The 180,962-nt window shown below is 37.3% G+C and carries 137 protein-coding genes, 2 tRNA genes and 3 pseudogenes (1 of these 142 only partly in view); 74 read left to right on the top strand and 68 right to left on the bottom strand.

Annotated elements, in window-relative coordinates:
• Positions 1–209: 209 nt before the first annotated feature.
• The 6 genes from LV716_RS18430 to LV716_RS18405 form a co-directional block, all read right to left on the bottom strand.
• A complete protein-coding gene (locus LV716_RS18430) occupies positions 210–1,394 on the bottom strand; it encodes a serine hydrolase (protein ID WP_163419245.1) in 1,185 nt (394 codons plus the stop codon).
• 31 nt (positions 1,395–1,425) lie between these two features.
• Positions 1,426–1,983, bottom strand: coding sequence for a DUF3575 domain-containing protein (locus tag LV716_RS18425; RefSeq protein ID WP_163419244.1), 558 nt, complete (start codon positions 1,981–1,983; stop codon positions 1,426–1,428).
• Between the two features lie 546 nt (positions 1,984–2,529).
• Entirely contained in the window at positions 2,530–3,048 is a 519-nt protein-coding gene (locus LV716_RS18420; protein ID WP_163419243.1) for a hypothetical protein, read from the bottom strand.
• On the bottom strand, positions 3,032–4,246 hold the full coding sequence (locus LV716_RS18415) for a hypothetical protein (protein WP_163419242.1): 1,215 nt from the start codon (positions 4,244–4,246) through the stop codon (positions 3,032–3,034). Before LV716_RS18415 ends, LV716_RS18420 begins: the two co-directional genes overlap by 17 nt.
• On the bottom strand, positions 4,246–6,465 hold the full coding sequence (locus LV716_RS18410) for a type II secretion system protein GspD (RefSeq protein WP_163419241.1): 2,220 nt from the start codon (positions 6,463–6,465) through the stop codon (positions 4,246–4,248). Before LV716_RS18410 ends, LV716_RS18415 begins: the two co-directional genes overlap by 1 nt.
• Positions 6,466–6,469: 4 nt before the next feature.
• Positions 6,470–7,891 carry a GspE/PulE family protein gene (locus LV716_RS18405; RefSeq protein WP_163419240.1) on the bottom strand — a complete coding sequence of 474 codons (1,422 nt, stop codon included), beginning with the start codon at positions 7,889–7,891 and terminating at the stop codon, positions 6,470–6,472.
• Between the two features lie 35 nt (positions 7,892–7,926).
• On the opposite strand from LV716_RS18405, the gene LV716_RS18400 reads away from it, so the two are divergent.
• A complete protein-coding gene (locus LV716_RS18400) occupies positions 7,927–8,085 on the top strand; it encodes a hypothetical protein (RefSeq protein WP_233759181.1) in 159 nt (52 codons plus the stop codon).
• A 280-nt stretch (positions 8,086–8,365) separates the two neighbouring features.
• On the opposite strand, the gene LV716_RS18395 is transcribed toward LV716_RS18400, so the two are convergent.
• Complete coding sequence (locus tag LV716_RS18395) at positions 8,366–8,803, bottom strand: general secretion pathway protein GspG (RefSeq protein WP_163419238.1); 438 nt, start codon at positions 8,801–8,803, stop codon at positions 8,366–8,368.
• A gap of 605 nt (positions 8,804–9,408) precedes the next feature.
• Between LV716_RS18395 and LV716_RS18390 the strand changes: the two genes are divergently transcribed.
• The 11 genes from LV716_RS18390 to LV716_RS18340 all read left to right on the top strand — a co-directional run bounded on the left by LV716_RS18390 (position 9,409) and on the right by LV716_RS18340 (position 24,221).
• The gene (locus tag LV716_RS18390) at positions 9,409–12,690 is read left to right on the top strand and encodes a hypothetical protein (RefSeq protein ID WP_163419237.1); all 3,282 of its coding nucleotides are present in this window, start codon (positions 9,409–9,411) and stop codon (positions 12,688–12,690) included.
• Between the two features lie 5 nt (positions 12,691–12,695).
• The gene (locus LV716_RS18385) at positions 12,696–17,156 is read left to right on the top strand and encodes a DUF6443 domain-containing protein (protein WP_163419236.1); all 4,461 of its coding nucleotides are present in this window, start codon (positions 12,696–12,698) and stop codon (positions 17,154–17,156) included.
• A gap of 20 nt (positions 17,157–17,176) precedes the next feature.
• The gene (locus LV716_RS18380; RefSeq protein WP_163419235.1) at positions 17,177–17,770 is read left to right on the top strand and encodes a hypothetical protein; all 594 of its coding nucleotides are present in this window, start codon (positions 17,177–17,179) and stop codon (positions 17,768–17,770) included.
• Between the two features lie 697 nt (positions 17,771–18,467).
• The gene (locus tag LV716_RS18375; RefSeq protein ID WP_370637532.1) at positions 18,468–18,983 is read left to right on the top strand and encodes an IS1 family transposase; all 516 of its coding nucleotides are present in this window, start codon (positions 18,468–18,470) and stop codon (positions 18,981–18,983) included.
• Positions 18,984–19,156: 173 nt separating this feature from the next.
• Positions 19,157–19,885, top strand: coding sequence for a hypothetical protein (locus LV716_RS18370; RefSeq protein ID WP_163419233.1), 729 nt, complete (start codon positions 19,157–19,159; stop codon positions 19,883–19,885).
• A 3-nt stretch (positions 19,886–19,888) separates the two neighbouring features.
• On the top strand, positions 19,889–20,584 hold the full coding sequence (locus LV716_RS18365) for a hypothetical protein (RefSeq protein WP_163419232.1): 696 nt from the start codon (positions 19,889–19,891) through the stop codon (positions 20,582–20,584).
• Positions 20,581–21,048, top strand: a complete 468-nt coding sequence (locus LV716_RS18360; RefSeq protein WP_163419231.1) for a hypothetical protein — start codon at positions 20,581–20,583, stop codon at positions 21,046–21,048. The genes LV716_RS18365 and LV716_RS18360 overlap by 4 nt, the downstream gene beginning before the upstream one ends.
• On the top strand, positions 21,038–22,300 hold the full coding sequence (locus tag LV716_RS18355) for a hypothetical protein (protein WP_163419230.1): 1,263 nt from the start codon (positions 21,038–21,040) through the stop codon (positions 22,298–22,300). Before LV716_RS18360 ends, LV716_RS18355 begins: the two co-directional genes overlap by 11 nt.
• Positions 22,288–22,629 carry a hypothetical protein gene (locus LV716_RS18350; protein WP_163419229.1) on the top strand — a complete coding sequence of 114 codons (342 nt, stop codon included), beginning with the start codon at positions 22,288–22,290 and terminating at the stop codon, positions 22,627–22,629. The genes LV716_RS18355 and LV716_RS18350 overlap by 13 nt, the downstream gene beginning before the upstream one ends.
• A complete protein-coding gene (locus LV716_RS18345; protein ID WP_163419228.1) occupies positions 22,613–23,077 on the top strand; it encodes a prepilin-type N-terminal cleavage/methylation domain-containing protein in 465 nt (154 codons plus the stop codon). Before LV716_RS18350 ends, LV716_RS18345 begins: the two co-directional genes overlap by 17 nt.
• 1 nt (position 23,078) lies before the next feature.
• Positions 23,079–24,221, top strand: a complete 1,143-nt coding sequence (locus LV716_RS18340) for a type II secretion system F family protein (RefSeq protein ID WP_163419227.1) — start codon at positions 23,079–23,081, stop codon at positions 24,219–24,221.
• Between the two features lie 261 nt (positions 24,222–24,482).
• Here the strand turns inward: LV716_RS18340 and LV716_RS18335 are convergent, their stop codons facing one another.
• Entirely contained in the window at positions 24,483–26,192 is a 1,710-nt protein-coding gene (locus tag LV716_RS18335) for a hypothetical protein (protein WP_163419226.1), read from the bottom strand.
• Positions 26,193–26,347: 155 nt separating this feature from the next.
• Complete coding sequence (locus LV716_RS18330) at positions 26,348–27,982, bottom strand: 7TM-DISM domain-containing protein (RefSeq protein WP_163419225.1); 1,635 nt, start codon at positions 27,980–27,982, stop codon at positions 26,348–26,350.
• Positions 27,983–28,873: 891 nt separating this feature from the next.
• On the opposite strand from LV716_RS18330, the gene LV716_RS18325 reads away from it, so the two are divergent.
• Both LV716_RS18325 and LV716_RS18320 read left to right on the top strand, forming a co-directional pair.
• Positions 28,874–29,185 (top strand): hypothetical protein, encoded by a 312-nt coding sequence (locus tag LV716_RS18325; protein ID WP_163419224.1) that lies wholly within the window; start codon positions 28,874–28,876, stop codon positions 29,183–29,185.
• Positions 29,186–29,234: 49 nt separating this feature from the next.
• Positions 29,235–29,615, top strand: a complete 381-nt coding sequence (locus LV716_RS18320; RefSeq protein WP_163419223.1) for a hypothetical protein — start codon at positions 29,235–29,237, stop codon at positions 29,613–29,615.
• Positions 29,616–29,724: 109 nt separating this feature from the next.
• Here the strand turns inward: LV716_RS18320 and LV716_RS18315 are convergent, their stop codons facing one another.
• Positions 29,725–30,141, bottom strand: a complete 417-nt coding sequence (locus tag LV716_RS18315) for a response regulator transcription factor (protein WP_163419222.1) — start codon at positions 30,139–30,141, stop codon at positions 29,725–29,727.
• A 554-nt stretch (positions 30,142–30,695) separates the two neighbouring features.
• Between LV716_RS18315 and LV716_RS18310 the strand changes: the two genes are divergently transcribed.
• From LV716_RS18310 to arsN2, 12 genes are all read left to right on the top strand, one after another.
• On the top strand, positions 30,696–31,292 hold the full coding sequence (locus LV716_RS18310; RefSeq protein ID WP_163419221.1) for an RNA polymerase sigma factor: 597 nt from the start codon (positions 30,696–30,698) through the stop codon (positions 31,290–31,292).
• Between the two features lie 152 nt (positions 31,293–31,444).
• Entirely contained in the window at positions 31,445–32,587 is a 1,143-nt protein-coding gene (locus tag LV716_RS18305; protein WP_163419220.1) for a FecR family protein, read from the top strand.
• Between the two features lie 153 nt (positions 32,588–32,740).
• Complete coding sequence (locus LV716_RS18300; RefSeq protein WP_163419219.1) at positions 32,741–36,175, top strand: SusC/RagA family TonB-linked outer membrane protein; 3,435 nt, start codon at positions 32,741–32,743, stop codon at positions 36,173–36,175.
• 15 nt (positions 36,176–36,190) lie between these two features.
• On the top strand, positions 36,191–37,780 hold the full coding sequence (locus tag LV716_RS18295) for a SusD/RagB family nutrient-binding outer membrane lipoprotein (RefSeq protein ID WP_163419218.1): 1,590 nt from the start codon (positions 36,191–36,193) through the stop codon (positions 37,778–37,780).
• 16 nt (positions 37,781–37,796) lie between these two features.
• Positions 37,797–38,972 carry a hypothetical protein gene (locus tag LV716_RS18290; protein ID WP_163419217.1) on the top strand — a complete coding sequence of 392 codons (1,176 nt, stop codon included), beginning with the start codon at positions 37,797–37,799 and terminating at the stop codon, positions 38,970–38,972.
• A 22-nt stretch (positions 38,973–38,994) separates the two neighbouring features.
• Complete coding sequence (locus LV716_RS18285; protein WP_163419216.1) at positions 38,995–40,758, top strand: IPT/TIG domain-containing protein; 1,764 nt, start codon at positions 38,995–38,997, stop codon at positions 40,756–40,758.
• 36 nt (positions 40,759–40,794) lie between these two features.
• Positions 40,795–42,252, top strand: coding sequence for a hypothetical protein (locus LV716_RS18280; protein ID WP_163419215.1), 1,458 nt, complete (start codon positions 40,795–40,797; stop codon positions 42,250–42,252).
• Positions 42,253–42,431: 179 nt separating this feature from the next.
• Complete coding sequence (locus tag LV716_RS18275; RefSeq protein ID WP_163419214.1) at positions 42,432–43,508, top strand: hypothetical protein; 1,077 nt, start codon at positions 42,432–42,434, stop codon at positions 43,506–43,508.
• A gap of 11 nt (positions 43,509–43,519) precedes the next feature.
• On the top strand, positions 43,520–44,704 hold the full coding sequence (locus LV716_RS18270) for a metallophosphoesterase (protein ID WP_163419213.1): 1,185 nt from the start codon (positions 43,520–43,522) through the stop codon (positions 44,702–44,704).
• Positions 44,705–44,785: 81 nt separating this feature from the next.
• A complete protein-coding gene (locus LV716_RS18265; protein WP_163419212.1) occupies positions 44,786–46,078 on the top strand; it encodes a M20/M25/M40 family metallo-hydrolase in 1,293 nt (430 codons plus the stop codon).
• Positions 46,079–46,092: 14 nt separating this feature from the next.
• Entirely contained in the window at positions 46,093–47,508 is a 1,416-nt protein-coding gene (gene aspA / locus LV716_RS18260) for an aspartate ammonia-lyase (RefSeq protein ID WP_163419211.1), read from the top strand.
• A gap of 279 nt (positions 47,509–47,787) precedes the next feature.
• On the top strand, positions 47,788–48,225 hold the full coding sequence (gene arsN2, locus LV716_RS18255) for an arsenic resistance N-acetyltransferase ArsN2 (RefSeq protein WP_163419210.1): 438 nt from the start codon (positions 47,788–47,790) through the stop codon (positions 48,223–48,225).
• A 107-nt stretch (positions 48,226–48,332) separates the two neighbouring features.
• On the opposite strand, the gene LV716_RS18250 is transcribed toward arsN2, so the two are convergent.
• A complete protein-coding gene (locus LV716_RS18250; protein ID WP_163419209.1) occupies positions 48,333–49,307 on the bottom strand; it encodes an aldose epimerase family protein in 975 nt (324 codons plus the stop codon).
• 409 nt (positions 49,308–49,716) lie between these two features.
• On the opposite strand from LV716_RS18250, the gene LV716_RS18245 reads away from it, so the two are divergent.
• The 5 genes from LV716_RS18245 to LV716_RS18225 all read left to right on the top strand — a co-directional run bounded on the left by LV716_RS18245 (position 49,717) and on the right by LV716_RS18225 (position 56,662).
• Positions 49,717–50,637 (top strand): AraC family transcriptional regulator, encoded by a 921-nt coding sequence (locus tag LV716_RS18245; RefSeq protein WP_163419208.1) that lies wholly within the window; start codon positions 49,717–49,719, stop codon positions 50,635–50,637.
• 194 nt (positions 50,638–50,831) lie between these two features.
• Positions 50,832–50,905 (top strand) — tRNA-Arg (locus LV716_RS18240).
• A 570-nt stretch (positions 50,906–51,475) separates the two neighbouring features.
• Positions 51,476–51,973, top strand: coding sequence for an AraC family transcriptional regulator (locus LV716_RS18235; RefSeq protein ID WP_163419207.1), 498 nt, complete (start codon positions 51,476–51,478; stop codon positions 51,971–51,973).
• A gap of 410 nt (positions 51,974–52,383) precedes the next feature.
• Positions 52,384–55,203, top strand: coding sequence for a TonB-dependent receptor domain-containing protein (locus LV716_RS18230; protein WP_163419206.1), 2,820 nt, complete (start codon positions 52,384–52,386; stop codon positions 55,201–55,203).
• 10 nt (positions 55,204–55,213) lie between these two features.
• Positions 55,214–56,662, top strand: a complete 1,449-nt coding sequence (locus tag LV716_RS18225; protein ID WP_163419205.1) for a hypothetical protein — start codon at positions 55,214–55,216, stop codon at positions 56,660–56,662.
• An 86-nt stretch (positions 56,663–56,748) separates the two neighbouring features.
• On the opposite strand, the gene LV716_RS18220 is transcribed toward LV716_RS18225, so the two are convergent.
• Positions 56,749–57,444 carry a hypothetical protein gene (locus tag LV716_RS18220; protein ID WP_163419204.1) on the bottom strand — a complete coding sequence of 232 codons (696 nt, stop codon included), beginning with the start codon at positions 57,442–57,444 and terminating at the stop codon, positions 56,749–56,751.
• 388 nt (positions 57,445–57,832) lie between these two features.
• On the opposite strand from LV716_RS18220, the gene LV716_RS18215 reads away from it, so the two are divergent.
• From LV716_RS18215 to LV716_RS18195, 5 genes are all read left to right on the top strand, one after another.
• The gene (locus LV716_RS18215; protein ID WP_163419203.1) at positions 57,833–58,948 is read left to right on the top strand and encodes a hypothetical protein; all 1,116 of its coding nucleotides are present in this window, start codon (positions 57,833–57,835) and stop codon (positions 58,946–58,948) included.
• Between the two features lie 123 nt (positions 58,949–59,071).
• On the top strand, positions 59,072–60,694 hold the full coding sequence (locus tag LV716_RS18210) for a sodium:alanine symporter family protein (RefSeq protein ID WP_163419202.1): 1,623 nt from the start codon (positions 59,072–59,074) through the stop codon (positions 60,692–60,694).
• Positions 60,695–60,794: 100 nt separating this feature from the next.
• The gene (locus LV716_RS18205) at positions 60,795–61,316 is read left to right on the top strand and encodes a 5'(3')-deoxyribonucleotidase (RefSeq protein WP_163419201.1); all 522 of its coding nucleotides are present in this window, start codon (positions 60,795–60,797) and stop codon (positions 61,314–61,316) included.
• Positions 61,317–61,324: 8 nt separating this feature from the next.
• Positions 61,325–62,050 carry a prolyl oligopeptidase family serine peptidase gene (locus tag LV716_RS18200; RefSeq protein WP_163419200.1) on the top strand — a complete coding sequence of 242 codons (726 nt, stop codon included), beginning with the start codon at positions 61,325–61,327 and terminating at the stop codon, positions 62,048–62,050.
• On the top strand, positions 62,050–62,775 hold the full coding sequence (locus LV716_RS18195; protein WP_370637452.1) for a M15 family metallopeptidase: 726 nt from the start codon (positions 62,050–62,052) through the stop codon (positions 62,773–62,775). The genes LV716_RS18200 and LV716_RS18195 overlap by 1 nt, the downstream gene beginning before the upstream one ends.
• Here the strand turns inward: LV716_RS18195 and LV716_RS18190 are convergent.
• From LV716_RS18190 to LV716_RS18180, 3 genes are read right to left on the bottom strand one after another with little or no spacing between them, the layout of a single operon-like run.
• Positions 62,772–63,950 (bottom strand): class I SAM-dependent methyltransferase, encoded by a 1,179-nt coding sequence (locus tag LV716_RS18190; protein ID WP_163419198.1) that lies wholly within the window; start codon positions 63,948–63,950, stop codon positions 62,772–62,774. The two genes, LV716_RS18195 and LV716_RS18190, sit on opposite strands and share 4 nt — an antisense overlap.
• Before the next feature lie 7 nt (positions 63,951–63,957).
• Positions 63,958–65,058, bottom strand: a complete 1,101-nt coding sequence (locus tag LV716_RS18185) for an AI-2E family transporter (protein WP_163419197.1) — start codon at positions 65,056–65,058, stop codon at positions 63,958–63,960.
• 3 nt (positions 65,059–65,061) lie between these two features.
• Positions 65,062–65,712 carry a DUF4159 domain-containing protein gene (locus LV716_RS18180; protein WP_163419196.1) on the bottom strand — a complete coding sequence of 217 codons (651 nt, stop codon included), beginning with the start codon at positions 65,710–65,712 and terminating at the stop codon, positions 65,062–65,064.
• Between the two features lie 39 nt (positions 65,713–65,751).
• Between LV716_RS18180 and LV716_RS18175 the strand changes: the two genes are divergently transcribed.
• Positions 65,752–66,537: a thioredoxin family protein gene (locus tag LV716_RS18175; protein WP_163419195.1), complete on the top strand. Its 786-nt coding sequence runs from the start codon at positions 65,752–65,754 to the stop codon at positions 66,535–66,537.
• Here LV716_RS18175 and LV716_RS18170 read toward each other — a convergent pair.
• Both LV716_RS18170 and tsaD read right to left on the bottom strand, forming a co-directional pair.
• On the bottom strand, positions 66,534–67,238 hold the full coding sequence (locus LV716_RS18170) for a 16S rRNA (uracil(1498)-N(3))-methyltransferase (RefSeq protein ID WP_163419194.1): 705 nt from the start codon (positions 67,236–67,238) through the stop codon (positions 66,534–66,536). The genes LV716_RS18175 and LV716_RS18170 overlap by 4 nt on opposite strands.
• 80 nt (positions 67,239–67,318) lie before the next feature.
• A complete protein-coding gene (gene tsaD / locus LV716_RS18165; protein ID WP_163419193.1) occupies positions 67,319–68,347 on the bottom strand; it encodes a tRNA (adenosine(37)-N6)-threonylcarbamoyltransferase complex transferase subunit TsaD in 1,029 nt (342 codons plus the stop codon).
• A 91-nt stretch (positions 68,348–68,438) separates the two neighbouring features.
• Here tsaD and LV716_RS18160 point away from each other — a divergent pair, with 91 nt between their 5' ends.
• From LV716_RS18160 to LV716_RS18145, 4 genes and pseudogenes are all read left to right on the top strand, one after another.
• Positions 68,439–72,872 carry a translocation/assembly module TamB domain-containing protein gene (locus tag LV716_RS18160; RefSeq protein ID WP_233759282.1) on the top strand — a complete coding sequence of 1,478 codons (4,434 nt, stop codon included), beginning with the start codon at positions 68,439–68,441 and terminating at the stop codon, positions 72,870–72,872.
• Between the two features lie 131 nt (positions 72,873–73,003).
• Positions 73,004–73,989, top strand: a pseudogene (gene pfkA, locus LV716_RS18155) (6-phosphofructokinase).
• 20 nt (positions 73,990–74,009) lie between these two features.
• Positions 74,010–75,011 carry a type I glyceraldehyde-3-phosphate dehydrogenase gene (gene gap, locus LV716_RS18150; RefSeq protein ID WP_163419191.1) on the top strand — a complete coding sequence of 334 codons (1,002 nt, stop codon included), beginning with the start codon at positions 74,010–74,012 and terminating at the stop codon, positions 75,009–75,011.
• A gap of 70 nt (positions 75,012–75,081) precedes the next feature.
• Entirely contained in the window at positions 75,082–75,933 is an 852-nt protein-coding gene (locus LV716_RS18145; protein WP_163419190.1) for an N-acetylglucosamine kinase, read from the top strand.
• Here LV716_RS18145 and LV716_RS18140 read toward each other — a convergent pair.
• Positions 75,926–76,306, bottom strand: a complete 381-nt coding sequence (locus tag LV716_RS18140; protein ID WP_163419189.1) for a RidA family protein — start codon at positions 76,304–76,306, stop codon at positions 75,926–75,928. The genes LV716_RS18145 and LV716_RS18140 overlap by 8 nt on opposite strands.
• Before the next feature lie 42 nt (positions 76,307–76,348).
• A complete protein-coding gene (locus LV716_RS18135) occupies positions 76,349–78,994 on the bottom strand; it encodes a putative LPS assembly protein LptD (protein ID WP_233759180.1) in 2,646 nt (881 codons plus the stop codon).
• A 181-nt stretch (positions 78,995–79,175) separates the two neighbouring features.
• Here LV716_RS18135 and LV716_RS18130 point away from each other — a divergent pair, with 181 nt between their 5' ends.
• The 12 genes and pseudogenes from LV716_RS18130 to LV716_RS18075 all read left to right on the top strand — a co-directional run bounded on the left by LV716_RS18130 (position 79,176) and on the right by LV716_RS18075 (position 93,329).
• Positions 79,176–80,396: an N-acetylmuramoyl-L-alanine amidase gene (locus tag LV716_RS18130; protein WP_163419187.1), complete on the top strand. Its 1,221-nt coding sequence runs from the start codon at positions 79,176–79,178 to the stop codon at positions 80,394–80,396.
• 67 nt (positions 80,397–80,463) lie between these two features.
• The gene (locus tag LV716_RS18125) at positions 80,464–81,429 is read left to right on the top strand and encodes an MlaD family protein (protein WP_163419186.1); all 966 of its coding nucleotides are present in this window, start codon (positions 80,464–80,466) and stop codon (positions 81,427–81,429) included.
• Between the two features lie 3 nt (positions 81,430–81,432).
• Positions 81,433–82,758, top strand: a complete 1,326-nt coding sequence (locus tag LV716_RS18120) for a (Fe-S)-binding protein (protein WP_163419185.1) — start codon at positions 81,433–81,435, stop codon at positions 82,756–82,758.
• 11 nt (positions 82,759–82,769) lie between these two features.
• Positions 82,770–83,560, top strand: a pseudogene (locus tag LV716_RS18115) ((Fe-S)-binding protein).
• Positions 83,561–83,575: 15 nt separating this feature from the next.
• Entirely contained in the window at positions 83,576–84,430 is an 855-nt protein-coding gene (locus LV716_RS18110; protein WP_163419183.1) for a LamG domain-containing protein, read from the top strand.
• A 26-nt stretch (positions 84,431–84,456) separates the two neighbouring features.
• On the top strand, positions 84,457–84,942 hold the full coding sequence (locus LV716_RS18105; RefSeq protein WP_163419182.1) for an ABC transporter ATPase: 486 nt from the start codon (positions 84,457–84,459) through the stop codon (positions 84,940–84,942).
• Positions 84,943–85,034: 92 nt separating this feature from the next.
• A complete protein-coding gene (locus tag LV716_RS18100; RefSeq protein ID WP_163419181.1) occupies positions 85,035–87,947 on the top strand; it encodes a glycoside hydrolase family 3 N-terminal domain-containing protein in 2,913 nt (970 codons plus the stop codon).
• A gap of 27 nt (positions 87,948–87,974) precedes the next feature.
• A complete protein-coding gene (gene bshA, locus LV716_RS18095; RefSeq protein WP_163419180.1) occupies positions 87,975–89,117 on the top strand; it encodes an N-acetyl-alpha-D-glucosaminyl L-malate synthase BshA in 1,143 nt (380 codons plus the stop codon).
• Between the two features lie 11 nt (positions 89,118–89,128).
• Complete coding sequence (locus tag LV716_RS18090; protein ID WP_163419179.1) at positions 89,129–89,590, top strand: hypothetical protein; 462 nt, start codon at positions 89,129–89,131, stop codon at positions 89,588–89,590.
• A gap of 118 nt (positions 89,591–89,708) precedes the next feature.
• Positions 89,709–90,887 carry an OmpA family protein gene (locus tag LV716_RS18085; protein ID WP_163419178.1) on the top strand — a complete coding sequence of 393 codons (1,179 nt, stop codon included), beginning with the start codon at positions 89,709–89,711 and terminating at the stop codon, positions 90,885–90,887.
• Positions 90,888–91,004: 117 nt separating this feature from the next.
• Positions 91,005–92,348, top strand: coding sequence for an MBOAT family protein (locus LV716_RS18080; RefSeq protein ID WP_370637450.1), 1,344 nt, complete (start codon positions 91,005–91,007; stop codon positions 92,346–92,348).
• Between the two features lie 9 nt (positions 92,349–92,357).
• On the top strand, positions 92,358–93,329 hold the full coding sequence (locus LV716_RS18075; RefSeq protein WP_163419176.1) for a hypothetical protein: 972 nt from the start codon (positions 92,358–92,360) through the stop codon (positions 93,327–93,329).
• A 62-nt stretch (positions 93,330–93,391) separates the two neighbouring features.
• Here LV716_RS18075 and LV716_RS18070 read toward each other — a convergent pair whose 3' ends face one another.
• The 5 genes from LV716_RS18070 to LV716_RS18050 are packed head-to-tail and all read right to left on the bottom strand — an operon-like array spanning position 93,392 to position 97,978.
• A complete protein-coding gene (locus LV716_RS18070; RefSeq protein WP_163419175.1) occupies positions 93,392–93,637 on the bottom strand; it encodes an acyl carrier protein in 246 nt (81 codons plus the stop codon).
• A gap of 4 nt (positions 93,638–93,641) precedes the next feature.
• Entirely contained in the window at positions 93,642–95,150 is a 1,509-nt protein-coding gene (locus tag LV716_RS18065) for an AMP-binding protein (RefSeq protein WP_163419174.1), read from the bottom strand.
• 6 nt (positions 95,151–95,156) lie between these two features.
• Entirely contained in the window at positions 95,157–96,266 is a 1,110-nt protein-coding gene (locus tag LV716_RS18060) for a hypothetical protein (protein WP_163419173.1), read from the bottom strand.
• Positions 96,253–96,900 (bottom strand): sugar transferase, encoded by a 648-nt coding sequence (locus tag LV716_RS18055; RefSeq protein WP_163419172.1) that lies wholly within the window; start codon positions 96,898–96,900, stop codon positions 96,253–96,255. The genes LV716_RS18060 and LV716_RS18055 overlap by 14 nt, the downstream gene beginning before the upstream one ends.
• Before the next feature lies 1 nt (position 96,901).
• Positions 96,902–97,978, bottom strand: coding sequence for a hypothetical protein (locus LV716_RS18050; RefSeq protein ID WP_163419171.1), 1,077 nt, complete (start codon positions 97,976–97,978; stop codon positions 96,902–96,904).
• Positions 97,979–98,133: 155 nt separating this feature from the next.
• Between LV716_RS18050 and LV716_RS18045 the strand changes: the two genes are divergently transcribed.
• Positions 98,134–98,982: a formyltransferase family protein gene (locus LV716_RS18045; RefSeq protein WP_163419170.1), complete on the top strand. Its 849-nt coding sequence runs from the start codon at positions 98,134–98,136 to the stop codon at positions 98,980–98,982.
• 8 nt (positions 98,983–98,990) lie between these two features.
• Here LV716_RS18045 and LV716_RS18040 read toward each other — a convergent pair whose 3' ends face one another.
• The 14 genes from LV716_RS18040 to LV716_RS17975 form a co-directional block, all read right to left on the bottom strand.
• Positions 98,991–99,653 carry an HAD family hydrolase gene (locus LV716_RS18040; protein ID WP_163419169.1) on the bottom strand — a complete coding sequence of 221 codons (663 nt, stop codon included), beginning with the start codon at positions 99,651–99,653 and terminating at the stop codon, positions 98,991–98,993.
• Positions 99,637–100,605, bottom strand: coding sequence for an ATP-grasp domain-containing protein (locus LV716_RS18035; RefSeq protein WP_163419168.1), 969 nt, complete (start codon positions 100,603–100,605; stop codon positions 99,637–99,639). The genes LV716_RS18040 and LV716_RS18035 overlap by 17 nt, the downstream gene beginning before the upstream one ends.
• A 110-nt stretch (positions 100,606–100,715) precedes the next feature.
• Positions 100,716–101,783 carry a peptidoglycan bridge formation glycyltransferase FemA/FemB family protein gene (locus LV716_RS18030; RefSeq protein WP_163419167.1) on the bottom strand — a complete coding sequence of 356 codons (1,068 nt, stop codon included), beginning with the start codon at positions 101,781–101,783 and terminating at the stop codon, positions 100,716–100,718.
• Positions 101,773–102,843 carry a GNAT family N-acetyltransferase gene (locus LV716_RS18025; protein ID WP_163419166.1) on the bottom strand — a complete coding sequence of 357 codons (1,071 nt, stop codon included), beginning with the start codon at positions 102,841–102,843 and terminating at the stop codon, positions 101,773–101,775. Before LV716_RS18025 ends, LV716_RS18030 begins: the two co-directional genes overlap by 11 nt.
• Positions 102,844–102,853: 10 nt before the next feature.
• Positions 102,854–103,456, bottom strand: coding sequence for a sugar transferase (locus LV716_RS18020; protein WP_163419165.1), 603 nt, complete (start codon positions 103,454–103,456; stop codon positions 102,854–102,856).
• Between the two features lie 275 nt (positions 103,457–103,731).
• Positions 103,732–104,709, bottom strand: coding sequence for a hypothetical protein (locus tag LV716_RS18015; protein ID WP_163419164.1), 978 nt, complete (start codon positions 104,707–104,709; stop codon positions 103,732–103,734).
• Between the two features lie 27 nt (positions 104,710–104,736).
• Positions 104,737–106,065 carry an MBOAT family protein gene (locus LV716_RS18010; RefSeq protein WP_233759179.1) on the bottom strand — a complete coding sequence of 443 codons (1,329 nt, stop codon included), beginning with the start codon at positions 106,063–106,065 and terminating at the stop codon, positions 104,737–104,739.
• A gap of 290 nt (positions 106,066–106,355) precedes the next feature.
• Complete coding sequence (locus LV716_RS18005; protein ID WP_163419162.1) at positions 106,356–107,528, bottom strand: GNAT family N-acetyltransferase; 1,173 nt, start codon at positions 107,526–107,528, stop codon at positions 106,356–106,358.
• Between the two features lie 7 nt (positions 107,529–107,535).
• Positions 107,536–108,735: a GNAT family N-acetyltransferase gene (locus tag LV716_RS18000; RefSeq protein WP_163419161.1), complete on the bottom strand. Its 1,200-nt coding sequence runs from the start codon at positions 108,733–108,735 to the stop codon at positions 107,536–107,538.
• A gap of 84 nt (positions 108,736–108,819) precedes the next feature.
• Entirely contained in the window at positions 108,820–110,022 is a 1,203-nt protein-coding gene (locus tag LV716_RS17995; protein ID WP_163419160.1) for a GNAT family N-acetyltransferase, read from the bottom strand.
• Between the two features lie 162 nt (positions 110,023–110,184).
• Entirely contained in the window at positions 110,185–111,354 is a 1,170-nt protein-coding gene (locus LV716_RS17990) for a GNAT family N-acetyltransferase (protein WP_163419159.1), read from the bottom strand.
• A 5-nt stretch (positions 111,355–111,359) separates the two neighbouring features.
• A complete protein-coding gene (locus LV716_RS17985; RefSeq protein WP_163419158.1) occupies positions 111,360–112,538 on the bottom strand; it encodes a GNAT family N-acetyltransferase in 1,179 nt (392 codons plus the stop codon).
• Between the two features lie 88 nt (positions 112,539–112,626).
• A complete protein-coding gene (locus tag LV716_RS17980) occupies positions 112,627–113,868 on the bottom strand; it encodes a GNAT family N-acetyltransferase (protein WP_163419157.1) in 1,242 nt (413 codons plus the stop codon).
• A 327-nt stretch (positions 113,869–114,195) separates the two neighbouring features.
• A complete protein-coding gene (locus LV716_RS17975) occupies positions 114,196–115,344 on the bottom strand; it encodes a glycosyltransferase family 4 protein (protein ID WP_163419156.1) in 1,149 nt (382 codons plus the stop codon).
• A gap of 277 nt (positions 115,345–115,621) precedes the next feature.
• Here LV716_RS17975 and LV716_RS17970 point away from each other — a divergent pair, with 277 nt between their 5' ends.
• A complete protein-coding gene (locus LV716_RS17970) occupies positions 115,622–117,574 on the top strand; it encodes a right-handed parallel beta-helix repeat-containing protein (protein WP_163419155.1) in 1,953 nt (650 codons plus the stop codon).
• Between the two features lie 93 nt (positions 117,575–117,667).
• Here the strand turns inward: LV716_RS17970 and LV716_RS17965 are convergent, their stop codons facing one another.
• The 13 genes from LV716_RS17965 to LV716_RS17905 form a co-directional block, all read right to left on the bottom strand.
• Positions 117,668–118,672 (bottom strand): glycosyltransferase, encoded by a 1,005-nt coding sequence (locus LV716_RS17965; RefSeq protein ID WP_163419154.1) that lies wholly within the window; start codon positions 118,670–118,672, stop codon positions 117,668–117,670.
• Between the two features lie 42 nt (positions 118,673–118,714).
• On the bottom strand, positions 118,715–119,569 hold the full coding sequence (locus LV716_RS17960) for a beta-1,6-N-acetylglucosaminyltransferase (RefSeq protein WP_163419153.1): 855 nt from the start codon (positions 119,567–119,569) through the stop codon (positions 118,715–118,717).
• On the bottom strand, positions 119,562–120,557 hold the full coding sequence (locus tag LV716_RS17955) for a glycosyltransferase (protein WP_163419152.1): 996 nt from the start codon (positions 120,555–120,557) through the stop codon (positions 119,562–119,564). The genes LV716_RS17960 and LV716_RS17955 overlap by 8 nt, the downstream gene beginning before the upstream one ends.
• Before the next feature lie 17 nt (positions 120,558–120,574).
• Positions 120,575–121,678: an EpsG family protein gene (locus tag LV716_RS17950; RefSeq protein ID WP_163419151.1), complete on the bottom strand. Its 1,104-nt coding sequence runs from the start codon at positions 121,676–121,678 to the stop codon at positions 120,575–120,577.
• A gap of 11 nt (positions 121,679–121,689) precedes the next feature.
• A complete protein-coding gene (locus LV716_RS17945) occupies positions 121,690–122,676 on the bottom strand; it encodes a glycosyltransferase family 2 protein (protein ID WP_163419150.1) in 987 nt (328 codons plus the stop codon).
• Complete coding sequence (locus tag LV716_RS17940; protein WP_163419149.1) at positions 122,673–123,896, bottom strand: polysaccharide pyruvyl transferase family protein; 1,224 nt, start codon at positions 123,894–123,896, stop codon at positions 122,673–122,675. The genes LV716_RS17945 and LV716_RS17940 overlap by 4 nt, the downstream gene beginning before the upstream one ends.
• Positions 123,893–125,074 carry a glycoside hydrolase family 88 protein gene (locus LV716_RS17935; RefSeq protein ID WP_163419148.1) on the bottom strand — a complete coding sequence of 394 codons (1,182 nt, stop codon included), beginning with the start codon at positions 125,072–125,074 and terminating at the stop codon, positions 123,893–123,895. Before LV716_RS17935 ends, LV716_RS17940 begins: the two co-directional genes overlap by 4 nt.
• 7 nt (positions 125,075–125,081) lie before the next feature.
• Complete coding sequence (locus LV716_RS17930; RefSeq protein WP_163419147.1) at positions 125,082–126,209, bottom strand: glycosyltransferase; 1,128 nt, start codon at positions 126,207–126,209, stop codon at positions 125,082–125,084.
• 13 nt (positions 126,210–126,222) lie between these two features.
• Positions 126,223–127,740: a lipopolysaccharide biosynthesis protein gene (locus tag LV716_RS17925; protein ID WP_163419146.1), complete on the bottom strand. Its 1,518-nt coding sequence runs from the start codon at positions 127,738–127,740 to the stop codon at positions 126,223–126,225.
• A gap of 25 nt (positions 127,741–127,765) precedes the next feature.
• Positions 127,766–129,016: an ABC transporter ATP-binding protein gene (locus tag LV716_RS17920; RefSeq protein ID WP_163419145.1), complete on the bottom strand. Its 1,251-nt coding sequence runs from the start codon at positions 129,014–129,016 to the stop codon at positions 127,766–127,768.
• Between the two features lie 46 nt (positions 129,017–129,062).
• Positions 129,063–129,920 (bottom strand): ABC transporter permease, encoded by an 858-nt coding sequence (locus LV716_RS17915; RefSeq protein WP_163419144.1) that lies wholly within the window; start codon positions 129,918–129,920, stop codon positions 129,063–129,065.
• Between the two features lie 153 nt (positions 129,921–130,073).
• A complete protein-coding gene (locus tag LV716_RS17910; protein WP_163419143.1) occupies positions 130,074–131,402 on the bottom strand; it encodes a UDP-glucose/GDP-mannose dehydrogenase family protein in 1,329 nt (442 codons plus the stop codon).
• A gap of 296 nt (positions 131,403–131,698) precedes the next feature.
• Positions 131,699–132,715, bottom strand: coding sequence for an NAD-dependent epimerase (locus LV716_RS17905; RefSeq protein WP_163419142.1), 1,017 nt, complete (start codon positions 132,713–132,715; stop codon positions 131,699–131,701).
• Positions 132,716–133,275: 560 nt separating this feature from the next.
• Between LV716_RS17905 and LV716_RS17900 the strand changes: the two genes are divergently transcribed.
• From LV716_RS17900 to LV716_RS17885, 4 genes are read left to right on the top strand one after another with little or no spacing between them, the layout of a single operon-like run.
• Positions 133,276–134,364: a DegT/DnrJ/EryC1/StrS family aminotransferase gene (locus LV716_RS17900; protein WP_163419523.1), complete on the top strand. Its 1,089-nt coding sequence runs from the start codon at positions 133,276–133,278 to the stop codon at positions 134,362–134,364.
• A complete protein-coding gene (locus tag LV716_RS17895; protein WP_163419141.1) occupies positions 134,361–136,298 on the top strand; it encodes a nucleoside-diphosphate sugar epimerase/dehydratase in 1,938 nt (645 codons plus the stop codon). Before LV716_RS17900 ends, LV716_RS17895 begins: the two co-directional genes overlap by 4 nt.
• Positions 136,299–136,323: 25 nt before the next feature.
• The gene (locus LV716_RS17890; protein ID WP_163419140.1) at positions 136,324–137,121 is read left to right on the top strand and encodes a polysaccharide biosynthesis/export family protein; all 798 of its coding nucleotides are present in this window, start codon (positions 136,324–136,326) and stop codon (positions 137,119–137,121) included.
• 15 nt (positions 137,122–137,136) lie between these two features.
• Complete coding sequence (locus LV716_RS17885) at positions 137,137–139,527, top strand: tyrosine-protein kinase (RefSeq protein ID WP_233759178.1); 2,391 nt, start codon at positions 137,137–137,139, stop codon at positions 139,525–139,527.
• A 4-nt stretch (positions 139,528–139,531) separates the two neighbouring features.
• Here LV716_RS17885 and LV716_RS17880 read toward each other — a convergent pair whose 3' ends face one another.
• The 9 genes from LV716_RS17880 to mnmE all read right to left on the bottom strand — a co-directional run bounded on the left by LV716_RS17880 (position 139,532) and on the right by mnmE (position 157,205).
• Positions 139,532–140,245, bottom strand: a complete 714-nt coding sequence (locus tag LV716_RS17880) for a tyrosine-protein phosphatase (RefSeq protein ID WP_305070342.1) — start codon at positions 140,243–140,245, stop codon at positions 139,532–139,534.
• 156 nt (positions 140,246–140,401) lie between these two features.
• Positions 140,402–140,971 carry a phosphatase PAP2 family protein gene (locus tag LV716_RS17875; RefSeq protein ID WP_163419139.1) on the bottom strand — a complete coding sequence of 190 codons (570 nt, stop codon included), beginning with the start codon at positions 140,969–140,971 and terminating at the stop codon, positions 140,402–140,404.
• A 69-nt stretch (positions 140,972–141,040) separates the two neighbouring features.
• Positions 141,041–141,907, bottom strand: a complete 867-nt coding sequence (locus LV716_RS17870) for a phosphatase PAP2 family protein (protein WP_163419138.1) — start codon at positions 141,905–141,907, stop codon at positions 141,041–141,043.
• 115 nt (positions 141,908–142,022) lie between these two features.
• Positions 142,023–142,790, bottom strand: coding sequence for a 4'-phosphopantetheinyl transferase superfamily protein (locus tag LV716_RS17865; RefSeq protein ID WP_163419137.1), 768 nt, complete (start codon positions 142,788–142,790; stop codon positions 142,023–142,025).
• Positions 142,777–146,760, bottom strand: coding sequence for a non-ribosomal peptide synthetase (locus tag LV716_RS17860; RefSeq protein ID WP_163419136.1), 3,984 nt, complete (start codon positions 146,758–146,760; stop codon positions 142,777–142,779). The genes LV716_RS17865 and LV716_RS17860 overlap by 14 nt, the downstream gene beginning before the upstream one ends.
• A gap of 48 nt (positions 146,761–146,808) precedes the next feature.
• Complete coding sequence (locus LV716_RS17855; protein WP_163419135.1) at positions 146,809–153,408, bottom strand: polyketide synthase; 6,600 nt, start codon at positions 153,406–153,408, stop codon at positions 146,809–146,811.
• A gap of 390 nt (positions 153,409–153,798) precedes the next feature.
• Complete coding sequence (locus tag LV716_RS17850; protein ID WP_163419134.1) at positions 153,799–154,662, bottom strand: cupin-like domain-containing protein; 864 nt, start codon at positions 154,660–154,662, stop codon at positions 153,799–153,801.
• Positions 154,663–154,785: 123 nt separating this feature from the next.
• On the bottom strand, positions 154,786–155,643 hold the full coding sequence (locus LV716_RS17845) for a class I SAM-dependent methyltransferase (RefSeq protein ID WP_163419133.1): 858 nt from the start codon (positions 155,641–155,643) through the stop codon (positions 154,786–154,788).
• A gap of 191 nt (positions 155,644–155,834) precedes the next feature.
• Positions 155,835–157,205, bottom strand: a complete 1,371-nt coding sequence (gene mnmE, locus LV716_RS17840; protein ID WP_163419132.1) for a tRNA uridine-5-carboxymethylaminomethyl(34) synthesis GTPase MnmE — start codon at positions 157,203–157,205, stop codon at positions 155,835–155,837.
• A gap of 88 nt (positions 157,206–157,293) precedes the next feature.
• Here mnmE and LV716_RS17835 point away from each other — a divergent pair, with 88 nt between their 5' ends.
• Positions 157,294–157,653: a DUF4870 domain-containing protein gene (locus LV716_RS17835; protein WP_163419131.1), complete on the top strand. Its 360-nt coding sequence runs from the start codon at positions 157,294–157,296 to the stop codon at positions 157,651–157,653.
• A 55-nt stretch (positions 157,654–157,708) separates the two neighbouring features.
• On the opposite strand, the gene dnaN is transcribed toward LV716_RS17835, so the two are convergent.
• The 5 genes from dnaN to LV716_RS17810 all read right to left on the bottom strand — a co-directional run bounded on the left by dnaN (position 157,709) and on the right by LV716_RS17810 (position 162,672).
• Entirely contained in the window at positions 157,709–158,827 is a 1,119-nt protein-coding gene (gene dnaN, locus LV716_RS17830) for a DNA polymerase III subunit beta (protein ID WP_163419130.1), read from the bottom strand.
• Positions 158,828–158,947: 120 nt separating this feature from the next.
• Positions 158,948–160,615, bottom strand: coding sequence for a gliding motility-associated ABC transporter substrate-binding protein GldG (gldG, locus tag LV716_RS17825; protein ID WP_163419129.1), 1,668 nt, complete (start codon positions 160,613–160,615; stop codon positions 158,948–158,950).
• Entirely contained in the window at positions 160,612–161,343 is a 732-nt protein-coding gene (gene gldF / locus LV716_RS17820) for a gliding motility-associated ABC transporter permease subunit GldF (RefSeq protein WP_163419128.1), read from the bottom strand. Before gldF ends, gldG begins: the two co-directional genes overlap by 4 nt.
• 207 nt (positions 161,344–161,550) lie before the next feature.
• On the bottom strand, positions 161,551–161,841 hold the full coding sequence (locus tag LV716_RS17815; RefSeq protein ID WP_163419127.1) for a putative quinol monooxygenase: 291 nt from the start codon (positions 161,839–161,841) through the stop codon (positions 161,551–161,553).
• A complete protein-coding gene (locus LV716_RS17810) occupies positions 161,842–162,672 on the bottom strand; it encodes an S-adenosyl-l-methionine hydroxide adenosyltransferase family protein (protein WP_163419126.1) in 831 nt (276 codons plus the stop codon). It lies immediately after the preceding gene.
• 122 nt (positions 162,673–162,794) lie between these two features.
• On the opposite strand from LV716_RS17810, the gene LV716_RS17805 reads away from it, so the two are divergent.
• The 10 genes and pseudogenes from LV716_RS17805 to acs all read left to right on the top strand — a co-directional run.
• Complete coding sequence (locus tag LV716_RS17805; protein WP_163419125.1) at positions 162,795–163,748, top strand: PhoH family protein; 954 nt, start codon at positions 162,795–162,797, stop codon at positions 163,746–163,748.
• Between the two features lie 102 nt (positions 163,749–163,850).
• Positions 163,851–164,804 (top strand): phosphoribosylaminoimidazolesuccinocarboxamide synthase, encoded by a 954-nt coding sequence (locus tag LV716_RS17800; protein ID WP_163419124.1) that lies wholly within the window; start codon positions 163,851–163,853, stop codon positions 164,802–164,804.
• Between the two features lie 140 nt (positions 164,805–164,944).
• Entirely contained in the window at positions 164,945–165,358 is a 414-nt protein-coding gene (locus tag LV716_RS17795) for a helix-turn-helix domain-containing protein (protein ID WP_163419123.1), read from the top strand.
• Between the two features lie 99 nt (positions 165,359–165,457).
• Positions 165,458–166,687: a hypothetical protein gene (locus tag LV716_RS17790; protein ID WP_163419122.1), complete on the top strand. Its 1,230-nt coding sequence runs from the start codon at positions 165,458–165,460 to the stop codon at positions 166,685–166,687.
• Between the two features lie 12 nt (positions 166,688–166,699).
• The gene (locus tag LV716_RS17785) at positions 166,700–166,960 is read left to right on the top strand and encodes a DUF4212 domain-containing protein (RefSeq protein WP_163419121.1); all 261 of its coding nucleotides are present in this window, start codon (positions 166,700–166,702) and stop codon (positions 166,958–166,960) included.
• A 24-nt stretch (positions 166,961–166,984) separates the two neighbouring features.
• Positions 166,985–168,700, top strand: coding sequence for a sodium:solute symporter family protein (locus LV716_RS17780; RefSeq protein WP_163419120.1), 1,716 nt, complete (start codon positions 166,985–166,987; stop codon positions 168,698–168,700).
• A 94-nt stretch (positions 168,701–168,794) separates the two neighbouring features.
• On the top strand, positions 168,795–168,989 hold the full coding sequence (locus tag LV716_RS17775; protein ID WP_163419119.1) for a hypothetical protein: 195 nt from the start codon (positions 168,795–168,797) through the stop codon (positions 168,987–168,989).
• On the top strand, positions 168,982–171,669 hold the full coding sequence (locus tag LV716_RS17770) for an ATP-binding protein (RefSeq protein ID WP_163419118.1): 2,688 nt from the start codon (positions 168,982–168,984) through the stop codon (positions 171,667–171,669). The genes LV716_RS17775 and LV716_RS17770 overlap by 8 nt, the downstream gene beginning before the upstream one ends.
• Before the next feature lie 2 nt (positions 171,670–171,671).
• Positions 171,672–172,034 (top strand): response regulator transcription factor, encoded by a 363-nt coding sequence (locus LV716_RS17765; protein ID WP_163419117.1) that lies wholly within the window; start codon positions 171,672–171,674, stop codon positions 172,032–172,034.
• Positions 172,035–172,068: 34 nt separating this feature from the next.
• A pseudogene (gene acs / locus LV716_RS17760) lies at positions 172,069–173,988 on the top strand (acetate--CoA ligase); the annotation flags it as partial.
• Between the two features lie 3 nt (positions 173,989–173,991).
• Here the strand turns inward: acs and LV716_RS17755 are convergent.
• On the bottom strand, positions 173,992–174,672 hold the full coding sequence (locus LV716_RS17755) for a PolC-type DNA polymerase III (protein WP_163419115.1): 681 nt from the start codon (positions 174,670–174,672) through the stop codon (positions 173,992–173,994).
• Positions 174,669–176,588, bottom strand: a complete 1,920-nt coding sequence (locus tag LV716_RS17750; RefSeq protein WP_163419114.1) for a DUF294 nucleotidyltransferase-like domain-containing protein — start codon at positions 176,586–176,588, stop codon at positions 174,669–174,671. Before LV716_RS17750 ends, LV716_RS17755 begins: the two co-directional genes overlap by 4 nt.
• Positions 176,589–176,727: 139 nt before the next feature.
• Here LV716_RS17750 and LV716_RS17745 point away from each other — a divergent pair, with 139 nt between their 5' ends.
• From LV716_RS17745 to LV716_RS17735, 3 genes are all read left to right on the top strand, one after another.
• A complete protein-coding gene (locus LV716_RS17745) occupies positions 176,728–178,500 on the top strand; it encodes a DNA mismatch repair protein MutS (protein WP_163419113.1) in 1,773 nt (590 codons plus the stop codon).
• A gap of 277 nt (positions 178,501–178,777) precedes the next feature.
• Positions 178,778–179,875, top strand: coding sequence for a hypothetical protein (locus LV716_RS17740; RefSeq protein WP_163419112.1), 1,098 nt, complete (start codon positions 178,778–178,780; stop codon positions 179,873–179,875).
• Positions 179,876–179,878: 3 nt separating this feature from the next.
• A complete protein-coding gene (locus LV716_RS17735; protein WP_163419111.1) occupies positions 179,879–180,538 on the top strand; it encodes a hypothetical protein in 660 nt (219 codons plus the stop codon).
• 65 nt (positions 180,539–180,603) lie between these two features.
• Here LV716_RS17735 and LV716_RS17730 read toward each other — a convergent pair.
• Positions 180,604–180,677: transfer RNA gene (locus LV716_RS17730), tRNA-Met, on the bottom strand.
• 135 nt (positions 180,678–180,812) lie between these two features.
• Here LV716_RS17730 and LV716_RS17725 point away from each other — a divergent pair.
• Positions 180,813–180,962, top strand: partial view of an START-like domain-containing protein gene (locus LV716_RS17725; RefSeq protein WP_163419110.1) — the 5' portion only. The gene runs 234 nt beyond the window's last position; the window shows 150 of its 384 coding nt (coding positions 1–150); its start codon is at positions 180,813–180,815; the stop codon falls past the right edge of the window.

Here is a 180,962-nt window from a genome sequence, read left to right as displayed (position 1 = left end):
GTCCAGCGTCCGTCCTTACATTGTGATTGATTTTATAGCATGTTTTAAAACAAGGGTTTCCTCAAGACTTATTTTGATTTCTTGATTTTTTTGGGACACTTTTCTACTTCTTTATAGACATTGATACTGATTGAAATTGTTAGAAAAGGGATTGGTTTCAATTTCATTTGTGATGTTGATTAAAATTACTTCTAACGGCCAATTATTTCTTAATGTGCCAATATCGTGGTTTTGCTGGTCAAGTGGTTTGATATTGCTCTATAAGGATATCCCCCAAATCCGCGATTGGCGAATTGAACAATGATGATGTTCTGAATGGGGTTTATATAGAGGCGCTGTCCTCGTAAGCCTTCAGCGGAAAAATCCCCTTCAAAATTTTCCTGCGGCAACCACCAATAATATTGATGTGTTGCCCTTTGTTTTCCTTTGGAGGTGTTGGCCCTATTTCCCTGATCAATGGCAATACTTTGGGCAATCCAATCTGAAGAGATAATCTGGGTTGAGTCTCGAACTCCTTTTTTTAATAAAAGACGCCCTACCTTGGCCAAATCTATGGCTGTACATTGAAAACTACTTGGTGAGTTTTCAAGTCCTCCTATTTGGTCTATACCCCAACTTGCTTTGTATTCTGCTCCAATAGGATTCCATATTTCCTGTTGAAAGAAATCGGAAACATACTTACCGGTAGCATTCTCAATGGCCCATGTTAAAATTAAGGGGTCCAGATTGCTGTATTTCCATCTCTTTCCGGGTAAGGTATTCGACCTTACATGCAACAAATCCTTTTTAAGAGTACTCGTATAAAAAAACCGCGCCTCATCGCAGAATAGGTCTGAAATAAGCCCATTACCAGCACGCTCGAATTTCAATCCCGATTTCATGTTCAACAGATCTTCTATACGTAATTTTTGGAGGTCTGGATTGTTTTTAAAAGGAGTTATAAAATCATTGATGTGTTGTTTAGTACCATCTATATAACCCAGCTCTATTGCTTTTCCGGTCAAAAGGGAAATCATTGATTTTCCAATTGAAAATGTGTTTGATATAGTGCCACGATCGTAGTCACTACCGTATTTTTCATAGATAAGTGTGTCATTTCTAATGACAAGAAAGGCCAGTAATTCACCAGATTTGAAGTATTCTGAGAATGATACCCTTTTCCCTGCGCCGTTTTCTACAAGCAATGTATCGAGCTGGTTTTGTGGGACTTTTTTTTCTGGAAAAATAAATGGGTGTGAGCTTTTTTCCATTTCCCTCACTGGAAAGTATTCGTAGGTTTTTACCCCAGGTTTTTGAAATCTGATGATTCTGAAAATCTGTGGATTGACTATCCATAAAAATAGCATCAAAATAAAGAGGGAAAACACAATGGTCAGCACTATTTTTCTTCTCATTTGATAGGTGAATATTGATTTCTTAAAGTAATTAAAATCTACGCCCAATGCTAATACCGAGCCTGTATACACTATCGTGATCTGTTTCTTTTGCATTGAACAAAAGACGTCCTAACCCTACATTGGCTTCAAATACGAAACCATTTTTGGTTATCCATTTACTCCCAAAGCCAAGACCTAGCGAAAAATCAATACTATCCGGGCCTTCTTTTTGGGTTAGGTTACCATCCATATCCATTAGTTGTTTTCCATCGATAGAACTTAAGGTTCCAAACCCTTCAATGAAGAAACCCGAAGCATATTTTTTTCCAAAATATCTTCGGTAATAGGAAGTAACAAAATAGTTCACATCAATATCTTTGGAAGGGTTTTGTTGATTGAAAGGGATAAAAACAGAAGCTCCCAGTGACGATTTACGGTTGAGGTTTCTGTCATAACTTACTTCAACAGCACCGGAAACGGCCCTAAGAATGTTGAGTTTTAGATCATTCCTTTTTTCCAATGGATTATTGATATCCTGACCGGTACTTTGTGCCTGGGTTTGAAAAAAGGACAACAGTACGAGGAATAGTGATAGTTTATATTTCATAATGGATTTGAATCTTTCTGGGTCAAACTCAACCTACAGAAAACAGATTTTTGTTGATTAAAATAGTAAACCGAGAAAGGTATATATCTGTCGCATAGAGAAGTCGTCAAAAAATGATTTTTTTGATGTGAGTGTATGGTTTCTTTTTTTTGTGAAAAAAGGGCTCTATCGGTTCTTGACAATCTGGTCTTGTCGAAATGTCGATCTTCTTTAGATGGGGTGAATGTTAAACCTCGGGAGTACTATCCATATTTTATAGGTGTCAAGATCTAATCTCCTTGGGTTTTTGAATGAGCTTACTATAGGTAGATGGTGTCTGTTTCATTTTAAACACCCTATTTAATGTAGTCTTCGAATTAGAACCTGATTCCAAACTGATTGAAACTATACAGTAGGCATCGTAATTTGAATCCTTGAACAATTTTTCGCCTCTTCTATCCGATATGTATTTGCAAAAGAAAAGAAATTGTTATTGGTGTCCATGCCGAAAGCGAAAAGTACAAAGAGCTGTTCCAAGTTTATCTTATATGTAGGTAATTATTTTCTCTACTCAATATGTTGCATTAATACTTTAACCTCTAAATACTTTTTGTTTGTCCTGTAATTTTTCTCCTTGGTAAAATTTAAATGTATGACCTTTCCAAAGGTAGACTGATTCTCAATGGTGTAAATGGTCTTCAAAATACTGGTAAAACCACCCCTTAAAACAAATTCATAGGTAGTAACGGAATTATTATCCGTAATCACTCTATGCGGTGGATTGAAATCCATGACCTTCAGATTGTTTTTGGCTGACTCGCTGTTCACAACACGCAGTAGATTATTTTCCAATGAAGTATTGTTCAAATTCAGTGTTTGTAGTAATGAGTCTAAGTGCTTTTCTTTTTTGGAGAGAAACATTAATTGTTGTGGAATATCATTGAACAATTGCTCTTCCGCTTTTAGGGAACGGTATTCTTTTTTAAGGGCCAATGTGTTGGATATTGCCAATTTATAACATATGAGCAATGCCAGCAATAGCAATAGCAATAAGAGAACTACTTTATTTTTAAGGAGCTGTTGCACTGATCTTTATCTTAAAATTTGAGCTGTTTTGATTTTTGTAGTCGTACTCTAAAGTCTCTACGGACCTGACCCATTCCAATCTTTCCAGATATATCAACCACGATGAAAAATCTTCACTATTAATGCAATTTCCTGTCACGATAAGTTCGTCAATGTTCACTTCGATAGGTTTCGATATTTGTACCGGTTTTATAAGTGGTTGGTACTGTATTCCATCCAATAGTATGCTTTTGGGAATGGAGGTCCCCAATTCATCCAAGTAGTAAGAAGACCTTGAATTTGAAACCGATAGGACGGCGTCCACTTTTTTTTCTTTTTCCGCTACCGCGTCTGTTAGTGCCATGAGATTTTTTTTATTCTCATTATCAAACGCTAAATTTTCTTTTAATGAAGCTACTTCATCAAAATAGTAACTGAAAATTAAAAAATTGGAAAGTAAGATAATCAATAGTACAACTAAGGAAGACCTGGAAACAATCTTGAAGACTCTACTTTGTTTAAAGTCATTTTGAAGGCTTTGTACTGTAGGTTTAAAATTGGAATTATGCGCTGCGCTATCCGATAAGAAGTCCAATATCCCTGAAAAAGCCACTAAAGCGGAATTTTTCATTTGTAATCCATTAATAGTATAGCTAACTTGGGTAGCATTGTCAACTTTGGAAATTGAAAGTTTTGAGTTTGGTCCAGTATCAAAAGCTATTTTATTTGTGTTCGTATAAATAGTTTCGTTATTGATGAAATTTATCAGAGAACCCAATGTGGATAGCCCCAACGAGAACCCTGTAACCCTAAAATTCATTTCCTTTAATTTCTCTAAATAGCTATCAACACCATTTTTTTTAGCAATGCTGATCAATAAATGGTTCTTGAGCTTTGAAATCTGATAATAGAAAACATCGAGGTCTAGCCCCGGGAACATACGTTCAACAGCTGCTTCGCTACTAAGGCTGGATGTTGCTTCAAGTTGCTTGGTGATAACATCTGTAGTGTTGCAAATAAGATAGAGTGGGACCGAAGTTTTACAAAGTTTAGAGAGCATTTGCAGTTCATCAAAGTCCTGGCTATTGGCAATGGTGAGTTCCCCTTTCTTTTTAATAGCTTCCACAAGATGGAACTTGATCGTATTTTCCACTTGATAGATTTTCAATCCATAAAAAGTATTTCCTTTGGTAAAATATGTCTTTAAAAAATCGAGCATTAGTAGATTACTGTAGGTTTAATAAGAATGGTAAGTTTTTGTTTGGTATCCTCTCTTCTTCTTTTGCTGAATAGCCATTTGATTACCGGTATCCTTGCCAAAAATGGCACTCCACTACCTGAATCGTTCTTTACCTTTTCCTCCAGTCCGCCCAAAATAGCCAAATCTTGATTTTGCATTCGTATGATAGAACTAAACTCCCTAGAAGTTAGGCCGGGAGGAGCATCCTCATCTATTCGCTCTGAGCTAAAATCGGATTGTATGACGTTGATGTCCAAGGTTACCTGTCCGTTACCAGAAACCAAGGGTTTTATACTCACGGCCAATTGGGCATCAATGGGCTGAAAATTTCGTACTTCGGAAGTAGTGGGTATCTGTGAGCCAAAAAAGTTTTGGCTCGTTACTACGTAGTATGTAGTTTCCCCTATGGATAGGTTGGCGCGATGACCGTTCAAGGTGGAGAGTTTGGGAGTAGACCTGATCTTTAAATTCCCATTGGCCTCCATGGCCTTTATCGTTGCAAAGAATTCGGGAACAACCCGTCCAATGTTAAAAGAGCCGAATCCATCAAACCCACCTATTATCTTGTTGACCGTTTTAGCACCAAGGGTCAAATCTGCTTCAGGAAAAATCCCACCACTTGTCTCCACAGGTTCTTCACCAATGCCCCAACTTATTCCCGTTTCTACCGTGGCCGTTTTTCTTACTTCTATTAGCATAACCTCGATGAGTACAACAGGAACTGGTTTGTCAATCTCTTTGACGAATTTTTTGAAACGATTTATGTTGGCTGCAGGTCCACTAATCAGAAAACTATTGAGTTCAAAATCTATCTTGATATCCAAATCAGCGACCACATCATCTGGCAAGATGCTGACAATCGCCTCTGCATTTGATGAATAATTGTTAAACTGTGTGGGTTGGGTGTTGATTCTGCGCGTGGTATTGGGATTTTGTCCAAAACCTCCTTGATTATTTCCAAATCCATTTGCACCACCTTGAAAACCGTTGTTACCTAAAAAATTGACTCCTGCTTGGACCGTTCTCCCAGCCGATCTTCCAAATCCTCCAGATTGCATGGGGTCACCCAAAAGTTCCACGGATCGGTGCATCATCTGTACAATTTCAAACTTTCTAACACTGAGCTGGTCTGCCGTTCCAAAGAAATAGAGATCGTTTTCCTTTTTAAAGGTGAACGTTGCAGTATTGGAACTTAACCCAATGTTTGGAGCTGATCTGTTCTGATTTCTGTTTTGGGGCTGATTTGAAAGTTGACCATTAGAAGGATCAGCGACCGGATTCGAGAATTTGGCTTTGCTCTCGAACATCTTGGTCAATAGTTCATCATAGTAGATTTGCTTGGCCTTGAAACTGATGTTTCCCGCTTCGGTCAAAGGTGTTGCCATATAGACATCCAAATCCAGATCTACACTTATTTCATGTACTATGTCAGCAATGGGCACATTGGTAAAATCTACATTCAAAATTCTGTTCACCGTATCAAGTACCTGATATTGAAAATTGTTGTTCCCCAGATATGAACTACCGGAAACTCTTGAATTTGGCGAATTATTCTCAATGAACCTATCAAAAAGATAAAAACCATCCCTCGATTTTGCATATTTTAGATTATTGGTCTCTGCCAATTTTTCCATGGCCATATCCATAGGAACATCTTTTATGTAAAGTGTCAAGGGGATTGTTTCCATTCCACCATTGAACAACAGGTTTTGCCCCGATACGTCCATAATCTTACGAAATGCTTTTTCAAGGGGATCTCCTTTTAGGTCCAAGGAAATTAGACTGTTTAAGGCATCAAAAGAAACCAAAACTTCTTTTTCGGGAACGATTTCTGGTGGTGGTTGATATTTTTGGATGGAAAGAATATTGCCGGTAAAATTAATATCCAACTGATACTGCTTGCATAAAAACACCAAAAGATCGGAAACGGAAACGTTAGAAAAGTTGTTCACAATATTGATGCCCTGAAGGCTGGGGTCTATATTGATATTTACTTTGTGAACCTGTGATACTGCCAATAGAAAATTGGAAATTGATACACTGTTTACATTGATGTCCAGCTTTAAATTTTCTGAAAGTCCTGGGTTTTCGACGGCAAGGAGTTCTAGATTGTTCTTTATGTTCTGTATTCTGCTCTCTTCTTGACCAGATAGCGGTAAAGAAAGAAGGAGTAGAAAAAATATTAGGCTTTTCTTCATAGGTTCAGTTGGTTAACATGGGATATACTTCTTCTATAGAAGTAGTTCCTTCCGCAACAAGCATTAGTGCATTGTCACGTAGATTTGGTATGTTATGTTCGTTCAGATAATTCTGAATATCCAATTCGTTGTTTTTAATATGGGGCGTCAGTTTCTTTGTAATGGGTATAATCTCATAAACTGCCCTTCTGCCTTGATAGCCAGTGTGATGACATTTTTGGCATCCGGTAGGTAAATAATGATGGATCAAACTTTTAGGAGGTTGAAACCCTTCTGGAAAAAGGCTTTTTTCTATGGCATCTTTTCTTTTACAATTTGGACATAACTTTCTCACCAAACGTTGGGCAACACTGGTATTTAAGGTACTGGCAATAAGAAATGGAGGTATTCCCATATCGATCAATCTGGAAATGGTGGCCCAAGCGGAATTGGTGTGAATGGTAGATAAGACCAAGTGCCCGGTCAATGAAGCTCTAATGGCCATGTTGGCAGTTTTTACATCGCGTATCTCGCCGACCATGATAATATCTGGGTCTTGTCTTAAAAAGGTTCGTAGTGCACTTGCAAAATCCAACCCTATATTTTCCTTTAGCTGTACTTGATTTATGCCTTCCAGGGTATATTCTATAGGATCCTCTATGGTGAGAATGTTGGTTTTGGCATCATTGAGAATTTTTAATGTGGCATAGAGCGTAGTCGTCTTTCCAGAACCTGTGGGACCCGATATCAAAATGATGCCATTGGGCATTTTTATGCCTTCTTTGTACCGTGCCAATTCCAAGGGATTGAACCCCAAATCTTCCAAGGTGACCGATTCGGTATCCTTGTTCAAGATCCGAAGTACAATTTTTTCACCAAAAAGAGTAGGGAGGGAGGACACACGAACATCGAATTCGTCATTGTTCATTTTCATCGTAATCCGTCCGTCTTGTGGCAATCGCTTTTCGGCAATATCCAAATCTGCCTTTATTTTGATTTTGTTGATGATTGTGGGATACTCTTTGATAGGAACCTTAAACTGTTCTACGAGTTTTCCATCCAATCTGAAACGGACTCGACATGCAGTTTCATAAGGTTCAAAATGGATATCACTACTGCCGATTGTCTTTGCATTGACCAGTATTTTTTCCAGAAAATCAGGGGTATAGTGCAATTCGCTGTTCTGGCTTTTTTGCGCCTGTCTGTAATTGGCGGTCAAGTAATCTTGTAATTCTTGAGATGATAATCGTTCCAATCGTACAGGGGAATCCATAACGATCATCAATTCCGAGGATAGGTCCTCAGGATTCGGAACATCGGTCCAAAGGACCAAAACGGCATCGACTACTTCTTTTGGAACTATTCTGTAATGAAACGCCTGTTCTGCTGTAATACGTTGCACCAGGTCTGGAGCAATCTTAAAATTATGTTTGGTTTCAATAGCCATACAACGACGGATATTTAAATATGAGATCATATAGCATGACAAAGACCATAAATAGCGCCATCAATCCTGCTAACGGAACGGTTTTGTGCTTTAGATTTCGCTTACTTATCAAAAAGACCAAAAGGGAAAACATCGTGGCAGCAACAAAGAGTACAATAAATGTAAGTGTTGGGAACCCTAAGCTTAGTGCATAAAAAAATAATATATCCCCAAGGCCCAAGCTGTGATTCAAGAAACGTTTTTTAGTGATAAAACGGGTGTAAATAAATAAGATGGACAAGATGCTCGTGACCAAGATAGTGTTTATCAGTATTTGATATAAAAACACGGATGCATTGGTAACTTGTAAGTAGTAGAGCAGTCCAAGTAGGAGCATTGCCAATGGAAAAAGAAACCAAAAGACCTTTCGTTCCTTAAAATCTTGATATGTAATAACGGTAAGGCACATAATAAGCAATAGGTTAAGAGGGACAATCAATCTTTCACGATTTGCTTGGGATTTCCGCTTTCATCAATTTCCCAGACGTTAAAGACACCATCCCCATCAAAATCCGTTATGGCTTCTGCCCTGGCCTTAAAAGTGGCATTGTCTGCACTGAGTATTTCGTAAACATAGTTGGCCGTTCCGTTTTCCTCGACCGTTCGTGGTGCTTCAAAATCCAGTTCCTCCATTACGGGAGAATATTTGCTGTGCATATACCTGTACGTGGTCTGGGCGTTGTAAATAGCCTTTAACTGTACTTGGGCCTCAACACTTTTGGCTTTTGAGATCAAGGGCATAAGATTGGGGAGCGCCAACAGTAGAAGAATCCCTATTATGGCTAGTACAATTAAAGTCTCTTGTAGGTTAATGGCATCCAACTTTTTATTAAAAAAAGATATTGATACCACCTTTTTAATCGAGTTGCGCATGCTAGTATTGGTTTTAGTATGGAAAACAAATTATCATGAAAATGTACGAATAATATCTTACTTGAAATATAACTTTTTTCATATTCTAATTTGTAAGAATTTAATTAATGGTGAAACATTAAATAATTGTTAAATTTTAATTTTTTGTAGGAATATTTAGTGTGGACAAACTTGTGGTCAATGGTTTGTTTTTCATGGTCTTACCTGTTTATATCTATTGCTTGAACATAAAAAAAGTGGAATTTAAAATGATTTATGTAATAAAATAGATACGATAAATTGTTTACTTTTCTGGTAACCGAACAATCGTTTTTAATCTAAAAAACCTAACATGAAAATAAATCTTTTTTTAAAGTTCCATCACTTCTTGTAGTCGCTTTTTTAGGTAAAACCATGTTGCGCCCAATCAAAAAGGGGATGGTACATATAGTTTTTGATGGCATACTTTAATTTGAGCGCATCGACGGTTGGTCTATACACTTTTCTCAATAGCGCAATGTAACTACGACTTTAGGAATAAACAGGAAACGCATATAAAACAGAGCTTTCTACATACAAATGACATTTTGAATGTTCCGATACTTTATCACAAAATCCAAACCCTAATGGAAATTAAAAAACTAGCATTTGGTCTTATTATAGTATTAACTACACAAGTTGTAAGTGCACAGGACCTGCCTAAAATTACACCGCCATCTCCCGAAGCTACAGCTTTGGCAAAATACGTTGATGTGCCGGTCTCTTTTTACAATGGGACACCAAACATAAGTGTGCCCATATACACTGTGGACTTGGATGGATTGTCCATTCCGATAAACCTTAGTTACCACGCAAAAGGGATACAGGTGGAAGAAGTAGCATCGCGAGTTGGCCTGGGCTGGACCCTTAATTTTGGTGGAGCCATAACAAGACAGATAAGGGGTTCTGCCGATGAATATATTCCAAATGGGGTCAAAGGGTATTTAAGGGATAATTTTTTGGAGACTTTTTTTACTGCCGATACTACCAGATCAAGAATCTATAATAGTGTTTTGTTGGAAGCACAGGATCTTTATCCAGATAGTTTCATGTTCAATTTTTTAGGGTATTCAGGTAAGTTCATTTTTGATCAGCGTACGAAAATGCCAGTGATCCAACATTTTACCGACCTGAGGATAACACCGGTTTGGGCAAATGGAACAGTTGGTGAAATAGCTGGATGGACAGTAATAACCCCGGATGGGTTCAAGCTCCATTTCGGGCTTTCCAAAGATGGGGTCCTAACGGCCAGGGACAAGGAACATGTCATTGAAAATGGAGTTTTTTCGAATGGTACGTTGTCGAGCTCTCCCGGTAGCGGTTCCTTTAATGCATACACGTCATGGTACCTTATGGACATCACGGGGCCCAGTGGCAAAACAATAAAATTCAAATATATTGAAGAGGAGCCCATTTACTGCAGAAGGAGTTTTGATAAAATGGATTTTGGGTCGGGCATAGTCAGTTCGTATTTCGCGAAAGTCAAGCCGGTTCAAAATCAGATATCCGAAATTGTATTTGATCAAGGGAAGGTAAAGTTCATAAAGTCCAATATAGAAAGGGATGATCTTGATAACGCATACGCTTTGGATAAAATCCATATTACCGATTTCGACGATATACTCGTTAAGAGCTATCAGTTCAATTATGTATATACTACAGGTCCCGCAACCAACGTATTGAATGCATTGAGCATTTGTGATCAAAAGGCGGGCAAAAGGCTTTTTCTTAACTCGATAGACACTTATGATAAATTGGAGTCTGCGGCATTGCCGCCCTACCAATTTTTCTACAATAGTACCGTATTGCCCCATAGGTTTTCCAATTCCCAGGATACTTGGGGGTATTACAACGGAAAGAACAACGGCGACTATCTTACTTTTTTCGACTACGGTACCACAACGATAAGTAGGGAGGTGGACACCATAAAATCCCAAGCGGGCATGCTTACAAAGATACAATTGCCCACTGGAGGGTCAATGAACTATGAATATGAACACAACAGGGCGGTACCTCCACACTATTTCAAGGATTTGCTGTTTCCAGATACGAATCCGCTTGTATCCAAGAGCTTTGGTATGACCAAAGATCCTAGCAGGTATAGTGGCAATGCCTACACATCGGAATCGTTCACTATAGGGAACATTGTAGGTGGCGCAAAGATTATTTCCATGCTGGGATCGCCAGAAGAATGCGGTACAGATCAGTTCATGGAGACCTGCCCTTATGCTGCGGAACTCATAGGTTCGCAAGGTAGTATACCATTGCTTAACGATACGTATGACATTCAGTTGCCATCTGGAACGTACTATATAAAAGTGACCATAAATGGAGGAGTCCAGAATAACCCCATGGACATTTTCCTTTTACCTTTTGGGGTCTCGGTCACTTGGAAAGAGGAAATTGGTGACCCAGATCCAAACAGCGGTACGGAATTACTTTTTACTTCGGGCAATCGAATAAAGAGAACGACCCTAGAGGACGCTTATGGGGGAACCATTCAAAAAGAATACGAATATAAAGATGCACAGGGAACGAGCAGCGGGAAGGTTTTCTCATTGCCCAGTTATTATTACCAGGAGGATGCCATGGGGGGAGCCGTTATCATAAGAAGAAAATACGGGGCCCGCCCCGGTAGTCCCCTCACTTACGAACAAGGCAACCATGAAGGGTACGAATATGTTACGGAACATCTCATTGGAGAAAATGGCAGAGAGGGGAAAACCGAGCATCGTTTCACGGTATTCGAGGATTCTGGGGATTTCTATAAATTTCCGTACCACCTTGCAACGGACAATGAATGGATGAGGGGGAAGCCCTTAACGACCAAATATTATAGAAAAGACCCACAGGATTATACACTTATAAAGGAAATAAACCATAACTATAGATATGGAGATTTGGTAGGCAGCCCTTTTCATTTAATGGTGCCTCCTGTGTCACCTATCGCCACCAATGGAGAAGTCTATGGAGCCACTAGGACCAAGCACACCGCTTCGTTCATAATTTTCGCCGATCAAGATGGAACACCGGGAGATCCGGACGAATACAATGAATTCAAAACATTTTACCTCACCGCTGGAACTCTGGATATGCATTCCACCGAAGAAAAAACATACGATAACGGGATGCTCCTTTCACAAAAAACCACGTATAGCTATGATTATGACAAGCATTACCAGGTGAGTGAAACAGAAAGCGTAACGAACAACGATAAGTCGGTATCGACCAAAACCTACTATCCTTCCAACAAGGATATACTTTCGGGCCTATCGCCAACAGCATATTCGGCACTGGGACTATTGGAAACTATACGGCCCGGCGAACCGGTACAAGTTGAAGTGGTTACCAAAAACGATGTAGGCACCCAATTGTCCAAAACGACCACCCGAACAAATTTCAAGGATTTGCAGAACGACATGGTATTGCCCGATATCGTACAGACGGCAAAAAATGGAGGTGCCCTGGAAAATCGAATCCTATACCGGGAATACGATGACCTCGGAAATCCGCTTGAAGTTTCCAAAGCGGATGGTGTGTCCGTTTCTTACATATGGGGCTATAACAAGACCGTACCCGTAGCTAAAATCGAAAATGCGACCAGAACCGACATAGAGACACATTTAGGGGCCAATTTTCATACGGGCAACGGTGGGCTCACGGCATTGCAAGAGAGTACGCTCCGCAACGGACTTTCTGGCGCCATGATCACAACATACGAATATGAGCCAATGGTCGGCCTGATCAAAATGACAGATTGGCGGGGTCGGACCACAACATATTCTTACGATAAGTTCAATAGGTTGGAACTTATCAAGGACAATGAGAACCATATTCTTGAGGAATATAGATATAACCATAAAAACTGATGGCCATGGCGACTAAAAATTATAGCACATATTTCCTTACGGGCCTCTTCCTCTTGGTCTTTTGTTTTTCTTCAATGGGACAGTTTTGCCCAAATGTCCCACAAAATTTTGGATTTAACGGCGGTACCAAAACGGTCGTCATCTCTAACAATTCCTGTAAGGCGCTTTCCGCTTTCAGCAATGTTCCGGGTTGGTTGACCGTGACAAGACCAAGTGGAAACATCAAAATAGTATGCCAGGCGAACACAGGGGGCAGTAGAAATGCGACGATCACCTATCAGACCAATTCTGGGACACAATTTCTATGGGTGAACCAAAATGCCTATCCGGCCCTTCCCCCAATGCCAAGTATTTCACAAAACTGTGGGAGCACGGTACTTACCAAGGGCAGCGCGCCCTCCAATATTTCATGGTATTGGCAGAGTTCCTCTGGAGATACGAAAAGGTTTGCCGCAAATTCTGCGTCCAGCATCACGTTTTATTCGAGTGGAACACATTACCTAAGGGCAAGAAATTCAGGAGGGGAATGGGGTCCCGCCAGAACAATAAACTATAGCGTCAACTTGCCTCCGCCCACACCGTCAATGCCCTCTGTGTCCAATAATTGTGGCAACACTGTCCTTACGCGCGGCAATCCGCCAGGTGGTATAACCTGGTATTGGCAGACTACGGCCTCGGACACCATTAGATCTAGTGCAAGTATGAACAAGTCCGTTACATTTTATACTAACGGCACGTACTATTTAAGGTCCAGAAACAATTCCTCAGGTTGCTGGGGGGGTGCCCGAACCATCAATTACACCGTTGATAAAGTTCCGGGGCAAGCTTTGGGAACAGGTGGTGAAAGGTGCGACACCGGTACGGTTTCCCTCACGGCTTCTTTGGGCAGCAATGCAAATCAGGTTAGATGGTACGCAACACCAACGGGCGGAACCCCTTTGCATACTGGTACAAATTTTACAACGCCAAGTATTTCGCAGACCACCCTCTATTATGTGGAAAGCTACAATACCGCCACACAGTGCAGTTCAAGTTCTAGAAACAGTGTAGAGGCAAAGGTTCTACAGTGTTCCGCAAATGCCGAAACCTATAACTATATATACACCCGGTCCTACCAAAAGAAAAGTTTGACAACGCTTGACCAGGCCTGGTTCACAACAAACGATTCCCTGATCCAGCAATTGACATTTTTTGATGGGCTTGGTAGACCAATGCAGCTAACGGCAATGGACCGGTCTACCTCTGGCAAGGATATCGTTACCCATATAGCGTACGATGCCCTTGGTAGATCGGAAAAAGAATACCTGCCGCACCCAAGTGTTTGGGGAGGCACAGGGGACTTTCGACTCAAGGCAAAAGATGATACATCTGTGTTTTATGATAGCGATGCGTACGAATATACCGATAACCCCTATTCTGAGAAAAGCTTTGAACCCTCACCCCTTAGCCGTGTGTTAAAACAGGCGGCCCCTGGCAACGACTGGCGAATGGGAGGGGGGCATGAGATAGAGTTTGATTACTCCGTAAACACAGTAACGGATGCCGTTGCAAGGTTTGTGGTGACCTTTGTAAATGGAGATCCAAGCTCCCCCGAGTTGAGCAAATTATCAGGCCATTACGCCCAGGGCGAACTCCACAAAACGGTCACCAAGGACGAGAACCACGACGGCACCGCTTCCAAACTGCACACCACCGAGGAGTTCACGGACAAGCTGGGCAGGACAGTGCTAAAGCGCACCTACGCAGAAGTCGGGTCGCCGAGCGCAGTCGAGGCGCACGACACTTACTACGTGTACGACGACTACGGCAACCCTACCTATGTGATACCACCAAAGGTGGACACTTCCAATGGGGTGAGCGGTACCGAGCTCAACGAGCTCTGCTACCAGTACAAATATGACCACCGCAACCGTTTGGTGGAGAAAAAGGTACCGGGCAAGGATCCAGAGGAAATTGTGTACAACACATTGGACCAGCCCGTGCTCACGCGCGATGCCAACCTGCAGGCCGACGGAAAATGGCTCTTTACCAAATACGATGCCCTTGGGCGTGTCGTCCTCACCGGGATCCTTAACAGTAACATGACCCGCTCCCAGGCACAGGCCAATGTAGAGAATGCCACCGCGCAATATGAGGAAAAGGTTGGACAGGGCTATACGGACAATGCCTACCCCAAGATTTCCACAGGTTCCCCGGCACCACAGGTACACACGATCAATTTTTACGATAACTACAACTTTCCGCTCTTGGGCTATACCATCCCTACCGATGTTCTGGGCCAGACAGTCTCACAAAACGTAAAAGGGCTTCCCACGGGGGGCAGTATCTTGGTACTGGACGGCAACAACGATAAATGGATAGGTTGGGCAAGGGCGTATGACGAAAAGGGAAGGATGATAGCCGAGGGCACCCTTAACGATTATTTGGATACCTTTGACCAAATGGAGACGAAGCTGGACTTTGTGGGCAGACCTTTGCAGACCGTTACCACCCATACCAAGGGTGCCAATGCCCCCATTGTGACCGTGGACGACTTTGAGTACGACCATATGGGCAGGCTCACACGGCAGACGCAGACCATAGGATCCCATACCGAGACCCTAACGGAGAACACCTACGACGAACTGGGGCAACTGGTACAGAAGAAGGTGGGTGGCAACCTGCAGACGGTGGACTACAAGTACAACGTGCGGGGATGGCTCAAACAGATAAACGACCCTACCACCATGGGCAACGACTTGTTTGCCTTTGGCATCAACTACAACACGGTCGACCATGGCGGTACACCACTCTATAATGGCAACATATCGGAGACGGAGTGGCGGACGGCCAATGTGGACAATGGCCTAAAATGGTACCGCTACGGCTACGATGCGCTCAACCGTATCACCAATGCCACAAACTCCAGTGCCAACTACAACCTCGACCTGGTGGAGTACGACAAGAACGGGAACATCACCAAACTGGAGCGAAAGGGCCATACCAATGCCGGGGCAACGACCTTTGGCAACATGGACCGTCTGATCTATTACTACCATACGGACTCGAACCAGATACGCAAGGTGACGGATTTCTGGAACGATGACCAAGGCTTCAAGGACGGTACCAATACGAACAATGACTTTGAATATGATGCCAACGGGAACCTGACATCCGATGCCAATAAGGGCATAACCAACATTGCCTACAACCATTTGAACCTGCCAACACAGGTAACCGTAAGCAATAGTGAACATAACGGCACAATCGATTATGTCTACGATGCCAGAGGCCGAAAAGTACAAAAGATTTTGACCAATAATGGCAGTATCACCGCCACGACCCAATATGCGGATAAGTTTATCTATGAGAATGGGAACCTACAGTTTTTTAGCCATCCAGAGGGCTATGTCATGCCAAACGGGAATAATTACGATTATGTATACCAATACAAGGATCATCTGAACAATGTTCGTTTGTCCTATTCTGATTCAGATGGAAATGGTTCGATAGACCCTTCAAATGAGATTATAGAAGAGTCAAATTTTTATCCTTTTGGTGGAAAACATAAGGGGTATAACAATGTCACTTCGCCTAACGGAAATAGCACAGCACAAATGTGGAAATTTGGTAATAAAGAATATGATGAGAGTTTAGGTCTTGAGACGTACGACTTTGGGGCGAGGAACTATGACCCCTGGCTTGGTCGTTGGGCAAACATAGACCCTAAAGCACACAAGTACTTTTCCTACTCACCATATAATTATGCAGTAAATAACCCATTGATTTTTGTTGACCCCGATGGGAAAGAACTTATTCTAGCTGGAAATCGTAAGGAAAGAAGGCAATTGTTCAGAGAGGTTAAAAAACTTTCCAATGACAGGTTAAAATTAAATAGGAAAACAGGTCAGGTAACCGTAAGAAAGAGTGGAGGAAGAAACAAGGGTAAAGACTTAAAAGAAGGTACAGCCTTGGTTTCCAATATAATTGGTTCAAAAAATACTGTAACTGCTATGACATCGGGAAGGTTCAAAGAGAGTTTTGGCAAAACTGAGACTATGCTTGGCACAAATATTGATCAACGAGTAATGAACGTAAAGGGTAATAATACTATGGATGGTAATAATGACCCTAAGTTTAACATAGGTAGTAAAGATGCGTTGGTGATATTTGATTCTAGCGATAGTGGTGCTGATGTCAAGAATGAGGATGGTACTTTTGGAAATAGACCTAATTTTATAGGTCTAGGCCATGAGTTAATTCATGCCTCAAGAATTATAGGAGGTCAAGTCGTTGAAGGTGATGAACTTTCACGGTATTTCATAGATCCTGATGCTCCAGATTTAGGGCCCGGTGGAAATCCATTTACCTTTAGTGATGAAGAAATTGAGGTTAGGGATATAGAAAACCTCATAAGGAGCGAACATAAAATTATCAGAAGGGCAGATCCAGTGTTTATGCACCCAGATGATTGGAAGAAAAAATAACAAATTTAAATGAAGAGAATATGAAAGATTTTTTTATAATAATGTTTTTTTGTCTCTGTTTAGTTGGTTGTAAATCTTATGAGACAACGAATGAATCGAATAAGAATACAATCAAAAATGATTATCCAGATGATTTAGTAATGAGATGGAAGTCTCAAAACCTAGATTACATAAAAGGTTTGAGAGCTCTATCTGAAGAAAACGATAAAGAAGATTTGCATTTGAAGAATATGATGGTTTATATAGATAGAGCATCGACAGGCTTTAACAATCAAGATTCCAGAAGAGAGGTTATTCTAGATTTTTTATACTCTAAGCATAAGATGCAATCTGAAGATTTTATGATAATAGAGAATCATCAGGGCGAAAGAACTTCATATGTTATTGTGCTAAAAGACAAAAAGATAACTTTGAAATGGGCTTATGGGAAGTGGCAGGAGTCAGAGAATGAAGACATCCCAAACTATGAAGAGTTAGTCAATAAGATTAAGAATTTTGTTAGGAGTAATGATTGTGAACAAAAATCTTACTCATTTAGCCTAATAACATTATTTAATAGAGGGAGTATTATAACGGCACTTGATGATAAATCATGCCAATCAATTAATATTTAACCTTTCTTGGTTGATTTAAAAGAAAAGGAAGCCCCCCGCTCCCGCTAGTCTGTGACTAGTGGCGTACCGAGTAAGAAAACATATATTCGAGTACACTGCCTTGTTGTGGCTTTTGTATTTTTAAGATGTTAGTCGAGATTGATACTATCAGTTTTTTTAGGTCAATTCCAAATTATATACTGTTGTAGCCACCAGTTGCAAACTGGCGGTAGCGGGGGGTCCAAGTCAAAAATCAACAACAAGAAGTGTAGTTGAGAGCGGTAATAAGGCAAGAAAAGGTATCCAGAAGGGAAGTCAAGCGGCAGGGACTATTACCGCAGCTAATCAGAAAGATTCAGATACTACTTTTGTAACAACACAAGCTGGCTCTATAGGGTAATGTATCAAAATAGGACATGGCTAAAAATTATTATCTAAGTAATTGAACCATAATGTATTACCCAAATCTTATTAGTCGTTATTTACCATATATTGGTTCTTTAACATAAGTTATCCTAACTTCAACGTCCTAAAATTAAGCTTTTTAATAGTATTGTGTATCAAATTAGGATATGGATGCAATAAGCTGTCCCAAATGTGATGGCCCTTCGGTAAAAAGTGGCCTGCAAAACAACAAACAACGGTATAAATGCAGATTGTGCAACAAACGGTTTCAATTGGAATATAGTTATAAAGCTTGTTATCATAAAACCGACCAATCTATCATAATGCTGTTAAAAGAAGGCTGTGGGTCAGGAGTATTTCAAGAATACTGGATATCTCCAAGAATACCGTTCTGTCAAGGATATTGAAGCTGGGGAAACAGATACAACCTCCACCTTTTCATAAATTGGGCGTTAAGTTTGAGGTCGACGAACTTTGGAGCTTTGTAGGCAACAAGGAAAATGTAGCTTGGATCACTTATGCCATTGAACAAAATACCGGGAGAACCATCGACTTCTTGGTAGGTAGAAAGACCAAGATTACTATTCAGCCCCTGATCAACAAACTTTTGCTATCAGGTGCAAAGTGTATTTATACAGATCGATTGAATATTTATCCCAGTTTGATTCCCAAAGCGATTCATAAGGTCTTTCGGTATTGTACCAATACAATTGAGCGAAAGAACCTGACCCTAAGAACACATATCAAGCGACTTGCTAGGAGAACGATCTGTTTCTCAAAAAAACAGCAATATCTGGAAGCCCATCTAAGAATATATTTTTGGGGATGAATATTTGACATGCTCTTTTTTCTTCTGCAATGACAACGTATTGTTTCTTTAACATAATTTTTTAGAGAAACTGAACGAATCCTCAAAGCATTGCGCCCACATATTAAATAAAGAATTTACTTTCAGTAAAAACTATATTTTCAGTACCTTCAACTAAGAAATGAAAATAGTATATGAAGTCTTTTTTTGTAAAAGCGTTGGTAATCTGTGTTATACTTTTCTTATTGGGGTGTAACGCATACAAAGCCCAAAAACAAGAAGCCCAATTAAACTTTCCAGCGTTGGGGACCCTAATAAAAACAAAGGGAGACCTTTGGTACAGTGCGGTGGAACAAGTAGGCGTTCCAGATTGGTCCGCCCTTAAAGTCGATGTACAACAACTCCCGTTCAATAGGACCAGTTATGGCTCCTATGCCAGGTATATGGAGCAAGCGGGCAAGATAAATAGCATAGCCTATGTAGACTCGTTGCCCTACAAGCCAAAGTACCTACGGTTACAGCTTTTGGACAAATTGGGGATGACCCAATTGCTGAATACGGATACGCACAAAGAACTACGGTCTTACATCGCCCAAGATGAGGGTTATAAATTGGTAACGGGATTGGACATTACCGTCCCAGAAACGGAAATGCCAAGTTTCTTGCAAGCCGAGGCCGTTCAGCTTCAAAAAGATACTTATGGGAACATACAGCTTGTAACCATAAACGGAACAACGGAAAACAGGTATTTTTTCTCGGAGCTTCAAATATTTGGTTATCAGTATGCCAACTTTTGCTGGGGAGAGGACAGATATCACAATCTGATTATCGAAAACCTGTTGTCCGAGAAGGAAAAATGTCCAAAGGGCACGTATTTGAAGTCCATCAAAGTGAACGGCGATAGATCATATCTAAAATTTTAGCGAATGGAAAAAAAGAACATGTATATGCTGGTCGTGGTTTTATTGGCGTTTTTGGGCTGTGAGGATATTCTGGAAGTTCCGGATATTTCTGACCAGACCGTTCCTGTTTTGGCCCCTTTGGAGGGAAGTATTTTGACGTCTAATGAAGTGGGGTTCAATTGGCAACGCATTGATGATGCCACTCGGTTCAACATTCAAATTGCAACGCCCAATTTTGAGAATGCCACCCAAATCGTATTGGACAGTATTATTGTGGAAGATACCTTGGGAAACATTGAGACTAGAATTGTGCAGGATCTTTTTAACGGGATGTACGCATGGCGCATAAAAGCATTGAACAGCGATTATGAAACTGCCTATACCTTGAACAGTTTTCAGGTAAACGGCGATGAGGACCTCGATATAATCCCTCCCAATACCCCACAATTGGCAACCCCTGCCAATGGAGCATCGCAGAGTGACGCCACAGTAAACTTTTCTTGGACACGGGAAGATGTTCCCGGAACCGCGGAACGGGACAGTATTTTTATCTTTTCGGATGAAAGCCTACAAAACTTGGTTACAAAAGCTTTGGGCGCCAACAAGACATTCTCAACAAACGTAGCTACGGGTACTTTTTATTGGCGCGTGAGGGCCTATGATGCCGCTGGTAATGAAAGTGATAACAGCACTACATTTAATTTTACGGTTGAGGAGTGAGCAAAAATGTAAAGACATATCTATTGTTGGGTCTGGTTCTGGCCATATGGGGCATCATTGGGTTTAGGATACTCGGTGTGTTTTCGCCAGAAGGCGAGGCCCCGGTAACCACTAGAAAACTGGATTTTAAACCTAAGGATGTAGTAGAAAGGGATACGTTCAGTATTCTAGCGGATTATAGAGATCCTTTTCTGGGGACATTGAGCGCTTCAAAAAAAAAGACCAAAAATACCGCAAAAGCCAAACCCCCAACAGTTGAGTTTCCTACTATAACATATACAGGGCTTATAACGGACCAACAGACCAATGCCCACATTTTTTTTGTCACCATAGGTGGCAAACAATACCTTATGCAAAAAAGGGGTAAGGAAAGCGAGGTGACCCTGGTTGGTGGAAATAACCAACACATAAAAGTACGGTACAAGGGAAAATTAAAAACCATACCATTACAAAGTGCGAATTAATACGAAAATACGGGCAGGGGCATTACAGTTTGTGCTTCTTGTTGGTGCTGTGATAGCTGTCCTGTTGCTCACATTTACCTTATTGCACCAAACCCATGTGCTCTTTGATCAAAAAACATCCAAGACCATTGCGGTAATCAAAAAAGTGGATTTAGGGCTCAACTATGCAATGAGACAGGATATTCCAATCAATGACTCGATAATCTTAAAAATGCCATCGGATGATGGTATTGCGGTGTCGGTCTTCAAGTCCTATTGGGGTGTTTTTGAGAAATATGGTATAAAATCCAGGTTTAAAAAAACGGTATTTGTAAAAACGGCCTTGGTTGGTGGCGCTGTTGATGAGCAGTTCCCTGCACTTTACCTTAAGGACAATGATCGCCCCATGATCATAGCGGGAAGCGCCAAAATCACAGGAAACGCATATCTACCCGAACAAGGCATTAGACCCGGTACGATAGGGGGACAGTTTTATCGATTCAATTCGCCTATTTATGGCATAGTAAAACGGAGTTCCAGGACATTTCCCACCATCAATGGTTCTTTAAAAAATCATGTAAAACAACTTTCAAACAGTGGAAATGGTGACTTTAGGGGCAGTGACGTACATTTTTCGCAGGGACTAAAACTGACAAATTCTTTTGAATTTCCAACACAATATATTCAAGGTGATGTAATTAGGCTGTCAAATGTTGAACTACGGGGCAATATTAGTATAATGGCATCACAACAGATAGCCGTAAGCAGGGATTCCCATTTAAAAGACGTTGTGCTCGTAGCACCGAAAATCATCATAGAAACCGGATTTAAAGGTACATTACAGTGCATGGCCACAGAAAGTATCGAGGTTGAAAATAGGGTGATTTTGGAGTATCCATCAGCCTTGGTAGTACATCGAGGCAATACATCCAACCCAAAAAGCCAGTCAGAGCCGAATATCCAGATAGGAAAAAATGTTTCGGTCAAGGGTATCGTTGCTTATTTGGACGAAACAGATGAAGGAAACTTTTTTCCACAAGTACAGATAGAAGTAAATACTACGGTCTTTGGTGAGCTATATTGCGAGAAAAACCTGGAACTCAAAGGTGAGGTTATCGGCAATGTAACAACAGATGCCTTTATTGCACTGGAAAATGGCAGCGTCTACCAGAACCACCTGTTCAACGGCACTATTAACGCAACGCTTTTGCCTACGGCTTATGCAGGCTTACTGTTGCAAAAGGAAAAAACGCTGGCCAAATGGTTGTACTGAGAAAAATCAAAGCATCCACACTAATGGAAACGATGGTAGGAACCGTACTCATCGTAGTCATCTTTATGCTTTCCAGTTTAGTAATGAACTCGCTGTTTTCCTCTCAGGTAAAAGGAAATCTTCAGCCTATACATACATATTTAGACCAATTGGAATACCAACTTATCAATGGAAAAGTAACCCTACCATTTTTTGAAGAATGGGAAACATGGAATATTGCTATTGGAGAGGTTCAGGAAGATGGAACGATCAGTATTGAAGTGACCGAAAAAGAAGCTATTGGATCAAGGACGATAAAAAGAAAAATCCATTATGTCGAAAACCTTTAAAAAAATAAAGGCCTTCACATTGAGTGAAATGTTGGTTGTGTTGTTATTGACCCTTATTGTGGTGGGACTGGCGTTTTCTGTTTTAGGTTTGGTACAGGGGCAGATGAACGATATACAAATAGGTTATGAAGAGCGGGCACAGGACAATCTTTTGCAACAGGCGTTGTGGATAGATTTTAATTCCTATTCCGATATCTATTTTTCACCGCAAGATGGTACGCTATCATTGACCGATGAAATTGAAAAGAAAGAATATCGTTTCTTCAAAACGTATGTGCTTAATGAAAAAGATACGATTTTCACCGATTTCAAAATAAACAGGGCATTTTTTTTGGGCAAAGAAGTGAACAGTGGTAAGGTAGATGCTCTAGAATTTATAAATGAAGGTGAGCAGCTCAAGACACTCTTCGTTTACAAAAGAAATACAGCTACAGATTTTATGAATTGATATGGGATTTAAACTGGACAACACAAATAACGGTACTGTAGCCAATCTCAATAATACCAAGAGCGAGCAGAAAACGTCGATTTTAGAACGTGAGTTGACTTTTTTTGGAAAATCGTTCTCCAATAAGAAAAAGGAAGATTTCTACACAGAGCTAAGTGTGCTCCTAAAGGCTGGGATTACCCTTAAAGAAGCCCTGAAACTCATTGAGGAAGGGCAGAAAAAAGAACAGCAAAAAGTTTTGTTCAAAGATTTGGGAGAACGTTTGCTTGCTGGAAACAGTTTTTCCGAAGCCATAAAGGACAGAAAAGAATTCTCGGAATATGAGTATTATTCGATTAAGATTGGAGAGGAGTCTGGAACCCTTACCACCATTACAAACGAATTAGGATTGTTTTTTGCCAAGAAGAACGAACAACAAAGAAATCTGGTCAATGCACTTACGTATCCTATCATAATCTTGATTACTGCAATTTTGGTAGTAGTTTTTATGTTGCGAATGGTTGTACCCATGTTTCAGGACATTTTTAAACAGAACAATGTTGACCTTCCATGGATTACCGAGTTTATTGTTGCAGTTTCTGATTTTATCAAAGATTATGGCTGGTGGATGGTATCTTTAATTTTAGGAATGTTGTTGTTGCGGAAGGTTATTTTTGGCAATGATTGGTTTAAGCGAAAACTGGATTATCTGTTGATAAAGGTTCCGTATTTGGGAAGTTTTCTTAAAGCGGTATACTTGGCTCAATTTACAAGGGCTATCAGCTTGTTGACAGCTTCCAAGGTTCCTGTTCTCAACAGTATAGAACTTGCTGGGAAAATGATAAGTTTTTATCCATTGCAGGATGCCCTGGAGATTGTGAGCATCAAAATCCTACAAGGGGAGAGTTTGAGCAATAGCCTTAAAGGCAATAAGGTGTTTAGCAATAAGATGATATCAATGGTCAAAGTTGCGGAAGAGACCAATCAGACCGAGTTTATGTTCGAGCGATTGAATCAGCAATACAGTGTGGAAGTACAGCAAAAGTCAAAACTATTGAGCACGTTACTGGAACCCATGATCATTTTGGTCGTTGGTGTCTGTGTGGGAGTGATATTGGTTGCGATGTACCTGCCAATGTTCAAATTGGGTAGTGTACTTGGGTAGTTAATCCATGTTAATTACGGATTTATTTCGCTACTTGAAAAATCTTTTTTCATTTCAATTTAGACGTGAGTTCAGGGAGACCAGTTCTTTCCAGTAGGCTTTTTTGAATCATAAGACTATGATTGTTAACGATAGTCTTTTGCTTTTACATCGGTACAATAGAAGGAGCGATTGCTTTCCTAAGAAAACAATCGCTCCAGCAACCAAGTTTATTTAAAGATGAACAAACATCTTAAGTGTTGTAGCATTGAGTGAGTGAGATTAGTTACAATTGCTTTCCACTTCCCTGGCTTCACTTGTTCCTCTGGCCAATCTATCTATAAATACTTTTCCTCGTATAGATGCTTCAATAAAATCACTTCCAATTTCGGTAATAACACCTTCGGTATTGTTGAAAACAAATTGTGCTTTGATTTCTTCACCGGTAAAAGAGATACCTGTCTTAAAATCTACACCACGTATTCTAACTTTTTTCATAAAGGGAACTTCAATGTTTTCATACAGTTGATATGCATCATATGCTAGTACTGCTTTTCCTGGTTCTACTTCTATGGTACGGTCAACAGATAAGTTTTGGCCTCTTGTAACTTCTCCCTCGTTCCATTTGGATTTTGCATTGGTAAAGCTTGTGGTAGAACTATATTCGCTTGATGCTGTAGCCGACACATCTACTCCTACTCCGAAGAATTTAGCCGAGGTTGATAATGTTACGGATGCAGAGTATGTAGTGGAACGTTCGGAAGCCAATTCAATACTTTCTTCCCAACCAAAACGAGAGGTAGATTCAATACTTTCCTCGATTTGGATTGTACTTGATAAAGCTCCTGTTGTACAATTCCTTAAAGTCTGATTGAACTGAAAGCTTGTTTGTGCAGGCGGCAGTACGGGTTGAGCAAATTCTGCTTGACCTATACTTTCCATATTCCATTCCGCAAAGCCTGCTATAATTCTAAACTCGGCAACTTCCCGCTTATCTTCATAGGCATTGGGAAATAAAAAAGGGAATTCTTTGTCAGATTCATCCTTAAGAATATGGATGTCTACTAGGTCATTGCTTTTAGTTTCAAAAGCTTTTATGGTAACATTCCCAGATTCTGTTACCTCTAACAGAAACTCGTGTGCACGTGTGAGTTCTCCTTCATTATTAATAGGCCCCTGTAGAAAGAAAGGTAAATCGGCATCAAGATAAAAATATTCGCCTGTCCAAGCATTTTTAAAATAAAATGTATTCTCTTTACCCTGAACTGGCAATAAATGGAATTGATTGATCAATTCAAAGTTAGACTTAAAAGAATGTGCTATCAAATTTACAAATCGATAAGTTCCTCCAAATAAATCTTGATCTGAGGCCCCTAGTGATAAATCCATGGATTTGCCATTTCGCATGGGTTGCACGTAGTATGAAATTTCAGGATTGAACTTTAGTGTATTGTTTATGAATGCAAGTCCTGAGGCATCAATTTTAAGTTGTGTACCATTCTCCCTAAAAGATTCAGCCGAAAATGATTGGGATTTTAACTCTGTACCATTTTCGTCTTTAATACTAATATCCATGGCAACACCTTCTTTTAATTCTTGCACTGCGGCGCTGGTTAAATCCTCTATGTCAAACAAAACTTGGGCATAATTGGTAAGGGGATTGATGTCAAGTATTTTGGAATATGCTATTTCTGACGCCTTTAAAGTAACCTCCGCAGTTGATGGATTATAACCCTTCTTTGCAATATCACGTACATCTATAAATAATCCAATGTTCCCAAGATTCACTGCTACGCTATCTTCTGAAATTCCATCTGATTCTGATAATTCACCATCTTTATCTGTCGACGGTTGTGTAGGGTCCTCTACATTTTCTGTAGTAGGGGTCAAAGAGTCTTCCTCTTTACTGCATGACGTTGATACTATAAGCCCCATTATTAAAAGAAGTTGTAAAAAAAAGCTTAAGTACTTTCTCGAATCTACTGTTTTCATTATGAATTTATTTACTTGGTTAACTGAAAACAAAACTATCTCTACCAAGTTTTTTTACCTAGAAACGATAATGGACAAAACCATGGACAATCTGAAAAGCACAGTAAAAACAGGTATCTAGAAAGTATTGATAAAATAAGAGAAATTTATCCGCACTAGAATTCTTCTAAGAATGAATTTAGGTTTCCTTGTCTGGTCTCGGCCAGTTTTTTTTTCAAACGATATTTTGTCTTAACAACGCTCTCGGGACTAATTCCTAGCATAGCACCAATTTCCTTATTGTTCAATTTCAATTTTAGCATGGCGATAAGTCTAATTTCTGCTTGGGTAATTTGTGAATAACCTTCCTTTAGGGTAAAGAAAAAGTTGGGATAGACTTCTTCAAAAACTGTTTTAAAATTATCCCAGTCCTCTTCGGTAAGAATAATTGAGTTGGTCAATTTTTTAATGTACTCCTGTTTTTGGGACTGGTTGGCCTTAGATTGTGCTATCTGCTTTTCAAAAGTTTCTATTAATCGATTTTTTTCTTTTATGGAGTTGTAGAAATTTTTTAGCTGCTGTTGACGTAGCTCCAGTTGCTTCTGGGTGTCCATTAACTTAGTTTGGGAAGCTGTCTGTTCCTGATTGTGTAGATAAAAAATCGCGAACAAAAAAGTTATTTTTTCTAGAGCGTTTCCTGCAATTGAATAAAAGAAAGTTTGGGCATAGGCATTTTCATATTGTGTTATCCAAGTTGCTGAAGCCCCTATTAAAATAAAGAGTGTGCCCGCGAAGACAAAGTATTTGAGCTTGCCAGGAACTTTAATGAGCAGTAAAGTTCCTAGGAAAATTGAAAAAAAGTTGATTTTGTTTACCAATGGTAATAGCTTATAATAAGATACCATATTCGTTAAGTTCAAGTACAGCAGGACACTAATGGCCAAACCACCCAAGATCATATAGCCAATAAAAAGAAAACTAACCCATTTTTTAGAAGCGGCCAAACTAAGGTAGCTATGAATAAAAGTCAAGTACAAGATAGCTGTCATAGGTAAAAATAAGCTGTGGGAAAAGGGCCATTGGAACGAAAATAAAGTAGGTATCTGATAGTATCCGGTAAAGAAGAATAAATGACAAAAGCTATAAAGTGCATAAAACAGATAACTTGTTTTAAATGCAGTAACCATTAGATAAAAGTTTCCAAATAGGATAAGGAGTAATATCCCTGTATAAATACCAATACTCCATAAATCGAACAAGGCATTGGTATCAGCAATTTTTCTATCACTGATAGCAACAAAATCGAAGTCCTTAAAAGCCAAACCATCTAAGAATCCCTTAGTTTTTATATAATAGGTCTTGGTTACATCTGGATCTATATAATCTCTTATTTTTCCATCAGCATCCTCACCGCTGTACAACCGGTTATTATAGGTTTTTACCAAGACTCCCTGTGGGTCTGGGAACAAATTCCCATCAATATCATCCAAGGAAAAGAATTGAACATCCCAATCGTTAGAGTAAATGACCAAATCTTTTCTTGAATTTGTGGCATTATGTATTGTGAGCCGAATCCATATATTACTTGTTTCTTGATATTCACTATCTGGCCTACGAGGACTGAATTGGTTCCGAAAAGCAGGGCCTGCAACCTCTTTAAAGGTTAAGTTTCCATCAATATCTTCAAAAATGTAGGTTTTATCATTGGGAACAAATTGTTTTTGAGAAGTGTTTTCCTCATTTATAACATAGCTTTGGGAAATGCTTAGTTGAATCGATAGTACAAAAAAAGCAAGAATGGGAATCTTCAAGGCAGATTGGACTTTTGAGGGATTTTAAATGTCTAAAATACGGAAAATCCAAATGCATGACTGGATTGGAAATGAACTTCAAAACCAGATTTTATACAAGCTGGTCCCGGAACTATAAATGACGGTAGGGTTTCAGTACGTATTAAATATCCTGCTACACACATTGCCAAAAACAATGTCCGTTTTTAGTTAGAGAGATAGTATGGTTGTCATGTGTTACTTTCTGAAATCAGATAATGTATCATAAGACACATGTTCCAAAGTTTATTGGACATCGCTCTTGGAAAATAGTACCCATTTACAGAACGCTTTATCCTTTTTTAAACATAACATTCATTGTATTTCATCGAAAAGGTTTTTTTTGAACATCTATTTTATAAAGACTATCGTAAATTACATCAAAATAACCTACTTATGATCAACTATTTAAGCCTGATGTGCTTCTTTTTGCTGTGTTTTGTTATTGGATGTGTATTTATCTATTTCTTTGGAGAAGGACAAGACGAAACTACTATGGACCCATATGATTCTATCGTCTTAAGGAAATCCAAAGATTCTGAAATATAGTATGTCCCCCCAAGAGTTTCTATGGATTTATAAGTAAAAGCCATACTTGATTTGTATCACAGGTCTATTTCAGCAGTAATAATCTTTTCTCAAAGGCTACACAAGTTGTAACATATATAGATGATCATCAGTTTTATTTTAAAATGCGGTACAAGAATAACACCTCTAAAGTATCCTTTTAAAAGGCATATGTTTTGGTATTTCTTATCAAATTGGATAACTTTATTTATACAGTTATAATACTGCGACTATACCATAGCGATAAAGGATAGTCTTTATTACCCCACCCATATCAAAAATCTTTGACCAGTAATAAAATTATTTATGGCAAACAAAACCTACAGAACTTGTTTGAAGTGCGGAACGGTAAATTTAAACAAAGACTACTGTGAAGAATGTGGTGAACTGATTAATATAGTTCTTAAAAGAAAATTAGATCGAGAGGTAAAGGATAAACAAAAAATAGACTTAGAAAAAACAAAAAAGAAGAATGGCATAACTATTTTCTTTGAACGGGCAAAAGATCATGATAACTTGCTTATTAGATTTATTGCGCTATTCTTGTACTCTATTTGGATCATTGTTCTCGCTATCGGCTCTTTTTTGGCTTTTTTGTTTGGTTATATCGCTGCTTAGGTCTTAAACACATTTAGTGAACGATTTTTTTAGACGTTAAATGAAGTTGATGAAAAAATTTTATTTCCCTTTCTTCTTGCTACTTGCATCTCTGGTTTACACTTCGCAGCGACTTGGAATTTACCTCCCCGAACTTGTGAACAATCATTTGAATGATTTTTTATGCATTCCCTTAGTGCTCAAAATAGCACTATATGCTGTTCGCCATATTAAATCCAATAGTGATTTACAAATTCCTTTAGCTCTTCAATTTTGCGTAACCGTTTTGTATTGTATATACTTCGAGATTTTACTCCCTAAAGTTGACGACAGATATACAGCTGATCCATTGGATTTGGTCGCTTATTTTCTTGGTTTAATAGTGTTTGGTTATATAGAAAGAAGACATGGTACGGAATTCCGGCGTGATGATGGAAGACAGAGGGTGTAAATTTTTAAACTGCAGGCTTTAAAAAAGATTGAACTATGGATACTCGGGAAAAACTAATCTCTCTTTATCATTACGATTAGCGTTTCGCATTAGTGTCGTAAGCTTAAATTTAGGCACAAAGAAAATTATTATGCTGTAAACTTTCGTGGAAATTGGATAGTAAATGCTTTTCCATTAGAGCAATTTGAATAATCCTTTCGAACATTTCTACGGTATATGGTTTTGGAAGAAATCCGAGGCATCCCAAATCGCTTACTTTTTGTGAAAAGTCATGTATTGTAGAGCTTGCAACCGACATAGTACCGCTTTTCAGTTCATTAATTAATTGAATTCCTGAAAGTATGGGCATTTCCATATCGGTTATTACAAGGTCGGTACCAAAAAGCCTTATATGTTCTAATGCACTAACTGGATCGGTAAAACTTATTGGTCGTGAAAGCTCTGGGTGGTCATTTGCTATTCTCATGGCAATACTGCACCATAAAGGAGAGTCATCTACAATGACAAGGTCTAGTTTTGTTTTCATAGCGATTATCGAGGTACAGGGAAAAACGAACTAGGGGAAACTAGTAATGTCACTTCTCGACATAATACCGGAAAACTCTTTAAAATGCATTATTGCCAAACTTATCTCTTTGGTTAACAGGACATATCCTGATAAATAATACCAATATTCCAGTTAATAGAAAGGTCTCCCTTTTTAAAAGCGGTAATCCATTCGATTCTTGTAGAAAGGTATTTTACATGGTTTTCTGATTAGAGATATAATGTCCAACTAGACCATTAAGAGTATAAAGAATGTATTATCTTAAAAGAATAAATGATTTTCAAAAAAAAATACTCTTAGAATTATCCAAGAACATGGCAATTTCTATTTTTATGGTTTGTTATTTCCTAAATGACAAACCCTTCTAAATAATTCTTGCTGTTTATTTTGATTTCAATTACTTTGGTAATACGATTTAATGGGTTACAGTCATGGTTTTCTGTAATTTATGAGTTGTAGTGCCCCAAGTCCCTTACGTTTAAAGAACTTATCGTAACGGTAACCGAATATAAATAGGTTCAACTGTTGTTAAAATGACAGAAAGGGAATTACATAAAGAGCAGTTGTTGGTAAAGAAACTCTCACAAGGTGACGAAAAAGCTTTTAGAGAACTTTTTGATGGCTACAGGAATCAATTGTATAGATTTAGTCTAGGTATGCTTTCTTCCGAAGCCTATGCAAAAGAGATGGTCCAAGAGGTGTTTCTAAAGGTATGGACAAAACGGGAAAGTTTAAACCCAGAACTTTCCTTCAGGTCTTATCTTTTTACGATTACCAGAAATAAGAATATCAAATTTCTCAAGAAAGCAGCAAATAATCTCAAGTTGCGGGAGGAAATCTTTTACAGGAGCCAAAAATCTGCGAATACAACAGAAAAATATATGCGTGAAGCAGATTTAGAAGTTCTTAGACAAAAAGCTTTAGATCAGCTTCCCCCTAAAAGACGTATAATTTTTGAAATGTCGCGAAACGAAGGCAAGAGTTATGAAACCATTGGCCAAGAGCTTGGTATTTCTACAAGTACCGTTAAAAGTCAAATGAGCAAAGCATTGGAAACACTTCGCAATTTTATCCTTGAAAACAAGGATATAAATACTGCTTTGGTGATTATGAGCCTTAGTTACTTCTAGAATCTTTTCTTTTTTAATAAATATTGATATTTAAGTATTTGATATGCAATGTATTATGATTTTTATTGAATTTTTTTCAAAAAAAAAGAGGCAATGAGTAGTACTCTTTTTCCACTCAAGGGTATTATAACTATACACCCATAGCAAAATTGATGGAATCAGTTAAATTGAAAGAACTTTTCGAAAAATACCTTAAAAGGGAATGTAGTAAAGAAGAAATTCAACAAATCGTAGCCTATTTTAGAACTTCAGAAGATTTATCGGATGTTCCAACAATTGATGCTGTTTCTGAATTGCTGGAAAAATTTCCCGATATGGATGATGTAGAAGCCGACCAAATGTATCTGGAAATACTTCAATCCGCCCATAAAAAAAAGAATACATTTAGCTTTAAAAAAGTAGCTGGAGTAGCTGCTATTTTTATTGGATTGTTTGCCACAGGCTTTCTTTATCTAAGGGGAGATTTTATATCAGATGATGAATTCAATCTTATTCCCGCTGATGAAGCTATAACATTACAATTGGATAATGGAAATGTAGAAGTTATCAAAAATGATGGTAGTGTTCAAGTAGTTGACCCAAAAGGTAATATAGTAGGACAACAATCTGGTAATCAATTGGTCTATTCCAATGAAGTTGTTGTGGAAAAATTGGTGTATAATACCCTGACCATTCCTTATGGAAAACGATTTGATTTAGTGCTTTCCGATGGTACCAAGGTTACTCTAAACTCAGGCACATCCTTAAAATATCCCATAAAATTTTTACCAAACCACAAAAGGGAAGTCTTTCTTAGCGGAGAAGCTTTTTTCGATGTTGAAGAGGACAAGGAACACCCGTTTGTGGTCAATGCCAATGAATTGGATGTAACTGTACTGGGAACACAGTTTGTTGTTTCCTTGTATGAAGAAGATAAGACAACCGCAGTAGTCTTGGTAGAAGGTTCTGTCGATTTATCCAAAGGTACGGATACAGATACAACAAGATTGACTCCAGGAACAAGAGGTGTTCTAGATGAAAGAACAGGACTGGTTAGTAAAACTAATGTGAATATCAGTTTTTATACTGCTTGGATGCAAGGAGTTTTAGTATTCAGAAATGAGACGTTTGAGAACATCTCGAAAAAACTGGAACGGGTCTATAATGTATCCATAATAAGCGAGAATCCAGATTTTGACAAAGAAGTTTTTAATGCCAGTTTTGATAATGAAACCATAGAAGATATCCTCAGCTATTTTAAGGATAGCTACGATATGAATTATATCATCGAAAACAACACAATCTATATAAAATAACGCCAATGAAAAAAAACTAAAACGCTAAAACAAACTCAAGGTAATTTTTAACTGGTACGATAGAAATAAAAAACCGGAAAATGTTGCAGCATTTCCCGGCTTGAATCAAGTGATTATTTCTATCTGAAATAACCAAAATTAACACTCAAAAATATGAAAAAACTTCAATTGGGAGGAGGGCACCACCCGCCTACTTTCAAATTTGACTTAAAAATGAAACTGACCTCTCTACTTCTTATTGCTATGGTGTTTTGTATGAACGCCAATGATAGTTATGCACAGAGGACCAGAATAACCTTAGATGTAAACAATATTACCATCGCTCAAGTTTTGGATGAAATTGAAAATTCTACAGAATTCAAGTTCATTTATAGCATCAAAAACGTTGACTTGGAGCGTAAAGTGTCCATCAAAGTAGAACAGTTAAGAATCCATAATATACTTCGTTCACTTTTTGATCAGACCAGGACATCATATAAAATAAGGGGAAGACAAGTGATTTTGACCAAAGTTGAGCCTATTCCAGCTCAAGAAAACAAAGCTGCTGAAGAAGAAGAAATACCTCAGAGAACGCTTAGGGTAGAAGGGAAGATTTTGGATAATTTGGGAGTTCCATTACCGGGAGTTTCCATTATAGAAAAAGGAACGACCAATGGAGTGGCTTCAGATTTTGACGGAAATTTTCAGCTCAATGTAGAAGAAGGCGCAATCTTAGTTTTTACATCCATAGGATTTCTTGGAAAAGAATTACCGGCGCAAGCCTCTATGAGTGTCACCCTTAAAGAAAGTACTAGCGAATTGGATGAGGTTGTGGTAGTGGCACAGGGTATTGCAAAATCAAGAAAAGCGTTGGGATATGCGCTATCTAAAGTAGATACCGATGAAACAGATGCACGTCCTGAAGCCGATGTGGCCAGAACGTTACAAGGTAAAATATCAGGGGTTCGAATTTTTCCTACCGATGGTAGTAGTGGAGCGACCGCCAACATAAGGGTTAGGGGTAATTTGTCGTTAAGTGAAAGCAATGCCGTTTTAATCGTTGTGGACAATGTGGTGTTTTCCGGAAATCTTATTGATATTGATCCAAATTCCATTGCAGATATTACCATCTTAAAAGGTTTGAACGCATCGGTTTTATATGGTAGTCAAGGTCGAAACGGTGTTATTCTTATTGAAACAAAGGCCGGTAGTGCAAAAGTTGGCGAGAAAAGTTTTACGGCAAACATAACACAAACCTCATATACCAATACGGTAGCTAATCTACCTGATTTTCAAAATACGTTTGGGGCTGGGAATAATGGAGTTACCGATGCAAGTACCATAGGAAATCTTGGGAGTAACGGAGCGCGCTTTACAGATTTGGATTTTGTGCCGCACCCTTTGGCAAATGATTCCCGTTTTCCAGAATTTTCGGGTATCGAAGTTCCTTTTGAAGCGGCTCCCAACAATGTGCGCGACTTTTTCAATACGGGCATAGGGAGTGTAACTTCGTTGAATTTGACCGCAACGGGAGAAAAAACTTCATTGAATTTCTCTTTGGGATATACAGATGAAGGAGGTATACTGGGTAATAATGATTTTAATAGGTTTAATATTAGTGTAGGTGGAACTTCTCAGCTAACCGATAAGTTAAAATTATCTTCTTCGTTGTCATTTAGTTCCAGAAAAAGAAACTCGTACACAGCAATCGATACTGATGATGATGATGGCTCGGATATTCTTTCCAACCTTTACATTATCCCCAGAAGTTTGGATATTCAGAATTTACCTTTTCAAGACCCAGCTGATGGAAGCAATGTATATTATCGTACCGATCGCGAGAATCCAAGGTGGACAATAAACAATACGGGCCGAGAAGATATTATCCGTAGAGTAAATGGAACTGTAAATTTAAACTATCAATTGGGAAAGCACCATAGCTTGACCTACAGAGGAGGACTTCAGGTTGAAACGAACAATCGTTTGGATTTTAGGAATCGTGGAGGATTGGGAGATGAGGCATCTTTGGGTTCGTTAAACCTTAGGGCCAATGCAGAATTCGACGTGGACAACACCTTGATCTTTGGATCCAATTATCAAATTTCGGACAAACTGAGTTTTGAATCACAATTAGGTATAAATTCAAGATATGAGACCTTTAGGTCTTTAGATTCTGAATACACCAATCAAATAGTGTACGGTTTTTTACGTCCCAATAATTTTAGAACCCCAGGAGAAGGGGATTACGATGAGACGAAGAACAATCTCTTAGGTGTTTTTGGACAGTTCGATTTTGATTACAACAGGTATCTTTATTTGAATTTATCAGGTAGATTGGATAAAGGATCTACAGTTGAAAAAGAAAATCAAAATTTATTCTATCCAGGAGTTTCCTTATCCTTTATACCTACCTCTGCTTTCGATTTTGGCGATAGCTTCATCAATTATTTAAAAATAAGGGGCGCTTATGCAACTTCTTCTGGCTTTCCCAGTATATTTAATACAAGACAGAGCCTGTCATCAGACCCAAGGGAGTTTAGTGATATAAATGGTAATCTAATTGTAACCAACTCTTTGTTCGGTCGTTTTGCCAATCCAGATTTGGAACCAGAGCTCCACAAGGAATTTGAATTGGGTCTTGAAGGTAACTTTTTTAATAATGCCGTAACGTTTCAGGCTTCGGTTTTTTCCCGTATTTCTGAAAATCAAATATTTGAGACCGGGATTGCTCCTGCCACAGGTTTTACAAGTACGGTTATCAATGCCGGAAGGGTTGACACTGAAGGTCTTGAATTGGATTTGGGCATAAAATTGTTCAGGGGCTCAGATTTTAATTGGGATATCAGGAATACGTTCACGACTTTTAAGTCCACAGTGGTCGATTTACCCGGGGATATTACAAGAAGAATAGATCCAGACGATAACATTTTTTTGATCGAAGGCGAAGAGCTGGGGATATTTACGGGCAGTTATGTGGTTCGTGATTCTGAAGGAAACGCTTTGGTAAATCCAGCTACAGGCGTTCTTATTACCAGCGATGATGTGGGTTTGCAAGATGAAATTATAGGAAATGTACAGCCAGATTTTAGAGCTACTACTATCCATACACTCCGATACAAAAATTTCACATTATCGACACAAATGGAATATGCCCATGGTGGTGATGAAGAATCTTCTTTATTCGAAATTTTACTTGAGAGGGGCGTTACTACCGATACGGAAAACAGGGAAGGTAGTTTTGTAATACCTGGTGTCTTTGGTGATATATCAACGGGACAAGCGTTGTTGGATGTCAATGGTAATACCATACCGAACAATATTCAGGTCTCGGGCAACAATGCGGTGTTCTCCAACTTTTATGAGGCGGATGAAAACAATACGTTCGATGCTTCTGTATTTCGAATTCGTGAGGTTGCCCTTTCTTATAATCTCAATCGAAAGACCTTTAAAAATCTGCCATTTTCCAGTGTAGACTTTACCTTGAGCGGTAGGAACGTGTTTTTTCGTGCACCCAATTTTCCGGCAGGGGTCAATTACGATCCGGAAACTAGCGGTTTGTCAACACCTACGACTAAAAGATATGCGTTAACGGTGTCCGTTAACTTCTAATAAAAATCAAACGAGATGAAAAAAATAACAATACTGGCAAGCATTTTTGTTGTAGTGCTTTTTGCTTCGTGCGAGTTGGGCGCCTTTGATGAAAGCTTTCAAGAAAACCCAAACTTACTCACACCTGATCAAGCAGACCCAAACTTTCTGTTGAACAATGTACAGAAAGAAACGGCGGATTTAATTCAAAGTTTAAACCGGACCACAGATGAAGTGATGCGCTATACTTATCTGAACGAAAGTTACACAGATGTAGCTGGACCAACGGTCTTGAATGGTGAATACACAGAATATTTTGCCTATTCACAGGATGCGATCATTATAGAGGATTTAGCGGAAGGAAATGATGATTTATTGTTTCACAGGGCAATGTCAAAGGTTTTGATCGCTTTCTCCACAATAATGATGGTGGATTATTTAGGGGATATCCCTTTCTCCGAAGCCAATAGGCCAGATGAAGGTATCCTTAATCCCAAACCAGAAGATGATGAGGCTATCTACAATGCTGTACTAGAGCAGTTAGATATAGCTATTGATGATTTAAATAATGCCACAATAGCTCCGGTAGATGATTTGTTCTATGATGGTGACGCCGAGAAATGGATTAAGCTGGCAAAATCACTACAATTAAAGATGTTGGTCAACATGGGCGATACCGCCAAAATCAATGCGCTATTGGAGGAAGGTGATTTAATTGAACCAGAGGATGATTTTCAGTTCCAATATGGAACAAGTGCTGTAGATCCCAACAGCCGTCATCCAGATTTTAACGTGGGTTACGAGCCAGGTGGATTCGGATCGTTTTTGGGCAACGATTTTCTTAACTTGTTGCTGAACGATAAAAGCGAATCAGATCCACGGATTCGATACTATGTTTACCGTCAGAGCGATGCAGATCCATCAGATGCACTGTTGGGTTGTGTGGGGTCGAGCAATTTTGATTTTTGTTATTTGGGTAATTCGTATTATGGTAGAGACCATGGAGATACCAGAGCAAGGGCCACCGACGCTATTTTTAGGGCAACGTACGGTCTATATCCCGTTGGCGGTACTTTTGACGAGGACAATCCCAGTGATCCAGATTTTGCTATAGCTACACAAAGCCAGCTTGGAGCAGGAATCTTACCTATATTATTATCCTCATTTGTAGATTTTTTAAGGGCTGAGGCAGCACTGACCCTGGGGACCAATGATGATGCAGCACTACTACTGGAGTCCGGGATACGAAAATCAATGGACAAGGTATTGAACTTTGCAGGTGGCGTAGCAACCGATTCCGATTTTGCTGCTACCCAAGAACAAGTGGATGCTTATGTAACCGAGGTTATGGATGCATATGCAGTCGCAGATGATAATGGAAAGCTTAACATTGTTTTAAAAGAGTATTACTTGGCATCATACGGCAATTCGACCGAATCCTACAATGGCTATAGGCGCACAGGTTTGCCAAATATTTTCAATTCACCGATTTTCGATAGCAATACTCCTTTTCCAAGGTCGTTTTCGGTACCCGAAGATGCTATAAACAATAACAATCAACTAAGTCAGCGTTCCATTACGACCCAGGTTTTTTGGGATACGAATCCAGCTGGCTTTATCAAATAACAAAACAATGTACACAATGAAAAAAATATATGTATTACTGTTATTGGTATTTGCAATATCCTGTAACGATACCAGCGATATTTTGGGTGAAAATTTTACTAGGGGCGGTTTGGTAGTTTGGGAAACTGTACCAACTTCCTTTACACTTGATTTTTTGGCGATTGAGACTACAGAGTTTGCGCATCGCATCGAAGATCCCAACAATAATATTATTTCCTACGAGTTGTCTATGAGTTATGCAGATGTAACTGTAGATAAGTTTGTTACTATAACGACTTTTCCGAATGACTTGGTCATTAAGGGCAGTGATATTTTAGCGGCATTGAATCTAATCCCCGAAGAGTTTGATATTACCATAGCTTTGGATTTTGTAGCTACGGTGACCACCACGAACGGAATTTTCAGTGGAAACCTTACTGACTTCGATAGTGGCACCAATATGAACAATGGGGGTGAGGCAGGTCCAGAGCTATTGGACAACCCTGCTTTTAACCAAGCGATAACATTTTCCTTAAAATTTATTTTTCCACCGCCACCAAATATTGGGGGAACTTTCTTTGAAGAGCCTTTTGGTTCACCAGGCGACTATGAAAGGGCCGACCCCATTGCAGAAGGAGAACTTTTCAATAACCCGGGACAACCTTCTGTTCAACATACGGCACTTGGACCCATAAGTGAAAATGAAATTGGTTTTAGGACCTTTTTCTCAAATCCAGATTTTAGTGTGAGTAGCCCAGGGTTCGATGATGAGAATATTGGAGTTACTACGGACGGTTCTCTGGTAGGAGGTTTTTTTGATGGAGGCCAGCAAGCATATAGGCTTGAGGATACTGATGGGGTACTGACCATTCTTTTTGATCGGGTTGTGATAGATCCAAACGTTCATCCCCGAACAGGTATACGAATACAGTTTTTCCCCGGAGATACCAGTTGGGAAGACGATGATTTTTTGACTATCACTGCGGAAGTAGAACAAGGTGGTGTGATCGAGACTATAACACTTATAGATATTATAGGTGATGATGACCCTGAAGGTGATGATATTGAAACAGCATATATGGGACAATGGAATATCGCCACTACAGAGCTTTTTGATGGGGTCACTGCATATACCTTAAAAATAGATGCGAAAACAGGGGCTAATTCCGAGTTCATTTACTTTGATGAGATGCTAATTTATCTTCCGGAATAGACAAACTCTTTAAAAAATAAAAATGAAAACACAATATAAATTAATAAGGGGATTGGCAATTGCCTTTTCGGCTCTGCTAATTATCCTCAGTATTGAATCTTGCGAGGATGAGGACTTCAAGGTGATTCCCGATGAAGAGATAGAACAGACCATTACCAGTATTATGCCTGCTAGGGCCGATATAGGAGCAACTGTTTTAATAAAAGGCACAGATTTTAGCCCGGTTCCCGTGAACAATAAAGTTAGTTTTAATGAAGTTTCCGCTACGGTAACTGCTGCAACGGACACACTACTTACGGTAACAGTTCCTGAAGGAGCTACCACAGGCCCTATTTCTGTTTCAAAAGCTAAGTTTACTATTGAAGGACCAGTTTTCACGGTATTTCCAGCTCCATCTATATCAGAATTAAGTGCAACTGGTGGGGCAGTTGGTGAAACAATAATTATAAAAGGGCTAAATTTTGGGGCCACAGTTGAAGAGAATATAGTGAGGTTTAATAGTATAGAAGCAGAAATTATCAACGCTTCCGCAACAGAACTTGAAGTGAAAATACCTGCAGAAGCAACAACTGGACCACTAACTATTGAAGTACAGGAACAAACGGCTACTTTGGAAATCTTTACGATAGCACCGGTAATTCTTTCTTTTGAACCTTTAAAAGGTGCTGCGGGTGAGGAAATAACCATATCGGGAACTAATTTTAGCAGTATTCTGGTCAATAACAATGTGACCTTTGACGGGGTTCTGGCAACTGTAGTTTCTTCAACGTCCACAAGTTTGACGGTGACAGTACCGCCAGAAGCTATTTCAGGAAATATAGCTGTTGAAATAGAACAACTGTTGGCAACTAGCGAAATGGAATTCATAACAGTACCCAGTATCGAATCATTTACACCTTCTGGAGTAGCTTCAGGAAGTGAAATAACCATTAACGGAGCAAATTTTGGTACAGAAGCTTCTGATTTGGAAGTGTTGATTGGAGGTATATCGGCAGAAATAGTTGGAAATAGTTTTGATGCTATTTCAGTTGTTGTTCCCAATGAATTGGAACCTGGAGATACAGCTGCTACAGTAACTTTGGCCGGGCAGATCTCTGAGCCTGCTGAGTTTGCCATCATACCTCTAGTTGTTTTAGGGTTCACAAGCTTTGAAGAGGTTCCAACTTTTGGACTAGACCCAGAAGGTGATGCATTTAGATATCCACGTCCGGCGGCATCCCAAGATCCAATGCCAAATATCCAGGATACAGATCCATTATCAGAGGTGCCTTATGTTGCATTTATAGGCGGAGGTGAAGAGCTTGGCTTTACAGCTGCTTTTGTAGCTGATGATGTCAGTGAAATTGAAAATGAACGTTTGGGAGTATACAACAATACTTCAATAAACGCTGAGCCTCAAAATTTTGGTATTCCTTTTGAGGACGGGATACAAGGATATGTTACTTCTGATTTAGATGGTACGGTAATATTGAGATTTGATACCATGACGAACCTTAACCCTAGTATAACCAATGCTGTATTGCAGGCACGTGTATTTTTTAGGGATGAAAGTTGGGAGTCAGGTGAAGGAATTGAAATCTTTTATGAAACTGCAGATGGTCTGGGAGAACCAATTGTATCAATACTTTCAGACGATGTTGAAGCAATAGCAGGTGCATCAACTTTGATATCTGTACCCTTCCCTACAGATAAGTTGCAAGAAGGAAGACTTGTGGTCACCTTTACCAGCAGTGCTGGAAGTGAAACAGGCTCACTTGATTATATAGCCATTAAAGGGGTGTTATAATCAAAGAACAAAATGTTAATTTTTAGTAAACATATTATGAAACAAAAAATAAAACTAAAATATAGCGTAATCGTTTTTCTAATGATGGTTCTGGTTGGCTGCGATAAAGATGATGATAGTCCTGGGACAATAGCTCAAACGGGAGAAAAAAGAGTATACTTTACCACTGAAAATGTAGAAGTTGGTCGAACCAGTGCTGAATCTTTTAGTGTGGAACTTAGATATGATGGTCCAAAAACTGAAGAGACCATAGAAGTGCCATATACAGTTAGTTTTCCAGCTGAGGACAATGCAATAGAGGGTGAGGATTTTAGATTGCCTAAATCTGGTACTTTTATTATTGAAAAAGGAAAGGCCCTTACTAGTGTTGTTCTATTGCAAGAAGTTATCAATAACGAAAATGCCGAAGAGAACAGATCGGTGATTTTTGAACTTCAAGCAAAAGAAGGGCTTGTAATTGGAAACACGTCGGATGGCGGAAGTTCAATTACGGTTACCATGACTCCGTTTGTAGACCCAAATGATCTTGAAGATTTTATAGGAGACAAAAAATATAGGTTTTCCGCATCGGGATCAATATTTCAAATCCCTTATTTTTCAAATAGAAAGGATATTGCAAATACAGATGATGAGGCCATAACAACTGCGGTTATTGCAGTGCACGGTTCTTCCCAAGATGCAAATGGCCAGTTTGAGTCTATAACGGGCGCGGCCCAATTGGAGGGAGTTAATTTAGATACTTTGCTTCTTATAGCTCCTCAGTTTGTAGGAGATGATGAGGTCGAACAGTTTTTACTTGATGAAGACCATGTATTTTGGGACGATGGTGATTGGCGAGTAGGCGATGATTCTTCAGAAGGAGGTGATGTTTCATCGTTTACCATTATGGATTCATTAATGGTGACATTATCTGAATACCCTAACCTTAAGAGAATAGTTTTTACAGGACATTCAGCAGGCGGACAATTTGCGAGCAGGTATGCTGCCAGTACACCTATTGTTGATGAATTGGAAATAAAGGGTATAGATATGAGATTTGTGGTAACCAACCCAGGTACATATACTTATATGGATGATAAGCGCAAGGTGTTGGGCACTGAAAGTACATTCGAGGTGCCTCCTGTTTTTGCCATAGAAGATTGTTCGGACTATAACGAGTTTCCTTTTGGCCTAGAGAATTTGTTTCCATATTTGGACGTTGTTGGAGCTGAGAATGTTCGTGACAGATTAGAACAAAGAAGAGTCACCTATTTAATTGGTCAAAACGATAATGACCCTACCCCAGAAGAGACTAGCATTAATGAACAGTGTGAAGCAATTCTACAAGGAAGAGATCGGTTTGAAAGGGCTACAAATTACTTTGATCACTTAATCGATACTTACGGTTCTTCAATTCTGGAAAGACAGGAATTTTTTGTTGTACCCGGAGTGGGCCATAGCAGTAGCGGTATGTACCAATCAGAAATTGGACGTAGAAGTATATTTAGAAATTGATAAACAGGTACTTTGCAACGGATTCCGTAGCATCTACCACAGTATTTTTTGAGTTAGTTAATTAGTTTCTTTGTTAAAAGGTACAGGAATATATTCCTGTACCTTTTCTTTCAAGATATAACTTAAACCAAACTCATCTTCAGGTCTTAAAGGATAAGATATATCAAATCGCATAAATCATGATGATCAAAGACGTAACATACTTTTTTTTTGGCATAGCTCTACTTTTTACGATAAAGTATAGTTATCAAGACCCTGGGAATAAAAATGGTTTACCTTTTAATGGAAACTATAATAAGCACACAGGAGACACAACTTTTTCTATAAATAGAAATGGAAAAATGCTTAAAATCCCTTACTACTCCAATGTGAAGTCTCTGAATACCAAAAACGAGTCCATAACCCGTGCTGTGGTTTCAGTACATGGCGCCAGTAGAAATGCAGATGACTACTATACTAATATGTTGACTGCAGCAGAAATGGAATCAACCCAAATGGATACACTGCTTATTGTAGCACCGCAGTTTCTCATAAAATCGGAAATTGAAAAGCTTCGGTTAAATGGTGAACACCTGTATTGGAGCAGTGGAGGTTGGAAAATTGGCAACTTATCTAAGGACCAAGGGCCTGATTCGAGCTACGGGAGAATATCATCATTTACAATGCTGGATTCGTTATTGTCTCGTTTGGTAAAAAATAATCCCAACCTAAAAACTATCGTAGTATCTGGGCATTCTGCTGGAGGACAGTTTGTAAATAGATACGCTGCAGCATCCCCAGTTCCCACAAGCATAGAAAAAATGGAAATCACTGTTCGTTTCGTCGTCAATAATCCCAGCTCTTACTTGTATTTGGATGATACCAGAAAAGTTCCAGATACGGATCACTTTCAAACTCCCATAACGGAATGTACCGAGTATAACGAATACAAATATGGGTTGGATGATGTGCCCAATTATTTAATAAAAGTTGGTGTTGACCAGATTAGAAATCAGTTTAAAGAACGGGAAGTGGTATATCTTTTAGGTGAAGATGATAACGATCTGAACAGTTCATCACTGGATAGATCTTGCGGGGGTAACCTCCAGGGGAGCCACCGTTTTGAGCGAGGTATTACGTATTATAAATACCTACAGTCATACTATGGACCCCATATCAAAAATAAGCATGTCATTGGAATCATTTCAAATGTGGGGCATAGCCATAAGGAAATGTTTCAATCAGAATTGGGACGATATTATACTTTCCTAAAATGAATAGGATGATAATGAAGGTAAAAACACTGGTTTTTAGTATTGTTCTATCCCTGGCTTTTGGTTGTGCCAGTAGTACATCTACTTTTATAAAAGGAGAAGAAATGGATACTACTGTGCTTAATAGTTTGGATGGCCCCTATATCTATTCTGATAAGGACAGTCTCAAGATTATTTCGGTGGAACAAAGAAAAAGCAAATCCTTTTTCATAAACACGGCCAAAGTAAAAGAATCCAAGAATCAGAAATTTACGAGTAAGATCAACAACTCTGACAATGATCAATTTGCCTTTGCTTTGAACAAAGAATATGGAATACCAGACGCTATTTATGATTCTGGGAATAAAATATTGGTTACCTCGGATATAGAAGGAAATTTCAACACATTCTATAGTTTATTAAGAGGCAACGGCGTTATGGACAAAAACTATAATTGGACATATGGTAATGGTCACTTGGTCATTTGCGGGGATATGTTCGATAGGGGTACAGAAGTATTGCCGAGTCTTTGGTTACTTTATAAGTTGGAAAAAGAAGCCAAAAAGTCTGGAGGGATGGTACATTTTATCTTGGGTAATCATGATGTGATGAACTTGTATCTGGATATTCGCTATGTCAATGAAAAATACATTGGTTTGGCGAGAATCATATCAGGAATAGAGGACAACGATAAAAAAGCATATCGCTATTTGATGTCCGAAAAAAACGAACTGGTCAAATGGATAAAAACTAAGAATGCTGTTGAAAAAATAGGCAATAACCTTTTTCTACATGGTGGTATAAGCGAAGAATTAATAAATGCTGAGTTATCCATTAGCGACATCAATACTGTTGTTCGAAAAAACCTAGAACACGGTCCCATAAAAAAACCAACGGATGATGAGGTGTCAAAACTGGTTTTTGGCAATAAAGGTCCATTTTGGTATCGCGGACTTATAAAAGACAGAAAAAACAAGTATGAGAAAATCAACGAGGCGGCGTTAGACAGAATTTTGGATTTTTATGCTGTAGAACATATCATCATAGGCCACACGATAGTTTCGGACGAGGTAACGGAAGATTTTGATGGAAAAGTCATTCGAGTGGACATAAAACATCCCAAAGAAAAATTTACGGGAAAATCACAGGCATTGCTTATTGAGAAAGGAAAATATTATAAAGTAAATGATGTTGGAATTAAAGAAAAAATGACTTTTTGATTTCATGTTTAAGGAAAAATCGAAGCTGTTCCGAGATTAAGACAACTGTATAAAGAACCTAATAAAGAATAAGAACAATCTATGAAAACATTAACAAGAATAGTAACTGTAATCACTTTTTGTTGTGGAATTTACGTTCAAGCACAATCGGAAACCTCGGTGGATAAATCGTTTACCAAAGAAATAACAAAGCTCAAAAAAAATAAGAAGGTACAATCTGCAATGCAGGTTATCGATGCCTACGAGCAAGAAACCATAGAACAAATGATAGTTCTAAATGAGATTCCGGCTCCTCCTTTTAAGGAATCTGCCAGAGCCGAGAAATTCAAGCAAATGTTTTTGGAAATTGGTCTGGACAGTGTGTGGATAGATGCGGAGGGTAATGTATTAGCGCTGCAAAAAGGAAGTTCTAATGGTAAAACTGTTGCACTTGACGCACATATTGATACAGTCTTTCCTGAAGAAACAGATGTAACCGTAAAAGTTGAAGGAAATACCTACACTGCACCCGGTATAGGTGACAACAGTAGGGCAATGGCCTTGGTGTTGGCAGTGGCCAAAGCAATCAAGCAATCAAATATTAAGACCAATGCAGATATTGTTTTTGTAGGGACTGTTGGTGAAGAAGGCCCTGGAGATTTACGGGGTGTCAAACACCTTTTTAGTGAAGAGTCTGACCTAAAAATAGATTCGTGGATTGCCGTAGATGGCGGAAGTCCAGGACGAATCATAAACGGTGCCTTGGGATCAAAGCGCTACAGAGCAATATTTAAAGGTAAAGGAGGACATTCTTGGGGCGCGTTCGGATTGGCAAACCCACATCATGCCTTAGGTAAGGCGATAGATATCTTTACAAAAGAAGCGAGTGACCTTATCTTGCAGATGGAAGAAAAGACTATCTTTAATGTTGGTAGGATAGGGGGAGGGACATCAATTAATTCTATCCCATTTGAATCGTGGCTCGAAGTGGATATGCGTTCCCTTAGTCCAAAAAATCTAATACAAATAGACAGTGTATTTAGGCATAGTATGCAAAAAGCAGTGGATATATATAATGATACCAATGTTAAGGATAAAGTTTGGCTTGAATTGAAAAAAATTGGTGATCGTCCTTCAGGTGAACTATCAAAAGATACTCCTTTGGTACAAAAGGCTCTTGCAGCTGCAAATGGAGTGGGTCTTGCCCCTGTTCTTAAAACCTCATCTACCAATAGTAACATCCCAATTTCATTGGGAATACCGGCAGTTACCCTAAGTAGGGGTGGAAAAACTACTGGAGCACATTCTCTGGACGAAAAGTGGATCAATAGTGACGGCGATAAAAATATTAAACTAGCATTACTATTACTTTTAGCAGAAGCAGGATTACGATAGCATAAACCTACCATATGAAAACTAGAAACGAAATTGACCTACTTGGGGAATTGCCAATAGCTGCAGAAGCCTATTACGGCATACACACACAAAGGGCGATGGATAATTTTCAAATTTCCCAAAATGTAATCGGTGATTATCCCATTTTTATAAAGGGAATGGTCCTCACCAAAAAGTCCTGTGCCGAGGCAAATAGGGATATAGATATTTTGTCACAGGAAAAGGCATCCATGATAGTGGAGGCCTGTAATATAATTCTCGAAGACCTTAAAACCTATAGTGTTTTCTTTCCAACCGATGTTTTTCAAGGAGGAGCGGGCACATCTGTTAACATGAACGTTAACGAAGTAATTACCAATGTTGCTTTGGAAAAAGGCGGATATCAAAAAGGGGAATACCATATACTTCATCCCAATGACGATGTCAACTGTTCGCAATCCACCAATGATTCCTATCCCACAGGCTTTAGAATTGCGATTTATTACTATTTGGAGCATTTAATGGATAACATATCTAAATTGATTCATAGTTTAGAAAAGAAAGGAAACGAATTCACGAATGTGCTGAAAATGGGACGTACCCAGTTGCAGGATGCCGTCCCAATGTCACTGGGGGATGAATTTAATGCTTGGGCCACAAATCTTAAGGAAGAAATAAAGAACCTGAAAATGGTTCAAAACTTGATTTTGGAACTCAATTTGGGCGCTACTGCTATAGGTACGGGAGTCAATGCTCCTAAAGGCTTCGGTAGCATGGCGATTGCATATTTAGAAAAGTATACGAATATACCTTTCGTCCCTTCGGAAAATCTAATAGAGGCTACTTCGGACTGTGGGGCCTATGTCATGATTTCTGGAGCCTTGAAAAGAACCGCTGTAAAGCTTTCGAAGATTTGTAACGATTTAAGATTACTGTCCTCAGGACCTAGATGTGGCCTTAATGAGATAAACCTTCCCAAAGTACAGGCAGGATCGTCCATTATGCCCGCAAAGGTTAATCCCGTAATACCAGAAGTGGTCAACCAGGTTTGTTTTAAGGTAATTGGGAACGATGTTACGATTTCTTTTGCTGCAGAGGCAGGTCAATTACAATTAAATGTGATGGAACCGGTCATAGCACAATCATTGTTCGAGTCCATTAAGCTACTGTCCAACTCTTGCGTTGGTTTAACAACAAAATGTATTACAGGAATAACGGCAAACGACGAATATACCAAGGCAAAAGTGATGAATTCTGTTGGATTGATTACATTTTTGAATCCCTATCTTGGACATCATATGGGTGATTTGATAGGCAAAGAAGCCATTCTGACAGGGAAATCCATACGGGAACTTATTTTGGAAAAGAAGCTTTTGTCAGAAGAAGAGCTGGATAAGATTCTAGATAGCGAAAATTTAATGCGCCCCAGATTTAAGGAAAGCGTACCATAAAGAAGTTATCATTTGATAAGAGAGATAAAGTCTCGGCTAGTCGTTATTCACCAAATAAATTCAACCCTCTTTTTTCATTTCGATAAATTGGGTAATGAAAATCATCTGGTTTTTTCAAAAGAACAGGTGATTTTTGTTTTATACCGTTATTGTTCTTGGTGGAAATAGAAAGTGACAAAGACCAGATTGTTCCCAGTATTGGCCTAGTGGTGGTTTAATCTTAAATTTAATATTGTAAATCTTAATTAAATACATAAGATTGATATTAAATGACAGTAAATGAAAGCTAAAGAAATAGAGAATTATGACTTTGAAAAAGTTAGAAATTTATTGAAAGAAAACAACCTCCCTTATGAAGACATTCGCTCTTCTAAAGTAGAGTTTATTACTTCAAAATCAGATAATGAACTCGTTGGATGCATTGGAATTGAAAAGTATGGCGAGGATGGGATTTTGCGCTCATTCGCTGTAGTAGATACTTTTAAGAACAGGGGAGTAGGTGCTAAACTTATCACCAAACTACTTGACAAAAGTAAAAATGATGGAATCCAAAAACTACATTTACTGACAACTACTGCTCATGAATATTTTTTAAAGCATGGGTTTCATATTTCGGAACGAATAAAGGCACCAAAAGCAGTTGCCGACTCCAAAGAATTCTCAGAGATATGTCCTTCCACTTCTATTTATATGGTGAAGGAACTGAACTCTTGTTAAGAGACTAAACTTTTTCAATACAAAAAAATCAAATTGCTCCAATGCTTTGGCCAGAAGGCATCATTTGTCATAGGATTTTTTATAAATCATAAGTTACTTTAAACTACTTATTTCAAGGTAAAATCAAATACCGTTTCGTTTAGGTAAGTTGAACCTGGCAAAAGTTTACTAGATGGAAATGTCTCGTTATTTGGTGCATCTGGATAATTCTGGGCTTCAAAACATATGGCAGGGAATCTTTCAAATTCTGCGTGTTCATAATAGCTTAACTCAGGAAGTTGTTCTGGGGTGTAGATGACAATGGCGGGCTGGTTGGTAAAGACTTTCATGTAAAGACCGCTCTTTTTAGACCAAAGGGATGCTGCCTTTAGTGATTTGTTCAGAATAAAAGTATCATCAAGACCAGCAAAACCAGAATTTTCCATTTCTGATAAATCGTTATAATCGAATCTCGTATCTTTTGATGGGTTGATTTTGCCTGTAGGAATTGTTTTTTCGTCTACATCTATATAATGGTCGCTGTTGACTTTTAAATATTGACCTAGAATTGTATCATTTCCACTAAGGTTAAAGTAAGAGTGGTTAGTCAAATTGACCACTGTTGTTTTATCTGTTGTTGCGGTATAGCTAATTTTAACGGCATTTGATTCCAATAGTTGGTATGTAACCTCGACCTTTAGATTTCCAGGATAGTTTTCTTCTAAGTGCTTGCTCTCATAAGAAAGCACAACATAAGGATTTCTATGGGTTCCTATTTTTTTTACGGTCCAATATTTTTTATCGAATCCACATTTTCCTCCATGCAAGTGGACCCCATCGGTATGGTGCAAGGCAAATTCATCCCCCTCTAAATTAAAGCTCCCATTTGAAATTCTACCGGCATACCTACCAATGGTAGTGCCTAAGTAAAGCTGATGGTTTTGGTATTCTTGCGAGGCGTAATGTTCATGATTATCCAATCCGACCACAACATTGGTCAATCCATTATCTTTATTTGGAACTTTAAGCGAAACCAAGGTTGCTCCATAGTCGCACACCTGCAACTCCATGCCTTGGGAATTTGTTAATTTCACTAGTTCCATATGATTTCTTTATTTCTCATTATTGTTGTGCAGCCTATCGTATAAGTCTTGAGTCTGAAGTGTTTTATGCTTTACTGGCAGTATCGCTTAAACACAATCTAGTATCGATTTTTTTAAACATAGTAAACCTTGTGCTGTTTCTGGGTTTACATGACAAAAATACCCCTATGTTTTATGTAATGATGTTAAAGGTGTGGCATAATATGATATGATTGATGCAAAGATAAGTTCATGTAAAGTTTAAAAACTAAAATATCATAATTGTTATAATGGATATTTACCTATACTTTTTATGATTTTGAATACGAATGAACAAAAAATTTAGTTTGTATGTTCAATGAATCAAAAAATTGGACGCAACCACTTGCCTTTTATTGAATCCTTAAAAAAAACTAAGCCGAACTCGATTATGTCAATAAATTATGACGACAAATTTTACAATCACTATCAACAAAAAGAGTTTGAACTTCCTCCTCACTATTCTAAGCATGAAAACTTCTTGATGCGTTTTAAAGCTTGTTTTGAACATCATGAGTTTGTTGAGAACGCCACCATAGTTGCGCTTTTTAAAGAGGGAAGTGGGGTTTTCCAAAGGAATGGGCAACGTTTAAATGTTGAAAAGGATAGTTTTTTTGTTTTAAATCCAAACGAAGGTTGGGAGTTTTTTAATGAAGAGAACAGCTATATGGACGTTTTGAGTTTTGGTATTACTAAAGATTTTAGTTCAAGTTTCTCGTATTATTTAAAGACAAAGAATGAATCAATATTGGATAACCCATTTGATTCAATAAAGGATATGAACTTCTTTTTGGAAAAACCTTTGTTTTCGGATTACTATTCCTCGGGTAAGCTGCTCAAACATATATACGATTTGAGCAATGATTATGAATTTGAATTTTTATGCCCTGAAGAACTTACCATAGAGGTGTTGAAATCAATATATAAAGAGCAGTTGTTGGGAAATAAAATAGTGAATAACATTAAGGTCAAAAAAGCATCAACAAAGAAAGAAACATTAAAAAGGTTATTGATCGCTTATGAGTTTATTCATGACAATATTCAAAAACATATATCAATAGATCAATTATCATATATCTCTAGCTTGTCCAAATTCCATCTCTATGACTCTTTCAAAACAGCATTTGGAAAGACACCGCATCAATACATCAATAGGTTAAAAATTTCTAAAGCTAAAGAAGCACTTCACAAGAAAGATTTATCGGTTACCGAGATATCTGACTTTTTTGGATTTAGCGACCTTAGTGTATTTAGCAAAGTTTTTAAAAAAGCATATGGTAATCCACCTTCTTACTATTTGGAGAAAAATTAACATTAGTTACTCCAAACCCCAGTACATTGTTTATAAACGGTTGATCAAAAAAACATATCATTAAACTACCAATAAAACGTTTATAAATGTTCTGGCCGACTTGGGAAATACTATTTTTTTGATAAATACTAGTATTTGGGTTTATTTAATTGGACATTATTTAATGTTAATTGTATATTTGCACCCGCAAAATAGGTCGCGTAGCTCAGCTGGATAGAGCATCTGCCTTCTAAGCAGACGGTCATAGGTTCGAATCCTATCGCGATCACGGTATAAAAGGCTCCCATCTTTACGGGAGCCTTTTTTGTTTTAAGTCTTACAAAAAGAGTTCTCAAAAATCAATATAAAAAGCTTTCCTCACTGAAGTAAATAATTTTTTGCAGTTAGACAAGGATATGTGAAGTACTGATTAATGATTATGAAAACTATGTTAAATTGATTGAATGAACTTTAAAAATGATTTTTTGACAAATAAGTGATGAAGTTATCTAATAGATTTGAATGACATTACATCAATTTTATGCGAACAGTTTCAAACAACAATCAGATAAAAAGTACAATATCCTATTCCTAAATACCTATTAGGAGGTTTTGGAAACATAAAAGTAGGGTTATGCTCAAACCAACTTACATTTTTACAGAAGCATGTTTTTTGAATTCTTATTGACTTGGAAATAAATATGTCGTTAAGTAGAAGTATCAAAAATAGCTATACAACTTTTCAATATGTTCATGGAACTCAAGCATTATTTGGAAAAAGAAGGCAAGAATGGAATGGTGGAATACGGATACTTTAATAGTAATATCTATAGTACAGTTATGTTTAACTCAAATTATTTTGATTCTAATTCTCATTAGAGGTAACTTTTTTATCAAGAAAAAAGAAAAGAACCCTTTATCAAAGAATACCAATGTTACCAAACCCTTATCAAAGACTAAATATAAGAATAGTGGTTTGACCACAGATTTGGCGAATGATTTTAAAGTTAAGCTTGTTGAGCTTATGAAGAAAAACAAGCTGTATCAAAACCCAAACTTGAGGTTGAATGATGTAGCCTTGAAATTAGGAATTTCAGTACATCAAACATCACAAATAATAAATCAAAGGTTTGGTCAAGATTTTAACACTTTTGTTAATACGTATAGAGTGGCGGAAGCAATAAGACTTTTCAGGATAAATGAAAACCCCAGTATTGGAGAAGTTTTGTTCGAGGTCGGATTTAATAATAAAGCCACTTTCAATAAGGCCTTCAAAAATTATGTCAATATGACCCCTACAGAATTTATTGAAGCGTCCAACAACAAAAATAAAGTACACCTCTTTCCCAGTAATTGAATAAACTATTTTCTGATAGTTTTTTGATATATATTATCATTTATTTCTCTTATCATTTATCCTTAAGATTTAGAGTGTATCTCTTTTTGTAAGGTTAGTTTCAAATACCTTTTCCAAATTTGAGATGTTCGGTTTTAAACTGTTTGATTAATTGAAATAATAGGTAAATAATTATCGGGATAGTGTAAAACACCTATAATTATAAACTTCCAGACCTATTTCTTTCCCTTTTTTTGTTGCTGCAAATTTGAAACGTAGAGTGGTACGATGTCGGTACTGAAAAAATTTAGGGAATTACATTTTGTTCTCATTTTTAGAAGGTATTTTTTGAATTAGTCACCAATTGACAGCTGCCACTCTACAAATTCAAACAACTAACTTATTTAATAACTAACACTCAATTTTAATGTATGAGAAGTAAAATTTTTTTATTTACAATTTTCTTATTGTTGTTCTCCTTTACGACAATAAATGCGCAAGGAGATGTACGCTCCGGCACGGTGACAGATCAAAGTGGTTTGCCGCTTCCTGGGGTCTCAGTGGTTGTAGATGGTACTACCAATGGTACCCAAACCGATTTTGATGGAAACTATATGATTTCTGTTGAGACGGGTCAAGTATTACGTTTTAGTTACATCGGTCAAAAAACAGTCGTTAGAACAGTAACTGGTTCTAGCGTTATCAATGTGCAAATGGAAGAGGATGCGCAGGCTTTGGAAGAAGTTATCGTTACAGGTCAAGGTGCGGGAATCCAGAGAAGAAAGCTATCTACTACGGTCGATGTCCTTACCGAAGATAAGATAGATCAACTCCCTGCAAACCAAATAGACCAATTGCTTCAGGCTACAGCGCCCAGTGCACAGATTAGATTGAGCTCTGGACAGCCGGGAACAGCATCTATTATTAGGACAAGAGGACCAATTTCGGCCGCGTCTTCCTCTACACCGGTGATCATCGTGGACGGTGTCAGGGTCGATAATTTGAACTCCAATGCACAATTAGGCCTTGACACAGGTGGTGCGAACGTTTCTGCCTTAGCAGATATACCTGTTGAGTCCATTGAACGGATCGAGTACATTAAAGGTGGTGCGGCTACCACATTATATGGTGCTGATGCAGCAAATGGTATCATTCAGATTATCACAAAAAAGGGAAAATCTGGAAAAGGAACCGCCTTTTTTGAAAGTAGGCTTGGTGTTATCAAGGGCACAGAAGATTTTTTAAAGTATAAGCGGACCGCAGAAGCCATTTTTCAACCAGGCTTTTCTCAGGAGTATAGAGTGGGCTTTAGCGGTGGTTCCGAGAATTTTACCTATAACTTTGGTGGGAGTTTGTATAAAGATGACGGATTCAATGACTTGAACGAACAAGTCAGAAGGAGCTTTACCTTTGGATTGAGTGCCAAGGTAACGGACAGATTAAAATATCAGGGATCTTTTTCTTACGTAAGTTTTGATTCTAATCTGGATTACAATGCAAATACAAGCTTTTCACGGTTTTCTAATTTTGAAGGTGCAAGTAGGGGGCTCGATTTGGATGAACTCCCCGAAGAAGAATGGATACCTCTAAGGGACAATGCTCGTAGATTAGGGGAACTGGTCGATATAACTGCCAGAACCAGTCGTTTTACAGCATCGAACAAGTTTACGTATGACATAACAAACTCACTACAGGCTAATGCAACTGTAGGTATTGATTTTAGAACTACCGTACAAGAGGGTTTGAACAGTAATGAGTTTTTGGTTGAACTTGGTGATGTGAACCCAGGGACTACTGATCAGGCTGAGTTCACTCGTGCGTTACGTGATAATTTTGTGGTTACTGGGGACATGAATTTTACGCACAGGGCTAATACCGAGAATTTTTCTTTTGTTACCGTCTTTGGTGGACAGTTTTTCAGAACTTCCGATAGGCAAAACCGTCTGGACGGAGAAGGTGGTGTTGACGGTACCAGAAAAATAGACTTCTTTCCAACACAAGCTAGTTTGGATTTTGTATTAGAGAATGCCAACTATGGCCTTTATTTCTTGGAAAATGTAGGGATATACGATGTAGCGTACTTGGAATTTGGTGGACGCTTGGACAGGAGCACCGCTTCCGGTAGCAACACCAAACCGCTTTTATTACCAAAAGTTGGGTTTACCTATAATTTCTCTGATCATGATTTCTATCGGGAAAGCAATATCAGCGATTGGATTTCCAATATTAAGCTAAGGGCCAATTATGGTGAATCCACAAACTTTGCCCAACCTTTTGAGCAAGATAGGACTTTTGAATTGAGTTCGTTTTTGGGTACCCCGGCAATTTCTTTTGCAAATCCAGGCAATGCGGATTTAATATCAGAAACGGTACAGACGACAGAGTTTGGGCTAGAACTTGGTTTCTTTAGAAATAGGTTGAATTTTAGTGGAACCAGGTATGTGGCCAATACCGTGGATGCATTATTTACACCGGTTGCCCCACCTTCCCAAGGGTCACAGAACCAAATCCAAAATCTAGGTAAAGTAGAGAACAAAGGTTGGGAGTTTGAGATGAGGGCCGCAATTCTACAATCGACCAAACACCAAATGAATCTATCTCTATCCTACAATACCAATGAGAACAATGTTGTTGATACTGGCGGTGGAGCACCTTTTGTTGTTGGAGGATTCAATGTGCTGGGCTCTGTTGTAGCCGAAGGTGAAAGTCTTGGGTTTCTTAGGGGAACTGCAGCTGTACTGCAGGATGATGGAACGTATGCTTTTGAGACCAACTCATTTTTAGGAAAGACTTTTGCTCCTAATTTTGGGTCTATAAGCTTTGATTATTCCTTTAATAACAAGTTGAATGTATTCATTACAGGCGACTATCAATTTGGTGGAAAGATTACAGATCTTAGTTTCTTGTTAAGACATATAAGAGGTGTTGATGATACCGGTATACCACAGGAATTGATAGATAGTGGGACCTCTCCATTCAATTACGTGAACTTCTTTGTTTTTGATAACGATTACCTAAAAATCAGGAACATTGGGGCATCCTATGATTTTGGTGACGTACTCAAGCCTTTCTCTAATGTAAGATTTGGAGTAACGGTTACCAATCCGTTCAATTTTACCGCTGGGAATTTTGATCCAGAGGCCACAGGTTCGGGAATTGGTCTTCAAAATGGTTTTTCCAGTGGAGGATTTGCTTACGGAACCGAGTCCGCCCCAAGGATTTATATGAGCTCTTTAAAGTTTCAGTTTTAAAAAATTAGATATGAAAAAAATAACATTGATAGTAGGTACGGTTCTTATTTTTGCTAACTGTACCGATGAATTTAGTAGTGTAGTTGACTTCACTAAGATTGAGAATCCAACTTTATCGGAGAATTCTGTTGTTGGACAGCCCAACTCTTCATTGGTGTGGCTCGATGGTATAAAGCGAAATATGGCCTTTGTTTATAACGAGTTATTGATGTTATCCGAATTGGGCTCGGACAACTATGTAAATACACAAACATTCTTTAACCAGTTCATGGATAACCTCGACTTGCAGCCAGCCGATCCCGATTTGAGGGATGCAACAAGGGAAATTGCCAGGTTACGGGAAATGGCGCTGTTTGGTTTGGAGGAAGTTGGGCCCGGGGATTCCGAGTATGCTACCGAAACAGAGGCAGATTACAACTATTATTTGGGTCTTTCCTACATGTATGCTGGAATGTATTTCCCAGCTTTGCCCCAAGAACCGCTTGGACCTGCCATACCTGCGCGCCAAAATTACTTGGATGCCATCACAGCTATTGATATCGCTATTGAATTGAATCCGGGTCAGACCAGATACTTTATGGCCAAATCCAGAATACATTATTATTTGGGAAATAAAGCTGAAGCGGTTGCTGCTGCAAATGCAGCATTGGCAATAGATGGCGCATTTGACAACGTTGTAAATTTTGATGAAGATGCGCCAATTAATGTTCCCGATGGAACGAATCCAAGTAATGTATTTGAAACCGCATTGTACGAAAGAGCAACTTTTGATGACTTACAACCACTACCAACATTGGATTTTCTTGATCCCAAATACTCATTTCTATCCCCAGGTGAAGATCCTCCGGTCCATTATTTAAAAGCAGAGGAGGCGTTATTGATTTTGGCGGAAGCTAATCTATCTGACAATAATGTTGCTGAAGCTCGGCAAAACTTAACAGATTTATTGGCTCTCATCGATACTAGGGAAGTTCGTAGTATTGATGATTCCATTGAAGCTAGAAGCGAGGTGGACCCAGGTGGTAGACCAGATAATACCAATGTAGTAGTAAATGGAAGGCCAAATCTGGTTTTGGATAGACAGAACGGTAATGTTTCCATACCTTCAGTTTCCGGAACTTCGCTTACAGCAGATGATATCGCAAGTTTGAGCGCTGATGATGCAGGATTGGCGTTGTTGTATAGGACTCGGCAAGAAGTTTTTATTGCCGAAGGACTTCGTTTTGTTGATATGGGTCTAAAACTTATCATTGATGAAAATGAAGTACTGCTTAACGATAATATTTCTGAGACAGATTTGGGGGCAGCTATTTTATTGCCTCCCTTCATTTCTTCCGTTGCCGATGATTTGGATGCTGTAACGTACGACGCCGAAGCAGGTGTTGCAACCACAGCAATAGATGTAACGGAAATTTTAGTTGAAAATAAAACTTCTGATTTTGTTCTGCCATTTCATTAAAAATGAGTGACATAAGTAAAAAGGGCCCTGTAGTTACAGGGCCTTTTTTTATTTTTGAAAATAAAAACGTGAAATGCCTATAGTTATTAAGGCAAATCTTTACTATTGAACTGCCTAAATATTTCGATCAAATCACCTTCTTTTTTATAAGAAAGTTTGTTTTTCTTCGCAAAACTTTTGGTGTCGTTGTCAATTAATTGTGCTATTTCATTTTTGCTTTTTGGTAATGGATTAAAAACATCTCCCTCTTTCTTGTAGTATAGATTTGAAGTAATCTTGATTTTATCTTTATTTTCTATCCCCAATAGCGCTGCATCTGTGGCCGCTTTGATAATTTTGGCACTGTAATATTTGATAAGGTTGATTTTTCCCTTTGTCAATTGTTCTGCAAAAACTGTTTTTACGGTATTGGGAGCTTTAAACGGAACAAAGATTTTACCTCCAATTTTCACTTCTATATTAGTGACTGGTTTTAAGGCAATAATCTTTTCCTCTTTGGCTATTTCTATTTCTTTTGTGTATGTATTAAATCGTGCTACAAGATTTACTTTTTTCTTTTTGTTGTGGTCATAAATCACAGTTGGGGTCCAATCCTCCTGTAAATAAGGAGATCCTTCTGTTCCTTCTATTGAATTTGCCGAAACTCTTAGGACCATCCCAGAAGAACTTTGCTCGTATTGATAGGTTGCATCTTCTTCATAAGTATAAGAAGCTGCTTGAGAATGACAAAAAGTTGAGGCAAAGGAAAGTACTACAATAGTTCTTGTTTTAATTTTTTTCATTTAAAATAGTTTAAGAGGATAAAATGGTTTTATGAATTGAAGTATATAAGCAATAACACTATGTTTTGTTCTTTAAAATCAGTTGTTTGAGTGAGTATTGCTATATATTATATGTAGTTATTAAGATACGAAAATTTTATGCTCTTTTAAAGCGAAATCAGCAACTTTTTTATGATTAAAAACCCGTATCTGTGAGAAGTAATATAAATAGCTATTTAAAAAACTATCATGTTTGATACATGGTTGTTAAGTACAAAACCAATTGGTAATCATTCGACTTCAAAATACTGAATTGAATTGTAGAGATGATAACATTTCAACCTCTTTTTTCAAAAAATACTACTACTCATTTTGTCTATATTTGGAAAAGTATCTACTAGACCGTTGTATGTTTTTGATTTTGGTGTTGCCTTTACAGGTAAAAAATGAAGTACTCTCATTCTACGGATGGTGGCAATTCGTTGTATGCCTTTTTGCATTTTTGGCGTTAATTGCCATTTGGTGGCATATTGGTAAAAAGCAAAATGATGTTGGACAGGTTTGGTTGGCACTTTCTATTTTGTGCTGGAGTATATCGGGCTTAGTGGAAGTGTATTATGCTGGTTCAGAAATAGATACTACGGTTGCAATAGACGGTTGGCGCAGTATTTTGTCTTTGTTCAATAGTCTTTTTATTTTACTGGCGCTCCCGTGGTTTCGATATTTGCCCAAGCCTATCGGACATATTATAAAGTCCAATTATTGGGTATACATTGTGGGCATTCCTTTCTTATTTTCAATACTCCCCACCATAAATAAAATGATTTCGGGGAAGGTAATGGGCATTATTAATGAACTTGATGTATACTATGCGGTCTTGACCTTACTTTTTTTGGGTTATGTTTTATGGGAATCTTTTGCAAAACGCAGACTCAAAGCATTGGCTTGGTTATCATTGGTATGTATTCTATTGACCTTATTGGCACAATTTTATAAGCTCACAGGTTCTTACATAAATCTTACACTGTTTTCGGCAATTTTTAAAACGTCCCTTATCATGTTGTTCTTCGCTTTGGCTTTAAGTTGGGTAAAAGAATTGGCAGAAAATGTAATTCCCAGTGCGGAATTTTTGTACATGACATTTAGAAAAGAAAAGAATGCTAATGGAAAAATTAAGAATGTTGTCTCATTCAAAGGTTTTCCGGGAGATGCTGTTAGAAAAGTGGTTTTGACACCAGCTTCTTATGAATTGCTTCTAAAATTTGCGGAACGGAAGAAGGGCGATACCGATGATTGGCTGGAAATTAAGCCTAAAGGAGACACATTTAATGGTAAAAAATTTGATATCAATGATTACAATGAAATCAAACGTTTGCTCAATAGTTTGTTGGATGGCATCTTTGGTAAAGAGAATTGGACTAGAAACCATCACCTAAATCCCTTGAAAAATACGCTTTTTGAAATGTCCGAAAAGAGAGCGCGTAAAATACGTTTGGCAATTCCTATTGATAATATATCCCTGTAAATAAAGGAGATATGAAAAACATGTCAGTAAGTTGGTTACTGACATTTTTAATTTTTTTCAGACCAATTCAATCTGGAAAAAATATAAACCGCACTTTGCTTTCAAAATCAAAACCAACCGATTATGAGTTTGAAGCACAAGCGATTGCTAACCTTTGTAACACTTTTTGTAATTCCTTTAATTACCAAAGCAGCATCCAAAGGTTTGGACCAGCGTGTAAATGATGCGTTTATGCCATTTGCAATATGGTGGGAAAATCTTGTTTTTACAGAATTGAACCTTTTTGGATTGAGTATTCCATTGGTTCTTATATTGTTGCTATCTGGAGCTACTTTTTTTACCATTTATTTCGGATTCATCAACATAAGGCACTTTCCAACAGCAATCAAAGTAGTAAGGGGAAAGTATGATGAGTTTGAACATATGGTTTCGAATTCGACTATAACTGCTGGCAATACATCTGAAGCAATTCAAGACGACGAACATCATGGCGAGGTAAATCACTTTCAGGCATTGGCCACCGCGGTATCCGGTACTGTAGGATTGGGAAATATTGCAATGGTAGCGGTAGCCATTTCCATTGGAGGGCCGGGAGCTACATTCTGGATGGTGATTGCTGGACTTTTGGGCATGTCCTCAAAATTTGTTGAGTGTACATTGGGTGTAAAATATAGGGATATTGATAAACAGGGGAATGTGTACGGAGGCCCTATGTATTATCTGTCTAGAGGACTAAAAGAGAAAGGATTCAAAAATTTGGGGAGGTTGTTGGGAGCCATATTCGCCGTAATGTGCATTGGTGCTTCGTTTGGAGGAGGCAACGCATTCCAGACCAATCAGGCTGCTGCACAGATCGTGTCAAGATTTGGGTTGCAAGGTCCATCATCTGGGAGTATTGTAGGTATTATTTTTGCGGTAATGGTCGGGATTGTGATTATTGGAGGCATCAAGCGAATTTCCAAGGTTACCGAAAAGATTGTGCCGCTAATGGCGTTTCTATATGTTGCTGCAGCATTATTTATTATTTTTTCCAATATTGATTATGTCGGTGCTGCTTTTCAATTAATTTTTGATGAAGCTTTTACACCAAGAGCTACCATTTCTGGAGGATTTATAGGGGTGATGATACAAGGTTTTCGTAGAGCCGCTTTTTCTAATGAAGCTGGTGCAGGTTCAGCCGCAATCGCCCATTCAGCAGTAAATACAAAGTTTGCCGCATCTGAAGGGTTGGTTGGACTTTTAGAACCCTTCATAGATACCGTGATCATTTGTACCATAACGGCAATCGTGATTATTATGTTCAATATGGATGGGGCTTTTGCATATGGTGATGTAGTTAATGGAGAAGCCTTGATGGCAAATGGCGAAAGAATAGGAGGGGTTAACTTAACTTCTATGGCTTTTGAAAGTGCCATTCCGGGGTCTTCCTATATTTTGGTTTTGGCAGTGGTACTTTTTGCCTTTTCCACAATTTTATCATGGTCCTACTATGGACTTCAGGCATGGAAATATCTATTTGGTAGAGGCTTGTGGATTGATTTGAGCTACAAGATTATATTTTTGATTTTTACGATTCTTGGGGCTGCCGTTACCATGGATGCAGTAATCAAGTTTTCCGATGCCATGATTTTAGCTCTGGTTTTCCCCAATATTATTGGTCTGTTTTTTCTATTTCCAAAGGTTAAAATAGAACTGGTCAAATATTTGAAAATAATCAAGGAAAAAAAGCAACACAAAGCTATCTGAAGAAAATCAACATCGATTAAAGTTAATTTGCGGTTATATTTTCCTGTTTAGTTTGCAGATACGAGAGTATTTTATTTCTTCGAAATTCTAAATTCGAAGCATGACAATATTTGTAGATATGGATGAAGTGTTGGCGGACACTTACGGCGCACACATAGAATTATATAATAAAGAGTTTAACGGGAATTTGAAAGTTGAGGAATGTATGGGTAAGGAAGTATGGCAATGCGTGCCCGAAGCCCATCAAAAGAGTGTAAGGAATCATGCTCGTCGAGATGGTTTTTTTACCAATTTAAAAGTAATTCCAGACAGTCAAAAAGTTATGGAGGCGCTGAGTAAGGAACATGAGGTTTATATAGCTTCAGCAGCTATGCAATTTCCAAATTCCCTCAAAGAAAAATCAGATTGGTTAGATGAGTTTTTTCCCTTTATTTCTTGGCAAAAACGTATTCTTTGTGGTGATAAGCATATTTTAAAAGGAGATGTCCTTATCGATGACCGTAGTTATAACCTGGAAAGTTTTATGGGAAAATCTATTATTTTCACATCGCCCCACAATATAAATACCCAAGGTTTTGACCGTGCTGATACATGGAAGGCCATCGCGGACAAACTTTTGTAACTTTGACCATGAAAATACCCCATCTACTACGTAAAGCGTTCTTTTTATGCGCTCTTTTTTTGATGCAAGGTTGCACCGCACAATCACAACTTGTAAATGACGAATTAGAGACCGTTACCACGGAAAACCTTAAATATTACCTATATTATCCAGAAGGGTATGAAACTGATAATGAGGAAGGTTTTGGCTTGTTACTTTTTTTGCACGGAGGGGGAGAATCTGGAGGAGAACTGGAAGAAATTAAAAAGAATGGTCCCCCAAAATTATTGGTTGAAGGAAAACAGTTTCCTTTTTTAATATTGGCGCCCCAAAATCCATATAGGCGAAAATGGTGGAACACCGAAGCTATTATTAAACTCTTGGATTCTGTAGTCGAAACCAATAATGTGGATAAAAAACGAATTTATTTAACAGGCTTGAGCAGAGGTGGAGGTGCAGCGTGGGAGTTGGCAACGCAATATCCCAAAAAATTTGCTGCGATGGCCGTTGTGTGCGGTATGGCACCTTTACCCTATGCACATTGGATCAATAAAAAAATGCCCATTTGGGTGTTTCACGGGGATAAAGACGAAGTAATCCCCGTTGAGGAGTCGGACAAAATGGTCGCAAAGCTCAAGGAAATGAACTATGATGTTCGTTATACACGATACAAAGATGTGGGCCACAACTCTTGGAGTAGGGCATATACCACCCAAGCCTTATACGATTGGATGGCGCAACAAAAACTAAAATGATGTATAAGTATTTTTTTTTATTTCTTATTGTGTACTGTTTTTCGTGTAAACAGAAAAATAACAATGAGCCCGTGAGCTTAGTCTTGCCAAGTACAGATAGTTTATCAGAAGTAGTAACGGATTCAATAGTTGAGGAAGTTCAAGAACAACCATTAAGATCTTTCGAGGGATTGGCCGACACAACTTTTGTAAGACTGGCCGATTTTAGTCACGATTTTGCATATGATATGCGTTATGCAACAGAAAACAACTTTCTAAAGGCAAAAGTTTATGAATGTGCCGAATGTTACACGAGGGTAAAAACGGCTAAAGCCCTAATCGAAGCGAGTAAGAGCTTTATGGAAAAAGGAGTGAAAATCAAGTTTTTTGATTGTTATAGACCAAATTCCGTACAGTACAAAATGTGGAAGATTGTCCCAAATCCGCAATATGTGGCCAACCCTGTAAAAGGATCCATACATAATAAAGGAGGTGCCGTGGATATTACCTTGGTGAATTTGGAAGGTAAGGAGTTGGATATGGGCACAGACTTTGATTTCTTTGGAAAAAGGGCGTATCACGACAATCTAGATTTACCCGAAACAGTTTTAAACAATAGAAAACTATTAAAGGAAACTATGGAATCCCATGGTTTTTGGTCCATTAGAACCGAATGGTGGCACTACAATCTATCAGCGGGTTCCAATGATAAAATAGCTAATTTTAGATGGGAATGCGAGGATTAGGCCCTTTTACAGTTTATGATGATGCGTTTTCCATCCATCGCAGTGGTAAAAAATAAGTATGCATCCCCACCATCTTTTATTTTGTGCTTTTTTCGTATTTCCGCTACTGATATTGGGAAATTTCTAATGGTAATATTGGCGTTGTTCAAGCTAAGTTCCTTGATTGATTTTTTTGAATAGGGCAGCACCTTTACGATTTCGAATCTTCTCCCTGGAAAATCGACTAGTTTCTGAGAAGTATACAAATGAGAATGTTGATGCAGTTTTTTCAGTCCAAACCTTTTGCCGACCGATTTAAAGCCCCCAGATTTTAAAATAGCGGAATTGGATTCGTACAGATAGTGTTGTGGATCTCCATATTCTGAAATGATATTTTGCTCTTCATTGAGTTTAAAGCTAAAGATGGCTTCTCTGTCTTGGGTCAGGTTTATCGTTTTGATTGTAATTTCTTCCTCAAAACCATATTCCAAAATGTAAAGAAGTTCTTTTACATCATTGTCTATAGCTACAACGTGAATCTCCTTTACAAATTCCAGCTCTTTCAAGCTTTGTGAAATATCCAAAAGGGGAGAGGTCTTGACCAATATTTGTCGAGTCCTATCAAAAAATAACTTTAGATGAAGGGGAAGGTTGGGCAAGCAATCTTTCAACTTAAATACTTTTCCCAATGTATCATCTCTACGAGATGGATCAATGTAAAGCCAATCAAATCTTTGTTCATTTTTTTCTAGATAATCAATTCCATTTACAGCAATGCATTGGACATTATTTTGACCTAGCATTCGAAAATTATGAGCAGCTATTTCACTTAGTTCTTTGTTAATTTCGCAATGCAAAACAGAATCAATTTTTTTTGAAAAAAAATAGGAGTCCACCCCAAACCCACCGGTCACATCTAGAAGCGTTTTTCCAGTGATGAGGTTTGACTTGTAATGAGCGGTCAACTCAGAACTGGTTTGTTCAATGTTGCGTTTGTTTGGGAAGTAAATAGTATTGGTATCAAACCAGGTCGGCAGTTTACCCTTGCACTTTTTTTTGGATTCCAACTGTTCTGCAAGTTCTTTTTGGGAGATTCCTTTAAAAATAGGCTTTTGCAATAAAACTGACACGATGTCAGTATTCCAATTATTTTTTATAAAATTCTGTACACCAGTATTTAATAGTATTTTATTCAAACTAATACTACAAGTTTTTTGTTAGCTTTTTTACTACTGTATTTTCAGCTAAAAACTCCTTTAAAATCACTTTAATAGCGGTATATCCAGGTACAGCTACTACCATACCTACCACACCAAAAAGTAATCCTGCTATAATAATAACCAGAAAGATTTCTAGCGGATGCGATTTAACACTGGTCGAAAAAATAAAGGGCTGGGAAAAGAAATTATCGACCAATTGTCCAATGACCAAACCAACAAAAACGTAGAGCGCTTTGGGCAAGATTACGGTGCTAAAATCAGACCCTAAAAAGCTCGTCATGGTCAAAATAATCATTACTGCCCCGCCTGCAATCGGTCCCACATATGGGATGATGTTGAACAAGGAACATAAGAACGCAATTACGATGGCATTTTCTACACCTGCAATGAGCAAAGCAATGGTATAAATAACAAAAAGTATAAAGAGCTGAAGCAAAATACCGGCAAAATATCTGGACAGTAATCCATTTATTTTATCAACTGATTTCACTAAATTACTTTCTTTATTTTCTGGAAAAAAGGTCAACATGCCGTTTTGAAAAAGTTTACTGTCCTTTAGAAAAAAGAAAGAAATAAAAAGAACGGAAAAAAGGCCAACACTAAAATCGCTTAATACATTTACAAAGGAGTTCAAGAAGTTGGGAATAAAACCTAAATCCAATCCTTCCAACACATTTTTTTCCAATTTCGAATCTTCAATGAGTGTATTTACACCCGCGGTAGTTGTACCAAAATATTCTAAAATTTGTTGATATAATGTATTTATATTGACCTTCAGGTCTTCAATATCCAGCAGCGAAAGATTTTTGCTTTGTTCGGAAATCAATGGGATGAACAGCGATAAGATGCCTAGAAAAAGCCCTAGCATCAAGACCATGGTCACGATTACCGCAAGGGTGTTCGGGAATTTTAATTTTCTCCTTAAAAAAAGAACAATCGGTCGCCCTAATAAAGCGATTACCGCTGCAATGGCCAAATAGGCGAGAACAGATTGAACTTTAAAAAGAAAATAGCCCAAAAGAACCACGCCAACAATAATGGCTACTGCTCTTAGAATTCCGTTAGCTACAGTTTTGGAAGTCATATATCAACTTTTAAAGGCATACTCAACAATATTTGACCCCATCTGCAGTGCTTTTAAACGGATTTCTTCAGGGTCGTTATGAACAGAAGGGTCTTCCCAGCCATCGCCAAGATCGCTTTCGAACGTGAATAGCAATAGCAGTCGTCCCTCTTCAAAAATGCCCAGGGCTTGAGGTCTTTTGCCATCATGTTCATGAATTTTTGGTAACCCTTCCGGAAACTTGTAGCTCATGTCAAAAATTGGATGGTCCGCTCCAAGTTCCTCTAACTGTTTATTCGGAAATACTTTTTGCACTTCTCTTCTTAAATAAGGTTCCATTCCATAGTTATCATCAATATGCAAAAAACCACCCGATAGCAGATACGTTCTCAAATTATCTGCCTCTTCATTGGAAAAAAAAACATTACCGTGTCCGGTCATATGCAGATAGGGGTATTGAAAAATAGAAACACTGCCTACTTCAACAGTTTTGGGCTTTGGGTTTATTTTAGTACCAATAGAAGTATTGCAAAACCGGATTAGATTGGGCAATGCCGTAGGATTCGAGTACCAGTCCCCACCACCACCGTATTTGAGTACGGCAATCTCCTGTCCTAGACTGGGATATATCACAAAAAAAGTTAAAAAACCGAATAACAAGGTAAGTTGTTTCATGCTGCAACGAATAACCTAATAATCAAAAATACAGTATTCATGTTTAAAAAAGTCATAATTTCTTGTATCGCTCTTCTTGGAATATCTTTAATGGGTTTTTATAACGGAACAAAGAAAAAACCTGTAAAATACGAAACCGATACTGCAGAGAATGTTGAAAATACAGCAGTTATAGTTTTGGAGTTGTTCACTTCTCAGGGATGTTCCAGTTGTCCACCGGCAGATTTACTTCTAGAAAAAGTCAAGGAACAGTATCCAACTGAAGTCTATGCGCTCTCTTACCATGTGGATTATTGGAACTATATAGGTTGGAAAGATCCCTTTAGTAAATCGGTTTACACTAAAAAGCAACGGGATTACAATATAAAATTCAAATCTCGAAGCAACTATACGCCACAATTGGTGGTCAATGGGAACGAACATTTTGTTGGTTCAAATCGATCAAAACTATATTCTAAGATCGATGCCTATAAAAAATTGAAGTCCAGCAATTCAGTATCCTTGGACAAAACGACCATTAAAGGCAATGAGGTAATGTTTAATTATACCATTGATGGAGGGTTGGCCAGTAAACAGTTGAGGGCGGTTTTGGTACTGGATGAACGAACCACATCTGTAAAACGTGGGGAAAACAGGAACAGGGCCTTAAAAAACAGCAACATCGTTGTAATGGAAAAATATGTGGATTTACAATCAAAATTTGGAGTTGCTACTATCGAGATTCCCAGTATTGTAACGCCAAAAGAAAAACTTACCTTAGTGTTACTTGTGGAAAATGATGATTTGACTATTACCGGAGCAGCCAAAATGCGATTAGAACGCTAGTTATTTACTATGGAAACCGTGGTACAGGCAACGATAGCTGCAGTTTCTGTTCGCAAACGGGTCGTTCCCAATGAAACAGGAACAAAGCCTTTGGATTTGGCCTGATCGATTTCTGCTTTCGAAAAATCACCTTCAGGTCCAATCAACATTACGATATTGCTATCAGCAACAGCTTTTCTTTTAAATTCCATTTTTTCACCTTCATCACAATGTGCAATGAATTTGAAGCCTTCCAATTCCTTATCCATAAATTCTTGATAAGAAATTATGGGATTTAGCTTTGGCAAAAAAGTTTGTAAAGATTGTTTCATTGCAGACTGCAGCACACGTTGCATACGCTCTATTTTTAGGACTTTCCGCTCTGAACGTTCGCAGATGATCGGGGTAATCTCATCCACACCAATTTCAGTGGCTTTTTCAAGGAACCATTCGTAGCGGTCGTTCATTTTGGTAGGGGCAACGATTAGATGTAATCGGTAGCGTTTGGGAACACTTTTTATATCCTTTACAATTTGCGCTTTGCAATTTCTTGGGTCTGCAGTAATAATTTTGGCCTCGAACAAATAGCCTTTCCCATTGGTGATCTGCAATAGGTCGCCCTCTTTTTTGCGCAATACCTTAACAATGTGCTTGCTTTCTTCCGGAGTAAAGAAGAACTGCTTAAAACTGTTGTCCAATGAGGGGTTGAAAAAGAGTTGCATGTGATAATGATTACTTTAGCGAAATTTTAATATGTATTTCTAAGTTAAGTTACTGGGAAAGTTTGACAATTGGTAATAAATCAACTGCCTATTGCATATCTTGCCTTTGCAGCTACATTCTGTTCGGTAAAATCAGCTTCTAAAAACTTAAGATATCCCACAATTCCTATCATGGCTGCATTATCCGTACAATACTCAAATTTTGGTACATAGGTTTGCCAATCCAACTTTTCTTCGGCCTCTTTCAGTCTTTCACGAATTCCAGAATTTGCCGCTACGCCACCACCTATGGCTACCTGTTTTATGCCAGTTTGCGTTACGGCTAGTTGAAGTTTGTCCATCAAAATTTCTAAAATAGTGTACTGCACGGAAGCACAGATATCATGGAGGTTTTCTTCAATAAAATTTGGATTTTTTTTGGTCTCCCGTTGTAAAAAATAAAGAATTCCTGTTTTCAGCCCACTAAAACTAAAATTGAGACCATCTACTTTTGGTTTGGTAAATTGAAAGGCGTTAGGATTGCCAAGTTGCGCATATTTGTCTATCAACGGTCCTCCGGGATAGGGCAATCCGAGTAATTTTGCACTCTTATCAAAAGCTTCACCAACTGCATCGTCCAAGGTTTCCCCTAAAACTTCCATGTCAAAATAATGACTGACTTTAACGATTTGTGTGTGCCCGCCACTAATGGTCATGCCCAAAAAGGGGAACTTGGGAGCTGCTTTGCCTTCGTCAACAATAAAATGGGCCAATAGATGTGCTTCCATATGGTTCACTTCTATTAGAGGAATATCCAGTCCTAAAGAAAGTGATTTTGCGAAAGAAGTCCCTACCAGTAAAGAACCCATTAGTCCAGGACCTCTGGTAAAAGCTATGGCAGATAGTTGTTTTTTATCGATATTTGCGTGGGCCAAGGCTTGGTGTACCACGGGAACAATATTTTGTTGATGTGCCCTGGATGCAAGTTCGGGGACAACACCTCCATACTGCTCGTGTATTTCTTGTCTGGCCACCACATTGCTTAACACTTTGGTATTGCATAAAATTGCAGCCGAAGTATCATCGCAAGAAGACTCTATCGCAAGAATATAAATATTTTTATGTGCCACAGGTTTTGGAACAAAAATTGGTTAAGCAAAGGTAAAACATAAAAGCCCTATCAGAAAACTAAGGAAAATACTATTACGTTTCATATTGGCGATCTTGCTCATCTTGGTTTTGGGCTCGTTAATACTATCAATCCCCGCAGTACAGACCCGATTGGCGAACTATGCCACAACATCTTTAAATGAAGAATTTGGCACCAATATATCCATTGAACGTGTAAGTCTGTCCCTCTTTAATCTAAACGCAGGGCTGAAAGGAATTTATGTTGAGGATTACAAAAAGGATACACTTTTTTACATTCAAAAACTATCCACCTCCATTTTAAACTTGAAAAATATGGCGGATGGTACTTTGGAGTTTGGGGATATTGAAGCGGATGGTCTGTTTTTTAACATGAAGACCTACGAAGGGGAAAGGGATACCAATCTAGATGTTTTTGTAGCCAAACTTGACGATGGTAAACCAAGGGCACCGGGAACACCACCTTTTTTTATGTCTTCGGATGAAATACAGATTTCGGAAGGAAAGTTTAAGCTCAGTGATGAAAATTTGGAACTTGAAGAGATACTTGATTTTTCAGATTTGGAAATATTGGCAGAGGATTTTCAAATTTTAGGGCCAGAAGTAACGCTTAGTGTTGACGACCTATCCATGGAAACGAAGCGTGGTATACGTTTGGAAAAAATGTCTACCGATTTTAAGTATACCAAACAACAAATGCGTTTTGATTCGTTACGGATCAAAACGAAAGAATCAAACATTAAGGGCGATTTGGTTTTTAATTACGATAGGGAAGATTTTGCCGATTTTTTGAATAAAGTAAATGTTGTTGCCGATTTTAACGAGTCTACAGTTGCCTTGAACGAAATCAATGCTTTCTATAATGAATTTGGTACAGATAAGGAAGTCTCGTTTTCTACGAACGTAAGCGGTGTGCTCAATCAGCTGCAATTGAAGGAGCTGTTTGTCCAGTCAGAAAATACAGGGATTCGCGGAGACTTTCAGTTTAACAACATGTTCAGCCAACAAGCACCGTTTGTAATGCGGGCGGATATTGAGAACATTACCTCAAGCTACTATCAATTACGTTCAATATTGCCCAATATTTTGGGGAAGAACATTCCTTCAACCATACAAAAACTGGGGCAATTTACCATTCGCGGAGATGCCGAAGTGACCGAAACTTCGTTTGATGTACAAATCAACTTAAATACAGCCATTGGTAGCAGTTATACCGACCTGCAAATGACCAACATCCAAACCATAGATGATGCTTCCTACAGGGGATTCATTTCTTTGATTGATTTCAACTTGGGCAGCTTTGCAGAAAACGAACAACTGGGCTTGGCAACTTTGGATGTAAATGTAGAGGGAAAAGGATTTATTGCGGAATATCTTAATACAGAGGTGATAGGTGAAGTATATAAACTTGAATTCAATGATTATGAATATAACGACCTAAAGGTATCAGGAATTCTAAAGGAAAAATTGTTCGACGGTTCATTGGTGAGCAAGGACGAAAATTTTCAATTTGATTTTAAGGGGCTTGCCGATTTTGGGGAGAATTCCAATAATTTTAATTTCATAGCCTCCGTAGACCATGCCAATCTAAAACGGTTAAACTTTATCAATGACAGTGTTTCCGTTTTTAAAGGCGACCTGAACATGGCCATTGAAGGCAATACACTCGATAACATTATTGGACAGATCCGTTTTTCCAATACCACGTACCAAAATAAGAACGACACCTATTTTTTTGAGGATTTCTCCATTACCTCTTCATTTGATCAAGACACCATACGAACCATAGAAATCAATTCCCCAGATATCATAACGGGGTATGTAGAGGGAAAATTCAAGGTGGAAGAGATTGGTAAGTTAATGCAAAACTCCCTGGGGAGCATTTATACCAATTATAAACCCTTTGAAATTTCGGATGGACAAAAATTAAACTTCAATTTTAAGATATACAATAAAATAGTGGATGTATTCTTTCCTGAAGTTGCTTTTGATGCCAACACTTTTATCAGGGGAAATATAGTCTCGGATGAAGGTGACTTTAAGCTCACCTTTAGATCACCAAGCATTGAAGCTTTTGGCAATAATTTTGAAAATGTTGAATTGAAAATCGATAACAAAAATCCATTGTTCAACACTTTCGTGTCTGTTGAAGACATGTCTACGGTCTATTATGACGTGAAGGATTTTAGCCTGATCAATACAAAACTTAAGGATACGCTTTTTTTTAGAACGGAATTCAAGGGTGGAAGTGAATTTGACGATAGTTATAACCTGAACTTTTACCACACGTTCAACCAGAACAACAAGTCCGTAATAGGTTTAAAAAAATCGGATGTTAATTTTAAGGGGAACACTTGGGTACTCAATAAGGACGGCAACAGCAAGAACAAGGTCATTGTCAACAGAACCTTGGACAGTATTACGATCGAAGACCTTGTAATGGACAATAACAATAGTGAACAGATAAGGCTTAGGGGAGAGTTGGCAGATTCTACCTATAAAGACTTGGACCTTCAGTTTAAGATTGTCTCGTTAAGTAAGATAACCCCAGATATAGATAGTCTTAAGTTAGGCGGTGCCGTAGATGGTTTTCTGAATATCTTACAAAAGGATGGCAAATATTTACCAACATCAAGTCTCAATATTCGGGATTTTAGTATCAATGATATAAGGCAGGGTGATTTGGAAATAGGCATCTTTGGAAACAATGACCTTACCCAGTTTGGCGTAAGCAGTTGGTTGAACGACAATGGAAAGGAAAAACTGAGCATCAACGGAAATATTAGCAATATCAATAAGAATCAAAAATTGGACCTATCCGCCAATTTTACCGATTTCAATATAGAACCGTTTAGCCCTTTGGGTGAGGGTGTTATATCAAATATAAGGGGAAGTGTAAATGGTAGTGCCAGGATTACGGGAGATGTGTCGAACCCCTCGATAAATGGAGCATTAAGTTTGAATGATGCGGGAATAGGTATACCTTATCTTAATGTAGACTATGACTTTGCACCCTATTCCAGGGTTCGTCTTTTTGATCAGACGTTTTATTTTGAAAATATAGGGTTGTCAGATGTCGTTGAAGGAACTACCGCAACTTTGGATGGTACAATCAATCATACTGCCTTTGAGGATTGGTCCTTGGATTTGGATGTAGACACCAACAACGGCCGTTTTATGATTCTAAATACCGAGTTTGACGAAGAATCCCTTTACTATGGAACGGGTTTCATTAATGGAACAGGAAGTATTTATGGTCCAACAAGCGGATTGACGATTGCCGTAGATGCCAGTACGGGAAAAGGAACATCATTAAAAATACCTTTGAGCGATGTTACCAGTGTTGGGGATTATTCCTTTATCAATTTTATAGAAAAAAGTGGCTCGGAATCGTTTAGGGAAGAACGTACTTTAAAGGATTACCAAGGTCTGGAAATGGCTTTTGACCTAGCTGTTACACCAGATGCAGAAGTCGAGATAGTAGTAGATAGAAGTTCGGGTAGCTCTCTAAAGGGAACTGGGGAAGGAATTATTTTAATAGAAATAAACACCAATGGTAAGTTCAATATGTATGGGGAATTTGTCGCGGTGACCGGAGAATATAATTTTAGATATGGAGGTGTAATTGATAAAAAGTTTCTGGTACGACCAGGAGGTACCATTCTCTGGGAACGTGACCCTTTGGCGGCACAACTAAATCTTGAAGCGGTTTATCAACTTAATGCCAATCCCGCTCCTTTGCTTGAAAATGCTGGATATACAGGTAGAATCCCTACCGAAGTGGTCGTTCGATTGGACGGTGAATTGGAAAACCCCAATATCAATTTTGACATTGATTTTCCGGGAACAAATTCTGTAGTGCAATCTGAGCTGGAATATCGACTCCAAGATCCCACAGTAAAAGAACGAAATGCCTTTTTTCTATTGGCCCAAGGCACTTTTGTAAACGAACAGACAGGGGTCAACCAACAAGCGGTTACTGGTAATTTGATACAAACAGCTTCTGGACTTCTTAATCAAATTCTTTCCGGTGACAACGATAAGTTCGATCTGGGTGTCTCATACGAACAAGGTTTGCAAGACCCCAATGCTGATATTCAAACAGAAAACAGAATTGGCGTAACTGTTTCGACAAAAATATCTGATCGGGTATTGGTAAACGGCAGGGTTGGGGTTCCGGTTGGTGGTGTTTCAGAAACCGTAGTGGCCGGTGATGTGGAAGTTCAGGTTTTGTTGAACGAAGAAGGGACCCTTAGCGCAAAAATCTTTAATAGGGAGAATCAGATACAACAGTTTTTGGCAGAGCGCCAGGGGTATACCCAAGGTGTTGGTCTTTCATATCAAGTAGATTTTAATAGCTTTAAGGAATTGCTGCAAAAGGTTTTTAAGAAGAAGGAAAACAACATCAGGCCACAGGAACCGATACGGTCTAGGGAAATTATGGGAAAAGATAGCCTGATTCGTTTTAGCTCCAAGGTCAACACTTCAAAAAAAATACCTGATTAAGACTATTTTTCTTGATTTTTTTCAACAAAAATCCAACGAAAACGTTTGAGAAATTCACTGAAAACAAATTAGTTAATATGTCATACTTTTATTAAATAAAGTTTCCTAGCTTTGATTTTTTAAAATTTTGAATGGCTTCAGAAATCAAGAAAATTGCAGTTTTTACATCAGGTGGAGATTCCCCTGGAATGAATGCGGGAATTCGCTCCGTAGTTAGGACATGTGCTTATTTGGACATAGAATGTGTTGGAATTTACCGAGGATATGAAGGGATGATAGAAGGGGATTTTAAAATCTTGGATGCCCGTAGTGTCAATAACATTATCAATAAGGGGGAACTATCCTAAAATCCGCAAGATGTCACGAGTTTAGAACCAAAGAGGGTAGAAAAAAGGCATACGACCAATTGAAAAAAGAAGGCATAGATGCTTTTGTAGTTATTGGTGGAAATGGAAGTTTTGCTGGTGCATTGGCATTTAACGAAGAGTATGATTTTCCTGTAATGGGAATGCCGGGTACCATAGACAACGATATATTGGGCTCTACATATACCATAGGCTTTGATACCGCAATAAATACCGTGGTGGAGGCTATAGATAAGATAAGGGATACGGCAAGTTCCCATAATAGATTGTTCTTTGTTGAGGTAATGGGAAGAGATGTAGGCCATATAGCCTTGAACTCAGGCGTTGGAGCGGGAGCAGAGGAAATACTTATCCCAGAACAGAATCTTGGTCTGGAACGTTTGTTGGACTCCCTTAAGCGCAGTAAAAAATCAGGGAAATCCTCCAGTATTGTTATTGTTGCCGAAGGAGACAAAATCGGTAAGAATGTTTTTGAACTAAAAGAATATGTAGAGGAGCATTTACCTATTTACGATGTTCGGGTTTCCGTTTTGGGGCATATGCAGCGTGGAGGTAATCCAACTTGTTTTGATAGGGTGCTTGCCAGTAGAATGGGCGTAAAGGCTGTAGAAAGTCTATTGGAAGGCAAGTCAAATTATATGGTTGGTATTCGCGATAACAAACTTATTCTTACTCCCATAAGCGAAGCTATTAAGGCACATACAGAAATTGATGCAGAACTCGTGAGGGTTTCAGATATAATGACAACATAATCATAATTAAATACATAAAAATGTCAAATTTAAAAATAGGAATTAACGGATTCGGTAGAATTGGAAGATTGGTCTTTAGGGAAACCGTAAAAAGAGATAATGTAGATGTCGTAGCAATAAACGATTTGTTGGATGTTGAACACCTCGCGTACTTATTGGAATACGATTCGGTTCACGGAAGATTTGATGGAACAGTTGAGATAAAGGACGGACACTTGGTAGTGAATGGAAAAACTGTAAGAATTACCGCAGAGCGCGATCCAAAAAGTCTAAAATGGGATGAAGTAGGAGCTGATATCGTAGCGGAATGTACAGGAATCTTCACCACCTTGGAAACAGCGCAGTACCACATTGACGGAGGAGCAAAAAAAGTTGTGATTTCTGCACCATCCAAAGATGCTCCAATGTTTGTGATGGGGGTTAACCATGATGATGTAAAAGCTTCGGATACAATCGTATCCAATGCATCTTGTACTACAAACTGTCTTGCACCAATTGCTAAAGTATTGAACGACAAGTTTGGCATTGAAGAAGGATTAATGACAACAGTTCATGCTACTACAGCAACGCAAATGACAGTTGATGGACCTTCCAGAAAAGATTACAGAGGCGGAAGAAGTGCCTTATTGAATATCATTCCAGCATCTACAGGAGCTGCAAAAGCGGTGACAAAGGTAATTCCAGAGCTTTTGGGCAAGCTTACCGGGATGGCCTTCCGTGTACCAACAGCGGATGTTTCTGTTGTGGATTTAACAGTGCGACTAGAAAAAGAAACTTCGTACGAAGAAATCAAAAAAGCATTTAAAGATGCTTCTGAAGGAGCTATGAAAGGTATTCTTGGATATACTGACGAACCTGTAGTATCACAAGATTTTATAGGAGATGCCAGAACCAGTATCTTTGATGCTGGAGCTGGTATGGAACTGAACTCAAGGTTTTTTAAAGTGGTTTCATGGTACGATAATGAAGCCGGCTACTCCAACAAGTTGATTGACTTGGCAGTGCACGTAGCAAACCTTTAATTTATCTTTTTTGCATACGAATCCTGAAAGAGGTTTTTCCTTTTTCAGGATTCAATATAAATACCAACCTATGATATTGATTGTGGATAGTGGGGCGACCAAATCTGATTGGATTGCCTTAAACGAAAAAGGGGAGCAACTGTTTCTTACCCAAACCTTGGGTCTTAGCCCAGAAGTATTGACACGGGAAGTGATTGAAGATCGTTTAGCGAACAATTTTGACATTTCCAAAAATAAAGACATTGTTAGCCAATTGTACTTCTATGGAGCTGGATGCGGTACAGATAGGATGAAGAATTTTTTAAAAGAAATTTTCAAGGACTTCTTTCCAAACGCCAAAGCGGAAGTTAGGGAGGATACCTATGCAGCTATCTATTCGACCACAAAAATAGGGGACCAAGGTATTGTATGTATTTTGGGTACAGGCTCCAATTGCAGCTATTACGATGGACATCAACTGTTCCAAAAGGTTACTTCTTTAGGATATATTTTGATGGATGATGGCAGCGGAAATTTCTTCGGAAGAAAATTGTTACGGGACTATTACTTCCATAAAATGCCACAAGATTTGGGAATTCGTTTTGCCAAACAATATAATCTTGATGCAGATGTCATAAAGGAGAACTTGTATAAGCAACCCAATCCGAATACGTACTTGGCAACTTTTGCACGTTTTATCATAGAAAATAAAGAACATGCATATTGTCGTGGTGTAATTGACAAAGCTTTACAGCAATTTGTAAATAACTATATCATGCAATTTGAGCTTGCGACCAAAGTGCCCATAAATTTTGTGGGCAGTATTGCTCACTTCTTAAAGGATGAGTTAACAACCGTATTGGAAAGAAATGATTTAATCCTAGGTGTAATACGCCAAAGACCGATTGAAGGACTTGTCGAGTTTCACAAAGAAACTATTTAACAGCGATCATCGAAATCTCGACATTCACAAACGCAGGGAGATTTGCAACTTCTACGGTTTCTCTAGCTGGTGCAGTTTCAGCATCAAAATAGGAACCATACACTTCATTAATTTCTGAAAACTGGTGCATGTCCTTTATAAAAATTGAAGTCTTTATGACATTTTCAAAAGTCATATCGGCCTCAGAAAGGATTGCTTTCAGGTTTTCCATGGACTGTTTGGTCTCTTTTTTAATATCACCTTCAACCAATGACCCGGTGGAAGGGTCTATCGGAATTTGCCCAGAAATGTAAAGGGTATCTTTTATAATAACAGCTTGATTGTATGGACCAATGGGCGCAGGGGCATTTGGGGTATTTATTATTTTTTTCATCAAAATAGTAAAGTTATATTTAAAGCTTCAAGATATTGAAAATTACCTTCTGCTGGTAAAAGGCTGGCTTCTATTTTCCCATTTAAGATCGCTGAGTATAGAACTTTTTATCCCAATAAAGAAATACCATCGTTCGAACTGTCCAAAAGGAGTCCAGTCAAAACTAAGCCTAAAACTATCCAAGTCCCTGTTAAAAGTAAATCTTGTATCGGTAAAACCCTTGTTTTTTATATCATAACCAGAGTTGAAACCGACCTCCCATTTTGGAGAAAGTTGAACATTTCCAGAAAACATGAGTGAGTGGTTGGTAATTTCTTTTTGCCGATTACTGTTATTATAGGTGGCAACATAAGTAAAACGTATGTCCCAGGGAATTTTGGTATTGTACAACGGATTATCCACTTCGTCGGTTTCCGGATTTCTGTTGTCAAAAAAGGTTTGGCCATTTTGAACGCCATCAATTGCAAAAGGGTTCTCACCATAACCAGGCTCTTGGTCTTCAGGGCCATCTTCTTCTTTTTTGCCTCCACCCTTTTTTAGCATTTCACTATTTAACGTGAAGCCTGTATTGACCCTGGCCGAGGTCAGTCTAAAGAGACCACCTCCATTGTTGACATTTAAGGTGTTTATTCTTCTTCCATTATTGTCGATGGCATAGGGATCTAAGGTAGCCGAAAAGTTGATAGGAACGCTCTTAATAATTTCGGTTGCCCCAGTCATACTAAGAGGGCTCAGTTTTAAAGAATCGGCTTCAAAATTATAGCTGGTAGATAAATTAAGATTGCTCAATATGCTCACTTTTTTGGGTTCTATGGCTGTAGAATCCTTGTCCCTTACTTTAGCCTCGAGTGTGTTTTGTATAGAAAAAGACATGGAATTGCCCCTTGTCAAAGACGGTCTACCATAAATACTGGTTTCAAAAGGGGTGTATTGGACTTCCTCTCCATCTTCGTCTAAATAGGTTTCGTAAAACTGTTCAAATGAGGGAGCATAGCTATAGCTTATCGATGGTCGCATTACATGTCGGATAGCCTGTATTTTTTTATCCTCACCACGATTGAAAGTACCATAAATGGTTGTTCCTATACTTGCCCCAAAGTTGTATTGGTTGAATCGGTCAAATCCTGAAATAGTGTCAGTTACCACCTCTTCTGAGCTGCGGTCAAATCTACGGTTTATGGTCTCAAGTGTCCATATATCTTGGTAGCTTCCATTCAGGGTAACACTCATGTATTTTGCAACCTTGAAATTGGTGGCTATCGGTATTCTATGCCTTGCCCCAATACGTGCGTCATCGAACATGGCACCCGTAAAGAAGTTTTCTTCTGGAGTGGTAATGCTATTTTGTGCGTTTACATCATACTGAAAGTTTATGTTGTCAATGATTCCTTTTTTAACCCCATCTCGTTCTGCAAAAGGAAAAATACGTTCCATACTACCTTGGAAGGTTGGGAGCTGCATGGTTACGGTCTCACTTCTCGTATTTAACCCGTGTGTCAGCGTTAAACTGGTATTGACAGAGGGGTATTCGGGAAACGTTTTTGAATAACTTATGGAGGAATTGAGATTATTGGTCTGAACTTGAGAACGGTTATTTTGATTGAGCGAATTTGTGAAAAACTGACTGCTTGCAAGATTAACCGATGCTGAGAAACGAGAGTTTGGGCTAGCTTTTGGATCTTGCGTATGCCTTACTTGGATATTGTATATGGTGGACCTGCTAAAATCATCAAAACCTTTTTGACTTTGAATGATGTTCTCAAAACTGAAATTAACATTGCCCCTAAATCTGTATCGTTTTGCGTAGATGGACTGCGTTCTAAATCCATAGCTTCCATTGGTATAAAAGTCTCCACTCAAGCTTAAATCCACATAATCGCTTATAGGAAGATAATATCCCCCGTTCTGAAGAAAATATCCCCGCTGTGGATCATTACCAAAAGTTGGGAAGATTAGTCCCGCCGTTCGTCCTGTAGTCAATGGGAAATAAGCAAATGGCAATGCGATTGGTGTTGGTACATCTACTATATAAAGATTACTGAAACCAGCAATGATTTTCTTTTTCGGTACAAATTTGGCCTTTCGTATTCTGATGTAATAATCTGGGTCGACCGTATCCTTGGAAGTAGTCAATTTACCCTCACTTAAAAAGTAAACGGAATCGTTCTCTTTTTTGGTTATTTCAGCATATACCTTCATGGCATCGCTCCCCAACTGGCCCAGACCTGCTTGCTGTTCCGTTCTAGAGTTCCAGATAAGCGCTTTTTGCGTATCAAAATTAAAACGAATGGAATCTGGCCTCACTTCGTTTGTTCCCTGTTTAAAATAGGGTAATTGGGAATATGTTCCTGTAGAATCCCTTATTCGTCCGGCATATACCTCGTTTTTAATATAATCCATTACAATAATCCCAGCCTTTAGTTCTGTATCTTGATAATAGATTTCAGCTTCGTCGTACAAATAGATTTTATTATCCTTCTGACTCAATTTTACATAATCCTTTGCCTTGTATTTGATTTTATCCAGAAGCAACGGCTGTTTTTGTTGGGTACTATCTAGTTGTGTAGAATCACTGACAATTGAGTCATTTAGTATGTTAGGTGGCAATAATGGAGCTACAATACTATCCTGTATTGCTTTTATGGGAAGTGGTACAATGGGATCTTCTTGTGCCGACAGATTTGCCATACTACATAGGAGTGCAAATAGGAAAACTAGAAGATGTTTATTTGATTGCAACGTGATAAATCCTATTTTTGTTCTAGTTTGGCTCAGTTTTTGGGCTCAAACTTACATATATTTTTTGTTCTGTTGATTGGGGATTACAATATTTTTAACCATTGCAGAACGCTATAATTACGCAGTTCTTATGAATAAAAGTCAGTTAGCTTTCTTTACTTTTCTATTTGTCTCGCTTTCATTGACTTCATTTAACAAAAATGATACCGAAGTACAAACAAAGGATAAATTCGTCGTTGTTTTGGATGCCGGACATGGTGGTCATGATCCAGGTAATTTGGGAAACGGTTATCTCGAAAAGAATATTGCTTTAGCGATTGTTTTGAAAACAGGAGAAGAATTAAAGAAAAATTCAGATGTAAAAGTCATTTACACAAGAGATGATGATTCCTTTGTCGATCTTTTTGTAAGGGGCAAAATTGCAAATGATGCAAATGCCGACCTCTTTGTGTCCGTGCACTGTGATTCACATTCTTCAGATGCTCATGGTGCAGGAACCTTTGTTTTGGGGCTTCATGCCAATAGGCAAAACTTTGAAGTTGCTAAAAAGGAAAACTCCGTAATCTATTTAGAGGATAACTATGAACAACGTTATGCCGAGTATGACATTAATTCGCCAGAATCCGTTATTGGGTTGACTATAATGCAAGAAGAGTTTCTAGACAATAGTATTTTATTGGGGAAAGTATTGCAGGATAACTTTACAAAACAATTAAAAAGAAAAGATAGAAAAGTAAAACAAGCAGGGTTTATTGTGCTTCACCAGACCTTTATGCCAAGCGTATTGGTAGAAACAGGATTTTTGACCAATGTAAATGAAGGTAAGTATTTAAATTCTGAAAAGGGACAAAGGGAAATGGGAAAGGCCATTGCACAAGCAATTTTGACCTACAAAAAGAATGTTGATACTGGACTTGATATAGCTAGTGAAGTTGACGTTGTTGAGGATATCCCAGAGGTTGTCAATGCTTCCACGGAAACCAAAAAACCAGCAGACGAAAAGGCTAATGCCCAAAAAGTCACCCCTACCACTAATCCAGAAGAGAAGAAAACGGAAATTGTGGATACCTCCTCAAATTCCGAACCGTCCAATACAGCAGGCGTGATCTTTAAAGTGCAACTAATGGCCAGTGCTAAGAACATCCCACTCACGGGAGCCAATTTTAATGAGTTGGATATGTTGTCCAAAGAACCCTTTAACAACTTGTATCGTTACATGTACGGTAATGCAAGTACATACAATGACGCAAAACGTTTAAAGGCAAAGGCAGATGCCAAGGGGTATACTACCTCCTATATTGTTGCTTACAAAGATGGTGTAAGGGTTTCATTATCAGAGGCCATCAAATAGGAATGGCCAACTGTGGTTACCTTCACGAAAATATTCCTAATTTTGTTTAAATCGTAAACTGATTCTTTTGAAACTAACCAGGGAAATTAAAACTGGGATTATAGTGATCGCAGGAATACTCGCAGTGATTTTTGGATTAAGTTATCTGAAATCCTCATCATTTTTTGAAGATACCAAGATTCTCTATGCAGTTTACGACAACGTTGGTGGACTGCAGCCGGGCACTCAAGTATCCATAAATGGTTTTGCCGTAGGAAATGTAACCGATATCCGTTTTAAGGATAATTCGGGGAAACTACTGGTCACCCTATCTATCAATAATGATTTTACATTTTCTGCAAATAGCAAAGCAGAGTTATATGATACCGGTATCATCGGTGGAAAAGGAATTCAGATAAAACCGGTCTTTGATGGTGCTTCAATGATAAAGTCTGGAGATACACTTATAACTGAGACCAAACCGGGTCTTACTGAATTGGTACAACAAAAGCTGACACCTTTGCAGATGAAGGTCGAGGGAGCGGTTTCGCACGCAGATTCACTTCTGCTCAAATTCAATTATATATTGGATGAGAAAACTAGATTTGAATTAAAACAAAGTATAGCTGGACTTAATGAACTTGTTTCTAGTTTTAAAGGAAGCGCGGACAAGTTAAATACACTGTTGGACAATAATACAGAGCAGTTGGACAATTCATTAAAAAATGTGGATAACATTACAACTAATTTCTCCAAGCTTTCAGATTCTCTGGCAAACGCAGGTTTGGCGGAAACAGTAGCCAATTTTCAAACAACGGTAGAAAAATTGAACAGCGTGCTTGGAAAAATTGAAAAAGGCGAAGGGTCCTTGGGCAAACTTACCCAAGACGAAAAATTATACGATAACCTGAACGCAGCCTCAAGAGAATTAGACCTTTTGCTGCAGGATTTTAGATTAAATCCAAAAAGATATGTCAATGTTTCTGTTTTTGGAAAGAAGCAAAAAGAGTATGAGCTTCCCGAAGATGACCCCGCCGCACAAACTCAAAACTAAACTATGGAGTACTTACCCAATATACTTTTTGCACTCGCCCTTATCGCAGGGGTAGGTTTTTTTTCTAGGAATGTGAAGAAACTCTCCAGAAACATTAAATTAGGTAAAGCTATTGAGGTAAACGATAATAAATCACAACGCTGGACCAATATGGCGAAAATTGCTTTAGGTCAGACTAAAATGGTGGTTCGCCCAATATCAGGACTCATGCATATCATCGTGTATGTTGGGTTTATCATTATAAATATTGAAGTCTTAGAGATTGTCATAGACGGAATACTTGGAACTCACCGTGTTTTTGCTCCATTGGGAGCACTGTATAATTTCTTGATAGGCTCTTTTGAAGTTTTGGCCTTCTTGGTTATCGTAGCAGTTGTAGTTTTTTGGATTAGAAGAAACATTATCAAATTAAAAAGGTTCCTAAAACCAGAAATGGAAGGCTGGCCTAAAAAAGACGGGAACCTTATTCTATATATTGAATTGGTACTCATGTTTCTATTTTTGACCATGAACGCTGCCGATTTTCAATTACAGCAAATGAATGCTGAGTATTATACCAAGGCTGGTGCTTTTCCAATTAGTCAGTTTATCGCACCACTTTTTGATGGCATGTCAATTTCAAGTTTGGTTTTAGTAGAGCGTACTGCTTGGTGGCTTCATATTTTGGGGATATTGGCCTTTTTGAATTACCTGTATTATTCCAAACACCTTCATATTTTATTGGCATTTCCAAACACCTATTATGGGAAGTTGAAGCCTAAAGGCGAGATTGATAATGTAGAAGCAGTGACAAATGAGGTAAAATTGATGATGGATCCTACGGCTGACCCTTTTGCCGCTCCAGCTGAAGATACTGCAGACCCTGAAAAATTTGGGGCTTCAGATGTGATGGATTTGAACTGGGTACAGTTGCTCAATGCATATACATGTACCGAGTGTGGTAGATGTACTTCGGAATGTCCTGCAAACCAGACTGGCAAAAAGCTTTCTCCAAGAAAGATAATGATGGATACCCGTGACAGGCTAGAGGAAGTTGGGAAAAACATCGATGCCAATAAAGGCGAGTTTGTTTCTGATGGAAAACAGCTATTGAATGACTATATCACCCAAGAAGAATTGTGGGCATGTACCACATGTAATGCATGTGTAGAAGCATGTCCCGTAAGTATAGATCCATTGTCCATTATAGTTGAAATGAGGAGGTTTTTAGTGATGGAGCAGTCTGCAGCACCATCTGACCTTAACAATATGATGGGGAACTTGGAAAACAATGGTGCTCCATGGCCTTTTAACCAAATGGACCGACTAAACTGGACGCAAGAATCTTAAAGAGAAATTAAATGGCAAATGAAATGAACGTACCCACTATGGCTTCACTTTTTGCTGAAGGAAAACAGCCCGAAGTACTATTTTGGGTTGGTTGTGCGGGAAGTTTTGATGATAGGGCAAAGAAAATTACGAAGGCTTTTGTGAAAATATTGAATAAGGCCAATGTGAGCTTTGCAGTATTGGGTACCGAAGAAAGTTGTACAGGTGACCCAGCTAAAAGGGCGGGCAACGAGTTTTTGTTTCAGATGCAAGCAGTTACCAATATTGAGGTAATGAACGCTTACGAAGTGAAAAAAGTGGTTACGGCCTGTCCACACTGCTTTAACACCATTAAAAATGAATACCCAGGGTTGGGGGGAATTACGAGGTTGTACATCACACCCAATTTCTGAAACAGTTGCTTGATGAAGGAAAAATTTCCTTGGAAGGAGGAACTTATAAAGGAAAACGGATCACATTTCATGACCCATGCTATTTAGGCAGGGCAAATGATGTATTTGAAGCTCCCCGTGAACTCATTCAAAAATTGGATGCGGAATTGGTCGAAATGAAAAACTGTCGAAAGCGTGGATTATGCTGCGGTGCCGGTGGAGCTCAAATGTTCAAGGAAGCGGAAGAGGGAGATAAAGAAGTAAACATAGAACGTACCGAACAAGCTTTAGAGACACAACCCGAAATAATAGCTGCTGCTTGCCCATTTTGTAATACCATGATGACGGATGGTGTCAAAAACAAAGAAAAAGAAGCCAGCATCAAAGTGATGGACGTGGCGGAACTTATAGCAAATGCAGAAGATTTATAATAGATATCCATCAAAATGAAACACTTTTTCAAATATACATTGCTACTTTCTTCTTTTATTTTGCTAGTTGCATTTATCGCAGAAGACAAATTAAAGGATGACCTTTTGTTCTATGCCTCCTTTGATGAAGGCACATCTGCAGATATTGCAGTAGGCGATAATGCTATTTATACTGCCGAACTTAGAAAGAATATGCAAGATGCAAAACCCGGTCTTTTAAATCCAGATGTAGTTTTTGACAAAGGAGCCGGTCTTTCTGGAGGTGCTTTGGATTTCAAGAAAAAGAGTAGAATGGTTACCTTTTTTAAAGCAGCTGAAAATATAGGATATTCCAAGGAGAATTGGAACGGCGCCGTTTCATTTTGGTTGCAACTAGATCCAGCTAAAGATTTGGAGCCTGGCTATTGTGATCCCATTCAAATAACCGATGTTAATTATAACGATGCGGCACTTTGGGTAGATTTTACCAAAGAGAATCCCAGGGATTTTCGCTTAGGGGTTTTGGGCGATATAGAGGTGTGGAACCCTAAGAAATTGGGTCCGGATGAAAATTCGGATTATTTGAGACGATTGGTTACCGTAAAACAACCTCCCTTTGAAAGAGGTGGGTGGACACATATTGTTATTAACTTTTCAGGATTGAATACTGAAAACGGTAGTTCGGAATTGTTCGTTAATGGAGAAAGTAAAGGAAAAGTACCACCAATAAACGATCCTTTTACATGGGATGAAGAAAAATCAAACATCATGTTGGGGCTTAACTATATAGGTTTGTTCGATGAACTTTCCGTATTTAGCAGACCTTTGAGTACTGATGAAGTGGGACGCATTTACAATGCAAAAGATGGTTTGAAATCATTATTGGATTAATTTAGAATATACAATTAAGACGCTTTATGTTAGTACCTTTTGATAAACTTCCTGACGACTCTAGGATTTGGATTTACCAAGCCAACAGAAGTTTTACGGATACCGAGCTAGAAGAAATTCAAGATAAAATGAAAGGTTTTATTACAGAATGGACTGCGCACGGTAGTCAATTGGAAGCGGGTTTTGAAATAAAGTATAAAAGATTTATAATTATCGCGTTGGACCAGTCGAATACTGGTGCGTCTGGTTGCTCTATTGATGCATCCGTTCATTTTATACAGGAGTTGGAACAAAAATATGGTGTAACACTTTTAGATAGGATGAATGTATCGTTCAAACAAGGTGAGTACGTTACGTACAAATCGTTAAAGGACTTTAAAAAAATGGCCAAGGAGAAAGCCATTTCGGGAAATACGATAGTGTTCAATAACTTGGTAACCACCAAATTCGAATATCAAGAGCATTGGGAAGTTCCTGCCAGTGAGAGTTGGCATTCAAGGTTTGTTTCGTAAAATATCCTTTAAATTATCTTAATTACCGTGCTTTCTTCGATGAAAAGCAATATTTTTAGCAGCAATAAGTTGATGTCTTAGACAAGATATTTATGCGCATAAATTTTTACTTCCCCCTTTTCTTTTTATTTCTTTTTAAAATACATGGTCAAAATGACCCGTTAATTGTTTCCGATTCCCTAGCACAATCCAGTTGGGTAGAGGTTCAATATAGAAATATGTCGCTGAACGAGCGTATAGGTCAACTTTTCATGGTAAATGTTGCCTCAAATCAAGATAAGGCTTCAACGGATAAGATATCGAAGCTCATTAAAGAACAGCACATAGGGGGAGTTATTTTTTCAAAAGGCGGCCCAAATCGCCAAGCGAAGCTCACCAATGCGTATCAGGCCAACTCCAAAATACCTTTATTGATCGGAATGGATGCCGAATGGGGCCTTGCCATGCGTCTTGATTCAACATATGCCTTTCCATGGAACATGACATTGGGTGCTATTCAGGATAGCAACATAGTTGAAAAAGTTGGTTTTCAAATTGGGAAACATGCCAAGCGGTTAGGTGTTCACATCAATTTTGCACCGGACATAGACGTCAACAACAATCCTAAAAATCCTATTATTGGTAACCGTTCTTTTGGTGAAGATCCTACAAATGTGACTCAGAAGGGAATCGCTTTTATGAAAGGAATGGAAAAAGCAGGTGTTTTATCCTGTGGAAAACACTTTCCCGGTCATGGCGATACGGCGACAGATTCCCACAAGGCTCTGCCGATTATTAACTCAACAAAAGAGCGATTGGATTCCATAGAACTGCATCCCTTCAAAAAATTGATAGAAAATGGGATAAGTACCGTAATGGTAGCACATTTGGATGTGCCAACCCTTGAAAGTAGGGAAGGACATCCATCTTCCCTTTCTAAAGATATAGTTTCAGGATTGCTAAAAGAAGAATTGTGCTTTAATGGGCTGGTCTTTACGGACGCATTGAACATGAAAGCTGTCTCTCAATTCGCAAATGAAGGAGAAGTTGAGCTCGAAGCTTTCTTGGCAGGAAATGACATGTTATTGATGCCTGAGAATGTCATGAAGGCCAAAGAAAAACTGATAGAAGCTTATAATGAGGGAGTTATTACCGAGGAGCGCCTCTCTGTATCGGTCAAGAAAATATTGATGGCCAAGTATAAAGCTGGACTATCTAATTACAAGCCTATAAAACTGGAAAATCTCTATGAAGATTTGAATGGCGTGGATAATGATGTTCTTTATGAAGAAGCGATTGAAAATGCAATTACCGTCGCAAAGAACAATTTTTCGTTACTCCCAATAAAAAAACTGGAAAACAAGAAGATTGCCTATGTAAAGTTTGGTGATGACTCTGGCGAAGTTTTTTTTGAAACGTTATCAAAATATGCCAAGGTGACTCAAATCAATGCCAAAGATGTTGCAGGGTACAAAAAGAAACTTGCCGATTACAATCTAGTAATTATAGGTTTTCATAAAAACAACCAAAGCCCTTGGAAAGGCTATAAATTCTCCAAAAATGAACTTTTTTGGTTACAAGAGATTTCTAGGCTACGGACCAGCAACACGATACTGACTTTATTTGCAAAGCCTTATGCGCTTTTAGACGTCCTAAATTTCAAAACTATTGATGGAGTAGTAGTAGCCTATCAAAATAGTGCAATAGCACAAGAAAAAACTGCGGAAGCAATCTTCGGTGCAATTGGTGCTAATGGGAAGTTGCCCGTTTCTGCCCATGAAGAATTTCCGGTTTATACAGGAACAAAGCTAAAATCGTTACAACGTTTGGGCTACAGTATTCCAGAACGGGTAGGCCTCAATTCCAGTAAATTGGCAGCAGTTGATAGTCTAGTCCAAATAGGACTTGATTCTTTGATGTTTCCGGGAGCACAAATATTGGTGGCAAAAAAAGGAAAGGTTATTTACAACAAAAGCTTTGGTAAACCAACCTATAAGGCAACAATGGGAATTCAGGAATCGCATATTTATGATTTGGCTTCCTTGACCAAAATTCTTTCAACATTACCTATGATCATGAAAATGGAGGAAGAAGGTAAAATTGCGCTGAACAATACGTTTGAAGAATTGATACCTGAATATGCTGATTCTGAATTAAAAGACGTTACAGTGCTAAAAGCATTATCTCATTACGGTCGACTTCCAGCCTGGATTGCTTTTTACATAAGCACTTTGAACAATGAAAGGAAACCTTCATCAGAATTTTATAGGACTAAACTAACGGATGGATTTTCCTATAAAGTAGCGGAAAATCTATATATAACCGATGCTTACAAAGATTCTATTTACAACAGGATAGGAAGACAGTCATTAAAATCCAATCGTTACCGCTATAGCGATGTAGCTTATTATGTATTTAAAAAATATATAGAAGAAACCTATGGTAAGCCAATAGACGAGCTGGTCAATGATTTTTTGTATACCCCAATGGGTTTACAGCGTACATCGTTCAATCCCCTAAGCAAATTTACAAAAGACGAGATAGTGCCTTCTGAAGAAGATACCTATTATCGTTACCAAACTGTGCAAGGATATGTGCACGATATGGGTGCGGCAATGCAAGGTGGTGTAGGTGGACATGCAGGTCTTTTCAGTAATGCCGATGATGTGGTCAAAATAATGCAGATGTATTTGCAAGGAGGCTACTATGGTGGGCATCGCTTTTTTGATGAACGGACGATTAAAAAATTTAATACCTGTTACTTTTGTCATAAAGATGTAAGAAGAGGAGTAGGTTTTGATAAGCCCCAGTTAAAGGAAAAAGGGCCAACCTGTGGATGTGTTTCTAGAAAAAGCTTTGGGCATAGCGGCTTTACCGGAACTTACACTTGGGCTGATCCTGAAGAAGAATTGGTCTATGTGTTTTTGTCCAATAGAACCTATCCATCTGCCACGAACAGGCTCTTGGTCAAATCTGGTTTACGGACCAGAATCCAGCAGGCTATTTATGATGCCATTATAGATTAGAACGTAAATTGCGTTAGCTTTGTGAATATGAAAATAGCAATAGTTTGTTATCCAACCTTTGGTGGTAGTGGTGTTGTAGCTACAGAATTGGGCATAGCTTTGGCGGAAAGAGGGCATGAAGTCCACTTCATTACCTATAAACAGCCAGTGCGTCTGGATCTCTTAAACAACAATATCCACTTTCACGAGGTCAATGTCCCGGAGTATCCACTTTTTAGATACCAACCCTATGAGTTGGCACTGTCAAGCAAATTGGTAGATACCATAAAGCTTTTTGGAATAGAGCTTTTGCATGTACATTATGCAATTCCCCATGCTTATGCAGGGTATATGGCCAAAAAGATGTTGTTGGAAGAGGGCATCTACATTCCTATGATCACAACACTGCACGGTACCGATATAACGTTGGTTGGGAAACATCCTTTCTATAAGCCGGCGGTTACGTTCAGTATCAATAAATCTGATGTGGTAACTTCCGTATCAGAAAATCTGAAGCAAAGCACTTTGAAGATTTTTGATATCCAAAAAGAAATAGAGGTCATTCCCAACTTTATTGATACAACAAAATACAGTACGGAATATACCGATTGTCAACGTTCTTTGATGGCCGATGATGATGAGCGGATAGTGACCCATATCAGTAACTTTAGAAAAGTAAAGCATATACCCGATGTGATTCATGTTTTTGACCGTATCCAAAAAGAGATACCAGCAAAACTAATCATGGTAGGCGAGGGCCCCGAGAAGGAGATGGCCGAGAAGCTCTGTGATGATTTGGGGATAAAAAATAAAGTTATATTCTTGGGCAATAGCAATGAAATCGATAGGATTCTTTGTTTTTCGGATTTGTTCTTATTACCATCAAAATCGGAAAGTTTTGGTTTAGCAGCTCTTGAAGCAATGATCAATAGGGTTCCAGTAATTTCGAGTAATACCGGCGGGATTCCAGAAGTAAACATACAAGGGGTTTCTGGATTTCTTGCAGATGTGGGCGACGTCACCGAAATGGGCGCAAAAGCACTGCACGTTTTAAAAGATGAGGATATATTAAATGAGTTTAAGGAAAATGCTTATGAGGTGGCTTCTAAGTTTGACATACTGAATATCCTGCCCTTGTACGAAGAGGTTTATGAGAAGGCCTATAAGTCTAGATTTAAGAATTCCTATTAAGATAGATTGCGATGAAAAGGTTTCTCTTATTGTTTATTCTCGTTTCACTGTTTTCTTGTAAAGCACAAAATACTGTTACGGCAGAATCATCTGAGCAAGATGCTGATATTGTTTTGATAGATCAGGACAATTATAGTGGTATCTTGGAATATGATGCAATGGTGATAAAGGATGCCAAATCTTTGAATAAATTTTATTCAAAGATCAATAAGACCAGAAAACCTGGACTTCCTGTACCAACTATAGATTTTACCCAATACATGGTGGTCATCATATGTATGGGGGAACAGAAAGGGAACGCAATACCGGTTTTATCGAAAACGGAAACACTGGGGAACGAAATGATAATCACCGTGAAAATGCCTGATTATCATAAAGATAAATCTTCATCTGAAATTATTACATACCCTTTTTACCTTTATAGAACACCTACTGTTATAAAACCAGTTTCTTTCGAAAAAGTAGGATTCTGAAGACTGTCAAGCCTCTGTTTTTGTCCACTCATCGATAATTGGAGCACTTGAAAGTATAAAGCATAGGGTTACGTACACTAGAGCTAATTTTGTTGGGATAATCCTCGAATCATACGTTATGCTTACTAAAAAGTCGGTCATTTTTTCGATTGTGTTTTTATCTGTGCTTACATTGATGGCGCAAGAACGACAACTTACCAAAAAAGATAGTATAGCGGAAAGTTTTTGGATGGCTACTTTGGGTACAAACTTTGTTGATGACTCTGGTGATGAATTTAGAGAGCTTTTTGATTTAAAAGATGGATGGAACACAGTTCCCCACCCATCAAGAGTAAGCGTAGGACGCTATTTTAAAAGTGGATTGGGGTTAGAAGCAATAGGAAGCTATAACAGATACAATGAAGGAAAAGTAGTTGATGATGTTATTGCTACGGAAGATGTAGATTATTTTGGATTGGATTTTAGGGTAAGCTATGATTTAAACAAGATATTGGGTGAAACAGGCTTTTTTGACCCATATATAGGAATTGGCGCAGGATATACAGATGCCAACAATCAGGGTAGGGGAACCTACAATGCTGTTGTGGGTTTTAGAACTTGGTTTTCAGACCATTGGGGATTGGATTTCAGTTCTACGGGTAAATGGACCATGAATATAGAAAATTCCACAAACCATGTACAACACGCGGTTGGTGTGGCATACCGTTTCAATGTTGAAAAAGGACTTTCGAGAAAAGGCGCAGAAAAGCTAGCTTACTTAAAGGAAATGGAAGAGGAGCAACAACGGGTCAAAGACTCTATTGATGCTAACAAACAAGCAGATGAGCGGGCCAGATTACTAGCTGAACAGTTAGAACAAGAGAAAGAAGCTGAAAGACTAGCAGCAGAAGAAAAAGCAAGAAAAGAAGCAAAAGATGCCGAACGTTCAAAAATCATGAACGAGATTGAACAATTGGGCAGTGTATATTTTAAATTGAATTCATCCTATTTGACCAAGAACGATAAAAATCTTTTGGATAAACTTGTTGATATTTTGAAAAATACCCCAACATTAGTAGTTCAAATAGGAGCACATACAGATTCTAGGGGAACAAATGAATACAATCAATGGTTATCAGAACGAAGGGCGAAACGTACAGTGGATTATATCATATCCAAAGGAATACCTGAAGAGCGAATAAAGTCTGGAGCTTTTGGGGAGTCTAAATTGGTGAACGAATGCGATGATACTACCCCTTGTTCAGAAGATAAGCATCGTCATAACAGAAGGTCTGAGATTGAAATAATCGATTTTTAACTCGTTTGGTGAGTAATGGCCTTTAATTCATTATCCTATTTTATATTTCTTCCAATAGTCTTTTTAACTTATTGGTTTGTCTTTAGTAAAAAGGTTAGAATACAGAACCTTTTGGTTTTGGGTGCAAGTTATTTTTTTTATGGCCTATGGGACTGGAGGTTTCTCTTTTTGATCTTAGCAAGTACCATAGTGGATTTTGTTATTGGAAAGGCCATTTACGAAAGTAAATCAAAAAAAAGGTTATGGCTTTTAGTTAGTGTCATTTTTAACATCACGCTATTAGGCTTTTTCAAGTACTACAATTTCTTTGCCGATTCATTTATGGACATGTTTCAGCTATTTGGTTATTCGATTAAGAGCAGTTGGACCTTGAATATTATCTTACCGGTAGGCATCAGTTTTTATACATTTCAAACAATGTCCTATTCTTTGGATATTTATTATGGACGTTTAAAACCCACTAGGGATTTTTTATCGTTTGCAACGTTTGTAGCATTTTTCCCTCAATTGGTTGCCGGGCCTATTGAGAGGGCCTCTAATCTATTGGGACAGATTATCAAAAAAAGGGAGTTCGACTATGGTCAATGCGTATCTGGTTTACAGCTTATTCTTTGGGGGCTTTTTAAAAAGATGGTAATTGCAGATGGTATTGCTCCAATAGTGGACGATATTTTCGCAAATTATCACTCTTATCCTGCATCAACCTTAGTTCTGGGTGTTACCTTATTTAGTTTTCAAGTGTACGGGGATTTTTCTGGCTATTCGGACATAGCTATTGGAACTGCAAAATTATTCGGTATCGAATTGATGTCTAATTTTAAGTTTCCAAATTTTTCTAGGAATGTTGCCGAATATTGGCAGCGCTGGCATATATCTTTATCAACATGGTTTAGGCATTACGTATATATTCCACTTGGTGGATCAAGGGTAGGTAAGTTACTTTCCGTGAGGAATATTTGTATAATTTTTCTCGTAAGCGGTTTTTGGCATGGTGCCAACTGGACCTTTATCTTTTGGGGTGCCTTCCATGCGTTGGCCTTTATTCCGGTTTTTCTGATGGGTAGAAATACCATATATAAAAATACGGTAGTGGCAGAGCGAACGATTCTACCTACTTTAAAAGAAATGGGTCAAATTTTATTAACCTTTTCTATCGTCACTTTTTCAAGAATCTTTTTTAGATCAGCATCGTTGACTGATGCATTTAATTATATCGAACGGATTTTTTCTAATTTTGAGTATGCACAATACAGCCATCCTTTAGGATATCGTATGGTAGATTACTTTATTCTTCTTGCGCTTTTTGTAATTTATGAATATTGTATTCGCAAGGATGAGCGTAATCCTTTCAAATTCAGGTCGAGGGGAGTCAGGTTTATGTTATATACACTAGTTGTCTTTGCAATTTTACTTTTTTACGATAGTGGTTTTGATCGTTCATTTATTTATTTTCAATTTTAGGTTATGGGCATGAGAAGATTGTTCCTTAAATTATTGGGATATGGTTTTCTAATGTTGGTAGCATTGGAACTCCTTGTCCGTTTGTTTTATCTGGGTAAGGATACACCTATTCGTATCGTAGATGAAAATGGGGTCGAGAAATGGCAGCCCGTTCAGAATGGCTTTTCCGTAACGGGTAATCGTCGACAGAACTTTTCAGCGTACCATATAAATAATTCTGGCTTTAACTCGTATCGTGAATATCTTCCCACTAAGGAAAAAAAAGAGATTGCATTGGTTGGCGACTCGTTTATTGAAGGTTTTCATCAAAATTATTATAGTTCCACAGGTAGAAAAATCGAACAAAAATTACCAAGATTTGAGGTGTATGAATATGGGTATGCAGGGTACGATATGGCTGACCAATTACATTTAATACATGCCTATAAAGAAAAGTTCGATTTAATAGACCATGTGGTTATAGGGGTAAAGTTCTCCAACGATCTTCGTAGATCGGAATATCAGATATCCCAAGAACGTATAAAGTTGGAGAATCCCAGAAATCGACTACTGAAAAAAAGCAAGTTGTTGGTCTATACACAAAGTATTGGATTATTGGACCCCGCGTTGCGAATGGGTTCTGATTTAATAAATCTTTTAAAGGGAAAATCTATGCCATCTACTTTAGGGAAAGGCGATGTTATTTCTATGAAGAGTAAGGATTCGTTGTATCTAAACAATTTTGAAATGTTAGTACAAAAATATGGTTTTGATAAGGACCGATTTGTGCTGCTACTGGATAAAGACAACACAAGTTCTTTGTTCACGGATTATTTAGAGGCCAATGATTTTAGCTATATAGATTTCTCCAAAACATTGAAAGAATCTAAAAAGCCCGCCACCCTTATTTATGATATGCATTGGAATAATCATGGACGGAACTTAATAGCAGGGCTTATTGCAGAATATATAAGTAACAGGCACAGGCCTGAAGCTCGATAGTTCTACCAAAGTTTTTTTAGACCTGGTACATGTAAAAAACTACTTCACAGAAATGAGTCAGCTTACGATTTTGTTTTTTCCTTGATTACATTTATTAAATCTCCAACATTGTTCAAATTCATGAGGTCCATTAGGGAAAATTTTATTTGATGTTTGTTTTCAATTTCGGTAATGAGCATCATGTGGGTTACGGAGTCCCAGCCATCCACATCATTCGCCGTAGTTTCTTTACTTAGTTCAAAAGAGCTATGCTCTAGAACATCAACAAAAATATCTTGTAAAGATTTTACTATATCTTCTTCGTTCATGGTGTTATTTTTTTTGTTTGGAATTATTAAAAAGAGATCTTAATTCTTTCATATCTATTTTGTCGTTCACACTGTGTGGAAACTGCTCTACATATAAAAACTGTGTGGGTACCATGTAAGGAGGTAAAGTTTCTTTTAAATAAGAAAGCATAGGTTTTAAATCTAGTTCTTTGGAACAAATGGCAAGGCCTAATTCTGTATTGCCCATACCATCGGTAATATCGATAACCACTACATCTGTACCCAATAATTTTTTCTTGACATGATATTCTACCTCACCCAATTCTACTCGATATCCCCTGATTTTTACTTGAAAATCTGACCTGCCTACATACATATAATCTCCATTTTCATCTTTATAGCACAAGTCACCAGATTTATAAAATAGATGTGATGAACCTTCATAGGTGCTGCTGAAAAAGACACGACTGTTTTTTTCTTCATTTTTTAGGTATCCAGGAAACAATTGTTCCCCAGCGATACAGAGTTCACCTGTTTCTCCAGTCTTCAGCTCTTTTCCGTTTCCATCTGCAACTAAATATATTGTATTTCCAAACGGCTTTCCTATTGAGAGTATACCGTTCTCATGTTTATTTTGGCCATTTTTTTCAAACAGGTAACCTCCACAATAAATAGTAGTTTCCGTGGGGCCATAGTAGTTTATAATCTGTGCATTAGGAATACAGCTGTTCCATTCACCGGCAATTTCATCATAAAGCTTGCCGCCTGCAAAGCAGGAATATCGTACACTATCGCCTTGTATTTCCTTAAAGTAAGGGCGCAGATAATGTATAATAGAGGGTACCATGATCAGTACGGTTAATTTATGCTCGGCCAACAACTTGATTATTTGAAAATATTTTATCCCACTCTTTGGTAAGGTATAAACACATGCGCCATGGAGTAAGGGAGCTAGAAATGAAACAACGGACATGTCAAAAGTCAATTCGAACATCTGAAGGCAACGGTCGGAGGGAGATAATGAAAATGATAGATGTGTCTCAATGGCATTGGTAAAACTGTTCAGGTTGCTAAACGCTACAGGCGCTCCTTTTGGGACTCCTGTACTACCGGAGGTAAAGATGACATATGCAATATCATTTGGATTTACGTCTTTAAATTCCAGATTATTCTCGCAGGGTTCGTCGTTATTGGTAGGTACTATATTAAACGTATCATCTAGATATGGAGACGATGATGAATCCAGGACATATCTGCTATCTGTAAGCCCTAAAATTTCTTTGTTACGTGCCTTTGGGTAAATTGGATTGATAGGAACATAAGCTTTACCTTCCATCCAAAGTGCTAGAATGGTGGCATATGTTTCTATATCATTGTTGGTGACCATACCGATGAGTTTCTCAGAAAGAGGAATGTTGTTTTGAATTTGGCCACGTATTTTGGAAATGAAATGCCCCAATTCAGAATAACTGTAGTTACTACTTTCGATAAAAAAAGCGTTCCTACTTGGATAATTTTCTATTGAGTTTTTAAGTACTTGAAGAAATTTCATGATGTGTTAAATAAAATGTCCGTCTTGCTCGGCTAAATCCATACCTTTCAACATTGGATGGATAGCGTTATGCGACATAGATTTTTTAGTTTGGGTATATTGGTAAACTACACTGAGATTTTCAGAAAAGGAATCGGCAAGAACAACATTGTCTGTAAAAAGATAGTTTAATTTAAGTCTTATCATGTTTTCATAAATGGATGCGGATACCTTGGTCATATTTTCTTCTGAAGTAACACAATACTTCATATAAGCTACATCGCTGATATAATTAAACGAGATAAATGCCACGATGTTTTTTTCTTCTTGCAATATATAATTGACAATCCCGATCTTCTTTCCAAAACCTTTAACTATACCAGTATTGCTTTTTTTTGAACTCCATGGTACTGGTATATATTGTTTGTTGGCTATCTGCCAGTTGACATAATCTTTGTCTTTTGCTATGAGATCATTCTCCAAAAAAGGCTTTACGAAATTCCACGCATCTGTATCCAGTTGATTTATATATTTTATTTTGATATTTTTTGTTATCCCTTTAATTCTTGAACGGTTTAACCAATAGTAGATAGTCCGGGACGCTTTTTCCAACCATTTAAAAAAGAACTTTATGTACCTTAATATTGGTATTCTTTGTATGATCATTTTATGGTCCAAGGCAATGAAAATTGTATGCCTCTGCATCGTTTGTATGATGGAAAAAGGTTGTTTTTTATAGAACGTATCCGCATTCTGTTCGTAAGCCTTTGTTAATACCCTTTGGTTGGTAATGCGTAATGCTTCGTTGAAAATATATGTTGAGATTACAGTGCCTTTAGCTGCTGTAGAAGCCCACCATTGTGGCATCCAAAAAACCTTTCTGTTGCTACGATCCGTTTCCGTATTCGTGCTTGACAAAACATCTGGAAGAAGATAAGCGAAGCTGAGCACCTCACCTTTAGAATGTGCAAATACAATACAAACGTCCTCTTCATCCATTCCAGGTTTTTCCAAAATCCACTGCGCCTTGTTTTCTGACAAAGGCAATAGATAATCGCGTTCTTCTGCTTTTGTCTCTAAGTAAAAGCGCAATTCTTTTTTGGTTACTGAAACTACTTGTAAATCATTGTTGTTCATGCTCGAAAATTCCGCTGTCTATTTGTTGTTGTCTATATATGTGGAAACTTTCCACGAATTCATCAGGATCTGTGGCTACATCAGAAGATTTTATGACCTTTAGAAAAGTTTTGTAAATAATTTTTGCGTCTAGCCAGAAGGATAACTTTTCAATATATTCCAAATCATAAGCGAACCGTTGTTCCCATTTGAGAAAATTACGCCCAGATACTTGGGCCAATCCAGTTATTCCCGGACGCACATTATGCCTTCGTTGTTCTTTAAGTGAATAAAACGGCAAATAAAAAGTCCGTAAGGGCCTTGGACCGATTAGGCTCATATCTCCCTTTAGGACATTCCATAATTGGGGAATCTCATCTAACGATGTTTTACGGACAAATTTACCTATTTTGGTGATTCGGTCTTTATCTGGTAACAACTCGCCCATACTGTCTTTATCGTCGTTCATAGTCTTAAATTTTAAGACATAAAAAATCTTGCCATTTTTTCCCGGTCGGTCCTGTACAAAAAATGGAGTCCCCTTATTGGCGAAAAACAGTAACAATGTAACTACTAAGAAAATAGGGGACAAAATCAAAAGCCCAAAAAAAGAAAAAACGAAATCTATGACCCTTTTTAAGAAATACTTGTACATTCTATTTAAGATTATAGGACTTTAACCATGCATTTATATGATTTGTTATATAATCCATATCAGAGTTTTTGTATCTGAAATCAACATGAATGTTTAATAGATATTTCCACGGGAGGTCAATATTATTGTCCGGCCATAATTGAGAGGGATAAATATCGTGAGCTATCAAGTATTTCCTGATAGCGTTAAATGCCTCTTCATTTTTGAAGACTAAATGTAGCCCAAAGGTAGTATTGTTTTGATAATCGATAACTTGAAATACATCTGTATTGTCAAGGGAATCCATATGGTTCAGGTTTGCACGTTTGTAGGATGCATAATCCTTGCCCAAAAAGCTTGTGATTTGGTCGAGATGTGAGCGTTGCAACGCAACAACATCGTATTGTTTATGCAGAAATGCTTCGGAAGCATAGATGAGGTTTAGATAATCCTCTTTGGATACATTCCCACCTTCACTTTTTAAGTGTTCTGCTTTTTTTGCCATAGCAGTAGAAATATCGTTCCAAATGTTGTCAAAATCTACACTTCTTACCAATTGCAGGTTATTGTCAATTGGTTTTTTTCCATCTGGTCTCCATAGTATTCCTCCTAAAGGAACGGGAAGCGTTTTTCGTAATGATGCAAAACAAAAATCTGCTTTGCTATTGATACACCCATTGCTGAGCCAGCCATGCGAATGGTCTTCTATACATATCGCCCTATCATTGGTTTTTGGGATATCATAATTGAAAATACCCCAGAAATTATTCAATATGACAACGTCGTTTTCATCTGAAAAGTTGGTGATGGAAAATTTCTCTGCAGCATCAAAAGGTTTTATGTCGTAAAAATCAATGTTTGAAAAGTTAAAAACAAGCCATTCGGTTACGTGCTGACAATAATATTTGGGAAGCCAGATTTTTTTTATCGTTTGTTTTTGTCCTATAGCATTCAACAATGCTTTGATGGCATGCCTACCAGTATAAAAAAGCTCATAGTTCTTGATTGGCAAGTCTGGCTCAAGATTAAGTATAGACTCTGCTTCAACAGCATGAAAAAATGAACCATAACCAATGTTAGTACCTACTAACGCACTCATAACTCTTCAATTTTATGGCAAAGAAATCAAAAAAAAGCCCAGTGCTACAATTTATTGGGATGTAAAGTAAGAATTGACCGTTCTATACCTTATGTTTGTTTGTAGTAAGGTGGTCAGAAGTTCTACAATATTAAAGTTTAAAATCAATAATCGTTGTGAAGAAAATTATCTTTTTGGGATCTAGGACGCATGTGTTTGATTCTGCCATTAAAATGGGTATAGAGTTTGATCATGTTTTCGCATTGAAAGGCAGTTTATTAGAATCAAAACTAATTTCTGAGGATATCGAGCATAAAAGTTTTGATATGACCCAAAAAAAAGAGGTTCTCAACTTTTTGTACAAATCTAATTTTGAGGTTTTGGTATCCAATGGGTGTCCTATTGTATTCCCTGTAGAAAAGTTTGATGCATCTCAAATCTTGGTCAATATCCATCCTACCTATCTCCCTTTTTTACAAGGTAAAACACCTTTGAACGGGGTTTTTTATAATGATTATGCGTTCTATGGTGCTACAATGCATTTTATTGACGCTACAATAGATACAGGGAACATTATCTATCAACATAAAGAAGAAATAACTCCTGATGTTGACCTTGGATTACTTTATTTTTTAGCTTTTGAGTTAGAAGGATTTGTATTTAGAAAAGGTTGGGAGATTTTAAAGGCAAACCGATTTAGGTACAGTGGAGAAAAGCAACAAGGAAAAGCTGATTACTTTAATAGAACGAAAGAAAAACAGCAGGTTGATTTTGAACGAATGGGGAATAAGGAGTTAATAAGAAAAGTGAAGAGCTTTGGTATTGCTTCGCAAGGATGTTATACAAAATTGAACGATAGAGATTACCGTATTTTTGAAGTGGAGGAAATTGTGCATCCAGCACTTTTAGAAAGGTTTGGCACTTCGTTGGCCGGAGAGATTCTCTTAGCTTATGACAAGAAGCTTTTAGTGAAGTCTAAAGACGGAATTTTAAAACTAAAAGTATTTCAAACAGAAAACGAATAAAATTTTAATTAAGCGATAATATTGATGTCTGTATATGATGTAAACAAATGTTTAGGTAAAAAGTGTGCAGGTCGGGATAAAACGTCTTGGGATTTATGTATGTTTTTTCCGTTATCTATGAGTCCAACAGTGTTCCATCCCAATTTATTTGGTGTAACGAAGTCTTTATTGACGTTATCACCAATATATGTGTAGTTCTTCGCTTTAAAAAAGTCTTCCACCTTACGATAGTTTAGTTCACTTGGTTTTTCACTTCCTATTTCTTCTGAAATAATGATATGGTCCATTAACGGTTCTAGTCCCAACTGTTTGATTTTATTTCGTTGAGATAAACTTCTACCGTCCGTTATTATGGCAAGCTTTCCATCATTCTCCTTTATTTTTAGCAGAACGTCGTCAGCACCGCTGAACAATTGTATGCTGGGTAAATGGTTTCGATACTTTTGTACCAGTTCTCCCTTTGTTATGTTATATTTTTTTGTGAGAAAATCAAATACGTTTTCACTTTTTCTATAGAGTGAAAACATTTGCGCATATAGGAAAAAAGACTCTTTTGGTTCTAATTTGGCGGCAATTTCGAGATACGCAGATTTTAAAAAATCAATTTCGTTATAAAGAGTGTCGTCAAGGTCAAAGACAATGACATCCTCTTTTTCAATCCTTATGTTCATGAACTAGAATTTCCTTATCATAGCGCAACATTAAAAGATTTGGTTCCCAGCTATTGAATTGTTCGTCTATTTTTTTGTCCAGAAGATATTCCTCTATGAGCCATTTAACATAATTTGCCCCAGCATGGTATGTTAATGGGAATCCACCTCCGAATCTAGGATTCACCTCTATACCAACAATTCTGTCGTCTGTTTTATGCTTAAAGAACTGAACCGTTAAGCATCCTCTGGCACCTTCAATATGATGAAGTCGTTTTTTGATATATGGAATAATACTATTTTCCTCCGTTTTTCCTTTGCTGACCTCTCCATCCCTTACTTCTAGACGCTTTCTAGGTACAGCACATTTTAAGTCATGATTTTTATCAAAATACAGATCACATGTATATTCTTGAAACTCCGATGGACTTAAGTACTCCAAAAACATTAGTTTTTCGTTCTTAAAATGATATTCAGTGAGGTCCTCCTGCTTTTGAATGACATAAGTATCTACACTTCTACTACCATCATAGGGTTTTATAAAAAGTGGGAGGTTATAATCGTTCTTGTCGTACTCCTTGGCTACTTCGATATTGTTTGCTGCAAAGAAATCGTGTATTTTATATTTATTCCTACATTTTTCTATAAAACCCAAACTTGATATGACCACATTCACGTTATGTTCCAAAAACACCTCTTTATTTTGAGCAAGTATTTTTAGTTCGGTATCTATAGTGGGTACAATAAGGGAAATTTCATTAACTGTACAGATATCAATCAATGTCTGAAGGTAATCGTTGTCGTTTACCTTGGGTACGTTAAACGCGCCATCAGCTACCTTGCATGCTGCGGACAACTGTATTTGGGAGTCCACTGTGAAAACCTTTCCTTCGGGGAAAATTTTGGAAAGCTCTGTCTTGAATATTTCAACGAGCGATACTCTTCTGCCGACAGATGTTATTAATATATTCATTTATAATCGATATAGGTGTTCATATATAATACGTTATAATCATCTTCATAGATTTCCCATTTTAAAATAATGGATAAGCTATTCTATCTAAATCCATAAAATCGAGAGGCTCATGTTTCTTGTTCATTGTTTTTATACCTGTATATGGGGAAAAAGTTGATATTACGATTTAAAAGGTGGTCTTTGTTCAATTGGGTTATTTGATTGTAAATTGTTTCGTCTACAATAAATTTCCAGATTCTAAATCGTTTAAAACTCTTTGAAAAAGACGCTTTAAAATTGAACAAAGAATCTTCTTTACTACCTAAACCACCGCCTAGGTTAAACACACGATAACCTTCTGCATAACTTTTAATGCGAACTTCATCTATAATCAACCGTATTGGGCTTAGATGTAAGTACTTATCCGATGTGCCCGATATATGATATTGCACAATATCATTATTTGTATACATCATCATAGCAGCAGAAATAATTTCTTTGGTCTCTTTTAGGGTCACAAAGAAAACCTTTGATTTGAAACTCGTTTGACCCAAAAGAGAAAAAAAATAGGACTCTTCAAAAAAGTAGGATTCCGCAGCATTCACCCTTTTCATATTTTCATGGTAAAGCTCGATAAATTTTTTAATTTCTTGTGGTGATTCGGCGGTATGGATATCACAAAAATTTCTAAGCTTTTTTAAATATCTTTTAGTTGTTTTAGAGAAAACGGTTTTTTGTTCATCTGGATTACTTTTTAAGTCCAAATAAACAATATTGCCAAGTTCAGAAATGTCCCCCATGCCGTGAAGGACTTTATCCTGATCAGTGATGTAAGGGTTAAGTCTTGAAAAGACGCTTATAATTTTTTGTTTTTTTAAGAACGATAGCAGCTCTTTTTTAAAGTTAGCGTTGTTATGCGCCTTTTTTGACCATTTGCTTACCGGACCTGCATAGCCGTATACCGAAGTGGCGTCAAAGTATGGTGTTCCAGGTATGGGCCTTATTATAATAGGAAGGGCAATGCGGACATTTTCATCCTTATAAACCAATAGAACCGGTTTTTCTTCCTCTTTGGCAGATAGCTCATGATAACCAAAAGTATGGTAGAAGTCAAAATCTCCAATGTCGTGCAAGGCCATGTCCCATTCTTGGGCATTGGTAAGTGCAATAAATGAAAATTTTGTGCTACTTTTCATGTTGTCTATATTTAGGAAAGAAACCTTCTACTATATTTTCTTGTGAGTAACTTTCCGCCAATGCGTTGTTCTTTTTGACCTCTTGGTAATAGGCCTCTTTATTTATTATTTTTCTTCCGGTATAATAGCTAATGTCATCATCCTTGGAGAAAAAGGTTTTTTTATAAGAATACAAGGAATCACCATCTTTTCTACCGCCTCCCAAAACGTAGAATCCATACTTATTTTCACGTGCCCATTTTAAAATATTGATTTTCAAATAATCATTTGGTCTTAAAGTAAAATAGTCGGAAAGAGTGCCTCCCAAAAATGAGTACACCGTTTTTTTGGACAGCAGTATCAATTCCGTAGAGATTGGTTTTCCGTCATGGAAAATCAATGCTATTGCACATCTTTTTGGGTTATTCTGTGTATAATTTTTAAAGTACTCCTTTGGATAGAAATATTGGTCCGTTGCTTCATTTCTCTTCATGGTTCTGGTATAGATATCATGAAAAGAGTCTAATACGCCTTCATCAATATTTTTATGGTAAATGGCAAACGTCAAATCATTTTTGACTGCTTTTCTGTAATTGTTCCTTACTTTGGGTTTAAAGTTTGCCCATTGGGCCTCTTCATCTATAATGGTACCTCTTACATTGTTTAGCGTGTGGACTATGGTGCCTGAATATTTTTTATGGTTGTTATTCAGGTTAAACCGAATGAACTCCGAAATTACATTGTTTTCAGCATACCACTCGTCCACTTTTGCCCAGAAATCCGCAATAACCTCACAATCAATTTCATCTTTAAAAAGCGGACCATTATAACCGTAGGGGCTAATTACATCAAAATAGGTTGAGGACGGAATGGGCCTAAGTATAAAGTTCATCAAAATTACCGGTGCTCCTTTTGAATAATAGATGAAATATCTCAGATTACCGCCGCTTATGGTATCTATTTGAAGCAATTCTAGCTTGAAAAAAGGATTTTTACTATTGATTTTCTTCAATTGCTCCTTATAGAACGCTTTATCGCTATCTGACTTTAGTTGGTATGCCTCTAATTTTTTATCGGTCATGTATGCCTTTTTAATTTCCCATAAAATCGGGCATATTTAAATTCTCTCCAGAATTTACACCTTCTTTAAGTAAAACCTTTTTTATGGTCAAGAATAATATTTTCAGATCAAGTGAGAAAGAAATGTTGTCAACATACCATACATCATATCCAAACTTCGTATCCCAATCTATCGTATTTCTACCATTAATCTGTGCCCAGCCAGTAATACCTGGCCTTACTTCATGTCTTCTTTTTTGAAAATCATTGTACAATGGTATGTACTGGAGCAAGAGTGGCCTGGGACCGATTAAACTCATATCTCCCTTGATTATGTTGAATAATTGTGGTAGCTCATCCAATGAATATTTTCGTACAAATGAACCAATAGGGGTTATTCTGTCCTCAAAAGGAAGTAACTCACCCTTTTCATCTGTTTTATCGTTCATGGTCTTAAACTTGATAATGGTAAAAGTCTTTCCATTTTTCCCTGGGCGTTTTTGAAAGAAAAAGGGTTTTCCGTTATTGGAAATTGATAATACAATACCGACAATAAGGAATATGGGAAGGAAGAAAATGAGAGCAAACAGCGCTGCGAAAAAATCTAAAATTCTTTTTATACCTTTTGAATACATATACAATTTATTATCGAGAGATTGTTTGTCTGGCGGAGATTTGGAATATAAGTCTTGCGATTTCGTAACATTCGAAATATACTAAAAACTGTTTTGGTCACAAAGTAAACCTATACGATTCTAAATAGTTTAGAATAGGCGTTGAATTACAGGAATAAAAGTTGAAAAGACTAGGACGCTATGCTTTTGCTTATTGTTTTTCTTTTCATAAGATCCGATGGTAATCAATTTAGTATTGCCAAGAACAGTGCACTTTGAAAAATGATTTTTAGCGTTTAATCGTTGTCGATATGAGAATTGGGATTTGGGGCAAAGCTTAAGTTGTGACTTATGTCCTTTGCCAAGACGACAGTAAATGCTTTGGCACTCGAGGAATGCATGTGCGAGCCATCATAGGTGCTAAAAGAATAGGAGGGAAGTGTATAATTTAGATACGTTATGCCTTTTACTTGGGCTATGGAATCCATTGTCCTATCAAAATTTACCCATTGTTGATTTTCCAGTTCAATGATATCCGAATCAGCGGGCATTCGTACCAAAAAGACATCGCTCTTGGTTTTAAGAAAAGCTATGGTAGCTATCAAATTATTAATCCTGTAAGGGGATTTTTTTTCGGTTTCGTTTGCATTTTTGTGATTCTCCAATGTGAAGGATTTTCCATATTCTATATCTTCTTGGGTTACTTCATAGAGATTGCTTTTTAATTTAAATTCACGCCATCCATCCGTATGCAATGTGGTCTGGTTATCTTCTTTACTTGTTATCAATGCATTGTACAATGATTGTCCATAACAATGGATGATATAATCATAGTTGGGATTTGAAGTATAATCGGAAACTTTTCCGAGCATACTTTTTTTGTCCATTTTAAAGATGGCGTTACTATCCATACCCTTGGGAGCGGTTAGGCTTCCTGGAGTAACACAAAGAATAGATAGGGAACGTTCTTTTTGAATGCTCAGTTTTTTCTTTATGGCATTTAAATAAACTTCTCCGTAGGGTGATTGGAATTTTTCAAAGGCGAAGTTGGTGGTTGGTACATACTTGGTAACAGCTGATAGCTCTTTATTCAATATATGGGGTGTAATACCCGTATTTGCACGCGAAAGGCCAAGGATTATCCCTTCTGCCTCTTGTGTAAATTTGTAATAGTAACCATCTACAGGTCCTAGTACAAGTCTATGAAGTAAAAATAGATAAGCTCCTAACAATAGAGCGAAAAGTAAAGTTACTTTAAGAAAAAATGACTTCATCTGGATACAAGCATATTAGACACAGATTTAAAACTGAAAATAGATGAAGGTATTTTGTCGATTAAGACCAAATAGCACTACAACAAAAATAAAGCAAATATAGATGGCCCACCGCATTGGGGCCGACCTCTTGAATACAAGTTCATGAATTCGAGAATTTCCCTTTAAATAATGAATGGTCTGCACAAATAGAATAAGAAAAATACTTAGGGCCATTTCAAAATAATTATCCAAAATATTGATTTGGAGTGCGTTGATCTTAAAAAGGTTTTTAATGTACAATATAGCATGCGATAGCGAAGGTGACCTAAAAAAAATCAAAGAGAACATGATGTAGGTGAAAATAAAACCAAAACCCATTATTGAAAACAGTCTTTTGGGAAAACTGAGTTTTTGTATTATTTTTTTTCTGATAGGCTTTGTCGCCACTTCTAGTATGAGCAAGAGTGCATTTAGCATTCCCCATATGATAAATGTCCAGTTGGCACCATGCCATAGACCGGTAATAAAAAAAACTAAGAGCACGGCACTTAATCGATTGAATTTAAAATCCTTGATCAAAGGTCTATACAGATAATCGCGCATCCATTGCATTAAGGATATGTGCCACCTTCTCCAGAACTCATCTGCCGATTTAGAGAAAAAGGGACGGTTAAAATTTTGAATAAGATCCACTCCCAAAGTTTTTGCGACGCCAATTGCAATTGCCGTATATGCTGCAAAATCATAATAAATCTGAAAGCCAAAAAACCAATGTCCTAGAATCAAAGGAGGTCCCTGGTAATATTCAGGATCATTAAATGCTAAATCTACATAGATTCCAAGTCTATCTGCCACTACAATCTTTAGGAATAGACCCCAAGCCATATAAAAAATGCCTTTTCTGATTTCTTTATAATTGAAATACACTTTCTTCTTTAACTGGGGTATTAAACGAGAAGCTCTTTCGATAGGACCGGCAACGAGCTGAGGAAAAAATGCAACATAGAGTGCAAATTTTCCAAAATGTTTCTCAGGTTGAATATCACCTCGATAGATCTGTATGGAATAGGCCATAGTTTGGAACGTATAAAAACTGATACCTACCGGAAGTAGTATCTCAGCAAAATTATAACCTGTGGATGCCGAGGAGGTATCCATCTCTAATCCAAAGAAAAAAAGGAGTTCTTTGATGTTTAGGGTAAAAAACTTCAGATATTTAAAAACGAACAATAAACCTACATTGACACTAACACTAAGTGCCAGAAGTAGTTTTTTACTTTTTCTGGATGTTACGGTTGCCATTTTAAGCCCGCAGAGGTAGTCTACAGAGGTGGATACCAATAACAAAATGACCAAAGAGGGTTCTGAGGCCATATAAAAATAGTAACTGGCCAGTAGCAGCCATAGCCATCTGTATTTATGAGGTAAGCAATAGAAACCGATTACAACGAGAGGACAGAAGATTAAAAACTCGAAAGAATTAAATAGCACTGCTCAAATCTTTAGCGTAATAGAATAGATACAAACTTAACCTAAATATATCGTTCACATTTTTAAAATATCTCATTGACAGTAATTGAACATGTACATGTTTAGAAAGGCAAGTATAGAATTTTTAAAAGGCCTTGGAGAAATCTACATAACCTATTTTGTCGACAAAAAGTTCATCCCACTTTCTTAAGTTCCATACTTTTATTTATTCCCTTTACAATGTAATATTTGCCTTTTTCTATTTCTAGGATTTCCACTTCTTTCAAACGTTCACGATTTAGATATAGAAAGTCATATATATGTTTCTTTAAGGAGTTGTTCTTCACGTTTTGTGAATCAATTATTGTGAATCCTGTCTTTGGTATTGCATCATCCAGGTAGGTTATCCTATACTTGGTATTTTTTGATTTTGATGCAAGAAGTGCCAAAGATTTAATTTTAAACGATATTAAATTGAGTTTTTTGGATTTTAGATACTCTTTTAAGGAAATTCGCATCGTTTCAATGTTGCCTAGCAATCTTTCTTCTATGGAGTTTTTACCATAGATGACATGATGTTCAAATTGATAGATATTATTGCTCCATCTTCGTTTATAATCCATTCCGCCAACACCCATTTCAAAGCACACATATCCATTGGAGATGCACCATTCCAACTGTTTATAGATTTCAACGTGGCCAAGACCAAATTTGGCATAGTCGATATTGTACGAGGAAACAGCGCTAAAAAGAATAGTGCCAAAATGATAGTTCAAAGAAATCTCTATGGGCAATTCTTCATGATAGATAATAAATAGCGAAGCTTTTCCTGTATTGATTTGATCAAATGTTTTGGACATGAGTTCCGGCCATTTGTACAGATCATTACTATTTTCACCTTTCTGTCCAAATCTTCTAATTATCATTCCCTTCAAGGCTTCCATAATAGAATGGTATTCTTGCCTTGCTATATTTCCATGGATAAACCTGTAGTTGATTTCAAATGATGATTCCAATCTGGTTACATATCTTTTTACCAACTTTCTAAAATTGGCCTTAAACTGTTCATTGATGTACTGGTCCACACTGGAAAAATCTTTTAATAAAATGCTGTAACCCCAATTCTCCTGAAGAATTTTTTTGACTTTAAAAGTTTGGTCCAAGTGTAGTTTAAGTGCCATGTAATTAGGAACTAAACGCATGGAATATACTTTTTCACTGCCCATTTCCCCTTGCTTATTGACATTTGTATTAAGAATCTCCTTTTGCCCAAAACAGGATATCCCTTCAATTACTGATGGCATGGTGTTATTATCGAACACTTCCGAAAACAATTCTATCCGTTGTATTTTGGTAAAGTTTTTCATTCGAAAATCACCCTTCTATTGTTTTGCATTCAATCAATTGACAATGATTTTTGCCCTTTATAAGGAATTCGTTCGTGTTTTTGTTGAAACGGAATACTTTAGTGTCTCTATACGATTCGTGTTTTGAATACAAAAAATCGAAAACAACCTTTCTCAAATAAGAAAATCCGTCAGCTTCCAAGTTGATTTTTGTTTTATTTGAAAGATTGGAGCAATTCTCTGATGGCTCATGCGTCTGTATTTTAAAAACTTTCTGATTTTTATTGACCTTTGTTTTACGGTACTTGTACTTCAATAGGTTTCTGTACCAGATATGTACATTCCATTTTTTCAAAAAATTTAATATCGTAAAATATGTTCCGGTTTTTAACCTTTTCACCGTTGCTATAACCGTGGCAAGCTTATCCCGCGAAAGATAGATGTAGTGAAATTGGTATTTATAGCAGTGGTTGATCCATCTTTTTTTATAGTATAAATATCCTTTTAATAGATCCATGACTTCAAAGCCATTGTCATAGCACCACTCTATGTGTTTGAGCATGTCTATAGTGCCCAAGTTAAAGGCGCTATAGTCAATATCATAGCAACTTACATTGGAAAACAAAATCTTATCATAGACCATGTTCATACAGATATTTATGGGCTTTTCTCCGTTATAAATTACAAATAGGGATGCTTTTTTTTCTAGAATAAGCTCGTAAGTAAGTTCATGGAATTCATCCCAATGCTGTAACTCGTAATTACACTCTTGTTTCTGATCAAAACGTCTATTGAGCATATATTTAAACTCTTGGAACAAAAAATCGTAAGACTTTTTATCAATGTGACCATAATACATTTTATAAGTTACCTCAAAACATAGTTCCAATCTATTGACATATCTTCTAAGTTTTGACCTACTGGTCTTACCAAAATGTTGATTTAGGTATTCATCAAGGTTTTTGTATTTGGTAAAGTCTATCAGATATCCGTCATAGAGCGATACTTTTTTCAGCTTCAAATCATTAAAGGTTTCAGGAAGCTCAACTTGTAAATAATCGGGGACATCTTCAATAATGAAAAGTGTATCTGCTTTTGTAGTTACTGGATAATTATAAATAAGTTCTTTATTGAAGGTATTGAATACCTTTTCATAGAACGGTGAAACCGTTCTTTCCCCTAAAAAGGAAGCCATGAAGTTTTTAACAACAGTTTTTTTGGGGAACATTTGATTGATTATTAGTTTTTTTTGATAAGCTATGTTTTTAAAATCATGAGTTATGCGACTTCAAATTTCAGTCAGCATTTATGGCTATTTGGACGCTACCACAATTTTTATTGCCTCTTTACTATTATGAATATAGAAAATATTCGAATTTATTTCATCTTTCAAAACACTAACGGTGCTACTATGGCATTTATTGGAATATAAAAAGTCATTCAAGGGTTTTTTAAGAAATGCATGTTCAATATTGCCCATATCTACTTGTGCGGTTACCTTCTCGGGGACTCTGTTGATTCTGGCTATTGCCAATCGTCTTTGGTCATACGATTTAGTTTTTCTATAGTACTTTGAAGCTCTATAACTCCTGTATTGGGTATGTATATTAAAGTGTTTGACCCAGCGAGCAAAACGATATAAAAGTTCATATTTTTTTATGATGCCCAGTGCGACCCATTTTATAATGATTGACTTTTCATCGTAAACAATGTATTTCTGAAAAAAATACTCTCCGTCTACCCATTTGGCCTTATAATCATAATCTCCTTTTAGAAAATCAAAAATTTCAAAATGGTTGTCAAAGCACCATTCCAATTGTTTTATTAAATCTATAAAGCCTACGGAAAATTTCGCATAATCAATATCATGTGTTTTTATGCAACCGTAAACAACAGTATCATAAATAAGGTTTAAGCAGATGCTTATTGGTTTTTTGCCATCATATAAAACGGATAGGTACGCTTGTTTGTCAAGAATAAGCTTATATGCAATGCTTTGGTAGATGTGCCAGTGCTCAAGTTCATCATTGATTATTCTTTTTTGTATAGATCGCTTTTCCAGCATTTGTCGAAATTCTTTGAACAGAAAATCATAGGTGGTTTTGTCGATATCCCCATAAAAAATTTTAAAGTCGGTAGAGAAGGAAAGCTCCAATCTCTTTTGGTATCCTCTAAATTGAGCTCTTCTTTTAGAAGTAAATCTATTTTGAAGGTAATCGTCAATATCGGTATAGTCTTTAAGATTAATGAGGTATCCTTTGTACATGTCCACTCTTTTAGCTGTTATTCCCGTACTTTCAGAATGGAGATTGCCCAAGAGGTAACCGGGAACATCAAAGACAGTGTGGATTTTTTTTTCGAAGAAATTGGTGTAGGAGGTAGGTCTGTTATAAATTTTGCGGTTGAGTAACGTATTGTATATATCTGGAAAGAAAGCAGCGGTTGAACGTTTTTCTAAAAAATGAAGCAAAAAGTCTATTGGTTCAGGTATGATATTTCTCAAAAACGTAAACATAGATACTATATAAATGTAAAGAATGGATTTTTGATATCAGTAAAAAACCAATATATTTTAAGTATGGTTCTCGTATTATGAACTTTTTTTGAAAGTGAAAGATAATTCAGTCTGTAAAGAATTAACCAATATCATTAAAATGCACAACCACGCTACTTTGTTTCATATTGTGGTCTTTACCAGTTCAATCTTGTTTTTTCCACTAAAAATGTAGCTTCCTTTCTCCGAACTTATTTCAAATACCTTCAGGTCATCGTACCTTTCTTTGTTGGAAAACAAAAAATCGTTTGACATACGTTTGATTGTCCTTTTATCATTGATGTCAATTTCCTTTAAATCGGCATACCCATTTAAGTTTTCTATATTTTTCTTAATGTAGCGCAACGAAGCATTACTTTTGGGTACGGTTTTATGTTTCCCAAACTTTTTTATTTTGACGCCAATATGCTTTAAAAATAGATGTACATGTTTTGTTTTTAAAAACTCCTTTGTTTTGACGCTACAGTACTCGGTTTTTCCCTTAATTGCAGCGAACCATTTTTTTTTATAAAAGATCAAGTGCTCAAAATTGTACATATAATTGCTCCAAGCCCTCTTATAATCCAAATCTCCATAACCGAGCTCCAATACTTGCTGTTTATTGGAGTAGCACCAACCAATTTGCTCGTAGATAGCCGTATTGCCCAAACCAAATTTTTGATAATCGATATCATAAGCTGTGATACCTGCATGTACAATATGATTAAAATGATATTGTAACGAGATTTGTATGGGTTCTGAATTATGGTAAATTGCAAACAAAGAAGCTTTTTTATTAAGAATAAGATTGTAGACCAAATTTTCCAGTTCCTGCCAGTTCGATAATGTTTTGTTGACTTCTTTACGTTGCTCAAAACGCCTTGTCAACATCAGCCTTAAATTGGTCATGAGAAAAACATAAGTTTTCTTTGGAATATCCCCATAATATTTTTCATAACTGGTATTAAGACAGGTGTCCAATCTCTTTTTTAATTTTAGTATGTTATTGGACCGTTTTTTAAATTGATGTTTTACATAGTCGTCCACATCGGTAAATCCATTTAGCTGAATGGCGTATCCTTTATTCTCTTGGATAACACGTTTCATGTTAAAAGATTTGTCCGTTGAAATTTTTATGTAGTTGGGTACCAACCTAACAGAATATAGATTTTTATTCCCAATCTTATTTCTATTAGGGTTTTCTACCTTAAAGAATGTGTCATTATTCTTCTTATAAGCAATTCCCGTAATAAATGACGGTATAGTTCCCTTATCAAATAGTTCATCAAAAAAATTGATCTTCGCCAATAGCATTGCTTTTACTTTTTAAAATCGACCTTACAAATCTTGCTTACTTTTTTACCCAGTATATAGTATTCGCGGTCACTATTGAAATTTTGATAAACTTTTATATCATCCACATGTTCCAAGTTGGTATACAAAAAATCGTATACCATCCGACGGATAAACGTATTTTTGGTATTCTGAAGGTTTACTGCTTTTTTTGGCAATATTGTTTCATTTGACAGATCATGAAAGCTAAAGGATATAGGTTCTTGGGATGCATTCAAATACCTTCTGACCGTTTTCTTTAGATTTTTGACATGAAGATGTACATTCTTGGAAATCAAGTAATTTTTGGTTCTTACTTTGGTGTTTGTGATAGAAGAGACAAGCTTTCCAATAAGCGATTTCTTTTCATAAAGAAGAAACTGCTCAAATAAATAGGTTTTGTTGCACCATCTATTTTTGTACTCCAAATCGCCCCAACCCATGTCAAAATAGTGATAATCATTTTCAAAACACCAAATCAGTTGTTTGTAAATTTCAACATGTCCCAATCCAAATTTGAAATAGTCTATGTCAAATGAGGATATTGCACTATAAAAAATCTTGTCCCTGTGATAATTTACAGATATTTCTATAGGTTCATTGGCATTGTATATTACAAAAATAGATGCCCTGTTTTGTTTTATCAATCCATAAGTGGCATTCAAGGTTTCGTTCCATTGTGCTAACTGTTTGCTGGTTTCGTTACGTTGTTTAAATCGTTTTTTTATCATGGTCAACAACGAATCAAAAAGACGGTCGTATTCTTCTTTGGTTATATTGCCATGGTACAAATGATATTTTATGGGAAAAGATGTTTCTAAACGTTTAATGGACCTTCTTATATTTTTGGCATTCTTCTTAAATTTCAATTTAACATAAGAGTCCACTTCTTCTATGTGGGTTAAATCTATCGCATACCCTTTAACCAATTGGTGCTTTACGGTTTTAAAATTTGTATCTTTTTTTAGTGTTGTCTTCAAATAATTGGGAACGTAGGTTACTTCCAACAGGGCAGGAGAGCTAGTTTCATCCTTGTACGGTTTTTCATCTCGATAAATTTCTTTGTCCAAATCAGCATAAGAGATGGATTCATAAAACTTTGGGACACCGTTCTCTCGCTCGAGAAAACTGGAAAAGAAATTATGTGAAACTTTCTTTAGTGACATTATTTGATTAGGTTGATCAGTATTGTATATACGATATTGTCCGTGGGTTTATAAACTTTATATTCAAGGTCATACTTTTAAAGTAGGGCTATTTTGTTACAGCTATTTTTTGTTGTTTTATTCCTTTTATCAAATAGGAAGATGACAAATCGATTTGATACACTTTAACATCAGTTTTACGCTCCGAACTCAGAAAAAGAAACTCATATACTTTTTTCTTTAAGTTGTCAATTCCTGATTCATATGGGTCTATTTCGGTAAGTTTATTTTCTGGGTATGGGTCTTCTAATTCCATAAGCTGGTATTCAATAGCTTTTGTTCTATTGTCGTACCCCTTGTTCCTCAGAAAAAAGGTAAGCTTATTGAGCTTTTCATTTATGTTCTTTTCCCTTAAGAATTGTTTTAATTTGAAAAAGATGGTCAGGCAATTAGCCAATATAACAGCTACCAAGGATTTTTTGTCATAAAGCACATGATATTCAAATTGATATTCTAAATTGCTCCAGCTTTTTTTATAATCATAATGCCCCTTAGAAAAATCCAACTTTTTTACACCATGCTTCAAACACCAGTCTACAAGGCCCATTATGGCAACAGAGCCAAGGTGAAATTTTGAATAATCTATATCAAAACTACGGATAACGTCATATAACGTTTCATCCGAATTGTTATGAAGTGATATTGCAATCGGTTTTTCCCCATCGTACGTAACATAAAGTGAGGCTTGACCGTCTAGCATCATCTGGTAAGTCACTTCTTTGTAGAATTCCCATTCTTTAGTGTTCAAATTGTTGTTGGTCTGTCTTTTATCTTCAAAGCGTTTTACCAAGAGCCTCTTAAAATGGGTAAAAAGATGATTGTACATATCTTTTGAAATTTCTCTACCATACATGACATGCCTAATTTTGAAACAGGTCTCTAAACGTTTTTTGTAGCGGTTCATTTTTTGCTTACTCCGCTTGCTTAAGGTTGTGGTTAGATATTGGTCTAAAGTGGTGTAGGGAGTTAAATCAATAAGGAAACCTGAATATTTCTTTACTTTTTTTACAGTCAACGTATTTTCCTTGAACTCGGGCTCATCTATTCTATATGTTGGCACATCGTAGACCAAAAAGACCTTTCTACGAAAGGAAGCCGTATTTTCATTTTGTAATTTATAAGTGACTCCTTTTGTATTGGTTTTGCCTACATTAAAATAAAGCGGCAGGAGTGAATGTTTTACGAAAGACAAGTTTTCTATAAAAGAAAATTTCAACCCTTTTTTATTCGGACCAAAATGTTGCATCCAAATATTGGTAAAAGGGTACGTTGTAAATGGATTCTTCTCCATAAAGTTGCGAGCTACTTGTACTTCTGAGTTTGTTATGGTTGGATTACTTGGGAATACGTATTCACTTAACGTTGGGGTTATACTATAAAACTGTTATCATGCTTTACTATAATAGTATTTTATGTTCCTAAAATTAGTCGCAAAAATAAGGGAACCTTAAAATTTTAAAAATAAAACCGTCAATTACACTTTTAACTCGGTAAGTGAAAAATATATTAAGTAAATCAGAACGATGTTATTTTACTATACTCAGCTGTTAAATACGATGCTGGGAATTTTTTGAAAAACAAATAATGCATACAATACTCATAAAAGAGTGTATATTTTTTAGTCTAAACTGCGATATTCTTCTAACAGTTTCTCCCAAACAAAGTCTTGTTTGTACCTAGATGCAATGAGCTCATAGCACTCTTCAGGGTCGTATATAACCGTTTTATCAATCATTTCCTTCATTTTTTGATGAAGTACGGTAGCATTCTTCACAGGTACTAACGTTCCATTGCGACCTTCAATGATAATTTCATTACAACCGCTTATATCGGTTACAATACTCGGTAACTTCATTGCACCTGCTTGTATTACGGTATTTGGAAACCCTTCTCGATAACTTGGCAGTACCATGCAATCTGAAATGGCGAAAAACGGACGCACATCATCTTGCCAACCAGTACAGATAACATTATCGTGGTTGACTATAACCGCTTCTGTTTCTGGAAGTATGGGATCTAGCTCCCTTTCATAATCGCCGAGCACTAACAAAATCGCATTGCTATTTGTCTCCAGTAATTTTTTAAATGCGCCAACTAACTCGTTTATGCCCTTGTCCCGCACGATTCTACCCGCAAAGAGAAAAACAAAATCACTGTCCTTGATGTCCAATTTTTGTTTAAGTTCTTGTTTTTCATCGGCATTGTATCGACTGGCGTCAAAAAAATCCAGATCAATACCATTGACATTACCGTTTGCTATGACTTTAAGGGTTTTAGAAGTAATTTTAAATTTTTCAAGGTCTTTCTTCACGCCTTGCCCCTCTGGATATACGCGGGTGGCACAAAAACACAGAACCCTGTCCATAACGATCAACAACTTTTGCATGGCCCCGGTTTTAGTTGGAAAAATTAGACCGGTAAACGTATGTAGCCTATGGGGAACACCTGCGAAATAAGCAGCCATCATTGTTAACAGTCCGGCCTTTGGTGTCATGGAATGGACAATATGGGGCCTTTCCCTTTTAAAGAGCCTGTAAAGGTTCCATACAGATTTTAAATCTTGAACTATACTTATTGAGCGTGCCATTGCCAAAGGAAATACCGCAATACCTTCTCGTTTACCTACTTTTTCCAAAGTATCATCAGTAGTCGAAGCTACTGCACTTACAGAATAGTATTGGGACATGTATTTAAGTTGGCCTTTCAAAAGGCCACCAATGGATGCGGCAATGGTGGCAGTGCGCATCAGTTTTTTTTTCTCTTCCATCGATTAAAAAATGCAAAAATAGGTAAAAATGGAAGCAATGACGATCAGAAAAAATTATTGAGGAAAAAAATAATTTTTTTGAATGAATTTAATTAACTGATATTCAATTACTTGAATATTATTTTTAATAAATTGTTTAATAACTTAAAAATATAAAAGTCCAAAAGGATAGTATAATACGTAAGTTAGAATATCGTATTTCATCGAAAAAATAACGCATTTTAACGGAAGTTCAATATTTATTATGATTTTTACGTTAGTTTTTAAACCCCAAATTATGAGAAACTTACCTGTCTCGATTAAACACACACACTTTTCTTTTTTAAAATTGACACTTTTTTTCTCCCTAGTACTCATGTTGTTCACTTCTTGTTCCCAAGAAGATATTTTTTTGGATGCTATCATTCAAAGTGAGGATGAAGTTGCCGACGAAGGTACTGATGATGGAAATTCAGATGGAGAGGATTCCACTGATGGTGATGCCAACAAAGGGGACTTTGGTGAGATTAATTCAACCCCATGTGCTTTCAGTTTGGATAATTTATCTCCCAATGAAACTTTGGTTATCGACTGTACACTTGATTTAAATGGACAGACAACTATTTTGCCTCGTGACGTCACCCTGCAATTCAATGGTGGAGAGATAGTGAATGGTATATTACGTTTTAATGGCGGTACCATAGACGGTAAACTGTTAAACCATACCTTGGACATTCAGGGAACTGCAGAATTATCGGAGACAAACTTTTTCTTCTATCCAGAGCGTTGGGATGTAAAGCAAGGTACTGTATCGCAGGACGAGGCCAGCGCAAATAGAGAGGGTATCAATTATTCAATAGAGCAAGTCAGTAAATTAAAAGGCTCGGTTTTTTCTTTAGACAAATTCGATGCATACTTTTATGGAGATTTTTTTACTACTGATCCGAAGAATAGTTATGAAAGTAATTCAATAAAAATTCCTTCGAACTTTCATTTTAAAATGAGTTCGAATACCTATTTAAGAACATATCAAACTAATAACCCTGCACCACGTCTTATTGGTATATATAAAGGGGATAATGTTGTTGTCTCGGGTGGTAACCTTATTGGAGATCGTTATTCTCATGACTATTCCCCTGTGAAAGATTGGCTAGATGTAGATAGGAATTCTCATGAATTCGGAACTATATTGTCCATAAAAGGAGGCGATAATATAGAAATTAATGGAGTAATTATTGAGGAAGGTACAGGAGATGGTATTGGAATTGGAGGTTCAACTATCCGTAATGCAGATGGAACGGTAAGGCCTAATGAGGTTTTAGCTACCAATGTAAGAATTGTGGGATGTACAATAAATGATTGCAGAAGAAATAATTTAAGTGTAATAGATGGTGATGGTGTATTGATTGAAAATAATATAATTTCAGATGCAGGGGGTATTCGAAATGGTATATCGTCTGATCAAGCAAGTATAAGCGGTATTAATCCCCAGTTTGGTATAGATTTAGAAGCATATAGAGAGCGTGATGCAAATAATGAACTTATCGAGTATGAAAGAGTTGAGAACGTTACCATAAGAGGAAATAAATTTACTGGTAATTTCAAAGGAGATATTGTCATTTTTACAGCCAATGATGTACTTATCGAGAATAATGAAATGGATAATATAGTTGGTGGTAAAGCGGCGTTTAATTGTAAAATTCTTAATAATAAGATTATTGCAAGAAGTAGTGGTGTTGAAACTTCGATAGGAGTTGGTTTTGGGGAATTGATTATAAACGGTGAGGATTTAGTTTACAACAATGAAATAAGTGGAAATACTATTTCCGGGTTTGATACCGCAATTTCTCTAGGGGGAGTGGATATGAAAGTTAGCAATAATACCTTAAGAGATTTTGATGAGGGAATATTTTTCAAAAATGTAAGAAATGCTGAAGTCCATGATAACAATATGGATAGCAACAGGAATATCGCTTGGGGTTATATCACTATAAATGGCAATGTAAGGAATGTCAACGTTTTTGATGATATAGTCAACGTTACGCATAAAACAATCAATTTTATGGGACTAAATAAAGACTACAACGATGGTAACATAACATTTAGGAACGTAGATTTCAAGTCCAAGAATAATAGAAGTTTATATCTTGAAAATGCTAGATTTATAACTGTCAGGGATAGCAAAATTTCTTTTGGGGTAGAAAACGTCAATTCAACAGGTATCGAACTAATCAATAATACCATACAATAAGTTGATCGTTGCTAAAGCAAGCCTGTGGAATAATATTTAATCAAAAATATCTTTCAAACAAATAAAAGAAGAATTGAAAATTCTTCTTTTATTTTACTTTTTATAGGAATTGTACTTCTTAAGCATAAGAAGGAATGGATTTCGAATAAGGCTGGGGAGATTAAAAATAGTAGATAAGGTTTTGTATTTTAACCCTTGATAATCTGCACCCGGAAACCCAGTCAATGGATATGCGCCGTAAGTATTAAACTTAGTCAATAGTTTTCCGAGCTCCTTAAAGTCCATGTTCGAGTGTGTAAATCTTAGTAAAAGAAAGAAGACATGGCTCTGTTGTCTGTTGCGTAATCTTATTTGACATTTTTTATGATTTGTTTTCTGCAATAGATAGTGTAATTGTTCTATTGCAAAACCCATATCGTACATATGTTTTTTAATATGTCCAGGGGTTCTTTTATTTGACACAGATTCAAGATTTCTAACATACCTGTGTACGTCCATTGGTACATACCCAATTTTTTCAGCTTGGAGAAACAACGAAGGTGTAAAATAGGTGTCTTGGACAAATTTTCTTGGGTAGAAGGATAATAGAGTTGCCTTAAAAAAGTCCTTTTTGACTATATACCACCAAACTTCTGTGCGATAATTAAAATTACCTATAAATTCTTCACCAGTATAAGCAGCAACTTTTGAATTTAAATCGAAATCGTTAATGTTTTCCGAAACATTGAGTGTGAGTAACTTTGTGTTTTGAGTTTTAAAACCAAGAATTTCCAGCTCATTATTAATTAATATAGCCATAAGTGTACCCAATACATTTTCTGCTATATAATCATCTGAGTCAATAAAATACAAATAATCTCCTTTTGCTTTTTTTATGGCTGCGTTTCTAGCTGTTCCTATCCCCCCATTTTCCTGATGATATAAATAAATATTAGGATATTGCTTTATAAATGTTTCTACAATACGTTTACTGCCATCTGTGGAGCCATCATTAACGATAATTATTTCAATGTCTTGATAGTCTTGCTTTACCAAACTATTCAAACAATTACCGATATATTTTTCTGCATTGTAAAGTGGAATTATGATACTTAACATTATACAATGTTTTAATTAAAAGAGAATTTGGTTGTAACTATCTTATTTCCCATCAACCAAACGTTGAATTATTGCAAAATCTTTATTGGAATTAAATTTTCTAGCAAATAAAGCATTACTCGATTTTATCTTGGTATAATCATCAGAAGTTAGCGTTCTGGGAAATTCTGGACCAGTGTTCCAATCTATATAGCGCAAATCATCGTTGATTACTTTTTCTTTAAATATAGAATTCATTACAATACTTTGTATCCATATTTCATCTGTAGCCCTTGAATATTTTAATTTTTTGAAATAATCCGGATACTTTTTCAAAAAATCAAAAATATGGCTCACACTTTCACCGGTTAAGTTTAACCAGTTGGAACCTGCATAATAGTCGATGGGGTAACGTTTACGTTTTATACCTAGCATCCTCTGTAGTACAAGTGTCGTTCTACCTAGAATTTTAGCTGTTTTTCTATGGTTTATTCTCATGAACCAATAGCGGTCCAATCGATCAAAACCATAATTAAACCCCCACGTTTTTATGGGCAAAGGGTTGGCATACATGTAGATACTATCCTTATTTTCTTTAAAAAAATCTTTAATATACTGATTGCTCTTTATTGGTAGGTCATCGCCACTAATATAGCAATAGCGTTCATACTTGTGTTGTGTATAAGCCTTTTCCAATATATGGTTCATATTAAGGATTTGGCTAAAATCACCCCAATACACGGCAACCTCTTTATAGTAGAACACATTTTTGGCTTGTGGGAGTTCATCGATTTGTAAATCGGATTTTTTATCGATCTGTACATAAACATCAAAATCTGGTTGAAGGTGTTGTACCAACAAGCTAAGTTGCTCTGGATTATGATGTGCTAAAATGAGAATGGCAATGGTATTAGGCATCTTTATTCGGTTTAAGTTGCACCATCACTCTGGTCACGATTAAAAAAAGTCTTTTCCGGTTTGCGAAACGAAGAAACCATTGCTTATCGCTAGTTTCTGCGGCAAATGATGTTGGGTAAAGTTTTTCCTCTTCCAGTTTACCTAAAATATCTTTTGCAATGGCAATATCCTTGGTTTCCTTACATACCCGTAACAGCATGGTCGCAATGAGGGAACTAACGCGTCGCTTTAATGGAATATAGGCTCTGGAGTTTTCGGTTACCGTTTTCTCCGTAAAATTATTGATTGCGGTCAATACCGTAAAAATGTCATAAATCATTTTTTTGATTTTTGCAGTATTTGAACTGCGGGTAATTGAACCTGCACGTTGCAAAAACTTAGCGGCAATGGTATCAATGGCCATGATTCGCTGTGCTAAAAAAACTGCACGGGTATTAAACTCAATATCTTCTATATAGACCCTGGGCATGAACTGAAGTCGATGTTGGTCTAAAAAGCCCTTTCTGTATAGTTTATTGCAAGCGGAACTTATGTAGTGCACTTGTTCCAAGTATCTTTCTCCATCCAGAACTTTACCATTGCTACTTGTGGATGCGGTATACGTTACTTTTCCATCATCCGTAATTCCTTGTGCTCCAAATTCTAAAATGTCAAGCCCATTGTTTTCAGCATGCCCTGCCAAATTATTTATACAGTTGGGAATTATCGTATCATCGGCATCTACAAATAGGATATATTTTCCTTGTGCTTCTAACATTCCTGTATTTCGCGCTCCGCTAAGCCCCTGATTTTCTTGGGTGATCATACGAAGGTTTGAATATTTTGTCAGAAGCTCCTCTAAAATGGCAGCACTCCCATCCGTGGCCCCATCATTGATTGCCAAAATCTCATATTCGTTGTCATCGATATCTTGATTAACCAAACTTTCAATACAAGTCTTTATATAATCTTCAACATTGTAAACGGGTACTATAATACTTAACAACATAAATTTTAAAATAATGGTTATCCGCGATATTGATAATAGTAATGCATAAAAAAGGTAAAGGCATAATATAATACTACCACAATACCTACCTTTTTAAAGTGTTGCGGCCATATTTGAGTCTTAAGAATAGGATAAATAACCACAATGCCCATTAAGAACCAAGATAGGTATGCAAAACGGTTAGAAAAATTTGCCCGTATAATCATAATCCAAAAGGCGTTAGCTACAATATAGGTATGGAGAATCTGTTTGTAAAAAGGATCATTAAAGCCCTTTTTAAAAATATAATGGAAGGCCAAAGCCAAAGGAGCGGCACTATACAATAGAAAGTCAAAACGGAATCCAGTAGAGCTGAATTTACTAGGGTCTGCGGTACCGGATAGATAGCCTGCCAAGCGGTCGTCACCAAATCCCAAACTAGTAAACAGACTTATCCATACACCGCCCATAGAGATAGAAAGCAAAATACCCAAAACCCAGAAGAAATAATACTTTTGGGTATCCTTTAAAAAAAACGTAACTCCAAAAGCTGCTAAAGGAAGCATCATACTTTTATGGAACATAAAGGAAAGAAAGAAAAAAACTATCATAACAATTTTATTCTTTTCTTGGTATGAAAGTGCCAAAACGAACAAAGACGTAGCCATTCCATTACGAATACCATTAACACCATAGGTCCAGAAAGAAAAAGACGCTATCAGAACTAAAAAAGCAAAAAGGTAATATTGCGGAAACCAGTTTTTAGAAGCTATAAACAATGGGATAACATAGATACAGGCACTTATAAAAAAGAAGCCTTCCACATTTGTTATCTGGGTACATAGCAGCATAAAATATTCAAAACCTGCGTCACCTTTACCAATTTCCAATAATCCCAAACGAATCTGCTCAAAGGTTTGTGCATAGGTCATCATGTCCACAAATTCTCCATGGATGGGCCTAGTGCCAATATAAAGCAGTACAAAGAGTAGAAGCAAGATCCCAAAGAAGCGATTAAAATGAAATACCTTAACATCCGTAGGTTTTAAAACTAGTGTGTGGAAGTAGGTAATACCACATGCCAAGAGGATTATATTGACATAAAATTCGGAATATTGTTCTATAGGTATAAAATCAAACATAGTACTTAATCTTAAGCGATAAACTGTTTTTTGATTTTATGAAAAACACTTCTGGGCAGATAATAGCGCAAATAGAATACTGTAAGGCTCTGGTTCAACAAACGAAGTTTTGCCGATTTCTCCAGTATTCCAGGCACAGAACGAATATGTTTTAATACAATAGAGCTCCAAAACCCAAAACGTTGATACAGACTGGCTATTGTAATTCTGTAAAACGAGCTTTCTATTGCCCATACACTAGCATCTTGGAGATATGTTTTAAATGTCTTTGGTTCCAATTCTTCCGCAAACTGGTAGATAAGTATGTTGGCCTTTATTAAATGCTCCACATGTTTATTGGAATACACTGTTGTAGCTCCATCCTGCCTACCCAATCTATAATTGTATCTGTGCAATTCAAAACTTTGGAATCTTTCTGTTTTTGAGAATAGACGAACCATAAACTCCTTATCTTCACAAAAAGAAAGTTCAGTATTGAACCTTATTTGGCTTGCTTTAAGAAGTTTTGCGGAAACACAATACAGCCATGGGAAAAAATCACTTGTTTTTTTAGATAAAAGAAAGTCTATCCCACGTATACTTTTTTCATCATTTTCCAACTCTGATGATTCTAAAACAATTCCTTGGTCGTCTACCTTATGATATCCAAATTTTCCGATTTCTAGATTATTGGAGCTCATTTTTTCGTATATGGACCCCAAGGTATTTTTTTCCAACCAATCATCACCATCAACAAATAGAATATACTTTCCCTTTGCTTTTTCTATGCCTAAATTTCTTGCACTGCTTACACCTTGGTTTTTTCTTTCGAAAAGTAGTAAGTGCTTATTATGGGATATAATTTCCCTAACTATCTCTCCGGTTTTATCTGTGGAACCGTCATTTATTATCAATACCTCATATTCCTTTACATCTAAATCTTGATCCAAAACGGATTTTAAACAATTATAGATATAACGTTCCAAGTTATAGGCCGGTATAATTATGGAAATTTTCATTTTAGATTTGACACGACATCATTTAAGGCAGTATTTACCAATTCCTGTTGCTCTTTAACTTTGGTTTCAATCTCTGACGTAAGTAAAGTATACTCATTTAAGATATACTTTACCTTGTCAAGAATTATATTGGCAATCTCACCATTTTCCCAGAGCTTGGGGTCATTTGCTTCGATTATAAGATCGTTCCTGCCTAAATTATCTCCTATAACACCTCTATATTTTACACTATAAGAAAGAGATATAGAGGGTTTTCCCATTTGAAATGTCGACACGGAAGCGTGCATTCGACCTGTTACGGTAAAAATACCGTTGCCCAATATAAAACGTGCTGCGGCTTGAAGCACTTTGTCTTTTATGAACACAAGATTTTCAGTTTTACCGTCTAGGTATTCCTCAAATTTTTCCAATATACCGGCCTCATCTCCATGGGGTGGAAAAGTATGTGCTAAAAAGCAAATTTTCTTGTCACTTAGCTCTGGTATTGATTTTAGAAGGTCTATAAGCCTTTTATAACTGTTAAAGTACTTAGAGATATCATCCGTATAATATTTGCCTACAAGTCCAGATATTACGATATTAATGTATTGACCAGACTGTAGACCATAAGTTTTTAATATTTCAGCTTCGTAGATTTTATCATGTTGTAGAGGCAAATCCAGAAAAGCTAAATCTCCACTTAGTACCATGTTCTTTTTGATTCCCATGTCTTTTTCCAGATATTCATAACAGAATCTATCCCTAGTAAAGATTTTACATCTTCTGGCCATTTTCTTGAAAGTGAGTCTGTTTAACCAGAATTTAAATGGACCAATACTTTGTCCCAATAGCACAACTTTTGTTTTGAAAGACCATGAATAATAGTTTAAAAATAGTGGCCAAACATGTTTTCCATAATATTCAGATAGGTCATCACCACCTAAAACAATCATCATATCAAAGAGTTTTGCTTGGTCATTGGATACGATGTTATATAAATTGTAAAAACGGTCCAAAATACGGAATGGGCTATCCTTATATTCTTTTTTAAACACTTTTAAGGAAATATCTTTATCAAGCTCTCTTACAATTTCTGGCATATCTGCATATTCGTCAAAATCTGAATAGAACTCAACGTCTCCGTCGAAAGCCTCGTTTAATTTCTTAATGGTTACAAGTCCCATCATACCGGAACCGTAATTATTTAGATTTTTAAAATTTTTTATTAAAATCCTTTTCATGATGAAATATTAGTGTTTTTTGATAAAATTGACAATAATAACCCTTGGGTGAGTTCAGAATGTCCATATTCCCTTGAGTATATATTGATGTCTTCCGTATCCCCCGAGGTAAAATCTACAAGACCATTTTTTGAAGTCAATGGTTTGATAAATGTATAAAATGCATTATCATCAAAACTATAGTCCGCTATGTTAAGAGAGTAAATTAGCATACATGAAACTGAAGTGTCTGTATGCCATTTTTTTGATATACCCAAGAATTGCCCCCAATGGTGGTTGTTTTTAAATTTTTCCAGCTGTACATTCAAATTATCCATTTCTTTTTTGAGATATGGATATTTTGGATTGTTTTGCTCAGAAGTGTAGGCAAGAGCAGCAGATAATCCTAACATGTACCAACCTAAGCCTCTTCCCCAATTACTCGATCCTATTGGCGTCAGTGTTTCTAATTCGATACCATGGAACGGAAATTTGGAAGCCGCAAGTCCATTTTTCATGTAATATAATAGTTGATCGTTCGCCAATGTGGTCAAATCTGGTCTATTGAATGTTTTTGCATAAAGATATAAGAAGGGGCAGACCATACCGAGGACATCAACATAGTGAAAGTCTTTGCCTTTGCGATAAAGTATGATGTTATGTTTTTTGTGTATGGAATTGGTGACATATTCCAAAATAAGATCGCTGGCCAACTTATACTCATTTTTTTTTGTCCTATTAAATAGTTTTAGTAGAACCACTCCCATAGAAACCTGATCTACATAACCAATTTTAATGTCACCATTATTTATGCCTTTTACAAAAGGGGAAAGAATTTTTTCGATATGCACAAAAAGGCTTTCATCATTTCTCCGTTCAGCAAAATCATAAATGCCATTAATCAAAAAAGCTCTTGGGAAGCTATTTTTCAATCGGTTGTTTTTTCGTAGCTTCAAATAAAACAAACGAACAAGAACGATCGGGAAATAGGTGTTATCTGCCAAAGACATTTTTGGGGTTTCATTTTTAGAGATACGCAAAGCCGCTTTTAACACACCGGTTTCATAGTATTGCAAAGGGGTTTTTTTATCGTACATAAAAAAACGTCTTCTAAGTTTTACAATAATGTAAGGATGTATTTCTACAGAATAGAACAATAGGATTAGTATAAGTAAAATGAATAGTATAACTAGTAGCATGAAAAAATTATTGATTTAGGAGGTTATCTATCAATTCTTCTACCGCTTTGGTATTATCTTTTTGTTGGAATTGTAAAGACTTTTTTTCCGTCCTTTTTTTATAGGTATTTAACAGTTGTTTGTCATTAAGAAGTTTTTTTAAACCTGCGTTCAATCCAGTTTCACTATTTTCTACAATCATACCTACTGTTCCATCCTCCAGTATTTCGTTCATTCCTGCGCAGTCTGTTGTGAGCACAGGTGTTCCCAAAAGAACCGATTCTGTAACCGCGGTACTAAAGCCTTCCTGATAAGAAGAGCAAACAAATACATCACATTTTTGTACGTACTTGTGGGGATTTTTGTGGAAACCCAATAGCGTAATTATATCTTGAAGTCCTAATTCATTAATTTGTCTTTTAATGTCTTCTTCTAGTTCTCCTTGTCCAAGTAAGTAAAGATGTACTGGTATATTCTCTTTCACCAACATCGCCATAGCATTAATTAATCGTTTATATCCCTTTTGTTGTGTAAGACGGCCAACAGAACAGAGATTAATGGCATCTTTGGAAAAAGAAATATCTGTGACAGGTTCTTTCCCTTGTTTTAGAATTAAGTCGGTATCTACAACATTGTGAATAACATGCAGTTTTTCCTTAGGTATCTTGACTAGATTCGCAATAGAAAGCATTGCTTTTTCTGAAACACCTACTACAGCATCCATTTTCTGGTATGTTCGTTGCATCTCATTCTGACTTCTATACACTTTTGATATGTCGAAGTCAGTGAGGTCTACATGAACCCATGAAATCAATTTTGTTGCAGGATTTGCACATCCACCGATAACCCTTGTGGGAACACCCTCTAAGTATGCTATGATGACATCGTACTCTTGTTGAACACATTTTCTAAAGAGAAATTTTTGTGAGAATATTTTCTGTAAAATCGACCACCCAGTGAAGACTTTATTCAGAATGGATAGATACTTTATATCATTTTTTAATAATTCCTTATTTACCCCCTCATCAAAAATTGATAATAGCGTAAGCTCATATTTTTCCCGTGATAGGGTATTGAGAAGATTTACCAGCACTTTTTCAGCACCACCTCCTCTTAAATCTGGATGTAGGAATAATACTTTCTTTTTTGAGGTCATAATCGTATTGTGCTTAATTGCTAAGCTTTATTCCAGTTTTTTCGATTAAAGATTTAAACAAGTCTTTTTCGTACGCGGTCATTAAATAATAGAACAATATCAAATAGGCTATACCAAAACAAAGTACGTTACCCAACACTATATATAGATTATCGTTGGGTAAAAAATAGTTTATTAGCAAAAATATGCTCAATAAACCTAGAAGGCCCAAAAATAATGGGGATATTTCCCTATAATAACGAAGCATATCCAAATCGGCTTTTCTGATGTAGTAAGGAATCATTATGATACGCTCTAAAAAAATGAAAAAAACGGTGACTAAAATCATTTCTACGACCCCATAATTTTTAGCAACGTAAATACTGGCCAAAACGCCAAGGATGGTTAGAATTAATATCAACCTACCACGATAGGAAAGAAAGTTTTTTGCTTCAAGAATATTATTCGCAAACCCTTGACTTAGTGTTGGCGTTAGACCAATCATAATAATAAGCGCATAATAGTAGGCTGGTGAAAACTCATTTCCAACCCAAAAATGAACAAAATCCCTACCTATCAAAATAAACTCTCCTAAAATGAACAATAAAACCAAAAGAATTATTCTGGATATTTTTATAAACATATCGGTTAATTCTTTTGTTTTTCTGTTTTGTACTGTCATTTGCATTGCTCTTGGCAAGAAAACAGACTCAATGGCGCTGGAGAATGCACCATAATAATTTCCAAGAGTTATACCGACTGCATAAATAGCCACGACGGTAGTTGTGAAGTAAACCCCAAGTATCAATTGTCCAAATTGCCATCTAAGTTGATGGACCAGCGCAAAGACAAACAACCAAATAGAAAATCCTAAAATTTTTCTGAACAATTTTCTTTGAAAAGAATGCAATTTGATGGATACGTTAAGTTTTTTAAAGACGATAAATAAATTTACAGCTATAATAATCAAATTAAGAACAGTATCTAAAATCACCATGGAAATTGAATCTCCACCTTGATACAAAATCAAAAATATAAGAAGAGCTCTAACCACGTATTTGATAATTCCTATAATTTTCGGTAAAATAAATTCCTCGTAACCACTGCATATACCACCAAATGCTCCTCCAGGTAATGAGATACAAAGGTTAAATATTAGGATGACGAACATGGTTTTCGCCTTTTCAAGCTCTTCAAAGTTTAAGCTCTCATCATATATATTTCCTAATTGTGGGAGTAATATGATGCCAATTATTGCTATAATAGTGGAGATTACAGCATATATTATAAAGCTATGGGCAAGAAAATTTTCTTCGTCCTTGCGATTTTTTTCAGCCCTGTATTTAGCTACAAAGCGGATAATGGTATTGTTAAGGCCAAAATCTAAAACACTCAAATAACCGACAAGTGCACCGATCATTGTATAAAGACCGTATTCGGAATTACCGAGTGAGTTAATGATGTAAGGGGTCATCAACAACCCCAATATATTTGTTAAAATAATATTGAAATAAGATAAGGCGGCACCTCCTTTTAGCTGGTTAACTCCCATTGCAGTTTATATAGGTCCAAGTTGTTTATTGTAGTACAATGTACCCCATCTTTTTATAACTGCTTTCCCCTTTGGCCAAGGGAGCACCCAAATATTCTAACCTAAAGCAGTTGTTGGCCTTCATATGTATATCCATATTATCATCCAACAAAGAAATATCAAAAATGTAAATACCTCCCAGTAGATTCGATGGAAAACAAATATTCTCGGTAAGCTCAAATACCCCTTCCTCATAAGTAGTAAATTTGCCATCGACCATACCAGGGGAAAAAAGAGCTACCGTATTCTGGTCAACATCACTAACTGTCAATTGCATGCTCAAACGGGCAGGGGAATGTAACGTTCCATAGATTTTGATAAGGCACTCTGAATTGACAGTACTGAGCTGCCCAAAGTTTTGCTGCGAATGGTTGATTTCGATTTTGGTAATAGTCATATCTTTTCTTATATATGAAACTACATCTTTAATTTTACCCAAGTTTAATGAACTCATACTTAAATAATGGGCAACAGCGTCTTCAGGTGCACCCTTAAAAACAATTTTTCCTTTATCCAGTACAATACAGCGTGTACATAAGGTTTTGATGGCACTCATGTTATGGCTCACAAAAAATACGGTTCTTCCTTTTTGTATTGAAGCATCCTTCATTTTGCCTATGGCTTTCTTTTGGAATTCTGCATCACCTACTGCTAAAACTTCATCTACCACTAGAATTTCTGGCTCTAAGTGAGCTGCCACAGCAAAAGCCAAGCGTACATACATTCCCGAAGAATACCGTTTAACGGGAGTATCTATATAGCGCTCGCAGCCTGCAAAAGCTACTATTTCATTAAATTTAGCCTTAATTTCCTGTTTGGACATGCCCAATATGGCCCCATTCAGGAATATATTTTCCCTGCCTGTCAGTTCAGGGTGAAACCCGGTTCCCACTTCTAATAATGAGGCAATACGCCCCCTAATTTTTATGACTCCTTCACTAGGTGCCGTGACTCTACTAAGTAATTTGAGCAGTGTAGATTTACCTGCTCCATTTTCCCCTATTATTCCCAATACCTCTCCTGGGAAAACTTCTAATGAAATATCTTTCAAAGGCCATACATACTGTGACTTTCCCTTTGTAGATCTATCGTTGGTTTCGCCTATTTTGATGTAGGGGTCTTGCTTACCCCGTATTCTGGACCACCATCTATTTAAATCATGGGATAAAGTACCGGTACCAATAAGGCCCAAACGGTATTGCTTCCCTAAATTTTCAATAGCTACGATAGGTTTCATGTTTTTTTTCTAGTCTATTTTAAGTATCGAGTTCAGTATTATGCAATTAAACGGTATCTATGAAATTTTTTTCTACCCTATTGAACATGATTAGTCCAAGACCTAACAGTACAAGCATACAGCAAAAGCTATAGAAGATACCTCCCCAGCTAAATTCCCCAACTCCCAGAAACGCATAACGAAATGCTTCTATTATGGAACTCATGGGGTTGGCCATGATAAGTAACCGTATTTTACCTTCTATGATACTGGTAGGATAGATGATGGGAGTGGCATACATTGCCAATTGTACGGTAAAGCCTATGAGATAAGTGAAATCCCTGTACTTTGTAGTCAATGCTGTAATCAAAAGTCCCAAGCCCAAGCCAAGCCCAGCGGTAATTAAAAGCAAAACTGGAAGTAGAAACAGTGTGCTATTGGGGAGTAATGGTGCGTCTGTGAAAAATAAGAAATAACAAAATACTACTAGGAACAACAAAAGTTGCACACAGAAAGTAATGAAATTGGAGCAAACCACAGATAGTGGAATAATAATTCTAGGAAAATATACTTTGCCAAAGAGGTAAGCATTTTGTATAAATGTTTCAGATGTAATTGCTAAAACCTCTGAAAAATAATTCCAACTTATAATACCTGCCAAATAAAACACGGCCTGTGGCATGCCATCCGTACTCATTTTTGCAATTCCACCAAAGACCAGCATGAACAATGCCGTAGTTATTATAGGTTGTATAATAAACCACATTGGGCCAAGGATGGTCTGTTTGTACATGGCAACAAAATCTCTCCTAACCAATAATACCAAAAGATCTTTGTACTGCCATATTTCCTTAACATTCAGATGAAAAAGCTTATGCCTGGGCCTGATCTCCAATATGAAATCTTCCGGTAAATGATGTTTCATACTAAAACAAAATTATTAGATAAAGCTTCCGTCACATATCCAAAAAAATAGCTTTCGTAAAAAATACCATAAGAATGTTTTTCTTCAAATAACTATAATATTACAAAGCCGTATTTTACGATTACATTAGTTTAAATATAATCAAAGCTATTCTCAGCTTTTCCCGATTTGGTAGTATTCAAATCCATTTTTTATCATACGTGCATGGTTGTATTGATTTCTACCATCAAAAACTATAGGTTCACTGAGTTGTTTCTTCAATTCTTCAAAATCTGGAGACCTAAACTCCTTCCATTCTGTTAATAAAATTAGGGCATCTGCATTCTGTAACACATCATATTTAGAATCGTGGTAAGAGACCCCTTTAAGGTCTTTAAGGTAAAAGTGTTGGGCTTCGTCCATAGCTTTTGGGTCGTACGCTTGAATCTTTGCACCTCTTTTAACTAATTCTTTTATAATGTAGATTGCCGGTGCTTCGCGCATATCATCGGTTTCGGGCTTAAATGCCAATCCCCATATGGCAAAAGTCTTTCCAGAAAGATTTTCTCCATATTTGTGAAGAACCTTGTTGGCAATGACCAGTTTTTGCTTATCGTTTACATCTTCGACAGCTTTTATTAAATTGGCATTATAGCCATTTTCCTCTGCAGTTTTTTTTAAGGCCTTTACATCTTTGGGAAAACATGAGCCTCCATAACCACTACCTGGGTAAATAAAACTATATCCTATTCTACTGTCCGATCCAATTCCAATCCTTACTTTATTGACGTCGGCCCCAACAAGCTCACAAATATTGGCAATTTCGTTCATAAATGAAATTTTTGTGGCCAACATGGCATTGGCCACGTATTTGGTCATTTCAGCTGAGCGCACGTCCATGGTAATAAGCCTGTCCGAGCTACTTCTGAAAAAAGGTGCATATAATGTTCTCATTTTTTCAGTGGCTTCATCATCATCTGCACCGATAACGACGCGGTCGGGCTTCATAAAATCGCTAATGGCATCTCCCTCTTTTAAAAATTCAGGATTGGAAACAACACTAAATTGAATAGAAACATTACGTGCATCAAGTTGCGATTGTACGGTTTGTTTTACCTTATCCGCAGTACCGACGGGAACTGTGGATTTGTCCACAATGATCAAGGAATGTGTCATATTTGCTCCAATTTCCTTTGCAACTTGAAGTACATATTGGAGGTCGGCGGAACCATCTTCGCCCATTGGTGTGCCCACAGCTATAAAGGCAATGTCACATTTTTCTAAATGTTTGGAAAGGTCGGTACTAAAACGAAGCGTATCGTTTTCAACATTACGTTTCACCATCTGTTCCAGTCCTGGCTCATAGATTGGAATAATACCTTTTTCAAGATTTTCAATTTTTGTTTTATCAATATCTATACAGGTCACGGTATTGCCCATTTCCGCAAAACATGTTCCGCTTACAAGGCCAACATAACCCGTGCCTATTACTGTTAAATTCATTTTAGTCTATTTTAAATTTGTTGATTGAGAAATATTCAGGTATCTATGGATACACTGCTAATCTGAATATATACATTTAATAATCAAGATTTTTTAATATAAAACTCTTCTTGTGTTTTCTGGCGCAAAGATGGATAAAAGTTATCAAAACAAATCTAAATTTCATGTCAAGTTCGTTAAAATCCGATAAAACCAACATCTTGTTATTTTGTAATTATATGGTGTTTTTCTTTTAAAAGGCTCTACTGAAAAAGACAGCACACATCAAGAATGTTCTGCTATAAATTCTCGTAGCCTTAAAGAGAGTAATAAGAACGGTACCACGCTATAAATGCTTTAACCCCTTTTGAAATTGGAGTGTTTGGGCGGTAGTCATAATCATGTACCAATTCATCAACATTGGCCCAGGTTTTTTCTACATCGCCAGGTTGCATGGGCAATAGTTGTTTTTTTGCCTTTACTCCAAGCTCGTCTTCTATGCCGGCAATGAAATCCAAAAGCTTTACGGAATTATTATTGCCAATATTGTACACCTTATAGTTAGGCCTATTCACAACACGATTCTCTATTATTCTAACCACTCCCTCAGTAATATCATCGATGTAGGTAAAGTCCCTTTCCATATTTCCTTCATTAAAGACTTTTATGGGGTTATTGTTTAAAATAGCATCAGTAAACAGAAACATGGCCATGTCTGGTCGTCCCCAAGGTCCATAAACTGTAAAAAAGCGTAACCCGGTAGAATTAAATCCATAGAGGTGGCTGTACGTATGGGCCATAAGTTCATTACTCTTTTTGGTTGCAGCATACAGACTTATGGGGTTATCGACATTATCAGTGGTTTCAAATGGAACCTTCTTGTTAAGGCCATATACGCTGGAGCTGCTTGCATATACCAAGTGCTTAACACCATAGTTTCGTACACATTCCAAAATATTTAAAAAGCCTACTATATTACTGTCAATATAAGCCTCTGGATTTTCGAGACTGTACCGCACACCTGCTTGGGCGGCCAAATTACACACGACATCAAACTTTTCAGATTCAAAAAGCTTTGGTAGCTCAGATCTATCTTCCAAGTGCAAGCGTATGAACTTGAACGAATCACCAAAAATGACACTTTTACTTATGGTGTTGAATTTTTCTGCTTTGAGCTGATCAATACCTAACTCTTTTAGTCGTGCATATTTAAGGTTGGGGTCATAGTAATCGTTTATACAATCCAAGCCTATCACCTTATGCCCTTTGTCGATTAAACTTTTTGCTACGAAAAAACCAATAAATCCTGCAGCACCGGTAACTAATACCTTCATATTTTGAGTTTTTGTGTCCTTTGAAAATTGGCAAAGATTGGGCAAAAATATAGAATTGTATTCTTGATTTTAATCATTGTTTGAAATTTATGGGATACGTGACAAAAAATGGTTTAAGAGTTATGCTTAAACCTGGTATTATAATACAATAGTCTTGAATGATTAAAGCATGACCTTTTTGTGTGCTTAAAGTTTATATATAGTATTGAAAATCAATATTTTAATTGCATTATATTATGTGGGCCTCTCTTTGAATAATTGAACAGCTAACAATAGTTAATAATTGAAATAATCAACAGCTCTATTTTTAGACAAAAGAAGATATGCAGAACAGTTGACCGATTATTTAATGCATTGAGCGAATTATACATTTCACAGATAATATTAAAGTTAATTTCACGCTGTGAATTGTCATGAACCAAAATGGACTGTTGAGTTTTTTAATTGATAAATCATTTTAACTATGCTTAAGTCCAATCAAAATAGATTAATTTACATACATAAATAACTCCAAATTGAAAATCTCTACTCATCAAAGAATATGGCTTTCATCTCCTCACATGGGTGAAAACGAACAATTATATGTAAAAGAGGCATTTGATACCAATTGGATTGCCCCTTTGGGTCCTTTTGTAAATCGTTTTGAGAAAGTTATTGGTGATTATGTAAGTGGCTCTGTGCATGTAGCAGCTCTAAGTTCAGGAACGGCAGCAATTCATTTAGCCTTGGAATTACTTGGTGTATCACAAGGTGATGAAGTGCTATGCCAAAGCTTTACATTTTCTGCATCAGCAAATCCTATTCTTTATTTAGGGGCGACTCCTGTATTCATTGATAGTGAAATGCATACCTGGAACATGTCCCCAGAATTATTGGAAAAAGCTATTATTGACCGAATTAATTTTGGGAAAAAACCTAAAGCTATTATTGCAGTGCACTTGTATGGAATGCCTTATATGGTGAAGGAAATAGCTGAAATTGCAGATAAATACGAAATTCCGATCGTTGAGGATAGTGCTGAAGCTCTGGGAAGTACTTATAAAGGTGATAAGTGTGGTAGTTTCGGAGATATTGGGATTTTGTCCTTTAACGGAAATAAAATCATCACAACTTCTGGTGGTGGAGCACTACTGACTAAAGATGAGGACATAAAGAAAAAAGCAATTTACTTAGCAACCCAAGCGAGAGATGATGCGCCCCATTACCAACATTCCGAAGTAGGCTATAATTACAGAATGAGTAATGTTTTAGCTGGGATAGGATGCGGACAAATGGAGGTCCTTGATAATCGTGTAAAAGCACGACGGCGTAATTTTGATTTTTATAAAGATGGCTTAAGTCATTTATCAGAAATAGAATTTTTGGAGGAACCAAGTGGTTTTTTTTCCAACAGATGGCTTAGCTGCATTTTAACTCCTTCGTATGAGGCAAGAGAAAGCATACGCCTAAACTTATTGGAAGAAGATATAGAGTCACGACCACTTTGGAAACCTCTTCATATGCAACCTGTTTTTAAAAATTCCCCAAATTTTATAAATGGTACTTCAGAAAAATTGTTCGAACGAGGATTATGTCTACCAAGTGGTTCTAATCTAAGTATCGAAGATTTAGAAAGAGTAGTACATCTAATCAAAAAATCTTTACAATGATAGAAAAATACTTAACCAAAACCATTTTTCGATATTCATCTAAATGGATGGTATTGGGCATTGATCTTTTTGTTGTGGGCATTGCCTTTATGCTATCCTACTTTATACGATTTAACTTAACACTCAATTTTGATGTAAATAAGTTGTTTGTTCAACTACCGTTCGTATTGGTTGCGGCATTCCTTTCTTTTCTTATAACCGGTTCTTACAAAGGAGTGGTTCGCCATACCGGTGTTAAGGATGTATACAATCTATTCAATGCGATTTGTTTATCGAGTGTCCTATCCATTTTCACGGTAATCGTAAACAGGCAGATGAACATTGTAGATGACTTTACTATTCCGCTATCTATAATTATAATACACAGTTTAATAAGTTTTGTCGCGTTAACTGCATCAAGATACTTATTCAAAAGTCTCTATTATGGTTTTATAAATAATTTCAAATCCTCCAAGAATGTTATTATCTATGGTGCAGGTGAGTCAGGAATACTTACCCACAACGCTCTAACAAACCATACGAGGAGCACAGTTAAAGTGGTAGGCTATGTGGACAGTAACAAACAAAAAGTTGGAAAGAACATTAACGGAGTAAAAGTTTTTGGTAGCCAAGTGCTTACAAAGGACTTTATACTGGATAAGGATATTTCTGAGGTTATTTTTTCAATCCAGAACATCGACCATAAAAAGTTGAGGGAACTGGTAGAAAGTTTAGTGGATTTTCCAGTTTTGGTGAAAATCGTACCTCCTGTAGAAGATTGGATTAATGGGGAATTAAAAATTTCTCAAATCAAACAAGTGCAGATCGAAGACTTATTGGACAGGGCACCTATAAATATAGACAACTCCAAAATACCTACTGAACTTAAGGATAAAGTAATTTTGGTCAGTGGTGGTGCCGGGTCTATAGGTAGTGAACTCGTTAGGCAAATATGTAAATACAATTATAAATCTTTGATTATTGTTGATCAAGCTGAATCTGCACTTTACGATCTACAACAAGAACTCAAACAAAACGGACACCATAATTTTATAGCTATTGTAGGGGACATCAGAGACAAAAATAGGATGAACCATATTTTTCAGGAACATCTCCCTAATATAGTATTTCATGCTGCGGCCTATAAGCATGTTCCATTGATGGAATACAATTCTTATGAAGCGATAAAAATAAATGTTGCCGGGACCAAGGCCTTAGCCGATTTGTCCGCAAACTATAATGTGGATAAGTTTGTATTTGTCTCAACAGACAAAGCAGTCAACCCTACCAATGTAATGGGAGCAACCAAACGTATTGCCGAAATGTACATTAGTTGTATGCAACAAAAAGGTAAAACCAAATTTATTACCACTCGCTTTGGAAATGTTCTTGGTTCCAACGGTTCTGTAATTCCATTATTCAAAAAACAAATTGATAAAGGAGGACCGTTGACAGTGACCGACAAAAACGTTACTCGATTTTTTATGACCATTCCAGAAGCTTCACAATTGGTTTTAGAAGCTGGGGCCATGGGCGACGGTGGAGAAATCTTTTTGTTTGATATGGGAGAATCCGTAAAGATTTTCAATCTTGCCAAAAATATGATTAAATTGTCCGGACTTCGCTATCCCGAGGATATCGATATAAAGATTACGGGATTACGACCTGGTGAAAAATTATATGAAGAATTGTTGGCGAATGGAGAAAACACCTTACCGACCTATCATAAAAAAATAATGATAAGCAAGGTAAGGGAATTGAACTATACAGAAGTGCAATCCTTTATAGATGAACTTTGCGTTGCAAATATGTTTTTTAAGGAAAATACTGTTCCCTTGATGAAGAAAATTGTTCCAGAATACATATCTAACAATTCTGAGCTTTGTAAATTAGATGCGGATAAAAAGGTAAAAGTCGTTCATAAACGTCAGAATGATGAAATTTTACATCCTTAATAACCCTAAGCATTAAACTAAATACATGTATAAGAAAAGTAGTAATTTTTGGTTTTTCTCTGTAATAATAACAACGTTACTTTTGTCTTCCTGTGCTTCTAAACAGGACATTGTTTATTTTCAGGATGCCACCAACTTTGAAACCCTGATTAATGACAACAATTTTTCACCTACTTTTAAGGTAGATGACTTGATAAGTATACACGTATCCACCTTAAATCCTGAAGCAAGTGCTCCTTTTAATCTGGTTGTTGGAGTTTCAGATGATGTAGGAGCGAATAACAATGCCGGTGGTGGAGGGTCACAAGTTAGCTATTTGGTGGATAAAGATGGCAATATTGATTTTCCAGTGTTGGGAAAAGTAAAAGTGGAAGGACTTTCGCAAGAAGATCTTCGGGTAAAACTAAGGAGTTTATTGTCCGATTATCTTAAAGATCCCATTATAAACATTAGAATCTTGAATTTTACGGTAACGATTTTAGGTGAGGTAAACAGACCGGGCACGTATCCGGTAATCGGAGAGCAAATCACTATATTGGAAGCGTTAGGTCTAGCCGGGGATCTTAATATTAGGGGTATGCGAAAAAATATACTGGTCATAAGGGATTTTGATGGAACGAAAGTGTATAACAGAATAGATTTGACGAGCAAGGAAGCAATGAAGTCCCCTGTGTATTATTTGACACAAAACGATGTAGTTTATGTGGAACCTAACAAGGCGGCCGTAGATGCTTCTGCCTCCACAGCAGGCCTTACGATAACCTTGTCTCTTGTAGGTTTGGTATTGGGTGCTGCTACTCTTATCGTGACCGCTAATAGATAACTAATAGGTGCTATTGTGATAGTAAACTCAGAAACAAAGGTACCTTCTTCTGAAGGCTTTGACTTAAACAGCTTTGTAAAAACATACACAAGAAATTGGAAGTGGTTTGCCCTTTCAGCAATTTTTGCCCTATCCTTAGCTTATGTATATTTAAGATATACGCCTTCAGAGTATGCCGCCCAAGGAAAAATTATAATACTTGACGATAGAAATTCAAGTTCTGAACTTGGTGTTTTTCAAGATTTGGAAGTTTTTTCTGGTGGTAATAGTAGTCTCGTTCAAGATGAAATAGAGGTGATGAAGTCTAGATCTAATTTTATACAAATTGTCAAAGATTTAGGACTTAATATAAATATCATAGCACGTGGGAATATACTAGATTCTGAACTCTACGGCACCGCACCTTTTAAGATAAATTTTATAGAGCCGGATTCCGTTGTTTATAATTCCTACACGGACTTTTTTATTAGTATCACAGATTCAACGAAGTTTGGTTTTGCCACTGACGAAGAAGCTCCAGAAAAAGAATATGCTTTTGGGCAAAATATTGCCACGCCGGTAGGGGATATTGTTTTATTACCTACAAATGGTGATAATTTAGCTGGATTAAAGGGTAAAAAGTATCAGGTAATAATAAATAGGGTGGAGTCGGTAGCAGAGTTTTATCGTAGCACTATTAGTATAGTCCCTACCGATAAATCCTCAAATATTGTATCACTTTATCTAGAAGACCCTATTCAAAAAAAAGCACAAGATGTTATAAACAGTTTAATAACGGTTTACAATAAGAATACCATAGCGGATAAGAAAGAAGTTGCTGATAGAACTTCGGAATTTATCAATGACCGGATAACCAGTATTTATTCCAACTTATCGTCTGTTGACCAGAGTGCCGAGGACTTTAAGACAGGTAGGGGAATAACGGACATTGCTTCTGAAGCCAACATAAATTTAAATGTTGGTGTTGCCACAAATCAAGAATTACAGAACTCTACATTGCAATTGAATATTGCTTCTTCTATGAAGGATATTGTCGACAACCAAGATGGCTATGAAATATTACCATCCAATATAGGGCTGTCCGACCCGTCCATTGCCAATACAACAGCTCGCTACAACGAATTGGTTGCTGAAAGAAAACGGCTTTTAAAAAACGCCAACGAAAAGAACCCCATAATTGTCAATTTAGACCAGCAATTATCCGGTTTGAAACGGAACATGCAATCCAGTTTAAATAGCATGACCAATAATTTGAGTCTACAAGTCAATAGCCTCAGTAGTCAACAATCCAAGATTAACTCTAGAATTTATTCAGCCCCTAAGAATGAACGAGCGCTAAGAGATATTACACGTCAACAACAAACTACCGAATCTCTATATTTATACTTATTACAAAAAAGGGAAGAATCTCAAATAGCTTTTGCTTCCTCTTCCCCAAAATCCAAAATAATAGATAGTGCATATAGCTCTAGCAGTGCTCCAGTATACCCACAAAAACGAATTGTATATGTCGCCGCTCTGTTTTTAGGTCTGTTCTTGCCTTTCTCAATTATTTATGTAACAGATTTATTGGACAATAAGGTTCATAACAAAATTGGTCTGGAGAAAATAGTAGATGATACTCCGGTCCTAGCTGAGCTTCCCAAGCTATCCAAGAAAGAGAACAAATTGATCTATAATGAAGATAGATCGGTATTAGCGGAATCGTTACGTATTCTAAGAACCAATTTGGATTACATTATAAAATCCAATAAAGGTGCAGGAAAGAAGAATTTAATTTTCATAACTTCCAGTGTTTCAGGGGAAGGTAAAACATTTATTTCCTCTAACCTTTGCATGGTATTTGCCAGTAGCAATAAAAAGGTTTTACTTATTGGAGCTGACATTAGAAACCCAAAATTGTATACCTTTTTTTCAGGTAAAGAGTCCGATGTCTTGAGTAAGCCAAAAAGGAGTAATAATGCCGGACTTACGGAATATCTTGTGGATGATACCTTGGGTACTAAAGATATTGTGAATACGATGCTTGTAAACGAAAATGAAGTAGACATCATTTACTCGGGTAAGATTCCACCAAATCCTTCCGAATTATTGATGAGCAGCAGGATGAAGGAACTTTTTTCGGAAGTTTCAGAAAAATATGATTATGTTGTTGTGGACACTGCACCATTAATGGTCGTCACAGATACATTGCTTATAAGCGAGTACGCTGATCATACCCTATATGTGACCAGGGCTGGTTTTACAGAAGAAAAAGTGCTTGATTTTCCATTGAAACTTAAAAAAGAAGGAAAGTTAAAGGGCTTATCTTTTGTTGTAAACGACGTTAAAACATTGGATTTGGGATACGGTGGAAAATATGGATACGGATACAATAAAACATTAAAGAAATGGTGGAAATTCTAGTCCCCTAAAAAAAAGTATCTATCGTATTTTCTACTATTGGAAGAATTTGGTCCAACGTTTTACTTGATATTGTTGCATCTTTAATGGTATTCAATTGTTTCATGTTGTGAACATCTGATGCTACATAATCGATGAGATTATCATCCAACAATTTGCTTGCTATTTTGCTTACTTCTTTTCCATAAAAATCACTGCAAAGAGAGAGTAGATTTAGTTGAAACAGAATTCCTTGAGATTTTAAACTTGCATACTTTTTATATTTCTGATGAAAGAACAAATATCTTTCAGGATGTGCTAAAATAGGAAAGTAGCGTCGACTCGCTATTTTTGAAATTGCTTGATCAAAGTTCAGGGAAGGCTGTAAATATGACATTTCAATGAGTAAATAACTCTTTTTTAATGGCATAACCTTATCACCATTAAGAATGGCTTCAAAATTATCGTCAATCATATGCTCCGCTGAATAATCTAAGTATATGTTATCAATATTTTGAATGTTAAGTTCCTTTTGCAGTTTGGCGAAAGAATTTTTTATGGTAGTCGGAGTGTTGGGATAATAGTTGTTCATAATATGAGGAGTAAAAACAAAGTTTTTAATCCCGAATTCAGAAAATCCTTTGATTAAGTCAACCGATTCATCTATGGTCTTTGCACCATCGTCGATACCTGGCAGAATATGATTATGTATATCGACCAATCCATGAAGATGATCAATCAAGAAGATTTTTTTTTGAAAAAAACTGAACATACCTCCTATTTGATGGGCACAAAGATATACTATAAGAATTTTTGAAAGCATTATTTTTCTTACACTTAGTTTTCAACTGTTTGGTAAGATATTTAATAAGCAATCCGTACAATTCAAAAAAAACAGTTATCTACTATTCGTAAAGGTGAAAAATATAGTCGAAAACAACCATCCTAAGAAAATACCTATAATAACTCCGGTTAAAACATCCAAAGGAAAATGGACACCAATGTATATACGGCTATAGCCTACCAGCAATGCCCATAGCATTAACAAAATAAGTAGAAACCTGTTCCTTTTAACGAAAAGGATACCAAAGAAACTTGCAAATGCGGAAGAATTTGCTGCGTGAGCGGAAAAGTAACCAAACCTACCACCACAATATTCTTTAACATGTCTCATGATATTCATGATTTCATCATCATGGCAGGGTCTTAATCTTGTTATCCCATTTTTAAAAAGAATGGATAGTTGTTCAGTACAGATAATCAGTAAGGCTACTGTGAACAATACGAGCATAGTTTTTTTTGGTCCAAAAATCTGATAGGAATAAAAAAATACAAAGAGACAAATTGGTATAGTAATAAGACTTATGGTACGCGATAGATACATCCAAAAACCGTCCCATAAAGGTGTCCCCAATCCATTTAGGTATAGAAATATTTCTTTATCGACTTTTATCAATTCTTCTAACATAGATAATGTGTAGGTGTGACAATGGTCAATAAGCCTAAAATATTGGTAAATAGCTTCTGGCCAATATAATTAAAAGTGAGCAGAGAAGCCTATCTGGCCCGGTCCAAAGTGCATATTCCAGCTTACTTTCTTATCATGGTGATTATATTTTTGGTCATATTTTTTGTCAAGGTACTTGTCAATAGACTCTACTGTGAAGATACTTATGGCGACACCTAGGGCAACATCGGTAAACCAGTGCTGTCCTTCCCATAATCTGGATATTCCGGGAACAAGCCCTACAATATAAATCCCTGTTTTTACCCAAGGATTTTTAAATTGCTTTCCTATGGCGTAGGCATTGGTAAACGCAAGGATGGCGTGTCCAGAAGGAAAAGAATGAAAATTTCTGTTTGAGTTGAATGGGTCGAAGGTATCTTTGCCTTTATCACTAACCGGACGTGCCCTTCCAATTAGGGACTTTGTAACTTGCTGCAAAAATCCCGCAGAGGAAGCCGAAGCCAATAATAAGACACCGGTACGTCTCAATTTTTCATTTTTTACGAATAAACCAGATAAATATACTCCGCCGGTAAGCATATAATTATACTGAGGTTTTCCAATTCTTGTACCGTAATTACGGATAAAAGGGGGAACTCCTTGTTTTTGGTTTATTGAAAACTCAGATATCTGCTCGTCAAAAAGGTAGAGCAAACCAGTACCAGCGGTAACAGCTCCGAATGTTCCCCATTGTTTGCCTTTCCAATGGAAAGGTCTGGTGTAGGAGTATCCGATACTTCCTAAGACATTGCCTATATCATACTTGAACAACTGCCAAGTTGTTTTAGAAGAATCAGCAGAGTCGTTTTTTTGACCATAACCTTCATTACTGTAAAAGGCGAGCAGGAAAACAAAAATTAATGTTTTAAGTATAACATAAAATCTTTTGGGTACCATTAACTTTTATGGTCAAATATAGTGGACAAATTGTTTTTGGATCATTAAAAATGAAGCTTTTTTGGTTTACCAATTAGAATTCTAACTTTTTGTAAAAGCTTACGTTACATCATTTTTAATGGTGTATTGGATTGGAATATAATTTGTAACATGGAATATTCTTTGAGGTCGGAGTCTCGTCGGTCAATGCAATAGCCCCAATATATTCATTATCAATATTAAAGCTGTTTACTTGTAATTTTGTAGTTGTTCCAATTAAACATGATTGTATTTGGTGAAGCCCATTTATTGAGGGTATTGCAATGAAATTGTCAGTAATTCCTTTTCCGGTTGCTTTGACAATAGCCTCCTTACGTGTCCAAAAAGTGTAAAATGTTCTTAGAGGCTGATCAGCGTTATTGAGTTTTTTAATTTCCGTGGTATTGAATATTTGGGAAAGAAGGGGTGTAAAATCAAAGCTTTCATCAATTTTTTCAACATCAATACCTACTGGCACTTCACTTATAGCTATTAAAATACAGTTTCCAGAATGGGAAAGATTAAAAAAAACCGATGGATTCAAGGGTAAATAGGGTTTCTTCCTTTCATCCTTTTTTAAGCTAATATTTTCGACAGATGTGCCTGTTTGTTTTGCCAATAAGATTTTGAGTATGGTCCTGCTTATTATAAATCTATTGCAATCTTTTTTAAAACGATACCGTTGAGAACGTAATAATTCATGAGGCTCAAGAAAATGGGTCAGGCGATGAACTTCATGTTCAAAGTCAGAGATATCTATCTTGAAGAATTTTAGTTTACGACTATTCCAATTCAACTGGGAATAATCGTAAAAGATAATTTTTGATTCGGAACATACTATCTGAGATTGCTTATTCTGAATCATGATTGTCTAGTGTATGCTGTAAAATCTCTGCAAATTTTTCGACATTGGGAGGTAAGAACATATCATTGTGGTTACCTGGTATTTTATGTTTTCTAATTCCTTTCGTTGCAAGACCAGTCCAGCCAAGAAACTTAAAATCATGTGCGAAATATACATTTTCCGATGCTCTAAATAAATCAACCTTAATATCTTGTGGTTCTATAGTATACCGTAAGAAAGCATCGCTATGGAACTTATCGATAAGGCTTGAACGATTGAATTGCATCTTGACCTGTTTTTCTTGTCCGTATTTAAATCTCAAATACAATCCATTGAGCGCCAGTTTCAATAGATTTACCCTTCTGTTGAAATTTTTCTTGCTGCTGAACATGTTTAAGGAGACAAAGACCAACTGTCTTAGTTGGTAATATTTGTATAATCGCTTTTTCTTAGAAATATTTGAATAATAGTAGTTTGGATAAACGTAGCTATCAAATAATGCCAATATCTTTACCTTTATTTCTTCAGCTTTTAGTTGTTTGTACATTTCAAAAGCAATAATACCACCAAAAGAAAAACCTGCAATAGAGTAAGGACCTTCAGGATAGACCGTTTTCATTTCCGCAATGAAATTAGCAGCCATTGTTTCCACTGTATCGTCAGGCTCATCGGTTCCGTCAATACCCTTTGCCTGTAAGCCATAAACTGGCTGGTCTTCGTCAAGGCATTGCGCTAACTTTTCAAAAACCAGGACATTGTAATTGGCTCCATGCACAATAAACAATGGTGGTTTATGACCCTCAGGTTTCATGGGGACCAAAGATTTCCAGTTAGATGAAGGATTTTCTTTATCTAACAATGATGCCAGTTGCTTAATAGTGGGGTATTGCAAAAGGGAGGAAAGAGGTAATCTTTTGTCTGTCTTTTTCTCTAACAAGGTCATAACTTTAATTGCGACCATAGAATGGCCCCCTAATTCGAAAAAGTTATCGTTACGGTTCACGCTGGAAAGCTTAAGGCACTCCTTCCAAACGTCGGCTACTATTTCTTCATTCTTTGTTGTGATGGAAATCGTATGCGTATTTTTTTCTTGTGGCCGAAAATTTATCGATAATGTATTACGGTCAATTTTTCCATTAAGTGTAGTTGGAAACTCCGATAGAATGTTAAACTGTCTAGGCACCATATAGTCGGGAAGCCGTTCAGCTAATTCTTTTTCCCAATCATTGTAGTTGTATTGTTGAGCAACTTCGTTTCTGTTAAGAACAACATGTGCTATTAGCGTATTGTTTTTTACTGCAACAACAGCATTGTGTATTTCCGCAATAGTACCTAACGCTTCCTCAATTTCTTCTAGTTCAATTCGATGGCCACGTATTTTAACCTGTTGGTCTTTGCGTCCCAAGCATTGAATTTCACCATTTGGAAGAAGTTTGCCCAAATCTCCTGTACTATAAAGGGTTTTATTAAGGACAGGATTAAACAAAAACTTCTCGGCGGTCAATGCTTCCCTTTTCCAATAGCCATTGGCAACACCATCCCCGCCAATGGCTATTTCCCCTATAATCCCTGGGTTGACCGGAAAACCGTTCTCATTTAAAACGTAAAGTTGTGTGTTCGCTATAGGATGTCCTATAGTTATCGATTCATCATGAACGCTTATTTTTTGTACCGAGGACCAAATGGTTGTCTCCGTAGGTCCATACATATTCCATAGCTCAGTTGTCCGCTCGGCTATTTTTTTAGCTAAACTAAGTGGCAAGGCTTCACCTCCAGATAATGCTTTGATCGGCAAAGGGTCTTCCCAACCAGAATCCAATAGCATTTGCCAAGTTGTAGGTGTTGCCTGTAGCATGGTAATATTCTTATCCCTGAGGACTTCCATAAGCATTCGAGGGTCTTTAGTGGTTTCGTCATCGGTCAACACCAAAGTGGCACCTGTTAGTAATGGCAAGAAAAGTTCCAGACCAGCTATGTCAAAAGATATAGTGGTAATGGATAATAACCTGTCCGTTTCCTTTATGCCAGGTTCAAGGGCCATACCAGAAAGAAAATTGACCAAGTTTTTATGGGTAATGGGTACCCCTTTGGGCTGTCCTGTGGAACCCGAGGTATACAGCAAATAAGCCAATGAAGTATTGGCTATTTTGATATTTGGAGCTGTTGTCGGATATTTTTTTACGCTCGAAAACAAATCTTCCAACAGTATTGTTTTGGAACTTCCCTTTACTTTGGTCAATATTTCTTTAGTGGTGACTAAAAAACGTGCATTAGAGTCCTCTAGCATATAGCCCAATCGTTTAGATGGAAAATTAGGGTCTAAAGGAAGGTAAGCGGCGCCAGATTGAAGTATCGCGAGTAATAGAATAGGGAGCTTTTCCGATCTATACAATGAAACGCCCACAAAATCCCCAGGACAAACCCCCTGTTCGATAAGTTGATGTGTCAAAGCATTGACCTGATCTTGGAAATCGTCATAAAAAATTTGTTTTTCGCCATATTCAACAGCAAGTCTCTTTGGTGTTTTTTGTGCTTGTCTTAAAATCAATTCACTGAGAGGTGATGGTGAATAGGAAGTTTGTGTAGCGTTTAATTTTTGATAAAGCGTATCATTTGCCCTAACAAGATTACCGATACTGCTGTTTGGGTTATCTACAACTCTTTTCAATATTTCCACAAATGAATTCATCATCTGTGTTATTGTCGATTGTTTAAAAAGAGATGAGTTATAGGACCATTCAAAAAGTAAATTGTCCTCAGTGCCGCCTGCATTCAAAAAAAGCTCAAAGGCCTCAAATTCCCTTGGGTTGGTTTTTAGCTCGTAGGTCAAGTCGGCAAATGCTACCTGGCTTGTCATCTCAGTATCAAAATTGAACATGATCGGTACCAATGGAACACGAGATGCATCTCTTGGAATGGGCAGTTTTTGTAATAGCTGTCCAAAACTAAGGGATTGATGTTCGTAAGCATCGAAGAGGTAAGATTTACGTTGTCTTAGGTAATCGGTAAATGTAGTTTTTGTGGAAAGTCTGGTACGTAATGGTAACAGGTTTACACAATGACCTATTAATTGATTTTTTCCCGTAAAAGACTGGTTAGAAGAGGGGAGGCCCAAAACAAGATCATTTTGACCGGTTTGTTGATATAGAAAAACTTCAAAAACGGAAATTAAAGTAGTCACTAGGCTGCACCCAGATTGAACGCCTACTTTTTTTAAAGAAGCCAATAGTTCGCTATCTAAATAAAAATCTTTACGGTTACTTTTAAAGGTTCTTAGTTCAGGTCTTGGAAAATCTGTAGGTAATGTCACCTGCGGTATAGAGTCTGCATATTGCCTCAACCAAAAGTTCTCAATTTCTTTGTAAGTGGCACTGTGGATGAATTCTTGTTGGTCATCGGCATAATCCGAAAAGCTTTCTTGTTTGGGAAGTATGGCAATCTTGTTGTTGACATAGCTAGAATAAAGTGTGCCAAGTTCTTCCAAAATTATTCCTGTGGACCAACCATCACATATAATGTGATGGGCTGTAATGACCAAATGATGTTCAAAATCATTAATCTTGATTAATCCCACTCTTAACAAAGGGCCTTTCACCAAATCGAAAACAAAACTGGCATCTTCCGATAAGTATTTTTCAATAGCTTTATGCTGGTCTTCAATATTGAATGCCGTAATATCTTGATAATGTATTTTTATGGGATTTTCTTCGAATACATTCATAAAAAGCCCATTTGCACTAAAGGTCGCTCTTAGTGATTCATGCCTTTCTATTATTTCTTTTATACCATCTTCCAAGAAGTTACGGTGAAGATTGCCTTTTAAGAAAAGGGAAATAGAATCGTTATAGGCTTTGTTAGCTGCTTCACCGCCAAATTTACATGCGGTCCATATTTCTGATTGAGATGCTGTAATGGGTATTACACGCTCCAATGTAGGTCCAGCGAATGGATTGAACGGGGTGGAGGCTTTTTGTTTTAAGGTAGAATTCATTAACGTTCAATAATTACAAGACGATGCATTTTAATTTGAGGAACATATTTACAAATCAATTTTAAGATATTCTCCTTGATTTGTTTTGTCCACAACATACCAAGCCGGGTTCCCATCTTCGTCAATCCCGAGTTTTGCTCCTTCAAGAGGTGGCGTGTTTATTTTTTTTGCTGTAAGTACTTCATTGGATTCGATAGAAGAATTTTTAACGTGATTAGGTAAAAAATTTACGTTTGCCAATTCTTCTAAAGCTGATAATAACTCTTTCTTGATTTTTTGCATATCATCAATGGTATACGCATTGGTAACAAAACAAGAGAATCCATCTAAAATATGGATGCCATTTTTTCTTAGCAGAACAAATAGTAATTCTGAATAAGGCATTTCTTCTAAAAATGTTAGACGCCATAAAGAGCCAAAATATGTTATTTCAAGCGGAAGGCCCTTGGTTTTGAACGAACTGTTCATATCCAAAGCAAAATTTTTGGTCATTTCATTCAAGCGGTTTTGTAAATTACCACCTTGTTGTTTCATAAACGTCAAAGAAGCTTTAGCCGATGCCAAAGCTAAAGGGTGCCGTACAAAAGTACCAGCAAAATAGGTGACACCTACTTCTGGAAAAGAATCATCACCATAGTTCCAAAATCCACCATCTAAGGCGTCCATATACTTTTTGTCCCCTAAAATTGCACCTATGGAAATACCTCCTCCGATTACTTTTCCGTAGGTGGCAACATCCGCTTTTATATCAAATAATGCCTGGGCGCCTCCAGGGTGCATCCTAAAACCAGTAATGATTTCGTCGAAAATTAAGACAGTTTCAGAAGCTTTGGTTATCTCACGGACCTCTTTTAAGAATTCCACAGGTTGAAACTCTGGTCTTCTACTTTGTACGGGTTCGACCAAAACAGCCGCTAGCTCATTAGCTCTATTTTTAATGATATCCAAGCTCTTTTGCGTACCATAATCCAATATTAAAACATTTTGAACTGCACTTGGTAATACACCTGCAGCTGCTGGGAAAGTCTTTAGTTTTTTAGAGCCTCGTACCAATGCCTCATCGTTTATACCATGATAGGATCCTTTGAAAGCAACGATTAAAGAGCGACCGGTAACTGTTCTGGCAATACGCATTGCGCCTAAAACTGCCTCAGAACCGGTATTGCAAAGACCTGCCCGTTCGTGACCAGTAAATTCACACAAAAGTTCACAAACCTCACCTGCCAATGGGTGCTGCGGGCCTACCTCAAAACCAGTATCTATTTGTTTATGAAGAACTTCTGTTATAAAATCTGGTTGATAACCAAAAAAACAAGAGCCAAAACCGTTTACAGTATCAAGATATTCATTGCCATCTAAATCCCATAACTTATTGCCCAACGATTTTTCGATTATAATTGGATAAACAAGTTCCTTGGTCAAAGGTTTAAAACCTGATACAACCCTAGGGTCGGCCATATGCCTGCGGTTATGTTGTGTATTCGATTTACTTTTAGCCGTTTTTTTATTGTAATTACTAATTAAATCCTTTAAAAAATCAGCCTGTGAGGGATTTAGACCGGTCGAGTTTCTTTCGATCCGCGGAGATGCCCCAAAAGGTTTTTTAAGATCTCTTTTCTCGTCTTCAGATAAATCGTTTGCAGTGGGTATCTTGGGTATGGGGACTTCAGACTTGGGTTTTTGTATATAACTTTCTTTGCTTTCATTTCCCTGCATCAGCTCTATTTGTTTTCCAAGAAGTTGGATCTGCTGTGCTATAAGGCTCAATGCGGAGTCTTGATTCCCGTTAGTGGCAAACGAAAGATTTTCTTTGCTGGAATCTATGTTTTGTATTGGGGCTGTATTTTGGTTGTTATCAATTTCGTGAGCGTACATATCTTTTGGAAGATTTTCATCCAGATATTTGGCCAATAGAGTAGGGGAATTAAAACTATCGTTTAATTGCCGAAAAGTTATTGGAAGTTTGAACTCATTTTTACAAGTCAGTGCCATTTGTGTTAACACTAAAGAATCCAATCCTAGTTCAAGAAAGTTCAGATTGTATTCGGAAGTTTCCAATTCAATACCTGACGTATTTGTTATTATGTCTGAAATTTTTTCTAGAATAATTTCCTCTCTCATAACAGTAGAATTTTGATTGATTTCGGGCTTAGATGTATTTGGATCTTGAACAAGGGTATTTTTATTGCTTTCCATGGCTAAAGGTTCGATCCAGCAAGGTTTTTTATCAAAAACGTATGAGGGCAATAGTACTTTTTGCCTAGTCTGGTCTTTGTAGAATTCCCTCCAATTGGGTTCTATTCCGTTTAGCCATAAATTTCCCAATGCTATTAATATTGAATTGTAGGCACTATATCCTGCTTTGGGAGTTGGTAAGCTACTTAGTGAAACCAATGACTTTAACCCCTTTTTTTGATTTGATAACGTTGTCAGCGCACGACCAGGTCCAACCTCCAAGAGAATCGTATCTTCTGTAGCCAACATGGTTTCCAGAGCATCTGAGAAGCGAACAGATTTCCTTAAATGATTGGTCCAATATTCTGGATCGGTTGCTTCCGCATCGCTCAACCATGTACCGCTAACTGTGGATACCATAGGTAAACGCGGGATATTTAAAGACACCTTTTCAACCTCAATTTTAAAGGAATCTAAAATTGGATTCATCATATTGGAGTGAAATGCATGACTCGTTGCTAAAATCATGCATGCAATTCCTTTTTCTTTTAATTGTGAAGCAAATTGTTCAATAATCTTATCAGGGCCTGAAACAACACATAACTGATCCGAGTTTATTGCAGCTATTGAAAGTGTTTCTGGCAATAATTTGGTGATGTTTTCAGCGTCCATGCGAACGGAAAGCATGCTTCCTCCGGGTAACCCGCTTATTAATTTTCCACGTATTGTTATCAATCTTAGCGCGTCTTCTAAGCTAAAAACACCGGCCAGATGGGCCGCAACAAACTCACCAATGCTATGACCGCAGAGTACCGTCGGTTTTACGCCCCAACTAACCCATAGTTGTGCCAGAGCATATTCAACAACAAATAAAGCAGGTTGGGTATATTTTGTATCCTTTAGTCTATTTTTTGTTTCCAGAGTATCAAGCTCAGGATAAATAACTTCTCTTATGTCCAGTTCTAATACATTTTGTAGCAACTTTGCACAACGGGTTACTGCTTCCCTAAATACAGGTTCGTTTTCATAAAGTGCTCGCCCCATTTGTGGATATTGGGAACCTTGACCCGGAAAAAGAAATACTAATTCGCTGGGCATTACCTTTACGACATTGGATTTGATATCGTTTTCTTCTTTGAGCAGAAGCATATTTGCCAAATCATTTTTATCATTTGACAAGACAAAGCTCCTGTGGCTGAAAAGATCTCTAGTTGTAGATAAAGAGAAAGCTATATCCGACAGCGTAGGTTTGGACATTTCTTTTAAATGGGTACCTAATGCTTTTTGATAGGCCAATAAACTTTCTTTCGTTTTAGCTGACCAGGGTAAAAACTGTATTGGTCTTTCATTACCGTTAGATACTTGTTTTTGATCGGCATGCTCCTCTACAATGATATGCACGTTTGTGCCACCTACACCGAAAGAACTGATTCCTGCTTTTTTTGTGCCGTTTGATTTCCAATCATTCAATTTTTGGTTCACATAAAAGGGACTGTTTTTGAAATCGATGGCCGGGTTAGGTTCTTCGAAACCAATTGAAGGAGGTATTTTATTATGCTTCATGGCCAATAAGGTCTTTATTAATCCTGCAACACCCGCTGCCGAAGTCAAGTGTCCCATATTACTCTTAATTGAACCGATTGCACAATGCTTGTTCTCTGCTTTTTTGCCAAAAACCATATGTAGGCCTTCTATTTCTATGGGATCTCCTAATGGTGTTGCCGTACCGTGTGCTTCTACGTAGCTAATCTTATCTGGGGTAATGCGAGCATCTGCGAGAGCACTGCTAATAGCACCTGCTTGTCCTTGTATGCTTGGGGCAGTAAAACTACCTTTATTTCCACCATCGTTATTGACCCCTATACCCTTGATGATACCATGTATAATATCACCATCTTTTTTTGCATCCGCCAAATCTTTAAGCAAAACGACACCTGCACCATCGCTAAATACAGTTCCTTTAGCATCAATATCAAAAGGACGACAATGACCGTCAGAACTTAACATAGATCCTTCCTGATATAGATGGCCACTGTACATTGGTGCGGTTACACTCGCTGCACCTGCCAATGCTATTTCGCACCTACCACTTCGTATTGCCTCTACGGCTTCTGCAATTGCAAGTAAAGATGTAGAGCATGCAGAATAGACATTAACGGCCGGTCCTTTTAAATCTAAGTGATAAGCGGTTCTAGTTGCTATATAATCTTTATCATTTACCGTATTAGCTTGAAAACTGCCTACTTGATTCAGTAATTCTTGGTTTGGGAGTACATTGTTTGTGTAGTATGTATTTCCGCCTGCGCCTGCATAAACTCCAATTGTACCATCATAATGTTTGGGCAAATAACCAGATTGTTCTAAAGCCTCCCATGCAATTTCTAAAAATAAGCGTTGTTGTGGATCCATTGCTTCTGCCAATTTCGGACTCATTCCAAAAAATCTGGCATCAAACTCTTTAGCAGATGGAACAATCCCCCTAGCACCCACATAAAGAGGGTCATTGCGTAATGACTCTGGAATACTCTTATCCAGTTCTTGTTTTGAAAAGAACGAGATGGTCTCTTTTCCATGTTCAAGTACTTTCCAAAGTTCGTCGATTGTATTTGCACCTGGAAACCTTCCTGCCATACCAATTATGGCAACTTCTCTGGAAGAAGGTCTTCTCCTTCTTTTAGTATCCATTGGTATTTTGTTTTTATCCTTTTCCAAGAATTCAACCAATTGTGATATGGTAGGGTTTTGATAAATTTTAGTAACAGGTACTTTAGTATCCAAATTTTCTGTCAGTACCGTAGCTAGTTTTTGTGTAAGTAATGAAGTGCCGCCCAGTTCAAAAAAATTATCATCAAGCCCTATCTTTGGTATAGATAATGTTTCGCTCCAAATCTGTGCAATCTGTTTTTCAGTTTTGGTGCGCGGTTTACGATAGATAGGTGCTGAATCTGGTCTTTGATACGCTGGAACGGGTAATTTGGTCTTGTCCACTTTTCCATTTCTATTGATGGGAAACTCCTCAATCCACATAAAAATAGTAGGTATCATGTAAACTGGCAGCGTCTTGGAAATTTCTTCTTTAATTGATTGGGTAGATAACTTATCTTCAGTAGCCTGTAAATATGATATTAAAGAAGGCTCTGTTCCAAAATGATTGCTGGCAAGTACTATTGCCTTTTTAATGCCTTTTATTGCGTTTAGTACTGTTTCTATCTCACCTAACTCTATTCTATACCCTCTAATTTTTACCTGATCATCCTTTCGCCCTAAAAATTCTAGCGTTCCATCTTTTTTCCATTTTGCAAAATCACCGGTTCTGTACATTTTATTTCCCGGCTCAAAAGGATTATCTATAAATTTTTCAGCTGTCAATTTTTCATTGTTCAAATACCCTCTAGCCAACCCACTTCCTGCCAAGCACAATTCTCCTACCTCCCCAACTGGCAATATATCTAGGTTTTCTGAAAGCACGTAGGCTTTGGTATTATGGATAGGCTTACCTATGGGGAATGATTTTTCATTTAGAAGTCTTTCAGAGTATTTTAACACTGTTGAGGTAACCGTATTTTCTGTAGGCCCATAGGTATTATACAAATTACAATAACCAGCCATCCTATTTGCTAACTTCAAGGAACAAACTTCCCCTCCAGTGACGATTAGCTTCAGTGATTTCAAATGGGAAAGATCAGGCAATGTATCCAAATAGCTAGGTGTGGCATTAAGATGCGTAATTGCATATTTTTCTATTATAGAAGGTAAAATATGATCTTTAATATCTTTTTTATCGATTACGACTAATTCGCCCCCATTTAGCAAAGCGAGAAACATTTGTTCTATGGAAGCGTCAAAAAAATAGTTTGAAAAAAGAAGTGTTTTGTCTGATGAATCAATTTGAAAGAACTGTGTCAAAGAAAAAATCAGATTTACTACAGAAGCATGCTCTACCATTACTCCTTTGGGGTTACCCGTGGTTCCAGAAGTATATATTATGTAAGCTAAATCTTTTGTTTTTACAGGGGAGACATCCACTTTACTGGAATAGTGGTCTTCACGTGTCTTAAATTTCCCAAGTAGGACTTCATCAACAGTAATTTTACAAGAACTATCATTTTGAACATATTCTTTTCTTTTTAGGGGAGCTTCAATATCAATGGGTACGTAGGCACATCCTGTTTTAAGAATCCCTAGAATACTGATTATTAGATATTCGCTTCGTTCTAGCATCAGTCCTATAAAATCTCCCTTTTTTAGGTCGTAATTTTGCCCTAAAAAATTTGCAAACTTATTTGAGAGTTCATTTAATTGTAGGTATGTCAATACCGAATCTTTAAAAACAACGGCGATGTTTTCAGGTGTTTTATCAACTTGCTGTTGAAATAGGTCTACAATTGTAAGATTATTGGGAAAATCAAAACTCGTATCATTAAACGCGTCAAGTAGTTTTTTGTCGTTTGAGGTCAATTGCTTTTTTTTCATACTAATAAACGATCAAAATGGTCTAAGTTGGTATACAAACAGAATGATTAGTCATGTGGTTCCATAAGACTATAATTCTGGTTTCAAAAAATAAATCAATATTAGTGAGGGAACGTACTCTAAAAAAGTATTCTGATTAATAGCAATTTAATAATGATTTTTAACGAACTATTAAGATAATCGTTGAATGGACCAGAACTATAGTTGTACGAAAAATATTCAAAGAATATCTCTTTTAAAATCATTTTATTGGCCCAATAAAACTGATGATGCCATTGTTCCCATCGATCATTTTTTGGAATAGTGCTAATCTTGAAGTTGGATTCTTCAAATAGCTTTACATAATTATGGGAGAAGGATCGTTCAAATCCATACGATTTTGATTATGAATCAATTAAATATCGCTTCTTTAAAATTGAATACTTTACCCATAATTAGCTTATATACTTTGAGTGTCCAGGCGATGTTTGGATAATGTTTTTTTGCGGATTGGTAATTCTGATCCATGAAGGTATTCCAATTAAATGAATTCACATGATCAACCGCGTATGTAAGATTAAAATCGTGGATATATGTTGTATGCCACCAGCCCGATGGGATAAAAATGGTTTCGCCAGGATTAAGTCTTATTCTTAAGGCTTTAGCTTTTTTGAACAATGGATGTGCATCATAGTCAGGGTTCATGATATTGACATTACTGTAATTGGGCAGTGTTTTGTCGGGATATAAGAAAGGGGTATCGCTAGGAGGATATAAAATAAACTCTTTCTCTCCAATTATCTGGGTGATTTGAGTATGCACCCAATTTAAATCAATATGTAGCTTTGGAAATGAACACCCTTTTCCCCCAAAAAATAGTTCTTGTTGATTGTTACGACTTGCAATTAATCTTGGTAGTATTCGACTAAAAATCCTGTTGGATTTTCCATATTGCAAATCAGGTATGACCTTAACATATTCTGGGAAATGTTGTGTTATATCATATATATTGGGGTAGGGAGCTTTATTTTCGGGAGTTGAAGCCATACACAAATCAATTATTTGCGATAGTTTGTAAGTTTTGCCATCAATAGTATTGGTAACATGATCATAATTGGATTTGAAGTATTCCGGTGTAAATTTTTCCAACGATGTCCATTCACTTTTATCAGTAACTACTACAGGCAATGACTTTTTTACATATTTATCGTAAAATTCCTTTTTTGAAAGTCCTTTACATCTGTCAATCTTGTTTATTTTAATAGTTGATTCCATTTTTGTTTTGGATATAAGGATTCAGTTTTTTTAAAAGACTTTTGATATAATATTTGATTTCTACCAGCATTTCTTGTTACTGTTTTAACAATTGAGTAAAACAAAAATGGCTTTGTCCAGTTGCTAAGTCCAGTTTTTTGCTCCTACGAATACAATATAATTTGTGTCTCCTTCAAAGGTCTTTTTTGAATAATGCCAAAGGTTAAAACCGGCTTTTTTTAGTAAATTGGGATAGTTGTGCGAAAAGGAACTTTCGGGTCCATAAACTTTGGATCTAGGATTTAATTCTAAATCGTGATTAGAGTCATTTGGTTCAATCGCAATAAATATAATCTTACCAAGGTTATTTGCCGCTTCAAAAAATGCCTGTAGTCTATTCTCTGTAAAATATTCTAAAACTCCCATAAAGGTCAAGAAAATTGTATGGCTTTTTCCATTTTTTTCAAGCCAATCAAAACCATCACCAGCAACAAACTCAAGCCTTGGGTTATTTTTGTACTTTTCTTTGTTTTTAAGGGTTTGTGTTTTGTTTAAATCGATTCCGATAAGCTTATCCATTTGTGAAAACTTATGGGATAAATGATTCAAAACGGTACCATTTCCTGTTCCAATTTCCACAATTGTCGTGAATTTTTCAGTTTCCTTAGTCAGTTGATTTTTCAGGAGATCAAAAATAAAATCGCAACTCGGTATAAATACATTTTCCAATTGACTGTCATTGGCCGTAAAGAAGTTGTCTCCTTTTTCCACCCAAAAGTTTTGATGAAAATCCGCCAAAGTGTCAAAATTTCCATTTTTTTCTAGTTTTCGAAGGATTGCCCTACGCATTAACTTTTCCAAAATGGTTAAATCTTTATCCATTACCAAAGTCATCCCTTTTGAAGCTAATTCTTTAGCTTTAGAGGGTGCAATATATACAAGGAATGCACCAACAGTAGAAGATAAGAAATTTACTATTTTACTTCGAATTTTATTTTTCATTGATTTACTTTCCTCATAAACCATTCATTGTTTAAAAGGTTAAAAAACATTCAGTATAGTAGCATGGGGCAATATTGATTTGATACAATAAAATTGGTATCTGGCTAATGTTCAAAGAAATCAGTTGATTGTTATAAAAAATCGATTAAAATACCTAATGTCCCAATGAATAAATAATGAAAGAATCAGGCTTACTTCCCGATACAAAAATTAGAAAAAATATTTCCCAGTAAATCATCTGTAGTCACGCTTCCTGTAATTTCACCCAAATGAAAAAGGGCCTGTCTAATGTCTATGGCCATTAAATCGCTGGCCAACCCAATTTCCATTCCTTCTTTTACTTTTTGAATTTCCTCCAATGCTTTGATCAGGGCATCGTAATGCCTGTTGTTGGTGACAATGGTCTGGTCACCGCTCAAAGCACCTGAATCGACGAGTGATAATAGTTTTTCTTCCAAACTTAATATTCCGGTTCCATGTTTGGCCGACAAAAACATCACACCGGGAACTTCTTGTTTGAGTATATCAACTTGTTGATCGTTCAGGGCATCGACTTTATTACAGATTGGCAGTATTTCTTTAGTGGGGTACATCTTCTGTATACTTTTCAATTCAGACCTATCAAAATCCGGACTATCAAAAATAAAGATGATCAATCTGGCCTTTTCTATTTTCTCAAAGGTTCGTTGAATTCCTATTTGCTCAACTACATCTTTTGTCTTTCTGATGCCCGCGGTATCAATGAACCTAAAATTGATACCACCCACACTAATTTGGTCCTCAACAGTATCGCGGGTGGTACCCGCTATATCGCTTACGATTGCTCGCTCTTCGTTCAAAAGCGTATTTAAGAGTGTTGATTTACCAACATTGGGCTCTCCGACTATTGCTACTGGGATACCATTTTTTACGACATTGCCTAAAGCAAAGGAATCTATCAACTTTTTTAAGACCTCACTTATACGATTCAATAAGGTATTGAATTCACCGCGGTCGGCGAATTCTACATCTTCTTGTGAAAAATCCAGCTCCAGCTCGATCAATGAGGCAAAGTTTAATAGCTCTTCACGTAGTTGTTGTATTTCATTGCTGAAGCCACCTCGCATCTGTTGTATGGCGACTTCGTGTGCAGCGGCACTATCGCTTGCAATAAGGTCTGCAACCGCCTCCGCTTGGCTAAGGTCCATTTTTCCATTTAAAAAAGCTCGTAAGGTGAACTCGCCTGCAGTAGCTGTCCTGCACCCTTTTCGCAAAAATAGTTGAATCACTTGTTGCTGAATATAGGGTGAACCGTGACAAGAAATCTCCACAATATTTTCACCGGTGTAGGAGTGGGGCGTCTTAAATATGGATACTAAAACTTTGTCCAGAATTTTATCGTTTTCTACGATGTGACCTAAATGAATGGTGTGGCTTTTTTGCTGAACTAGTTTTTTTCCTTTTATGGATTTAAAAACGGTATCCGAAATCGTAATGGAATCAGGTCCAGAAACCCGTATTACCGCAATGGCACCGATACCCGATGGAGTCGCTAAAGCAATTATAGTATCTACATTTAACATATTGACAAAAATACAAATTACGTAACTCCTGTAACATTTCTCTAAAAATGTATACCTATATGGTACATCATCAAAAAATCAATCAAAAATGGAAATCATCAATCAAAATGTAATCAGAAAGGACAATACACTTTTGGCGATTACACATTTATCACAATTATTGCATTATGTAACAGGATTTGGAGGATTTATTGTTCCGCTGATTATCTGGCTATCTTCCAGACGTACCGTTGAGGGAATGAGCGAACATGGAAAAGCTGTAATCAATCTACAGTTAAGTTTATTGCTCTACATTATTATAAGTGTTCCTGCAATTTTGTTACTGGGATTGGGAATCTTAGGACTGATAGGGGTTGCTATTTTAGGCTTTGTACTTCCTATTGTTAATGCAGTAAAGGCCGCTAATGGCGAATCACCTTCTTATTTTATGACTATTCCTTTTGTTTAAAAGAAAAAAGCTAGCGCAATTTACGCTAGCTTTTCCAGTATTTAGGTATGGGTAATTAGTTGTTCAACATAACAGGCATTACAAGCATGGTAACAAGTTCGCCTTCATCCAATCCGTCAACAGGGGTTAATATTCCTGCTCTATTGGGCAGGCTCATTTCCAATGAAACTTCATCTGAAGTCAGGTTATTCAGCATTTCTACTAAAAATCTGGAATTAAAACCAATCTGCATATCATCACCTTGATAAGCGCAAGAAAGCCGTTCTTCTGCCTTGTTGCTATAATCTACGTCTTCTGCTGAGATATTCAATTCGGCACCAGCAATCTTCAATCGGATTTGATGCGTGGTTTTATTTGAAAATATGGACACCCTGCGCACAGAACTCAGGAATTGATTTCTGGCTATGGATAATTTATTTGGATTTTCTTTTGGAATTACCGCTTCGTAGTTTGGGTATTTTCCATCTATAAGTCTACAGATCAGTTCTGAATCGTCAAAAATAAATTTGGCATTACTGTCATTATATTCAATGGTGACCTCAGATTCAGACCCGGATAGAATACCTTTCAAAAGTGTTAATGGCTTTTTGGGCATTATAAATTCGGCAACTTCGGAAGCAGTTACGTCATTACGCTGATATTTGACCAATTTATGGGCATCCGTAGCAACGAATGTTAGGTTTTCTGTTGAGAATTGAAAAAACACACCGCTCATCACTGGACGTAAATCATCATTCCCAGCAGCAAAAATAGTTTTGTTAATGGCCGTTGCCAAGATATCGCCAAGTAGGGTAGTGGAGCTTGGATTTGTAACTTCCACAGCTTTTGGGAATTCAGCTCCATCGGCATATGCCAAAGCATATTTACCATGGTTTGAGCTTATTTCAACAGTATTGTTATCCTCTACAACAAACGTTAATGGTTGTTCTGGAAAAGTCTTCAATGTATCCAACAATAACCTTGCGGGAACAGCAATGGTACCCTCTGCATCAGAATCGACCTCCAGGACAGAGCTCATTGTAGTTTCCAAATCGGAAGCGGAAACCGTTAATTTACTTTGTTTTAAATCGAAAAGAAAATTATCTAGAATCGGGAGCGTGTTACTGTTGTTGATTACACCTCCTAAAATCTGAAGTTGTTTTAATAAATATGTACTGGATACTATAAATTTCATTAAGTGAACTCTTTATTTAGCATAGTGTTTGCCATAAATCATGTGTTGGCAAAACACAAAAAATCAATAGAAACAAATATATCTTAAAACACGATAGTAATGAAACAAATTTATCAACACTTATCCTGCAAACTTTCGTTTTCTGAATACACTAAAGAAAATGCCTATTACAAAGGTTAAAAGTACTGGGAGTCCAACGTTTATAAGCTGCCATTTTGTTTTTTTTGCCGCGATTTTCTCAACATCCAGTAAAGGGATGGAAACTTTTTTATTTCTAATGTTTATAAGTCCAGTATCATCCAAAAGGTAGTTCATGCAATTCACCAGAAATTCTTTGTTACCATACGTGCTATTGGTCCATTTGTCATAACCTAGATCCAAAGGTCTGCCATTCCGCAATTGGTTCTTTATGACATCGCCATCAGAGATGACTATCATTTTATTGTCAGGTCCCTGTTCCAACGTATTTGATAGTTTAATTGGTTTGACCCTATTTTTGAATGTTGAATTGAATGCTCCTTCTATCAATACCGCCAAGGGTTGATTTCCATCTATATAAGATTCCCTATCCGGTGGGGTGTTCAAAATATCCAGCCCAATCTGTTTGGGTGTTCCCTCTGTTTTGGATAGGGGAGAACTCCTTAACAAAACTGTTTTTTTATAGTCATTTTCCAATACATCCATAGTATTTGCAAACTGATAGCGTACAGCTTCAATATTGGTATTGATGGGATGGTCGTTTCTAGAAAATACCATGGGGTTATAGTACCACGGAACTGGATTGTATTGTGAATCGTTACCTTCTCCCGAAGCTAAAACAATTTGGGTAAAATAGAGGTCGTTAACCAACACGGGATTGATACGTACCCCATATTTGAAGAAAAAATCGTTGAGGCTTAAGTTGCGCTGCATTGCCAAAGCACTTCCCCCGCCTTTAAAAATGCTGTCTATTTCTATGGCCACTTTATCCATTAACCAAATAGACCTGCCACCGTTTACAATAAACTGGTCCATGATATATTTTTCGCCATCTGAAAAAGCTTCTGTTGGTTTGGCGATCAACGCGAGGTCAAACTCTTTTAATTGCTCCAGTACACGTTGGGGATTCTTGGCAACTGAATCCAGCGTAATGGCACCAATATTATAATACTCTTGAATCGAGGTCAGAAAATCAGCGATATAAATATCTTCCAGTTCTCCGTTCCCTTTGATGACAGCGACCCGTTTTTTTTCGTCTATGGTCAGTTTGGTAAAAGCATCTGCAAAAGCATATTCCAATTGCTGCACGGAATTGTTGACACGGTCCTCCGTAGTTGAACCCAATTTGTTTTTGAGTAGGGGCACTTTTACGGTATGGTCTTTATAATTGACCATGGCCCATGGAAAGACGAGCTCTTGGGAAACCTTACTGTTTTCTTCTACGGTAATATTTGCAGGAGTAAGACCAAGGCGTTGCAAATCCGTAATGGTTTGTTGTGCTTGGGTTTCATCCTCCAACGGATTCACCAAATTGTATTCAATATTGGTGTTTTCGGAAATAAAGGATTCCAATAATTGTAATGTCTCTGTTTTAAGTCTGGAAAATTCAGGGGGAATATCACCGTCCAAAAGAATATCGATAACTACCGGAGCATCGAATTTCTTGACTGTTTCAATAGCGGGTTCGGATAAGGTAAATCTTTTATCTTCGGTAAGGTCGAATCTTGTATTAAAGAAACTACCTAGCACATTTATCAATATAACTACAACAATTGCTACGAGAATTGAAATTGAAAACGTTCTTGTCATCTTGGCAATTGTTTAATTCGAAGTAAGGTTGCAAATAAAAAGAATAGTGTAAAAGAGATAAAATACGCTAAATCCCGAGTATCGACTACACCTCTTGCAATACTATCAAAATGTGCGCTCATCCCTATATTTTTGATAAGTTGTTGCGTTTCCCCATCAGAAAAAAGAGATGAAACCGCCTCAAACCCATTGAACAACAAAAAACATATAAGAATCCCAATGATAAAAGCCACAATTTGATTGTCGGACAAGGTGGAGGAAAAAAGTCCTATTGAGGTATATGTTGCAATCAAGAAAAACAACCCAAAATAAGAGCCCAAAACTACGCCCAAATCATAATTTCCTTCGGTAATCCCCAAATCTGAAATTGCAAGCACATAAATAATCGTTGGCAGTACGGCAATGGCACATAGGAGGACAGCGCCCCAAAACTTTCCCAAAACCAGTCTCCAGACAGATATAGGTTTTATCAATAGTAATTCCAAAGTACCCACTTTGCGTTCTTCAGAAAAACTTTTCATGGTTATGGCAGGTACTAAAAAGATAAAAATCCATGGAGCTAGATAAAAGAGGTTGCCAAGATCGGCAAAGCCATAATCAAAAATATTGAAGCTGCCTTTAAATACCCATAAGAAAAGTCCGTTCAGCAATAAAAACAACCCTACGATCAAGTAACCGATCGGTGCTGTAAAAAAGGATTGTACTTCCCGCTTAAAAATTGCAAACATATTTTGAAAAGGTTATCAGTTTACAGTTGGCAGTTGGCGGTAATCCGTATTTGTTAATACTTTTTTGTTCATATTCAATACTTTATAAGCTAATTATTTTTTCTTATCATCAACCATCAACCATCAACCATCAACCATCAACCATCAACCATCAACCATCAACCATCAACCATCAACCATCAACCATCAACCATCAACCATCAACCATCAACCATCAACTTTTTCAACACTCCATGCTTCTGGTTTTTCCGAAAATAATGTTTTGGTATTGCCCCAAACACCTTTAAAAAAATCGGATTTCCGATAGTTTTCCAAATCAGATTCTTTTTCCCAAAAACTATAGGTGAAAAAAATACAGGGATTTTTAAGGTCTTGATACAATTCCACTAGCGTACACCCTTCAAAGGTGAGTATTCCGGATTTGGTTGTTTCAAAAATTTGCTTAAAACTAGCAATATTTTCGCTTTTAAAAGTGAGTTTTACGATGCGAATGAGCATTTACAGAAAATTTATGGTTACAGTATCCCTATAATTTAGACCCAGTAAGGTAGAGGCACCCCCAACCGTCTTCAGGTCACTCTTGTAGATGGCGAGTTCAATATAACCGGCAGAATTAAATAGAGCCAATGCATCACCAGGACCTTTGCGGTTCACCTTGTCCAAATCAAAATCTATGATTCCGTTATATGTTTCATGAATGGTCTTGAGCTTATTGGTTCTTGCGATTACCTCAAAATCACGTCCATTGCGATAGGCTTCAAAAAGATTCTTTTGTATATTGGTGATTACATTGCCATAGTTATCAATATATATAACATTTCCCGTTATACTTTTTCCGTTATTGATGATTCGGGGTTCAAATTCCTTCAATTCTTTTAAATCATCGAATGGTTTCCCAATGACCTCCAATTTTCCTCCCCTAGCAATATGACAGGCGACTTGCGCAAATATGTTAAAAACAGGAAAAGAACCTGCATTTGAATTTGGAATGTTTATTTCAACAATTTTATTCGGATTTATTTCTGAGGTGATCAAAGAAATTACCCCGTTGTTGGCACTAACAAAATAATGCCCGTCAACGTGGACTGCAATATGTTGGTTTTCAATGGATAACTCTGAGTCTACACCAACAACATGGACCGTGCCCTCTGGAAACGACCGATATGCATTTTTTAGGATATAGGCACACTCCTGAATATTGAACGGACTGATGGCATGCGAAATATCAACAACTGTGGTTTCTGGCAGGTTATTTAGTATAGTTCCCTTTATAGCACCTACAAAATGGTCTTTATACCCAAAATCTGTAGTTAATGTTATGATTGCCATGCAATACTGTTGATATGTTTTTCCCCGCTCAAATCGATTTTTGGTTAAGTTTGTGCGATAAAATTAAATAAAAAGAACGAATAAGAACGCCGCAAAAATAACCTTAAAACATCCCTCTCTTTTTGAACGAATTAATCATAGAACTTACGGAGATCAGCCCACAGGATTTTTTTGGGCAACGCAATGAAAACATCGAATTACTAAAAAAGTATTTTCCCAAACTTAAAATTGTTGCCCGTGGCAGCAAAATAAAGGTATATGGTGACGAAGCGCTTTTGGAGGAATTCGACAAGCGTTTTGATATGCTCACCAACCATTTTGCCAAGTACAACAAGCTGGACGAGAATATGATAGAGCGCGTACTTACCAGTAATGGGAAAGAGGATTATACATCGTCTAAAAGTAGTGGTGATGTGCTGGTACATGGTGTTAGTGGTAAGCTGATAAAGGCACAGACGGCGAATCAGAGACGTCTGGTGGATGCATGCAAAAAAGATGATATGGTTTTTGCAATAGGGCCTGCTGGTACCGGTAAGACCTACACTGGTGTTGCTTTGGCCGTAAAAGCGTTGAAGGAAAAAGAAGTACGCCGTATTATTTTGACTCGCCCTGCAGTGGAAGCTGGAGAGAATTTAGGTTTTTTGCCAGGGGACTTAAAGGAAAAATTAGATCCATATATGCAGCCGCTATATGATGCGTTGCGGGATATGATCGCACCTGAAAAGCTGGATAAATATATTGAGGACGGTACTATTCAGATTGCACCTATGGCCTTTATGCGCGGTAGAACCTTGGATAACGCCTTTGTTATTTTGGATGAAGCCCAGAACACGACCCATGCACAAATGAAGATGTTCCTCACCAGAATGGGAAAGAACGCAAAGTTTTTATTAACGGGCGACCCAGGACAGATCGATTTGCCAAGACGGGTAATTTCTGGTTTAAAAGAAGCGCTTTTGGTACTACAGAATGTTGAGGGGATAAGCATGATTTATTTAGATGATAAAGATGTAATCCGTCACAAATTGGTCAAAAAGGTTATTGACGCCTATAAAAATATTGAGCATCATAATTAAGTTAGAAGTATGAGATTGGAAGTACGAAATGCAAACTATTAAAATCTTCGTCAAATTTGTATCAGGTTGAAACTTTCTCATAATTTTCCATAAGAATACACCATGAAAAACACCTTGATGGACACTAATTTTCACTTTGCTGGACAAAAATCGGTCTACAAAGGAAAAGTACGGGAAGTCTATACCCTTAACAACGATATTTTGGTTATGGTCGCTACGGATAGATTATCCGCTTTTGATGTGGTCATGCCAAAGGGAATACCCTATAAAGGACAAATCCTCAACCAGATTGCTACTAAAATGATGAAGGCAACTGAGGATATTGTGCCTAATTGGTTAATGGCGACGCCAGATCCAAATGTAGCGATTGGTAAAGCTTGTGAGCCCTTTAAGGTTGAGATGGTGATCAGGGGATACTTATCGGGGCACGCTGCAAGAGAGTATAAAGCAGGCAGGCGTACCATATGTGGAGAGCCTATGCCTGAGGGTATGAAAGAGAATGATAAATTCCCTAATCCTATAATTACCCCCGCGACAAAAGCAGAAAAAGGTGACCATGACGAGGATATATCCAAAGCTGAAATACTGAGCAAGGGAATTGTTTCTAAAACTGATTATGAAGTATTGGAAAAGTATACCAGAGACCTGTTCCAGCGAGGTACAGAAATCGCTGCTAAACGTGGATTGATTCTTGTTGATACCAAATATGAATTTGGTAAGACACAAGATGGTGAAATCGTCCTGATAGATGAAATTCATACGCCAGATTCTTCACGCTATTTTTATGCCGATGGATATGAAGAACGTCAGGCTAAAGGAGAAGCCCAAAAGCAATTGTCAAAAGAGTTTGTTCGACAATGGCTTATCTCCAATGGTTTTCAAGGTCTTGAAGGTCAAGATGTTCCTGAAATGAGCGATGACTATATAACATCGGTCTCAGAACGTTATATTGAGCTCTATGAAAGTATTATGGGAGAGCCTTTTCTAAAAGCCGAAGTCTCTAATCTACAGGAGCGTATTTCACTTAATATTTCCAATTACTTAAAATCTCTTTAGATAGTTCTATTTATTGACAAAGCTGAGAATGAATATTTTAAGTTGAAAGACAGCTTTTTTTAAAATAATCCTTAAAACCTTAAACATTTACTATATATTTTGCTAAATTGATATATTTATGCAAAAATACTATAGCTATTATGGATGCCTGCCCTAATTGTGCTTCAACAAAATTTACAAAAGCTGGAATCGTAAATCAAAGACAACGTTATAAATGTAAATCCTGTAATTATTTTTTTACTGTCGGAAAGCTAGGCAAGCAAATAGATGATTACTATGTCAATAAGGCACTACAGCTATATCTAGAAGGTTTGACCTATAGGGAAATCGAAAGAATTTTAGGGGTTTCCCATGTATCCATAATGAACTGGGTTCGGAAATACAACATAAAGCGTCCTTATAAAACAAATTACCATCCAACCTATAAAATCCTTAATGAAAAAGAGTTAAAAACTTATTTCCAAAGTCCATCGAATATTAAAGGGGCAGGAGTTTTGGTTACGGAGCTTGGTGACAAGTTTATGTTGATTAAATGGGAACGTTTCAGGGAATAACTATACTTAATTACCACTAAAGTATATTAAGTTTTCTTTCACACTGTTTTTTTTGGATGTTCGTAGTGCATGCAACAAATCACTAAATAACAACTGAAAATGAAAAAAGTAGTCTTTGGACTGGCACTTGCCTTGCTGGTCATACAGGTAGTTCATTCACAAGGTAGCACTGAATATGACGGAGGTTACAAAGTAAAACTGAATGAAGATGGCTCTAAATATTTTAGAATAATTGCATGGGGTCAGTTTTGGGCACAATATAATGACAATGTCGCAGACGATGCGAGCAAATTTAATCTTAGTGTACGTAGGGCCCGATTGCTCACCTATACACAGTTAAATAAAAAATTTATGATTTTGACCCATTTGGGTTTAAATTCATTAAATGGTGGAAATCAGAGTGCCATAGGTACTGGGGCAAACTCCCAATTGTTCTTTCACGATTTTTGGGGAGAATGGTCTTATGACGATAATCATCAAATAGGAGCTGGATTGCACTATTGGAATGGAATTTCTAGATTGAACAGTGCCAGTACCCTAAACTTTATGACTTTGGACAACAACCGACAGTCGTGGGCAGTTTTGGGGCTTTCCGACCAATTTGCAAGGCACATCGGTGTATACATCAAAGGAAAATTTGGCAGACTGTTCTATAATCTTTCTTTGGATGAAGCAGGTACAAATAATCTTCAGGCAGATGTAGCACCAACCCCGGACGGCTCGGCAATATATGCAGGGAGAAGATTGTTGGGCTCCCGAGATGCAGGAAAACTGGTGCAAGGGTATTTTTCATATAATTTCTTGGATCAAGAATCGAATTTCCTTCCCTATAAAGTAGGTACTTATTTGGGGAGCAAAAAAGTGTTCAATATTGGTGCTGGCTTTTTGGTGCATCCCAATGGCTCTGTAGTTGCCAATACAGCTGGAGAATTGTCGGGAGAAGACGTTTCAATCTTTGCAGTGGATGCTTTTTATGATACTCCTCTGGGAAATGACGGCAGTGCGATTACAGCCTATGCTAAATTCCAAACTAATGATTATGGCCGTGATTTTGCCTTGGGAACAACGTATGATTCTGGGAACATGATATATGGGCATGTAGGTTATCTACTGGCCGGTGAAACGGACAAAACTCGCTTTCAGCCCTATCTTTCTTATCAAAACAGAAGCGTAGACGCTATTGATGATTCAGCAAATCGATTTGGAGTTGGAGGGAACATTTACTTTACCGGACACCATTCCAAACTATCTTTTGAATATTCCAACTTCAAATATGGAGATGGTGATAGCAATGGAATATTCACTGTTCAAGCAATGATTTATTTATAAAACGAACGAATTATGTCAGAAAAACAACAAAAAGCATCCGCCTACTGGAAAGAGAACCTTAGATATCTTTTCATCCTCTTAACCATTTGGTTCGCTGTTTCCTATGGAGCTGCCATTATTTTTAAAGATGCACTCAATACCATTCAAATTGGTGGTTTTAAACTAGGATTTTGGTTTGCGCAACAAGGATCGATCTACACATTTGTAATCTTGATTTTCGTCTATGTGCGATTAATGAACAAGCTGGATAAAAAATACGGCTACGACGAGTAATAACTAACTAAAAAATACTACGATATGAACGATGTTCAAATTTGGACCTATGTGTTGGTTGCCCTAACCTTTGGTCTTTATATAGGAATAGCAATTTGGTCCAGGGCAGGATCTACAAAAGAATTTTATGTTGCTGGAGGAGGCGTTTCCCCATTGGCCAATGCCATGGCCACAGCTGCAGATTGGATGTCCGCTGCATCCTTTATTTCCATGGCAGGTATCATTGCCTTTGCAGGATATGATGGATCAGTATATTTGATGGGATGGACCGGAGGCTATGTACTATTGGCACTTTTATTAGCACCCTACCTACGAAAGTTTGGTAAGTTTACGGTACCTGATTTTATCGGAGATCGCTACTATTCCAATACTGCTAGAATGGTAGCCGTTTTTTGTGCTTTGCTGGTGTCCTTCACCTATGTAGCAGGACAAATGCGTGGGGTGGGAGTCGTTTTTTCCAGATTCTTGGAAGTTGATATCAATACCGGGGTCATTATTGGGATGGTGATTGTGCTTTTCTATGCCGTTTTAGGTGGAATGAAAGGGATTACCTATACCCAGGTGGCACAATACTGTGTTTTGATATTCGCCTTCATGGTCCCAGCAATTTTTATCTCCATACAAATGACCGGGAATCCTATTCCACAATTGGGAATGGGAAGCACTGTAAATGATGGTTCTGGGGTTTATTTATTGGAAAAATTGAACGGGTTATCCACAGAGCTTGGATTTGCAGAGTATACGTCCGGCTCTAAAAGTTTAGTAGATGTATTTGCAATTACCTTGGCATTAATGGTAGGAACTGCTGGACTTCCACACGTGATTGTTCGGTTTTTTACCGTAAAAAGAGTGAAAGATGCCCGTAAGTCAGCTGGATTGGCATTGTTGCTTATCGCTATACTTTATACTACAGCACCGGCAGTTGCTGTATTTGCAAGAACCAATATGATCGAAACGGTGAGCGACAAAGAATATTCATCTATGCCTGAATGGTTTAAAAACTGGGAAGGTACGGGGCTCCTCGCGTTTGATGATAAAAATAAGGATGGAAAAATTCAATACGTGGCGGATAAAGCTAAAAATGAATTGACCGTGGATAGGGACATTATGGTATTGGCCAATCCCGAGATTGCAAATCTACCCGCTTGGGTCATTGCGCTCGTAGCTGCAGGTGGTCTTGCTGCCGCACTTTCTACGGCTGCTGGCCTTCTGTTGGTGATTTCATCATCGGTATCCCACGATTTGGTAAAGAAAATCTTTGTTCCTAATATTTCTGAAAAAGGAGAACTATGGGCTGCTCGTGGTGCCGCTACGGTTGCGGTCGTAATTGCTGGTTATTTTGGAATAAACCCGCCAGGCTTTGTCGCTGCCGTAGTAGCATTGGCATTTGGACTTGCTGCGGCCTCATTTTTCCCTGCCATTGTATTAGGGATTTTTTACAAGAAAATGAACAAGGAAGGTGCTGTTGCGGGAATGGTAGTCGGTATTTTATTGATGCTTTTCTACATGTTGAAATTTAAGTTCGGCATTTTTGATGGAGGCAAGTCAGCAGTAGAAGGTCTTAAAGCATCTTGGTGGTTTGGCATTTCACCTGAAGGTTTTGGTACTATCGCCATGCTGGTAAACTTTGCAGTTTCCTTAGTGGTCAATAGATTCACAAAAGCACCGCCAGAGAATGTTCAGCAAATTGTTGAGGATATACGAATACCCAGTGGAGCTGGCGAAGCGTCATCTCACTAATATTAAATTAGTTGATTGTTAAAAAAGCGGTGCTGGCGAACGACTGCCGCACCGTTTTTTGTAATTTCAACAAAAGCACCTCTTGAAAATGAAAATGAAGAAAAGACATCAGCAAAAATTAGTGGTACTGGCCGTACTGCTATTCTTTTTATGGAATGTTCCTTTTGTAACCATTTTTGATGGTGATGCACAACTGTTCGGTTTCCCCATATTTTACGTCTTTATTTTTTTAAGCTGGTTTGTTGCAATTATAGTTTCATTTTTAATCCTGAAAAAGTACTATGAGTAACTATTTGCTCATATTGATTATCGTTTGTTACCTGGCTTTTTTGTTTTTCATAGCCTACTACGCAGAAAAAAACCGGAAAAGCAAGTGGGTCAACAATCCCTATATTTATGTACTTTCTTTAGCGGTATACTGTACCGCTTGGACCTACTATGGTAGTGTGGGCATTGCTTCAAAGTCGGGTATAAGCTTTCTTACCATTTATCTTGGTCCCGTAATTGCATTGCCGTTATGGATTGTCATCATGCGGAAAATCATTCGTATCTCCAAGCAGCAAAAGATTTCGAGTATTGCCGATTTTATTTCGATGCGCTATGGGAACAATCGCCTTTTAGGAGCTTTGGTCACCGTAACCTGTCTTTTGGCAACGATACCCTATATCTCATTACAGTTAAAAGCAGTATCGGAAACTTTTGAAATTATTACTTCTGACCAAAGCTATAGCACAACAGGTATTTTAGATGATTCTACATTTTACATCGCCTTATTGATAGCAATTTTTGTAGCATTTTTTGGGACACTTTCAACAGATGCATCGCAACGCAAGAAAGGTATTATAGCTACAGTTGCTCTTGAATCTATTTTGAAACTAGTATTCTTTTTGATAGTAGGAATCTATGTAACGTTTTATCTTTTCAATGGTACCGGAGATGTTTACGAACAGGCATTACAAACGGAAAATTTTGAACGATTATCATCATTTGGCGGATTGGAGAATGGCTTTAACTGGCTGTTTACCATTTGTCTTTCCTTTTTTGCCATTTTCCTGCTACCACGTCAATTTCACGTTGCAGTGGTCGAAAATGAAAAGGAACGTCACTTAAAGAAAGCTATCTGGTTGTTTCCGCTATACTTGTTGCTGTTCAATATTTTTGTGATTTTCATTGCATGGGCAGGAAACATAAGGCTTTCGGGAAATGTAAACCCAGATTATTACACGTTGCTACTACCCTTGCAAGAGGGCAACGTCTTTCTATCTGGTTTGGTATTTATAGGTGGATTTTCTGCGGTAATTTCCATGATCGTGGTGTCTACATTGGCACTTTCTACCATGGTCAGCAACAATGTGATAATCCCGTACGGATTTCTAAAGAAAATGGTCGAGGGTAATCCTGAGGCAAATTCAAAAAACATCAAGAACATTCGGAGAATAGCAGTTTTTACCCTCATTATTTTTGCCTATTTCTTTTACATTAATTTTTCGAACCAATTGTCGCTGTATTCCATTGGCCTAATTTCTTTTGTGGTCATTTCGCAATTGGCACCATCCTTCTTTTTTGGGCTGTTTTGGCGAAGGGGTACTGCAAAGGCTGCAAAAGCGGGAATAGTAATTGGTCTTCTTGTGGTAGTGTATACATTGATTTCACCAATAATAGTTGATTCAATGAACATAAGTAGTGTGTTTGCGACACGTGGACCTTTTGGAGCAACATGGTTAAGGCCATCGCAATTGTTCGGAATTGATTATTTGACACCGGAGAGCAATACCTTTTTATGGAGTTTGAGTTTTAATTTATTGGGATTTGTTTCAATTTCTGTGTTATCGAAAGGGAATTACCGGGAACGTAATTATGCAGAAATTTTTGTTCACAACGAAAATTACGAAAACTTACAAGAAGGTGCTTTTGTTTGGAAGGGCGAAGCTTACGTCACGGACATTAAAGAACTGTTATACCGCTTTTTGGGTGAGCAACGAACCAATAGGGCATTCAATATTTTTAATCGGAAGTACAACATATCGGAAACTGAAGAAAAGGCGGATGCAAGACTGATCAACTTTTCCGAAAAACTTCTAACGGGTAGTATTGGTAGCGCCTCTGCCAAGATTTTGTTATCATCGGTTTCCAAAGAAAAACCCATTAGTCTTGTTGAGGTCTTGAACATATTGGAGGATACAAAAGAAACCAAGGCGAATAATAAACTGTTGGTAGAAAAGTCGGCCGAGCTATCCAATATGGCAAATCAGTTAAAAATAGTAAATCAAGAACTGAGGAATCAGGATAAACAAAAGGATGATTTTCTAGATACTGTGGCCCATGAACTTAAAACACCTATTACCTCAATAAAAGCTGCTTCCGAAGTTTTGGAGGATGAAGAAATGCCCTCTGAACTTCGAAAACGCTTTCTTAAAAATATAAGCAAGGATACGGACCGTTTAGCTGTTCTGATACACAATATTCTTGACCTTGAAAAATTATCAAGTGATCGTGCTGAATTGGACGTAAAGAGCCATAAGATCAACAACACCATCAAAAAAGCTATCAATGGTATTGCACAAATAGCAAATAAAAGGGGAGTGAAAGTGCTGTTTGAAAACGATATCCTTTTGATTGGTCTTTATGATGAAGACCGAATTCTTCAGGTATTTACCAATCTGTTATCAAATTCCTTAAAGTTTACCGAGGAAAACAAGGGCGTCATCAAAATTCTATTGGAAGAAACCAATGAAACCATAGAAGTTGCTGTTGAGGATAACGGAAAAGGGATTCCCAAAGAAGAGCACAACTATATTTTTGAAAAGTTTTATCAGTCAAAAAACCAGAATACCAAAAAACCACAGGGCAGTGGGTTTGGATTGGCCATCTGTAAAAAAATTATAGAAAGCCACAAAGGAAGTATATGGGCGGATGCTTCATATACCAATGGTGCCCGAATGGTTTTTACTATTCCTAAATTAAAATGAGCGTGAAAAAAATACTGATTGTAGATGATGAACCCAATATCGTAATGTCCTTGGAGTATGCCTTCAAGAAAAAGGACTTTGAGGTGTTTATTGCAAGGGATGGAAAAGAGGCATTGGAAATTGCCGACAAACAAACGCCCCATATTATCCTACTTGATATCATGATGCCACAAATGGATGGCTATGAAACCCTTCAGAAAATAAAGGAAAACAAAGAATTGAAAGAGACCAAGATTATCTTTTTATCTGCCAAAAGTAAACTGGCGGATGTGGAAAAAGGAATGAAGTTGGGAGCGGACGGCTATATGACCAAACCTTTTTCCATTAAAAAAATAGTCAAGGATGTAGAGCAATTGATAGCATAACTAAATAAACAGACACTGAAATAAATATAACTTAAACGAAAAGATCATGAGTAATTATCACATAAAACATTTTGAGGAATACTATCAAGTCTATCGTAAATCCGTCAGAAATCCAGAGAGTTTCTGGGAAGAGGTTGCCGAAGAGCACTTTGTTTGGCGTAAAAGATGGGACAGCGTCTTGGAATGGGATTTTTCCAAACCAGAGATCAATTGGTTCAAAGGTGCAAAACTGAACATAACGGAGAATTGCCTTGACCGCCATTTACCAGTTAGGGGAGACAAAACAGCAATCCTGTTTGAACCCAATGACCCAAAAGAAGAAGCACAGCACATTACATATAAACAACTTCACGAAAAAGTGTGCAAGTTCGCCAATGTACTAAAGGACAATGGTATTGAAAAAGGGGATAGGGTAGTTATTTATTTGCCCATGATTCCGGAATTGGCAATTTCACTATTGGCCTGTGCACGTGTTGGCGCAATCCACTCTGTAGTTTTTGCTGGTTTTTCCTCTACTGCGTTGGGAACTCGAATCAATGATTGTGGTGCAAAAATGGTCATCACATCAGATGGTTCGTACCGTGGTGCAAAAACCATCGACTTAAAAGGAATTGTAGATGAAGCTTTGGAAAAATGTCCTGATGTTGAAACGGTTTTGGTAGCTAAACGGATAAAATCCAACATCAATATGAAAAAAGGTAGGGACAAATGGTTGCAACCTTTGTTGGATAAAGCGTACGCCGATTATACAGCGGATATCATGGATGCGGAAGACCCATTGTTTATCCTGTACACCTCAGGTTCAACGGGCAAACCTAAAGGTATGGTGCATACCATTGGAGGCTATATGGTCTACACGGCCTATACGTTTAAAAATGTATTCCAATACCGTGAAGACGATATCTACTGGTGTACGGCTGATATTGGTTGGATCACGGGCCACTCTTATATCGTTTATGGCCCCTTGGCCAATGGAGCCACTACCGTTATGTTCGAAGGAGTACCCTCTTATCCTGATTTTGGTCGGTTTTGGGATGTGGTCCAAAAGCATAAAATCACCCATTTTTATACTGCACCAACGGCAATCAGGGCCTTAGCAAAGGAAAACCTTGATTTTATAACGGAGCATGATCTCTCTAGTTTAAAAGTATTGGGTACTGTTGGTGAACCCATTAATGAGGAAGCATGGCATTGGTATAATGAACAGGTCGGTGAAAAAAAGTGTCCTATTGTAGATACTTGGTGGCAAACCGAAACAGGTGGGGTATTAATTTCACCAATACCGTTCGCGACCCCTACCAAACCCACCTATGCGACATTGCCCATGCCCGGTGTGCAGCCTGTTTTAATGGATGAGAACGGAAAAGAAATTAAAGGGAACCAGGTTGACGGAAGGCTTTGTATTAGGTTTCCTTGGCCCTCTATCGCCAGGACCATTTGGGGAGATCATCAACGCTACAAGGATACCTATTTTAGTGCTTTTAAGGGAATGTATTTTACAGGTGATGGTGCGCTCCGTGATGAGGTAGGTTATTATAGGATTACGGGTAGGGTAGATGATGTGATCATTGTTTCTGGACATAATTTGGGTACGGCACCTATTGAAGATGCCATTAATGAGCATCCTGCCGTTGCGGAGTCAGCAATAGTAGGCTTTCCCCATGATATCAAAGGAAATGCACTATATGGCTACGTGACCTTAAAGGAAACAGGGGAATCCCGTGATCGTGACAATCTTAAAAAGGAAATAAATCAGGTTATTACGGAACATATCGGACCAATTGCCAAATTGGATAAGATTCAATTTGTTATAGGGCTTCCAAAAACACGAAGTGGAAAGATTATGCGCCGTATTCTAAGGAAAATTGCCTCTAAGGAAACCAGTAATCTAGGCGATACTTCGACATTACTAAACCCTGAAGTAGTGGATGCCATTATGAAGGAGAGTTTATAGCGCTTAGAAGCCATATTTTAAAGGTCGTTGTTTTTTAATAAGATCCTTGAGGTCTTCTGGTTTAAGCTTATCGATAATGTGAAGCAAGGCTATGGCCGTAATCAACGCATCTCCTAAAGCAGTATGTCTGTCTTTTTTGGAGATGCTGAATTTCTCGGCCAAATCATCCAAGGAATAGTGTTCTTTTTTTTGGAGTACCGTAGTGTTGAGCAACGTTCTTCGGTAAAGCAATCCAGTATCCAATGTTTGGTTTTTCAACTTGGGAAGTTCGTGTCGTTCCAATGCAGCATTGATCATGTTGACATCGAACATCACATGGTGACCCACGATGACATCATTTTTGACATAGCCCAAGAACTGTTGTAATGCTTCAAGTTCGGTAATGTATTCCACATTTTCCTTTTTCAATATTCCGTGGATTTCTGCGCTTTCCACATCGTAATGATTTTGAGAGAGATAGACCTCAAAACTTTCTTTCACCGCAATATTTTTATGAAACAGTTTCACCGCACCTATACATAGCATACGATCCTGCTCGTAATTGAAACCCGTTGTTTCGGTATCCAGCACAACATATCGCACATCCTTTAAATCGGAAGGAAAAGGCTTTTCAAAAAGAGTGGCATAATCTTTCCAAAAATTGGGAAGGTCGATAGGTTTTTTCTTTTTAAAGAAGCGCATCATCCCAAAATCGTTTTTACCTGAAAGCGTACCTGCAAGAGTTCCTGTATTTCTTTGATGGTCTTAAAAGTTCGTTTTAGTTTTATTTTTTCTTCCTTGTTCAATTTATCCAAAGCAATAAACCTGCCCGAATCATTGTGCAACAGACCCTGTATGGTCCTAAATTTTAATAACGCCTTGCTAGCGTAAGAGCATGATAGGTACAATTCTTTGTTTTGGGGCTCTAGCTCTGCCAACTTCTCGTAACGTTCTGCCGTATTGTTTATTGATTTTATGGCGTGTGATAGGATAAGAACCCGTGCAGCATCTATCATGGGCATCAATGCACGTAGTTTTAAATCGAAAAAGTCTTTATGCTCGCCATCTTGTTCCACCAAAAAGCTTCGGAAGAAACCTGTGGGAGAAGGGTTTTGTAATGCTCCGCTTGCCAGATGAACCAAAAACAGAGGATGCTTTTCAATATTTTTAAAAATATGGGAAGAAAGCTCATCGACCAGTGTTTTATCCCCATAGGTTACAGTGTAATCAAAAAATATGGATGATAAGAGTACCTCATCGGGTCCGGGATTGCCTATCCAAAAAGATGTGACTTTTTTCCATTCGTCAAGACTATGGCACCATAAAGGGTTTGAGGCCATCATCTCGGCAGGACAATATTCATATCCTATGGTATTCAGTTCTTTGGTAACCCGGTTTCCCAATTCCAAAAAATAGGCATGGGTCTCTTTTAGTTTTGCAGCAGGTACATTTTCAAATAAGATGGCATTGTCCTGATCTGTGTTCAGTAGTTGCTCAGCTCTTCCCTGACTGCCCATGGTCAACCAGGTGAACTTGACAGGAGGTTTTTGCTCCATCCCTCTAAGTGTTATTTTAATCACCTGTTTGATGGTTGCATCATTCAGTTCCGATACAATTTTGGAAACCAGTCGTAACGGAATGTTCTGGTCCAAGTAACCGCGCAGCAAATTCGTTACGCCGCGGCGAATGGTCCGTAATGTTTTTATACTTCTAGCTCTTTTAATGGCTCGCATCAATACGGCAGGATTGTTTCCCATAGCAAGCATGACATCATGTTTGGACAGGATGCCGACCGCAGGTGTATCTGGCGTTCCATCTTCGGTAAGACATAGATGGCTAATATTGCTTTTCATCATGGCCATCTGTGCTTGTGTGATGGTCAGATTTTTTGGGTAGGTGATTACTGGGGCGGTCATTACTTCCTTTGCGGTGGCGGTAATGGGAACTTGACCAGTGAACACTTTGTTCCTTAAATCTTTATCGGTGATTATCCCTATTGCCACGTCATCTTTTACTACTAAAATACATCCTACGTTATTGGTAGTCATGGTATTTGCCAAATCCGTGATAGGAGTGTTTTCCGAACAGGTGACCAAGTTGGTGGAATATTGGACCGGTTGTAAGTCCAATAATGTACGCTCCGTATTGTTTTCTGTTGAATCGGTAACACCATAAAGCTGACCCCTATGCTTTTGGGAGTAGGGGTTACGTGTGTTGGAGGCAAAGCTTTCTATTAAAAAATTACCAACTTGTATATTTTCCAGTGCCAGGGGCTTAAATTCCTTTATGGGAATGGCGTAGAGTATGCTTTCTTCGTGGGCCTTTGCTTCCAATTTGTAATTCTCGTTTGCCATTAATGGTCGTAGGCCAAAAATATCGCCCTCATCACAGATATCCATAATAGCGTTTGAACCTTTTTTGGCAAGTGCCACGGCTCCTTTGTGTACGATGTAGAAACAATCGTGCGGAACTTCTTCTTCGGTAAAAATGATGCTATTGTTTTCTTTATAGCTAATAGCCACTTCACAGGATAACTTTTCAAGTTGTTCCGGCTCCAGAATATTAAAAGGTGGATAGTGCTTCAAAAAATCGGAGACCCTCTCAGAAATTGTGTTCTTCATACTGTAAATTTAGGTCTAATCCATCTAAAATGAATATTGAAACAAAACTGAAAAGGTTAGGATATAGATTTTATCTTAGCGCACCGAAATATTTATAAGTTTGGTTTGTAACTCTAACGCTATCCCGTAATACATTTTTATGATAGACCCCATTTCTCTTTATAAAGAGCGTAAGGATATGTTCGAAGCTTTGCTTCAAAAGAACAAAAAAACGTTGTATTTCTTAAGTATGCTCCGATTGCTGGTCTTTGTAGCAACGGGTTTCTTGGTATATCTTTTTTTTAATCATGCATCCTTGGCCGCTATACTTGCCATTGTAGGTATTTCGGTCTTTCTCTTTTTATTGAAGAAATATGTAGCGCACAAAGCGGAACAGACCTTGAACAAAGCATTAAAAACAATCAATGAGGAAGAGATAGCAATAGGGAACGGGACATATTTGGATAGGTATGACGGTGAAGTATTCAATGAACCTACCCATTTTTTTAGTTCTGATATTGATTTGTTCGGAAGAGGGTCGCTATTTCAATACCTGAACAGAACGGGACTAAAGGAAGGGACACAATACTTGGTCGATTTACTGACTGCCAATGACATTACGGGTATTAAAGAACGGCAAGAAGCGGTAAAGGAACTTTCTGGGTTTACCGAATGGAGGCAAAAGTATACGGCAATTGCCCGAATTATAAAAAGCGAGACTTCTTGCAAGTCGATATCCAGTTGGCTCAGTGGGTATCAACCTTTTATCCCGAGTGCCTTTACATGGATTGTCACCGTTTTTGGTATCATTTCAATCGGTGTTATAGCTGCTTCAAGCTTAAAACTTATTGGTGTTCAGTTTGTTTTGTACTGGTTTTTGTTGGGTTTGGCAGTAACCTTGTTCTTTGTAAAAAGGGTCAATGATCTGAGTGCAAAGACCAGCCGAATCAAAGAGACCGTCCAGCAATACGCCCTATTGTTGGATGAAATTGAACAAATGGAGTTCAAGTCATCACTGTTACAATCGGAAAAGGCGAAAATTGAATCTAGAAAAGCAAAGGCTTCGCAAATTTTCAAAACTTTTTCTGCTGCCTTGGATGCTTTGGACAATCGAAACAACTTAATTATCGCACTTTTGGGCAATGGTCTTTTTTTATGGGATTTACGCTGTTCCTTACGTATTGAAAAATGGATACTCGAAAACCGTGAGGTAGTGGATCACTGGTTTGAAACCGTTGCATTCTTTGATGCGTTCAATACTTTGGCAACTTTTGCCTACAACCATCCAAGTTTTATCTATCCAGATTTGATCAGTTCCGATACTGCACTTATCAAAGCGGAATCAATGGGGCACCCTCTTATCCCAAAAATGGAAAGAGTGGATAGCGATTTTTTCCTGGCGGATACTGACTTCTTGATTATTACAGGTGCCAATATGGCCGGTAAGAGTACATTTTTAAGGTCGGTATCGTTGTTTGTTCTGATGTCCAATGTGGGACTGCCTATATGTGCGGCGCGTAGTTCGTACAGCCCTATAAAGCTGATAACAAGTATGCGTACGAGCGATTCCCTAACGGATAACAGCTCGTATTTCTTCTCTGAATTGACGCGGTTGCAGTTTATTATGGAGCACCTTCAAAAGGATTCCTATTTGGTGATACTTGATGAAATCTTAAAGGGCACCAATAGTGTGGACAAGGCAGCGGGCTCCAAAAAGCTTATAGAAAAATTGGTAGGTATGGGCGTTCCCGGAATTATTGCCACGCATGATCTCAGTCTTTGTACAATAGTAAATAGCTTGGACAACGTAAAAAACTACTTTTTTGAAACAGAAATCGAGAACGACGAGCTCTATTTTGACTATAAGTTAAAAGAAGGCGTTTGCAAGAATATGAATGCCTCGTTTTTGTTGCGGAAGATGGATATTACATAGTCTATTTTTACAATTCAATATCAAGCTAATTCAAAATTATTCTCATTTTTTGTCATGGGATAGTCCTCATTTTCAACTTCATTTAGCTTATCTAAGATTGTTCTGCCAATGTTGCATGTTTAGTTTTTTAGATATGAAAGTATAGTTGGATTTCCCAATTCTGATTTGTAGGAAATCCATAGAATTTTTGAGGTTTTACTGCAACGGGATTATTTGGAAATGAAATAACTTGTAAGCACTCCCCTATACCTTATTCACCAACTAAAACCAAACCAATATGAGAATACTCGTATCATTGTTCTGTTTGATTTTTTGTCTGCAAATCCATTCTCAGGAGATTTTGAAAAAAAGATACAGGGTTAGACCTAAACTAAGTTTAAAAACGAAAAAATATGATTTAGCTTTTCAACCGAGAACTATTGCACAGTTTGCGTTTGAAGGATTACCGAAATTGGTGTCTTTTGAAAGGCCCATTCTCACTTCTTCAATTGGAGAAGGATATCTTGTCAAAGATTCCTATGTTAAATATAAATCTTTGGCGAGTAATGATTCGCGAAGAGAAAAAGTGGATAAACAGATAGCTTTGGTTGCAAACAGTATTGTCAATTCAACTGAATTATTTGATTTAAATGGTAAAAAAATTACGATTACTGAAAAGGAAGCAAAGAATCCAGATTTACTCGAACATATCGCAGTTAAAACTACCTCACAACCCGATTTCTACAGTACAGGTCAAAATTATAAATACAAGGCCAATGTACTTTTCGAAAAAGATAAGTTGTTTGTAAACATCTGGAACTTTACCGATAGTCCTTTTAAGGACGATAAAGAGACTTTATACTATCAATTATCTGATGGTCAAACTGCTAGGCTTAATTTTCAAGAGATCACTATATCCACTTTGGTCTTGCCTCTTAAATATAGATTTAAGGACGATCCGATATTGTTTGAGGAAATAAACGATATGATGGAGACAACTATTATAGAAAAAAGTGTACCTGAAACATTTACCTCTGGAATCAATGTTTCCATTTTTGGGGGATATACTTGGGGAACCACTAGATTTCACTATCGTAAAAAAGTGGGCAATAGGACCATTGTAAATAAACATACAATTGGAGGGCTGTTAGGAACAGGAACTGAAACTTTGTCCGCTAATAATACTGATGGTACTTCAGAAGCACCGAAAGGCTCGGACGAATTTAGCATAGGACTTCTTTCCACGGGTTTTGGTTATGTATACAGCAGGAATAAGTTTGCTATCGGTGCATTTTTTGGATTTGATTTCGGGGTAGGTTCAGTATCCAATACTTGGAACTATGACAATCGTCCCTGGATTGGAATAGGTCTAGGCTATGATATTTTTAAATTATAAACCATGGGAGAAATAAGACCTTCAGATTACAGGATTAGAAAATTGGTTGGCATTCTAGGATTGTCGTTACCACTTGCACTTCCTTTGTTGGCCGATTTAGATGTAATTTCATCGATTAGCCACTATTATTATTTGACTGCACCTTCTTTGTATTTTATCATTGTACTTTCTGCATTGGCACTGGTGCTTATATCATATAAGGGATACGAGAAGGACAGTGATGAACTTATTACAGACGATTGGATAACAAATCTTGCTGGATTCGCTGCCCTTATAGTTGTTTTAGTTCCTACCTCTTGTTCGGAAAGTGGAAACGCCACTATTCAAGTTATCTGTAGAAAAGGAATTCTTCCTCTGTTTGGTCACGATGACAATTTTACAGATGATATTCATTTAGTAAGCGCTGCGGTTTTCGTTTTCTTAATGGGATGGATGTCATTTGTAAAGTTTTCCCGTAATCAGCAAGGTAAATGGCAATACATGTGGTACAGGGCTTGTGGTATTATAACGTGGTGTGCAATAGCCATATTGGTATTGTACTTTCTTTTGGATTTAAAATTGGACAATTTTGTCTTTTGGCTTGAGGTAGTTGCCTTAGTTCCTTTTGGAATTTCATGGTTGATAAAAGGAGAGGCTGTCGAAATGGTAAAGAATATGTTTTAATAAATCCTGTTGGGATTTATCTAAGACCCCAAGACTTTTGTCTTGGGGTTTTTCCTGTTTTACTGTAGCGAGAGAGGGACTTGAACCCTCGGCCTCCGGGTTATGAATCCGACGCTCTAACCAGCTGAGCTACCTCGCCATGCCTTTTTAGCGGCTGCAAATATAAAGTTTAATTTTTGCCCAATCAAAATTCATTATTAATTTATTATTTGATATTTATTTTTATATCTTCCCAAACTATATCAATTGTTGAAAGGAAAAACTGAACAGTATAATGAGCGATAAGATTAAATTTGAAATAGAATTTGTTATTCAAGCTTCTCCACAGTTGCTTTACCAATATATTTCTACTCCTTCAGGCCTATCTGAATGGTATGCCGATAACGTAAATTCCCGTAGTGAGTTGTTTACTTTTATATGGGAT

Origin of the sequence: Flagellimonas sp. HMM57 (assembly GCF_021390175.1) — a bacterium.
GTDB lineage: Bacteria > Bacteroidota > Bacteroidia > Flavobacteriales > Flavobacteriaceae > Flagellimonas.
This window is presented reverse-complemented; position numbering and strand designations above follow the sequence as displayed.

Coding starts and splice junctions, on each gene's coding strand:
- LV716_RS17970 (WP_163419155.1), top strand. CDS start 115,622: ATGAGAAACTTACCTGTCTCGATTAAACACACACACTTTTCTTTTTTA.
- LV716_RS17775 (WP_163419119.1), top strand. CDS start 168,795: ATGAAGAAAAGACATCAGCAAAAATTAGTGGTACTGGCCGTACTGCTA.
- LV716_RS18300 (WP_163419219.1), top strand. CDS start 32,741: ATGAAAAAACTTCAATTGGGAGGAGGGCACCACCCGCCTACTTTCAAA.
- LV716_RS18060 (WP_163419173.1), bottom strand. CDS start 96,266: ATGAACAACAATGATTTACAAGTAGTTTCAGTAACCAAAAAAGAATTG.
- LV716_RS18380 (WP_163419235.1), top strand. CDS start 17,177: ATGAAAGATTTTTTTATAATAATGTTTTTTTGTCTCTGTTTAGTTGGT.
- LV716_RS17875 (WP_163419139.1), bottom strand. CDS start 140,971: ATGTTAGAAGAATTGATAAAAGTCGATAAAGAAATATTTCTATACCTA.
- LV716_RS18120 (WP_163419185.1), top strand. CDS start 81,433: ATGGAGTACTTACCCAATATACTTTTTGCACTCGCCCTTATCGCAGGG.
- LV716_RS18370 (WP_163419233.1), top strand. CDS start 19,157: ATGAAGTCTTTTTTTGTAAAAGCGTTGGTAATCTGTGTTATACTTTTC.
- LV716_RS17785 (WP_163419121.1), top strand. CDS start 166,700: ATGTCAGAAAAACAACAAAAAGCATCCGCCTACTGGAAAGAGAACCTT.
- LV716_RS18245 (WP_163419208.1), top strand. CDS start 49,717: ATGTCAATAAATTATGACGACAAATTTTACAATCACTATCAACAAAAA.
- LV716_RS17835 (WP_163419131.1), top strand. CDS start 157,294: ATGGAAATCATCAATCAAAATGTAATCAGAAAGGACAATACACTTTTG.
- LV716_RS18020 (WP_163419165.1), bottom strand. CDS start 103,456: ATGTATTCAAAAGGTATAAAAAGAATTTTAGATTTTTTCGCAGCGCTG.
- LV716_RS18170 (WP_163419194.1), bottom strand. CDS start 67,238: ATGCAACTCTTTTTCAACCCCTCATTGGACAACAGTTTTAAGCAGTTC.
- LV716_RS18335 (WP_163419226.1), bottom strand. CDS start 26,192: ATGAAAACAGTAGATTCGAGAAAGTACTTAAGCTTTTTTTTACAACTT.
- LV716_RS17865 (WP_163419137.1), bottom strand. CDS start 142,790: ATGATTCAGAATAAGCAATCTCAGATAGTATGTTCCGAATCAAAAATT.
- LV716_RS17895 (WP_163419141.1), top strand. CDS start 134,361: ATGATAGAAAAATACTTAACCAAAACCATTTTTCGATATTCATCTAAA.
- LV716_RS17925 (WP_163419146.1), bottom strand. CDS start 127,740: ATGGGAGTTAACCAGCTAAAAGGAGGTGCCGCCTTATCTTATTTCAAT.
- LV716_RS18175 (WP_163419195.1), top strand. CDS start 65,752: ATGTTTAAAAAAGTCATAATTTCTTGTATCGCTCTTCTTGGAATATCT.
- LV716_RS17870 (WP_163419138.1), bottom strand. CDS start 141,907: ATGGTACCCAAAAGATTTTATGTTATACTTAAAACATTAATTTTTGTT.
- LV716_RS17735 (WP_163419111.1), top strand. CDS start 179,879: ATGGGAGAAATAAGACCTTCAGATTACAGGATTAGAAAATTGGTTGGC.
- LV716_RS17935 (WP_163419148.1), bottom strand. CDS start 125,074: ATGCTACTAGTTATACTATTCATTTTACTTATACTAATCCTATTGTTC.
- gldF (WP_163419128.1), bottom strand. CDS start 161,343: ATGTTTGCAATTTTTAAGCGGGAAGTACAATCCTTTTTTACAGCACCG.
- LV716_RS18395 (WP_163419238.1), bottom strand. CDS start 8,803: ATGCGCAACTCGATTAAAAAGGTGGTATCAATATCTTTTTTTAATAAA.
- arsN2 (WP_163419210.1), top strand. CDS start 47,788: ATGAAAGCTAAAGAAATAGAGAATTATGACTTTGAAAAAGTTAGAAAT.
- LV716_RS18280 (WP_163419215.1), top strand. CDS start 40,795: ATGAAACAAAAAATAAAACTAAAATATAGCGTAATCGTTTTTCTAATG.
- LV716_RS17910 (WP_163419143.1), bottom strand. CDS start 131,402: ATGAATTTAACAGTAATAGGCACGGGTTATGTTGGCCTTGTAAGCGGA.
- LV716_RS18350 (WP_163419229.1), top strand. CDS start 22,288: ATGGTTGTACTGAGAAAAATCAAAGCATCCACACTAATGGAAACGATG.
- LV716_RS18105 (WP_163419182.1), top strand. CDS start 84,457: ATGTTAGTACCTTTTGATAAACTTCCTGACGACTCTAGGATTTGGATT.
- LV716_RS17890 (WP_163419140.1), top strand. CDS start 136,324: ATGTATAAGAAAAGTAGTAATTTTTGGTTTTTCTCTGTAATAATAACA.
- LV716_RS18100 (WP_163419181.1), top strand. CDS start 85,035: ATGCGCATAAATTTTTACTTCCCCCTTTTCTTTTTATTTCTTTTTAAA.
- LV716_RS18410 (WP_163419241.1), bottom strand. CDS start 6,465: ATGAAGAAAAGCCTAATATTTTTTCTACTCCTTCTTTCTTTACCGCTA.
- LV716_RS18345 (WP_163419228.1), top strand. CDS start 22,613: ATGTCGAAAACCTTTAAAAAAATAAAGGCCTTCACATTGAGTGAAATG.
- LV716_RS17995 (WP_163419160.1), bottom strand. CDS start 110,022: ATGTTTACGTTTTTGAGAAATATCATACCTGAACCAATAGACTTTTTG.
- LV716_RS18325 (WP_163419224.1), top strand. CDS start 28,874: ATGGCAAACAAAACCTACAGAACTTGTTTGAAGTGCGGAACGGTAAAT.
- dnaN (WP_163419130.1), bottom strand. CDS start 158,827: ATGAAATTTATAGTATCCAGTACATATTTATTAAAACAACTTCAGATT.
- LV716_RS18065 (WP_163419174.1), bottom strand. CDS start 95,150: ATGAAATTTCTTCAAGTACTTAAAAACTCAATAGAAAATTATCCAAGT.
- LV716_RS18290 (WP_163419217.1), top strand. CDS start 37,797: ATGAAAAAAATATATGTATTACTGTTATTGGTATTTGCAATATCCTGT.
- mnmE (WP_163419132.1), bottom strand. CDS start 157,205: ATGTTAAATGTAGATACTATAATTGCTTTAGCGACTCCATCGGGTATC.
- LV716_RS17790 (WP_163419122.1), top strand. CDS start 165,458: ATGAAAAAAGTAGTCTTTGGACTGGCACTTGCCTTGCTGGTCATACAG.
- LV716_RS17845 (WP_163419133.1), bottom strand. CDS start 155,643: ATGAAAAATAAAATTCGAAGTAAAATAGTAAATTTCTTATCTTCTACT.
- LV716_RS18180 (WP_163419196.1), bottom strand. CDS start 65,712: ATGAAACAACTTACCTTGTTATTCGGTTTTTTAACTTTTTTTGTGATA.
- LV716_RS18425 (WP_163419244.1), bottom strand. CDS start 1,983: ATGAAATATAAACTATCACTATTCCTCGTACTGTTGTCCTTTTTTCAA.
- LV716_RS18025 (WP_163419166.1), bottom strand. CDS start 102,843: ATGACCGATAAAAAATTAGAGGCATACCAACTAAAGTCAGATAGCGAT.
- LV716_RS17945 (WP_163419150.1), bottom strand. CDS start 122,676: ATGAAAATTTCCATAATTATACCGGCCTATAACTTGGAACGTTATATC.
- LV716_RS17980 (WP_163419157.1), bottom strand. CDS start 113,868: ATGGAGAAGAATCCATTTACAACGTACCCTTTTACCAATATTTGGATG.
- LV716_RS17905 (WP_163419142.1), bottom strand. CDS start 132,715: ATGAAGGTATTAGTTACCGGTGCTGCAGGATTTATTGGTTTTTTCGTA.
- LV716_RS18275 (WP_163419214.1), top strand. CDS start 42,432: ATGATGATCAAAGACGTAACATACTTTTTTTTTGGCATAGCTCTACTT.
- LV716_RS18030 (WP_163419167.1), bottom strand. CDS start 101,783: ATGAAAAGTAGCACAAAATTTTCATTTATTGCACTTACCAATGCCCAA.
- LV716_RS17810 (WP_163419126.1), bottom strand. CDS start 162,672: ATGGCAATCATAACATTAACTACAGATTTTGGGTATAAAGACCATTTT.
- LV716_RS17975 (WP_163419156.1), bottom strand. CDS start 115,344: ATGGAAGAGAAAAAAAAACTGATGCGCACTGCCACCATTGCCGCATCC.
- LV716_RS18285 (WP_163419216.1), top strand. CDS start 38,995: ATGAAAACACAATATAAATTAATAAGGGGATTGGCAATTGCCTTTTCG.
- LV716_RS17815 (WP_163419127.1), bottom strand. CDS start 161,841: ATGCTCATTCGCATCGTAAAACTCACTTTTAAAAGCGAAAATATTGCT.
- LV716_RS18200 (WP_163419200.1), top strand. CDS start 61,325: ATGAAAATACCCCATCTACTACGTAAAGCGTTCTTTTTATGCGCTCTT.
- LV716_RS18010 (WP_233759179.1), bottom strand. CDS start 106,065: ATGGCCTCAGAACCCTCTTTGGTCATTTTGTTATTGGTATCCACCTCT.
- LV716_RS18340 (WP_163419227.1), top strand. CDS start 23,079: ATGGGATTTAAACTGGACAACACAAATAACGGTACTGTAGCCAATCTC.
- LV716_RS18390 (WP_163419237.1), top strand. CDS start 9,409: ATGGAAATTAAAAAACTAGCATTTGGTCTTATTATAGTATTAACTACA.
- LV716_RS17960 (WP_163419153.1), bottom strand. CDS start 119,569: ATGCCTAATACCATTGCCATTCTCATTTTAGCACATCATAATCCAGAG.
- LV716_RS18215 (WP_163419203.1), top strand. CDS start 57,833: ATGTTTTTGATTTTGGTGTTGCCTTTACAGGTAAAAAATGAAGTACTC.
- LV716_RS18000 (WP_163419161.1), bottom strand. CDS start 108,735: ATGTTCCCCAAAAAAACTGTTGTTAAAAACTTCATGGCTTCCTTTTTA.
- gldG (WP_163419129.1), bottom strand. CDS start 160,615: ATGACAAGAACGTTTTCAATTTCAATTCTCGTAGCAATTGTTGTAGTT.
- LV716_RS18110 (WP_163419183.1), top strand. CDS start 83,576: ATGAAACACTTTTTCAAATATACATTGCTACTTTCTTCTTTTATTTTG.
- LV716_RS18195 (WP_370637452.1), top strand. CDS start 62,050: ATGTATAAGTATTTTTTTTTATTTCTTATTGTGTACTGTTTTTCGTGT.
- LV716_RS18185 (WP_163419197.1), bottom strand. CDS start 65,058: ATGACTTCCAAAACTGTAGCTAACGGAATTCTAAGAGCAGTAGCCATT.
- LV716_RS18005 (WP_163419162.1), bottom strand. CDS start 107,528: ATGAAAAACTTTACCAAAATACAACGGATAGAATTGTTTTCGGAAGTG.
- LV716_RS18145 (WP_163419190.1), top strand. CDS start 75,082: ATGATATTGATTGTGGATAGTGGGGCGACCAAATCTGATTGGATTGCC.
- LV716_RS18225 (WP_163419205.1), top strand. CDS start 55,214: ATGAAAAAAATAACATTGATAGTAGGTACGGTTCTTATTTTTGCTAAC.
- LV716_RS17950 (WP_163419151.1), bottom strand. CDS start 121,678: ATGTTTGATTTTATACCTATAGAACAATATTCCGAATTTTATGTCAAT.
- LV716_RS18130 (WP_163419187.1), top strand. CDS start 79,176: ATGAATAAAAGTCAGTTAGCTTTCTTTACTTTTCTATTTGTCTCGCTT.
- LV716_RS18400 (WP_233759181.1), top strand. CDS start 7,927: ATGACAAAGACCATAAATAGCGCCATCAATCCTGCTAACGGAACGGTT.
- LV716_RS17795 (WP_163419123.1), top strand. CDS start 164,945: ATGGATGCCTGCCCTAATTGTGCTTCAACAAAATTTACAAAAGCTGGA.
- LV716_RS18015 (WP_163419164.1), bottom strand. CDS start 104,709: ATGAAGTCATTTTTTCTTAAAGTAACTTTACTTTTCGCTCTATTGTTA.
- LV716_RS17990 (WP_163419159.1), bottom strand. CDS start 111,354: ATGCTATTGGCGAAGATCAATTTTTTTGATGAACTATTTGATAAGGGA.
- LV716_RS18075 (WP_163419176.1), top strand. CDS start 92,358: ATGAGAAGATTGTTCCTTAAATTATTGGGATATGGTTTTCTAATGTTG.
- LV716_RS17770 (WP_163419118.1), top strand. CDS start 168,982: ATGAGTAACTATTTGCTCATATTGATTATCGTTTGTTACCTGGCTTTT.
- LV716_RS18135 (WP_233759180.1), bottom strand. CDS start 78,994: ATGGCAAATCTGTCGGCACAAGAAGATCCCATTGTACCACTTCCCATA.
- LV716_RS18205 (WP_163419201.1), top strand. CDS start 60,795: ATGACAATATTTGTAGATATGGATGAAGTGTTGGCGGACACTTACGGC.
- LV716_RS18405 (WP_163419240.1), bottom strand. CDS start 7,891: ATGGCTATTGAAACCAAACATAATTTTAAGATTGCTCCAGACCTGGTG.
- LV716_RS18430 (WP_163419245.1), bottom strand. CDS start 1,394: ATGAGAAGAAAAATAGTGCTGACCATTGTGTTTTCCCTCTTTATTTTG.
- LV716_RS18385 (WP_163419236.1), top strand. CDS start 12,696: ATGGCGACTAAAAATTATAGCACATATTTCCTTACGGGCCTCTTCCTC.
- LV716_RS18090 (WP_163419179.1), top strand. CDS start 89,129: ATGAAAAGGTTTCTCTTATTGTTTATTCTCGTTTCACTGTTTTCTTGT.
- LV716_RS18140 (WP_163419189.1), bottom strand. CDS start 76,306: ATGAAAAAAATAATAAATACCCCAAATGCCCCTGCGCCCATTGGTCCA.
- LV716_RS17860 (WP_163419136.1), bottom strand. CDS start 146,760: ATGAATTCTACCTTAAAACAAAAAGCCTCCACCCCGTTCAATCCATTC.
- LV716_RS18230 (WP_163419206.1), top strand. CDS start 52,384: ATGAGAAGTAAAATTTTTTTATTTACAATTTTCTTATTGTTGTTCTCC.
- LV716_RS17920 (WP_163419145.1), bottom strand. CDS start 129,016: ATGAAACCTATCGTAGCTATTGAAAATTTAGGGAAGCAATACCGTTTG.
- LV716_RS17915 (WP_163419144.1), bottom strand. CDS start 129,920: ATGAAACATCATTTACCGGAAGATTTCATATTGGAGATCAGGCCCAGG.
- LV716_RS18295 (WP_163419218.1), top strand. CDS start 36,191: ATGAAAAAAATAACAATACTGGCAAGCATTTTTGTTGTAGTGCTTTTT.
- LV716_RS18070 (WP_163419175.1), bottom strand. CDS start 93,637: ATGAACGAAGAAGATATAGTAAAATCTTTACAAGATATTTTTGTTGAT.
- LV716_RS17745 (WP_163419113.1), top strand. CDS start 176,728: ATGATAGACCCCATTTCTCTTTATAAAGAGCGTAAGGATATGTTCGAA.
- LV716_RS18365 (WP_163419232.1), top strand. CDS start 19,889: ATGGAAAAAAAGAACATGTATATGCTGGTCGTGGTTTTATTGGCGTTT.
- gap (WP_163419191.1), top strand. CDS start 74,010: ATGTCAAATTTAAAAATAGGAATTAACGGATTCGGTAGAATTGGAAGA.
- LV716_RS18270 (WP_163419213.1), top strand. CDS start 43,520: ATGAAGGTAAAAACACTGGTTTTTAGTATTGTTCTATCCCTGGCTTTT.
- LV716_RS18310 (WP_163419221.1), top strand. CDS start 30,696: ATGACAGAAAGGGAATTACATAAAGAGCAGTTGTTGGTAAAGAAACTC.
- LV716_RS17800 (WP_163419124.1), top strand. CDS start 163,851: ATGAAAAACACCTTGATGGACACTAATTTTCACTTTGCTGGACAAAAA.
- LV716_RS17965 (WP_163419154.1), bottom strand. CDS start 118,672: ATGTTAAGTATCATAATTCCACTTTACAATGCAGAAAAATATATCGGT.
- aspA (WP_163419211.1), top strand. CDS start 46,093: ATGAAAACTAGAAACGAAATTGACCTACTTGGGGAATTGCCAATAGCT.
- LV716_RS18415 (WP_163419242.1), bottom strand. CDS start 4,246: ATGCTCGATTTTTTAAAGACATATTTTACCAAAGGAAATACTTTTTAT.
- LV716_RS18035 (WP_163419168.1), bottom strand. CDS start 100,605: ATGAATATATTAATAACATCTGTCGGCAGAAGAGTATCGCTCGTTGAA.
- LV716_RS18305 (WP_163419220.1), top strand. CDS start 31,445: ATGGAATCAGTTAAATTGAAAGAACTTTTCGAAAAATACCTTAAAAGG.
- LV716_RS17985 (WP_163419158.1), bottom strand. CDS start 112,538: ATGTCACTAAAGAAAGTTTCACATAATTTCTTTTCCAGTTTTCTCGAG.
- bshA (WP_163419180.1), top strand. CDS start 87,975: ATGAAAATAGCAATAGTTTGTTATCCAACCTTTGGTGGTAGTGGTGTT.
- LV716_RS17780 (WP_163419120.1), top strand. CDS start 166,985: ATGAACGATGTTCAAATTTGGACCTATGTGTTGGTTGCCCTAACCTTT.
- LV716_RS18315 (WP_163419222.1), bottom strand. CDS start 30,141: ATGAAAACAAAACTAGACCTTGTCATTGTAGATGACTCTCCTTTATGG.
- LV716_RS18050 (WP_163419171.1), bottom strand. CDS start 97,978: ATGAGTGCGTTAGTAGGTACTAACATTGGTTATGGTTCATTTTTTCAT.
- LV716_RS17900 (WP_163419523.1), top strand. CDS start 133,276: ATGGGTGAAAACGAACAATTATATGTAAAAGAGGCATTTGATACCAAT.
- LV716_RS17930 (WP_163419147.1), bottom strand. CDS start 126,209: ATGACCTCAAAAAAGAAAGTATTATTCCTACATCCAGATTTAAGAGGA.
- LV716_RS17955 (WP_163419152.1), bottom strand. CDS start 120,557: ATGTTGTTAAGTATTATAGTACCCGTTTACAATGTTGAAGATTATATA.
- LV716_RS17855 (WP_163419135.1), bottom strand. CDS start 153,408: ATGAAAAAAAAGCAATTGACCTCAAACGACAAAAAACTACTTGACGCG.
- LV716_RS17755 (WP_163419115.1), bottom strand. CDS start 174,672: ATGATGCGCTTCTTTAAAAAGAAAAAACCTATCGACCTTCCCAATTTT.
- LV716_RS17740 (WP_163419112.1), top strand. CDS start 178,778: ATGAGAATACTCGTATCATTGTTCTGTTTGATTTTTTGTCTGCAAATC.
- LV716_RS18210 (WP_163419202.1), top strand. CDS start 59,072: ATGAGTTTGAAGCACAAGCGATTGCTAACCTTTGTAACACTTTTTGTA.
- LV716_RS17940 (WP_163419149.1), bottom strand. CDS start 123,896: ATGAAAAGGATTTTAATAAAAAATTTTAAAAATCTAAATAATTACGGT.
- LV716_RS18055 (WP_163419172.1), bottom strand. CDS start 96,900: ATGTACAAGTATTTCTTAAAAAGGGTCATAGATTTCGTTTTTTCTTTT.
- LV716_RS18085 (WP_163419178.1), top strand. CDS start 89,709: ATGCTTACTAAAAAGTCGGTCATTTTTTCGATTGTGTTTTTATCTGTG.
- LV716_RS18040 (WP_163419169.1), bottom strand. CDS start 99,653: ATGAACATAAGGATTGAAAAAGAGGATGTCATTGTCTTTGACCTTGAC.
- LV716_RS18250 (WP_163419209.1), bottom strand. CDS start 49,307: ATGGAACTAGTGAAATTAACAAATTCCCAAGGCATGGAGTTGCAGGTG.
- LV716_RS17750 (WP_163419114.1), bottom strand. CDS start 176,588: ATGAAGAACACAATTTCTGAGAGGGTCTCCGATTTTTTGAAGCACTAT.
- LV716_RS18320 (WP_163419223.1), top strand. CDS start 29,235: ATGAAAAAATTTTATTTCCCTTTCTTCTTGCTACTTGCATCTCTGGTT.
- LV716_RS18265 (WP_163419212.1), top strand. CDS start 44,786: ATGAAAACATTAACAAGAATAGTAACTGTAATCACTTTTTGTTGTGGA.
- LV716_RS17850 (WP_163419134.1), bottom strand. CDS start 154,662: ATGGAATCAACTATTAAAATAAACAAGATTGACAGATGTAAAGGACTT.
- LV716_RS18220 (WP_163419204.1), bottom strand. CDS start 57,444: ATGAAAAAAATTAAAACAAGAACTATTGTAGTACTTTCCTTTGCCTCA.